Origin of the sequence: Amycolatopsis sp. VC5-11, from assembly GCF_037034185.1 — a bacterium.
In the GTDB taxonomy this organism is placed as follows: Bacteria; Actinomycetota; Actinomycetes; order Mycobacteriales; family Pseudonocardiaceae; genus Amycolatopsis; species Amycolatopsis nivea.
Genome location: NZ_JBAGKF010000015.1, coordinates 1 through 230686, shown reverse-complemented (window position 1 = coordinate 230686; position 230686 = coordinate 1). Strand labels below are relative to the sequence as shown.

Here is a 230686-nt window from a genome sequence, read left to right as displayed (position 1 = left end):
GAATTCGTGCACCCGGCAGGCGGCCCGAACGTCGGCCCAAACTCGGTCGGCGGCGACTACCAGACCGTCCACCCGTCGTTCTTCCACCCGTTCACCTACCAGCAGCTCAACGGCGCGACCTTCAAAATGGCGCTCGACGTCGGCGACTGGGACGCGTCGCGGGCGATCAACGCGCCCGGCCAGTCCGGCGACCCGCGCAGCCCGCACTACCGCGACCTGAACGACCTGTGGGCGTCCGGCGGCTCGTTCCCCCTGCTCTCGAGCCGCTCGGCCGTCGAACGCAACCTCGACACCCGGATCAGGCTGGTTCCGAGGTCCGCTTCGGGAAGTTAGCCCGCATCCGGACGAGCGGGACCGCCGCTCCGGCCAGCAGGACCGCACAGGCGGTCTGCAGCAGCAGGAACCAGACCGGGCACGCACCCGGGATCAGGTCGACGCCGACGAGCGCGATCGGAGCGACGATCGAGACGAACCGGGCCCGCTCATAAGCCCGGCGTGACCCCTTCGCCGCGAGCGTGACCAGCCAGTACATGATCGCGGCGCTGACCGGCACCAGTGCGGAGCGCGTCCACATGAAGCCGGTCGCGCTCCCGTCGACGACGGCCAGCGCGACGATCGTGCCGAAGACGGCCGCGCCCATCGCTCCGTAGGCCACGACGAACTTCTTCGTCAAGCCGAACCGGTCTTGTACGGCGGGGCGTTCGATGGTCTGCATCGCTGTTCTCCCTTGTGGTTTTCCGTTGTGCCAGCAACGCTAGGAAGCCGCGGCCCGGCCCGGTATGGGTCTGGCCGCACAAGGGGGTGGGGCTGGACCCACTCCTATCCCGCGGCGGCGGGAATCCGGCGTTTCGTGGTGCACAGTGGACCGCGAAGCCGGATGGACAGGGGGAAGAAACGATGCGACAGCTACGGTCCTGGGTGCACGACTGCGGGGTGGGTTTCGTCCGCGCCGCCCAGGCGGCGGGCGTGGCGCTGCTGATCCCGGTCGTGTGGGCGGCCGCGGTCGGCCTGTGGCAGCTGTGGGGCGGCAGCCCGTGGTCGTGGATCGCGCCGTTCATCTGGGCGGCGATCGGGACGCTGGCGCTGGCGCGTCCGGTGTGCCGGATGACGCGGGTCATGGTCGCGAACTGGACCGGCATCGTGCTCCCGCCCGGATACCGGAAGCTTCCGCCGATCACCCAGCTGTCGACCGGATACTGGTGGAACGGCCACTCCTACTCGCGCACCCAGGAAGAGGCCCGGCGCGAGCAGCGCTTGAAGAACTGGCGCTACGACCCGGCGACCTGGCGGGACCTGCGGTTCGCGCTGATCGCGCCGGTCTCCTTCGGCCTGGTCGCGCTCGTGCCGCTGCTCGGGGTCGTCGCGGCGGTCCTGACGCTGGTGAACCTGCCGGAGGGGTATCTCACCGGTCTGCTGGTCACGATCGCGACCGCGCCGTACGCCTGGCGCAGCGTCATCCCGGTGGCCACGCGGTTCCTGGGAGCGTCCGCCACGATGGAACTGGTCGACCGGGTCGACACCCTGACCGCGTTGCGCGCCGACACGACCATCGCGCAAGCCGCGGAAATCCGCCGCATCGAACGGGATCTGCACGACGGCGCGCAAGCCCGGCTGGTCGCGCTCGGCCTCGCGCTGGCGACGGCGGAGAAGCTGATGGAGACCGATCCCGAACAGGCCAAGGAATTGCTGCGCGACGCCCGGGCCGGTGCCGCCACGTCGCTCACCGAATTGCGCGAACTGGTCCGCGGCATCAGCCCGCCGGTGCTGAACGAACGCGGGCTCGCCGACGCGGTCCGCGCGATGGCGATGGACCTGCCGCTCGACGTGACGGTCGAAGCCGATCTGCCGCAGCCGCTCGATCCGCCGATCGAATCCGCGCTGTACTTCGGAATCGCCGAATTGCTCGCCAACACGGTGAAGCACGCGCACGCGTCGCACGTGCAGGTTTCCCTGTTGCAGGAAGGGAATCGGCTGTGCGCCGCGGTCGAGGACGACGGTCTCGGCGGGGCCGGGATCCACCCGGACGGCGGGCTTGCCGGACTGCGCCGACGCCTCGCGGTCTTCGACGGCACGCTGGAGATCACCAGCCCGGAAGGCGGGCCGACCCGAGCGTGGATGATGGTGCCATGCGCATCGTCGTAGCCGAAGACCTCTACCTGCTGCGGGACGGCTTGGTCCGGCTCCTCCAGGCATACGGTCACGAGGTGGTGGCGACCGCGACGACCGGCCCGGAAACCGTCGCCGTGCTGCGCGAACACCGGCCGGACGTCGCCGTGGTCGACGTCCGGATGCCGCCAACGCAAACCGACGAAGGCCTCCGTGCGGTCCTCGCCGCGCGCCGCGAGACGCCCGGGCTGCCGGTGCTGATCCTGTCGCAGCACGTCGAACAGCTCTATGCCCGCGAACTGCTGGTCGACGGGGCCAGCGGCGTCGGATATCTGTTGAAGGACAGCGTTTTCGAGGCCGAGCAGTTCATCGACGCGCTCGAACGCGTCGCGGCCGGCGGCACGGCGATGGACCCGGCGGTGATCTCGAAACTGCTCACCAGCGGATCGCCGGACCAGCGCCTCGGCTCGCTGACCGAGCGCGAGCGTTCGGTGCTGGAGCTGATGGCGGAAGGCCTGTCGAACGCGGAGATCGCCCGGCGGCTGTTCCTGAGCGAAAGCGCGATCAGCAAGTACACGACGTCGCTGTTCGGCAAACTCGGCATCACCGACGACGACACCGGCAACCGGCGCGTCCTGGCGGTGCTGACCTACCTCAACTCGTGAGCGCTGAGGCCGGCCAGAACCGGCCTCAGCGCTCACGATCTGGTCAGCTCACCAGATTGTCGAAGCGGCGCAACGTTTCCTCCGCGCCCAGCGCCTGCGTGATCGAGTGCAGGTCCGGGCTGCGGGTCGACCCGGTGATCGCGATCCGGATGATCTGCGAGGCCTCGCGGATCGAACCCGGGTACGCGTCCGGGTCCTTCTTGTATTCCTTGGCGTTCTTGGCGAACCCGTGCTTCGCCGCGACCTCGCGGATCTGCTGGAACCACTCCTGCCCGTCGTCGAGCTGCTGGTACGCGGACACGAAGTCCGACGCCACCGCGCGCACGACGTCCGCCGGAACGCCCAGCGCCGCGATCCGCTCGTCGTCCGGACCGGTCGCCGCCTGGTGCAGCTGCGGGAAGAAGAACCCGTAGACGGCGCGGAACTCGCTCCACTTCTTCAGGTCCTTGCGCGGGTTCTCGACGCCCTCGCGCTCCACCGCCAGCGCACGCAGCGCCAGCTCACGGGAGGACTCCAGGACCGCCTTGAGCTCCGGGTCGAACCGCTCAGCCCACTCCAGCACCGACGCGAGGATCTCCTCGCCGGACAGCGTCGCGACGTAGTCGGCGGCGAGGTCGTCCAGCTTCACCAGGTCCACGAGCGGACCGGCGACGCCGCACTCGTCGAGGTTGATCGGCGCGTCGAGCGCTTCGGCGAGCGGCATCTCGGCGAGCCGTCCGTTCGCCAGGCCACGCAGGTAGTACAGCACCGCCGGGACCGGGTAGCCGGCTTCGAGGTAGAAGTCGACGGAGGCTTCCGGGTCCTTGCGCTTGGACAGCTTCCGCTTGCTGCCGCCCTCCTGCTTCATCAGCGGCGCGATGTGCGCGTACTGGATCGGCTCGAAGCCGAGCGCTTCGAAGAGCTGCTGGTGCGTCGGCACCGACGAGATCCACTCGTCGCCGCGGATCACGAGGTTCACCCGCATCAGGTGGTCGTCGACGGCGTGCGCGAAGTGGTAGGTCGGCAGCCGCGGGCTCTGGTCGGAGCTCTTGAGGATCACCACGTCGTTGCGGTTGGCCTCGGCCTCGATGGTGCCGCGGATCGCGTCGGTGAAGCGCACGCGCTGCCCGGTGTCGTCCGGCGCGCGGAAGCGGACCACCCACGGCTCGCCCGCGTCGAGCTTCGCCTGCACGTCGGCCGGGTCGGCGTCGCGCCAGATCGCCCACGAGCCGTAGTAGCCCGTCGGGAGCTTCGTGGCCTGCTGCCGCGCGGTGATCGACGCCAGCTCGTCCTTCGTCGCGAAGTCGATGTACGCACGGCCTTCGCGCAGAAGGTGCCGTACGTAGGTGAGGTAGATCTGCTCGCGCTCGGACTGCCGGTACGGCCCGTACTCGCCGCCGCGCACCGCGTCCTCGTCCGCCTGCAGCCCGAAGTACGCGAAGCCGCGTTCGAACTGCTCCAGCGCCCCCTCGACCTCGCGCGACTGGTCGGTGTCCTCGACGCGCACCAGGTAGCGGCCTTCGGATCGGCGCGCGACGTCCTGGTCGATCGTCGCGACGTAGATGCCGCCGATGTGCACGAAGCCGGTCGGCGACGGGCCGAACCGGGTCACCTTCGCGCCGTCGGGCAGCTGCCGGGCCGGATAGCGCTGTTCCCAGTGCTCAGGCTCGGGCAGATCCGCGGGGAACAGGGCGTCGATGACCGCACGGTCCAGCATCGGAGGTCGGGTCTCCCAGGTCGTTGGGGTGTTTTCGCTAGTGCTTCGAGTATCGCCGACCGCCGTCCTCCCCGGTCGGCCAGGTCCCCGGGTTGTCGATACGGTTGCGAACCGACCGTTTCCGATATATCGTGAATGTGTCGCAACAGTTCGAGAAAGGAACTCAAGACCATGAACCGACGACGACACCCCTTCCCCGGCGGACGCGCGTTCCCCGGCGGACATCACGAACACGGAGAACACGAACAGCACGGCCGGTCCTCGTTCGGCCCCTGGGGCCGGGAATTCGGCGAGTTCGGCTTCGGGCCCGGGGGTCGCGGACGACGCGGCCACGGTCCGGGCGGACGCCGCGGCTCCCGGCGCGGCCGGCGCGGCGACGTGCGGGCGGCGATCCTCACCCTGCTCGCGGAACAGCCGCGGCACGGGTACGAGATCATCCGCGAGATCGGCGAGCGCAGCGGCGGGCTCTGGAAGCCCAGCCCCGGCTCGATCTACCCGACCCTGCAGATGCTGGCCGACGAGGGCCTGGTCGTGAGCCGCGACGAGAGCGGCAAGAAGCTCTTCGAGCTCACCGACGAGGGCCGCACCGCCGCCGAACAGCAGACCGGCACGCCGCCGTGGGAGCACTTCACCGACGACGTCGAACCGGTCGAGCACGACCTGCGCAAGGCGGGCGCGACGCTCGCCGCGGCGGTCGTGCAGGTGATGCGCGCCGGCAGCGAGAACCAGCAGGCCCGCGCGGTGGACGTGCTCAACGAGGCACGCCGGTCGATCTACTCGATCCTCGGCGAGGTCGAGGAATCGGAGGACTCGGCCGAGTCCGGAGAGGCAGCCGAGTGACCGGGCAGGACGAGGCCGGTGGGTTTGACGCGGCAGTGCACGCGATAACCCACCGGCAGCGTCACCTCGCCCGATCCCGGGTTCAGGCGGCGCGTGTCAGCGATCGCCCGCTGCGCGACCTTCGCGCTGAACTCGATCTTCAACACTGATTCCGCCGCGGCGAAGTCTGCGAAGCGCCAACGCGTGCGTACGCGCCGGCAGTTGAAGCCGTGCGCGGCGAAGAACCGTTCCACCGCAGGCGGGTCGTAGTGCGGCAAGTCCGCCCGCATCCACCCGCCGTAGGGCTCGCTGGTCACGTCGAGGTCGACGATCATGATCGATCCTCCGGGCCGCAGCACCCGTTCCGCTTCGCGCAATCCCGGTTCGCATCCAGGGCCGAAGAAATACGCGGTGCGCGCGTGCACGATGTCCACGCTGGCGTCGTCCGCGGGCAGCCGCTGCGCTCGTCCCACGCGGACCCGCACGTTCTCCAGATCCCGCACCCGTCGCTCCGCGTCCCGCGCGAGCGGCGGGTGCGGTTCGATTCCGAGCACCGAACGAGCGTCCGCGGCGAAGAGCGGCAAGTGGTAACCGTCACCGCAGCCGAGATCGAGCACGTCGAGGCCGGTCCAGTCGTGCTCCTCGCGCAGTACGCGCCAGATCTCGCCGTCCGCGTCCTGCGCCCGGTTCTCGACGTCGTAAACGTCCTGGTAGTACCAGATGTTCGGACTGGGAACGACTTCCTTCGATGCCGCCGGGCCGCGGAACAACCAGCGCACGGCACTCCTCTCCGCCTCCAGGGGCTCCGACGGGCGCGGCAGCTTTCCCGCTCAGAGCGTAGAACGCCGCTCCGCCGAATAGACTTCACCCTCTCGGGGAGGAGAACGCGATGTCGACCGACTGGCAACTCGCCCGCACGCTCCCGGCAGGCCTGCCCTGCTGGGTCGAGGTGGCGTGCCGCGACGAAGCCCGGACCCAGGACTTCTACTCCCGGCTTTTCGGCTGGGAATACGAAACCCGGCGCGATCCCGCGTCGCCGACCGGCCGGTACTCCATCGCCCTGTGCGACGGGGTTCCCGCCGGCGGCCTGTACGAAGCCGGTGCCCGCAGCGCACCCGGCTGGACGATGCAGCTCGCGGTGCCGCACACGGCGAGCGCCGCCGAATGGGTCGAGCACCTCGGCGGGCAGGTGACGCTCGGGCCGATCGCGATCCCCGAGCGCGGCAGCATCGTGCACGCGATCGACGCGTGCGGCGCGCCGGTGGTGTTCTGGGAAGCCCCGCCGGACTGGCAGTTCGCGGGCGGCGTGCCCAACACGTTCAGCGGCGCGGACCTCAACACGCACGACGGCGTGGCCGCGGACCACTTCTACACCAAGCTGTTCAACTACTCGAGCCGTCAGGTCGGCGACGGCGAAAGCGTCGACTATGCGGAATATTCCATTGAGCACACGGCGGTGCTGTACCGCTACGTGATGGGTCCCGAGTACCGCCGGGACACTCCCCCGCACTGGCTCGTGTACTTCGAGGTCGACCCGGCGCGCGGCGCGGACGCGGCGGCGGGCGAGGCGCTGATGCTGGGCGGTTCGGTGGTGATCGAGCCGTACGACACCCCGTTCGGCCGCACCGCGATCCTCGCCGATCCGGACGGCGCGGTGTTCGCGGTGATCGACCACTCGCGGGTGCTGGAAGACGTGGGCCGCGCCGAGGTCGACGACCCGTACGACGACTGAGGATTCAGACGGGGATTCAGACGGGGGCTCAGGCCGGGACGAAGGCCGACAGCAGCAGCCACGACACGACGGCCGAGGGCAGCAGCGAGTCGAGGCGGTCCATGATGCCGCCGTGGCCGGGCAGCAGCGTGCCCATGTCCTTGATGCCGAGGTCGCGTTTGATGAGCGATTCGACGAGGTCGCCGAGCGTCGCGGTGAGCACGATGGCCGCGCCGAAGATGACGCCCTGCCACGCGTGGCCGTCCAGCATCAGGCTGATCGTGAGCACGCCCGCGACGATGCCCGCGATCATCGAACCGGCGAAGCCCTCCCAGGACTTCTTCGGGCTGATCGTGGGCGCCATCGGGTGCTTGCCGCCGAGCACGCCGGCGATGTAGCCGCCGGTGTCGGAGGCGACGACGCCGATCAGGAACGTGAGCACGCGCCCGACCCCGTCGTGCGGCGGCACGAGCATGGCCGCGAACGCGCCGAACAACGGCAGGTACGCGGCGGCGAAAACGGAAGCGCTGACGTCGCGCACGTAGCCCTTCGCACCGCCGGGCAACCGCCACAGCAGGCACGCGAGCACGGTGAGCACGAACGCGGTAAGCGCGCCTTCCCGGCCGAACGGCCAGGCCAGCCAGATCATCGCCTGCCCGCCGACGAGCACCGGGATCAGCGCGACCTTGGTGTCCGCGACCCGGCGCAGCACGCCGGAGAACTCGAACGTGCCGACCGCGATCGCGGCGGCGATGACCCCGATGAAAATGAACCGGACGGTGAGCAGGGAAACGATGATCGCGGCCCCGAGCAACAGCCCGACGCCGATCGCCGCGGGAAGATTGCGCCCGGCCCGGGAGGCTTTCTTCTCCGGTTCGGCTTTCGCTTCGTCGCTGACTTTCCCGCCGTTCACCGGCCCAGTCTTCGCGCCGCGCTCGGGTTTGCCCCCGGGCATGACGGATTCGCCTTCGGCCGCACCTTTCGCTGATCCGCTCTTGGACGCAGCTTTCGCGCCTTCGGCCAACCCGTCCTCAGTGGTGCCTTTCGAGCCCTTTGCCGACCCGCCCTGGGACGCAGCCTTCGCGCCCTTCGCCAGTCCGCCCGCGGGAACGCCCTTCGCACCCTTCGCCGACTCGCCCCCGGATTCCCCGGGATTCCCCGCCGCAGCACCGGATTCCGCGCGCGCGTTCGTCGCGGAATCCGATTTCCGCTGCCCAGCAGGGGTTTCCGAAGCCGGTTCCAGCCGCGAAACCGGGTCCGGCTCGGCGGCCGGGCCCAGTGGCGGGGTGTCGCTCACCCGCTCGTCGCGTTCCTCGCTCACCTGGCTCATCAGACCTCGAGCAGCTCGGCTTCCTTGTGTTTCACCAGCTCGTCGACCTGGTGCACGTAGGTGTCGGTGAGGTTCTGCAGTTCCTTCTCGGCGCGCGCGACCTCGTCCTCGCCCGCTTCGCCGTCCTTGGCGATGCGGTCGAGTTCTTCCTTGGCCTTGCGGCGGACGCTGCGGATCGAGACGCGGGCGTCCTCGCCCTTGCCCTTCGCGACCTTCACCATCTCCTTGCGCCGCTCCTCGGTGAGCTGCGGGATGACGATGCGGATGACGTTGCCGTCGTTGCTCGGGTTGACGCCGAGGTCGGACTCGCGGATCGCCTTCTCGATGGCGTTCAGCTGCGTCTGGTCGTAAGGCTTGATCAACGCCATCCGGGCCTCCGGCACGTTGACGCTGGCCAGCTGGTTCAGCGGGGTCGGCGCACCGTAGTACTCGACGACGATGCGGGAGAACATCGACGGGTGGGCCCGCCCGGTGCGCACCGACGTGAGGTCTTCCTTCGCGACGGACACCGCTTTTTCCATCTTCTCCTCGGCGTCGAGGAGGGTCTCGTCGATCACGGCTACTCCCGGTGTTGTGTTGTCGGACCTGAGCTTGATCCCAGCAGGTCTAGGCGGACGCCTCGTCGGCGGGGGTCGAGACCAGCGTGCCGATCCTCTCACCGCCCACCGCGCGGGCGATGTTGCCCTCGGTGAGCAGGTTGAACACGATGATCGGCATCTTGTTGTCCATGCAGAGGCTGAACGCGGTGGCGTCGGCGACCTTGAGACCGCGCTCGAGCACCTCGCGGTGCGTGATGTCGGTGAACATCTTCGCGTCCGGGTCGGTCTTCGGGTCGGCGGTGTAGACGCCGTCCACGGCCTTGGCCATCAGCACGGCTTCGCAGCCGAGTTCGAGCGCGCGCTGCGCGGCGGCGGTGTCGGTGGAGAAGTACGGCATGCCGACGCCGGCGCCGAAGATGACGACGCGGCCCTTCTCGAGATGCCGTTCCGCGCGGCGCGGAATGTAGGGCTCGGCGACCTGGCCCATCGTGATCGCGGTCTGCACGCGGGTCGGGAGGCCTTCCTTTTCGAGGAAGTCCTGCAGCGCGAGGCAGTTCATCACGGTGCCGAGCATCGCCATGTAGTCGGCGCGGTCGCGGTCCATGCCGCGCTGCGACAGCTCCGCGCCGCGGAAATAGTTGCCGCCGCCGATCACCACCGCGATCTGCACGCCGGTGCGCGCGACGTCGGCGATCTGCTGGGCGACGGAGTGCACGACGTCGGGGTCGACGCCCACCGCGCCGCCGCCGAACATCTCGCCGCCCAGTTTCAGCAGCACCCGGCGGTACCCGCCCTCGACCCGGTCCTCACCCATGTCTGTCGCCTCCTGCCCCTCGGTAGACCCGACTGTGCCCCGTCCCCGATGCGCGGAGACGGGGCACAGTGCCAGAACCTAGTCCCAGTGCCTCGCTCAGGCCTGGCCGACCTCGAACCGGGCGAACCGGGTCAGGGTCACGCCCGCCTCGTCGAGCAGGGCCTTGACGGTCTTCTTGTTGTCCTTGACCGACGGCTGCTCGAGCAGCACGTTGTCCTTGTAGTACGCGTTGACCTTGCCCTCGATGATCTTCGGCAGCGCCTGCTCGGGCTTGCCTTCCTCGCGGGCGGTCTGCTCGGCGATGCGGCGCTCGTTCTCGATGATCTCGGCCGGCACCTCCTCGCGGGTCAGGTACTTCGCGCGCAGCGCGGCGACCTGCATGGCAGCGCCGCGGGCGGCGTCCACGTCGTCACCGGTGAACTCGACCAGCACGCCGACGGCGGGCGGGAGGTCGGAGCCGCGGCGGTGCAGGTAGGTCGCGGTCTTGCCCTCGAACGACACCACGCGGCGCAGCTCGAGCTTCTCGCCGATGCGGGCCGACAGCTCCTGCACGACCTCGTTGACCGGCTTGCCGTCCAGGTCGGCGGCCTTCAGGGCCTCGACGTCGCTGGACTTCAGCGCCTTCGCGGTCTCGACGATCTTCGCCGCGAGCTGCTGGAAGTCGTCGTTCTTGGCGACGAAGTCGGTCTCGGAGTCGAGCTCGATCATGACGCCGCCGTCGCCGGCGACCAGGCCCTCGGCGGTGGCGCGCTCGGCGCGCTTGCCGACGTCCTTGGCGCCCTTGATGCGCAGGAACTCGACAGCCTTCTCGAAGTCGCCGTCGTTCTCCTCGAGGGCCTTCTTGCAGTCCATCATGCCCGCGCCGGTCATCTCGCGCAGGCGCTTCACGTCAGCGGCGGTGTAGTTCGCCATCGTGTTGAATCCGTCCGTTTCAGGTACGTGTGCGGTGAGCGCCGTCCGGGCGGCCCTGCGCGGACCGCCCGGACGGGGTGGATCAGGAGTTGGCCGGAGCCTGCTCGCCGGTCGCTTCCGCGGTTTCGGTCGCGGCGGTCTCGGTCGCGGCGGCCGTCTCGGTGGCGGCAGCGGCCTCGGTCGCGTCGGCGGCGGCGGTCTCCGAGCCCGCGAGGAGCTCCTTCTCCCACTCGGCCAGCGGCTCGTCCGAAGCACCGGTCTCCGGCTTCGCGTCGGCCGAGGCGCCGTTGCGGCCGGAACGGGCCATCAGCCCGGCCGCGGCGGCCTCGGCGACGACCTTCGTCAGCAGCGCGGCGGAACGGATCGCGTCGTCGTTGCCCGGGATCGGGTAGTCGACCTCGTCCGGGTCGCAGTTGGTGTCGAGGATCGCGACGACCGGGATGTTGAGCTTGCGAGCCTCGCCGACGGCGATGTGCTCCTTCTTGGTGTCGACGATCCACACCGCGGACGGCACCTTGGCCATGTCCCGGATGCCGCCCAGGGTCTTCTCGAGCTTGTCCTTCTCGCGGGTCAGCGTGAGGATCTCGCGCTTGGTCAGGCCGGTGAAACCGCCGGTCTGCTCCTGGGCCTCGAGCTCCTTCAGGCGGAGAAGGCGCTTGTGGACGGTCTGGAAGTTGGTCAGCATGCCGCCGAGCCAGCGCTGGTTCACGTAGGGCATGCCCACGCGCGCGGCCTCGTTGGCGATCGCTTCCTGAGCCTGCTTCTTCGTGCCGACGAACATGATGGTGCCGCCGTGCGCGACGGTTTCCTTGATGAACTCGAACGCACGGTCGATGTACGTCAGCGTCTGCTGCAGGTCGATGATGTAGATGCCGTTGCGCTCGGTGAAGATGTAGCGCTTCATCTTCGGGTTCCACCGACGGGTCTGGTGCCCGAAGTGCACGCCGCTGTCGAGCAGCTGCTTCATGGTGACGACGGCCATTGCCGGAATCACACCTTTTCTGTAGTCGCGCGCTCCCGCTGCCGGTGTTCGTTCCGCCCGCGGAGGCGCTGTTCCGGTTAGTCGCCCCCGACCGGGAGGTCGTGGGCCCTGGTGCCGCAGCCGATGCCCGGACCCGTGGGTTCGGCTGTGCGAAACCCCAGGGACCGCCGGACACCGTGCGCCCCTCCGTCCGGGTTCCCGCCAGAAGCGGCCCGTCCGGGGACGCGCGCACGTGCACGCGAAGTCAGCCCAGCGAGTGGACTGCGGTATTGATTCTACCCCCTGCCACCAGGCCCGCCCCTGCGGGCAGCCTTCGCCCGGCCCGGAGTTGTCCACAACTGCGCCCACCTGTGGACAACCCCCGCTGAACAGCGGGTTCCGGTCGGCTGGCGCCCGAGGATGGGGACATGACCACTACGCGATCTTTTCCCGTTGCCGCCGTTGCTTCCCGCGCTGCCGATTCGCCTGCGGATTCCCTGGTTCCTGTGCCCTCGATGCCGAGCACGGCCAGCTCAGTGCCCTCCCCTGTGCCTCGCCCGGACAGAGAAGCGAGCAGCCAGTCCGGTCCCTCGCCGAATCCGTCGCCGCCTGATTCGCCTCATCCGGTGGTCCTGGCAACCGCTGCCCTGCTCACTCAGCACCCATCGGCAGGTGCCGCCCTCCTGAGCCCGGACGACGCCATCCCGCCCCCTACCTCAACGGGTCCGCTCCCGCGCGGCGGCCGCCATCGCCGACCACCCGCCAGACCGCCCAGAATCCGCACCGCACTCCGCCGCACGTGGACCCGCGCGAGGTCCGCCGCGAGCACCGTCAGCCGCTACGCCCTCTTCGCCTCCCGCAGGCTCCTTCGCCCTGCCCGCCCAAGACCCGTGCCCCTCTTGCCGAGCATCCGAATCTCCCTGCCCTGCGATTTCAGCTGGGGCCACCCACCTCTCCGACTGGCCGGAGCAGGCGGCGAACTCCCGATGTTCGCCCCGCGCAGCCGCAAAGTCACCCGAACGTGGCTGATCTTCGCGACGGTCTTGACCTTGTCCGCGGGCTCAGCAGCCCTGCTCCACTCCCGAGCCGACGCCGCACCCCTCCAGCCCGTTCCGGAAGAACCCGGACGGCTGGCCTGGCCCCTGACGCCCCGCCCGCACGTCACCCGCAACTTCGAACCGCCCGCGACCCTGTTCGGCCCAGGTCACCGAGGCGTAGACCTGGAAGCCGCCGCCGGACAACAGGTGCTGGCCGCGGACATGGGAGTGGTGGTCTTCGCCGGTCAGGTCGCGGGACAAGGAGTAGTCGCCGTCGACCACGACGGCGGTCTCCACACGACCTACCTCCCGATCACCCCGACAGTCGCCGCCGGAGACCAGATCTACCGCGGCCAGCCGCTGGGAACCGCCATCCCCGGCCACCCCGGTTGCCCGACCGCCACCTGCCTGCACTGGGGAGCTCGGCGCGGCACGGAATACATCGACCCGCTCGCCTTGGTCGGCAGTCCCAGCCGAGTACGCCTCAAGCCGTGGGCGGAAGGCCCGTGACACCAAAGCAGCCGCCGCTACCGGCCGATCGATCCGAAGGAGGTCACTAGGCTCAAACCACCGACACATCGACCGTGGTCCGCCGCCACATCGACTGTGGTCCGCAACCACCGCCACGTCGGCCCGCGGTCCGCACCGACCGTGCATGAGCATCGGACAGCGTTGCGAACAAGGCAATCGTTGCGCCGGTTGCGGATCCGGGGGTCAGCCGCTGGGCTGCTCCATCAGCTTGGCGCGCAGCCGCATCACCGCGCGGGTGTGCAGCTGGCTTACGCGCGATTCCGTGACTCCTAGGACCTTCCCGATTTCCGCGAGGGTCAGGCTTTCGAAGTAGTAGAGGCTGACGACGATCTTGTCCCGGTCGGTCAGCTGCGCGATGGCTTCGGCGAGCTGGCGGCGGTTGTCCTGGTCCACGAGGACGGCCACCGGGTCGACCGCGCCGTCGTCGGGGAGGGTGTCGACCAGCGAACCGGCGTCTTTGCCCGCGGCGACAAGGTCTTCGAGCGCCACCACGCTGGTGAGGCGGAGCTGGCCGTAGAAGTCGCGCAGGTCGTCGAGGCTGATGCCCATTTCGCCGGCGAGTTCGGCGTCGGTCGGGGTTCGGTGCAGGCGGGCGCCGAGGCGTTCCAGGGCGCGGGCCGTTTCCTTCGCCTTGCTGCGCACCGCGCGCGGGACCCAGTCCTGGGAGCGCAGGTCGTCCAGGATGGCGCCGCGGATGCGTTGCATCGCGTACGTCTCGAAGCGCAGGCCGCGTTCCGGGTCGAACTTCTCGATCGCGTCGACCAGACCGAAAATGCCTGACTGCACAAGGTCACCGACGTCTACGTGCGTCGGCAGACCGGTGCCGACCCGGCCCGCGACGTACTTCACCAGCGGTGCGTAGTGCAGCACCAGCCGGTCGCGCGACGTCTGGTCCGGTTTGTCGGCGAACTGCTGCCACAGCGCCTGAATCCCCGCGTCGACGTCCTGACCAGGACGACCGTCCCCGCTGACGGCGTCCTGCACGCCGGGGCGTGCCGCCCCGGCTTCCGTGACCTGCGATGTGGAAGTCATTGCACGGTCGTTCTCGGCGTGCTGCTCAGTGTTGTCTCCGTGCTCGTGCGGATGCGCGTGCGCCGACGGTTCGGCCCTGCCGTCCCCGGCCGAGCCTCCGCCGGCCGCGTCAGGCCCGCGGGTGTGCTCGGTCATGGATCGCCTTCAGCCGATCGACGGTCACATGAGTGTAGAGCTGGGTCGTGGCCAGCGTAGCGTGACCAAGCAGTTCCTGAACGCTCCTGAGATCGGCACCTCCTTCGAGCAGATGCGTCGCGGCGGAATGCCTTAGCCCGTGCGGCCCCATGTCTGTTGCGCCCGGCACCGCGGCCACCGCCTCGTGCACCACCCGGCGCGCCGCGCGCGGGTCGAGACGCTTGCCGCGAACGCCCAGGAAAAGCGCCGCCGGCGGCGTTTCCCCAGCCAGCGCAGGCCGTCCGTCCTCCAGCCACGCGGTCAGCGCCTCGGCCGCCGGGACGCCGAACGGAACCGTCCGCTCCTTGTCTCCCTTGCCCACCACCGAAACCACGCGGCGGGAAAAGTCCACGCTGCCGACGTCCAGTCCGCACAACTCCGACACCCGAATGCCGGTTGCGTACAGCATTTCGACCAACGCGCGGTCACGCAGAGCGACCGGATCCCGTTCGGCTGCCCCTTTCGCGGAGGCGTCCATGAGCGCGTCGGCCTGCTCGGCGCGGAGCACCCCGGGCAAGGTCCGGTGCGTGCGCGGCGCGGCCAGCCGACCGCCCGGGTCCGACTTCAGCAAACCGGTGCGGTGCGCCCAAGCCGTGAAGGTGCGCGCGGCCGCGGCGCGGCGCGCGAGGGTGGTGCGCCCGGCGCCGTCCGAGCGCTGCCCCGCGAGCCACGCGCGCAGCTGGGTGACATCCAAGTCCTCAAAGCGCCGCGCGGGACGGTCGCCCTCCCCCACGGTCAGGAACGCCAGCAGCGAAACGACATCGCCGACGTACGCGCGCACGGTGTGCGGCGACAGCCCACGCTCCAGCGACAGATGCCGTTCGTAACCGGCCACCACCGATTCGGCGGACTCCGGCAATTCGGCGCGAAGTGCACGAAGATCGGGTCGTGGCGGGCGTTTCCGGTGTCCACCGGGACGCGGGACCGCGTCCTTGCGTGCACTCGCTGACGGCATGACGATTACGCTGCGCGAACCATCGCCATTGGTCAAGCATCGCCACGCCCATCATCGGTTGGCCGTTCGGACTATCTGCCGCCAGCCGGTCTCGCCGCGCACCGCGAAACCGTCGACTTCCAGTGCGGGCAACAAGGCGCGAACTCGGGAAACAGGCACTCCAGCGCTTTCCGCCACCTCTTCCGGAGCCCGGCCAGCCCGCGGAAGCAGCGCGTCGTAGACCCGCGATGCCTCCGGACCGAGATTGTCCGTGGGCCGCCGACTCGACTCGGCCGCGGGAGCAGCGGTGCCGAACCTGCCCACGGTTTCGAGCACCTCGTCAACCGAGGTGACCAACGTGGCTTTGCAGTCCCGGATCAGTGCGTGGCAACCGGCTGAACTGCCCGAATGCACTGATCCGGGCAACGCCATCACGACCTTGCCGAGCGCACCCGCAATGGTCGCAGTATTGCGCGCACCGCTACGGATTCCGGCCTCCACAACGGCTGTTCCGTCGGTAAGACCTGCGATAAGGCGATTCCGCACCAGAAATCGATGGCGCGCGGGCGGGGTCTTCGGCGCGTACTCGCTGACGATCGCACCGCCCTCGGCGACGATGCGGTCCAACAAGCCGCTGTTCCCTACCGGATAGGAATAGTCGACTGCGCAACCGAGGAGCGCGACCGTGACCCCGCCGCCGCTGAGCGCACCTCGGTGGGCGGCGGCGTCGATGCCCAGGGCAGCACCGGAGAAGACTGGTACTTGGCGGGTTGCCAAGGCGTGGCCGATCTCGACGGCGTTGTGCAGGCCGTAGTCCGTGGCCATCCGAGCGCCGACGACCGCCACCGCGCGGTCCGCGACTTCGGCCAGGCTCGCGTCGCCGCGCACCCAGAGCCCGAGCGGCGCCGCCACGTGCTTCACGCCGTTTCCGGTTGCTACCGCTAGCGACAGCAGTGGCCACGCGGGCCATTCGTGGTCTTCGGGAACCACGAGCCGGGCACCGGCTTTGGCGGCTGCCTCGAGATCTTGTTCCGCGATCGTGGATTCCCGCCGCGCGGCCGTTTCGCGGAGAACCTTCTCGGGACAGTCCCCGGCCCGGACGCGCTCGGCGGCCGCGACCGGGCCTCGTTCGCCGACGAACTCCAGCAGGTGCGGTGCCGGTGGTTCAGCGACGCCGAGCAGATACGCGCGGGCGAGGCGTTCGGAGTCGGTCGCCGCAGTCTGGTCCTCAACGGCGATGCTCACGCCGCACCTCTTCGGCTGCCGGGGTTTTCGGGGCGGACGACGGCGAGGTGGCGGTGCAGCGCCAACCGTTCTCGAACCCGGACCGGATCGTGCTCGGGGCGGACTTCCCGGTGCCGGACCGGATGCAGATGCCGGACGATCTTGTGCTGCGGCGTCTTCGGCCTGCGGTGCCGGGTGCGCTGGGACGAGGACGGGATGGCTCGGTGGGACATGGTGCTTTCCTTTCGTTGGGATTCCGGACGGGCAGGCTTGCCGGTCCGAGACTGGGGGGCCGCGGCTGGGCTGGGCTGGGCTGGGCTGGGCTGGGCTGGGCTGGGACGCAGGATTGCGGGTCTAGGAGTTGGGACATCTGGTCCGGACATCGGCGAGAAGGTGCTGGGCGGACCTCCGGGGATCGCCGCGGTCAGCGCACACGGCCGCTTACTCGGCCTGTTCGCCGGGCACGGCTGAGCAGACGGCAGAACCTCTTGCCGGAGGCGGGTCATGCACCGAAGCGAGCTGATGCCCGCCGAAATTTCCTGGCGCTCGCGTTGGGCGGGCTCGGTGTGCGGGGTGGATCAGCCGGTTTTGCGTTCTCGGAAGTCCAGGGCCGCGGTGACGTGGTCGGTGTCGGGTTGGGACAAGGCGGCCAGGTCGGCCAGCGTCCAGGCGATGCGGAGGCATCTGTCGGCTCCTCGGGCGGTCAGCAAACCTCGGTCCAGGGCTCTGTCTAAAACCGCGGTGGCGGGGGGTGGCAGGGCGAAATCTCGGCGCAGGATCGGGCCTGGGACTTCGGTGTTGGACTGCCAGCCGTGTTCGTGCCAGCGGTGTTTGGCTCTTTCGCGGGCGGCCAGGACGCGGGCTCGGACGGTCGAGGACGGTTCTGGGGTGGTGGATTGGTGGGCGGAGATCGCAGTCAGAGGGCGCAGGCGGACGCGGAGGTCTACTCGGTCCAGGAGAGGGCCCGAAAGGCGCGACAGGTAGCGGCGGCGGGTGGGTACTGAGCAGGTGCAGTCGGTTTCTCGCGGTGGGGCGCAGGGGCAGGGGTTGGTGGCCAGCACCAGTTGGAACTGGGCGGGATAGCGGACGACGCCCTTCGCGCGGGCGATGCGGACTTCGCCTTCTTCCATGACGGTGCGGAGCGAGTCGAGGCGTTGGTTGCCGAATTCGCAGGCCTCGTCTAGGAAAAGGACGCCTCGGTGGGCTCGACTGATGGCACCCGGAGCCGCTAAGCCGGTGCCGCCGCCGATTAGGGCTGGTGGGCTGATCGAGTGGTGTGGGGCGACGAAAGGCGGGACTGTTACCAGGGGCGATGACTTGGACAGGGAGCCGTCTACTGAGTGGATGGCGGTTACTTCCAGGGACTCGGCTGGGGAGAGGTCGGGCAGCAGGCCTGGGAGGCGTCTGGCCAGCATGCTTTTGCCTACGCCGGGCGGGCCGGTGAGCAGGAGGTGGTGGCCGCCTGCTGCGGCGACTTCCAAGGCCCATCTGGCTTCTGGTTGGCCTACTACGTCGGCTAGGTCGGGGACTTCCACTGGGGTGGCGGCTGCGGGAGCGGCGGGTGGTTCCAGGTCGGCTTCGTCTTTGAGCCAGGCGATGAGCTCGGCCAGGCGGGTTACTCCGGAGACTTCCAGGCCGTCTACCAGGGCGGCTTCTACCAATGACTCGGTGGGCACGACGGCGCGTTCGTGGCCGGCGGCTTTGGCGGCCAGCAGGCCGGGGAGGACGCCGCGTACGGGGCGGATTCGGCCGTCCAAGGCCAGTTCGCCCAGCAGGATTGTGTGCAGGAGCTTTCGGGCTGGGACGGCGCCGATGGCGGCTAGGACGGCGGCGGCGATGCCCAGGTCGTAGCCGGAGCCCATTTTGGGCAGGTTGGCGGGAGACAGGGCCAGCGTGATCTTGCCGTCGGGCCAGGATTGGCCGGAGTTGCGGACTGCGGAGCGGACGCGGTCTTTCGCCTCGCGGAGGCCGGCGTCGGGCAGGCCGACCAGGGTGACTCGGCTCAGGCCGCCGCCTAGATCGGCTTCGATTTCCACTACGCGGCCTTCGATGCCGAGCAACGCGACGGACCAGGTTTTGGCGTGGGGCATCAGAAAGCACCCACCAGGTGCCGCACGACCGGCTCTTCGCCGTCGGGGGCGTACACGGTCACGACGTCGTAGCGGATGCGGCACCAGCCGACTCGATGTTCCTTGAGCCAGCGCATCGCGGCTCGGTGCACGCGGTCGATCTTGTCCTGCGTAACGGATTCGGCGGGAGTGCCGTATTCAGTGCTCGATCGGGTTTTGACCTCGCAGAAGATCACCCGGTCGCCCTCGGACAGGACCAAATCCAGCTCGCCCTCGCGGCAGTGCCAGTTCCGGCTGAGCAGGACCATGCCGGCGGCCTGCAGATGCCGGGCGGCGAGGTCCTCGCCCCAGCGGCCGAACGTCCGTCGCCAGGCCGCGCCGGGGTGCGGGCCGTCGTTCATGGTGTCCCCCTCGGACAGCGTGAGCACCGTCGATCACGGTGCGTGTGCTGTCACGATCGCAGCGTGATCAAACACCGCGCCAGGGGGATTCCGGGCAGCTGTGGATAACCCGGGGGTTGTGGATCAAGCGCTGGTCCGCGGACGAGAAACCCGGCGGATTGTCGGTGCGGTGTGCATGAGGGCAGAGAACGACGAAGGCCACCCGGGCAGGTGCCGGGTGGCCTTCGTGGTGAGAGAAAAGCGGGGGTCAGCCCGAGAACGGACCGTCCTCGGGGAGCCGCAGGTCGGGCTTGTCCAGTTCTTCGACGTTGACGTCCTTGAAGGTGATGACCCGGACGTGCTTCACGAACCGGGCGGGGCGGTACATGTCCCACACCCAGGCGTCCGACATGCGCACCTCGAAGTACACCTCGCCCCCGCCGTCGCGGACCTGAACGTCCACCGCGTTGGCCAGGTAGAACCGCCGCTCGGTCTCCACCACGTACGAGAACTGGCCCACTATGTCGCGGTACTCGCGGTACAGCGAGAGCTCCATCTCGGTCTCGTACTTCTCGAGATCCTCTGCGCTCATGAAATCCGCGCCCCTCCTCGCATTCGTCCTGCTCCGGCGGCGGAGCGTTCATTCTTACCCACCGAGCGGCCCGGGGCACGGACCGGCCCGCCCGCTTTTTCCAGGGCATTCTCCAGTGCAGCGTAGGTGAGCACGACCGGATGCGGGGCAGTGAGTCCGTGTGCGAGGGCGACAGTGGCGACATTCGTGTAGGACCAGCGGTGCGCCGGGCTCGGGCCGTGCTCACTCAGCGCAGCCAGATGGTCCGAGGTGCTGTAGCCCTTGTGCACGTCGAAGCCGTACGCCGGCAACTCTTCGTGCAGGCCGGCCATGATCCGGTCCCTCGTCACCTTCGCCAGGACCGACGCCGCCGCGATGCTCGCGACGCTGCGGTCTCCCTTGATCACCGCGACATTCGGCGCGGGAATGCCGGGGACCGGGAAGCCGTCGGTGAGGACGTACCCGGGATGCGTGCGCAGTCCGGCGACGGCGCGGCGCATGCCTTCCAGGTTCATCACCCGGATGCCGAGCAGGTCCACCTGCTCGGAGGGGATGACGATCACCGAGTAGTCGAGGGCGCGTTGCAGGACCCGGTCGTAAACCCGGTCCCGGGCCTTCGCGGTGAGCATCTTCGAATCGGTCAGCTCGGGCAGGCGCGCGCCGTCGCCGGGACGGAGCACGCAGGAAGCCACCACGAGCGGGCCCGCGCAGGCTCCGGCGCCGGCTTCGTCCACGCCGGCGACCGGGCCGAGGCCGCGTCGTTCGAGTGCGCCTTGCAGACCCCAGAACAGCTCGCCGCGCACCACGGCACGGGGCGGGCGCAGCGGTTCCGCCGGAGTGCGGGGAGGAGGGAGAGTCACCGAAACACCACCCGGGAGTCGCGGACGACGGAGCGCACCGCTCAGCGTCTCCGGCCGGCCGCCTTGCGGAGGCCTGCCTTCAACCGGCGTCCGACGAAGAGCGTCGGCACCGCGGTGGCGAAACCGATGCCGAGCGGCAGCCCTTGCTGCCACGCGGGCGCGCCGAGCGCGACCGGCTGGGCGTTCTGCTGCGGATTGTGGTCCGAGATCCCGCCCCAGCGGCTCGGCGGCAGCACGATGATGCGGGCCTTGCCGATGACGTCGTCGACCGGAACCGCGCCGTTGGGCCCGCCGCCGCCCTGATAACGCGAGTCGGCGGAGTTGTTGCGGTTGTCGCCCATCACCCAGAGCGCGCCCTGCGGGACCTTCACTGGGGCGAACGACTCCTGCACGCGGTGGTTGTCGTCTTCCCAGTGGATGTAGGGCTCGTCGAGGGCCTTGCCGTCCACGATCACCCGGTTGCGGTCGTCGCAGCACTGGACGGTCTGGCCGCCGGTGGCGATGACGCGCTTGACGAAGTCCCGCTCGTCCGGCGGCGCGAAGCCGACCAGCGAGCCGAGACCGCGCAGCGCGCGCACGACGATGTTGCTCGACTCCTGCGGCGCGATCTCGTTCTCGGTCCACGCGGGCGGGCCCTTGAACACGATCACGTCCCCCGGGGAGGGGTCGGTGAAGTCGTAGGTGACGCGGTCGACCAGGATCCGGTCGCCGGTGCAGCTCGGGCAGCCGTGCAGCGTGGACTCCATGGACCCCGACGGGATCATGTAGACCTTGGCGAGGAACGCCTGGATCAGGATCGTGAGCACCAGGGCGATCACGATCAGGATCGGCAGTTCCTTCCAGAACGACCGCTTTTTCGAGGACTTGCCCCGCCGGTGCGACCCCCGACGCCCGCCGGACCGTTCCTGGTCCTCCTCCGGGCGTTCGGGGCCGTCCTCATCGGCGTTCCGCGACACAGGTTCGACCACGTCGCCAGGCTACCGGTAACCGGCTCGTCACTCAGGAGGCGGAGGTGGTCTCGCGGTTCTCGCGGCGCTCCTTGATCTTGGCCTTCTTGCCGCGCAGCTCGCGCAGGTAGTACAGCTTCGCCCGGCGGACGTCGCCGCGCTTGAAGACCTCGACCTCGGCCAGGTTCGGCGAGTGCACCGGGAAGGTGCGCTCGACGCCCACGCCGAACGAAACCTTGCGCACGGTGAAGGTCTCCCGGATGCCGCCGCCCTGACGGCGGATCACGACGCCCTGGAAGACCTGGTTGCGCTCGCGGTTGCCCTCGATGACGCGGACGTGCACCTTGAGCGTGTCGCCGGGGCGGAAGTCCGGGATGTCGGAACGCAGTGACTGCGCGTCCAGCGCGTCCAGGGTGTTCATCGGTGGTCCGTCCTCGTATTCGTGTGGCTTACGTACAGCTCGAGCGCGCAGCGGATCACTGCGACTAGCCCGGGGCTGATGGCATTCACGGTTGGCATCGCGACTGAACAGCCGCGGTGAGCGCATGTAAAGCACCACGCGTCACGCCAACTAATCCATTATGGCAGAGGCTCCCGGAGACCTCGCACGGGGCCTATCCGGGCTGGTCGTCCAGCCCTTCGAGGACCTCGCGGTCCCGCTTGTCCAGGCTGCCCTCGGGCAGCCGGTCCAGGAGATCCGGCCGCCGCTGGGCGGTGCGAGCCAGCGCCTGGTCGCGCCGCCAGCGGTCGATGAGCGCGTGGTTGCCCGAGCGCAGCACGTCCGGCACCGCCAGGTCGCGCCACACTTCCGGGCGGGTGTAGCTGGGGCCTTCGAGCAGGCCGTCGGAGAACGAGTCCTCGGCCGCCGAGCGCGCGTTGCCGAGCACGCCCGGCAGCAGCCGGACCACGGCCTCGACGATCACCAGCACCGCGGCCTCGCCGCCGACCAGCACGTAGTCGCCGATGGAGACCTCGTCCACCGGCATCCGGCGGGCCGCGTCGTCGACGACCCGCTGGTCGATGCCCTCGTACCGGCCGCAGGCGAACACCAGGTGCTTTTCCTCGGCGTAGGAATGCGCCAGCTCCTGGGTGAACGGCTTGCCCGCCGGGGTCGGGACGACGAGCCGGGTCCCCTCGCCGCACACGTCGTCCAGCGCGGGGCCCCAGATCTGCGGCTTCATGACCATGCCGGGACCGCCGCCGTACGGCGCGTCGTCGACCGCGCGGTGCACGTCGTGGGTCCAGTCGCGCAGGTCGTGCACGCCGACCTCGATGAGGCCGCGGTCGATCGCCCGGCCCAGCAGCGCCGCGCGCAGCGGGTCGAGGTACTCGGGGAAAATGGTGACGACGTCGATGCGCAAGCGGTTACCAGTTCCAGTACTCGGTGGCCTGGGCGTGCCACGGGCTCGGGACGTCCTGGTCGATCGCGAAGGCCATGCCCAGCCCCTTCGCGATCTTGATGCTGCGGTGCAGGGTCTTGCGGATCGGCGACCCGGCGGGCAGCCCGTTGTCGTCCGACCACGTCTCGGTCTGCGTGACGCAGGTGCGCGCCCCGAAGCGGGCGTTCGAGCACGGAGCGGGCGCGCCCCACGTCTGCAGGTGCTCGAAGTGGACGACCTTGCCCGAGCTCTTCTCGGTGATCGTGCCGCGCGCGACGAGCCGGTAGTCGGTGGACGGCACGGTCCAGCGCACGTAGTGCTGGCGGCCGCCGTCGGACGGGATCGGCGTGCAGGTGGAACCGGTGCACGCGAGTTCTTCGGTGACGCGCTCCGTGTAGTACGTGCCGTTGCCGTCCCAGCCGTCGATCAGCACCCAGTCGCCGGAGCGGACGAAGTGCTCGGCGGTCGCGGGCGGCCACGTGACCGGGTCGCCCCAGGTGATCTGCGATTCGGTGGCCGACTGCGGCGACCACGCCCACTGGAACGCCTTCTCCCCCGGCGGCGCGTACTGTCCGGCGCTGCGCTGGAACATCATCGAGAAGTCGCCGTACACCGGCGAAGCGGCCTGCGCGGGCGGCGCGGCGAAAGCGGTGGCCAATACGGCTGCGAAGACAGCCTTCGTCCAGAACTTCACGAACTCCCCCTCAGTCAGCGTCGAGGAGGCCTTCGGGCGGATCGAGCACGACCCGGCCCCCCGCGACGTCCACCACCGGAACGATGGCGCGGACGAAAGGTACCAAGACCGAGCGTCCGTCATGATCGAGTTCGAGCAATTCCCCGGCCGGCGAGTGGACCACCTCGACGACCTTGCCCACGGCCGTCCCGTCGGCGAGTTCCGCGCGAAGCCCGGCCAGCTCGTGGTCGTAGAACTCGTCCGGGTCGCCGGTGGGCGGCAGCGTGGCGGTGTCCGCCAGCAGCAGGGCGCCGCGCAGGGTTTCCGCGACGTCGCGCGTGAGCACTTCCTCGAAACGCACCAGCAGCCGCCCGCTGTGTTCGCGGGCGGCTGCGATGGTGAGTTCTCTCGTGCTGCCGTCGCGCAGCTTCGTCGTGACGACCGCACCGATCGCGAACCGCTCCTGCGGCGAATCCGTGCGCACGTCGACCGCGAGCTCGCCGCGGATGCCGTGCGCCTTCGCGATACGGCCGACTACGACGTCCATACCTGACCGTTTCCGAGAATCCGGGTCAGCGATCGGTGTCGACGACGTCCACGCGGACGCCTCGGCCGCCGATGCCGCCCATCACGGTGCGCAGAGCGGTCGCGGTGCGCCCGCCCCGGCCGATCACCTTGCCGAGATCGTCGGGGTGGACGTGCACCTCGAGCGTGCGGCCACGACGCGTGGTCAGCAGCTCGACCCGGACCTCGTCCGGGTTGTCGACGATCCCGCGCACCAGGTGCTCGAGGGAGTCGGCGAGGAAGCTCACTCGGACTTCTCGCCCTCGGCAGCCTCGGCCTTGTCGGCTTCGGCCTTCTTCGGGGCCGACTTCTTCTTCGGCGTGACGGCCTCGGTGGAGGGCTCCTCGCCCGCCGCGGCCAGCGCCGCGTTGAACAGGTCCTGCTTGGACGGCTTCGGCTCGGCCACCTTCAGGGTGCCCTCGGCGCCCGGCAGGCCCTTGAACTTCTGCCAGTCGCCGGTGATCTCGAGGATGCGCTGGACCGGCTCGGTCGGCTGCGCGCCGACGCCCAGCCAGTACTGCGCCCGCTCGGTGTCGACCTCGATGAAGCTCGGCTCTTCCTTGGGGTGGTACTTGCCGATCGTCTCGATGGCCTTGCCGTCCCGGCGGGTGCGCGCGTCGGCGATGATGATGCGGTAGTACGGCGCACGGATCTTGCCGAGGCGCTGCAGCTTGATCTTGACGGCCACGGGTGTGGGTACTCCTCAGTGCTGTGTGGTGCAGGGCGCGCGCGAAACCCGTGGGGACAGGCTCACGGCGCCCGGAGGTCAGGAGCTTCCACACGGCGAGAGGGTCCGGCGGAAGCGGGCAAGCAAACATTCTGCCAGATGCCGTCGTTGTGCCTGCGCAGGGGCCTCAGAAGGACGCGAGGCCGAGCGCGCCGAGCAGGATCGCGACGGCGGGCAGGAAGTTGTTGACCGCGTGCGCGACGATGCTGCCCGCCAGCCGCCCGGTGGACAGCCGGGCCAGCCCGATCGGGATGGAGATCACCAGCAGCAGGGTGGTGCGCAGCGGTTCCAGGTGGCTGGCCGCGAAGACCGCGGTGGACAGCAGGAACGCTGCGACCCGGCCCCAGCGCTCGCTGCGCCACTGCAGCCGCTCGACCGCGCCCCAGAGCAGGCCGCGGTAGATGATCTCCTCGCAGATCGGCCCGAGCAGCCACAGGTAGCCGAACATCACCGCGGCGGCGGGCACGGACATCTTGCGGTCGTCGACCAGCGCGCTGATCGCCGACGTCGCGTCCGCCGTGCCGACCAGCTGGGTCCACACGTAGGCGCTCAGCGAGGTGAGCACGAGGCCGAGCATGCCGAATTTGAGCCCGGTCCAGACGTCCGCCCAGCGCCATTCGAGCCGCAGGTCGAGCTTCGGGCCGTTGCCGCGCACGACGGTGATCAGCACCGCGACGCCCGCGGCGATCATGGTGGGCAGCATCGTGCCGAGCAGCACCGTGCCGATCGGGAGCGGCTTGCCCGGAGCCGTGGGACCGGCGAGCGCGCCGATGAACGCGGCCGACGCCAGCAGCACCGCCTCGACCAGCAGGAACGCCCCGAATCCCCAGCGATGCGCCGGGAACGCGGTCGGTTCGGCCACCAAGTCCTCCGGGGAGAGCGCGCGGGAGAAAGGTTCACGGGGCTGTGATGTGGTCACGCCCGCCTCCCCGTGCTCGCTCTGCTCACCGGTCGAGCCTAGCGGCCGAAATGGTTTCGCACAGTACTCGACCGGTCACCGGTTTCCCTCAATGCCCGGTGAAGAGAAGGACGGCGGGCGGCAGGTTGTTCGCCGCGTGCGCGAGCACGCTCGCCGAGGTCCGGCCGGAAAAATGCCGCGCCAGCCCGAGGACGAGACCCTGGCCGAACAGCGCGATCGTGCGCGTGGTCTCGCCGTGCAGCAGCGCGAACACCAACGACGTGAGCACGAGCACCACCCACGGCGGGATCCGGTAGTGCAGCAGGGCGTTCCACAGCGCCCCGCGCAGCAGCAGTTCCTCGGTGAGCGGGACGGCGACCACCAGGACCAGCGCGGTCGCGATCAGCCAGACCGGGCTGCCGCCGGACACGTCGGGCAGGTCGGTGAGCGGGCTGTCGGACACCTCGTCGCCGCCGAAGACCGCGATTTCGGCGGCGTTCAGCACGAAGCCGACGACGAGCGCGAGCAGGCCGCAGGCGAGGCCGATGCGGAGGTCGCGGCCCCGGGTGCGGAGCCCGAAGTCGCGTTCGAGGCCGGAGCCGTACCGCAGCGAGGCGGTCGCCGGGCCGAGGCCGAGGACCAGGTTCGGCAGGAACGCCAGCAGCAGCAACGGTCCCGCGTACGCCTCGACCGGGTCGTCGTCGCCGACGTGCCGGTTGAACGCGGCGGCGGTGAGGAGGGTGACGAGGTAGTAGCCGGCTACTCCGAAGAAGAACGCGGCGAAAGCCCAATGGGCGCCCAGAATTCGCTTTCCCCCACCGTCTTCGGCCACGGGTTCACGCTATGTGGCTGGGGCGTGGCGCATCGAGGCGGGGTCGTCTGCGGGAGCGGGACGGCGTCAGTGGAAGACCGTGCCGCCCAGGAGGATGTGGGTCGGGCGGTGCAGGGCGGCCAGGTCGGTGCGCGGGTCGTCGGCGTAAACGATCAGGTCCGCCGGGGCGCCGTGTTCGATACCGGGGTGGCCCAGCCATTCGCGCGCCTCCCAGGAAGCGCTCGCGAGAGCCTGCGTACGCGACATGCCCGCGCGGTGGAGCGCTTCGACCTCGTCGGCGATACGGCCGTGCGCGACCATGCCGCCCGCGTCCGTTCCCGCGAAGACGCGTACGCCCGCTTCGACCGCTGAGGACACCATCTCGCCCACGCCAGCGTGCAGTGCGCGCATGTGGGCCGCGTACGTCGGGTACTTGCCTGCCTTGTCCGCGATGCCCGGGAAGTTCTCGATGTTGATGAGCGTGGGCACCAAGGCGACGTCGCGGCGCGCGAGTTCGGCGAGCTGATCCGGCGACAACGCGGTGCCGTGCTCGAGACAGTCGATGCCCGCGCCGATCAAGCCTGGCAGCGCTGCTTCGCCGAAGACGTGCGCCGTGACGCGTGCGCCGAGGTCGTGGGCGATGCGGATGGCTTCAGCCAGCACGTCGTCCGGCCAGAGCGGCGCGAGGTCGCCTTGGCCGCGGTCGATCCAGTCGCCTACGAGCTTGACCCAGCCGTCGCCGTCGCGGGCCTGTTCGGCGACTGCTTCCGGCAGCAGGGCCGGGTCGTCCAGTTCGATCGCGAAGCCGGGGATGTACCGCTTCGGCAGCGCCAGGTGGCGTCCGCAGCGGATGATCGTGGGCAGGTCGGCGCGCGATTGCAGCGGGCGGACGTCCAGCGGCAGGCCGCAGTCGCGGATCAGCAGAGTGCCCGCGTCGCGGTCGGTCGCGGCCTGGTCCGCCGCCTCCTCCACCGACAGTCCGCCGCTCGGGCCGAGACCCGGGTGGCAGTGCGCGTCGACGAGCCCGGGGACCACGAATCCGCCGGTGGACAGCGTTTCCGCGCCGGGAACCGGCTCGAAGGACAGCTTTCCGTCCTGGATCCAGAGGTCACGCGGCTCGCCGTCGGGCAGGACGGTGCCGTGCAGGTGCAGCGGGCTCAATTGTTCTTCGGGTCCTTCGGCAGCTTGAACTTGGACGGGTCGAAGCCGGGCACGTCGTTCATGCCGCCGAGCTGCGACAGGTCCGGCATCCCGCCGGGCATCCCGCCGCCGGGGGGCAGCATCGGCATGCCGCCGGGCATCCCGCCGCGCATCCTCGGCTGCGTGGGGCCCTTCTTGCCCTTCTTCCCCTTCTTGCCCTTGCGGTTCTTGCTCCCGCCGCCTCCGCCGCCGAAGCCGAACCGGCCCGCCATCTGCGCCATCATCTTGCGCGCCTCGAAGAAGCGGTTGACCAGGTCGTTGACCTCGCGGACGGTCACGCCGGAGCCGTTCGCGATGCGCAGCCTGCGCGAGCCGTTGATGATCTTCGGGTCGGCGCGCTCGGCGGGCGTCATGCCGCGGATGATCGCCTGGAGCCGGTCGAGCTGCTTGTCGTCGACCGCGGCGAGCTGGTCTTTCATCTGGCCCGCGCCGGGCAGCATGCCGAGCAGGTTGCCGATCGGGCCCATCTTGCGCACCGCGAGCATCTGCTCGAGGAAGTCCTCCAGCGTGAGCTGCCCGCTGGTGAGCTTCTGCGCGGCCTGTTCGGCCTGCTCCTGGTCGAAGTGCTGTTCGGCCTGCTCGATCAGGGTCAGCACGTCGCCCATGCCCAGGATGCGCGAGGCCATCCGGTCCGGGTGGAACGTGTCGAAGTCTTCGAGCTTCTCGCCGTTGGACGCGAAGAGGATCGGCTGGCCGGTGACCTCGCGGACGGACAGCGCGGCGCCACCTCGGGCGTCGCCGTCGAGCTTCGTGAGCACCACGCCGGTGAAGCCGACGCCGTCGCGGAACGCCTCGGCCGTGGTGACCGCGTCCTGACCGATCATGGCGTCGACCACGAACAGGACTTCGTCCGGCTGCACGGCCTCGCGGATGTCCGCGGCCTGCTTCATCAGCTCTTCGTCGACACCGAGGCGACCCGCGGTGTCGACCACGACGATGTCGTGCTGCGCGTGCTTGGCCTCTTCGATCGCGCGGCGGGCGACGTCGACCGGGTCGCCGACGCCGTTGCCCGGCTCCGGCGCGAACGTGACGACACCGGCGCGCTCGCCGACGACCTGCAGCTGGGTGACCGCGTTCGGCCGCTGGAGGTCACAGGCGACCAGCATCGGCGCGTGGCCCTGCTTCTTCAGCCACATCGCCAGCTTGCCGGCCAGCGTCGTCTTACCAGCGCCCTGGAGACCCGCGAGCATGATCACCGACGGCGGGTTCTTCGCCAGGTTCAGCCGCCGCGTCTCGCCGCCGAGGATGCCGACGAGCTCCTCGTTGACGATCTTCACGACCTGCTGCGCCGGGTTCAGCGCCTGCGAGACCTCGGCGCCCTTCGCGCGGTCCTTGATCTTCGCGATGAACGCCTTGACCACCGGGAGCGCGACGTCCGCTTCCAGCAGCGCGATGCGGATCTCGCGCGCGGTGGCGTCGATGTCGGCGTCGGACAGCCGGCCCTTGCGCGAGAGCGACTGCAGGGCCGAGGTGAGCCGATCGGAGAGGGTGTCGAACACGGGGGTGCACGCTCCAGCTGGGTCGAAAGTTCGCGTGCCGGGCGGTGCTCGGCACCCCCGGCATCTTCCGAGGGTAGCCGCCCCGGCCACCCGGCCTTCACGGGTACGGGAAGGGTACTACGCATACGCGTATTAATTGTCCCCACGACAACAGCTCAACCACGCGAAAACCGCTCGACCAGCGTCGGGAATTAAGTAAACATAGGCGTATGATATCAGCTACGGCCCGGCGTCCGACGCTCGCCGAACCGGCAGGGGACGAGGACGACCAGGTCCCGTTCCGCCGCATCGCGGGCCTCTTCCGGCCGCACCGGCGGGCGCTGGCCGGGCTGTGCGCGCTGCTGGTCGTGCAGGCCGGGCTGGGCGTCACCTCGCCGTTCCTGCTGCGCGAGATGCTGGACGACGCGCTGCCGCACCGCGACGTCCTGCTGGTCAGCCTGCTGGCGGCCGGGATGATCGCCGCCGCGCTCGGGTCGGGCGCGCTGAGCGTGCGGACCACCGGGCTGTCCAACACCATCGGCCAGCGGGTGATGGACGAACTGCGGGTCGCGGTGTACAGCCATCTGCAGCGGATGTCGCTGGGCTTCTACACCCGAACGAAGACCGGCGAGGTGCTGTCGCGGGTGTTCAACGACATCGGCGGCGTGGACAACGTCGTCACCGGGACCGCCGCGTCGATCGTGCAGAACGGCACGACAGCGCTGGCGATCGCGGTGGCGATCCTGGTGATGGACTGGCAGCTGGCGCTGTTGTCGCTGGTCGTCGTGCCGTTGTTCCTGCTGTTCACGCTGCGCCTTGGCGGCAAGCAGCGGAAGCTCGCCCGCGGCCGGACCCGGCGGATGGCGCGGCTGACCACGATCGTCGAAGAATCGCTGTCGGTCACCGGCGTGCTGCTGGCCAAGACGATGGGCAACGCGAAGCTGATGCGCGACCGGTTCGCGGAGGAATCGCGCGAGGTCGCGGCGCTGGAACGCAGTGCCGCGCTGGCCGGGCGGTGGCAGCGGGCGGCGCGGTCGATGAGCCTGACGATCATCCCGGCGCTGGTCTACTGGGCGGCCGGACTGGAACTCGCCGGGGGCGCGGCGCCGATCTCGCTGGGCACGGTCGTCGCGTTCACCAGCATGTTGAACCGGCTGCTCGCGCCGGCGACGGCGATGCAGACGGTGGGACAGAACGTCTCGACGGCGAAGGCGTTGTTCGGGCGGATCTTCGAGGTGCTCGATCTGCCGGTGGAGATCGACGACCGGCCGGGCGCGCGGACGCTGCATCCGAGCGGCGGGGCGGTCTCGATGCGCGGAGTCTCGTTCCGCTACGACGACGAGGGGCCGTGGACGTTGCGCGATATCGACCTCGACGTGCCCGCGGGGACGACGACGGCGTTGGTCGGGTCGACGGGTTCGGGGAAGACGACGCTCGCCTATCTGGTCGCCCGGTTGTACGAGGTGACCGAGGGAAAGGTGTGCGTGGACGGGACGGATGTCCGGGATGTCACGCTCGCGTCGCTGGCCGCCGGGGTCGGGCTGGTGTCGCAGGAGACGTATCTGTTCCACGCGTCGGTGCGGGAGAACCTGCGGTTCGCGAAGCCGGACGCCACCGACGAGGAGTTGGAGAACGCCGCGAAGGCCGCGCACATCCACGACACGCTGGCCGCGCTGCCGGAGGGGTACGACACCGTCGTCGGGGAACGCGGCTACCGGTTTTCCGGCGGGGAGAAGCAGCGGATGGCGATCGCGCGGATCCTGCTGCGCAATCCGCCGGTGCTGATCCTGGACGAGGCGACGAGCTCGCTGGACAACCGCACCGAACGCGCGGTGCAGGCGGAACTGGACCGGCTCGCCGCGGGCCGCACGACGATCGCGATCGCGCACCGGCTGTCCACTGTGGAGCACGCGGACCAGATCGCGGTGCTGGACGCCGGACGGATCGTCGAACGGGGAACGCACGCGGAACTGCTCGCCTCCGGCGGCAGGTATGCCGCGCTGGTGCGGGGAGAAACCGCCTAATGTGGCCGCATGGAGACCGAACCCGACGCGCACCGGGCCGACGAGCTGGCGACGCTGGCCCGGACGGTGCGCGAGGGCGTCGGGCGGCTGAACTGGCGGATGCGCTCCGAGGCGGGCTCGCCCGCTCCGGGACCGGCCGTGCTGGCGGTGCTGTCGCGGCTGTACCGCGGCGGCACGCACACGCCGGGCGAGCTGGCCGAGGCCGAGCGGATCCATCCGCAGTCGCTGACGCGGATCCTGGCCTCGCTGGCCGAACGCGAGTGGATCACGCGCACCCCGGACCCGGCGGACGGGCGGCGGTCGCTGATCGAGATCACCCCGGCCGGGCTGCGGGAACTGCGCACCTACTCGATCGCGCGGGAGAACTGGCTGGCCGCGGCCGTCGAACGGACGCTGAGCCCCACCGAACAGGAGCTGCTCCGGCTCGCGGCCGGGCTGCTGACGCGGATCGCGGATTCCTGAGGCCCGGGAGTTCCGGGGCGGCCGCTCCCCACGGCCGTCCCCGGAACCGTGGCGGAAGAGCTCACCTCCCCAGGAGGCCTTCCGCCGCGGGCACGCGGAGCGGTTCCCCCTCGGCCGCCCGGCGTTGGGGAGAAGTCTGCCGTCCGGGGGCGGGCGCGCGGCAGCGTGAAGTCCCCCAATCCGGACTGAGTAGGACTACTCAAACGCGGGTGTCGGGTCCCGCGGAGTCGCTCGCGAACTCGAAGAGCGGTTCGGCGTCGGCGAGTTCCTCGGCGGAGCAGCTGACCGCGCAGGCGGCGGCTTGCAGGACCTCGGTGAGGACCTCGACCTCGGACGGCGAGACCGTGGCGAGCGCGGGATTGCGGACGTCCATGCGCCCGGCGAGACCGGCCAGGGCGTGGGACAGCGCGTGCTGGCCGGCGACCAGCTGGGTGACCACCTCGGAGAGTTCGCCGAGGGTGGCGGCGGATCCGTCGCCGCGGAGCAGGGCGGAGAGCTCCTCGGCGCAGGTGCGGAGGTGCCCGGCCACGACTGTCGGGGGCAGCGAAAGCTCCGGCAGGTTCTCGTGCCCTCGCATCGCGTTCACCTCGCCCCTTGCCCGGACCTGCCATCCTGCCATCGGAACCAGGGTCGGCGCCGCCGACACCCCGGACGGGTGAGCCCGGATGGCGCAATGCGGCCGGGTCTGCCCTGGTCATTCGTCCGTGAAGGGCTCCTTGAAGGAATCTGATTCCCTCAAGGAGTCCTTCACGGACGGTCAGGAGACCGCGGCCAGGACGGCGTCGGTGATCGCCGTGCGCCACGAAGGGGTGACGTGGCCGGAGCGCGGCGAGAGGGCGAACGAGTCCACGACGGCGCCGCCCAGGGTCGCGGCTTTCGCCCAGTGGACGTCGGCCTCCGCGCGGCGCAGGGCGCTCGCCACCCGGAACAGCAGGCCGATCCGGTCGGCGGCGCGCAGTTCCAGCACGACGGCGTCGGGACCGCTCGTTTCGTCGTCGAACCAGCGCACCACCGGCTTGACCACGACCGGCGACGCGGTCGCGTAGTCGCGTTCCTTCGCCGCCAGCCGCTGGGTGAGCGGCATCGTCCCGGCGACCGCACGGGCGAACTGTTCTCGCAGCAGCGCGGGATCCGGCAGCGACCCGAATTTCGGCGACGCGGTGAACACGCCCGCCCGGCCGTAATGCTCGCGCAGGACCGCCGAGTGGACCTCCAGGGAGTTCAGCGCCAGCACCCCGGCCGCGGGAGCGAGCAGTTCCCGGTCCGCGGGGACGGCCAGCAGCACCGTGACGACCTTGCCGTGCGCGGAGATCCGGACTTGGCCGACGCCGGTCCGGGTGGCTTCGGCGACCAGCTCGCGTTGGTCGTCGTCCAAGGGCTCCGGCGGCGTGAAACCCTTGCCGTGCACGGCTTCCTCGCAGCCGCTGACCAGCTCGGCGAGCAGGCGGTCCTTCCAGTCGGTCCAGACGCCGGGTCCGGTGGCCAGCGAATCGGCGCGGGTGAGGGCGTGCAGGAGTTCCAGCAGGACGACGTCGCGGTCCAGGGTTTTCACCACGCGCGAGATGGTCGCGGGGTCGCCGATGTCGCGTCTGGTCGCGGTGTGCGGCAGCAGCAGGTGGTGGCGGACCATCGCGGAGACCGTCGCGACGTCCGCGGGCGGCAGGCCCAGGCGTTGCGCTACCGAGGCGGAGATCTTCGCGCCCAGTTCGGAGTGGTCGGCGTCGCGGCCCTTGCCGATGTCGTGCAGCAACGCGCCGATCAGCAGCAGGTCCGGCCGCGACACGGTGGTGGTCAGTTTCGCTGCTTCGACGCACGCCTGGACGAGGTGCCGGTCGACGGTCCATTGGTGCACTGGCGACCGCGGCGGCAGGTCGCGCACGGCGCCCCACTCCGGGAACAGCCGGGCCCACAGACCGGTGCGGTCGAGGGCTTCGACCGCGTCGACCAGTCCCTCCCCCGCGCCCAGCAGTTCGACGAGGGCGTTGCGGGCGTCGTCCGGCCATGGTTCGCGCAGTTCCGGGGCGGACTCCGCGAGGGTGCGCAACGTGCCTGGTGAGATGGGTTTTCCGGTCCGAGCCGAGGCCGCTGCGGCACGGAGCAGAAGCGCGGGGTCCCGGGCGGGGAGTGCGTCTCGGGCCAGCGCGACCTCGTCGCCGTGCAGTACGACGCCCTCCGCCAGCGGGCGGCGAACCGGGCGTCGGCCGAAGAGTGGACGCGGTTGCTCCACAGTGGACCGAAGAGCGACATCGACGGCGTACGCGATGGTTCGGCCCGCGCCGGAAAGCTTGCGCGCCAAGGCGAATCGGTCGCCCAGCTCCAGTTCGTGCGCTACGACGTCGGCGTCGGCCGCGCTGAGGATGTCTCGTTCGCGACGTGCTTCGCGGCGGAGTTCGGTACGGACGTCGAGCAGGAGTTGCTTTGCTGCCAGCAGTTCTTCGCCCGGTCGTGCGGTGAGCTGTCCGGCCGCGAGGGCTTCCAGCACGCCGAAGTCGCGAAGGCCGCCGCGGCCGTGTTTCAAGTCCGGCTCGGCGGATTGGGCGATCTCACCGCTGCGCCGCCATCGTCCGTGGACAGATTCAGCCAGCTCCGGCAAGCGTTTGCGGGCGGTGCGCCGCCACTGGTCGCGGGCGGCGGACGCGAGGCGTTCGGTGAGGCCCGGGTCGCCAGCGAGATGCCGGGCGTCGAGCAGACCGAGCGCGGTACGCAGGTCCTCCGCGGCGACTTTCAGCGCCTCGCCGGGCGTGCGGACCGAATGGTCGAGGCCGACCCGCGCGTCCCACAACGGGTACCACAGCGCGTCGGCGATCTCCCCGACCTGGTTGTTTCCGTTGTGCAGCAACACCAAATCGAGATCGGAGTACGGCACCAGCTCGCGCCGTCCCAACCCCCCTACGGCGACCAGCGCGACACCTGGGTCCGCGGTGTCGACGCCGGCCGCCGTCGCTCCTTTCCCGAGCCAGAACTCGTAGAGATCGACCAGGGAGTTCCGCAGCGCGGGAGCTCCGTGCCGTCCTTCGAGCAGCAGCGCAGTGGCTCGGGCGAGTTCGCCCCCGTCGGTCATCGGCTACAGCGCGTCCGTGCCGCGTTCGCCGGTGCGGACCCGGATGACCGTCTCCACCGGCGTCACCCAGACCTTCCCGTCGCCGATCTTCCCGGTGTGCGCGGCGGTGGTGACCGCGTCGAGGACCTTCTCGACCACGACGTCGTCCACCACGACCTCGATCTTCAGCTTGGCCACGAAATCCACCGAGTACTCGGCCCCCCGGTAGACCTCGGTGTGGCCCTTCTGCCTGCCGTAGCCCTGGACCTCGCTCACCGTCATCCCGAGCACGCCCAGCTGCTCCAGCGAGGAGCGGACGTCGTCGAGCGTGAACGGCTTGACGATCGCGGTGATGAGCTTCATGCCTTGGTCTCCTCGAGTTTCGTGACGGGCTTGGCCGGGAACGTCGCCGAGTGGCCGAGGCCGCCCATGCCGGTGAAGTCGTAGGCGCTCTCCGCGTGCTGACCCTCGTCGATGCCGCTGACCTCGTGTTCGGTGCTGACGCGGAACCCGCCCGCCTTCTTGATCGCGAAGCCGATGATCAAGGTCATGATGAACGAGTAGCCCAGCACCGCAAGCGCGGCGACCACCTGGATGCCCAGCTGCTTGAAGCCGCCGCCGTAGAACAGCCCGTCCGCGCCCGCCGGGTTCACGCTCTTGGTGGCGAAGAACCCGATCAGCACGGTGCCGACGAGACCGCCGACGAGGTGCACGCCGACGACGTCGAGGGAGTCGTCGAAGCCGAAGCGGAACTTCAGCGAGATGGCCAGCGCGCACAGCACCCCGGCGATCACGCCGATCGCGATCGAGCCGAGCGGGCTCACGAAACCGCAGGCGGGGGTGATCGCGACCAGGCCGGCCACCGCGCCGGACGCCGCGCCGAGCGTGGTCGGCTTGCCGAACTTCAGCTGTTCCACGACGAGCCAGCCGAGCACCGCGGCCGCGGTCGCGACGGTGGTGTTGGTGAACGCGACGCCCGCGAGGTCGTTGGCGCCGAGCGCGGAACCGGCGTTGAAGCCGTACCAGCCGAACCACAGCAGCGACGCGCCGAGCAGGACGAACGGGACGTTGTGCGGACGGCCGGTGTCCTTCGGCCAGCCCTTGCGCTTGCCGAGCACCAGCGCGAGGGCGAGACCCGCGGCTCCCGCGTTGATGTGCACCGCCGTGCCGCCCGCGAAGTCGAGCGCCTTGAGCTGGTTGGCGATCCAGCCGCCCACCGAATCCTTGCCGGTGAATCCGTCGAACGAGAACACCCAGTGCGCGACCGGGAAATACACGACAATGACCCAGATCGTCACGAAAAGCGTCCAGCCCCAGAACTTCGCGCGATCCGCGATGGCCCCGGAAATGAGCGCCGGGGTGATGATCGCGAACATCAGCTGGAACATGCAGAACGCGAGCAGCGGCAACGCGTCCGGGCCGGGCCACGGGACGGCGGGCGGGCCCGCGCTGGCGAGGCCGACGAGCTTGCCGAACGCGTCCGTCAGGCCGGCGTAGTCGAAGTTCCCGACCAGGCCGCCGAAAGCGTCGTCGCCGAAGGACAGCGAGAACCCGAAGAGCACCCACAGCACCCCGACTATCGCGAGTGCGATGAAGTTCATCATCAACATGTTCAAAACGCTCTTCGCGCGGACCATGCCGCCGTAAAAGAACGCGAGGCCTGGGGTCATGAGCATGACCAGCGCGGCGCTGATCAGCACCCAGGCGGTGTCTCCGGCGTTCAGCACAATCGTCCTCCCGTGCCGTGGGCAACTGCAGAGGAAGTGTTGGCCGCGGGTGTTTCACCAGGCTTCGGTTCACGTTTCCCTCGCGTGAACTCCGGCACGTGGGTTGTTACGGGGACGTTTCCGGGGAGCCGGGGTGAAATGTCCGGTCAGGCAACCTCATGGTCGAATAGCGCCATGTCTTTGCCTGATCGGGTGATCGAAGCGCTGCGCTGTTCGGTGTGCGCGGAGCCGGTCTCGCTGACCGGCCGGACGCTGCGCTGCGAACGGCGGCATTCGTTCGATCTGGCCCGGCAGGGTTACGTCAATCTTCTCCACGCGCGCATCCCGGCGGGCACGGCCGACACCGCGCCGATGGTGGACGCGCGGGCGGCGTTTTTGTCTTCCGGGGCGTACGCGCCGCTCGCCGAGGCGGTCGCTGAGGTTGGTTCTGCTCCTGGATTGATCATCGACGCCGGGGCCGGGCCGGGCTATTACCTCTCGCGAGTACTGGACGCCGCGCCGGACGCGGTCGGGCTCGCATTGGACGTGTCGGCGATCGCGCTGCGACGGGCCGCGCGGGCGCATCCGCGGCTGGGCGCGGCGGTGTGGAACCTGTGGGAACCGTGGCCGGTGGGCGACGGGGTGGCGTCGGTGGTTCTGGACGTGTTCTCGCCGCGGAACGCCACGGAGTTCCACCGGGTGCTCGCGCCGGGCGGGAAGCTGGTGGTGGCGTCGCCGTTGCCGGGGCATCTCGCGGAGCTGGGCGATCTGGTGCTCGCCGTGGACGCGCGTAAGGAAGAACGGCTCGAGGCCTCGTTGGGCGGGTTGTTCGAGCGGGAGTCCGGGGTGGAGGTGGTCCGGACGCAGGAGTTCAGCGCGGCACAGGTGCGGGATGTAGTGGCGATGGGGCCCGCGGGCTTCCATCTGGACCGGGACGGACGGCGGGAGCGCCTCGATGCGGCGGCGGGTCGGGACGTGACGCTGGCGGTTTCGGTGAGCGTGTGGCGGAAGAGGGACGACGGGCCGTGAGCCGGGTGCGCGTGGCCGAGCTGAGCGACGTCGAGGCGATCTGCCGTTTCGGCGAGACGCACATCCCACCGCACTACACCCCGCTGATCGGCGAAGCGGCAGCCCAGCGCCAAGTCCGTCGGTGGTGGAACGAAGCGCATATCGGCGCCGCCGTGGCCGACGGGCGCGTTGTCGTCGCTGAAGCCGAGGCGCGCATCGTCGGCGTCGGACAGCGCGGACCCGACCACGTCGTCTACAAGCTCTACCTCGACCCGGAACACCGCGGCCACGGGTTGGGCCCACAACTGCTCGATGCCCTAACCAGCCACCTGCCAGAAGGCGTCGACCGGCTGCGCATCGAACACTTCGCCGCCAACGAGCGGGCCGCGGCTTTCTACGAACGGGAAGGATTCGCCGTCGAGCGGATCGAGCCGGACCCCGCTGGCGATCCGGCGCTCGCCGTGGTCTGGCGCGCCCGCCCGATCACTCTCCGGGAGGAATGGCCGCCACCGCCGCCGCTGGGTTAGCGTGGCCGTCGATGAGCGAACGTACCTGGGGCTTCCGCACCCGCGCCCTGCACGCCGGCGGCACTCCCGACCCTGCTACCGGGGCTCGTGCGGTGCCGATTTACCAGACGACCAGCTTCGTGTTCGAGGACGCGGCCGACGCGGCCAATCTGTTCGCGCTGCAGAAGTACGGGAACGTCTACAGCCGGATCGGCAACCCGACCGTCGCGGCGTTCGAAGAGCGCGTCGCGAGTCTCGAAGGGGCCATCGGCGGGGTCGCGACGGCCAGCGGGCAGGCGGCGGAGTTCCTCACCTTCTCGGCGCTCGCGGAGGCCGGCGACCACATCGTGTCCGCCGCCGGGTTGTACGGCGGGACGGTCACGCAGCTCACCGGGACGCTCGCGCGGTTCGGTGTCGAGACGACGTTCGTGCACGGTGACACCGAGGACTACGCCAAAGCGGTGACCGACCGCACGAAGCTGATCTACACCGAGGTGATCGGCAATCCGAGCGGCGCGATCGCGGACCTCGCCGGGCTGGCCGATCTCGCGCATTCGCACGGCATCCCGCTCGTGGTCGACGCGACGCTCGCCACGCCGTATCTCTGCCGCCCGATCGAGCACGGCGCGGACATCGTCCTGCACTCGGCCACGAAGTTCCTCGGCGGGCACGGCACGACGCTCGGCGGGGTCGTCGTCGAGGCCGGGACTTTCAACTGGGGCAACGGAAAGTTTCCTCGGATGACCGAGACCGTCGACAGTTACGGCGGGCTCAAGTACTGGGAGAACTTCGGCGAGTACGCGTTCTGCACGCGGCTGCGCGCGGAGCAACTGCGCGACATCGGCGCGGTGCTGTCGCCGCATTCCGCGTTTTTGCTGCTGCAAGGTGTCGAAACTCTGCCGCAGCGGATGGACGCGCATGTCGTCAACGCGCGGGCGATCGCGGAGTACCTGAACGCGGACCCGCGGGTCGCGTGGGTGTCTTACGCGGGGTTGCCTGATCACCCGGATCACGAGCGGGCGGCGCGGTATCTGCCGCAGGGGCCGGGCGCGGTGTTTTCGTTCGGGGTCAAGGGCGGACGCGCGGCGGGCGAGAAGTTCGTGGAGTCGGTGGAACTGTTGTCGCACTTGGCGAACGTCGGCGACGCGCGGACGTTGGTGATCCATCCGGCCTCGACGACGCACGCGCAACTGTCCGAGGACCAGCTCGCCGCGGCGGGCGTCGGCGCGGACCTGATCCGGCTGTCGGTCGGGCTGGAGGACGTCGAGGATCTGCTGTGGGACCTCGACCAGGCTCTCGACAAGGCGGTGAACGCGTGAGCTACGACGTCGGGGCGGTCGAACGGCGGCGTCTTCTCGGGCGCACGAAATCGGTGACGGTCGTGGGCGCGTCGGCGAATCCGGCGCGGCCGAGCTACTTCGTGGCGACGTATCTGCTGTCTTCGACGCGTTACGAGGTCAACTTCGTCAACCCGCGGCTCGACACGTTGCTGGGGCGGCCGGTGTATCCGTCGCTGGCGGACGTGCCGGGCGAACTGGATCTGGTGAGCGTGTTCCGCAAGCACGACGACCTCCCCGGGGTCGCCGAGGAGGTCATCGAGGCCGGCGCGCGGACGTTGTGGCTCCAGCTCGGCCTGTGGCACGAACCGGTGGCGGACCGCGCCCGCGAAGCCGGGCTGGACGTGGTGATGAACCGCTGCGTGAAGATCGAGCACGCGCGGTTCGCGGGCGGGCTGCATCTCGCGGGGTTCAACACCGGGGTGATCAGCTCACGGCGGCAAACCGCGCCCTGAACACGCTAGGTTCGGCGAGGTGAACCCGAACTGCCCGCACGGCTGGCCGCGGCCGGAAACCGAGATGACCTGCCTGGACGACCGGGAAGTCGTGTTCCGCGGCGACCAGGTCTCGGTGCGGTTCGGCGAACGGCACGCCGCCGGCCACCACCTGGACCGGCGGTTGTTCTTCGCCGTCCGCGTCCAGGCGCCGGGGCTCGACGCCCGGCTGGACCACGTCACCAACTACGTCACCGGCCGCGGCCTCGCCCGGTTCCTCGACGGGCTCGACTTCCGCGGCTGGGAAGGCGAGCGACGCTGGGTCAACGCCGACCGCGACCTGATCGTCTGCGCGACCCACCACTCCGGCGGCCGCGTCGAACTGGCCTGGACGCTGCGGCCGTGGCGGCATTCCGTCTACGGCGAATGGGAAGCCACCGTCACGACCACGATGGAGGCAGGCGCCGAGAAGGACGACCTCGCCGCCCAGCTGCACGATTTCCTTACTGCCGAAGGGTTTCCGGTCGAATACCGCGACGCCGAGTTCAGCTGACCGTCGCCACCAGGAACTCCTCCCCCGACGTCTCCAGCCCGTCCGACCGACCGGACAGATACCGCTTGTTCAGCTCGGCCGCGCTGACATGCCGGACGTCCTGGAAACCGCACTCCCGCGCGAAATTCAGCATCTCGTCCGGCGCGAAGAAGCTCACGAACGGCGTCCCCGCCGCCTTCGCGCCCTTCATCGCCGCTGCCCGGGCCGCCCGATCGGGTTCGTCCAGGTACTCCTCCGGCATCTGGAACGTCATCGCCACCACGGTGCCCGGCGCGAAACCGGCGAGCGCATGCAATGTCGCGGCGTTCGCCTCGCGAGTCAGGTACATGCTGACTCCCGTCGACGCCACCACGGCGGGCTTCTCCAGCTCGAAACCGTTGGCAGTCAAGCGTTCCGGCCACTGCTCGCCGGATTCGAAATCGACCGGCACGAACCGGTACGGGGCGGGCAGCCCGAGTTCGGCCAGCCGCGCGCGCTTCCACTCCTGCGTGCCCGGCTGGTCGATCTCGAACACCCGCACGCCCAGCTCCGCTTCCCGCTGCGCGAACGTGTCCAGCCCGGCGCCGAGCAGAACGTACTGCGAGACCCCGCGTTCGCGCACCAGATCTTCGACAAACCGGCTGCGCAACGCGATTCCCGCGCGGAACCGGCGGGTGAAGTCCAGGTCCATGTCCGGCCGGGAGCGCCAGTCCGGGCCGGGATCGGCCAACTGGAGCCCGATCTCGTCGGCCAGCGCGTGCGGCGGCGGATCGGCGAGCACGTGCAGCGCGCGCCACAACGCGACGCGCACCGCGGTGTGGTCCGGCTCGCTCACTTCGGGGCTCGCAGGGTCCAGATCCGGCCGTCCGGGTCCCGCACGGTCATCTCGCGCGTGCCGTAGTGAGTGTCTTCGAACGGGGTGACGACGTCGAGTTCCGCGTCGACCGACTCGTCCGGCACCGCCACCACGACGGCCGTGCGCGGCTCCTGGTTTTCCGGCACCTCGACGACGAACACCGGCGCGCCGTCGCCGTTCGAGAGCTGACCCGAGTTGTGGTCGGTCTCGAAATCGAGGCTGAACCCCACGCGCTGCAGGAACTTCGCGGTCTTGCCCCAGTTGTGCGTCTCCATGACGAACATCGTGATGCCGTCGCTCATGTCAGCCGTCCTCTCGTTGGTCGAGCGAGGTGTCGAGATAAGCCCGCAAGGCCGCGGTGACCAGCGCGGACAGTGACTGCTCGGTCTCGATCGCCCGGTACTTCACCTGCTTGATCAGCTCGACCGGCAGGTAGACGTTGAATTGTTTGACCTCTTCACCGGCCATTCTAGGATGCTAGCAATCTAGCCAGCGGCGGACAAGGCCCGCCCCGGCGCTCGTGAGAAGGTGGAGGCATGGCGAAACCCTCCGGGCTGCAGATCAGGAACATCATCGCCGCCGTCCTGATGGCTGCCGCGTTCGTGTTCAACCTGGTGACCGGCGGCCCATGGTGGGTCACCGCGATCGTCGGCGTCGCGGCCCTGCTGTCGTCCTTCTCCGCCTACCTGAACCGCCCCAGCGCCCGCGGCTGACCCGTCCGTCCCTTCCGGCCCGCACGCTCGGGCAGGAAGATCGTCTCGTTCAGCCTTCGTCCGCACGCACGTCGCCTCCGGTTCAGCCGCCGCTGCTCTACTCGGCGCGGCCCGATCGCGGCAGGCGAAGGAGTGTTGGTGGCAGGGAACGGCTTCACCGTCCACCCGGACGAATTGCACACATTCAGCGAGTACCTGGACAAGACCACCGTGCCGACGGTGAACGACTCCGCGAAGGCGGTGGACGACGCCAACGGCGGGGACATCGACGCGTTCGGCGTCGTGCTCGCGCAGGTGCTCGCGATTCCGGCGCGCATCGCACTGAAGGCCGTCTCCGACAATCTGCACGGCGTCGCGAAGGACGTGACCGACAGCGCGGACAAGACCCGCCAGGCCAGCGAGCAATACAGCAAGGGCGACCAGGACCTCGCGAAGGCGTTCGACAAGTTCAAGCCGGAGCAGGTGAAATGAGCGTCGTCGAGCCGATCACCGATTCGAACAACACCACCGGCGCGGGCGCCATCGACAGCTGGCACAGCGTCGTCTCGTCGATCCAGGAGATCCAGCACCTGCACGGCGCCGACGCGGCTGCGGTGGGCGTCGAGATCGGCGTTTCGATCGTCGGCGCGATCGCGGACACCGCGGCGCTCGTCCTCGACCCGTTCGGCAAACTGATCGCGGCCGGGCTCGGCTGGCTGATCGAGCACATCTCGTTCCTCAAAGAGGGCCTCGACAAGCTCGCCGGCGACCCCGCGGCGATCAAGAAAATGGCCGAAGAACTGCACAAGACGGCGCAGAACCTGCGCAACGCGGCGAAGGACCTCGACACCACGCTGCAGAAGACGGTCACCGACTGGCAGGGCGACGGCGCCGAGGCGTTCAAGAAGAACATCGGCGACCGGCGCGGCCAGATCGACAGCGCCGGACAGGCGGTCGACGTCGCCGGTTACGTCGTCGAGACGACGATGGCCCTGGTCACCGTGGTGCGCTCGCTGATCCGCGACCTGATCACGACGTTCCTCGGCGACGTCATCGCGACGATGCTGATCGCGCTCGCGATGGCGGCGTTCACGTTCGGCGCGTCGATCGTGGTCGGGGTCGGCAACGTGATCCGGTCGGGGATTTCGCTGGCGCTGACGATGGCGTCCAAGATCGCCCGGGTGGTCGGCCTGGGAGGGCGGACCGCGAGCCGGTTGGCGCAACTGGCGGAGAAGGTGAAACCCGGACGCGGCGGCGGCTCGCACGGCGGCGGGAACAACCACGAGATGACCGACCTGGGCGGCGGCCATGGCGGCGGGAGCGGTGGCGGCGGTGGCGGTCAGGGCGGGCAGGGTGGTCACGGCGGGAACAACACGCCGCATGACGACACGCCAGGCGGCAACAACCACCACGACGACACCCCCGGCGGAAACAACACCCCGCACGACGACACCCCCGGCAACAACACCCCGCACGACGACACGCCAGGCGGCAACAACCACCACGACGACACCCCCGGCGGAAACAACACCCCGCACGAAGAGCGGCCGAACAACCAGCCGCACGAGGACGATCCGTTCGACACCTGGCTGGCCGCGGATCAGCACTTCAACCCGCCGCCCAACCGCCCCCACGACAGTCCGGGCGGCAATCCGCACCACGAAGACACCCCGGGCGGGGGCGGCAACCACGAGAACACCCCGGGCGGCCACGACAACACCCCCGGCGGGAACAACCAGCACCACGACAACCCCGGTGGCAACAACACTCCGCACGATGAGACTCCCGGCGGGAACAATCACCACGAGGACAACCCGGGCGGGAACCAGAACCACGAGACCAACGGCGACCATCACGGCGACAACGCGGGCGGCGGCAACCAGCACAACGAGAACACCGGCGGCGACCACCACGGCGACAACGCAGGCGGCAACCACCAAGAAGGCAACGCAGGCGGGAACCACCAAGAAGGCAACGCAGGCGGCAATCACCAAGAGGGCAACCAAGGCGGCAATCACCAGGAAAACAACCAAGGCGGCGAGCACGGCAACACCCAGGGCAACGGAGGCGGATCCGGTCGTCCCCCAGGCCCGCAGTCGCCGCTCAAGCCTTACGAGTTCAGCTGGATGAAGAAGCACGAAAGCTGGCTCGAGAACATGTGCGACCTCCCCCAGGTTCAGAAGTACACCGGGGGCAAGAACGTCTGGAAGGACATCGTCAAGGCCCCGGACGAGTACTTCAAGACGCACCCGAAGCTCTACCCCTTCCTCAAGGGCCTGGCCGATGCCAAGAGCAGCAAGAACTTCGTGGGCTGGATCGGCAAGGACGCGATCAACTTCGACAAGGCGATCACCGACATCCACATGCAGGCCGAGGAAGCCTGGAAGACCTCCGACGAGGAGTGGCGCAAGGAGCACCCGGACCCGGCCGCCGAAGGAAGCACCGCGGAGTAACGAAAAAACCGTGCGGGTCGCCCGGAAGGAATTCCAGGGTGACCCGCACGGCTGTGACCGAGCCGAAAGGTCAGTCGGACGTCTCCGCGAACCGTGCCGTCATGGCTTCCCTGCCGCGTTTGCTCAGTTCGCCGAACAGGCGCAGCCGGGCGAGGCCGCCGTCGGGGTAGATGTCCAGGCGGACTTCCGTTACCTCGGGGCCGTCGTCCGCCAGGGCGAAGCGGTGCCGGGTGTCGGGCTGCAACCTGGTGCGCGGCAACAGTTCCACCCACTCGCCCTCGTCCAGGCGGCCGCTCACCGAGGCCCAGCCGGGGGCGTTTCCCTTGAGGTTGCTGGTGTCCAGTTCCACGAACCGGACCAAGCCCGCGCCCGCCAGGGAGACCGTCGCCCAGTCGTTGCCGTCGTCGCGGCGGCGGGCGGTTTCCCAGCCCTCCGCCTGGTGCGCGGCGAGGCCCGGCGACAGCATGTTGTTCGGCGACGAATAGAACATGTCGCTGCACCCGGTGACGACCGCGCCGTTCTCCAGCGCCGCCAAGTCCAGGGAGCGCGGGTCGAGCAGCGAAGGGTCGGGAACCGGCGAACCGTGTACGCGCAGTCGGGCGACGCCGCCGTCGGGGTGCTGGGTGAGGCGCACGTGGGTGTAGCGCCGCGGGGACGTCACCTTGTAGTAGTTCTCCGAGTCGCCGACCGCCGGTTCGTGGTCGACCAGGACGTCCCAGTCGGCGTCCTGCAGTTCGGCCGCGCTCGGGTAGCCGGGGACGGACGTCGCCGCCACGGACACGAACGGCGGGTAGTTGCCCTTGAAGAACGCCGTGTCCACCACCACGCCGGACACCACGCCGCCGAGGCCGAGGCGGATCAGGGCGTGGTCGTCGCCGGGTTCGCGGTGCCGCCGGGTCTCCCAGCCGTCGTACACCTGGCCTTTCGGGCCGAACGTTTCGGCGCGGTGCGCCGGCCGCCACGGGTTGACCAGGTTTTCCTTCTCGGCGAACAGTTCGTCGCTCGCCCACATCACGGTGCCCCCGAACAGGCGCGAGGCCAGATCGGGCTGGGTAGTCCACTCCGGACGGTCGGACACGTGCTCCTCCATCTCTTCAGCAATTGCCCCGGGTCAGCAGAGTCCCCCTCGGTTCGCCGCCGGTCACCGGCTCGCCGCGCAGCCACGTGCCGCGCACGACGCCGGCCAGCGGACGCTGGTCGTACGCGCTCACCGGGTTGCGGTGCTTGAGCTTCGCGACGTCCACGACGAAAGCTTCGTCTGGTGCGAAGACGCAGAAATCGGCGTCGCAGCCCACTTCCAGCTTGCCCTTGCGCGTCATCCCGACCTGCGCGGCCGGTCGCTCGGCCATCCACCGCACGACATCGACCAGACCGAAGCCGCGCTGGCGGGCCTGCGTCCAGATCGCGGGCAGACCGAGCTGCAGGCTGGAAATACCGCCCCAGGCAAGACCGAAATCGCCGGTGTCGAAGCGTTTCAGCTCCGGCGTGCACGGCGAATGGTCGCTGACGATCGTGTCGATCACGCCGTCCGCCAAACCCTGCCACAGCAATTCCCGGTTCGCCGCCTCGCGGATCGGCGGGCAGCACTTGAATTGCGTTGCCCCGTCCCGGATTTCCTCCGCGACGAACGACACATAGTGCGGACAGGTTTCCACCGACAGCGCGACACCCTCGCGGCGGGCACTGGCAATCAGCGGCAGAGCGTCCGAAGAGGACAGATGCAGGATGTGCGCGCGGGCGCCGGTGCGCCGCGCCGCTTCGATCACGTGCGTGATGGCCAGGTTTTCCGCGCCGCGCGGGCGGGAACCGAGGAAGTCGTGGTACTTCTCGCCGTGCGGGTCGGGAGCGGCGTCGATCGCGTCGGAATCCTCCGCGTGCACGATCATCTGCGCGTCGAACGATTTCAGCTCGCGCAGCGCGGATTCCAGGCCGTCCGCGTCCAGGGGCGGGAACTCGTCGACGCCGGAGTGCAGCAGGAAGCACTTGAAACCGAAGACGCCTTCGTCGTGCAGCCCGCGCAAATCGCCTTCGTTGCCCGGAATCGCGCCGCCCCAGAACCCGACGTCCACGTGCACGCGACCGCTCGCCGCCTTGCGCTTGACCTCGAGCGCGGCCACGTCGACCGTCGGCGGCAGGCTGTTGAGCGGCATGTCCACGATCGTGGTGACACCGCCGGCGGCGGCCGCGCGCGTCGCGGTCTCGAAACCCTCCCACTCGGCCCGGCCGGGATCGTTGACGTGCACGTGGGTGTCCACGAGACCGGGCAGCAGCACCTCGTCTTCGGCCAGCTCGACGAGCCGCGTGCCCGGCATCTCGACAACGCCGGGTTCCGCGGCGACAATCCGGCCGTCCCGCACGCCGATCGTCGCCGGCCCGAGACCGGCGGGGGTCACCGCACGCGCGGCCCGCACCACGAGGTCCATCGACGGTCTCCTCCAGTTCCACGTTACGGAAAGACTCTTTCGCTCACCGAGATTAGACACGTCCTTCCCGGCTCGTCAACGCCGTCCCTCCCACGTTACGGTCACCAGGTGGAGTTGGAAGCCGAGTTCACCAGCGAGCCGTTTCGCGGCGAGGGCGCACCGCCGGAGCACGCCGTCCGCGCCCGCGACGCCGCCGACGCGGCCGGGCTCGACACCGACTTCGGCCCCCTCGGCACCCTGGCCCGCGGCACCGCCGACGAGCTGTTCGCCGCGTTGCCCTCGATCGCCCGCGCCGCCCTCGAAGGCGGGGCCACCCGGGTGACGCTGCAACTGCGCCGAACCGACGACTCCGACACCGTTCCCGCGGTCGAACTCAACAGCGCGCTGTCGCGATTGATCTCCGACGTGGAACGCGAACTCGGCTCGAAACTCCGCGATCTCGACCGCCCGGAAAAGCAGCGCGCGGTCCGCCTCCTGCGCGAGCGAGGGGCCTTCAACCTGCGGAAATCGGTTTCGGCGGTCGCCGAGGAACTGGGCGTCACGCGGTTCACGGTCTACAACTACCTCAACCGGGAAGCCGACTGAGCCGCGATTCAACAAAGTGTTGACGCACGCTCGACCCGGCCGTACGGTCAGCGGAACACCACCTCCCCGGAGGAGATTCCGTTGCCGCTCGCACTCGCCGAGTTCAACTCCGCATCAGCCGCCGAACTCCGGCCGACGCTCACCGCCTGCCTGGCCGTGCCGCGCTGGGTCGACACCGTGCTCGACGGCCGTCCGTACGCCGATTTCGCCGCGCTGAGCAAGAGCGCGGACAGCGCGACCCCGTTGCGCCGCAACGAGATCCGCGACGCGATCGCCGCGCACCCGAGGATCGGCGAACGCCCGACCAGCAAGGGCAGCGACGCCGACTGGTCGCGTTCGGAGCAGTCCGGCGTGGACAACGCGGACGAATTCGCCGCCGCCAACGCCGAGTACGAAGCCCGTTTCGGCCACGTCTTCCTGGTGTGCGCGAGCGGGCGCAGCGGCGAGGAGCTGCTCGCGAACCTGCGCTCCCGGCTCGGCAACGACCCGGACACCGAACTCGACGTCGCCGGCGCGGAGCTGGCCAAGATCGCGCAACTGCGCCTCGCGAAAGCGGTAACGGCATGAGCCTTGTGACCACGCACGTCCTCGACACCGCCACGGGCAAGCCTGCCGCCGGGATCGCCGTGCGCTTCGAGCGCCAGGACGGCTCGCTCGTCGCCGAAGGCAAGACCGACGACGACGGCCGCATCCGCGACCTCGGCCCGGACACGCTCAACCCCGGGGTGTACCGGCTGATCTTCGACACCGGGAGCTACCTCGGCCCGGAAGCGTTCTTCCCCGACGTCACGATCGCTTTCCGGATCGTCGACGGCACGTCGCACCACCACGTGCCGGTGCTGCTGAGCCCGTTCGCCTATTCCACCTATCGCGGGAGCTGACATGGGAATCTCGTTGGGCCCCAACCAGTACGGCAAGGCCGAGGTCCGCCTCGTCACCGTCCGGCGCGCCGGCGGCGTGCACCACCTGCGCGACCTCACGGTGTCCTCTGCCCTGCGCGGCGACCTGTCGGCCACGCACCTCACCGGCGACAACTCCGCCGTGCTGGCCACCGATACGCAGAAGAACACGGTGTACGCGTTCGCCAAGCAGCAGGACGTCGGCGAGATCGAGGACTTCGCGCTGCGGCTCGGCCAGCACTTCGTCGGCACGCAGGAAAAGATCACCGGTGCGCGGATTTCTGTCGAAGAGCAGGAATGGGACCGCATCACCGTGGACGGCGCGCCGCACGACCATTCGTTCAGCAGCTCCGGCGGCGAACGCCGCACCACGACCGTCACCGTGCACGCCGACCGCGCCTGGGTGGTGTCCGGAGTGGACGGTCTGGTGGTGCTCAAGTCCACCGGGTCCGAATTCCACGGATACCCGAAGGACGAATACACCACGCTCGTCGAAACCGACGACCGCATTCTCGCCACCGCCGTCACCGCGCGCTGGCGCTACGAGGGATTCACCGGGATCGACTGGGCCAAGAGCCATCGGGAGATCCGGCGGACGCTCCTGGAGACGTTCGCCACCAAGCACAGTCTTTCGCTGCAGCAGACCCTGTACGCGATGGGCGAAGCCGTGCTGCGGGCACGGCCGGAAGTAGCCGAGATCCGGTTCTCCCTGCCCAACAAGCATCACTTCCTCGTCGATCTAAGCCCCTTCGGCCTCGAGAACCACAACGAGGTGTTCTACGCCGCCGACCGCCCGTACGGCCTCATCGAAGGCACGGTGGTCCGCGACGAAGCCGAAGAGCCCGGCCCGGCCTGGACCGACGCCGTGCTCTAGCCCCGAGTCCCCTCCGGGAGAGCGCATGTCAGTTGCACAGGAACGACCTTCTCGGCACCCCGTGGACGCGGCGCCTCCGCTGCCGCAGTTGATCCTCGGCGGAATCCAGCACGTAGCGGCCATGTACGCCGGAGTGGTGGCACCACCGCTCGTCATCGGCGCGGCCGTAGGCCTCTCCCCCGGCCAGCTCGCCTTGCTGATCAGCGCGGCGTTGTTCACCGCGGGGCTGGCCACTCTCTTGCAGACCCTCGGCTTCTGGCGTTTCGGCGCGAGACTGCCGCTGGTCAACGGCGTCACTTTCGCCGCTGTCGCACCCATCCTGTCCATCGCGGCGCAGCATCGCGACGGCAACGCACTGGGCGTCGTCTACGGCGCCACGCTCGTCGGCGGCGTGTTCGTAGTGTTCGCCGCACCGTTTTTCTCCAAGCTGACGCGGTTTTTCCCGCCGGTGGTGACGGGGACGGTCATCACGCTCATCGGGATCTCGCTGCTGCCGGTCGCCGTGCAGTGGATCGCTGCACAGCACAAATCGGCCAAGCCCAGCGGGCTCCTGCTGGCCGGGATCACGCTGGTCGCGGTGCTGGTGTTCACCCGGTTCCTGACCGGGTTCTGGAGCCGGATCGCGCTGCTGCTCGGCCTGGTCGCCGGTACTGCGGTGGCGTGGCCGATGGGCCAGGTCGACACCTCGACGCTGAAGCAGGCCCCGGTGTTCGGCATCGTGACGCCGTTCCATTTCGGCACGCCGGCGTTCGACATCGCGGCGATCGTCTCGATGCTCATCGTGATGCTGGTGATCATGGCGGAAAGCACCGCTGACCTGCTGGCACTCGGCGAGATCGTGGACCGGCCGACCACCAGCCGCGTCCTGGCCGACGGCCTGCGCGCGGACGGGCTCTCCACCGCCCTCGGCACGATCTTCGGCGGATTCGCCTGCACGGCGTTCGCGCAGAACATCGGCCTCGTGTCGCTCACCCGCATGGTCAGCCGGTACGTGGTCGCGGCCAGCGGCGTCGTGCTCGTGCTGCTGGGCGTGTTCCCGGTGACCGGCGGGATCGTCGCGCTGGTGCCGCAGCCGGTGCTCGGCGGGGCCGGGCTGGTGCTGTTCGGCAGCGTCGCGGTGAGCGGCGTCCGGACGCTCGCGAAGGCGTCGTTCGAGCATCCGATCAACGCCGCGATCGTCGCCGCGTCGCTCGGGGTCGGGCTCATCCCGATCGCCATGCCGGACTTCTACTCCGGGTTCCCGGCGGCGCTGCAGGTCGTGCTCAACTCCGGGATCAGCGCGGGCTGCGTGACCGCGGTGGTGCTCAACCTGGTGCTCCGGCCGCGCTTGATAGAACGCTCTACCGTCCAGGAGCTATCCTCGGTGTCGTGACTGGCACCAAGGACCGGATCCTCGCCGCCGGGGCGGAACTGTTCCGGCAAGGCGGGTACGCGGGCACCGGCATGAAGCAGATTGTCGAAAAGGCCGGCGCGCCCTTCGGGTCGGTGTACCACTTCTTCCCCGGCGGCAAGGAGCAGCTGGGCGAAGAAGTGGTACGCACCTCGGGGATGCAGTACGCGCAGCTGTTCGAGGTTTTCATCGGGCCCGCGCCGGACCTGATCACCGGTCTCGAAAGCTTCTTCGCGGGCGCGGTCACCACGCTGCTCGACACGGACTACGTCGAGGGCTGCCCGATCGCGACCGTCGCGCTCGAAGTGGCGACCACGAACGAACCCTTGCGCAAGGCCACCGCGGACGTGTTCGAGGCATGGACCCAAGCGGGCACCAAGGGGTTCTCCGCGTTCGGGCTTCCCGAGGAGCACGCCCGCACGCTCACGCTCGCGTTGGTGACCAGCCTGGAAGGCGCGTTCGTGTTGTGCCGCTCCATGCGGACGACTGAACCGATGGCGGTCGCGGGCGCGGCGGTGGTCGACGTAGCGCGACGGCTCCTGACCGAACTGGGTGACGACGGGAAACGCCGTCCCTCCGGCGGCTAAGCTGGAACCAGCGTCCGGGTCCGCAGGAGGTGGCCGGTGTTCGGTCTCAGCATCGACCACATCGTGATTTTGCTGCTCGCCGGGTTGTTCATCCTCGGCCCGGAGCGGCTGCCCGAGGCGGCGCACTGGGTCGCGCAGGCCCTGAAACGCGCGCGCGGGTTCGCCGCGGGCACCAAGGCCCAGCTCGAGGCGGAACTCGGCCCGGAGTATCAGGAGCTGCGGAAACCGTTGCAGGAACTGCAGTCCCTGCGGATGGGCAACCCCCGGGCGGCCGTGACGAGGTATCTGTTCGACGACACTCCCCCGGCCGCGACGCCGCCGCCGGTCCCGCCGGTTCCGGCTCCGGTTCCGTTGCGGGCGAACGAGCGGCCGCCGGTCGATCCCGACGCCACCTGATCATTCGGCCGCGCGCCACGCCCATCCGGCGAGCACGAGCAGTTCGACGAGTTCCAGCACGGCCATCAGCCGTTCCACGAGCCCGGTCGCGACGGTCGGCAGATGCTGCCCGAATGCGACATTGGCCGCGAACGGAATGAGAAACGGCAGAAAGAACGGCACGGCCGCCAACCCCAGAATACGCGACCAGCGCGCATAACCCCGCCAATCCGGCGAATTCCGGTGTGCCCGGCCGAGCAGCCATCCGGCCAACGGCAAACTCACACAACTGATCCCGGTCGCGCCGAGGTGCACTTTGCCGACCCACGACACCGCATTTCCCTGCGGGTCCTTCGTGAACAACGCGACCGCCGCGAGCCCGGCGCACCAGGCGGCCATCGCGACGACCGTCAGCGCTCCGCACAGCAGCCCGCGGCGGCGCAGGACCACGGCCACCACGACCGAACCGGCCGACGTCAGCAGCATCGCCGCCGCCCACATCCACCAGCCAGGAGTCCAGGCGTAGTCGCTGAGCATCGCGCTGACCGGGTCGATCGGGCCCCAGTAGCGGTCGACGTGCAGCACCACCAGGAACGCCGCGGCGAGCAGCACCGCGACCACCGCCGCGCCGAGCGCGCGTTTCGTCGCTTTCGCCGACGGGGCCGACACCAGCACCGGAGTCAGTTCTGTCGTCACCGCTGGTTCTCCGCTCGCCCGCCCGCTTTCCCGAAAGCATATCCCGACCGCGGTCCCGTCGCTTTCGGACAGTCCGCCCGAATTGCCGCGCATTCTCAGCGTCCTGCCAGAAATCGCGACTACCCTCGCGGCGGTTCACTGATTTCTACCGACGGGAAATCCATGCCTGCCGCGCGCGGTACGGAATTGCGGCTGCTTCTGTTCGCGTTGGCGATCGTCTGGTGCGCGTTCCTGCTCGTGGACGCGAACGCCTTGGCGCGGCTCAGCTTCTCCGTCGTCGGCTACGGCGCGTCGTTCACCGCGGTGGTCGCGGCGGCGCACCTCGCGGTCCGGCGCTGGGCCCCGCACGCGGACCCGCTGATCCTGCCGTGCACCGTGCTGCTCAACGGGCTGGGACTGGTGGTGATCCACCGGATCGACCTCGGGCTCGCCGAACAGGCGGTGCAGCGGGGCAAGACGTACTCGGCCGTCGCCGGGCAGCAGGTGCTGTGGACCGTCGTGGCGCTGGCGTTGTTCCTGGCAGTGCTCGGTTTCGTTCGCGACCACCGCGTGCTGGCCCGGTACGGCTACCTCGCCGGGCTGGCCGGGATCGTCGCGGTGCTCCTGCCCGCGCTGCTGCCGTCGTCGCTGTCGGAGGCCAACGGCGCGAAGGTGTGGATCAGAATCGGCCCGCTGTCGCTCCAGCCGGGCGAGTTCGCGAAGCTGCTGCTGATCGTGTTCGCCGCGACGACGCTGGTCGCGAAACGGGAGCTGTTCCGGGTCGCCGGGCGCAAGGTGCTCGGCGTCGAACTGCCGCGGGCGCGCGACCTCGGGCCGATCGTGCTCGCCGCGCTCGGCTGTGTGGCGGTGCTGGCGTTCGAGAAGGAACTCGGCGCCTCGCTGCTGTTCTTCGGGATCGTGCTGGTGATGATCTATCTCGCGACCGAGCGGGCGGTCTGGGTGTATGCCGGGCTGACTGTGTTCGCGGGCGGCTGCGTGCTGGCGTACTTCCTGTTCAACCACGTGCGGCAGCGGGTCGCGAACTGGATCGACCCGCTCGCGACGTACGACCAGGCCGGCGGCGGGTACCAGATCGCGCAGGGCCTGTTCGGCCTCAGCACCGGCGGCATGGGCGGAACCGGCCTCGGCGCGGGCAGGCCGGACATCGTGCCCGAGGCGAACACCGACTTCATCACCGCCAGCATCGGCGAGGAACTGGGTTTCCTCGGGCTGGCCGCGGTGCTGATGCTGTACCTGCTGATCGCCCTGCGCGGAATGCGCCACGCGCTCGCCGTCCGCGACAGCTTCGGCAAACTCCTCGGCGGCGGCTTGGCGTTCACCGTGGTGATGCAGATCTTCGTAGTCGTGGGCGGGGTGACGAAGCTGATCCCGGAAACCGGCATCACCGCACCGTTCCTGTCGAAAGGCGGTTCGTCACTGCTCGCAAACTACATCCTGGTCGCGCTGCTGCTGCGGATCTCAGACGCAGCCCGCCAGCCGAGCACGACGGAACCAGTGCAGGCGGTGCGGGCCCCACTGGCGGAGGCGGGGACGGTGCTGGTCAAACGACCTCGGTGAGCTGTCAGCCTTCGCGGAGCCGGGCACTCGCCTTCGCCAACTCGCCCGCAATCGACGTCTCGTCGGCCGTCCTGAGCTGCCCCGTCTCCACCACCGTTTTCCCGCCCACGAAAAGCCTCCGCAGCGGCGGCGGCGCGGCCAGCACCAGGGCTGCGACCGGGTCTTCGATGCCCGCGTAGTTCAGCCCGTTCAGGTCCCACACCGCCAGATCCGCGAGCTTCCCCACTTCCACCGAGCCCATCTCGCGCTCCCGGCCGAGGCACCGCGCGCCGCCCATTGTGCCCAGCCACAACGCTTCTCGCGTGGTCAATCCCTTGGGCCCGCCGCGTTGCCGGGCCTGCAGCAACGCCTGGTGCAACTCCTCCGCCAAGCCGCCGGATTCGCTCGAAGCCGCGCCGTCGACGCCCAACCCGACCGGAGCACCGGCGTCGAGCAGGTCGCGCACCGGGGCGATTCCGCTGCCCAGGCGGCCGTTCGACGTCGGGCAATGTGCGGAACCCGTCGCGGTCGCGCCGAAGCGGCGGATCGCGTCCGGCGCGAGGTGGACAGTGTGCGCCAACCAGACATCCGACGCCAGCCAGCCCAGTTTGTCCGCGTACTCCGCGGGCGTGAGGCCGGTTTCGGCGAGGCATTGCTTTTCCTCGTCCTGGGTTTCGGCCAGGTGCGTGTGCAGCCGGACGCCCTTGCGCCGGGCCAGGTCGGCCGAAGCGGTCATCAGCCGCTCGGTGACGGTGAACGGCGAGCACGGGCCCGCCGCGATCTGCAGGTGCGCGCCCGGCGAGGCGTCGTGGTAGCGGTCGATCGCGGCTTCGGTGCCGATGAGGGCGTTATCGGCGGTCTCGACCAGGCTGTCCGGCGGCAGCCCGCCGTCCGATTCGCCGCGGTCCATCGAGCCGCGGACCAGGTGCAGCCGCAAGCCGATCCGCTCCCGCGCGGCGACGAGCGCGGCCACTTGGTCGCCGCCGTCGGACGGGAAGACGTAGTGGTGGTCGGCGACCGTGGTGCAGCCGCTCAGGGCGAGCCGCGCCATTCCGGCGGTACCCGCGGCGTGCGTGATCTCCTCGTCCAGCTTGGCCCACACCGGGTACAGCGCGACGAGCCACTCGAACAGCGTGTGGTCGGCGGCGAGGCCGCGGGTGGCCCATTGGTAGAGGTGATGGTGCGTGTTCACGAGGCCCGGCGTGACGAGGCAGCCGCTTGCGTCGACGCGTTCGTCCGCCTCGCCGGTGAAGGCGCCGTCGCCGACAGCCGCGATGCGGTCGTCCTCGAGCACGACGTGTCCGTTGCGGTATTCGGGACCGCTGACCGTCGCGATCGCGGCGTTCTCGACGACTGTCCTCATGCGACACTCACCTCCGGAAGGTCTCGTGAGTGGCTACCCCGAACCCGCGGCAGCCACTCACGAAACCCGTCACAACGCCTTGGCCGCGCGATCCGCGACCAGGTTCAGGAACCGGCTCGGGTCACTCAGCTCGCCGCCCTCGGCGAGCAACGCCATACCGTGCAGCAGCTCCGCCGTCTCGGACAGCGAAGTGTCCTCCGGGTGCTCGGCGAACGCCTTGCGCAGACCCGTCACCAGCGCGTGCTCCGGGTTCAGCTCCAGCACGCGCTTCACCGGCGGCAGCTCCTGCCCCATCGCGCGGTACATCTTCTCCAGCGTCGGCGTCAGATCGCCCGCGTCGCCGACGATGCAGGACGGCGACGTCGTCAGCCGCGACGACAGGCGGACCTCCTTGACGGTGTCGGACAGCGTCGCCGACATCCACTTCAGCAGGTCCTCGTACTCGGCCTTCTTCTCGTCGGACGTCTCGTCGCCGAGGTCGACCTCGCCCTTCGCGACCGACTGGAACGTCTTGCCGTCGAAGCCGCTCGCCGACTCCGTCCACATCTCGTCCACCGGGTCGGTGAGGATCAGCACCTCGTACCCCTTGGCGCGGAACGCTTCCAGGTGCGGCGAGTTCTCGATGACGGTGCGCGAATCGCCGGTCAGGTAGTAGATGTGCTCCTGGCCCTCCTTCATCCGCGACACGTAGTCGCGCAGCGAGGTGGGCTTGTCCGCGTGGTGCGTCGAATCGAACGACGAGATCTCGAGGATCTGCTCCCGGTTCTCCGGGTCGTCGATCAGGCCTTCCTTGACCGCGCGGCCGAACTCGGACCAGAACGTCGCGTACTTCTCGGCGTCCTCGGTCATCATCGTCTTGACCGTGGAGAGGATCTTCTTCTCCAGCCGCCGCCGGATCGCGCGGATCTGCCGGTCCTGCTGCAGGATCTCGCGCGACACGTTCAGCGACAGATCCGCCGCGTCGACGACGCCCTTCACGAAGCGCAGGTAGTTCGGCATCAGCGCTTCGCAGTCGTCCATGATGAACACGCGCTTGACGTACAGCTGCACGCCGCGCTTCGCGTCCCGCATGAACAGGTCGACCGGCGCGCGCGAGGGCAGGAACAGCAGCGCCTGGTACTCGAAGGTGCCCTCGGCCTGCATCCGGACCGTCTCGAGCGGATCGGTCCAGTCGTGGCTGATGTGCTTGTAGAACTCGTGGTACTCCTCGTCGGAGACCTCGTCCTTCGAACGCGCCCAGAGCGCCTTCATGGAGTTGACGGTCTCGAGACCGCTCTCTTCGTCATCCTTGGCTTCCTTGGCCATCTGCACCGGCCAGGTGATGAAGTCGGAGTAGCGCTTGACGATCTCGCGGACCTTCCACGGCGACGTGTAGTCGTAGAGGTGGTCCTCGTCGTCGGCGGGCTTGAGGTGCAGCGTGACCGACGTACCCTGCGGCGCGTCGGAGAGGGACTCGATCGTGTAGGTGCCCTCGCCGGTGGATTCCCAGCGGACGCCCTCGTCCGTGCCCGCGCGCCGCGTCACCAGCGTGACCTTGTCGGCGACCATGAAGCTCGAGTAGAAGCCGACGCCGAACTGCCCGATCAGGTCCTGTCCGGCGGATTCCTTCGACTCCTTCAGCTTGCGCAGGAAGTCTGCGGTGCCGGATTTCGCGATGGTGCCGATCAGGTTGACGACGTCGTCGCGGCTCATCCCGATGCCGTTGTCGCGCACGGTGAGGGTGCGCGCCTCGGCGTCGAGGAGGATTTCGATGTGCAGGTTGTCGGTCTCGGCCTGCAGATCCTTGTCGCGGTACGTCTCCAGCCGCAGCTTGTCCAGCGCGTCGGAGGCGTTGGAGACCAGCTCGCGCAGGAAGATGTCCTTGTTCGAGTAGATCGAGTGGATCATCAGCTGCAGCAGCTGGCGCGCCTCGGACTGGAACTCCAGCGTTTCGACCGTCCCGGTTTCCTCAGCCATGTGTTTCCTTTCCCGCCCCTGAAAAGACCGGCGTGAAGTCTACCCAGCGCGACCGGCAGAACGTGCGGAGACCGCGAAGTCCGATTGCCGCCAGCGGCGCCCGCCCGGGACGGCCAGGCTGATGCCCGTGACTGATCCCGCAGCCGTGCTCAACGGCATGTATCAAGCCGAGGCCGAGTATTTCGCCGCCGGCGGCCCCGGTTCGGCTTCGTTTGCCCCGTTGGCCCCGTATTTCGCCGAGGATGTCGTACTGCACCAGGCCGCCGGGCTGCCGTTCGGCGGCGACTGGCACGGCCACGCCGGGCTGGAGAAGTTCTTCCTCGAGATGAGCCGGATCTGGGAGTCGTTCGACATCGGCGACCAGGAGTTCCTTGCCGTCGGCGCGACGTCGGTGGTGCTCACCCAGGTGCGCGCCCGGACCCGCGCGACCGGGCGGGACCTGGAGTTCCCGATCCTCCAGGCGATCCGGATCGAGAACGGGCGGATCGCCGAGGTGCGGCCGTTTTACTGGGACACCGCGGCGATCGCGAGTGCCTGCGCGGAGTAGCACAGGCACTCGCGACCGTTCAGGCTTGTCGCCGCGCGTACGCGTCCAGCCGCGCCGGTTCGAACGGCAGCTCCGACTCCGCCAGCGCACCGCAGTGGAATCCGCCGAGCAGATACCGGGCCAGCGCTTCCGCCGTGGCGGGCTCGTCCAGCACTCCCCCGGAGGTCTTCGACGCGTAGTCCTGCAACCGCTTGGCCGCCGCCGGGGCGCCTTCGCGGTAGAAGGCGTACGTCGCCGCATACCGGGTCGGCAGCTGGTGCGGATGCAGGTCCCAGCCCTGGTAGAAGCCGTTCTCCAGCGACCGCCGCACCAGGCGCAGGTGCTCGGCCCACGCGCCCGGCAGGTCGTCGCCCACCGGGAGCCGGTTGGTCGAACCGTCGGACAGCCGCACGCCCGTTCCGGCAGCCGCGACCTGCATGAACTGCTTCGCGAAGTCGGCGGCGGGGTGCGCCATGCTCTGGTACGCCGCGCTGATCCCGAGACCCGCGCTGTAGTCGTAGGTCCCGTAATGCAGCCCGGAGCACCGGCCGTCCGCCGCTTGGATGATCTGCGCGACCGAGACCGTGCCGTCGGTCGAAAGGATCGACTGCGCGGTCTCGATCTGCACCTCGAACCGCAGCGCGCGGTCCGCCAGTCCGTACGCGGTTTCCAGCCGCCCCAGCACTTCCGCGGCGACCTCGACCTGTTCGACCGCGGTGACCTTCGGCAGCGTCACCACGAATCCGTCCGGCAGCGATCCTTCGGACAGCAAGCCGGACAGGAACAGGTCGAGTGTCCGGATGCCCCGCCGCCGCGTCGCGGCTTCGAAGCTCTTGAACCGGATTCCGACGAACGGGGTGCCGCCGGTAGTCGCGAGGGTGCGCCCGGCGGCCTCGGCGGCCGCGTCCTCCGCTTCGTCGCCGGGACGGCCGTAACCGTCCTCGAAGTCGATGCGGAGGTCCTCGATCGGCTCGGTGAGGAGCTTCTCGCGGACCCGCTCGGCCACCGCCGGGTCGAGGTTCAGCAGGTCGCCGTGCTCGACGAAGACCCGCATCGCCTGCTTGCCCCAATCGGCGACCAGACGGGTGCGGTACTGCGACGCCGGCACGTAAACCGTGTGCACCGGACGACGGCCCGGAGACTCGCCGGGGTACCGCGCCGCCACGCGCGCGTCGGCCTTGGCCAACCGCGCGTCGGCGGTGCGGTAGACGTCCTCGGCGAGTCGTCCGCCAGCCATTACTGGATGTGCTCGTACGCCGGCAGGGTCAGGAAGTCCGGGAACTCGTCAGCCAGCGCGACCTGCTCGAACAGCTCGACCGCGGGCTTCAGCAGGTCGTCGGAGACCTCCGAGGACGACACTGTCAGCTCGCCTTGGACATCGGCGATGACGCCGCGCACCAGCTCCGCGGTGACCTTCTCGCCGTTGTCCAGCTGCGTGCCGTTCTTGACCCACTGCCACACCTGCGACCGCGAAATCTCGGCCGTGGCGGCGTCCTCCATGAGGTTGTGGATCGCCGCCGCGCCGTTGCCGCCCAGCCACGAGGCCAGGTAGCGGATGCCGACGTCGACCGCCGCGCGCAGACCGGCCGCGGTGGCGCTGCCCGGCGTCGAGGCGACGTCCAGCAGCTGGTCGGCGGTCACGCTCACCTCGTCGCGAGTGCGGCCCAGCTGGTTGGGCTGGTCGCCGAGGACCTTGTCGAATTCTTCCTTGCAGAGTGCGACCATGCCCGGGTGCGCGACCCACGAACCGTCGAAGCCGTCCCCGGCCTCCCGCGACTTGTCGGCGTGCACCTTGTCGAAGGCGCCCTTGTTGACTTCCGGGTCCTTGCTCGGGATGAACGCGGCCATGCCGCCGATCGCGAACGCGCCGCGCTTGTGGCAGGTGCGCACGAGCAGTTCGGTGTAGGCGCGCATGAACGGCGCGGTCATGGTGACCGAGTTGCGGTCCGGCAGCACGAACTTCTCGCCCGCGTCACGGAAGTACTTGATGACGCTGAACAGGTAGTCCCAGCGGCCCGCGTTGAGGCCCGAGGCGTGCTCGCGCAGTTCGTAGAGGATCTCCTCCATCTCGAACGCGGCCGGGATGGTCTCGATCAGCACGGTCGCGCGGACGGTGCCGTGCGGGATGCCGAGCGCCTTCTCCGCGTGCGTGAACACGTCGTTCCACAGCCGCGCTTCGAGGTGGCTTTCCATCTTCGGCAGGTAGAAGTACGGGCCCTTGCCGCGGTTGAGCAGCTCTTGCGCGTTGTGGAAGAAGTACAGGCCGAAGTCGACCAGCGCGCCGACGCCCTTGCGGCCGCCGAAGGTCAGGTTGCGCTCGTCGAGGTGCCAGCCGCGCGGGCGGACCACGATGGTGGCGTGCTCGACGTCCGGCTTCAGCTCGTAGTGCTTGCCGTTCTGGTCGAGCGTGATGGTGCCGCGGATCGCGTCGGACAGGTTGACCTGGCCGCCCACGACGTTCGCCCAGTGCGGCGTGTTGGCGTCCTCGAAGTCGGCGAGCCACACCTTGGCGCCGGAGTTGAGGGCGTTGATGGTCATCTTGCGATCGGTCGGGCCGGTGATCTCCACGCGGCGGTCGCGCAGCGCTTCCGGCGCGCCCGCGACCTGCCAGTCGCCCTCGCGGATCTCCTTGGTCTCGGCGAGGAAATCGAGGCGGCCGGTGGTCCGGGCCTCCTCGCGCCGCTTGCCCCGCGCGACGAGGAGTTCGTCGCGCCGCGCGGCGTACTCGTCGTGCAAGCCCGCTACGAAAGCGAGGGCTTCCGGCGTCAGAATCTCGTCCCCACGCTCGACGGACCCGCCGAGAACCTGGACCTCAGACATGCGCAACACCCCGAGTAGTGCTTTGGATAACGTCCCTACGGTTTTTACCTGACGGACTATAGTTTCTGCATAGCGGAACATCAATCGGGTCTGTGAGGAGGACCACTGGTGGCGGCTGAGAAGAGCGGACGAGACGGCGGCGTCCAGTCCCTGCAGCGCGCGTTCGAGCTGCTGGAGCACCTGGCGGACACCGGCGGCGAGGCCAGCCTGTCGGAGCTGGCGACCCTGTCCGGGCTGCCGATGCCGACGATCCACCGGCTGATCCGCACGCTGGTGTCGCTGGGCTACGTCCGGCAGAACACCAACCGGCACTACGCGCTGGGCGCCCGGCTGATCCGGCTCGGCGAGAACGCCAGCATGCAGTTCGGCGCGTGGGCGCGGCCGCTGCTGGTCGAACTGGTCGAGGAGGTCGGCGAGACGGCGAATCTGGCGGTGCTGGAACGCGACGAGGTGGTGTATGTCGCACAAGTGCCCTCGAAGCACTCGATGCGCATGTTCACCGAGGTGGGCCGGCGCCTGCTGCCGCACGGCACCGGCGTGGGAAAGGCGATGCTGGCGGAACTGCCCGCCGACGAGGTCGCGGCGCTGCTGGAACGCACCGGGATGCCCGCGTACACCGAGCACACCTTCACCGATCCGGACGCGCTGGCGGTGGAGCTGAAGAAGATCGCCGGACAGGGTTACGCGCTGGACGAGGCGGAGCAGGAATTGGGCGTGCGCTGCATCGCCGTCGCGATCCCCGGCGCGCCGGTGCCCGCCGCGGTGTCGGTGTCGGGCCCGTCCGGCCGCCTGACGGCCGACGCGGTGAGCCACATCGCGCCGGTGGTGCAGAAGGTGGCGGACCGGCTTTCGCAGCAGCTGCCGGTTACTTGAGTTCGCCCTTGAGTTCGCCTTTGAGGAGGTCCATCAGCAGACCGTCGTGCCAGGTTCCGTCCGGCCCTTGCTCGTAGTCGCGGAGAATCCCGACCCGGCGGAAACCGAGCTTCTCGTAGACGTGAATCGCACGGTGATTGGCCGCCGCCGGATCGATGGTGATCCGGTGGTGCCCCTGGTCGAACAGACGCTGGGCGAGGATCCGGATCGCCTCCGAGCCGAGCCCGAGCCCGTAGTGGCCAGGGTGCACAGCGAGGTCGATCCCGGCGTGCCGGTAGCGGGGGGTGGTTTCTTCCCAGCTCTGGATGATGCCGACGGTCTGGCCGTTGTGCTCGATGGCGTACGCGTGTTCTTCGTCCTTGGCGAGAAGCCCGTCGGTTTCCTCGTCGGGATCGCCCCACCACTGCGAAACTTCCGGGGCAGAGAGGATCTCGCGCACTCGCGACCGGTCGGCTTCGGTGAGCTGGCGGAGGGTTACCCGGGTCACTGCATGGGTTTCTGATCGACCTGGACGTCGTACTTCACCTCGGTGCCGTTCACCGCGCCGATTTTCGCGGTGAGCCCGACTTTCTGTCCACCCGCGGTGAGGACGCAGCGCATCGACTCCCCCTCGACGGCCTTGATCGGCCCCGGGCAGGCGACGGTGTCCGGCCGCTTGCCGATGGACTGCTGGAGAGCGTCGGAGATGCCCTTTTCGAAGTTCTCCTTGGAGACCTCCTTGCCGACGCTCACGTGCGCGGAACAACCGGCGAGAACCAGCACGCAGGCGGCGAGCAGGACAGGGCGAATCCGAGGGTGCATGGAGGTTCTCCTAGGGCTGGTTGAACCGAGCGGGCCGTCCCGCGCAGCGTGCCGCCGCCCACCGTGGCAGGCAGCCCCGCGAGAGATGTCCGCTTTAGCCCGTATTCACCCAGCCAGGCGAATCAGCCCAGCAAAGCGTCCACAAACGCACCGGGCTCGAACGGCGCCAGATCATCCGGCCCCTCGCCCAGCCCCACCAGCTTCACCGGCACTCCCAGTTCCTTCTGGACCTGGAACACGATCCCGCCCTTGGCGGTGCCGTCCAGTTTGGTCAGGACGATGCCCGTCACGTCGATGACCTCGGCGAACACCCGGGCCTGCGCGAGCCCGTTCTGTCCGGTCGTCGCGTCCAGCACGAGCAGGACCTCGTCCACCCGCGCCTGCTTTTCCACGACTCGCTTCACCTTGCCGAGTTCGTCCATCAGGCCGGTCTTCGTGTGGAGGCGGCCCGCGGTGTCGACCAGGACTGTGTCCACGCCTTCGCTGATGCCCTGCTTGACCGCGTCGAACGCGACTGCCGCCGGGTCTGCGCCTTCCTTGCCGCGCACCACCGAGGCGCCCACGCGTTCGCCCCACGTCTGGAGCTGGTCGGCGGCCGCGGCGCGGAACGTGTCGGCCGCGCCCAGCACCACGGTGCCGCCCTGCGCCACCAGCACTCGCGCGAGTTTGCCGGTCGTCGTGGTCTTGCCGGTGCCGTTCACGCCCGCCACCAGCACGACCGCGGGCTGCTTCTTGCCGTCTACCTCGTGCGGGAGGGCCCGGACGGAGCGCTCGGCGTCCGTGGACAGCGCCGCGGTCAGCACCTCGTGCAGCAGTTCGCGGGCTTCGTCCGACGTGCGCACCGCGCGGCGGTTCAGTTCGTCGCGCAGGCGGTCCACGATCTGGGTCGTCGTGGCGGCGCCGAGGTCTGCCATGAGCAGCGTGTCTTCGACGTCCTGCCACGAGTCCTCGTCCAGGTCGCCGCCGCCGAGGAGGCCCAGCAGGCTCTGCCCGAACACCGAGCGGGACTTCGACAGGCGGCCGCGCAGCCGCTCGAGGCGGCCGGTCGGGGACTCGATCTCCTCGATCGGCTCGACCGTTCCCGGCACGACCGCTTCGGGAGCTTCTTCCTCGACCGGCTCGGGGAGCTTGACGTCGCGCACCGTGCGCTGGTCGGAGTCGCGCGGGACCGCGGCGTCGTCGCCGACCGCGGGCTGGCCGTCGACTTCCGGCCGGTCCTCGACGGGGTGCTCGACCACCGGCTCGGGCGAAGGCCCCGGCTCAGGCTCCGGAGAAGGAGCAGGCTCGGGTTTCGCCTCGACGGCCGTTCCGCCGGACGCGAAGGAGATCCCGCCGGACGCGGCATACCCGCCGCCCTTCGGCTTCTCCTCGACCTTGCGCTGTTCGGCGATGCTGATCCGCCGCTTGCGCGCGATGAGCAGCCCGGACACCAGCACGGCGACCAGGACGACGACGGCGACGACAACGATCCAGAACCAGGTGCTCGACACGCCACCATCCTGTCATCCGCGTGCACAAGCCACCGGACACCCCACCGCGAGGCCAACGAGTAACGCGAACGGTTCCGATTCGGCCAAGACTCCACGAAGCGTCTTGCGCCACCCCTTCCGCGTTGACTAGACCACATCGGATGACCACCCCCGCCGGCCACTGTTTCCGCGTCCTCGGGCTGCTGTCGGGCACGTCCGTGGACGGGATCGACGTCGCGGTCGCCGAAATCCGCGAAGACGACGGGACCGTCGTCCTCACCCCGCTCGGCGAACTCGACGTGCCGTATCCCGCCGACCTCCGCGCGGACCTCCTCGACGCGTTCCCGCCGCGGCCGAGCAGCGCGCGGCAGCTGACCGTCCTCGACACCCGGGTCGGCCAGGCGTTCGCGGACGCGGCCGCGCGCGGGATCGCCGCGTACGGGCCGGTGGACGTGATCGCCTCGCTCGGCCAGACCGTCTACCACTGGGTCGAAAACGGCGTCGCGCTCGGCACGCTCCAGCTCGGCCAGCCGGCGTGGATCGCCGAGCGCACCGGCGTGCCGGTGATCGCCGACCTCCGCATCCGCGACATCACCGCGGGCGGTCAGGGCGCGCCGCTGGCCAGCACGCTCGACGCGATGTGGCTGCGCGGCCTCGCCGAGGAGACCGGACGTCCGGTGGCCGCGCTCAACCTCGGCGGCATCGCGAACATCACCGTGGTCACGCAGTCCGACAAGGTGCTCGCCTACGACACCGGCCCGGCCAACGCGCTGCTCGATCTCGCCGCCGCCCACGTCAGCGACGGCAAGCTGTCCGCCGACGTCGACGGACGCCTCGCGCTCGCCGGCTCGGTCCGGAAAGACCTGCTCGATCGGCTGCTCGCCGACCCCTATTTCGCCGCCCCTCCCCCGAAATCCACTGGCAAAGAGCACTTCCACGGCGGATACCTGAACGCAGCCCTGTCCGGCCTGCCGTCGTTGTCCGCGGAGGATCTGCTGGCGACGCTCACCGAACTGACCGCCGCGACGGTCGCCGCGGAATTCCGGCGGCACGACGTCGCGACCGTTGTCGCGTCCGGCGGCGGCGTCGCGAACCCGGCGACCATGGCGGCGCTTGCGCGGCATCTTCCCGAAGGCGCGCTCCGCACCAGCGACGACCTCGGCCTCCCCGGCTCCGGCAAAGAGGCCTACTTGACCGCGCTGCTCGGCTGGCTGAGCTGGTGCGGCGTCCCGGCGACGCTGCCCTCGGCCACCGGCGCGAGCGGTCCCCGCCTGCTCGGCGCGCTGACGCCGGGTGCGGCGCCCCTGAATCTCCCCGCCCCGCTGGGGGGCGCCGCGACCCGGCTCCGGGTCGCGGAATCCGGGCAACCACGGTAGGAGAACCCCATGAATCCAGTCGATCTGGTGATCGTCATCGTGTACCTCGCGGCGATGCCGGTCATCGGCGTGCTGGTCGGACGCAGACAGAAGTCCGCGAACGACTACTTCGTCGGCGAGCGCAGCATGCCCTGGTGGGCGGTCACGCTCTCGGTGGTCGCCACCGAGACGTCCACGCTCACCGTCATCTCGACGCCCGGGCTCGTGTTCGGCAGCGCCTTCCTGTTCCTCGAAGTCGCGTTCGGCTACATCATCGGCCGCGTGATCGCCGCGTTCGTGCTGCTGCCGCGCTACTTCCGGGGCAACTACGTGAGCGCGTACGAATTCCTCGGCCGCCGCTTCGGCCGCGGGCTGCAGGGCACCGCGTCGGTCACCTTCGTGGTGACGCGGCTGCTCGCCGAGGGGCTGCGGCTGTTCGCCGGGGCGATCCCGATCAAGGCGATCCTCGGCCACTACGGCATCCACACCGAGTACTGGCACATCGTCGTGCTGCTGACCGCGCTGACCGTGGTCTACGCGTTCGTCGGCGGCATCAAGTCGGTGATCTGGGTGGACGTCATCCAGTGGTCGCTCTACATCCTCGGCGCGATCGGCGCGGTGATCTTCCTGTCCACGAAGCTGCCGTCCGGCTGGACGCAGATCGCTTCGAGCCAGGGCCGGTTCCAGCTCACCGACTTCGCGTCGAACCTGCTCACCAACCCGTACGCGTTCCTCTGCGCGGTAGTCGGCGGCGCGTTCCTGTCGATGGCTTCGCACGGCGCGGACCAGCTGATCGTCGGCCGCCTGCTCTCCTGCCGGAACCTGCGCGACGGCCAGCGCGCGCTGATCGGCTCGTCCATCGTGGTGTTCATCCAGTTCGCGCTGTTCCTGCTCGTCGGCGCGATGCTGTGGGTCTACACCGGCGGCAAGACCGGCGCGACGGCCACCGCGGTCGCGGCCGGGAAGATGTCCGGCGACGACGTGTTCTCCAACTTCATCGTCAACGACCTTCCGGTCGGCCTCGCCGGGCTCTTGATCGCCGGCATCCTCGCCTCGACCATGGGCGCGCTCGCGTCCGCGCTCAACGCGCTGTCCACCTCCACGATCGCCGACCTCTACCAACGGTTCACGCACAAATCGATCGAGGACGCCAAACTGCTCCGGCACGGTCGCATGTGGACACTCATCTGGGCGGCCGTGTTCGCGGTGTTCGCCTCGATGTTCACCAACTCGAAGGACCCGGTGATCCAGCAGGGCCTCGGGATCGTCGGCTACACCTACGGCGCGCTGCTCGGGTCGTTCTTCCTCGGCCTGCTCGTGCGCAAGGCCCGCCAGTCCGACGCGGTGATCGCGTTCGCCTGCTCGGTGGTCGGGATGGCGTTCCTGATCCTGTTCGTGAAATTCGACAAGGCGACCACCGAGGTGCACATCCAGTTCGGCGCGGCGACGAAGACGCTCGTGCCGCTGGCGACGTATTGGTACACCTTCGCCGGCGTGCTGATCACGCTGATCGTGGGCGGGCTGCTGTCGCTGCGGCGGCGCGGTGCCGACCCGAACGTCGAGCAGGTCGAGGAGCCCGCGGAAACCCCTGCTTAGCAAGGGCTTTTCTCTCGCCGGGTTCCCTCGGGAGCCCGGCGAGAGCGCGTTTTACGGCTGCGTGTAGAAGACCATGCCGTCCTTGTCGCAGCCGATCCGGCCGCTGCCCTGCGCGCCGGTGTCGGCCATGCACCGCCAGCCGTTCACGTTCAGCACGTGCGCGGTGCCCTCGGCCTTTTTCGGCGCGTCCTCGAAGTACTGGGTGATCACGTTGATCGCCTCGGTGCAGCCAGGGCGACCGGCCTTGGTCTCGGCGGCGGCCAGGCCGACCTTGCCGTGGGGCGCGTCGATCGGGCCGCAGTCGACCGGAGGGCCGACCGTTTCCCCGGCGTCCGAGCTGCTGTCCTGGGATTCGCCCGGGCTGTGCGTCTTGCTCGACGGCGCTGCTTTGCTGCTCGGCAGGGGGCTCGCCGGCACGGACGTGACAGTGAGCGCGACCGACGGCGGGGACGAGACGGCGGCCGCCGGGTCGCTGCTCTCGCCGCAAGCCGAGAGCAGGGCGCCGAACGCGAGAATCGACGCCGTGACAACGGCTTTGGGCACCATCGCGCGCATGAAGAAGTACCTCCCCGGCTCTCGGCCGCCGTTCGGCCGGATTCACTCTATGGGGCCAACGCCGGGTCGGCAGTGTGACAGCGAACGGCCCGGCCTCCCCTCGATGCGGGAAAGCCGGGCCGCCGGCGGAATCGCTTAGTGGATCACGACCTGCCGCACGTGCACGAAGTTCAGGTCGCCGCCCTGCCAGCGCCCGAGGTCGGTCCGGCCGCCGTCCCAGTACAGGGTGACCGAGTTGTTGCCGGAGTCGACCCGGGTGACGCCGCCCAGGTCCACGTACGTCGCGCCGCTGTTGGCGAAGCAGGCGACATCGCTGCCGTCCCACGGGCTTCCGCCCGCGAGGCGCAGCTGGACGAAGTCGGTGCGGCCGTTGCACGCGACCCGGTCGATGGCGAACGCCTGACCGGCCGGAACGGTGACGGCCAGCGCGAGCGCCGCGGCGCCGCCGAGCGCGAGTCTCTTGACGAGTGAAGGCATGATCGCTGTGGAACCTTTCTCCCAGTGCTGCCTTGAAGGTGCGCCCGGCTCAACCGCGCCGCCGGACAAGACCGACCGTGCCAGCCCCGGACGGCGAGCGGACAGCCGCGGCGCCCGCTTCTACCCGTTCGTACCCGGGGCGCGAGAGAAAAGTGCCGCGCTCACACGGCCTTGCCGTGGAACGAAAGACCCTTGCTGCCGCAGAAAATCTGCTTGCTGCCGCCGTTTCCGCCGTCGTATCCGCAGTTCCAGCCGTCGACGTCGAGGAAACGCCCGGTGCCCTCCGCCTTGGTCGGCGCCTGGGCCAGATAGTCGGACATCACGTTGATCGCTTCGGTGCAGCCGACGGTTCCGGCGGGCATCGCCTCGGTCACCACGTCGACCTTGCCGCCGGGGCCGTCGATGGGGCCGCAGTCCGCGCCGTTGCCGAGTTCTCCCTTGCCCGGCAAGCGGTCGCCGGGCTGCTCCTTGGCCGGGCTCGAGTGCGGCTTGGGCTTGCTCTGGTGCGCCGGGGCCTGAGCGGACGGCGTGGGCGTCGCGGAAGAAGTCGGTGCGGCCACGGAGGAAGCGGTCGGCGCGGCCGAGAGCGCAGTCGGCGCGGCTGCGGCCTGCCCGGTCGGCGAGCCGCTGCCGCACGCGGCGACCGCGAGGGCGGCGCCGAGCAGCGAACCGGAAATCAGGGTGCGGGCCACGATGGTGCGCATTGTCGAATCCCCTCCAGGATGTGGTGCTTGCGAACACCCCTGAAGACGCACGGATCCGGCAGCAGTTGGCCGATCGGACGGCTGTCCGGCAAGGCCTGCCCGTTCGGGCAGGATCGGCTGAACGGCGCAACCCCGCTCAGGAAGCCGGGACGGGTTCCTCTTCCGCGGTGCGCAGCCGCTGCGAGATCACCTTGGTGATGCCGTCGCCCTGCATGCTCACGCCGTACAGCGCGTCGGCGATCTCCATCGTCGGCTTCTGGTGCGTGATGATGATCAGCTGCGACGAATCGCGCAACTGCTCCAGCAGGCCGATCAGCCGGCGCATGTTGGTGTCGTCCAGCGCCGCCTCGACCTCGTCCATCACGTAGAAGGGCGAAGGGCGGGCGCGGAAGATCGCCACCAGCATGCCGACCGCCACCAGCGACTTTTCGCCACCGGACAGCAGCGACAGCCGCTTGACCTTCTTGCCCGGCGGGCGCGCCTCGACGTCGACGCCGGTGGCGAGCAGGTCGTTCGGCTCGGTGAGCACCATCCGGCCCTCGCCGCCGGGGAACAGCACGCCGAAGACGGTCTCGAACTCGCGCGCCACGTCGGCGTAGGCCGAGGTGAAGACCTCCAGGATCTTCTCGTCGACCTGCTTGATGACGGCCTCGAGGTCCTTGCGGGTGTCCTTGAGGTCTTCCAGCTGGGTGGAGAGGAACTTGTACCGCTCCTCCAGCGCCGCGAATTCCTCCAGCGCCAGCGGGTTCACCTTGCCCAGCAGGGTCAGGTCCTTCTCCGCGCGCTTGGCGCGGCGGGCCTGGGTGTCGCGGTCGTACGGCATCGGCGGCGGCGGGGTGACGTCCTCGCCGCGCTCCTTGGCCGCCTCGTACTCGGCCATCTCGCCCGCGCTCGGCGGCACCGGCACGTTCGGCCCGTACTCCTCGACCAGGTCCGCCAGCCCGATGCCGAAGTCCTCGGCGATCTTCGCTTCCAGCGTTTCCAGCCGCAGCTTCTGCTCGGCGCGCAGCACCTCGTCGCGGTGGACGGCGTCGGTCAGCTTCTCGAGTTCGCCGGACAGCTCGCGCACCTTCGCGCGAACCGCGGTGAGCGCGGTTTCGCGGGTTTGGCGCTGTGCTTGGGCTTCGTCTCGCTCGGCGGCCGCGCGCTGCACGGACAGCTCGATCCGCTCCAGCGCGAATTCACCGGCGTTGACGACCGCGTTCGCGATTTCCGCGCCACGCTCGCGCGCTTCCCGGGCCTTGGCCGCGCGCTCGCGGGCCTGCTGCTCGGCATAGGCCGCGCGGCGCAACGATTCCGCGCGCCCGGCGATGCTGCGCGCGCGTTCCTCGGCGGTGCGCTGCGCGAGCCGCGCTTCGACTTCTTCCTGCCGCACCACGGCAAGCTGCTCGGCGGCTTCGTCGCGCTCGGCCGTGTCCGGGTCGTCTTCGACCGGCTGCTCGGCGACCGCGGCGAGGCGTTCTTCCAGCTCTGCCAACTGTTCCAGGGCCTGCTCGCGGCTCTGCTCGACCTTCGCGCGCTGCTGGGTCAGCCGTTCGACCTCGGCCTGCGCGGACCGCGCCGCCTGCTGCAACCGGTTGAGCCGCTCTGAGGAACGGGCCTTGCGCACCTTGGCTTCGCCCAGCGCGTCCTTCGCCTGCCCGACCTCTTCGCGCCGGGACCGCTGCTCGGCGCGTGCGCCTTCCAGTTCGGCGGAGTACTGCTCCAGCGCGCGTTCGGCCGTACGCAAGCGTTCCTGCGCCTCGTCGACCGCTGCCTGGACCTCGATCACGCTCTCACGAGCGGCGGAACCACCGGCGATCCAGTCGGCCCCGAAGACATCGCCCTCGGCGGTGACCGCCCGCACCTGCGGGTGCTGCGCCACGAGCTGGCGCGCGCTTTCCAGATCCGGCACCAGCGCGAGCCGGTCCAGCGCCTTCTCGACCGCGGGACGCAGCTGCTCCGGCGCGCTGACGACCTCGCGAGCCCAGCGGGCGCCCTCGGGCAGCGGCGGCCACGAGCTGATGTCCACAGTGGACCCAGCACCGGCAGGCACGATCCCGGCGCGGCCGGAATCGGTTTCCTTCAAGTACTTCAGCGCGGACAGCGCGTTCTCGCCGCCGGACACCGCGACCGCGTCGGCCACCGGTCCGAGCGCGGCGGCCAGCGCGACCTCGTGCCCCGGCTGCACGGTCAGCAACGCGGCGACCGAACCGAGCAGGCCCGGCAATTCCGCGGACGCGCCGAGCAGCGCACCCGCGCCGTCCTTGCGCTTGAGCCCCATCGACAGGGCCTCGACGCGGGCCTTCTCCGACGCGATCTCGCGCTCGGAACCGCGCTCGGCCTTCACCAGTTCTTCGACGCGAGCCTTGGCGGCGTTGTTCGCCTCCACCGCGCGGTCGTGGCGCTGCTGCAGCTCGGCGTCGTCGGATTCCTCCGTGCCGCCAACGGCTTTGGCTTCTTCCAGCTCCTCGACCGCGATTTCCGCGCGCTCGGCCGCTTCCTGCAGCCCGACGGTGAGCCGGTCGACCTCTTCCGCGGTCGCGCCGTTCTTGCTGCGCAACGCTTCGACCTGACCGGTCAGCTTCGCCATGCCCTCGCGACGGTCGGCGATCGCCCGGACCGCGGCCCAGTGCGCGCGCTCCGCGGCCTGCACCCGCTGTTCGAGATCTTCCCGGCGCAGCACGGTTTCCGCGAGAAGTTCGCGGGCCTCCATGACCGCTTCGGTCAGCTCCTGCTCGCGCTCGGCGGCCTGTTCCGCCTCGGCGAGCAGTTCCTCCGGGTCACGGCCGCCGGTGGGCGCGGAGACGTCGGAAGAAAGGTGCCGCTGCCGTTCGACGGCCAGCCGTACGGTGCCGCGCAACCGCTCGGTGAGCGCGGACAGCTTGTACCAAGTCTCCTGCGCGATCTGCAGCCGCGGCGCGTCCTCGGCGAGCGAAGCCTCCAGCTCGGTTTCTTCCGCGGACACGATTTCCAACGCCTGCTCGACCTCGGCGCGGCGCTGGCGGGCGGTGCGCTCGTCGGCTTCGTCCCGCTGGATGGACTCGCGCTGGGTGACCAGGTCGTCGGCGAGCAGCCGGAGCCGGGCGTCGCGCAGGTCGGACTGCACCGACTGGGCCTTGCGGGCGATCTCGGCCTGTTTGCCCAGCGGTTTGAGCTGGCGGCGCAGTTCGGTGGTGAGGTCGGTGAGCCGGTCGAGGTTGCCCTGCATGTTGTTGAGCTTGCGCAGGGTCTGCTCTTTGCGCTTGCGGTGCTTGAGGACGCCCGCGGCCTCCTCGATGAACGCGCGCCGCTCCTCGGGCTTGGATTCCAGGATCGCCGACAGCTGGCCCTGCCCGACGATGACGTGCATCTCGCGGCCGATGCCGGAGTCCGACAGCAGTTCCTGGACGTCCATCAGCCGGCATCGGTCGCCGTTGATCTCGTACTCGCTCGCGCCGTCGCGGAACATCCGGCGGGTGATGGAGACCTCGGCGTACTCGATCGGCAGCGCGCCGTCGGCGTTGTCGATGGTGAGCGTGACCTCGGCGCGGCCGAGCGGGGCGCGTCCCGCGGTGCCGGCGAAGATGACGTCTTCCATCTTGCCGCCGCGCAGGTCCTTCGCGCCCTGGGTGCCCATGACCCAGCGCAGCGCGTCGAGGACGTTCGACTTTCCGGAGCCGTTCGGGCCGACCACGCAGGTGATGCCGGGTTCGAAGCGCAGCGTGGTCGCCGAGGCGAAGGACTTGAAGCCCTTGAGCGTCAGGCTTTTCAGGTGCACGTGCTGCCGACCCCTCTTGGCCACGGGTACTGGATGGCTACCGGTTCCCCCGGTTCGGGACAGGCTACCCGGGGGTTCTCCGGCGCCGTGGGAGGCCGGGCCGCCCGGGCGCGCCTAGCACAGGACCGACCGCCCCGGCAACCCCAAGCACCCCGTCAGCCGCAGCCGCCCCACCCGCCTCAGCGTTCGGCGAAGCCCTCCAGCCCGCCCTTGGCAGCGGTCCAGCGTTCAACTACCTGATCCACTCTTCCGGGTGAGGTTCCGGAGCGCAGCGCGCTCAGCAATTGCGCACAGTTGTCCCGGCTACCCTCCGCGACCACCTCGACACGGCCGTCCGGGAGATTCCTGGCGAATCCGGTCAGCCCGAGTTCCAGCGCCCGGCTCCGGGTCCACCAGCGAAAACCGACACCCTGCACCTGCCCGTGCACCCAGGCGGCCAGCCGGACGGGCGATTCCTGCTCGTTCACCGGCCCCATCCTGCCGCACACCCCCGGCTGCGGACGGTGACGGCCCCGTCCCTCGGTCGCGCGAACGGGTGCTGAGCAGTGATAACCTCCCGCCTGGCATCCGGGGCCGGAGCCCCGCTCCCCCGTTGCCGCCCCTCGACTTGAGCGTTGACCCCTTCTAAGGAGCCTGCATGTCCCGTCCCGACGGGCCTGAACCAAGCTCAGCGTCGCCCGAGATCGCGGTGAGCGCTGCCCCCACCGCTCCGCCGAAGGGCGCGAGCGGGAGGCTGAGCCGCTCCGGCTACGCGATCCTGGGCGTCAGCGGCCTCGTGGTCGCGACGGCCTTCGCCGCGGTCGCCGAACTCGCCGGCCCCGGCTCGGTCACCGACACCGCGACGAACACCACCGGCGGCGGCCAGGGCGGACTGCAGGGCAGCTCCCAGGTAGTCGTGCCGGGCAACGCCGTCCCCGGCGGCCCGATGACCGTCCCCGGCTCGCCGACCCCCGGCCAGACCTCCCCGCCGACCCCGACCACGGTGGTGGCCGTGGGCCCGGACGGGAAGCCGACGACGAGCGTGATCACTCCTCCGCCGAACGCCGGTCAGCCTGGCGGACAGCCGGGTGGCGGGCAACCGGTGCCGGGCACGACGTCGGACCGCAGCGACCCGCCGACCAGCCACCCGACGACGCCGAAACCGCCGACCAGCTCCACGGCCTCGACGACGCCGTCCACCCCGCCGAGCACCCCCTCGTCGCCTCCGGACAGCCCGCCGCCCAGCTCTGGCAGCAGTTCGACCGGCGGCCAGCCGTCGTCGTCCTCGTCGCCGAGCGCGTCCACTTCGGACACCAACCCGACGAGTTCCACCAGCCGCTGAAGTACGTGAGGGGAACCCTGAGGGAATCTGATTCCCTCAGGGTTCCCCTCACGGCTTTTCTGGCAGCTCAGGCCTCGAAGCGGTACCCCATCCCAGGTTCGGTGAGCAGATGCCGCGGCCGTGAAGGCTCCGGCTCCAGCTTCCGCCGCAATTGCGCCAGATACACCCGCAGATAATGGGATTCCGTCTCATACGACGGGCCCCACACCTCGTGCAGCAGCTGTTTCTGCGCCACCAGCCGGCCGCGGTTGCGGACCAGCAGTTCCAGCACTCCCCATTCCGTCTTGGTCAGGTGCACCTCGCGTCCCTCGCGCAGCACCTTCTTCGCCGCCAGGTCGATCGTGAACGAGCCGGTGTCCACCACCGCTTCCGCGCCGTCCGTGCCGCCGACCGACGAGCGGCGGACCGCGGCTCGCAGGCGGGCCAGGAGTTCGTCCATGCCGAACGGTTTGGTGACGTAATCGTCCGCACCGGCGTCCAGTGCCTGGACCTTGTCCGCCGAATCACCGCGCGCGGACAGCACGATGATCGGCACCGTCGTCCAGCCGCGCAGGCCTGCGATCACCTCGGTGCCGTCGAGATCAGGCAGGCCGAGATCGAGCACCACTACGTCGGGTTTCGTTTCGGCGACCGCTTTCAGCGCAGCGGTGCCGTCGTGTGCGGTGATCACCTTGTACCCGCGTGCGTTGAGGTTGATCCGCAACGCACGCACGATCTGCGGTTCATCGTCGACGACCAGCACCGTCGCCGCTGGATCGGCAGTCATCGCGCCACCCCCTCCTCCGCCGGTTCGGCTTCCACGAGTTCCCGGCCGGTACAGGCCGGCAGCGAGATCACCACCGTCAACCCTCCACCAGGTGTGTCCTCCGCGCGAACGGTACCGCCCATCGCCTCGGTGAACCCCTTCGCGACCGACAATCCGAGCCCGACGCCCGGCGTCGAGTCCCGGTCGCCGCCCAGCCGCTGGAACGGCGCGAACGCGGACTCCGCGGTCCCCTTCCGCAGGCCCTTTCCGTGGTCGACGATCCGCAGTTCCACAAACTCCGAATGCGCGCTCGCCCGCGCGGAAACGTCGCCGCCGCCGTGTCGGAGAGCGTTGTCGAGCACGTTCGCGATCACTCGTTCCAGCAGGCCGGGATCCGCTTGCACCGAAGGCAATCGCGCGTCCACCGATACCTGCACCTGCTGCGAATTGTCCACATTGGACAGTGCATGCGCGACTACTTCGTCGTAACCGACCGGCCGCAGGTGCGGGGTGACCGCGCCGGTCGCCAGCCGCGAGGAGTCGAGGAGGTTGTCGATCAGCCCGGCGAGCCGGTCCGCGGAAAGCTCCACCGCTTCCATCAGTTCCTCAGTGTCCTCATCGGACAGCGAAAGATCCGGCGCGCGCAGGCTGCCGATCGCCGCCTTGATGGACGTGAGCGGCGTCCGCAGGTCATGTCCGACCGCGGACAGCAACGTCGTGCGCAACTCGGTCGCCTCGGCCTTGCGTTCGGCGGCCGCCGCAGCCGCTGCCATTCGCTGCTGCCGCAAAGCGAGCAACGCTTGTCCCGCAACGGCTTCGAGCACCCGACGGTCCGCCGCGGGCAATGCGCGACCGCGCAATGTCAGGTGGACGTCAGCGGTCACCGCAATGTCCACATCGGCCTCATCCGGATCCGCACACGGCTCGCCGCCGGACAGCGCGACCTTGTCCCACTTGCCATTGCGTTTCTCCAGCAGCGTCACGGAAGTGAGACCGAAGTTCTCTCGTACCTTCTCCAGCAACCGCTCGATCGGGTTCGGATTGGTCAACACCGTTCGCGCATAAGACGCCAACAACGACGCCTCCGTGCGAGCCCGCGCCGCCGCCACGCCCCGCCGGGCGGCGGAAGCGACGACCAGCGCCACCATCACCGCCACCACGATCATCACGATCAGCGTCACGACATTCTGCGGACTGTGCACATTCAGCGTGTACAGCGGCGGCGTGAAGAAGAAATTCAGCAGCCCGGCCCCGAAAATCGCAGCCACCAGCGCCGGACCGAGCCCACCCACCAGCGCGACGATGACGGTGGCCAGCACGTAAAGGATCACATCGGTGGAGAACTCGACCGCGTCGCGCAGCAGCACGCCGAGACCGGTCGCGATGACCGGTGCCACGATGCTCAGCACCCAGCCCAGCACGAGCCGCGACGGCGCGAGCGGGCTCGTGCCCAGCCGCGCCCGCAGCCGTCCGCCGGCGTAGGAGTGCGTGACCATGTGCACGTCGATCGGCCCGGACTGCTGCACCACGGTCGCGCCGATCCCCTGGTCGAAAAGCCGCGCGATCCGGGACCGCCGCGAGGTGCCGATAACGAGCTGAGTCGCGTTGACCCCCCGCGCGAAATCGAGCAGCGCCGTCGGCACGTCGTCGCCGACCACCGCGTGAAAGGTCGCGCCGACCTCCTCGGCCAGCGTGCGGCAGCGGGCCATCGCGGTCGGCCCGAGCCCGGCCAGGCCGTCGCCGCGCAGGATGTGCACGACCTGCAGTTCCGCGCCCGCCCGGGTGGCGATCCGGCTGGCGCGCCGGATCAGCGTCTCGCTTTCCGGACCGCCGGTGATCGACACGACCACCCGTTCGCGCGTTTCCCACGTATCGGTGATCTTCTGCTCGGCGCGATAACGCTGCAGCGCGACGTCGACCTGGTCGGCCACCCACAGCAGCGCCAGCTCGCGCAAAGCGGTGAGGTTGCCGGGCCGGAAGTAGTTGCCCAGCGCGGCGTCGATGCGCTCGGCCGGGTAGACGTTGCCGTGTGCGAGCCGCCGCCGCAGCGCCTCCGGCGTGATGTCCACCAGCTCCAACTGCTCCGCGCGGCGCACGACCTCGTCCGGCACGGTTTCCTGCTGGGTGACGCCGGTGATGCGCTCGACGACGTCGTTGAGGCTCTGCAGGTGCTGGACGTTGACCGTGGACAACACGTCGATGCCCGCGTCGAGCAGCTCGTCGATGTCCTGCCAGCGCTTCTCGTGCCGTCCGCCGGGCACGTTCGTGTGCGCCAGCTCGTCCACGACGACGACCTCGGGCGCGCGGGCGAGCACCGCGTCGAGGTCCATCTCGGCGAACTCGTGCCCGCGATGGCTGACCGTGCGCCGAGGCACGACTTCCAGCCCGTCGAGCAGGTCGGCGGTCTTCTCGCGGCCGTGCGTTTCGACCAGGCCGACGACCACGTCCGTGCCGCGGTCCAGCCGACGGCGGGCTTCGCCGAGCATGGCGAAGGTCTTGCCGACGCCCGGAGCCGCGCCGAGGTAGATGCGCAGTTCTCCTCGGCGCGGCTTCGGGGGTGTGTCAGGGGTGCTCACTGTGTCAGTGTGCGCCAGGAGCGGCCGAATGCACGGCAAGGTTGAGCCGGAGCACATTCACGCCCGGCACCCCGATCCCGTTGCCGCTCGTGTTGTCCGCGACCAGCTGCCGCACCTTCTCCTCGCTCAACCCGGTGTTGCGGGCCACGCGAAGCACCTGGAGATCGGCGTACGCGACGCTGATCGCCGGGTCGAGGCCCGAGCCCGAAGCGGTCACCGCGTCCGCGGGCACCTCCGCCGGGGTGACGCCCTCGCGTTGGGCGATCAGCGCCCGCCGCTGCGCGATGGCTTTGGTCAGATCCTCGTTGTACGGCCCCTTGTTGGACGGCCCCGACGTCGACGGGTCGCCCGGCCCGAGCACGTCCTTCGAACCGGCCGAGGGCCGGTTGTGGAACCACGGGTCGCGCGCCGGGTCCGCGGCGACCGGGTCGATCCCGATCAGCGACGAGCCGACGGCCTGGCCGTGCAGCGTCACCACCGAACCCTCCGCGTGCCCTTGGAGGCCGGGGATGCGGGACACCGCCCACACGCCGAGCGGGTAGACGACGCCGAGCAGCACGGTCATCGCGAGGAGCAGGCGCAGGCCCGCCCAGGTCTGCTTGAGCAAGACGTTCATGTCAGCCAATCCCTGGAATGTGGCGCACGATCAGGTCGATCACCCAGATCCCGAGGAACGGGCTGACGATCCCGCCGAGGCCGTAGACGAGCAGGTTGCGGCGCAGCAGCGCGGACGCCGACGACGGCCGGTACCGCACGCCGCGCAGGGCGAGCGGGATCAGCGCGACGATGATCAGCGCGTTGAAGATCACCGCGGAGAGGATCGCCGACTTCGGCGTCGCCAGGTGCATGATGTTGAGCGCGCCGAGCTGGGCGAAGATGCCGGTGAACATCGCGGGCAGGATGGCGAAGTACTTCGCCAGGTCGTTCGCCACGCTGAACGTGGTGAGCGCGCCGCGGGTGATCAGCAGCTGTTTGCCGATGCCGACGATCTCGATCAGCTTAGTCGGGTTCGAGTCGAGGTCGACCATGTTCCCGGCCTCTTTCGCCGCCATGGTCCCGGTGTTCATCGCCACACCGACGTCCGACTGTGCGAGCGCGGGCGCGTCGTTCGTGCCGTCGCCGGTCATCGCGACGAGCCGCCCGCCCTCCTGTTCCTTCTTGATGAGCGCCATCTTGTCCTCGGGCTTGGCCTCGGCGAGATAGTCGTCGACGCCCGCGTCCTCGGCGATCGCGCGTGCGGTGAGCGGGTTGTCGCCGGTGATCATCACCGTCTTGATGCCCATCGAGCGCAGTTCCTCGAACCGCTCCTTCATGCCCGGCTTCACCACGTCCGACAGCCGGATGACCCCGCGCACGAACGCCGTCCCGTTCGCCGCTTCCGCGACCACCAGCGGGGTTCCGCCCTGCTGGCTGATCTCGTCCACGACGCGTTCGGTCTCGTCCGGAACGTCGCCGCCGCGGTCGCGCACCCACTGGCGCACCGCCGAGGTCGCGCCCTTGCGGACCTCGCGGCCGTCCAGGTCCACGCCGCTCATCCGGGTCTGCGCGGTGAACGGAACGAACTCGGCGAGCTTCTCGCTGTCGTCCGCCGCGCCCGGAAGCCCGTGCTGCTCGGCGATCAGCTCGACGATGCTGCGCCCTTCCGGCGTGCCGTCGGCGAGGCTGGACAGCCGGGCCGCGCGCGCCAGATCGTCCATAGTGGACTTCCCGACCGGGATCAGCTCGGTCGCGCGCCGGTTGCCGAAGGTGATCGTTCCGGTCTTGTCGAGCAGCAGCGTCGAGACGTCGCCGGCGGCTTCGACCGCTCGACCGGACGTGGCGAGGACGTTGCGCTGCACCAACCGGTCCATTCCGGCGATGCCGATCGCGCTCAGCAGCGCGCCGATCGTGGTCGGAATCAGGCAGACCAGGAGCGCGCTCAGCACGATCACCGACTGCTGGCTCCCGGAGTACGCCGCCATCGGCTGCAGCGCCACGACGGCGAGCAGGAAGATGATGGTCAGCGTCGACAACAGGATGGTCAGCGCGATCTCGTTCGGCGTCTTCTGCCGGGAAGCGCCTTCCACCAACGCGATCATCCGGTCCACAAAGGACTCGCCGGGCTTGGTGCTGATCCGCACGACGATCCGGTCGCTCAGCACCGTGGTGCCGCCGGTGACCGCCGAACGGTCGCCGCCGGACTCGCGGATCACCGGGGCCGACTCGCCGGTGATGGCCGACTCGTCGACCGTGGCGATGCCTTCGACGACGTCGCCGTCGCCCGGGATCACCTCCCCGGCCTCGACCACCACGCGGTCGCCGACCCGCAGGTCCACCCCGGGCACCTGCTCCTCGGAACCGTCCTCGGTGAGCCGCCGCGCGACGGTCTCCTTTTTGGTCCGCCGCAACGATTCCGCCTGCGCTTTGCCGCGTCCTTCGGCGACGGCCTCGGCCAGGTTCGCGAACACGACGGTGAACCACAGCCACACCGCGATGAGGATCGAGAACACGCTCGGGTCGGTGACCGCGAAGACGGTGGTCAGGACCGAACCGGCCCACACCACGAACATCACCGGGTTCTTGAGCTGGTGGCGCGGATTCAGCTTGCGCAGCGCGTCCGGCATGGACGACCACAGCTGCTTCGGACTGAAAACCCCGGCGCCGACGCGTCCGGCGTTTTCGACGTGGTGCTGCGTCTCCTCTTCCGGAGTCCGCTCTTGGGTGATGGTCATGCCAATGCCTCTGCAATCGGCCCCAGCGCGAGCGCCGGGATGAAGGTGAGGGCCGCGACGAGGACGACAGTGCCGGTCAGCAACGTCCCGAACAGCGGCCCGGTGGTGGGCAGCGTGCCCGAGGTCTCGGGAACTTTCTTCTGCGAGGCAAGCGATCCCGCCAGGCAGAGCACCGCGACGATGGGCACGAACCGGCCGATCAGCATGGCCACCGAAAGCGACGCCTGGAACCAGTCGCTGGTCGCGGTGAGACCGCCGAACGCGCTGCCGTTGTTGTTGCCCGCGGACGTGTAGCCGTAAAGGACCTCCGACAGCCCGTGCGGGCCCGAGTTGCCGAGCGCGTCCCGGGTGCCCGGCAGCAGCAAGGCGATTCCGGAGCCGAGCAGGACCACGGTGGGCATCGCCAGCATCGAGATCGCCGCGCAGGTGACCTCGCGCTTGCCGAGCTTCTTGCCCAGGTATTCCGGCGTTCGCCCGACCATCAGCCCGGCCAGGAACATCGCGATCACGGCCATGACGAGAATCCCGTACAGCCCGGTGCCGACGCCGCCCGGCGAAACCTCGCCGAAGAGCATGTTCAGCAGCGTGCCCCCACCGCCGAGGCCGGACAGGCTGTCGTGCGCGCCGTTGACCGCGCCGGTCGACGTGCCGGTGGTGGTGTCGGCGAACAGCGACGTGCCGCCGATGCCGAACCGCTGTTCCTTGCCCTCGAGATTCGCTCCCGCGGCCAGCGCCGCCGGGCTGTTCGTGCGCGCCTCGGACGTCCAGATCACCGCGAGCATCGCCGTCCACAGACCGGCCATCACCGACAGCAGGACGTAGCCCTGCTTGCGGTTGCCGACCAGCTGCCCGAAGGCGCGGGTCAGGCAGACCGGGATCACGAGGATCAGGAACATCTCGATGACGTTGGTCCAGACGTTCGGGTTCTCGAACGGGTGCGCGGAGTTGGCGTTGAAGATGCCGCCGCCGTTCGTGCCGAGTTCCTTGATCGCTTCCTGGCTCGCCGCCGGGGCCAGCGCGATCGTGCTGCCGGAACCGTCCGGGTTCGTCACCGCGACGCCGGACCGCAGGCTCTGCACGACGCCGAGCGCGACGAGGACGAGCGCGAACACGAACGCCATCGGCACCAGCACGCGGATCGTGCCGCGGGTCAGGTCGACCCAGAAGTTGCCGAGCCGGTCGGTGCGCGAGCGGACGAACCCGCGCGTCACCGCGATCGCCACGGCGAGCCCGACGCCCGCGGAGAGGAAGTTCTGCACGGTGAGCCCGGCCATCTGGACGAAGTGGCCCATGGTCGACTCGGGCGTGTAGGACTGCCAGTTCGTGTTGGTCACGAAGGAAACCGCGGTGTTGAACGCGACGGCGGGCGAAACCGGCCCGCGGTCGAAGTTCCACGGCAGGATCGACTGCAGGCGCTGCAGCAGGTACAGCAGGATCACCGAGACGAACGAGAAGCCGAGCACGCCCGAGGCGTAGGTCTTCCAGTGCTGTTCGGTGTTCGGGTCGACCCGCACGATCTTGTACAGGGTCCTCTCGATCCGCAGGTGCTTCTCGGTGGAGAAGACGCGGGCGAGGTAGTCGCCGAGGGGTTTGTAGACCACCGCGAGGGCGACCAGGAGCACGCCGGCTTGCAGGAAACCGGCCGCGACGTCACTCATCTCAGAATTTCTCCGGCCTCACGAGGGCGACGAACAGGTAGCCGAGGAGGCCAAGCGCCAGCAGCCCGCCGACGATGTTGGCCACGGTGCCCGCGCCGCTCACAGCTTCTCCAGCCCGCGCAGGACACCGGCGAGCACCGCGAAAACGCCGATGAGCAATAGGGCGTACAGCAAATCCGCCACGAGGCACCTCTCAGGAAGGGTCACCCGGCACGGGCGACCGTCGGTCGAGAGCCACTGTGCGGTCGTCGCGGAGGGTGAGCACCCGCGTCTGACGCCTCCTTGACGCCGCGACCTGGGGGCGTTTACGCGATCTTGACGGCCGGTGACCCGGGCCACTGCGTCAAGCGCCATCCGGGTCAGCGGGGTCACGTGACGGTCCGTAGTTGGTGGGTGACTTGCGGCACAGCTGGTAGCGGATCAAGGACAGAGAGTGCAATTCGGGCAGACAAGGTTCGGGGGTCCGTGTTACACCTGAGTAACCAATAGTTGTATCAACTAACTAACTAGGTTCAGGGAGGGCTCGTATGTGCGGAATCGCGGGCTGGGTTTCCTACGACACGGATCTCACGCGGCAGCAGGAGATCGCGGACGCGATGACCGAGACCATGGCCTGCCGAGGACCGGACGACCGCGGGACCTGGGTCCGCCGCTCGGTCGCTCTCGGTCACCGCCGGCTCGCCATCATCGACCTGCCGGGCGGACGCCAGCCGATGAGCGTCAAGACCCCGAACGGCGAGGTCGCGATGGTCTACAGCGGCGAGGCGTACAACTTCTCCGAACTTCGTGAAGAACTCACCAAACTGGGCCACCGCTGGGAGACCGACAGCGACACCGAGGTCGTGCTGCACGGGTACCTGCAGTGGGGCACCGAGGTCGTCGACCACCTCAACGGCATGTACGCGTTCGCGATCTGGGACGAGCGCGACCAGAAGCTCGTGATGATCCGCGACCGGATGGGCATCAAGCCGTTCTACTACTACCCCACCCGCGACGGCGTCCTGTTCGGCTCCGAGCCGAAGGCGATCCTGGCGAACCCGTTGGCGCGCAAGGCGGTCGACAGCGACGGCCTGCGCGAGCTGATGGGCTTCACGAAGCGTCCGGGCTGGTCGCTGTGGAAGGGCATGTACGAGGTCGACCCGGCCACCGTCGTGACAGTGACCCGGGAGGGCATCAACACCCGCACCTACTGGAAGCTCGATGCGAAGCAGCACACCGACGACCAGGAGACGACGGTCGAGCGCGTGCGCGAGCTGATGACCGACATCGTCCACCGCCAGCTGGTCGCCGACGTCCCGCGCTGCGTGCTGCTGTCCGGCGGCCTCGACTCGAGCGCGGTCACCGGTCTCGCCGCCGCGCGGCTGGCCGAGGAAGGCGAGCAGCTGCGCACCTTCTCGGTCGACTTCTTCGGGCAGGAGGAGAACTTCAAGCCCGACGAAATGCGTGACACCCCCGACTCGCCCTACATCCGCGACGTCGCCAAGCTGGTCGGTTCCGCGCACCAGGACGTGATGCTGAACCCGGCCGACCTGAGCGACCCCGAGGTGCGCCGCAAGGTGCTGCGCGCCCGCGACATCCCGACGGGTCTCGGCGACATGGACACGTCGCTGTACCTGCTGTTCAAGGCGATCCGGGCGGAGTCGACGGTCGCGCTGTCCGGCGAATCGGCCGACGAGGTGTTCGGCGGGTACCGCTGGTTCCACGACGAGGCCGCGGTGAAGGCGGACACCTTCCCGTGGCTGGCGTTCCGCAACAGCCTGATGGACGATCGTGCTTCGCTGCTCGAACCAGGTCTCGCCGCGAAGCTCGACCTGGATTCCTACATCGACGACCAGTACCGCACCGCGGTGTCCCAAGTGGACTTGCTGGACGGCGAATCCGAGCGGGAATCGCGGATGCGGGTCATCTGCAACCTCCACCTGACCCGCTTCGTGCGGCAGCTGCTCGACCGCAAGGACCGCATGTCGATGGCGGTCGGCCTGGAAGTCCGCGTGCCGTTCTGCGACCACCGGCTCGTCGAGTACGTCTACAACACGCCGTGGTCGCTCAAGACCTACGACGGCCGGGAAAAGAGCCTGCTGCGGCACGCGACGAAGCACGTGCTGCCGGCGTCGGTGCGGGACCGGGTGAAGAGCCCGTATCCGTCCACTCAGGACCCGGGGTACGCGATCGCGCTGCAGGAGCAGGTCAAGGAAGCCTTGGCGCAGAAGGACAACCCGCTGTTCCAGATGGTCAGCCGGGAATGGCTGCAACAGTCGGCGGCGACGGACCCGGCGGCGATCAGCCAGGCCCAGCGGGTCGGCATGGACCGGGCGCTGGACCTGCACCACTGGTTCGACATGTACTCGCCGGAGCTGGAACTCAACTGACCTCCTGCCCGACCGGCGAGCGCCCCAATGCCGCATTGGGTGCATGCGACGCACCCAATGCGGCATTGGTTGCGTTCAGCGCACCCAATGCCACATTGGGGTTATCTCAGTAGCGCGATGTGCGGTGGGTTCGTGGCAGCGGCGCTTGCCAGGGCGCTGCGGGCACCGGCCGACGACACGCGCCGGGGTGCTCCTCCCGCTGAGGTCCGTGAAGGGCTCATTGGGGGAACCTGATTCCCTCAATGAGCCCTTCACGGACCCCGCCAGCCCGCCGCGGGAGCGACGAAAACTCCGCGAGGGCAGCGCATGAAGCTGCCCGTGGCCGGTGCGAACGTCCGTGAGGGCCACCCTGAGGGAATCTGATTCCCTCAGGGTGGCCCTCACGGACATCGAATCGCGCGGCGGTGGGGGCGGGAATTCCGGTGCCCGACGGAAAAACCCCTCGGGGCGCTCGCAGGACCGAGCCGAGCAGTCAGAAGTCCAGGTGTGCGTCGATCTCCGTGCCGCGCACGTCCAGTTCCGCGCCTGCTCCGCTCAGCAGGCGCTGGGCCGCCGCGTTGTCCACAGTGGTCGTCGCGACGAACTTCGCCGCTCCGCCGTCGCGGGCCGCGTCCAGCAGGACCGCGGTCACCTTGCGGCCGATTCCGCGTCCGCGCGCCGAGCGGCCGAGCCACACTCCGGCCTCGACCTCCAGTGCGGCCCGTCCGGATACGGGGCGCAGCCGGGCCGCTCCGCAGACCCGGCCGTCGACTTCCACGACCCACGTCGTCTCGATGGCGGTGTCCGGACTGAGCGATCGCCGGCGGTGGAACGCGAGAAACGCTTCGCGGCGGGCTTCGGTCCATCCGGCGGGACCTTCCACCGGCGGCATGACCTCGGCCGGTTCGGCGTCGGCCACCGCGGCTTCCAGAAGCCGCTCCAGCCCCTGCTCGTCGAGCGGGATCAGCACGATCTCGGATTCTCCGGATCCAGGCACGCCCCGCAGCTTGGCACGCGAAGCCGTCCCGCGCTACCCGATCGGCCCAGTCGTTACCAGGGAACCGGCTTGCCGAAGCGGTCGAGGAACCGCAAGCCCGGCTCGCCTGCCTGCGCTTCCAGCACGTCGACGACCGCGGGCACGCTTTCCTCCGGCAGCAACGGCGCGTCCGGACCGCCGAGCCGCGTCCGGTTGTGGCCCGGGTCGATGAGCAGTTTGGTGCGCCCGTCGCCCTCGTGCCGAGTGGCGTAGCTGCGCATGAGCTGGTTGAGCGCGGCCTTGCTCGCCTTGTACAGCTCGTATCCGGGTTCGACGTTCATCGAGACACTGCCCTGCTCCGACGACATCACCGCGACCGTTCCGCCCGGCGCGACCAACCCGTGCAGTCCTTCGAGGACTCTCAACGGGCTCAACGCATTGGTGATCATCACTTCCGCGAACATCTCGGCGGGCACTTCGCTGATCGGCAGATTCCCGCGGTCGATCGCCGCGTTCACGAAGAGCAGATCGAGCGGGCCGTCCACTCTGTCGCGCAACGCGGTTATCTGTGCGTCGTCGGTCATCTCCAACTGCTCGGTCCGCATTCCTTCCCGCGGCACCGATCCGTCACGGGTCGTCGCGACGACCTCCCACCCGCGCCGGTCCAACTCGGTGACCAGCACCAATCCCAAGCCCCGCGAAGCCCCGACCACCACTGCCCGGCGTGCCGCCATGACCCCTCCTTTGTCTAGACGCAACGTCACGTCTAGACAGTAGCACGGTAAGGTGCCCGGTATGCCCGCAGTCAATTCCCAGCCCCGCAGGGCACGCTCCGGCAACCGGCGCGACGAGGCCGCTCGCCTGGCGGTGCTCCACGCCGCCGACGACCTGCTCGTCGAGCACGGCTTCGGCGGGCTGACCGTCGAAGCGATCGCGCGCCGGGCCGGCGTCGCGAAGCAGACGATCTACCGCTGGTGGCCGTCGAAGGTCGAAATTCTGCTGGACACGCTGATCGAGGACAGCGAGAAACGCCTGCCGGTGCCGACGGAACTGCCGACGGCCGACAGCATCCGGGCGTACCTGCGCGACTTCGCGCACTTCCTCTCCGAAGACCCGGCGGGCAAGTGCCTGCTCACCCTGCTGGCCGAAGCGCAGCACGATGTGGGGACTGCGGCTCGCTTCCACGAGCGTTACCTGGAGCCGCGACAGATCGCGGAGCGCGAGATGCTGACGCGGGCTGCCGAAGCGGGCGAGGTTTCTCCGGTGCTGGATCCGGAGGCCACAATGGACGCGCTGCTGGGGCCGATTGTCTACTGTGCACTCACCGGGGCGGCGGTACCGGCAGATCTGGTGGATACGTTGGTGGAGAAGCTGCTTCGCCCGCGAGCTTGACCTACCGGCGCACCTCCGCGACCCGCACCAGACGGTTCTCCTTCCGCGAGACCTCGCACGCCTCCGCGATGTAGAACGCCTCCAAGGCGTCCGCCGCCCCCGCGGGCGACGGGATAAGCCCGGCGGCAACATCCAGGAACGCCCGCAGTTCAGCGGCATAAGCCGTCCGGAAGCGTTCCATAAAGCCCGGATACGCCGGTCCTGGCAACGGTTCGACGCCTGGTTCCACCGACCGCAGCGGTGCCTGGTCGTCCAGGCCCACCACGGCATTCCCGAGCGACCCGAGGGCCTCGAAACGCACGTCGTAGCCCGCGCCGTTGTAGCGCGTCAGCGAGACCGTCGCGAGAGTTCCGTCGTCGAGAGTCAGCGCGACCGCTGCGGTGTCGACGTCTCCGGCGTCCGTGAAGAACTGCTCGCCTTTGTTGCGCCCCACAGCAAACACCTCCTCGACCTCCCGGCCGGTCACCCACCGGAGGATGTCGAAGTCGTGCACCCCGCAGTCCCGGAACAGACCGCCGGAATGCGCGATATACGCGGCGGGCGGCGGCGCGGGGTCCAAAGTGGTCGCCCGGACACTGTGCAGCCAGCCCAGTTCGCCGCTCTCCACCGCGGCCCGGGCGGCCTGGTAGCCCGCGTCGAACCGGCGCTGGAAGCCGATCTGCACCGGGACGTCCGAGTCCGCGATCCGGTCGATCACGGCGAGCGTGCCCGGGATGTCCGCGGCCACCGGCTTTTCGCAGAACACCGGTACCCGCGCGTCGACCGCCTGGATGATCAATTCCGGATGCGCGTCCGTGGCCGCCGCGATGACCAGGCCGTCGAGACCAGCCCGGAACAGCGCGTCGATTCCGTCGGCCGCATCGACATCGAGCCGAGCGGCGACCGACTGGGCGCGCGCGGGGTCCACGTCCGCGACGACCACCGACGTGACCTCGTCGAATCCCGCGAGCGTTTCCGCGTGCGCGGCGCCGATCCGGCCGGCTCCTGCCAGTCCCACCCTCATCGCTGCGCCTCTCCTGAGTTGGGTCCCGTGGTCTCCCGCACGACCAGGGACGGATGAAGCAGATGCCGCACCGGTTCAGTGCGTTCACCGCGGATGCGCTCGAGGAGCGCGTCGAAAGCCAGCCGCGCCATTTCCGCGCGTGGCTGGTCCACTGTGGTCAGTGAAATGTGCCGCAGGGAAGCCAAGGACGTGTTGTCGTAGCCGACCACCGAAACGTCACCCGGCACCCGCAACCCGTGTTCCTCGAGCGCCGAGATCGCGCCGACCGCGTTGAAGTCATTGCCCGCCACCAGTGCGGTCGGGGTCGGAGCGCACGAGGACAGCAATTCCTGCACGGCTTTCTCGCCCGCGGTGTCGGTGTGTTCACTGCGCACCACGATCGGCTCCAGCCCGTGCGCCCGCATCGCCTGCCGGAACCCTCGCCGCCGGGCCGCGGCACCGGCCGCTCCCCCGCCGTCGAGATGCGCGATCCGCCGATGTCCCAACTGGACCAGGTGTTCAACCGCCAACGCCGCGCCGGCCTCGCCGTCGTCGTTCACGGTATCCACAGTGGACAGCCGAGAAGTCCGGGACACCAATACTACCGGACACTGCCGTGCCGCGGCCTCGATCGCAGCGGCCGGAACCACCGGCGACAACAGCACGACGCCAGCCGGACGGAACGACAGAAGACTGCGCAACGCCGCGCCTTCCCGAGAGGGCATCCGCCCGCCGGTGTTGAGGATCAGGTCGAAACCGGCCGCTTGCGCCGCCGCGTCCAGCCCTTCCACCACGTCGGCGAAGAAGGCGTTGCGCAGGTCGTTCACCATCACGCCGAGCACCGTCGACGTCCGGCTCGCCAGCGACCGCGCCATCACGTGCGGCGAATACCCCAGCTCCTCGGCCGCTTTCACCACCGCCGCGCGTCGCTGCGCCGACACGTTCGGCGCGTTGCGCATCACGAGCGACACCAAGGCCCGCGAGACCCCGGCTCGCGCGGCGACGTCCTCCATGGTGGGCTTCCCCATTTCGAAAACCTCCCCGGAGAAGCGCTTGACGCGACGGGTCGGACGCTACAAGATTAGAGCGCTCTAATCAAGAGCGTGTCCCCCGACCGGAGAGGGATCCATGACCGCGAAGATCCGCGTCGCCGCCGCCCCGATCTCGTGGGGAGTCTGCGAGGTTCCCGGCTGGGGCCGCGTGCTCGACGCCCCGGCGGTGCTCGGCGAGATGGCCGAATTGGGCGTCACGGCAACAGAACTGGGCCCGCCCGGCTATCTGCCGCGCGAACCTGCCGAGTTGAAGAAGCTTCTGGAAAGCCATCGGCTCGACCTCGTCGGCGGCTTCCTGGCGGTGCCGCTGCACGAAAACCCGGACGCGGCCGTCGCCGAAGCCGAGGATTCGGCCGCGCTCTTCGCGGCTTGCGGCGGCGGAATGCTCGTCCTCGCCGCGGCAACCGGCCTCGACGGCTACGACGAACGGCCCACTCTCACCGACGCCGAATGGTCCACTTTGGTCCGCACGGCAGGCAAGATCCGCGACATAGCGGCAAAACACGGCCTGGAAACCGTTCTACACCCGCATGTCGGCACGCACGTAGAAACCGAGGCCGAGGTCGAACGCTTCCTCGCCGATTCGGATCTCCCGCTCTGCCTGGACACCGGCCACCTGCTGATCGGCGGCACCGACCCGGTCGCGCTCGCCCAGCGGCATCCCCAGCGGATCGGGCACCTGCATCTCAAGGACGTCCGCGGCGAGCTGGCGAACGCTGTCCGGGCAGGCGAACTCCCGTACGCCGAAGCAGTCGGCAAAGGTCTCTACGTGCCGCTCGGCGAGGGTGACGTGGACATCGAAGCCATGGTCCGTTCCGTCGCGGAAGCGGGCTACGACGGCTGGTACGTCCTGGAGCAGGACACCGCGCTGAGCGACGACAGCCCGGGGGACCGCCCCGGCCGCGACGTCGCGGCCAGCCTTTCGTACCTGCGCACCATCACCGGCTGACGTTGGAAAACAAGCGAGGAGAGACAACGATGTCCCATCGCTGGGAGCGCGCACGGCGCTCCGGCCGCGCGGTGGCGGGCCTGCTGGCCGCGGGCTTGCTGCTGGCGGCGTGCACCGGTCCGGCCGCCGAACCGAAGACGACCGCACCTGCCGCCGCGCCGACGCCGTCCGGGCCGTTGAAAGTCTCGGTGATCACGCACGGCACCGCGGGCGACGCGTTCTGGAACGTGGTGAAGAACGGTGCCGAACAAGCGGGCAAAGACCTTGGCGTACAAGTGGAGTACACCTCGGACGGCGATCCGGGCGCGCAGGCGAAGCTGATCGACAACGCGGTCGCGCAGCAAACCGGCGGGCTCGTGGTGTCGATGGCGAACCCCGAGGCGCTGCGTCCGTCCATTGAGGCCGCGGTGCGCGCGGGGATCCCGGTCATCACCATCAACTCCGGCGAGGACAAAAGCGCGGCGTACGGCGCGCTCACCCACGTCGGGCAGAACGAGTCGATCGCCGGCGAAGAAGCCGGGAAGAAGTTCAAGGAGCTCGGCAAGCACAAGCTGTTGTGCGTGATCCACGAGGCCGGGAACGTCGGGCAGGCGCAACGCTGCGACGGCGCGAAGACCGGGTTCGCCGGCACCGTGCAGACGCTGCAGGTGGACATCTCCAACCCGACCGACGCCGAGTCCCGCATCCGCGGCGCGGTCCAGACCGATTCCTCGATCGACGCGGTCCTCACGCTGAACTCGCAGGTCGCCGCCCGTGCGGTGAGCGCGATCAAGTCGGTGAACTCGAAGGCGCAGGTCGCCACGTTCGACCTCAACTCCGACGTGGTGGCCGCGATCAAGGCGGGCGACGTGCTCTTCGCGGTCGACCAGCAGCAGTACGAACAGGGCTATCTCCCGGTGCAGTTCCTGAAGCTGTACCGGGACAACGCGAACGTCGTCGGCGGCGGCAAACCGGTGCTCACCGGACCCGACCTGGTCGACAAATCCACAGTGGACAAGGTCGGCCAGTACGTGCAAAGGGGCACCCGATGACGACCCTCGACGAACGGCTGGAGAAGCCGCGGCTGACCGACCGGCTGGTGATCCGCCCGGAAATCGGCGCGCTGCTCGGCGCGGTCGTGGTCTTCCTGTTCTTCACCTTCGCCTCCGACAAGTTCTTCAGCGCGAGCGGAGCCGCGACCTGGCTGGACGACGCAGCGACGCTGGGCATCATGGCGGTGGCGGTGTCGCTGCTGATGGTCGGCGGCGAGTTCGACCTGTCGGCGGGCGTGATGACCGCGTCCACCTCGCTGGTCACCGCGATCCTCGCCACCCAAGCGGGCTGGAACGTGTGGCTCGCGCTGCTCGTCTCGCTGGTCTTCGCGCTGGCGGTCGGCGCGTTCAACGGCTGGCTGGTGATGAAAACCGGACTGCCGAGCTTCATCGTCACGCTCGGCACTTTTCTTGCCCTGCAAGGGTTGAACCTCGGCGTCACCCGGCTGGTGACCGGCACCGTGCAGGTCTCCGGCATGCGCTCGACCGACGGCTACGCGTCCGCCGGTTTCGTCTTCGCCTCCACTGTGGACGTCGGCGGCACGCCGTTCCAGATCTCCATCGTCTGGTGGCTCGGCGCGATCGCGGTGGCCGCGTGGCTGCTGGTCCGGACGCGCTTCGGCAACTGGATCTTCGCGGTCGGCGGTTCCGCCACGAGCGCCCGCTCGGTCGGCGTTCCGGTGGTGCGCACGAAAATCCTGCTGTTCATGGGCACCGCGCTGGCCGGCTGGCTGGTCGGGTCGATCAACATCCTGCGGTTCGCGAGCGTCCAGGCGAATCAGGGCATCGGGCTGGAATTCCAGTACATCATCGCCGCGGTGATCGGCGGCTGCCTGCTGACCGGCGGGTTCGGCTCGGCCGTCGGCGCGGCGATCGGCGCGCTGATCTTCGGCATGGCGCGCCAGGGCATCGTGTTCGCCGGCTGGGACAACGACTGGTTCATGCTGTTCCTCGGGATCATGCTGCTGGCGGCGGTCCTAGTCAACAACGCTCTGCGGCGGCGCGCGGAAAGGGTCCGGCGATGAACGCTCTCCTCGAAGTCAAGGACGTCGGCAAGCGGTACGGCACCGTGGTCGCGCTGCGCGAAGTGTCCACTGTGGTCAACGCGGGCGAGGTCACCTGCGTGCTGGGCGACAACGGCGCGGGAAAGTCCACTTTGATCAAGATCCTCGCCGGGGTGCACCAGCACGACGAAGGCGAGTTCCTCGTCGAAGGCGCGCCGGTGCGGTTCGCCTCGCCGCGCGAAGCGCTGGACCGCGGAATCGCCACGGTGTACCAGGACCTCGCCGTGGTGCCGTTGATGAGCGTGTGGCGCAATTTCTTCCTCGGCTCCGAGCCGACCGTGGGGTTCGGCCCGTTCCGCGCCCTGGACCGGCGCAAAGGCCGGGAGCTGACCAAGAAGGCCCTCGCCGACCTCGGCATCGACCTGCGCGACGTCGAGCAGCCAGTCGGCACGCTGTCCGGCGGCGAACGGCAGTGCGTCGCGATCGCCCGGGCCATCCACTTCGGCGCGAAGGTGCTGATCCTGGACGAGCCGACGGCCGCGTTGGGCGTGAAGCAGGCCGGGGTGGTGCTGAAGTACGTGGCCCAGGCCCGCGACCGGGGCCTGGGCGTCGTCCTGATCACGCACAATCCGCACCACGCGTACCCGGTGGCCGACCGCTTCCTGCTGCTCAAACGCGGCACGGCGCTCGGGTCTTACGAGAAGTCGGAGATCGAGCTGCCCGAGCTGACGCGGCAGATGGCCGGTGGCGCGGAATTGGAGGCGCTGGAACACGAGCTGCGGCAATAGCTCACGAGACCGCTTTCTCCAGCCACGGCCGCACCACCGGCAGCACTGCGGCCGCCTGCATCGCGCTCATGTGGTCCAGGCCGTCGAGCACCTCGACGGTCCACCCGCGCGCCTCCAGTTCGGCGCGCTCGCGCAGCAGCGGCCCGGCGATGTCGACGGTTACGCCGCCCCACCGTTCGCTGTACACGATCCGGTCCTCCGAACCCGCGAAACACAACCGCGGGCAGGACAGCTCGACCGCCCGGTCGTCGAAATCCCGCAATGCCTCATAAAGCGTCACGAACTGCTTCGTCTGCCCGGTGGACAACGTGACGTCCACCGAATCCCAGTCCCCCGGCTCGCCTTTGGTTTCAGCAGTAGGCCCGGCTAGAGCCATCTCGTGCGTCGCCCGAGTCACCGCGAGCATGGCCGCATACGGCCCGTCCAGCGGCGGATACCCGCCCATCACCAGCGCGTCCAGCCGATCCGTCCGCAAGGCCAGCTGCAACCCGGAAAGCGCCAGCCACGAGTACCCGTAATAGGAGAACCGCGCCGCCCCGACCGCATCTGCCACGGCGAGGAAATCCGCCGCGACCGCGTCCGGCGTCAGGTCCGCCGGATGCGCCATCCGGTGCCCCTGGTAGTCGAAGGCCACCACCCGGAACCCGGCGAATCCCTCGATCAGCGAACGGCCCAGCTCCGGATCGGCGCCCCACTGCCGGGCCGCCTCGGCCTCCGGTCCTTCGGCCGGCCGGGGGTCGACCGGGAGCAGCAGCACCGGCCCGTCCCCGTGCACCTGCGCTTCGATCCGCGTTCCGTCGTGCAGAGTCGCTTCAGCCATCTCATCTCTTTACGTCGTAAAGTATCGCCGGACGCGAGGGTACTATACGACGTAAAGAGATGTCGAATCAGTGGGTGACGGCCGGCGACGCGGCGTCGGAGACCAGCTTGCGCGGAGCTCCGGTACCGTCCGCGGGCACCGACCACACGGCGTTGTCCAGGCCGTAGAGGATCGTGTGGTCGTCCTGCCAGAGCGCCTGGTCGTCGACGCTGCGGGTTTCGGCGAGCGCGGTCTCCCGCATCGTCTTGAGGTCGAGCACGGACAGCCGCCAAACGCCCTCGCCGACCTTCTTCTTGAACGCGATCCGCGTCTCGTCCGGCGACAGCGACGGGCATTCCACGTTTTCCCGCAGCGCTTTGCCGCGGTAGGTGTCGTAGTCGCCTTCGATCAGATACGTCTTGCCCTTGGTACCCAGTGTCGAGTAGAACCGCTTGCCGTCCTTGCTGAACGTGATGCCCCAGTAGTTGACGTCCGAGGAGAAGTACCGCTTCCCGTCGACCAGGACCGGCAGCTCCTCGATCGTCTTCTCCAGTTCGCCGTTGTCCAGCTGGTAAATCCCGGCACGCGTCGAAAACCCGGTGGCGGCGTAGGAATCGCCAGTGACGAACACCGTCCAATACACCCGCTTGCCGTCCGGCGAAACGCGCGCGCGACTCGGGGTGCCCGGCAGGTAATCCTTGTGCGTAGTGGCGAAATTCCGGTCGAGGATGCTGAAATCGCTGACCGCGGGCAAGGTGCCGGGTCGCACCGCGAGGCACATCCCCGTCGACGCGGACACGGCGAACCGGTCGCACTTCAGATCGCTGAACTTCGGCGCGGCACCAGGATTCGCGAGCGGAACGACGCCGACGTTGCCTGTTTTAGTACTGCGAAAGAACAACTGCCCGGGCGCGAGCGAAAGGTGCTCCACCTTCGCGGGCTCAGCCGGACTGGGCCGTGCGGCCACGGTGTAAACCACCGCGGCGGCCGCGAGCACCACAGTTCCGACAACGGCGAGAAGAACCTTTTTCATTTGCGCACCGGCCTTGCGAAAGCGGCGCCGAGCGCCACGACAGCGAGAGCTCCGGCCGCCACGAGAACTGCGGGCTGCAGATCCCACAACGTCCAGGCGAGTCCGAAGAGGACTGAGGAAAGCATCCGGGCGGCGGCTTGTCCAGTTTGGACCACCGCGAGGCCGGTCGCCCGGAGGTCAGCGGGCACCAGCGGTCCGGCCGCGGCCATGAGCACCCCGTCGGTGGCCGCGTAGAACACGCCGTGCAGGCCCAACGCGAGAGCCGCGAGCCAGAACCCGGACACCGGCCCGCACAACGCGATCAACGCGGCGACGAGCGCGACGTGCCCGCCGAGGAACACTGGCCAGCGCCCGATCCGGTCGGCCAGCTTGCCCAGCGGGACCGCCAGCACCAGGTACACCCCGGCGGTGCCGAGCGGCAGCAACGGGAAGAACGTCGCCGCGACGTCCCAGCGCCGCTGAAGCACCAGGTACACAAAGGAATCGCCGAGCGTCACGAACCCCAGCAGCGCCGCCCAGATCGCGACGCGGCGGAAGCCCCGCTCGCGCAACAGCCCGAACGCCGCCCGCACGGACACTGCGGCCCGGTCGGCGATTTCCTGCTTGTGGTCGCGGACGAACAACACCAGCAGCATGACCGCGATCCCCGCGATGCAGAAGCTGGTGAAGAACACCGACGTGTAGCTGCCGAGGCTCAGCGCGAGCACGGCCATCGCGACGAGCGGGCCGAGGAACGCGCCGACGGTGTCCATCGCGCGGTGCACGCCGAACGACCGGCCGAGCGTGTCGGGCTCGCTGCTGAGCGAGATCAACGCGTCGCGCGGGGCCGTGCGCAGCCCCTTGCCGGTGCGGTCGGCGGCGAGCACCACGCCGATCGCCGCGACCGACGAACCGGCCGCGACGAGGCCGAGCTTGCACACCGCGGACAAGCCGTAGCCGAACCCGGCGACCGCCTTGAGCCGCCGCCACCGGTCGGCGAGATGCCCGCCGAGCACGCGGACCACGGCGGTGGCTCCCGCGTAAAGCCCGTCGAGCAGGCCGAACTGCAGCGGGTTGAGCCCGAGGCCGAGCACCAGATACAGCGGGAGCACCGCGGTCACCATCTCCGAGGAGATGTCGGTGACCAGGCTGACCGCGCCGAGTGCGACGACGTTCGCCGACACCCGGCGCAGGCCGGCCTTCCGGTCGGTGCCCGCCGCGACGTCCGAACTACGGCTTGTCGCGATGTACATGACCGGCCCCTAGTTGTGGCAGGTGTAGGTCGGGCTGCTGTCCTGGACCTTGCCGTCGAGACCGATCAGCTGCTCGGAGAAGGTGTTGTCGGTCATCGTCAGCTTCAGCACGCCGAAGGTGTCCTTCAGCAGCTTCGCCGTGGTCGGATGCGCGGAGTGGACCGGGTACGGGTTCGCCCCGCCCATGCCGCCGATGATCTCGACCGGACCGGCCGGGTTCGCCTTGCCGCTCGCGTCCTGCGGCACGAACCGCTCATAGTGGTGGTCGTGGCCGTTGAGGATCAGGTCGACCTTGTTCTGCGCGAACAGGTCCCACAGCTGCTTGGAACCGCGCTGGTCGCCGTGGTCGCCCGAGCTCCACCGCGGGTGGTGGTAGTACGCCGCGACGCAGCCCTTGGTGTTCTTCGCCAGATCCTGCTTGATCCAGTTCATCTGGTCGGTGTCCTTGAGCTCGCCGCCGTCCTTGTCGTCGACGAAGCCGTTGGAGTCGAGGGCGATGAAGTGCCAGTTGCCCATTTCCCAGCTGTAGTACCGCTTCCCGTTCGGCGTGGCGATCTTGCCGAAGTACTGCTCGTAGGCCTCGAACGGCTTGTTGTCGTCGTAGGTCTCGTGGTTGCCCGGGATCGGGTGCGTGATGCTCTTGAACTTGCCCCAGGTCTTGTCGTAGTAGTCCTTGAAGTTCTGCAGCGTCAGACCGGTGTCCTCGGCGTCGTACTGGTTGTCGCCCATGGTGATCACCGCGGCGGGGTTCATCGACTGGACGAGCTTCGCGGTCTTCGGGTGGATGCAGCTGGAGCTGCTGGCGGTGCACTGTTCGGCGATGTCGCCGGCCGCGGCGAGGACGAACGTGTTGCCCGCGGTCCCCGGCTTGGTGTGCACCTTGACCGCGCTGCTGGCCGGTGACGCGTTGCCAGCGGCGTCCTTCGCGCGGACGGTGTAGGTGTAGTCGGTGTCCGGCGAGAGGCCGTTGTCGGTGTAGGACGTGCTCGCGCTGGTGGCGACGGACTTGCCGTCCCGCAGCACTTCGTACCCGCTGACGCCGACGTTGTCCGTCGCAGCGGCCCAGGTCAGCCCGACGCTGTTCGAGCCGATCTCGCCCGCGGCGAGGTTCGACGGAGCGGTGGGTGCCTGCGTGTCGCCGGACGAGTCCGGGGTGCCGTACGCCTGAAGTTCCCAGAGGGAGTAGCCGTACTTCGTGGCGCGCTCGGTGCCGACGAAGCGCAGGAAGCGGCCGTGCCCGGACAACCCGGTGAGGTCGTCGGTGCCGCCGTCGCCGCTGGTGATCGTCGCGATCGACTTGAAGTTCTCGCCGTCGTCGGAGATCTCGATGCGGTACTTCTTGGCGTAGGCCGCTTCCCAGTTCAGCTTCACCCGGTGGATCGTGGCGGCCTGGCCGAGATCGACGCGCAGCCACTGCGCGTCGGCGCTGACCGCACTGGCCCAGCGGGTCTTGAGATTCCCGTCGACGGCGTTCTCGCCGCTCAACGTGGACGTCTCGAGCGTAGACGTGCTGACGGGTTTTCCTTGGGACAGCAGCACATCGGCGGCAGCGGCACTGGCGTCGCGCGCGGGCGACACCGCGGCTGGCAACAGCACCACCGCGGCCGCCGGCAAGGCGAACCGGGCGAGACTTCGGACACGGGACGAGGACACGTCGCACTCCTTCGGGCCGGACGGGAACAGGGCGGCGGCGTTACGGTTCTGCGGCGTCTCGTTGCGTTAAGAAAGTTTCCTAACTAAAACGGCAGAGTAGCGGGCCCGGTTTCCCCCGACAAGCCCGGAACGGACGTGAAACGATCAAGACCGCCCGATCAGCGGAACGTCCCGCTCCCGTCCGGGGAAGTGCCGTGAAGGACTCCTTGCGGGACGCAAATCTGGAGGAAACCCGCCCGCTGCGCCGCCTGCGCATCGCATGCCGCCGAGCCTGCCGTGAGGGCCACCCTCATTGGCTCTGATTCCCCATGCCAGGAACTTAAGGCGAGGTTGCGGGTGCGGTTGAGGCGTGGCTGCCCGGGCCCGTGTGACCCCGGTGAACGTACGTGAGGGGAACCCTCAGGGAATCAGATTCCCTCAGGGTGGCCCTCACGGCCCTCCCGCACGCCGTGAAGGAGCCCCTCACGTACCTAGATTCCCTCAAGGAGCCCTTCACGGACCGTCAGTGCTGCAGGAGCAGCCGCCGCACTTCCTGCACCGCGGCGCGTCCAGCCCGGTTCGCCCCCACCGTGCTCGCCGAAGGCCCGTACCCGACAAGATGCAGCCGCGGTTCCGCGACCACGCGAGTCCCGTCCATCCGGATCCCGCCGCCCGGTGTCCGCAGATGCAGCGGAGCCAGATGGTCGATCGAGGCCCGGAACCCGGTCGCCCACAGGATCATGTCCGCGGGCTCGAAACTGCCGTCTTCCCAGACGACGCCGTCGGCGACCAAGCGCGAGAACATCGGCCGCCGGTCCAGATATCCCGCCGCCCGGCCCGCGAGCACCTGCGGCGTCACCGGCAGGTCCGTCACGCTCACAACGCTCTCCGGCGGCAGCCCGGCCCGCACCCGCTGGTCGACCTTCGCCACCGCCATCCGTCCCCAGTCCTCGCTGAACTCCTCCTCGCGCCACACCGGCGGACGCCGCGTCACCCACACCGTCGAACGGGCGACCGGACCGATCTCCATCAGCAACTGCACCGCCGACGTCCCGCCGCCCACGACCACCACGCGCCGGCCGCGAAATTCCTCCGCGCCGCGGTAATCCGCCGTGTGCAGCTGCCGTCCGGCGAAGCTGCCGGGATAACGCGGCCAGAACGGCCGATCCCAGGTCCCGGTCGCGCTGATCACCGCGCGCGCCGCCCACGTCTCCGCAGGCGATTCGACCACCAGCCGCTCCCCCGCACGCCGCACCGCGGTCACGTCGACCGGACGGTGTACCGGCAGGTCATACGTCTTCTCGAAGCGCCCGAAGTACTCCGACACAGCCTCGCTCGCCGGGCGCGCCGGATCCGGAGTCCCGAACGCCATGCCCGGCAGGTCGTGGATCCCGTGCACCTTCCCGACCACCAGCGACGGCCACCGGTACTGCCACGCCCCGCCCGCGCGTTTGCCGTGGTCGAGCACGACGAACCCGCGTTCGTTCGCGAACCCGGCCCGGCGCAGGTGATACGCCGCCGACAGTCCGGCCTGTCCGGCCCCGATCACCACGACGTCGGTCTCGTGATCCGCAGTGCTCATACAACGTTCAACAATTGCCCGCGCCCGGTATTTCCGGCTCAGACCGCGACCCGGTTCCGGCCGCCGTCTTTCGCCCGGTACAGCGCGGCGTCGGCCGACCGCAGCACCTCGTCGAGCGTGTTGCCCGCCTGCGGATAACACGCGACCCCGACGGACACGGAGAGTCCGCTGATCCGCAGCGGACCTCCCACCGCGACGGTCAGCTCCCCCACCGCGACCCGCACCCGTTCGGCGATCCCGAGCACGTCGGTGCCGCCGGTCGCGGGCAGCAGGACCACGAATTCCTCTCCGCCGAACCGGCCGACGGTGTCGCTTTGCCGCACCGAAGCCTCGATCGCCACGGCCACCGCGGCCAGCACCTCGTCGCCGGTGAGGTGCCCGTACGTGTCGTTGATGCGCTTGAAGTGGTCGAGATCGATCATCAGCACGGCGAACCCGCTGCCGGTCCCGCGCCGCCGGGCCCGGGTGAATTCCCGGGTCGCCAGCTCGTGCCAGCCCGCAGTGTTGAGCAGCCCGGTCTTCTCGTCGGTCACGACCGCCACCTGCAACTGCTGCTTCAGCAGGAGATAGCGGTGCAGCAACAGCAACGGCGGCAGCACGAACACCACCAGCACCGGCTGATGGACGAACGCCAGCGCAGCGAGCCCGCCGAGACACAGTGTCGCGAGCTCGAAGGCGTTGTCCTCCCAGGTGCCGATGAGGTCCGCGGGCGAGCGGCTGTTCGTGTACAGGTAGATGCCCGTCGCTACGAGCACGACGTTCACCAGTTCAAAGGCGGCTGCTGCCAGTACGAGCGCGAGGACGCCGTACGCGGTGTCGAGCCGCGCTTGATCCAGACCGCCGATGGTCAACACCGCAGATGCCGCGAAGCACGACAGCATCGCCCACGCGGTACTGGCCGCGAAGCGATGTGCGGGCCGCGTACGCACGTGTCGCCACACTCGCAGCCACAGATGCAGGTACAGCACCAACGCCAGCAACGCGACCCACGCCGGCGGAAGCAGGAACGCACCGGCGAGGTACCAGACGGACGTGACGTTGATGTGCGTCTGGCCGCTCATCCACCGTCGCAGCCGCTCGATCCGGCGCGACATCTCGGCCTGCGCGATGCCCAGCCCGACGAGGACGCCGAACGAACTGAACTGCACCGGCCCGCCGAACCCGGTCGCGAGGCCCGTCGCCGTGAGTGCCACGGCGAGGGCCTCGCACGCCATCGCGTAGCCGATCCATCGCCGCCGCGCGACCGCCCACATCGCCCAGCGCGGCGGCCAGCCTCTCCAGGACGTCACCGCGCCGCGCACCCCGATGGGGACAGGTGCCTGGGTCACGGGCGCCCCCACGCGAAATTCGGCCTACGGAAGTTGCCCAGGGTAGCGGGTCCGCTCCGCAGCTAGCCGAACCGAGCGAAAACTCCTTCGCGAACTGCCCACCGGGCACGCTCTGGGTAGAGCGGGCGGGCAACTTCCGGGCTGGGTCAGCGGCGGCGCAGCTTCCGCACGACGGCCAGCACGATCAGCAGCACGACCGCGCCCGCGGCCACCGGAGCCAGCCGCTTCGCGACGGACTGGCCCGCGTAGTCGAGCAGGTCGATCGCCTCGGTCTCGCCGGTCGAACCGCCCGCCGGAACGCTCCGCAGATGCGGCTTTTCGTCGGCGACCGGCTCGGCCGCGGGCTTTTCCGCAGGCTTCTCTTCGGCCTTCTCCTCCGGCTTCGCCGCGGGAGCCGCTTCGGCGGGGGTCTCCAGCGACGCCGCGAGGTTCCCCGCGAAGGTGTCGAGGATCTTGCCGCCCACCTCGGAGATCAGGCCGCGCCCGAACTGCGCCGGACGTCCGGTGATCGCCAGGTCGGTGGCCACCGCGCCGTGCGTGCCGCCGTCGCGCTCGGTGAGCGTGAGGGTGACCGTCGCGGCCGCAGTGCCGCCGCCGCGGGAGTCCTTGCCGGACGCCTTGATGACGACCTTGCGCGCCGCCTCGTCCTTCTCCAGGAACTCGCCGGTTCCCTTGTACAGCAGCGAAATCGGCCCCAGCTTGACCTTCACCGTGCCCGCGAAGGTGTCCCCCTCCACCTTGGTGAGCGAGGCGCCCGGCATGCACGGGGCGACGCGCTCCGGGTCGATGACGGCCTGCCAGACCTCCCCGATCGGGGCGGGGACGGTGAATTCGTGGTCGAGCCGCACGGGCCGACCTCCTCTCCTGCACACTGCTTCGAGCCGTTGCCGTCCACCTTACGGCCGTCTCCCGCGAAGCGGTCCGTGAAGGACTCCTTGGGGGAATCAAAGTCCCCCAAGGAGTCCTTCACGTCCCGGTCAGCTCAGGCGCCCACCGCCGCCGCGACGGCACGCCCGGTCAGCACCCGCGCGAGGTGCTGGCGGTATTCGACGTCGGAATTGCCGTCCGCGACCGGGTTGGTGCCCTCGGCCGCGTGCGCGGCGGCCGCCCGGATCGTGTCCGCGTTGGCCTGCGCGCCGAGCAACGCCTGCTCCACGCCGGTCGCCCGGACGGGGGTCGCGCCCATGTTGGTGAGCGCCACCCGGGCTTCCTCGATCACGCCGCCCTCGGTGCGCACGGTGGCCGCCACCGCGCACATCGACCAGGCCTGGGCGACCCGGTTGAATTTCTCGTAGTGCGCCCGCCAGCCGGTGTGCTTGGGCAGCCGCACCTCGACGAGCAGTTCGTCCGGGGCCAGCGCGGTGGTGAAGTAGTCCTGGAAGAACTCCGCCGCGGACACCGTGCGCCGCCCGTTCGGCCCGGCCAGCACCAGCTCGCCGTCCAGCGCGAGCACCGGGGCCAGCAGGTCGCCCGCCGGGTCCGCGTGCGCGATCGCGCCGCCGAACGTGCCGCGGTGCCGCACCTGCGGATCCGCGACCGTGTCGGTCGCCTCCTTCACCAGCGCGGCGTGCTCGGCGATCAACGGGTCGCGCTGGACCTCGTAATGCGTCGTCATCGCCCCGACCACGAGCGCGTCGCCGTCCTCGCGCACTCCGCGCATTTCGGCGACTTTCCCGAGGTCGACCAGCGTGGTCGGCGCGGCCAGGCGCATCCGCAGCACCGGCAGCAGGCTTTGCCCGCCCGCCAGCACCTTGGCGTCCTCGCCCGCCGCGGCGAGCGCCTGCACGGCTTCGTCCACCGTGGACGGAGCGACGTAGTCGAACGGAGCCGGGATCACTGGGCACCTCCGGAGGCGTCGATCGAACCGAGGCCGCCGCCGGCCTCGCCGCCGGGTCCGCCGGCATTGGCGGTGCCGTGGCGCACCGCGTTCCACACGCGCATCGGCGTGAGCGGCATTTCGATGTCGTTCACCCCGAACTGGCGCACCGCGTCGACCACCGCGTTGACCACGGCGGGCGTCGAAGCGATCGTGCCCGCCTCGCCGACTCCCTTGGCTCCCAACGGGTTCGTGGTCGACGGCGTTTCCGTCCGGTCCGTGGTGAACGACGGCAGGTCAGCCGCCGAGGGCAGCAGATAGTCGGCGAACGTGCCGGTGGTGAGCGTGCCGCTCTCATCGTGCACGGCCTCCTCGAACAGCGCTTGCGCGATGCCCTGCGCGAGCCCGCCGTGGACCTGTCCTTCCACGATCAGCGGGTTGACCACCTTGCCGACGTCGTCCACGCAGACGTACGAACGCAGTTTCACCTGGCCCGTTTCCGTGTCCACTTCGGCCGCGCACAAGTGGGTGCCGTGCGGGAAGGAGAAGTTCTCCGGGTCGAAGGTGGCGTCGGAATCGAGCGACGGTTCGACGCCGTCCGGCAGGTTGTGCGCGGCGAACACGGCGAGCGCGATGTCCTGGATCGTCGTCGACGAATCCGTGCCCTTCACGGTGAACTTGCCGCCGGAGAACTCGAGGTCGTCCTCGGAGCACTCCAGCAGATGCGCGGCGATCGGCTTCGCCTTCGCGACCACCTTCTCCGCCGCCTTCACGATCGCGATGCCGCCGACGACCAGCGAGCGCGAACCGTAGGTGTCGAGGCCCTTGTGCGAGGACTGCGTGTCGCCGTGCAGCACCTCGACGTCCTCGAAGGACACGCCGAGCTGGTCGGCCACGATCTGGCTCCACGCCGTCTCGTGCCCCTGACCGTGCGCCGACGCACCCGTGGTGACCTCGACCTTGCCGGTCGGCAACATCCGCAGCGACGCGTACTCCCAGCCGCCGGCACCGTAGTCGAGCGAACCCAGCACCCGCGACGGCGCGAGCCCGCACATCTCGGTGAACGTCGAGATCCCGATGCCGAGCTGCACCGGGTCGTTCGCCTCGCGGCGCTCCTTCTGCTCGCGGCGCAGCGCGTCGTAGCCGAAGAGCTCCTTCGCCTTCTCGGTCGCGGCCTCGTAGTTGCCGGAGTCGTAGGTGAGCCCGCAGACCGTGGTGAACGGGAATTCCTCGTGCTTGATCCAGTTCTTTTCGCGCAGCTCCACCGGGTCCATGCCCAGCTCGTCGGCCAGCTCGTCCATGATCCGCTCGATCGCGAACGTCGCCTCCGGACGGCCCGCGCCGCGGTAGGCGTCGGTGAGCGTGGTCGTGGTGAACACGTTGGTGCAGGCGAAGTGGTAGGCCGGGATCTTGTAGATCGCGTTGAACATGAACGCGCCGAGGATCGGCACGCCCGGCCCGACCAGGCCGTTGTACGCGCCGAGGTTGGCGAGCAGTTCGACCTTGAGCCCGGTGACCGTCCCGTCGGCCTTCGCCGAGATCGTGATGTCCTGGATCTGGTCGCGGCCGTGGTGCGCGGCGAGCATCGTCTCGGACCGGGATTCGTTCCACTTCACCGGCTTGCCGAGCTTGTTCGCGACCAGCACGGTCATCATTTCCTCGGGCAGCACGCCGATCTTGCCGCCGAACCCGCCGCCGACGTCCGGCGCGATCACGCGCAGCTTGTGCTCGGGGATGCCGAGCGTCAGCGCGGACATCACGCGCAGGATGTGCGGCACCTGGGTGGCCGACCACATGGTCAGCTGCGCGCCGGTCGGGTCGACCACGCACGCGCGCGGCTCCATGAACGCGGGCACCAGCCGCTGCTGGCGGAACCGCCGTTTCAGCACGACCTCCGAAGAGGACAGTGCTTCCTCGACGTTCCCGCCGGTCCCGGCCTCGGCCGAGTCGAACACCCAGAAGGCGTTCTTGTTGCTGCCCAGTTCCTCGTGCACGAGCGGCGCGTCTTCGGCGAGCGCCGCTTCCAGGTCGAGGACCGGCGGCAGGTCTTCGTACTCGACCTCGATCGCCTCGAGCGCGTCATGCGCCTCCGCGGCCGATCGAGCGACCACCACCGCCACGCCTTCGCCGGCGAAATTCACCCGGTCCGAGGCCAGCACCGGACGCCGCGGCGCAGCCATGTCCGGCGTGATCGGCCACGCGCACGGCATGCCGATAGCACCCTCGGGATCGAGGTCGGCGGCGGTGTAAACGGCGACGACACCAGCGGATTCCTTGGCCGCGGACGTGTCGATCGAAACGATCTTGGCGTGCGCCAGCGGACTCCGCAGCACCGCGAGATGCAGCATCCCCGGCAACGCGATGTTGTCCGTCCACCGGGTGCGCCCGGTGATCAGCCGCTCGTCTTCCTTGCGACGCCGGGACTTCCCTACCTCAGGCTCGATCGTGGCAGTCATCATTCACCACCCACGCCGACGTGGTTGGGTTGATCGATCTTCTCGGCGTCGGGCCCCGCACCGGGACTCATGTGCTTCGCGGCGTCGCGCACCGCCTTCACGATGTTCTGGTAGCCGGTGCAGCGGCAAAGATTGCCCTCGAGCCCCTCGCGAACGGCCTGCTCGTCCGGGTCCGGATTGTCCGCCAGCAGGTCGATGGACTGCATGATCATGCCCGGCGTGCAGAACCCGCACTGCAGGGCGTGGTTGTCGTGGAAAGCCTGCTGGACCGGGTGCAGTTGCCCGTCGCGGGCCAGCCCCTCGACGGTGGTGACCTCGCATCCGTCGGCCTGCACGGCGAGAACGGAACAGGATTTCACGCTGTGCCCGTCGAGATGGACGGTGCACGCGCCGCAGTTGCTGGTGTCGCACCCGACGACGGTGCCCACCTTCCCGACGCGTTCCCGTAAGTAGTGGACGAGCAGGGTGCGCGGCTCGACGTCATCGGTGTATTTCGTGCCGTCGACAGTGACGGTGATGCGCATCAAAGGCCTCCAAGTGCAAATGCCCGCCAGCCCCGGCGGAGGCGGCGGGCCGGTTCGGGAACGGCCAAGGCGCGATCGTGATCGGCCTCACAGGGGAGCGTGCTACGCCTTTCGCGCGCGGACAAGTCCTGATGTCGCACGTCGCCCTGACGGTTCCGCAGATGCGGGTTTTTTGCATTTCCGGAGACGCAGATGCGTGAAGCCGGACGGGTGATTTTTCGAGCGGCGGATCTTCCCGAGGGCCCGCGGTTTCGAGTCGGGGGTTCACCGGGTTTCGTTGCTGGACGGGGTTTTCCTCGCGGATCGCACTGCCTGGCGGGTGCGTGGTGGCAAGGCTGTGGGGGTCTCGGTCTGGACGGTTCGGCTTGGTGCTGTGGTTTCGGCTAGCTGCGTCCTCGATGCACCTGCGGCCGGGTTCTCACAGCATCTGCCGCGTTGTCTTGGTGCCCATGCTTCTCACCTTTGCTGCTGCATGACTGGCGGCTGCTGCCCGCCGCAGCCGCCGGGGATGCGCCATTCCGGGTCGCCGCGCACAGTGCCAAGCCTCGGTCCGGATGGTTCGCCCTGCGGGTCGCCCAACTGCGGTACACCTGCTGCCGGGTCCTCGCAGCAACTGCCGCGTCGGCTGCGCATCCGGCCTGTTGCGGCCCCGCTGCTACATCCCGACCCCGGAATCACCTGCCGCGTCAACTGCGTGCACAGCGCCGTCAGGCACCAAAGTCCGGCCAGGCAGCACCGCCGGAAGCCCCGCATGCCCGCCCGCACCAGCCACCGAGCGACCGCAAACGCTTGCCCGGCCTCCCAGCTCACCAGCCAAGTCAGCTAGGAATCCGCCCGCCCAACACCGCCAGCCGCCAAGCCCGCCGCGACAGTTCCCCAACCTCCCAGGCCACCAGCCAGGTCGGCTAGGAATCCGCCTGCTCAACGCCACCAGCCGCCAAGCCCGCCGCAACACTTCCCCAGCTTCCCAGGCCACCAGCCAGGTCAGCTGTGAATCCGCCCGCTCAACGCCGCCAGCCGCCGTCCGGTGCCGCTCCAGCGCAGCGCAATGATCTCCGCCGCGATCGACACCGCCGTCTCCTCCGGCGTGCGCGCGCCGAGGTCGAGGCCGATCGGCGACGACAGGCGTTCCAGCTCGCCCTCGGTGATCCCCGCCTCGCGAAGCCGCGCGAACCGGTCGTCGTGCGTCTTGCGCGAACCCATCGCGCCGACGTACCCGACGTCGAGCCGCAGCGCGACCTCCAGCAGCGGCACGTCGAACTTCGGATCGTGTGTGAGGACCGCGATCGCCGTCCGCGCGTCGATCCGGCCCGCGTCGGCCTCGGCCTTCAGGTAGCGGTGCGGCCAGTCGACGACGACGTCGTGCGCCTCCGGGAACCGGCTGCTGGTCGCGAACACCGGACGCGCGTCGCAGACCGTCACCTGATACCCGAGATAAGCACCCATCCGTGCCATTGCGGCGGCGAAATCGATGGCCCCGAACACCAGCAGTCGCGGCGGCGGTTCGAAGGAGTTCACGAAAACAGCCATGCCCTCGCCGCGCCGCTGCCCGTCCGGTCCGTAATGGAGCGTCCCGGTGCGTCCAGCGGCAAGAAGCCCGCGCGCGTCGTCCGCGACCGCATCGTCCATCCGGGACGAGCCAAGGGACCCCTCGACCCGGTCCGGCCACACAATCATGTGCTCGCCGACCAGCCCCGGCGTCTCGTGCTCCACGATCGTGACGACCGCGACCGGCTCGCCGCTGCGCACCGATTCGACGACGCGCTCCAGCTCCGGCATCGACTCGCGGTCCACCGGCTCGACGTAGATGTCGATGATCCCGCCGCAGGTCAGCCCGACCGCGAAGGCGTCGTCGTCGCTGACGCCGTAGCGCTGCAACACCGGCTTCCGCTCGGCGACGACCTCGTTGGCCAGCTCGTACACCGCGCCCTCGACGCAGCCGCCGGACACGCTCCCGACGACCGTGCCGTCCGGCGCGACCATCATCGACGCACCCGGCGCCCGCGGGGCCGACGAAAACGTCGCCACCACCGTGCCGAGCCCGACCGTTTCGCCCGCCTGCCAGCGGCGGTACACGTCGTCCAGTACGTCACGCATCGGCAATCTCCCCGAGGAGTCGTTCCAACGTCGCCAGGCTGTGCCCGGCCAGCAAGCGGTCGATGTGCGGCAGGGCGGCCACGATGCCGGATTGGACCGGAGCATAACCCTCGTGCCCTGCGTGCGGATTCACCCAGAATACGGCGTGCGCGAGCCGGCGCAGCCTGCCGAGCTGCTCGGCCAGCAGGCTGACGTCGCCACGCTCCCACCCGTCGGAGAACACGGTGACTACCGCGCGTCGCGCAAACCCGCGCTGGCCCCACCGGTCGAGAAACACCCGCAATGTCTCGCCAAGCCGTGTCCCACCAGCGAAATCGGGCACCGCGGTACCGGCCGCGAGCATCGCCTGCTCCGGATCGCGCTGCCGGAGTTGCCTGGACACTCGCGTCATCCGAGTACCCAGCGTAAACACCTCGACCGACATCGGAGCAGCCCGCGCGACGACGTGCGCGAACCGCAGCAACGCGTCGGCATACGGGCTCATCGAGCCGGAAACGTCGATCAGCAAGACGACCTTCCGCGCCCGCGTCCCCCTTCGATGATGCGCCAGCCGCACTGGCTCACCACCGGACGCAAGCATCGCCCGCAGAGTCCGCGCGGGGTCAAGCGCACCACGATGCGCGGGCGCCCGCCGCGCCGCCCGCCGCCGGGGCAGCACCGGACGCAGCGTCGCGAGCAACTCCCGCAAATGCGCCCGCTCAGCTTTGGTCAACTCGGCGAGATCCCGATGCCGGAGAACCTCGTGATCGCTAGCCGCGACCCGAAGCGTGTCGTGCGATTCCTCGGCACTGTCCCCGTCCCCGGCCGCCGCGACCAGCGGAGCGATCCGGGCTTGCTTCCGCACCGGAGTCCCCGACGTCGCCTTCGGACTGTCATCTCCTTCGAACCACCGCGCGAACGCTTCCTCGTACCGAGGCAGATCGTCGGGGTCGGAGCAGAGCGTCAACCGCCCAACCCAGTACAACTGCGTCGGCCGGGCGACGTCGACCTTCGCCACCGCAGACAGGTAAGCCTGCACCCGCCGCGCGTCACAGGCGACGCCCGCCTCCCGCAATGCCGCCGCGAACCCCGCATAGCCAGCAAGCGGGTCAGCGACTTCGGTGCTCATGCCCCCCATTGTGACCCCAACCCCGAAAACCGCGCCGCGACAGCCGATCCTGCCTGGTTCGGACGCCTTTCACTCACTCCGGCGGCGAGCGGTTCAGCTGCCTGGAGCCGCGGTCGTCTGGCTGCGGGCTGCGAGTTGTCAGCCGCGGTCTTGGCGCGCAACGGTTCTTGATCGAGTTCTTGGCCGGGCTCCCGACCGCGCGGCGGTTCTTGGCCGAGTTCCGGTTCGTACAGAGGCTCTTGGGCAAGTTCTCGCCTGCGCGAACGTTCTGGGGCAAGCGCTCGGCCGCTCGAAGGTTCTGGGGCGGGTTCTTGGGCACGCCAAGATCCCGGCTTGAGCTGCTCCAGCTCGCCAGTGTTCCTCCGCACCGCCATTCCAGTGTGAACCGCGTCGGCCCCGCAGATGTTCCGGCTTGCGCCAACTCGCCGCTCCGCGCGACCCGCACACCGCTCCATCCAGCTGAACCGTCGCCAGCCCAATTTCGCCCGCGTTCAAGCCCGCAGACATCCCGCGCCCGTCGGCCAACCCCACACCGCGCCAAGGCTTGCCGACGTTTCCGCCCGCTAGCCGCCTCCGCGCCGCGTCCAGGATTCCCGACACCGCCGCCAGCCAGCCAACCTCCGCGCCGCGTTCCCGGGCGGTTCGTTCAGCCAGCCCTCCGCCGCGCGAAACTCCCCAAGGCCCCACCACACCGCTCACGGCGGCGACGAAGGGCGGCCGCGCACGCCGTCCCGCCTCCGGGACAGCGTGCGCGAGCCGTGGTTGCGCGCAGCGGCCAGCCTCGGTAGCGCAAGGCGGGCGCGCGGAACCTTCAGGAAAGAACGGGAACTCAGCGGACAGCCGGGAGGGCAGTCCGGACGAAGTCGGTCACGAGCCCTCCTTCCGGCACAGTCGCAGTCACAAGATCAGGCACTAATCAATGAAGTCGGCGAAGTCATCCAGTGATGCTTCAAGCATGCCCGATCCCGCACCCCGCCGCAACGGAATTACTCGACCGTCCACAGTAGACAAAACTCAAGAGAACAGCGTGTCCAGCTTCGCCCGCACCCGGTCAAGATCCTCGCTGTACTTCAGCACCGCACCGAGGGTCCGCGCGGCCGTCGCGGCGTCCAGTTCGTCGCGCTGGAGCGCGAGCAAAGCCCTTGCCCAGTCGAGAGATTCGGCGACCCCGGGCGGTTTGAGGAGGTCCATCGCCCGCAGCCGGTGCACCGCGTCGGCGATCTGCCGGGCGAGCGTCTCGCCGATCCCCGGCAGCCGGCGGCGCAGGATGCTGATCTCCCGAGCCAGGTCCGGGTGTTCGAGCCAGTGGTAGAGGCACCGTCGCTTGAGCGCGTCGTGCACCTCGCGAGTCCGGTTCGACGTCAGCACAACCAGCGGCGGCTGCTCCGCCCGCACCTCGCCGTACTCCGGGATCGTGACGGTGTACTCGTCAAGCAACTGCAGGAGGAACGCCTCGAACTCATCGTCCGCGCGATCGATCTCGTCCACCAGCAGCACACACGGTGTCGTGGTGAGCGCCTGCAGCAACGGCCGCGCAAGCAGGAAACGCTCCGTGTACAGCGAACGCTCGGCAGTTTCCGCGTCGAGCCGTCCGCCGTCTGCCGCTTCGAGCGCACGCAGGTGCAGCAGCTGACGAGGGAAGTCCCATTCGTAAAGGGCCTGCGCGGCGTCGATGCCCTCGTGACATTGAAGCCGCACCAACGGCCACTTCAACGCCTCGGACAAGGCAAGCGCCAGCGAGGTCTTCCCGGTGCCGGGCTCGCCTTCGCAGAAGAGCGGCCGCTGCATCTGCGTCGCGAGAAATCCCGCGGTGGCCAGCCCCTCGTCGGCGAGGTAACCGGTGGTGTCGAGGGCGGCCGCGAGCGCGTCGGGCGAGGCGAGGGACTCTGTCACGCCCCCGATCGTAGATCCGAGACCGCCAAGTTCGCCGTTCACCGCGTCGCTCAGCGGCTCGTAACGCACGCATTCCGGACCAGGCAAGCTCCGTCAGCGACCCAACGCAGCCAGGCACCCGACCGCCCCGGCACCGTTCATCGCCGCTCCGCCCCAGGCCCGGCCAGGTCCCCAGGCCGATCGACATCGCTGCCGCTCCCGAGGTCACCGCACTCGACAAGCCGCACGTCGCCGCGCCCACGCAACCAGTCCCGCGCCCCGTGGTCACCGTGCGCCGAATCCGCGATCTCTCCCCACCAACGCCGCCCGAACAGCACCGGATGTCCCGGAACCCCCTGGTACGCGGCCCGGACGACAGCGTCCTCGGAAACCTCCCCGACGATCCGCGCGAGCGCCGCCGCCGGTACCCACGGCAGATCCACCAGGTGCACGAGCACGGCCGCCGACGGCTCCCCCGCCAACGACTCGAGCCCGGCTTTCAGCGACTCGCCCATCCCGTCCTGCCACCGCGCCGCGGACACCGCAGTGACCTCCGGTGGCAGCAGCTCCCGGACCTGCTCAGCCGACGCACCGACGACCACCCGCACCGAGGTGCATCCGGCCTCGGCCAGGTTCCGGACCGCCCGCTGGACCAGCGGCTCCCCGTCGTACTCGACCAGCGCTTTGGGCCCGCCGAATCGCCGCCCCGCCCCGGCGGCGAGCAGCAATCCGGCAACCGGTTCCGGCATCGGCGCTCCTCAGCCTTTGATCGCTCGCCCGGGCGCGACCGCGGCGAGCTCCGCCGAAATGGCAGCCGCGGTCTCGAGCAACGGCGGAACGAACTCGGTCCGGACGGTCTCCACCGGCGTCCGGCTCGCGTGCGTCGAGATGTTCACCGCGGCGACCGCGCGCCCCGCCCGGTTGCGGATCGGCGCGGCGACCGAGCGCAGGCCTTCTTCGAGCTCCTGGTCGACCATCGCCCAGCCCTGCTCCCGGACCTTGGCCAGCTCGGCTTCGAGCGCGGTGCGGTGGGTGAGCGTGTGCGGGGTCAACCGGTCGAGGTCGGCGACGACGAAGTAGGTGTTGAGTTCGGTCCGGTCCATGTCGGCGAGCAGCACGTGCCCCATCGACGTGGCGTGCGCGGGGAACCGCGTGCCGACGTTGATGCTCACCGTCATGATCCGCGACACCGCGACGCGCGCGACGTACACGATGTCGGCGATCTCCAGCACCGACACCGAACTCGACTCGTGGACCTCCGCCGAGAGCCGCTCCAGGTGCGGTTGCGAGATCTCGGCCAGGCTGAGGCTGGACAGATACGCGTAGCCGAGCTCCAGCACGCGCGCGGTGAGCGAGAAGTACTTGCCGTCGGTGCGGACGTAGCCGAGGTCCACGAGCGTCAGCAGGAACCGGCGCGCGGCCGCGCGGGTCAATCCGGTGACGCGCGCGACGTCGCTGAGCGTCGGATGCGGCGCCTCGGCGCTGAACGCCTTGATCACCGCCAGTCCGCGTTCCAGCGACTGCACGTGGTGCGCACCGCGTTCGGCCTGGTCGTCGGATTCCATGCGGCGAACCCTATCCGGCCGGCGGCTGAGCGGTGGGTTCTCCCAGCTCCGCGAGGACGCGCTGGGCGATCCCGATCGCCGTGTTCGCCGCTGGAACCCCCGCGTACACGCCGGTGTGCAGCAGAACTTCGCGGATCTCGTCCGCGGTGAGCCCGTTGCGCACCGCCGCGCGGACGTGCATCGCCAGTTCGTCGTGGCAGTGCAGCGCGGTGAGCGCGGCCAGCGTGATGCAACTGCGGGTCCGCCGGTCGAGGCCGTCCCGCGTCCACACCGAACCCCACGCCGCCTCGGTGATGTACTCCTGGAACGGCTTGCTGAACTCGGTCGTCCGCGCGACCGCCCGGTCGACATGGTCGTCGCCGAGCACCTCGCGGCGCACCCGCATGCCCGCCTCGTAGCGGTCTCCGGTCACTGCTCCTCCGTGATCCGTTCGAGGATCAGCCGGGTGAATTCCTCCGGCTGCTCGTAGCTGCCCAGGTGCGCGGCGGAGGCGACGACCTCGAGCCGGGCGGCGGGGATCCCGTCCGCGATGACCCGACCGTGCGGCTCGGCGGGCGTCGACGGATCGTCCGCACCGGCGATCACCAGCGTCGGGACGGAGACCTTCGGCAGGTCGCCGGTGAGGTCCATCTGCTCGATCACCTCGCAGCATCCGGCGTATCCCTCGTCGGGCTGAGCCGCGACCATCTCCCGCAGGTACGCGACCTGGTCCGGATGCGCCTGCGCGTAGCCCGGCGTGACCCAGCGCCCGACACTGGCTTCCGCGACTGCCCCGGTGCCCTCGGCCCGCACGAGCCGAGCGCGATCGGCCCACATTTCGGGCGGCCCGAGCAGCGCTGACGTGCAGCACAACGTGAGGCTCGACAACCGCTCGGCGGCGTTGATACCGAGCCACATCCCGGTCATCCCGCCGAGCGATAGGCCGACGAAATGCGCGCGCTCGACACCGAGGTCGTCAAGCAACCCCAGCACGTCGCCGCCCAGATCGGCCAGGTCGTACGGCCCCGGCGGCACTGGCGACGACCCGTGGCCCCGCGTGTCGTACCGGACCACGCGGAATCCGCGTTCGGTCAACGGCGCGATCTGCGGCTCCCACATCCGGTGGTCGCTGCCGATCGAGTTGGAGAACACCACCACCGGACCCGCCGCCGGGCCTTCGACGACCCGGTGCACCCGGACACTGCTCACGCTTGAACCTCCACAATGGACACGGCCGGTCAGACCGCGAAGAACACCGTCTCGCCTTCGCCTTGCAAATGCACGTCGAACCGGTAGCCGGAACCGTCCTTCTTAGCCAGCAACGTGTCCCGCCGTTCCTCGGGAACGCTCGCCAGCACGGCGTCGCCGGCGTTGTCCTGGTCGTCGAAGTACACCCGCGTGACGACCCGGTTCAGCAGCCCGCGAGCAAACACCGACACGTCGATGTGCCGCGCCTGCGGAGCCCCGGACTCGTCCGGCACGACCCCGGGCAGCAGCGTCAGGATCCGGTACTGGCCCTGCTCGTCGGTGGGGCACCGACCGAATCCGCGAAACGCACCGGCGGGCTTGCCGCGCGGGTCGTCGGGGTGGTCGAACCCACCGTCCGGATCGGCCTGCCACGTCTCGATCATCGCGTCGGGAACCGGGTTGCCCGCGCCGTCGTACACCCCGCCGCGGATCCACACCGCGCCTTCGGTGCCTTCCGGGACCACGAACGGCCCGTCGTCCCACGGCAGCCCGATGGACAGGTACGGCCCGACGGTCTGCGAAGGCGTGCCTTCCAGCCTCACTCGTCCTCCTCCTCGTCCTCGAACACCGACTGTTCCCGCCCGCGCACCACGATGTCGAACTGGAACGCCAGCGCCCATTCCTCCTCGGTGCGGTCGAGGTCGAACCGGGAGATCATCCGCTGCCGCGCCTTCTCGTCCGGAATGGAGTTGAAGATCGGGTCCTGCGAGAACAGCGGATCGTCCGGGAAGTACATCTGCGTGACGAGCCGCTGGGTGAACGCCGAGCCGAACACCGAGAAGTGGATGTGCGCGGGACGCCAGGCGTTGTCGTGGTTCTTCCACGGGTACGCGCCGGGCTTGATGGTGGTGAACTCGTAGCGCCCGTCGTCGTCGGTCAGCGTGCGGCCGAGCCCGTCGAAGTTCGGGTCGAGCGGGGACGGCCAGCGGTCGCCGGTGTGCCGGTAGCGGCCGCCCGCGTTGGCCTGCCAGATCTCCACGAGCGAGTTGCGGATCGGCCGCCCGTCGCCGTCGAGAAGCCTGCCGGTGACGATGATCCGCTGGCCCTGCGGCTCGCCCTCGTGCTGGCGGGTGAGGTCGTTGTCGAGTTCGCCGAGCCGTCCCGGGCCGAGCAGCGGACCGGTCACCTCGGTGAGCATCTGCGGCAGCAGGACCAGCGGCTGCTTCGGATGCCGCAGCGCGGTGGAGCGGTACGGCGCGTAGTCGAGCGGCGGGTGGGTGCCCTCCGGATCGGGCCGGTACTGCGGCAGGCGACGCTCGGTCGGTGTGGCCACGATGCCTCCCCTTTCTCAGCGATTCTCGAGCACGACAGCGAGACCCTGGCCGACGCCGATGCAGATCGCCGCGAGGCCCCAGCGGCCGCCGGTGCGGCGGAGCTGATGCGCCAGCGTGCCGATGATCCGGCCGCCGGACGCGCCGAGCGGGTGCCCGATCGCGATGGCCCCGCCGTTGACGTTGACGATCTCCGGGTCCAGCTTCGACCATTCTTTCAGGCAGGCCAGCGATTGCGCCGCGAACGCCTCGTTGAGTTCTACCGCGGCGAGGTCGTCCCAGCCGATGCCCGCCCGTTCGAGCGCGATCTCCGCCGCGCGCACCGGGCCGATGCCGAACACGTCCGGGTCGACCCCCGCGGCGCCGCGCCCGGCGATGCGGGCCAGCGGCGTCTTGCCGAGCCGCTCGGCCGCGGCCGCGTCGCCGAGCAGCAACGCCGACGCACCATCGTTCAGCGGTGACGCGTTGCCCGCCGTGACGGTGCCGTTTTCTTTGCGGAACACGGTTTTCAGCTTCGCGAGCTTCTCGGGCGAGGAATCCGGCCGGATACCCTCGTCCCGGGTCAGCTCTACACCTTCGACCGGGACCACGTGGTCGTCGTAGAAGCCCTCGTCCCACGCCCGTGCGGCGTTCACGTGGCTGCGCGCGGCGAACGCGTCCTGCTCGTCGCGGCCGATGCCATAGCGCTCGGCGAGCAGTTCCGTGGACTCGCCGAGGGAAACGGTCCACTGCGACGGCATCGCCGGGTTGACCATCCGCCAGCCGAGTGCCGTGTTGTACAACGTCTGGTTGCCGGCCGGGAAAGCCTTGTCCGGCTTCGGCATCACCAGCGGCGAGCGGCTCATCGATTCGACGCCGCCCGCGACCACCAGCGAAGCGTCGCCGACCTGGATCGCCCGGCTCGCCTGCATGGTCGCCTCGACTCCGGACCCGCACAGCCGGTTCACCGTCGCACCGGGCACCGACGTCGGCCAGCCGGCGAGAAGCGCGGCCATCCGCGCCACGTTGCGGTTGTCCTCGCCCGCCCCGTTGGCGTCGCCGAGCACGACCTCGTCCACAGTGGACGGATCGAGCCCGTTGCGCTCGGCCAGCGCGCGCAGGACACCCGCGGCCAGGTCGTCAGGACGCACTCCGGAGAGAGCGCCGCCGTAGCGCCCGAAGGGAGTGCGGATCGCGTCGAGTACGTAAGCGTCGCTCATTCGCCGGCCTTCTTCAGTTCGCGGAGCAGGGTCAGTTCGCGTTCGGTGGGCGCGGGGGTGGTCTTGAGGTCCGCGGCCGTCTTCAGTGTCCACCCCGTCGCTTCCACGACCTGGTCCAGCTCGACCCCGGGGTGCAGTTCGGTGAGCGTGAGCTCCGCGGTGTCCGGGTCGGGCCGCATGAGGCCGAGGTCGGTGACCACGAGCGTCGGCCCCGCTCCGCGCAGGCCGAGCCGTTCGCGGTCGCCGCGCCCGGAGCCATGGCCGAACGACGTCACGAAGTCGACCTTGTCCACGAACGTCCGCTTGCTTTGACGCAGCACGACGAACACTTCCTTGCAGGACGCGGCGATCTCCGGCGCCCCGCCCGCACCGGGAAGGCGCACCTTCGGATCGTGGTAGTCGGAACCGATGACCGTGGTGTTGATGTTGCCGAACTTGTCGAGCTGCGCGGCGCCGAGGAACCCGACGTCGATCCGGCCGGGCTGCAGCCAGTAGTTGAACACCTCGGGCACGCTGACCACCGCGTCGGCGGTGTCGGCCAGCTCGCCGTCGCCGATCGACAGCGGCAGCCTGCTGGGTTTCGCGCCGAGACAACCCGATTCGTAGATCAGCGTGAGGTTCGGGGCGTGCGTGCGCCGGGCCAGGTTCGCCGCCGTGCTGGGCAATCCGATCCCGACGAAGCACGACATGCCCTCGCCGAGCGCGCGGGCCGCGGCGATGCTCATCATCTCGTCGGCGGTGTACTCGCTCATGCCTTCACCCCGGTCAGATCGTTCAGCCACTGGGCGAATTCCTCTCGGTCCCGCCCGATCTCGTCCCACGCCTGGTACGCCGCGTTGTCCCGCTCGTAGTACCCAGCGGCGTACGACGGCGCCGCGCCGCGCGGCACCTCGGCCACCGCGGTGACCGCCCAGGACGGAAGGACCAGCGCGCCCGGCCGGGGCTCCAGCTCGTCGACGACCTCTTCCACGGTGACCAGCGACCGCTTCGCCGCGAGCACCGCTTCCTTCTGCACACCTGCGATGCCCCACAGCTGGACGTTGCCCGCCCGGTCGGCGCGCTGCGCGTGCACGATCGTGACGTCCGGGTTCAGCGCGGGCACCGTGGTGAGCTGCTCGCCGGTGAACGGGCAGGTGATCGGCTTGATCGTGTCCGTTTGCGCGGACAGATCGGTGCCGGTGTACCCGCGCAGCACCGCGAACGGAAGCCCGGAAGCGCCTGCGACATAACGGTTCGCCATGCCCGCGTGGCTGTGCTCCTCGATCTCCAGCGGCACCGGCCACGAGTGCTGCACGGCGTCGCGGAACCGGTGCAGCGAGCCGACCCCGGGGTTTCCGCCCCACGAGAAGATCAGCTTGCTCGCACAGCCCGCGCCGATGAGCTGGTCGTAGACGATGTCCGGCGTCATCCGCACGAGCGTGAGGTTCCGCCTGCCCTGACGGATGATCTCGTGCCCGGCCGCCACGGGAATGAGGTGCGTGAAGCCCTCGAGAGCGACGGTGTCTCCGTCGTGCACCAGCTCGGCGATCGCCTCGCCGAGCGACAGCACCCTTGCCATCACGAGCCCTTCCGTCTGGATCTTCCTGCTTCTGTCGTTCCGTGCTAGCGTGTTCGCATAGCGCACAGAAGTTCTACATGAGAACATAGCACGATCCGGCCGCCCGCGGGAGTGCCAAAGGGTGAAGCGGACGTCCGGAGAGACGGCACAAGACGACGCGAGGTTTTGCGAACTGCGAGGGAAGAGAGGTGATGCGATAAGACAACACGGTGCGCTAGGAGTCGGCGAACGGGTTTCGCGGCGGCACAGGGCGGCGCGGCCGTCGGCAGACCGGGATTTCGTTGCGTGGTACCGCAATGCGGAATTCGGGCCCTGCCGGCGTCAGTGGCGTTCTGTCGCGGTTGGACGCTCCGTCGCAGCTCAGGCGGGTGTCCGGCGGTGAGCGCGCCGCGAACCTCGCTCGGGCGGCACGGTCGGCATTAGGCTGCTCGGCATGCCGAAGATCGCTGTCACCCGCTGGATCCCGGACGAGGCCGTGCAGGTGCTCGGCGAAGCAGGCGAAGTCGAAATCTCGCCGGAGGACCGGCCGCTCACGCCCGAGGAACTGCGAAAGTTCGTCGCCGGATCGGCCGCGGTGGTGTCGATGCTGCACGACCGGATCGACGGCTCAGTCGCTGACGCGGCGGGTCCCGGACTGAAGGTCGTCGCGAACGTCGCGGTGGGCTACGACAACGTGGAGGTCAGTGCACTGGCCGAACGCGGGGTCGTGGTCACCAACACGCCGGGCGTGCTCACCGACGCCACCGCGGATCTCGCGTTCGGACTGCTGCTGGCCGTCTCGCGGCGGCTCGGCGAAGGCGAACGTTTGCTGCGCGCGCGGCAGCCGTGGTCGTTCCACCTCGGCTTCCTGCTCGGGTCCGGACTGCAGGGCAAGACACTCGGCATCGTCGGGCTCGGGCAGATCGGCCGCGCGGTGGCGAAGCGGGCGGCGGCGTTCGGGATGCGGGTCGTCTACTTCGGACGGTCGGCGAAACCGGACTTCGACGGCGAGTTCGTGTCGTTCGACGAACTGCTGCGGCGTTCCGACTTCGTGTCGCTGCATTGTCCGCTGACTCCCGAGACCCGACACCTTGTCGACGCGGATGCCTTGCGGGCCATGAAACCGAGTGCGTACCTGGTGAACACCACTCGCGGTCCGGTCGTTGACGAGTCGGCGCTGGCCGACGCGCTCGCGGCCGGAGAGATCGCGGGCGCGGCGTTGGACGTGTTCGAAAAGGAACCAGACGTCGAGCCTCGGTTGCTGGAGCGCGACGACGTGGTGCTCACGCCGCACCTCGGCTCGGCGACGGTGGAAACGCGTACAGCGATGGCGGTGCTGGCCGCACGCAACGTCGTCTCGGTGCTCGCCGGTGCCGATCCGCTGACGGAGGTGGGCCGATGACCCGGGTCGTGATCGCACCGGACAAGTTCAAAGGAAGCCTGACCGCGGTCGAGGTGACGAAAGCGATCGCGCACGGCGTGCGCGATGCGTTGCCGGATGCCGAGATCTCCGCGTGCCCAGTCGCCGACGGCGGCGAAGGGACGCTGGAGGTCCTCGAGAACGCGGGCGGCTCCATGGTGCGGTTGTCGGTGCGCGGTCCGCTGGCCGAACCGGTCGACGCCCGGTACGTGCTGCTCGACGGCACGGCCTACGTCGAATCGGCGCGGGCGTGCGGGATCGAGTTCGTGACGCCGAGCCGGGAAGTCGCGCTGGCCGCGCACACGTGGGGCGTCGGCGAGCTGCTGAACGACGCCCTCGCCCGCGGAGCGCGGCGGCTCGTGCTGACCGTCGGCGGCACCGCGAGCACCGACGGCGGCGCCGGGATGCTGGCTGCGCTGGGTGCCGAGATCCTCGACTCGTCCGGTGCGCCGGTTGGTCTCGGCGGCGGGTCGCTGGCGCACGTCGTGCGCGTCGACTTGGGCCCGGTGCGGGAGCGGCTGGGCGCAGTGCCGGTCGCAGTGGCGACGGACGTGACGAATCCGCTGCTCGGCGCGAATGGAGCGGCGGCTGTGTTCGGCCCGCAAAAAGGTGCGGCACCGGACGACGTCCGCACGCTGGACGAAAGCCTGTCGCACTGGTCTAAGGCGCTTGTGCAGGCAGGCGCACCGGATGTCTCCGACCTGCCCGGAGCCGGGGCTGGCGGAGGTGTCGCGGCGGGAGCGATCGCGGGGTTCGGTGCGACGGTCGAGTCCGGCTTCGATCTGATCGCCGCGTTGACCGGCGTCGACACCGCGCTGACCGGTGCTGACCTGGTGATCACCGGGGAGGGCTCGCTGGACGAACAGTCGCTGTCCGGCAAGGCCCCGGCAGGCATCGCGGCTCGCGCCGGGCAGACGGGCGTCCCGCTTCTGGTGCTCGCCGGACGGATCCAGCTGGACGCGGACGCGCTGGACGGATTGGGAGTCGTGGGCAGCAGCGCGCTGATCGACCACGCACCGTCGCTGGACTACGCCCGCTCGCACGCCGCGGAACTGCTGCGCGAACGGGCCGGAGTGCTAGTGCGGGACTGGCTGCGCACCAGGTAGCAGAACAACAACGCAGCCACCCCGTCGTCTGGACAACCCGCGTCTTGGGCGGCAGCACCGCCCAGGGATCGGCCATGAATCAACTCACCGGCCCCGGACGTCCTGAGACCTCCGGAGGCACCGGCCAGCGGCACACGGGATCAGCGGACGGACACCGCCGCGCCGATCCCCGTGGCCAGGAGCTTGCTTGCGCAGCCCGTCAGGCGGACTGCTGCTGCGGCAGGACGGCGAAGGCGACGTCGCCGGTGTCGTCCTGCTGAACGTCGAGGACCTTGTCGTCGAGCAATGCCGCTGCCTGCGGCTCGAGGAAGACCTTGGCTCCGCCGTCGGCGCCGACGATGCGGTCGCCGTCCTCCGGGGCCGGGGCTACCGACAGCGCCAACTGGGCACCGTCGCCTTCCATGCTCTGCAGCGCGAAGCGCAGGCCGCTCTTCTCGGAGTCACTGCCTTGTTCAGCGGTCAACGCGGTGATCGCCTCGGCGGCGGCTTCGGTAACGGTCAGCATCTTTCGGCCTTCCCTTCGTCGCAGTCGGATGCGCGCGGTTGGTTGCAGGGTGGTTTTTCACGCTAAAGGCGGCATGACGGTCGCGCAGTGTGAGCGCTAGGCCGTTTGCCGCGACGGTGGAACCTGTCACAAATACGTTTGAGATCAGGATCTTCGGGCCATGGCCGACCGGATCGCGTCGGCAACCGTGCCTCCTCCGTGGTCGACCCGTTCGCCCTGTCCGGGCACCGGGGGCCAGCCATCCCCGGCCGAGCCGAGCGACCCCAGTTCGGGGTCGCCTCCGCCGGCCTCCCCAGCAGCGTGGACCGGCGGCCGAACCTCCGGCTCGTCCCCGGCACGCTGGCTTTCCCGGACCTCGCCGGAAGCTGACGCGCCCATGGAGCCGGACGCACGAAACGAGTCGACACGAGAGCCGTCCGCACCGGGCGCTTCACTCTCGCGGAGAGTGTCGTCACCGGGATCGCTCACGGGCACCTCCCGAAAGTCCGGATTTGTTCGTGGTGAGCTACCCGAGGCGACTTCGAGTGAAACGGGCCGAACGGCTGTCGTCGGAATCACAGCGTTTCCTTGGGTCTGCCAGGGCGTCAGCAGGCGAAGCAGAGCTAGCGTCAGGACATGACCACCACCCGGTGGAAGCCGCGCGGCCGGATCGGTCTCCGCCCCCGACGCAAAGCCAGCGACGACCCGGTCCGCGATGACGCGCAGCCGGAGTTCCGCACGCTCGACGAGACTCCGAGCCACCGCTCCCCGGACTTCGACGAGGCCGCCGACCAGCACCGCGCAGCCGCCAACGACCTGGCCGCGCTCGCCGACGAGATCGACACTCGCCGCGACCTGCTGGACTCCGCCGCCGACCGCCATGGTGAGAACACCCGTCGCCCCTCAGCGGCTAATCCGCGCGCCGACCGCCAGGCAACGACTGATCGCGACGCTGACCAGCTACCGGCGAAGCCCGGAGACAACAGCCCTCGCCGGCTGCCGACGAACTCAAGCTCCGATCGCCGTAAAACGGCAACCGACTGCGCCGAACAGCCACGGCGGGAGTCCAGCGACAAACCCAGTCGCCATTCAACGGCGAAACCGACCCACGCGCCGAGCGACACAGACCTGCTGCCGCAACAACCCGCCAATTACAGCGCCGCCGAAGCCCGCCAACCGCGAGCAGCGACGGATCCAGCAGCCGAGCCCAGTCACCACCAGCCCCACCTGACTCCCGCCGCAGCCCCCATCAAGCACCCAGCACCTCCGAGCGTCGCCGATAATCGGCCAAACCCCGAAGACCGCACCACTCGCCGCCGCGAGATGGGCAGTCATGCTGCCTGGTACCTGGCCGCCGGTGTCGTCACCACCGGACTCCAGGCCGTTCTCTTCCTGGCCTTCCGGCCGGAAATCGGCGCGCAATGGGCGAATCTCGCCGCGCTCGCGATCACGACGGTCGGCAACACCGAGTTCCATCGCCGCGTCACGTTCGCCAACCGGAGCAGCCGCGCGGGCAAGCGCCACCTTCAGGATCTCGTCACTTTTGCCTTCTACGCCGGCTACGGATCGGTCGTTCTCGCCGCTCTCGACGCAGTCGTCCCGCATCCCTCCGCCGGGCAGCAAACCGCCGTGCTTCTCGCGGCCAGCTTCGTCGGCGGGGTCGTCCGGTTCGCCGTTCTGCGGTGGTGGGTGTTCGCGCGGGCTCGGCGAGCGGACGCGGCACAAGATCACCAACGGTAGTGGAACCCGTTCTACCCGCAGTGCGACCACTCTCTGTTGCGCTACCCCGCTATCACTCTTCGTGACGTACAAAACCGGACATCCGCACATGCTGCGAGGCCGGATTCGTACTGTGCGTCGGCTGGTCTCGTTTGTGTCAAGACCACTGCTGCTAACGGGGTATTCGTAGTTGAAATGTGGACGGTCGGCCTCCGGCCGCTTAAGGTTACGGAGCGTCGCAACGATCGCAGTGCTCCCCCCGTTCGATTGGAGTACTTGCGACCGCAACATCACAGAGTGTTGACCCCGAGACAGCGACGGTCGCAGGGTTGCCGGGGAGACGACCATGACAGCACCGTCGAAGACGTCCCGAACTGCGGTGTCCGGCGTCGAGGGCTACGTGAGCCCCGCGACGCTGCCCCGGTCCGGCGGACGCCTGACCAAAGAAGACCTCGACCCGCTCGTACGCGCGGCAGGACAGGGCGATCAAGCCGCGGTCGCCGACCTGCTGCACGTGCTCCGCCCCGTCGTCGCCCGCTACTGCCGGGCCCGGATGGGCGGCCGCGACCTCTCCTACCTCGCCGCCGACGACGTCGCACAGGACGTCTGCATGGCTGTCCTCAAGGCCCTTCCGGACTACCAGGACCGCGGCGGTTCCTTCCTTTACCTCGTGCACGCGATCGCGGCCAACAAGGTCGCTGACGCCTACCGGGCGGTCGCGCGCGACCGGTCCGAGCCGGTGCCCGAGCTTCCGGAGCACCCGCTCTCCGGCGGCAACGAGCCGGAATCGCATGCGCTGCGCCTCGACCTCGGCAGCCGCCTCCAGGAACTGCTCACCCGCCTCGCCCCGCTGCAGCAGGAGATCCTGGCGCTGCGCATCGTTGTCGGCCTCAGCGCGAACGAGACGGCCGAGACGCTGGGCATTTCGGCCGGCAACGTCCGCGTCACGCAGCACCGTGCGTTGTCCAAGCTCCGCGAGATGGTGCAGGGCCAGGACTTCTGAGCCGTTTGGTCACTCGAACGGCTGGAAGGCCGCCGCGGACCGCCGAATAGGTCGACAGGCTCGGTTTCGCGCGGCACTCTGGTTTTACCCGCCGCATCTCTCAGCTCAACTCATAAACTCGTGCCGCCGTGTGCTCGAAGACGTCGAGCCGTTCCGGGTCGCTCAGCGCACCGGTCAGCGACACCGCCGCGTCCAGTACGACTTCGTACGCTGCCGCCAGTTCGCACACTGGCCAGTCGGAGCCGAACATGACCCGGTTCGCGCCGAACGACTCGAAAACGTGGTCTGCGTAGCGGCGCAGATGGCCCACCTGCCATTCGCGCCAGTCGGCTTCCGTCACCAAGCCGGACAGCTTGCAGTGCAAGTTGCCGTGCTCGGCGAGCGAGGCCACGCCGTTCGCCCACGGCTGCCACTCGCCAGCTGCGATGCCAGGTTTCGCGGCGTGGTCGAGGACCAGCCGCAGGTCCGGCAGGCGTTCGGCTACCTGCCGGGCGGCGGCGAGCTGCGCTGGTGCCACCAGCAGGTCATAGACCAGGCCCGCAGCGGCGACCGCGGTCAGGCCGCGCAGGATTTCCGGGCGCAGCAGCCAATCCGGGTCCGGTTCGTCCTCGACCTGGTGTCGGATGCCGACCAGCGGGCCGAGTTCGCGCAGCCGCGCGAGCCGGTCGGCCACGTCCGGAGCGGCGAGGTCGACCCAGCCGACGACGCCGGCCACCACGGGTTCGGACGCGGCTGTGGCAAGGAATTCCTCGGTTTCCGCCTCGTCCGAGACGGTCTGCACCAGCACGGTAGCGTGGACGCCCGCCGCAGTGGTCACCGCGCGCAGATCGTCGACGGTGTACGGCTTGCGGATCGGGGCCAGTGCGTCACCGGACATCCACGGGTACTCGCGACGCGCGGGATCCCACAGGTGGTGATGCGAATCGATCACTGGGTTCCTCCGGACACGACGGGGCGGGCAGCCGGCCGCAGGAGGCCAGCGTCGGCGAGGTCGTCCCACAGTACGGCCGGGATTTTCGCCGCGGCGCGGCGAACGTTCAGCGACACCTGCTCGGCGTCATGCGCCCCGACGACCACCGACACCACCGCCGGGTGCGTACGCGGCAACGCGAGCGCGGCCTCGGGCAGCGAAACACCGTGTCGCGCGCAGATTTCCACGATCTTCTGCGCTTTCTCCACGAGATCCGCGGGTGCGGCCGCGTAATCGTAGATCGCGCCGGGTTGTTCAGTGGCGAGGATTCCACCGTTGAACACTCCGCCCGCCACGACGCCGACGCCGCGTTCGACGCACAGCGGCAACAACTCGTCCAATGCCGGCTGGTTCAGCAAGGTGTAGCGACCGGCCATCAGAACATGGTCAAGATCGAACCGGCGCACGAATTCCGCCAGCATCGGCGCCTGGTTCATCCCAGCCCCGACCGCCCCCACGACACCCTGCTCGCGCAACTCCAGCAATGCTGGGAACGCACCCGAAACCGCTTCCTCGAAATGATCGTCCGGATCGTGCACGTACACGAGATCGACGCGGTCGAGACCCAGCCGGTTCAGACTCGATTCCAGCGAACGCAACACCCCGTCGCGGCTGAAATCCCAGCGGCGCCGGTAAGTCCCCGGGACGTCGAAGCCCTGGTCGTCGCGTTCCCCCGGGGCCGCCGCGCGTGGTTCCAGGACGCGACCGACTTTTGTGGACAGGACGTATTCGCCGCGCGGATACGCCGCCAGCGCAGCGCCGAGCCTGCGTTCGGACAGCCCGAGCCCGTAGTGCGGCGCGGTGTCGAAATAGCGGATCCCCTCGTCCCACGCCCGTCGCACGCTCGCCGCGGCGGTTTCGTCCGGCACCGCGTGGTAGAGATTGCCCAGCTGTGCGCCGCCGAGTCCCAGCGGAGGAAGGTCCACGGTCACGCCTCCGCCGGGAGTTGCCACACCAGCCCGAGGCCGTGCGCGACGTCGGAGTGGTCGAGGTCGAGCAGTTCGTTGATCCGCTTCTGCCACGCGATGTCGGCCGGGTCGCCGGCGAGTTCCTCGCGCATTCGCTCGAAATCGTCCACCTCGACGAAGTGGAACAGGTCGAGCCCGTCGCGCCAGATCCGCCACGACCGCACGCCGGCACGTCGCAGTGCGGCGTCCAGATCCTGCGGGATCACCGCGTGCACCTCCTCGTACGTTTTCTCCATTCCGGGCTTGAGCCGAGTGCGCAATGCGACCGTTTGCGGCGCCGGGCCGTGGGTCATCGTTCCTCCTGACGGGAGTCGTGGCACGCTGTAGGGGGTAAACATCCGAGGTCTCTGCAGGGAGGGCGGTCCCGATGCCCGTCACCGATGTCGCGATCGACAAGATCAAGGACATGATCATTTCGGGCGAGCTGGCCCCGGGCGACCGGCTCCCCAAGGAGGCCGAGCTCGCGCAGCGGCTGGGGCTTTCCCGCAGTTCGCTGCGGGAAGCGGTGAAGGCGCTGTGCCTGATCCGGGTGCTGGACGTGCGTCAGGGCGACGGCACGTACGTCACCAGCCTGGAACCGAACCTGCTGCTCGACGCGATGACCTTCGTCGTCGACTTCCACCGCGATGACACCGTGCTCGATTTCCTTGCTGTGCGGCGGATTCTGGAGCCCGCCGCCACCGCGATGGCAGCGCTGCACATGCGCGACGAGGACGTCGCCGAACTCGGCGCGCTGCTCGGCGAACTGGAGGACTCGCCGACCGTCGAGGCGCTGGTGGCCAACGACTTGCAGTTCCACCGCAAAATCGCGGACGGCTCGGGCAACCCGGTGCTGTGCTCGCTGCTCGAAAGCCTCTCCGGCCCGACGGCGCGAGCCCGCATCTGGCGCGGCCTCACCCAGGAAGGCGCGGTGGCCCGAACCCGGGAACAACACGCCGCGATCTACGACGCGATCGCCGCACGGGAACCAGAACTGGCCCGCTCGTGGGCGACGGTGCACGTCGCGGGAGTCGAACAGTGGCTGCGAAGCACGCTGGTCGAAGACGACGCGCCCGGCGATGAGGCCGAACCCGCTGCTTCCTGACCGAGCGGCGACGGCTCCTGAGCGGTTTGTTGCAGTGACGGGTCCCTTCACTCCTTGCTGATAGGAGTGAAGGGACCCGTCACTTTTGTTCGAGGGACGCGAGGGGGACTTTCGCGCCTGAGCGGCGGGAGCGACGGGACCCGTCACACAATGACCATCGGAGCGAGGGGACCCATCGCGCACGCGTGACTGGAGCGAGGGGAACTTTCGCACCCGCACGGTAGGGGTGACGGAACCCGTCACACCACGACCGCCGAAACGAAGAGCCCCACCCCGCACGCCTGACTGGAGCGAAGGGGACCTTCGCACCCGAACAGCAGGAGCAGCAGGGGCCGTCGCTCCGGGACCATCGAAGCGAAGGGACCCATCGCGCACGCCCAGCCGGAGAGAGGGGGACTTTCGCACAGCGGGCACGGCGTAGACCGGCATGCGTCGAAATGGGAACGGCGAGGGGACCCATCGCGCGCGCTCGGCTGAAGCGGTGGGGACTCGCTCGTCGACGGGCGGAATGAAGGGGCCCTTCATTAACTCCGGCGCTGGTGATGCGGAGGTTGCTTCCGCCGCACCACCAGCGGAGGCGAAGGGCCGTGCGGCGGAAACGGGAGCGCAACTGGCAGCAACGGCACCGGCACCAGTCGCGGCACCGGCACTGGCACTGGCACTGGCACTGGCACTGGCACCAGCCAATCGCTCGCCCACCGAACCCGACGGCAGCGGCCACCCCGGCCCCGGCGGCAGCGAGGTCGGAGACGAAGCCGCCGACCAGGCCGAGCGCAAGCCCCCATAAGGTCGGATGATCACCGAACCTCCGCCGATCAGGTCTGGGGCTTTCCGCCCGCGTACCGGCTGATGATCAAGGCGATCAAAATGATCCCTCCGTAAATCGCCTTCAGCCATTCCGCCGGGACCTGGGCGATGCGCAGCAGGCTGTCCACCGACTGCAGCAACAGCACCCCGGTCAGCGCCCCGACCAGCGTGCCTCGCCCGCCGTCCAGGGAGACACCGCCGATGACCGCTGCGGCGAAGACCTGGAGGATCAGGCCGTCGCCCTGGTCAGCGCCGAGGGCGCCGACGTAGCCGGTGTATGCCAGGCCGCCGATCGCAGCCAGCACTCCGGCCACCACGAACACCGCCCACGAAATCCGGTCCACTCGGATGCCCGCGGCCCGCGCGGCTTCTCGGTTGCCGCCGATCGCGTACAGGGAGCGGCCGACTCGGTGGTATCGCAAGCCCAGCCCGAAGAGCACGAACAGGGCCGCGGCGAGCCAGACTGACATCGGCAAGCCGGCAAACGTCGTGGTCGCCAGCGCGGTGAACGCGTCCAACTGGTCGAACAGCGTCTTGCCGTTCGTCGTGCCGATCTGGGTTCCGCGCAGGACTGTCAGCATCGCCAGCGTCACGATGAACGCGTTCAGCTTCAGCTTCACGATCAGGAAGCCGTTCACGAAGCCGATCAAGGCACCCACCACGGGGATCGCCACCAGGCCGAGCACCGAAGGCCATTCGGTGCCGAAGCCGGACGACGCCGCGGGAATGACCAGCATCGCGCCGATCGCAGGGGCGATGCCCATCGTGGATTCCAGCGACAGGTCGAACTTGCCGGTCAGCAGCACCAGCGACTCGCCCAGCACGACCAGCGACAACGCGGCCGCCGCGGAAAGGATGCTGATGATGTTGTCGAAGGTGAAGAACGTGTCGCTGATCAGCCCGCCGATCACGAACACCACCACGAGCGCGGGCAGCAGCGCCAGTTCGCGCAGCCACGCCGACTTCCGGCGTTTCGGCCGGACCGCGGGCAGCGCCGTCTGCGGGTCGCTCATCAGGTCAGTCATGGAGCCCGACTCCTTCGATATCCGCCACCAGGTCCCCGTCGGACCAGCCGGCCTGGTGAACGGCGGCCACCTCGCCGGCGCGCAGCACCAGCACCCGGTCGGCCAGGCGCAGGTCGTCCAGCTCGTCGCTCACGAGCAGCACCGCCTTCCCCTCGGCCCGCACCCGGTCCACGACCGCGAGCAGGGCCTCCTTCGACTTCACATCCACTCCCGCGGTGGGGTTGATCAGCACCACCACGCGCGGATCGCTCTCCAGAGCCCTGGCGAGCACGACTTTCTGCTGGTTCCCGCCGGACAGATCCGAAACCGGCTGGTCCGGGCCGGCCGCGACGATGTCGTAGTCGGCCAGGGCGCGCGATCCGCGTTCGCGGCGGGCCTTCGGGGACGCCAGACCGGCGCGGCCCATCCGGTCGAGCACCGACAGGGTCGCATTGTCCATAATGGAGTGTTCCAGCACCAGACCTTCGTGGTGCCGGTCCCGCGGGACACAGCCGATGCCTGCGCGCAGGGCAGCAGTAATGTCACCGGAGGGCAGGCATTTTCCGTTTACCGCAACGGTTCCTGATGCGGGCTTCCGCAGGCCGTAGACCGTCTCGGCTACCTGGTGCTTGCCGCTTGCGTTGCTGCCCGCGAGTCCGACGACCTCACCGCGGTGGATCCGTAGCGAGACGTCGTGGAATCCGTCGCCGGAGAGGTCATCTACGGCGAGGACCTCTTCGGCGTCGACCGCGAGCGGGTCGCGGGTGGCGGCGTCGCGGACGGCGAGGCCGCCCTGCTCCCCCGTCATCGCGTCGACCAGTGCCGCGCGGCTGACCTCCTCGACGGGTGCGGTGAGCACGTGACGGGCGTCGCGCAGGACGGTAACCGCTTGGCACACCTCGTAAACCTCGTGCAGGTGGTGCGAGATGAACAGGAACGTGACCCCGTTCTCCTGCATCTGCCGCATGCGCTCGAAGAGCCGCTCGATGGCTTGGCTGTCCAGCTGCGCGGTCGGTTCGTCCAGCACGATGAACCGGGCACCGTAACTCAACGCGCGGGCGATCTCGACGAACTGACGGTCCTCAACGGACAGATCGCCCGCCGGAGTGTCCACATCGACCCGTACGTCCCACGAGTCCAGCAGCTCCCGTGCCTGCCGGCGAAGCTTCTTCCAGCCGATCGCGAATCCGCCCCGGGCCTGCCGGTTCAGGAACAGATTCTCCGCGACGGTCAGCTGCGGCACCACCATCGCGTGCTGGTACACGCACGCCACGTGCGCCTTCCAGTCGTCCTGTTTGGACAAGGAAGGTGCCGGTACGCCGCCGAAGGAAACGCTGCCGGTGTCCGTTTCGGACAGTCCGGTGAGGATGGACACCAGCGTGGACTTGCCCGCCCCGTTGCGGCCGACGAGTGCGTGTGACTCGCCGGGCCGCACGGTGAGGCTGACGTCGTGCAGCGCCACGGTGGGCCCGTACCGCTTCCCGACGCCGTCCGCCTGCACTACCGGCGCGCTCACAGGTTGTTACCCCACAACGCTTTGTCGTCCACGTTGTCCTTGGTCACGACCGGCGCGGGCAGCTGGTCTTCCAGGATGCCGGGGCTGATCTCGACGATCGTGGAGTCGTGGTCGGTCGGGCCGGGCTTGAACGTCTCGCCCGCCATCGCCTTCTTGAGCCAGTACATCCCGTACTTGGCGTAGGCGTCGGCAGGCTGCGAGACGGTCGCGTCCAGTTCGCCGTTGCGGATCGCGGTGAGCTCCTGCGGGATGCCGTCGTTGCTCACCAGCACCACGTGCTTCGGGTCGCCGACCGGGAAGAACAGGTTCTTGCGCTTGAGCGCCTGCTCGGTCGGCGCGAGGTAGACGCCGCCCGCCTGCATGTACACGCCCTTGATGTCCGGGTTCGCGGTCAGCAGACTGTCCAAACCGGACGAAGCCTTGTCCGCCTTCCATTCCGCGGCGACCTCGAGGACCTTGACGTCCGGGTACTTCTGCTTCATGCACTCGCGGAACGCCGCCGACCGGTCTCGGCCGTTGACCGACGCGAGGTCGCCCATCACCTGCACGACCTTGCCGCTCTTCACGCGCTTGCCGATTTCCTCGCACGCCTTGGTTCCGTACGCCTTGTTGTCCGCGCGCACCACCATCGCGACCTTGCCGCTTTCCGGCGCAACGTCCACCGCGACCACCGGGACGCCCTTGTTCTCGGCCTGCTTCAGCCCGGCGACGACCGCGGCCGAGTCGAGCGGGGTGACGACGAGGCCCTTCACGCCCTGGCTGAGCAGCGTGCCGATGTCGGTGATGAGCTTCGCCGGGTCGCTGTCGGCGTTCACCGTGGGCAGCGCGTCGAGGCCCTGCTCCTTCGCCATCTGCGGCACGTATTTGTTGTAGGCCTGCCAGAACGGCGAGGTCAGCAGGGGCAGCGTCGCCCCGACCTTGCCGGTGCCGCCGCCGCTCGCCGCTGCCGCCGGTTTGTCCTTAGTGGACCCGCACGCACCGAGCACCAAACCGCAGGCGGCCACCGCGGCGGCCAGCCGGATCACCTTCGTACGCACCGCATCCTCCTTGATGACAGGCCTTGTTGGCTAAGCAGATCAGTTCTGCACGGGTCCGCGCGGGCGCAGGCCGTACATGCCGCCGTCCACCGCGAGCGCGGTGCCGGTAGTCGATGCCGAAAGCGGGCTGGCCAGGTACGCGATCGCGTTCGCAACCTCGTCCGCGGTCACCAGCCGTCCCATCGGCTGGCGGGCGGCGAGCGCCTCCCGCTCGGCCGAGGGGTCCGCGGCGGTGTCGAGCAGCCTGCCGACCCACGGGGTGTCCGCGGTGCCGGGGCACACGCAGTTGACGCGGATCCGGTCCGGCAGGTGATCGGTGGCCATCGCGAGGGTCAGTGACAGCACCGCGCCCTTCGTTGCCGAGTACAGCGCCCGCGCAGGCAGCCCGGCCCACGCGGCGATCGAGCACGTGTTCACGACCGCTGCCGCAGGCGAGTTTTTCAAGTGCGGCAAGGCAGCCCGGGCCGTGCGCACCATGCCGACCACGTTCACGTCGTACGCGCGGTGCCACTCGTCGTCGTCATTCGCGGTGACGTCGCCCTGCGCGCCGATTCCCGCGTTGTTGATCAGGATGTCGAGCCGGCCGAAGCGTTCGGCCACCGCGTCGACGGCGGCGCGAACCTCGGCATCGGACGTCACGTCGCAGCGGAATCCGGCCAGCGGCCCGGGCACCTCGTCGGTCTTGAGGTCGAGCACGGCCACCTGCGCGCCGCGCTGGGCCAGCAGGTTCGCCGTGGCCAGGCCGATGCCCGAAGCTCCGCCGGTGACCGCGGCGACCAGGCCGTCGAATTCGCTCACTGCGCGTTCTCCGTCCATTCAGGACCGTCCGGGAAGCTGAACCGGCGCAGCGTAGCGTCGTGCATGCGCGCGGAAAAGCCCGGTGCGGTCGGGGCCAGGTAGCGGCCGTCGCGCACGACGGCCGGGTCGGTGAAGTGGTCGTGCAGGTGGTCGACCCATTCGATGGACCGGTCACTCTCCGAACCGGACACTGCCACGAAGTCGAACATGGACAGATGCCGCACCAGTTCGCACAATCCGACCCCACCGGCGTGCGGACACACCGGGACGCCGAATTTGGCTGCCAGCAACAGGATCGCTAGATTCTCGTTCACCCCGCCGACGCGTGCGGCGTCCAGCTGCAGCACGTCGATCGCGTTAGCCTGCAGCAATTGCTTGAACACCACGCGGTTCTGGACATGCTCGCCGGTGGCGACCTTGATCGGTGCGAGCGCCTTCGCGATGGCCGCATGGCCAAGAACATCGTCCGGCGAGGTCGGCTCTTCAATCCAATATGGATCGAACGGTGCCAGCGCAGTCATCCACGACACTGCCGTCGCGACATCCCAGCGCTGGTTCGCGTCGACCGCGATCCGGATGTCCGGGCCGACAGTCTCGCGGGCCAGCTTCATTCGCCGGACGTCGTCTTCGAGATTCCCACCGACCTTCAGTTTGATCATCTCGAAACCGTCGGCGACGGCTTGTTCGGCCAGCCGAACCAGTTTCGCGTCGGAGTAGCCGAGCCAGCCCGCCGACGTGCTGTACGCGCGATACCCGTCAGCTTCGAGCTTGGCGATCCGCTCTGCTTTCCCGGGCTCGGCGGCGCGCAAGATGTCGAGCGCTTCCTCTTCGGTGAGCGCGTCGGAGAGGTAGCGGAAGTCCACAAGGGACACCAGCTCCTCCGGCGTCATCCGCGACGCGAACTTCCACAAAGGAAGTCCGGCCCGCCGTGCGGCGAGGTCCCACGCGGCGTTGACGATCGCGCCGATCGCCATGTGTGCCACGCCTTTTTCCGGTCCCAGCCAACGGAATTGGGAGTCGCCGACCAAAGCCCGTGAGAGCGCACCGAGCGCTTCTGCGTCTTCAGGAACATCGCGGCCGACCACATGCGGCGCGAGCGCACGGATCGCGGCGGCCTGCACGTCGTTGCCCCGGCCGATGGTGAACGCGAGGCCGTAACCATCCGGTCCGGCATCGGTGTGCAATTCGACGTAGGCCGCCGAATAGTCCGGATCCGGGTTCATCGCGTCCGAACCGTCGAGGTCGCGCGACGTCGGGAAGCGGACGTCCCGGACCTCCATGGCCACGATTTTCGCCATGTCAGGCCTGCCCGAAGGTCTGGCGCTGCTTGCCGAGGCCGTCGATTTCCAGTTCGACGACGTCGCCCGCGCGCAGGTACGGCTTCGGCTCCGGCTGCCCGAGCGCGACGCCCTCCGGGGTGCCGGTGTTGATCAGGTCGCCGGGGTGCAGCACCATGAACTGGCTCAGGTAACGGATGATCTCGGCGACGCCGAACACCATGTCCTTTGTGGACGAATCCTGCACCTTCTCGCCGTTGACCCAGGTGCGCAGGCCGAGCGCCTGCGGGTCGGGGATTTCGTCGGCGGTCACGAGTTCCGGGCCGAGCGGGTTGAAGGTCTCGCAGTTCTTGCCCTTGTCCCACTGGCCGCCGCGGTTCAGCTGGAAATCGCGCTCGGAGACGTCGTTGGACACGACATACCCGGCGACGTGCGCCAGTGCTTCGTCCGCGCTTTCCAGATACCGCGCGGTTTTCCCGATGACGACGCCGAGTTCGACCTCCCAGTCGGTGGCCGTGGAGCCGCGCGGGACGAGCACCTCGTCGAACGGTCCGACCATCACGTCGGGCGCCTTCATGAACAGCACCGGTTCGGTCGGCACGGCCGCGCCGGTTTCCTCGGCGTGGCGGCGGTAGTTCATGCCGATGCAGACGATCTTGCCCGGCGCGGCGATCGGCGCGCCGACCCGCAGCCCGGCCCCGTCGGCGACCGGCAGTTCCCCGGCTCCGAGCGCCCGCGCGGCCTTGGCCAGCCCGTCGCCGGCGAGGAACGCGCCGTCGATGTCCGGCGTGACCCCGGAGAGGTCGTGGAGGGTGCCGTCACCGGCACGGACGAACGGACGCTCAGCCCCCGCTGCCCCGAGACGCACAAACCGCACGGACGAACCCCTCTCTCGACACCGTTCTCGCGATACATCCGATGTATAGCGCACCGGAGGGCACAGATCTAGAGGGAAGCGGGATTTGGTGCGGAAATTGATCCGATCACCGGGCTGGCGGGCGGATAACGGACACTCGTCGTGGCGGGGTGGTCCCGTCAGAGCGAGGGAGACGGTGCGGCGCGGATGGCGATTGGGGATGCGGCTGGGCCGCGGGGACGGGCGAGCGGCGACAGAAGCTGGGAGGAAGCGGAGGGGGCCTGGGACAGCTCCGACACGGAAGTCGGGCGGGGCGTCGACGAGGACGATGTGCACGAGCCCAGCGACAAGAACCGGCCCGATCGCCGGGAAGACCCGAACACGGCCGACGCTCCGGCGGACGGCGCGGACGTCGAATCGTGTGCCGATGAGCGGGCAGTGCCGTTGCCGGACGGCTCGTGGATGCTCGCTCCGGAACGCTCCGCTGCTAATTATTCGGCGGACGATCAGGTGGCTCTTGATCATTCCGCGACGGATCACTCCACGGCGGACCGCGTGACGTCGGATCATTCCGGAGCTGAATACTCCGCCGCTGGTGCCTCCGGCGCGGAGCATTCCAGGGCTCAGCGATCCGTGACGGATCATTCGACGCCCGATCACTCCACGGCAGACCACTCCGCCACGGAATACTCCGACGCGGAGCATTCCGTGGCCGAACCCTCCACCGCGGATCACTCCGCGCCCGGCCACTCCGCAGCGGATCAAACCGCGGCAAACCACCCCACCCCGGACTACTCCGCAGCCGACCACCCCACCGCAGCCAGCGCGGAATATCCCTCCCTCGAACACTCCGTCACCCTCCCCGAGCACCCCCGCCAGGGCAAGATCCGACGTCTCCTCATTCTCGGCGGTCTCTCCGCCTTCGGCCCGCTCTCCATCGACATGTACCTCCCCGCTCTCCCCCGGATGGCGGGTGATTTCCAGGCCTCCGACACCACCGTCCAACTGACGCTCACCGCCTTCGTCGTCGGGCTCGCGGTCGGGCAGATCATCGCTGGGCCGTTGTCGGATTCCTTCGGGCGGCGGCGGCCGTTGCTGGTCGGGCTGGGGCTGTACATCGTCGGGTCGGTCGCGGCGGCGGTGAGTCCGGGCGTTGAGCTGCTGATCGCGGCGCGGAGCATCCAGGCGCTCGGCGCGGCGGCGGGGATCGTGATCGCCCGCGCGACCGTCCGCGATCTCTACACCGGCACGGCGATGACGAAGTTCTTCTCGCTTCTCCTGCTGGTCAACGGTCTCGCGCCGATCCTTGCCCCGGTGCTCGGCGGGCAGTTGCTCACCTTCACCTCCTGGCGCGGGGTGTTCGTTGTCCTTACCGGGTTCGGTGTGCTGTTGCTCGCGGCGGTCGCGTTCGCGCTGCCGGAACCGTTGCCGGTCGAGCGGCGGCATCCGGCGCGGCTGGGCGGGGTGCTTCGGACTTATTGGCACCTGCTCACCGACCGCACGTTCCTTGGTTACGCGCTCACCGCCGGGTTGAATTTCGCCGCGTTGTTCGCGTACATCTCGGGATCGTCGTTCGCGTTGCAGGACGTTTACCGGCTGAGTCCGCAGGAATACAGCGTCGTCTTCGGGCTCAACGGGGTGGGCATCGTGCTCGCTGGGCAGCTGAACGGGTGGCTCGTCGGCCGGTTCCCCGAACGGACGCTGCTGCGCACGGGGCTGACGGTGTCGACCCTCTCCGGTCTGGCCACGCTGACGGCCGCGGTCATGCGGCTGCCGTTGCCTGCGTTGCTGATTCCGTTGCTGCTCATGGTTTCCTGCATCGGAATCATCAACCCGAACGCCAGTTCGCTCGCGCTGGCGGGGCACGCGCGCACGGCGGGGTCGGCGTCGGCGCTGCTGGGCGTGCTGCAGTTCGCGATCGGCGGGATCGCGACGCCGCTGGTTGGGCTCGGCGGGCCGGGCACGGCGGTGCCGATGACCGCGGTGATGGCCGGGTTCGGGGTGGTCGCTTGGCTGTCGTTCGCGACGCTGGCGGTCAGCCCAGATCGGCGAGATTTCCGCTCCGCAGCTGGTCGTCGGTGACCGCGATGCGTTCGTCGACCAGCTTTTGCAGCGCGTCCCCGTCGTCCCACTGGTTGACGTTCATCGCGGCCGAGACCTCGCTCTCCGGGGTCACCCAGAACGCCGTGAAGTCGTAGCTCGCGAGGTCGCCGCGCACGACGACGCGGTCTCGGTCCAAGACGGGCAGGCCGCGGTATTCGCACCCGATCGCCGGGCCGCCGCGGTCTGGGTCGTATTGGTCGGAGAAGAAGTACGGGCTGTTCAAGTACGGCTCGTTCGCACCAAAGAGGTTGGCCGCCACGTGCTCGCCTTGCGTACGCGCTGTCGCCCAGTGCTCGACGCGTACGCGGCGGCCGTAGCGCGGATGGAACTGCGAAGCGATGTCGCCGATCGCGTAAACGTCAGGTGCCGCTGTACGCAGACCTGCGTCGACATCGACACCGCCGTCGTCTGCCAGCTCGAGACCGGCGGCGTGCGCCAGTTCGACGCTCGGGGCCGCGCCGACGGCGATAAGGACAACGTCGGCGTACAGCTCTTCGCCGCTCGACAGTCGGACGCCGGTCGCTGCGGTGTCACCGGTGATCGCTGCGACACCTTCGCCGAGGCGCCACTGCACACCGTGTTCTTCGTGCAGGCGGTAGAACGCTCCGGCCACTTCGTCGCCCAACACGTTCGCGAGCGGCAGCTTCTCCGGGGCGACCACAGTCACCTCGGCACCATGCGTACGCGCGGCAGCGGCGGCTTCAGTACCAATCCAACCCGCGCCGACAATCAGGACGCGCTTCGCAGCTTCGAAGGCCGCGCGCAGCCGCAGGGAGTCGTCGAGAGTGCGAAGCGTGTAGAGGCCGGGGAGGTCGCCGCCGGGCACCTTCAGTGTCCGCGGGTGCGAGCCGGTCGCTAAGACCAGGCGGTCGTAGCGGTGTTCGTCGCCAGCGTCGTCGAGGACCAGTCGGGCACCCAGTTCAACCCGGGTTGCGGTGGTGCCGGAGAGCAGCCGGATGTCGTGCTCGCTCCAGTAGCCCTCTTCGCGCACCCAGTCGGGTTCGTCGGCGTTGCCTAGCAGTACTGCCTTCGACAGCGGCGGCAGCTCGTACGGCCGGTGCGTGTCCGTTCCCAGCAGCAGGATCTCGCCGTCGAAACCGCGTTCTCGCACTGTCGCCGCCGCGGTGGCGCCGGCCAGTCCGGCTCCGACGATGACGATTTTCCGAGGTTCCGACATGCGTCCTCCTGAGTGCCCGCGGCGTGCGGTGGCCGACGCTACTCCGGTATGCGGCTGGTCACACCCCGTGGAAAACCGGCCGGTAGGCAATTCGGGTGAACCGGCGTAAGCCGCCGCGGAGGGCGCGGTCACACCCCCGCACGAAGGACACGGGTGCTACGTGATCGGAAGGCGAGGGCCGTGACAGCGCGGGACGACAGTGCGGTGCGGAACGAGTGGACGGTCGGCTGCCGGGACCTGGCGGGCAGGCGGCGCGACGTGACGGTGTTCGTGAGCAGCGACGACAAAGTCGTCCTGGTCGCGCCGCCGGGAGAGGCGGCCGTGCTGGGGCCGCTGGAGGTCGGGCGGCTGCGCGCGGCCCTGCGCGACGCCGTGGTGGCCACCGCGACGTCGGCGCGACGCACCGGAACCGACTGACAACTACCGTTCCTACTCATGAGTAGGTAGAGTCGGCACCCGCAGACCCCGAAAGGTGCCGGCCATGACCACCTACTTCGTCACGGGCGCGACGGGCTTCCTCGGGAAGCGCCTGGTCGCCCGCTTGCTCTCGCGGCGGGACACGACCGCCGTCCACGTGCTCGTCCGCAACACCTCGCGCGACCGCCTGGCCGCGTTGGCGCGGGACTGGCCGAACGCCGACCGCCTGGTCCCCGCCGTCGGCGACCTCACCGAACCGCTGCTGGGCCTCGACCCGGCCGGCTACGACGGGGTCGACCACGTCGTCCACCTCGGCGCGGTCTACGACTTCACCGCCGACGACGCGGCGAACCAGGCCGCGAACGTCGAGGGCACCCGGAACCTGCTCGCCTTCGCCGCGGCTGCGGGCGCGGGGCTGCTGCACCACGTGTCGTCGATCGCCGTCGCGGGCGATCACGCCGGCCGCTTCACCGAAGCCGATTTCGACCTCGGACAGTCGTTCAGTTCTCCGTATCACGCCACGAAGTTCGAGGCCGAGAAGCTGGTCCGCGCGCAGTCCGACGTGCCGTTCCGCGTCTACCGGCCCTCCGCGGTCGTCGGCGATTCGCGCACCGGTGAGATGGACAAGATCGACGGTCCGTACTACTTCCTGCCCGCCATCTCGCGTCTTGCCGCGCTGCCGAAGCAGCTGCCGCTCGCCGCGCCCGATTTCGGGGCCACCAACCTCGTCCCGGTCGACTACGTCGTCGCCGCGATGGAAAACCTCATGCACCGCGAAGCGCCTTCGGGCAGTACGTATCACCTCGCTTCGCCGCGACCGCAGAAGCTGCACGAGGTCTACAACGCCTTCGCCCGCGTTGCCGGAGCGCCGCGCGTACGCACGACGGTGCCGTCCGGTCTGCTTCGCAGCACAGCGTCTCGCCTCGCGACCGCTGTCGACCGCCTGCCGACTGGACGTGCGACGCGCGCAGCAGTGTTGACCGAACTGGGAATTCCGCTCGAAGTACTCCCCCACCTGAACATGGAGGTGGAGTTCGACACCGCGCGCACCACTTCGGAGCTGTACGGCAGCGGCGTCCACCTTCCCGAGCTTCGCGACTACGCAGAACCGCTCTACCGCTACTGGCGCGCGCATCTCGATCCGGACCACGCTCGCCGCCCAGGGCTTGAAGGACGCGTTGTCCTCATTACCGGTGCGTCGTCGGGCATTGGCCGCGCGAGCGCGCTCGCTGTCGCGCGACGCGGTGCGAAGGTGCTTCTCATCGCGCGCCGTGCCGAAGAACTCGAAGACGTGCGTAGCGAGATTACCGCAGCAGGCGGCGAAGCAGCGACGTACCCGTGCGACCTCACTGACGGCGACGCGGTTGACGGTCTCGTGAAGGCGGTCCTCGCCGACCACGGCGCAGTGGACGTCTTGGTGAACAACGCCGGACGCTCCATCCGACGCTCGGTGCAGCTGTCGACGGAACGGTTCCACGACTACGAACGCACCATGGCCATCAACTACTTCGGTCCGGTACGGCTGATCCTCGGCCTGCTGCCGTCGATGACCGAACGCCGGTTCGGCCACATCGTGAACGTCACCACGCAGGGCCTGCAGACCGACACCCCGCGGTTTTCCGCTTACCTGGCTTCAAAAGCCGCGCTCGAGGAGTTCAGCCTGACCGCCGGGCGCGAGACGCTGTCCGACGGCGTCACGTTCTCCTCGGTCCGGATGCCGTTGGTGCGCACGGACATGATCGCGCCGACCGGGTCGTACCGCGGGCTGCCCGCGAGTTCGCCGGAACGCGCCGCGGCGCTGGTGGTGAAGGCGATCGAACGGCGGCCGCAGATCCTGAGCCTCCCCGAGGGCCGGGCCGCGGAACTGGCCTCGCTGGCAGCGCCGGACCTCGCGCGGTTCGCGGCGCACCTCGTCTACCGGGTGATGCCGGAATCCGCGCCGGAAGCCAAAAAGCTGCCCCGCCAGCCCGCTTCGGCAAAGGTCGCGGCGACGCTGACGCGGCTGGTCTGGCGACGAAAGGCCTAAGGACGTCGTGAGTGTTCAGCACGGTGAGAACCGAACGACACTCACGAGTCCACCAGCAGGTCGTCCGGCGATCCGCTGGCCAGCCCGGCCAGCACGTCCAACGCACTCGCCAACGTCTCCTCCGAGGGCGCGGACACCGCGATCCGCACCGCGTTCGGCGCGTGCCCAGGCACTACCGAAAACGCCGCCGCCGGGGACAACGCGATTCCCCGGCGAGCAGCGGCGGCCACGAAGGTCTCGGCCCGCCACTGGTCCGGCAGCACCCACCACCGGTGGTAGGCCGAGGCGTCGCCGTACACCTGGAAACCCGCCAGCCGCTCCGCGACAATCCGGGCCCGCACCCCGGCGTCCGCGCGTTTCGCCGCTTCGACCTCCGCGAGCACGCCGCCGGTGATCCACCGCCGCGCCGCCTCCACCGAGAACCGCGACGCCGACCAGCCGCCGGACCGGATCGCGCTCGCCAGCCGCGCGACCCACGGCGGCGGTGCCACGAGGAACCCGGCGGTGAGCCCGGGCGCGACGCGTTTCGACAGGCTGTCCACGAACACCGTCCGCTCCGGCATCAGCGCGGCGAGCGGTTCGGTGTCCGGACGGAGGAACGTGTAGATGCCGTCCTCGATCACCGGCAGGTCCAGCCTGCGGACGGTCTCGGCCAGTTCGGCGCGGCGCCGCGGCGGCATCGTGGTGCCGAGCGGGTTGTGCAGGGTCGGCTGGACGTACAGCGCCCGCACCGGAGCGCTCGCCGCGAGCGCGGCCGGGACCAGGCCGTGCGCGTCGGTTTCGATCGGCACCAGCTCGATGCCGAGCCGGGTCGCCGCGGCCTTGACCACCGGATAGGTCAGGGATTCGACCGCCAGCCGCTCGCCGGTCGGCACGAACGCCGCGAGCGCTGCGGCGATGCCCTGCCGTCCGTTTCCCGCGACCAGCACCTGGTCCGGATCCGGCTGCCAAGTACCCCGGGCGAGCATCGAGACTGCCGCCTCGCGGACCGCCTTCGTGCCAGCCGCGCCGAGCGGATGCAGGGCGTCGGTGAAGACGTCCGCGCGCAAGACGGGTTCGAGCGCCTGCGCCAGTTTGGCCGATTGGGTCGGCAGCACGGCGAAGTTGAGTTCGAGATCCACGCGCGCGTCGCCGGGTTCGGACAGCGCCGGTTCCGGGCCGGGCTTCGCCGCGCGCACGAAGGTGCCCCGGCCGACCTCGCCGACCGCCAGGCCGCGGCGGACGAGTTCGCCGTACACGCGGGCCGCGGTGGAGCCGGCGATGCCGCGGTCGCGCGCGAACCGGCGCTGCGGCGGCAGCCGGTCGCCGGGCCGCAGCCGGCCGGCTTCGATGTCGGCGGCGAGTTCGTCCGCGACGACGCGGTAGTCGTCCATCCCACCCTCGCTCTGCCGGGATTCTCCCGGACGCATCATGGCACCGGCCGGTCACTGTTCGCTAATGCGACCCACGGAACTCCCCGGACGAGGGTCACTAGGTTAGCCTTACCTGTGTGGCACGGACGAGCGAAGACACCCGACTGCACGCCGAGGACCTGACGCTGGCCTACGACGGCCGCACGGTCGCCGAACGGCTCGGCGTGGTCATCCCGGACAAGTCGTTCACGGTCATCGTCGGCCCCAACGCCTGCGGCAAGACCACGCTGCTGCGCGCGCTCGCCAGGATGCTGAAGCCGCGCGCGGGCTCGGTCTACCTCGACGGCGAGGTGATCTCCAGCTACGGCGCGAAGGAGGTCGCGCGGCGGCTCGGCCTGCTGCCGCAAAGCTCGATCGCGCCGGACGGGATCACCGTGTCCGACCTCGTCGCCCGCGGCCGGTACCCGCACCAGAAACTGCTGCGCCAATGGTCCCGCGAGGACGCGACGGTGGTCGCCGATTCGATGCGCGCGACCGGCGTCGACGACCTCGCCGAGCGCATGGTCGACGAACTGTCCGGCGGGCAGCGCCAGCGCGTCTGGATGGCGATGGCGCTGGCCCAGCAGACCGACCTGCTGCTGCTCGACGAGCCGACGACGTACCTGGACATCGCGCACCAGCTCGACATCCTCGACCTCTGCGCGACCCTGCACAGCGAACAGGGCCGCACGCTGGTCGCGGTGCTGCACGACCTCAACCACGCGGCCCGGTACGCGACGCACCTGATCGCGATGCGCGACGGGAAGGTGCTGGCCACCGGGACGCCGGAGGAGGTCGTGACGGCGGAGAACGTGGAGCGGATTTTCGAGCTGCCGTGCCGGGTGATGGAGTGCCCGGAGAGCGGGAGCCCGATGGTGATCCCGAAGGTCAGCCGCCGCGCGGCGTGATTCAGCGGCGGGACATGAACGACCGCCACACGTCCGCCGGTACCGACGAACCCGTCACCTTCTTGCCCGTCGCGTCGAGCAGCTTGCGGTTGTCATCGGTGCCGAGCCACACCGCCGTCGCCAGCTGCGGTGTGTAGCCGACCGCCCAGGCGTCCTGGTTGTCGCGCGAATTGCCGCGCTCGAACTCGCCCGTGCGCAGAGCCGCCGCGCGACCGTCCGGCAACGTCGTCTGCAGAACGGACGTCAAGTCCTGCGCGACCCGCTCCGGAACGGCGGAGACCGGTTGGTTTTCGTGCTGCCACACGACTTTCCCGGACTGGTCGAGCACCTTGTCCACAAGGTGCACCGGCGCGTGCATCCCGTTGGCGGCATAGGTCGCGTACGCCCCGACGACGTCGAGCGGCCGCATCGGGTACCGGCCGACGACGATGCCCGAGCCGATCGTGGCGCCGTCGTGTTCGCGCATGGTCGGCGCGCCGTCCACCTCGTCCGGGATTCCGGCTGACCGGGCCGCCTCGCTCACCTCGTCGACGCCGATCTTCTTCGAGACCGTGATGAACGGCGTGTCCGCCCCGGACGTCAACGCGGTGCGCAAGGTGCACGGCTGCGGGCACTTCGGCGGATAGTCGAACTTCTCGCCGAGGTACTGGATCTCCCGGGGAGCAGCCACTTTCTCGTCCAGCGACATCCCGTTCTTCAAGCCGGCCGCCGCAGTGAACGGGTAGAACGCGGACCCGAGCGGATGGCCGGTTGCCGCATAATCTCGGACGCCCTGGTTGCCGCCGTCGTACGCCCGCACCGCACCGCTGGCCGGATCGACGGCCACCAGGGCACCGCGGAACTCCGCTGGTTCGCCCTTCAACCGGTCGCTCAGCGCGGCGTGCGCGGCGGTCTGCAACCCTGGGTCCAGGGTGGTCTGGACGGTCAGATTCCCTTGCTGCAACCGGGAAAGCGAGAACCCGGCGGTCTCCAGTTCAGTGAGCACCCGCTGTTTGAGGTGGTACTGGTCGTAATTCAGGCTCACCCGGGTTTCGGCAGGCGGCTTGATCTCCGCGCCGGGATAAGCCATGCCGTCGGAGTTCTTGAGATAGCCCCGCTCGACCAGCTTGTCGCGCACGTACCGCCAGCGTTTCGCCGCGTGTTCGTCGCCGGACACCGCCGGATCGTGCACCGACGGCGACTGGATCATCCCGGCCAGGAACGCGGCTTCGCTCCAGGTGATGCTGTTGTCCAGCGGGCGGCCGAAGAACGCGTTCATCGCCGCCGCCGGGCCGAAAGTGTTGCGGCCGAAGGAGATGATGTTGACGTAGCTCTCGAAGATCTGTTCCTTGCTCTGCTCCTGGGTGATCTTCGTGGCGAGCACGAGTTCCTGCATTTTCCGGGAGAGCGTCGAATCCTCGTCGCCGGTCGACTTCTTGATGTACTGCTGGGTGATCCCGGACCCGCCGCCGACGCCGGTCAGGAACGCGCGGCCGATCCCGGTCGGGTCGAAGCCGGAGTTGGCCCAGAAGGTCGGGTCTTCCGTGGCGACGATGGCGTCGCGCAGCTTCTGCGGGATCTGGTCGAACGGCACGAACCGCCGGTCGCCTTCCGGGGGCACGATACGCAGCAGCTCGCTGCCGTCGGCGTACTTCAGCGTGACGGTTTTGCCGAGCGAGGCGAGGACGTCCTGCGGACTGCGGACGTCCAGCAGCAGGTAGGCGATCCAGAACGCGATCAGCGGCACGCCGACCGCGAAGCCGGTCAGGTAGTAGGCACCCTTGCGGATGCGGCGCCACGTGCTACGGGCAACAGCGGATTGCTCACTCTCCGGGGCTGGCTCCACGAATGGAGGACGGCTGAACTAGTGACAAGGTTCTGTCGACCCGGTGAATTGATCACGAGAGGAACGCGCGAAGCAAGGACGCGGTGCCCTCGATGTGCTCGGCCATCGCCTGCCGCGCGGCGACCGGATCGCCGGCCAGGATCGCGTCGACGATCGCCTCGTGCTGCGCGTTCGAATGCTCCAGATTGGGTTCGAGCAGCGGAATCCGGTCGAGCAGCTGGTTGACCCTGGTCCGCGCGTCGGCGACCGTGCTGGTGAGCGACGCGGACGCGGTGACCTCGGCGATCGCCAGGTGCAGCCGCGAATCCTTGCGCCGGTAATCGGCGAGACTGGCCGCCGACGCTTCCGCGAGGGTGCCGGTGAGATGCTGCCGATCGGCCGGGCTCAACGTGCGCGCCGCAGCCGCCTCCGCAGCACCGGTCTCCAGGACATGCCGCAGGCACAACGCGTCTTCCAGCCCGGCCGCGTCCACCTCGCCGACCGCCCGTTCGGCAGGCTCCGGCAGTTTCTCGTTCACGAACGTGCCGCCGTACCGCCCGCGCCGCGACTCGACGTACCCGGCGTCGGCCAGCGCGCGAATCGCCTCCCGCAGCGTCACCCGGCTCACGCCGAGCCGTTCCGCCAGCTCGCGCTCGGAGGGCAACCGGTCCCCCGCGCCGACGACCCCGAGCCGAATCGCCTGCAACAGCCGCTCGACGGTCTCCTCGAAGGCGTTCCCGGCACGCACCGGCCGGAACAGGGCCGCGTTCGCGCTCACCACCGAGGTCGACTCCACCTGTCCGATTCTATGCTGCCTGATTGCAGAGAAGTCTTTGCAAAGAGTTCTCTGCGGTCTACAGTACGGAGCATGCCCGACGAACGTCGCGCTCGCCAGATCGACGCCCGCACCCTGCGCGCGCTGGCGCATCCGCTGCGCATGGAACTGCTCGACTTGCTGACCGTCGACGGGCCGGCCACCGCGACCGGGCTCGGCAAGCGCGTCGGCGAAAGCTCCGGCACCACGTCGTGGCACCTGCGCCAGCTCGCGGACGCCGGGCTGGTCGAGGAAGACACCAGCCGCGGCTCGAAGCGCGAACGCTGGTGGAAGGCGGCGCAGGAATCGACCCGGATGCGCGCGGCCGACTTCGTCGACGACCCGGAGATGGCCGGGCCGCTCATGGCTTTCCTGCACCAGCACGTGGACATCCGCTACCGCGAACAAGCGCAGTTCGTCTCGGAACTGCCGCGCTGGGCGGACGAATGGCGGGACAGCGCGACGCTGAGCAGCACCCGGATGCCGCTCACCCCGGGCGAATCCCAGCGGCTGATCGAAGAAATCGAAGCGGTGATCGAACGCTACCGCCGTCCGGCCCGGCCCGGCGACGAAACGGTGATCACGCAGTGGGCGGCGTTCCCGCACGCGACCGTCGCATCCGAAGACCAGGGGGAATCCTGATGCACCCGTTCCTGTCCGAATTCGCCGCCGACCGCCAGGGCGAACTCCTCGCCGCCGCCGTCCGCCTCCCGCCCCGAACGCCTGCCCGGCAACGGTTCGGCTGGTGGCTGATGGAACTAGGCCTTCGCCTCGCCACCCCGAAACGCCGTGAAGGACTCCTCGAAGGAATCTGATTCCCGCAAGGAGCCCTTCACGGAACGAAAATCAGCACTCGATGACGTTCACGGCCAACCCGCCGCGTGCGGTCTCCTTGTACTTCACCGACATGTCCGCGCCGGTCTCGCGCATGGTCTTGATCGCCTTGTCCAGCGTCACCACGTGGCTTCCGTCGCCGCGCATCGCCATGCGCGCGGCGTGGATCGCCTTGGACGCGCCGACTGCGTTGCGTTCGATGCACGGGATCTGCACCAGCCCGCCCACCGGGTCGCACGTCAATCCGAGGTGATGCTCCACCCCGATTTCCGCCGCGTTCTCGACCTGGGCGGGCGAACCGCCCAGCACCTCGGTCAACCCGGCAGCTGCCATCGCCGAAGCCGAGCCGACCTCGCCCTGGCAGCCGACCTCGGCGCCCGAGATCGAGCCGGTCTGCTTGAGGATCGAGCCGATCGCGCCCGCGGTGAGCAGGAAGGTGACGATGCCGTCGTCCGAAGACCCGCGCACAAACCGTTGGTAGTAATGCAAAACCGCCGGAATGATCCCGGCCGCGCCATTGGTCGGAGCGGTGACGACGCGTCCGCCCGCGGCGTTTTCCTCGTTGACCGCGAGGGCGTACAGGCTGACCCAGTCCATCGCGTACAACGGATCGTCCGCGCCGTCTTCGGCGAGCAGCTTGTCGTGCAACGACTTGGCCCGCCGAGGAACCTTCAGACCGCCCGGCAGCACGCCCTCGTGCGTGTACCCGTTGCGCACGCACTCGGCCATCACCTGCCAGATCTGCAGCAGCCCAGCCCGGATTTTCTCGCGGCTGCGCCAGGAAAGCTCGTTCTGCAGCATGATCTCGCTGACCGGAAGCCCGGTGTCCGAGCAATGCTTCAGCAGGTCCGCCCCGGTGCGGAACGGGTACGGGACCGGCGTGGAGTCCTCCACGAACACCGTGTCGGTCTCGTATGACTCGTCCCGCACGAAGCCGCCGCCGACCGAGTAGTACGTGCGTTCCCGCACCAGCGAACCGTCTGCGGCGAACGCGCGGAACACCATCCCGTTGGGATGCGCGGGCAGCGACTTCCGCCGGTGCATCGTCAGGTCGGTGTCCTCGACGAACGCGACCTCGTGCGTTCCGCCGACCGCCAGCCGCCCGGATTCCCGGATCGCCGCCACCTTGGCGGGCACGGTGTCGGTGTCGATTTCCTCCGGACGCTCCCCGGAAAGCCCGAGCAGCACCGCCTTGTCGCTGCCGTGCCCGAACCCGGTCGCGCCGAGGGAGCCGAACAATTCGGCCTGCACTCGCGCGACCGTCTCGAGCACGCCGTCCTCGACCAGACCGTCCACAAAGGTCTTGGCCGCGCGCATCGGGCCGACCGTGTGCGAACTCGACGGCCCGATGCCGATCGAAAACAGGTCGAAGACGCTGATCGCCATTGATCCGCCCCTTCTCTTAGTTCCTCGCCAGCACGCTGCTGGCTTCTTGCGCCGCCGGTCCTTCGGCGGTCAGGTGGGCGAGGTTCTCCGGCAGTTCCTCGCCGCGGTGCGCCTTGGTCTGGGCGTAGAGCCGTCCGGCGCGGTACGACGACCGCACCAGCGGTCCCGCCATCACGCCCGGGAACCCGATGGCCTCAGCGGTCTTCGCGTGCTCGACGAATTCCTCCGGCTTGACCCAGCGGTCGACCGGGTGGTGCCGCGGGGAAGGCCGCAGGTACTGGGTGATCGTGATGATCTCGCAGCCCGCGTCGAAGAGGTCCTGCAACGCGACGCTGACCTCGTCCGGGGTCTCCCCCATGCCGAGGATCAGGTTCGACTTCGTCACCAAACCAGCCGCACGAGCCTGCGTGATCACATCCAACGACCGCGCATAACGGAAACCGGGACGGATCCGCTTGAAGATCCGCGGCACCGTCTCCACGTTGTGCGCCAAAACCTCCGGCCGCGACCCAAACACCTCAGCCAACTGATCCGGCTCCGCATTGAAGTCCGGGATCAACAACTCCACACCGGTACCGGGGTTCAACGCGTGGATCTGACGCACCGTCTCCGCGTACAGCCAGGCCCCGCCGTCCTCGAGATCGTCACGAGCCACGCCGGTGATCGTCGAGTACCGCAGCCCCATGGCCTGCACCGACTCCGCGACCTTCCGCGGCTCCGTCCGGTCCAGCGCAGCGGGCTTGCCCGTGTCGATCTGACAGAAGTCACAACGCCGGGTGCACTGGTCCCCGCCGATCAGGAACGTGGCCTCGCGGTCCTCCCAGCATTCGTAAATGTTGGGACAACCCGCCTCTTCGCACACCGTGTGGAGGCCTTCGCGGCGCACGAGCCCCTTGAGTTCGGTGAACTCCGGACCCATCCGCACCCGCGTCTTGATCCACGACGGCTTCTTCTCGATCGGCGTCTCGCTGTTGCGCACCTCAAGCCGCAACAACTTCCGCCCCTCGGGCTGCGCGCTCATCGGCTCAGGTCCGCGTACAGCGGGTGCTTCTTCGCCAGCAGCTCGACCCGGGTGCGCAGCGCCTGCTGCGCGGCCTCGTCGAAGTCCGGTTTGAGCGTCTCGGCGATGATGTCGGCGACCTCGGTGAAGTCGTCGGCGCCGAAACCGCGGGTGGCCAGCGCCGGGGTGCCGATCCGCAGGCCCGAGGTGACCATCGGGGGACGCGGGTCGAACGGCACCGCGTTGCGGTTGACGGTGATCCCGACCGAGTGCAGCCGGTCCTCCGCCTCCTGGCCGTTGAGCTGGGAGTTCACCAGGTCGACGAGGACCAGGTGCACGTCGGTGCCGCCGGTGAGGACGCGGACGCCCGCCTCGGCGCAGTCGGTGCGCGACAGCCGGTCGGCGAGGATCTTCGCGCCTTCCAGGGTGCGCTCCTGGCGCTCGCGGAACCCGTCGGTCGCGGCGATCTTCAGCGCCACCGCCTTGGCCGCGATCACGTGCTCCAGCGGACCGCCCTGCTGACCGGGGAACACCGCCGAGTTGATCTTCTTCGCCAGCTCCTGACGGGAGAGGATCAGGCCGCCGCGCGGACCGCCGAGGGTCTTGTGCGTGGTGGTCGTGACGATGTCCGCGTGCGGCACCGGCGACGGGTGCAGCCCGGCGGCCACGAGGCCGGCGAAGTGCGCCATGTCGACCATCAGCTTGGCGTCGACCAGGTCGGCGATCCGGCGGAACTCGGCGAAGTCGAGCTGGCGCGGGTAGGCCGACCAGCCGGCGACGATCAGCTTCGGCTTGTGCTCGACCGCCAGCCGCTCGATCTCGGCGACGTCGACGATCCCGGTCTCCTTGTCGACGTGGTAGGCGACCACGTTGTACAGCTTGCCGGAGAAGTTGATCTTCATCCCGTGCGTCAGGTGGCCGCCGTGCGCGAGGTCGAGGCCGAGGATCGTGTCGCCCGGCTTCAGCACCGCGAACATCGCCGCCGCGTTGGCCTGCGCGCCCGAGTGCGGCTGCACGTTCGCGTGCTCCGCGCCGAACAGCGCCTTGGCCCGGTCGATCGCGAGCTGCTCGACGACGTCGACGTGCTCGCAGCCGCCGTAGTAGCGGCGGCCCGGGTAGCCCTCGGCGTACTTGTTCGTCAGCACCGAGCCCTGCGCCTCGAGCACGCCGACCGGCGCGAAGTTCTCCGAGGCGATCATCTCGAGCGTCGACTGCTGGCGGTCCAGCTCCGCGGCCACCGCGGCGGCGACCTCGGGGTCCACCTCGGACAGGGGGGCGTCGAACGGGGCGGTCATCAGTTCTCCTGGGTCAGCTCGGCGTACGCGGACGCGTCGAGCAGCTCCGGGACGTCGCCCGAGAGCCGCACCTGCAGCAGCCATCCTTCGGTGTAGGGGTCGGAGTTGATGACCTCGGGGGTGTCCGATGTGGCCTCGTTCACCGCCACCACCTCGCCGCTGACCGGCGAGTACAGCTCGCTGACCGACTTGGTCGACTCGACCTCGCCGAACACCTCGCCCGCGGTGACGGTGTCGCCGACGCCGGGCAGCTGCACGAACACGATGTCGCCGAGCGAGCCGGCCGCGAACGCGGTGATGCCCACCGTCGCGACGCCGTCGTTGACCGACAGCCACTCGTGTTCCTTGGTGTAGGACAGGTTCTGGGGAATGCTCACGGTGCTAGGGCCTCTCAGGCTCGGGAGTAGAAGGGCAGGGCGACGACCTCGACCGGCTCGACGCGGCCCCGGATGTCGACGGACAGCGCGGTGCCGGGCTCGGCGTGCTCCCGGTCTACATACGCCATAGCGATCGGGTAGCCCAGCGTCGGCGACAGCGCGCCGCTGGTGATCTCCCCGATAGTGGCATCGCCGGACAGCACGGCGTACCCGTGCCGCGGGGCGCGGCGGCCGGTGCCGCGCAGGCCGACCCGCACGCGCGGGACGTCGGCCTTCTTCAGCTCCTCCAGGGCCGCGCGGCCCACGAAGTCGCCCGGCTTCTCGAACTTCACGACCCGGCCGAGACCGGCGGCGAACGGGTTCAGCTCGCGGCTGAGTTCGTTGCCGTACAACGGCATCCCGGCTTCCAGCCGCAGCGTGTCGCGGCAGGCGAGCCCGCACGGGACCAGGCCGTGCTCCTGCCCCGCCTCGGTCAGCAGCTGCCACAGCGCCGGAGCCTGCGCCGCGGGCACGAACAGCTCGAAGCCGTCCTCGCCGGTGTAGCCGGTGCGGGCCAGCAGCACGTCGATGCCCTTCACGACGGCGGGCACGCTCGCGTAGTACTTCAGCGACGCGAGGTCGGCGTCGGTCACCGCGGCGAGCACGTCGACCGCCTTCGGGCCCTGTACCGCGATCAGCGCGGTGTCCGCGGACCGGTTCTCCACCACCGCGTCGAACCCGGCGACCCGCTCGGCCAGCGCGTCCGCGACCACGGCGGCGTTGCCCGCGTTGGCCACGACCAGGTACTCCTCGTCGGCGAGCCGGTAGACGACCAGGTCGTCCAGCACGCCGCCGTCGGCGTCGCAGATCATCGTGTAGCGGGCGCGGCCCGGCTTCACGCCGGTCAGGTTGCCGACCAGCGCGTAGTCGAGCACGTCAGCCGCCTGCGCGCCGCGGACGTGGATCTCGGCCATGTGCGACAGGTCGAACAGCCCGGCCGCCTCGCGCACGGCCTTGTGCTCGGCCAGTTCGCTGGCGTAGCGCACCGGCATCGACCAGCCGGCGAAATCGGTGAACAGCGCCCCGAGGTCCTGGTGGACCTGGTGCAGGGGGGTTTCCGTCACAGGAAGCCTTTCGTTGTCGCGAGCGGAGGTCGCGCTCACGCGTCGTACGCGTCGAGGGGCGGGCAGGAGCAGACGAGGTTGCGGTCGCCGCGCGCACCGTCGATCCGCCGCACCGGCGGCCAGTACTTGGTCTTGCGCGCCACGCCGACCGGGTACACCGCCAGCTCGCGGTCGTAGTCCGCGGTCCACTCGCCGGCGATCGACGACGCGGTGTGCGGCGCGCCGCGCAGCGGGCTCGTCTCGGCGGTCCAGCGGCCGGCCGCGACCTCGTCGATCTCGTGCCGGATGGCGATCATCGCCTCGCAGAACCGGTCGATCTCGGCCAGGTCCTCGCTCTCGGTCGGCTCGACCATGAGCGTGCCCGCGACCGGGAAGGACATGGTCGGCGCGTGGAAGCCGTAGTCGATGAGCCGCTTCGCGACGTCGTCCACGGTCACGCCGGTTTCCTTGGTGATGCCGCGCAGGTCGAGGATGCACTCGTGCGCGACCAGGCCGTCCTGCCCGGTGTAGAGCACCGGGTAGTGCGGCGCGAGCCGGGCGGCGATGTAGTTGGCCGCGAGCACCGCGACCTTGGTGGCCTCGGTGAGCCCGGGCGCGCCCATCATCCGCACGTACGCCCAGGAGATCGGCAGGATCGACGCCGAACCGTAGGGCGCGCCGCTGATCGGGCCGACGCCGGTGTCCGGTCCGGCCTGCGCGAGCAGCGGGTGGTTCGGCAGGTACGGGGCGAGGTGTTCGCGCGCCGCGACCGGGCCGACGCCGGGACCGCCGCCGCCGTGCGGGATGCAGAACGTCTTGTGCAGGTTCAGGTGCGAGACGTCGCCGCCGAACTCGCCCGGCTTCGCCAGGCCCAGCAGGGCGTTGAGGTTCGCGCCGTCGACGTACACCTGGCCGCCGCCGTCGTGCACGATCTTGGCGAGCCGCTCGATGCCGTGCTCGTAGACGCCGTGCGTGGACGGGTAGGTGACCATGATCGCGGCGAGGTCGGAGCTGTGCTGGTCCACTTTGGACTGCAGGTCTTCGAGGTCGACGTTGCCCTCGTCGGTGCACTTGACCACGACCACGCGCATCCCGGCGAGCACCGCGGACGCGGCGTTGGTGCCGTGCGCGGACGACGGGATCAGGCAGACATCGCGCTCGGGCTGGCCGTTCGCCTGGTGGTAGGCGCGGATGGCCAGCAGCCCGGCGAGCTCGCCCTGGCTGCCCGCGTTCGGCTGCAGCGACACCTGGTCGTAGCCGGTGACCTCGGCCAGCCAGCCGGACAGCTGGCGGACCAGCTCGTGGTAGCCCTCCGCGTCCTCGGCGGGCGCGAACGGGTGGATGCCCGCGAACTCGCGCCAGCTGATCGGCTCCATTTCGGTGGTGGCGTTGAGCTTCATCGTGCAGGAGCCGAGCGGGATCATCCCGCGGTCGAGCGCGAAGTCCTGGTCGGCGAGGCGGCGCAGGTAACGCAGCATCGACGTCTCGGACCGGTGCGTGCTGAACACCTCGTGCGTCAGGTAGCCGCTCTCGCGAGCGAGACCGTTCGGGAGCGCCTGCGCGGCTTCCCACGCACTGTCGACACCGAAGGCGCGAAGCACCTTCGCGAGCGTGTCGGGACGCGTGACCTCGTCGCAGGCGATGCGCACGTGGTCAGCATCGATGTGGCCGAGGTTGATCCCCGCCTCGCGCGCAGCCGCGTGCACCTCAGCGGCACGGCCAGGCACCTTCGCGACGACAGTGTCGAAGAAGGCTTCGTGCGCGACTTCGACGCCACCGGCGCGCAGCGCGTTCGCGAGACCGGCCGCGAGTTCGTGAACCCGCGTCGCGATCGCCTTCAGCCCCTCGGGACCGTGGTAGACCGCGTACATCGCCGCGAGCACCGCGGGCAGCACCTGCGCGGTACAGATGTTGGAGGTCGCCTTCTCGCGACGGATGTGCTGCTCGCGCGTCTGCAGCGCGAGGCGGTACGCGGTGTTCCCGTCCGCGTCCACGGACACGCCCACAAGCCGACCCGGCAGCGACCGCTCCAGGCCAGCGCGCACCGCCATGTACCCGGCGTGCGGACCGCCGTAGCCCAGCGGCACGCCGAAGCGCTGCGTGGAACCGACAGCGACGTCCGCGCCGAACTCGCCGGGCGCGGCGATCAAGGTGAGCGCGAGCAGGTCGGCAGCGACCGTGTACAGCGCGCCCGCGGCCTTCGCCGCTTCGGAAACCGCGTGGTAGAAACCGCGCCCGCGCAGCACACCGGACGCGCCGGGGTACTGCACTATGACGCCGAAGAACTCCTCGGGCAGCCCGGTGAGCAGGTCGCGCACCTGCACGTCGATGCCGAGGCCGGCGGCACGCGTCCGCACGACCTCGATGGTCTGCGGAAGGCATTCGGCGTCGAGAACGACCACATTGGACTTCGACTTCGACGCGCGGCGCATCAGCGTCATCGCCTCGGCGGCCGCGGTGGACTCGTCGAGCATCGAGGCGTTGGCGATCGCCAGCCCGGTCAGGTCGGACACCGCGGTCTGGAAGTTCAGCAGCGCTTCGAGCCGGCCCTGCGAGATCTCCGGCTGGTACGGCGTGTACGCGGTGTACCAGGCCGGGTTCTCCAGCACGTTGCGGCGGATCACGCCCGGGGTGACGGTGTCGGAGTAGCCGAGGCCGATCATCTGCGTCATCGGCCGGTTGCGCGCGGCGAGCGCACGCAGCTCGGCGGTGGCCTCTTCCTCGGACGCGGGCGCGGGAAGCGCCAGGTCACCGGCCGTGCGGATGGCGGACGGCACCGCCGCTTCCACGAGGGCGTCCAGGCTTCCGTAACCGCATTCGGCGAGCATCTTCGCCCGCTCGGCCTCGCCGGGACCGATATGGCGGGTGTCGAAGGGGGTGGAGGTGATGGGAGCTCCTCGGGACGGGCACCGGGCGCGGCGGTGCACTGGGAACTCCCCCTCTGTCATGGGCACCTGAGAGTTTCACCGCGCTCGGCGCGGCTTTCACCTTGGGTGAGGCGCGGGTGCGCCTGCTTTCCAGAGTGGCCTCGCCAAAAGCGGTAGCGGTTACCTGAGAGATTCCGGGGAGTTTGCTCCTTCGGTGTCCCACTGATCGCATGGGACTCTCCCGCTCCGGCTCGAACGGCCCTGTGTTCAGTTGTGGGTACTGCGTGGTGGCGGCCACCTTACCTGCCGCTTCACGCGCCAGTCTACCTCGCCAGGCCTACGCCACACCCCCTTGCCAACCGTCCGTGAAGGGCTCCATGAGGGAATCAGATTCCGGCAAGGAGTCCTTCACGGACCGTCACAGCGGGGTTACATAGGCGCCGGAGATGCCGCCGTCGACGAGGAACTGCGCGGCAGTGATGAAGCTGGCGTCGTCGCTCGCCAGGAAGGCCACCGCGGCGGCGATCTCCTCCGGTTCGGCGAAGCGGCCGACCGGGACGTGCACCAGACGGCGAGCCGCGCGCTCCGGGTCCTTCGCGAACAGTTCCTTCAGCAGCGGAGTGTTGACCGGCCCCGGGCACAGCGCGTTGACCCGGATGTTCTCGCGGGCGAACTGCACGCCCAGCTCGCGCGTCATGGCGAGCACGCCGCCTTTCGAAGCGGTGTAGGAAATCTGCGACGTCGCGGCTCCCATCACGGCCACGAACGACGCGGTGTTCACGATCGAACCGCGGCCCTGGCGCTGCATGTGCGGCAGAACCGCCTTGCAGCACAGGTACACCGAGGTCAGGTTGACCCGCTGCACCTTCTCCCAGGCTTCGATGCCGGTGGCGAGGATCGAGTCGTCCTCGGGCGGCGAGATGCCCGCGTTGTTGAACGCGACGTCGACCGCGCCGAACTCGTCGACGGTCGTCTGGAAAAGGGCTTCGACCTGGTCCGCGTCGGTGACGTCGACCTGGACGAAGGCCCCGCCCACCGCGTCGGCGGCCGCCTTGCCCTGCTCCGGCGCGACGTCGCCGATCACGACCTTCGCGCCCTCGCTCGCCAACCGCTTGGCGGTGGCGAGGCCGATGCCGCTCGCGCCGCCGGTGATCACCGCGACGCGGCCGTCAAAACGCTGCACCATCGTGGGTCATTCCTCCGTGCTCAGGAAAACGTTCTTGGTTTCGGTGAAGGCGGCCGCGGCGTCGGGGCCCAGTTCGCGGCCGAGACCGGACTGTTTGAAGCCGCCGAAGGGTGTCCAGTACCGGACCGAGGAGTGCGAATTCACCGACAGGTTCCCGGATTCGACGCCGCGTGCGACCCGGAAGGCGCGGCCGACGTCGCGGGTCCAGATCGAACCGGACAGGCCGTATTCGGTGTCGTTCGCCATCCGCACCGCCTCGGCTTCGTCGCGGAAGCGGACCACCGCGACGACCGGGCCGAAGATCTCGTCGCGAGCCAGCGGATCGTCCAGTCCCGGCGGGAGCACGACGGTCGGCGCGAACCAGTACCCCGGCCCGGACGGGGCGCTGCCGCGGAAGGCGACCGGAGTTTGCTCGGTGACGTAGGAGGAGACTTTCGCGTGGTGGTCCGCGGAAATCAGCGGGCCCATCTCGGTCGCCTCGTCGCCCGGATCGCCGACGACCACGCCCTGCACCGCGGGTTCCAGCAGTTCGAGGAACCGGTCGTAAACGGTGTCCTGCAACAGGATCAGCGACCGCGCGCAGCAGTCCTGCCCGGCGTTGTCGAACACTCCGTACGGTGCGGTCGCGGCGGCCTTCTCCAGGTTCGCGTCGGCGAACACGATGTTGGCGTTCTTGCCGCCGAGCTCCAGCGTCACCCGTTTCACCTGCGCCGCGCAGCCGGCCATCACCTGCTTGCCGACCTCGGTGGAGCCCGTGAACACGACCTTGCGCACCGCCGGATGCGTGACAAACCGTTGCCCGACAACGGATCCCTTGCCCGGAAGCACCTGGAAGACGTCCTCGGGGATACCCGCCTCGCGAGCGAGTTCGGCCAGCCGCAACGCGGTGAGCGGGGTCAGCTCGGCCGGTTTGAGCACGACCGTGTTGCCCGCCGCGAGCGCCGGCGCGAAGCCCCAGCCCGCGATCGGCATCGGGAAGTTCCACGGCACGATCACGCCGACCACGCCCAGCGGCTCGTGGAAGGTCACGTTGACGCCGCCATCGACGGGGATCTGCTTGCCCAGCAACCGTTCCGGCGCACCCGCGGAGTATTCGAGCAGGTCGCGCACGTTGCCCGCTTCCCAGCGGGCGTTGCCGATGGTGTGCCCGGAGTTCTCGACCTCCAGCCGGGCGAGGTTCTCGACGTCGGCGTCGACCGCGTCGGCGAACCGGCGCAGCAGCCGCGCCCGATCGCCCGGGGCGACCGCCCGCCAGGCCGGGAACGCGGCGTGCGCGCGGGCGATCGCGGCGTCGGTCTCCGCCTCGGTGGTCAGCTCGACCTGGCGCACCACTTCCGCAGTCGCCGGGTTGCGCACCTCGAACGTCGTCATTTCCCCTCCTGCGCGGCGTTCGCCAGCGCGGCGAACAGCCGGACGTCGTCGCCGTCCTGCTCCGGATGCCACTGCACGCCGAGCACGAACTCCCCCGGCACCTCGGCGGCCTCGACCGTCCCGTCCGCCGCGTGGCCGGACGCGACCAAGCCGGAGCCGAGCCGGTCGATCGCCTGATGGTGGTAACACTGGACTTTCGTTTCCCGGCCAAGGATCGCGGCCGCCCGCGTGCCGTCGACCAGGTTGACGGTGCTGGTGCCGAACGTCGCCGGGGCGGGCTGATGCGTTGCGTCGCCGAGGGTTTCCGGCAGGTGCTGCGAGAGCGTGCCGCCGAGCGCGACGCTCATGACTTGCAGCCCGCGGCACACGCCGAGCACCGGCTTCCCGGCCGCACGCGCCGCCGCGAACAGGCCGAACTCGAACGCGTCGCGCTCCGGGCGGATGTACGTCGCGGGGTGCGGCTCCTGGTCGTAACGGCTGGGTTCGACGTCTGCGCCGCCGGTGAGGACAAGACCGTCGATGCGTCCGACGAGCGCGTCGTAGGCCGTGCTTACCGGCGGCAGCAGCACCGGAATTCCGCCCGCCTTGACCACGCAGTCCGCGTACACCCGGTGCAACAGCGTCGCTTCGGTGTCCCAGGCCAGGAACTTCGCCTGTTCCGAATACGTACTGAGCCCGATGACGGGCGGGTCAGAGTCGTTCGAAACCACGGATGCGCTCCCAATCGGTCACAGCTCGCTCGTACGCTTCGCGCTCGATCCGCGCGGCGTTGAGGTAATGGTCGACTACATCGGCACCGAAGGCATCTCGCGCGATACGGCTGCCTTCGAGGGCTTCAGCCGCTTCAGCGAGCGTGACGGGCACGGTCGGTTTGTCGGAGGCGTACGCGTTGCCGACGAACTCAGGTTCCAACGGCAGTTCGTTTTCGATGCCGTGCAGCCCAGCAGCGACCATCGCGGCGACAGCGAGGTACGGGTTCACGTCTCCGCCGGGTACGCGGTTCTCGACACGCAACCCGTCACCGTGTCCGACAACGCGCAACGCGCACGTACGGTTGTCCGTGCCCCACGCGATCGCTGTCGGCGCGAAGCTGCCAGGGACGTAACGCTTGTAGGAGTTGATGTTCGGGGCGAAGAAGTACGTCAGCTCGCGCAACGCTTCCAGCTGTCCGGCGAGGAAGTGCTGCATCAGCTTCGAGAAGCCGTGGTCGCCGTCGCCGGGAAGCACCGCTTCGCCGGACTTGCTGCGAAGGCTCAGGTGGATGTGACAGGAGTTGCCCTCGCGTTCGTTGTACTTCGCCATGAACGTGAGGCTCTTGCCCTCCTGCGCGGCGATCTCCTTCGCACCGTTCTTGTAGATGCCGTGGTTGTCGCAGGTCGCGAGCGCTTCGGCGTAGCGGAAGGCGATCTCGTGCTGCCCCGGGTTGCACTCGCCCTTCGCCGACTCCGGATACAGGCCCGCGCCCGCCATCTCGTTGCGGATCCGGCGCAGCAGCGGCTCGATGCGCGCGGTGCCGAGCATGGAGTAGTCGACGTTGTACTGATTGGACGGTTTGAGGTCGTGGTAGCGCTTGTCCCACGCGGACTCGTAGGAGTCGTCGAACACGATGAACTCGAGTTCGGTGCCCGCGTACGCCTTCAGGTCGTGCTCGGCGAGCCGGTCGAGCTGACGGCGCAGCACCTGGCGCGGGGAAACGGAAACCGGGCCGCCCTGCACGCGCTCGACGTCCGCGAGCACCAGCGCGGTGCCCTCCTGCCACGGGATCTCCCGCAGCGTCGCGAAATCCGGCCGGAGCACGAAGTCGCCGTAGCCGCTCTGCCAGGACGAGATGTCGTAGCCGTCGACGGTGTTCATGTCGACGTCCACCGCGAGCAGGTAGTTGCACGCCTCGGTCGCGTGGCCGACCACCTCTTCGAGGAAGTACTCCGCCGAACAGCGCTTGCCCTGGAGCCGCCCCTGCATGTCGGTGAGCGCGACGAGCACCGTGTCGATCGTGCCCGCCGTCACCCGTTCGCGGAGTTCTTCGAGCGTGAGCATTCCTCGCCTGGCCGCCATCGCATCGCCCCAAAGGTTCGGATCAGGTCCTTTGCGGCTTCTTCCTACCGGGCCGTCGGGCCTCGGTCAATCCACTGAAAGGTATTTTCTCATACCTTTAAACGCGTGCTCGACCGGCCTCCCCCGCGCGGCGCCTGCTATGTCCGGGTTGCCCGGCTGAGAAGATACTGTGAATCGGGTGCGTCCGGGACCAAATCCGCCGCCTCGTGCGTTGGACCGGGCAAGAGAGGTGAGAGGGATGACTGAAGCATTCACGCAGACCACGTTCAGCCAGCAGCAGGCGCGGCCGCAGCTCCCGACGCTGCCCACCGGGTGGCCGATCGGGTCGTACGAGTCCTACGAACAGGCCCAGCAGGCCGTCGACCACCTCGCGCACGCTGATTTCCCGGTCACCGACGTCACGATCGTCGGGGTCCAGCCGATGCTGGTGGAGCGCATCGCGGGCAAGATGAGCTGGAGCCGGATGCTCAGCAGCGCGGCCATGTCCGGCGCGGTGTTCGGCCTGTTCCTGGGCCTGGTGCTGAGCATGCTCAACCCGGCCGCCGGACTGCTGTCGATCGTGCTCGGCCTCGCCGCGGGTGTCGTGTTCAACGTGGCCTTCGGCGCACTGGGCTACGCGGCGAACCGCAACAAGCGCGGGTTCATCTCGCAAAGCCAGCTGGTCGCCCAGCGCTACGACGTGCTGTCGCAGCCGCGCAACGCCGAGAAGGGCCGCCAGCTGCTGGCGGACCTGGCCGCGCGCTCCGCGTTCAACCACTGAGTTCCGGCGACTCGCCTCCCGGGCGCCCGGGCCGTTCGCGGCCTGGGCGCCCGGTTTCGCGTTCCGGTCTTTCCGGGAGGCGGGGTCTCGTGAGCACCCGTGCCGGTTCTCCCCGGAATCAACGCTCACGAGGGCGCGCTTACCGCGTCGGCGGAGCGGCCTTCGTCGGAGCAGTCGGCGGAACCGGCGTCGGGGCCTTCGGGATCACCGCCGCGAACGGCACGCCCGCGTCCTCCCGGCAGTATCCGCGATAACCGTTGTAGCCGTTGACGTTCCCGTGGTCGTCCTGCACTCCCTCGACGACCTTCGGGCGCGGGAACTGGTTGTCCTGCCCGGTCATCTGGCTCGTGCCGGTGTCCTTCTCGCAGCCGTAGCGCGTGATGGTGAGCGGGCGGCCCCGGTCGTCGTACAGGTAGACGTTCTCGAGCGGTTTGCCGTTCGCGTCGAAGACGTACAGGTTGGTCAGTTCGTGCTGGCCGTAGCGCAGCGAGTCGTTGCCGTGAGAGTCCTGGTACATCGACGAGGTGTAAATCGGGGTGGAGTTCGACGAGTACGAACGGTCGCGGACGAGGTTGACCGCCGCGCCGAGCCCGCCGAACGCGCTGCCCACCACGAACGCCGACACCGGAACCGCGATCCACAGCATCCGCCCGTCGGCCTTGGTGCGCGGGCCCGCCCACATCACCAGGCCCGCGCCGACCAGCAGCACCGGCAGCAGCAGGATCGCGTGCAGGTTCCGGACCATCAGCAGCAGCCCGAACGCCAGCAGCGCGAACCCGCAGACCACCCACCACGCCGGCTTCAGCGAGTTCAGATACGTGAGCGCGCGGTCGGCCGACCGGTCCTCCCGCATCGACTTCACCATCGCCTTGGCGCGGACCACTTCCGGCAGCTCCCGCATCGCGTCGACGCCGCGGAGCAGCAGGAACGCCACGCTCACCGCGAAGACCGGGGCGAGCACGAGCATCCCGATCAGCACCTCGGCGTCGAAACGCACCGCGGCGGAGAACGCCACCAGCGCCGTCCCCGCCGCACTGAACAGCAAGCCCCACAGGGCAAGCCGCGGTCCGACCCGGCCCGGCTTCGCCGCCGGGAGCACCTCGGTCGCCGCTTCCGGAGCCGCCGGGGCGGGCGGGTAGCCGCCGGACGCCCGCAGCTCCGCCGCGTAGCTCTCCGGAGTGCCGAGCCGCGCGACGAGGTCCTCGACCTTCGCCGCCGCCCCGAGTTCCGTCTCCATCTCGGCCAGCTGCGGCCGGACGTCCTCGAGCAGTTCCTCGATCTCGTTCGCGGGCAGATCCGCGAGCGCGGTGCGCACCCTCGACAGGTACGCCCGCGCGGCCGTCGGCTTGTCCGTGCTCATTGCTGCCTCTCCCCGATTCGTGCCGCGTTCCGCCTGTCCGCGCGGTCAGGCCCGCTCTTTCACCAAACTGTCCATAGTGGACGCGAAGCTGCGCCACGTGCGCGCCGATTCGGCGAGCCGCGCCCGGCCCCGGTCGTTCAAGCTGTAGTACTTGCGGTGCGGGCCTTCTTCGCTCGGAACCACATAGGACGTCAGCAACCCCGCCTTGTACAGCCGCCGCAGCGTGCCGTACACCGATGCGTCCCCGACCTCGTCCAGGCCGGCGACGCGAAGTCTTCGCAGCACGTCGTAGCCGTACCCGTCGTCGTCGCGCAGCACCGCGAGGACCGCCAGGTCCAGCACTCCCTTGAGCAGCTGACTGATCTCCACGGCGTTCCTTCCCCGGTGCTACGCGAGAGAAGGTACCACGCATAGCGCAGTAGTGTGCGCGGCGAGCGGCCATCCGGCGGTATCGCTGCCCATCCGGCCAGGTCAGCGGGAGACAAACGGTCGGGTATACAGCGTAGACCTCGTGGTCTACAGTGTAGACATGGTCGAGATCCCGACAGCCGAACGGCTCGCGTCGGCGGCGCGCGAGATCATCGCCGCCGAGGGCGCGGCGGCGGTCAGCATGCGCCGGGTCGCCGAAGCCGCCGGAGTCACCGCGATGGCGATCTACCGGCATTACGAGAACCGAGAGGTCCTGCTGCGCGCGGTCGCCGACGCCACCGGCCGCGAACTGGGCGCGGCATGGAAAGACCCGGCCCCGGACGGCGACTGGTTCGACCGCTTCGACGCGCTGCTGGCCCGGTTTCTGGATTTCGCACTCGGCCAACCGCACCTGTACCGCTTCCTGATGACCGACGACGGCGCCCAAGCCCGGCTGTACCCGGACGGTTTCCGCGAGCCCGGATCGCCGCCGTTCACCGCGCTGGTGCGCTTGATCGAAGAAGGCATGCGCGACGGCGTCCTGCGCGAGGACGATCCGCTCGAAGCCGCGCTGACCGTGAGCACGCAGACGCAAGGCATGGTGCTGCACTACCTCGCCGGCCGGATGGGGGTGGCGGAACCCGAGTTCCGCGCACTGTGCTGGCGTACTTCCCGGAGGATTTTCGATGGCCTCAGAACGTAATGCCCGCCGAGAGATCCGGACCGCGCGACCTATGCCAACAGAGTTCCCGGAGGGTCTCCGATGACTTCAAAATCTCACGCCCGCCAGGAGATCCAGGCCGCGCAACCTCGGCCATCGGAGCCCCCGAAGGGCCTCCGATGACCTCAAAACCTCACGCCCGCTGGCAAATCCCAGCCGCACTCCTGTCTTCGGCGGTGCTCTTCTACTTCGGCACCGGCCTCGCGCCGATCGCCGTGTTGACCTGGCTCGCGCCGTTTCCGGTGCTGCTGCTGGCAACCCGCGTCGGCGGATGGACCGCCGCGGGCACCGCGTTCGGCGCTTTCCTGCTCGGCACCGCGAATATGTGGGCCTACCAAGCACATTCCGGCGACGAACCGCTGTGGCCGTTCGGCGCCGCCATCGATGTCGGGACGTCGCTGGTGTTCACGTTCGCGGTCTGGCTTTTCTGGGCCTTGGCGCGCCGCCGCCGGGCGCTGCTGGCCAGCCTGGCCGCCCCCGCGGCGTGGACTGCCCTCCTGTACCTGATCGCGACCTTGAACCCGATGGGAATGATGGGTTCCCTCGCCAACGACCAAGGCGACGCGCCCCTCGTACTGCAAACCGCGTCGTGGGCCGGAATGTGGGGCGTCGAGTTTTTGGTGCTGCTGCCCGCCTGTGCGGTCGCCGCGATGTGCGCACCCGGCGCTTCCCGGCTGCGCACCGGTGTTGTCGCGGCAGCCATCGTGGCGCTGTCCCTCGGCGGCGGCGCCCTACGACTTTCCGGCACAGGCGGCCCGACGGTGCGGATGGCCGCGATCACGCAAAACGCCGGCTACCACTGGGGTCCTGAACTCGGCACCGCTCGCGGCCGCGCTCTGGTGCAGGAGTACATCGACCAGATCTCCGCCATGCCCGACGGCGTGCAACTCGTTGTCTTGCCGGAAGCCGCTTTCAGCGCCGAAGAAGAATGGCCCGCCGCACTGGTCGAGCCGATGCGACGCGCGGCCAAGGCCCGTGGTGCGGCGATCGTGGTCGGCTTCGAGTACTACGACCGTCCCGGCAAGCACAACTACGACTACGCACTGGCCTTCCCCGCCGACGGCTCGGCACCCGCTCGCTACCTGAAGCACCACGACCTGGTGAGCCCGCCCGGCCGGGACCTGGTGTTCGTCCCCGGAGCGAAGGTCCCGACCGGCTTGGTGATCTGCGGCGACACGACGTTCCCCTCCCCCAGTCGCGACTACGCCGCCGCCGGTTCGCGGATCCTCGCCATCCCCGCGGAACTGGCGGTCCCGCCGGGCACCAACGACGAGGGCGGCTGGGAGCACACCCGCAACGCGCTGCTCCGAGGTGTCGAAAGCGGACAGTCGATAGCCCTCTCCGACGCGAACGGCAGCCTGATGCTGTCCGACGGCTACGGCCGCGTCCTGGGCGAAGCCCGCACCGGCGGCCCAGCCCCGTTCACGTCAGTCACCACCGACGTCCCGGCGGGTCCTGGCCAGACCTTCTACACCCGCTTCGGCGACTGGTTCGCTTGGCTCGCACTGGCGATGACCGTTGCGGGCTTGGTCTTCGCCCGACTCCGCGCTGCTAAGCGGCCCGCGCCCACCGCTGACACCGCGACGCGACCGGAAGCCTGACGCTGCCCGACAGCTACGCCCGCGTCCTCGACTAGGCCCGCACCGGCGGCCACCGACGTCCCCGCACCGGCGGGACACTCCACACCCGCTTCGGCGACCGGTTCGCAGAGCCCACACGCGCGACAACCCTTGCTGACTTGGCCTTCACCCGCCTCCGCGCGGCTAAGCGACCCGAGCCCGCCGCTGACACCGCGGGCACGAGAACGACGACCGGTTCATGAACGGCTCCCTCCGGATCGGCGACCCGCACCGACGGCACGGCATCCCTTCCTGGCCGTACGCATCGAGCGAGCGCTCGAAATACCCAGACTGTCCGTTCACATTCACATAAAGCGCGTCAAACGACGTCCCGCCCACAAGCAACGCCGCCGACATCACGTCGCTGGCCGCGGACAACAGCGTTCGCCCTTGCGCGGCAGTGAGTTTCTCGGTCGGCCGGGACCAATGCAGCTTGGCCCGCCACAACGCCTCGTCCGCATAGATGTTGCCCACCCCGGACACCAACGTCTGGTCCAGCAGCGCACGCTTCACCTCGGTCCGCCGCGAGCGCAGTGCGCGCACCGCCGCCTCCGGATCGAACTTCGGGTCCATCGGGTCCCGGGCGATGTGCGCGATTGTGCCGGGCAGGCTGTCGCCGTCGACCTCGACCAGTTCGTCCAGCGCCAGCCCGCCGAACGTGCGCTGGTCGACGAACCGCAGTTCCGGTCCGTCGTCGGCGAACCGGACCCGGACGCGCAGGTGTTTCTCGTCCGGCGCGTCCTCGGGCTGCACCAGCATCTGGCCGCTCATGCCGAGATGCGCCAGCACCGCCTCGCCGTCGGACAGTTCCAGCCACAGGTATTTGCCGCGCCGCCGGGCGGCTTCGATCGTGACTCCGGCGAGCCGTCCGGTGAAGTCGGCGGCTCCCTGGGCGTGCCGCCGGATGGCGCGGTCGTGCAGCACCTCGACGGCCCGGACGGTACGGCCGGCGACGTGCGCTTCGAGACCGGCGCGGACGGTCTCGACCTCGGGTAGTTCGGGCATGCGCTCATTCTGCCCGGCACCACCGACAAAAAACGGGGCCGGTCGACCTAGGTCGACCGGCCCCGGGAAGAGTGCGACGCGTCAGCTCGCGTCGTCGCCCGTGCCGAGTTCCTCCGACAGGGCCCGCCAGGCGGTCTCCGCGGCCTTCTGCTCGGCTTCCTTCTTCGTGGTGCCGTTGCCTTCGCCCAGCGCACGGCCAGCCACCAGCACGGTGGCGGTGAATTCCTTGCGGTGGTCGGGACCGCTGTCCTCGACGCGGTACTCGGGCACGCCGAGTCCCCCGGAGGCGGTCAGCTCCTGCAGGCTGGTCTTCCAGTCGAGGCCTGCCCCGCGCAGCGGAGCCTCGGCCAGCAACCCGTCGAAGAGGTGGTGCACGAGCTTGCGCGCGACCTCGATGCCGTGCGCGAGGTACGTGGCGCCGATGACGGCTTCGAGACCGTCGGCGAGGATGCTCGCCTTGTCCCGGCCGCCGGTGAGCTCTTCGCCCTTGCCCAGCAGCAGATGCGCCCCGAGCCCGCCCTCGCCGAGCCCGCGCGCGACGCCGGCCAGCGCGTGCATGTTGACGACGCTGGCGCGCAGCTTCGCGAGCTGACCCTCGGGCAGGTCGGGGTGGGTGGTGTAGAGGTGGTCGGTGACGACGAGGCCGAGCACCGCGTCTCCGAGGAACTCCAGTCGCTCGTTCGGCGGCAGGCCGCCGTGCTCGTACGCATACGAGCGGTGCGTGAGCGAAAGACGGAGCAGCTCGGGGTCGAGAACGACCCCGAGCGCCTCGAGCAACGATGCGGGATCGGCCGCGGGTCCTCCGACGGGCTTACCCCCCATGGTCGGCTGCCCGCTCAGGCGGGCTCGACGACCTGGCGGCCGTTGTGCTGGCCGCAAGCCGGGCAAGCGACGTGCTGGATTTTCGGCTGGCGGCAGGCGCGGTTGGAGCAGGGCACCAGCTGAACCGGAGCCGCCTTCCACTGGCTGCGGCGGGAGCGCGTGTTGGATCGCGACATCTTCCGCTTCGGGACGGCCACGAGTAGATCTCCTTCAAACGGTCTGCTCGCGGATGCGAGCGAACTTACTTCTCCCGGATCGAGCTGGACGCTCGTCAGGCTTGCTCTCCGGAGCCGTGCGCAGGCTTTTCGCCCGCGTTCTCGTCGAATCGCTCGACCAGCGCGGCCCACCGAGGATCTATCTTCTCATGCCCGTGTCCGGGCTCGAGATCGGCCCACTTGACGCCGCATTCGATGCACAGACCCGGGCAGTCCTCGCGGCACAGCGGGGCGAGCGGGAGCGCCAGCACCACGGCGTCGCGGACGGTCGGCTCGAGGTCGATCCGGTCGTCGACCAGGCGGGGGATCTCGTCCTCGTCGGTGGTCTCCTCGGTGGCCGAGCCCGGGTAGGCGAACAGCTCGGTGAGGTCGACCTCGACGTCCTCGGTGACCGGGTCGAGGCAGCGCGAGCACTCGCCGGTGGCGACCGCCGAGGCGGTGCCGGTGACGAGGACGCCCTCGACGACGGATTCGAGCATCAGGTCGAGCTCGACCGGCTCGCCTTCGCGGATTTCGAGCACGCCGGGGACGCCGAGCGAGGTCGGCACGGGCGCGCTGCGGCGCAACTCCCGGCTGAGTCCCGCGCGGCGGCCGAGCTCACGGGTGTCGACCACCCACGGGCTGCGGTCGTCGAGCTGCGCGGGGCGGGGGTTCTGGGCAGGGTTTTCGGACATCGCCTACCAGCGTACGCAGCGCCCGCAACCTCGTTAGAGCTGGCCGGGGCTAGTGCGCGGTGAAGCCGGTTCCGACCGGCATCCGCACCTGCAAGGCTCACCCCGCCGGGCGCGCATTCAGCCGGTTCCGCCAAGCGCCACCGCGGGTCAGACCTGGTAGTCGTACAACGTCGAGCGCCCCCCGCCATGGCCGGTCGAGGGCGAGCGCAAGTGGTTGCGGCCCGAGTCGACGGTGCGCAGCGTGGTGGCCAGCAACTCGGAGAACTCGGCCAGTTTGCCGTCCACGTACGCGTCGCAGTGCGCGGCCGGTCGCGCCAAGCGCCGCCGCGAGTCAGACCTGGTAGTCGTACAGCGTCGAGCGACCGCCGCCATGGCCGGTCGAGGGCGAGCGCAGGTGGTTACGGCCCGAGTCGACGGTGCGCAGCGTGGTCGCCAGCAGCTCGGAGAACTCCGCCAGCTTGCCGTCCACGTACGCGTCGCAATCGGCGCGCTGGCGGTCGGCTTCGGCGTGCGCCTCGTCGACGATCCGCGCGGACTCGGCGTGCGCGGCCTGCACGACCTCGGTCTGCGAGACGAGCCGGGCCTGTTCGGCACGGGCGTCCTCGATCGCGCGGTCGTAGGCGTCGCGGCCGGCCTGGATCATCCGCTCGGATTCGGCGCGGGACCGTTCGGTGAGGTTCTGGTACTCGGCCTGCCCGCCCGCGACCATGCGCTCGGCCTCGTTGTGCGCGTCGCCCAGCATCTGCTCGGCGCGGGCGCGCGCGTCGGCGAGGATGCGCTCCGCCTCGGACGTGGCGTCCGACACCGTCCGCTCGGCTTCCTCGTTCGCGCTCGAGACGGTCTCCCCCGCCTCTTTGCGCGCGGCCAGCAGCAGGTCGTCGCGCTTGTCGAGCACGTCCTGCGCGTCGTCCACTTCGCCGGGAAGCGCGTCGCGGACGTCGTCGAGCAGCTCGAGGACGTCGCCGCGGGGCACCACGCAGCTGGACGTCATGGGAACCCCACGGGCCTCTTCGACGATCGTGACGAGCTCGTCGAGTGCCTCGAAAACCCGGTACACGGCCACTCCCTCAAGCAGTTTCCCCGATCACTGGCTTCCAGTCTGCCCGCTTCGCAGCCTGAACCGGTGAACGAGCACCCGACCGGGCGTGTCCTGGTGCGCACGGGAAGGGGCGGCCTCACTCGTCGGTGAGACCGCCCCTCCCGAACCAGCGTCAGCTGTTGAGATCGATCTTCTTGAAGGTGGCGTAGTGGTCCGGCGTGTAGACGAGCTCGCCGCCCTTGCCGGAGATCACGCGGTCTTCCGAGCCGACGTCGTACAGCGTGTAGTAGCCGGCGTCGCACGCGGGCAGGACGCCCTCGCGGTTTTCGTAGGTCGTGCCGTCGTTGAGGGTGCCCTCGCGGACGCCGTCGACGACCTTCTTGGCGTCGGCGGACAGCGTCGAGTAGCCGACCGGGCTCAGCTTCGACAGGTCGCCGCACTTCGTCGGCGTGCTGCCGCCGTCGATGTCGATGACCTGGAAGGACTCGTAGTGGTCGCCGGTGTAGAAGTACTCGCCGCCCTGGCCGGTCACGATCCGGCGGGTGCCGCGGTTGCTCGAACCGGGCGTGGGCACGGTGTACTCGTGGTAGTAGCTCGACGCGCAGGAGGGCAGGATCCCCTCCCGGTTGGTGAAGACGACGCCGTCGTTCTTCGGGTACGGGAACGGCCCGTTCGTCTGGATGAGCTTGTAGGTGTCAGTCGCCTGCGCGGGCAGCGCCGACAGCTTGACGTGCGTGAAGCCGGACAGATCCCCGCAGGAGTTCTGCTTCGGCTGCACGGACGCCGGAGCCGCCGGGGACAGCGGGACGGCCTCCGCGGCCGTGCCGAACCCCAGGAAACCGACCAGCAGTGCGAAAAGGACACCGACTATGCGGCTGCGGTTGTTGGTCATTTTCGGACGGTAACCCGGACGGGTGGTCTGCAGAATGACGCGAGGTGAACAGCTTCGGGCCGCGGCCGAAGTCCCGACGAAGGCAGTAATCCGTTCAGGCTAAATCGGCCGCTGGACTGGCCTTCCGGCCGGACGCGGTGCTCAGTCCCGCTTGGCGTAGACCGCGACGAGGCGTTCGTAGACCACCGGCGGCACCAGGTTCTCGATGTCGCCGCCGAGCGCCGCGATCTCCTTGACCAGCGAGCTGGACACGAAGCCGTACGCCGGGTTGTTGGCCATCAGCAGCGTTTCGAGGCCGGTGAGCTCGCGGTTCATCTGGGCCATCTGCAGCTCGTAGTCGAAGTCACTGACCGAGCGCAGGCCCTTCGCGACCGCGGCGATGTCGTTCTCGCGGCAGTAGTCCACGAGCAGGCCCTGCCACGAATCGACGCGCACGTTCGGCAGTTTCGCGGTGATCTCGCGCAGGATCTCCATGCGTTCCTCGACGCTGAAGAGGCCCTTCTTGCTCTTGTTCACCCCCACGGCGACGACAACCTCGTCGAAGAGCGCCGAAGCCCGCTCGATGATGTCGAGATGTCCGTTGGTGGCCGGATCGTAAGAGCCGGGACAGACCGCACGCCGCATGGCGCGGACGCTATCAAGCCCCGCCGTCGCGCGCGCTCTCGTGACGACTGCGTCACACCTCAGATGAGCTGTCGTACTCAGCCCAGTACAGCGCCGTGTCGCCGTAGCGCTTGTCGCGAAGCGGCTTGAAGGTCGACGGCCAGTCCGGAGCACCGTCGCGCGCTGCGCGTTCGATCACTGCCAACGCGCCTTCGGTGAGCCAGCCGCCACTGTGTAGCGAAGCGAGCACTGTGCCCAGCGAAGCAGCGTCGACCGCGTACGGCGGATCTGCCAGCACCACGTCGAACTGCACCGTCGCAGGCGCGGCGACCACTGTCTCCACTTGCCCGGCTCGCACCGTGCCGCCCAGCCGCAACTCGGCGACGTTGCCGCGAAGCACGTCTGCGGCCCGGCGGTCGGCTTCCACGAACCACGCGTCCGCAGCGCCGCGCGAAAGCGCTTCGAGACCGAGCGCGCCCGAGCCGGCGTAGAGGTCGAGCACGCGGGCTCCGTCCAGCTCACCGGCCACTTCGAGGGCGTTGAACAGTGCTTCCCGCACCCGCTCCGACGTCGGGCGGGTGCCTTTGGGCGGCACCTTCAGCCGCCGCCCGCCCGCCTTCCCCGCCACGATCCTCGTCACCCGGCCATCTTCGCCCAAGGTCGCGATGTGGCGTTGGGCAGGACTTGCCGAACCCGCGCGCGCGGGCGCGTAGAGTCGTCCTTCGCCCTTCAGAGGCGCGTTGATGGAGTTCAAGGGAGCGTTGCGTGTCGGAACCCCGGGTGAGACGGGCTGAGATCGCCGTCGAGCAGGCACACGTCGACCGGGTTTACACGCGGCTCGCCGAGCTGCGGACCCAGGCCGAGGCGATGCGGGCCAAGGGCTACGAGCTGGGCCAGGGAGCACAGCGCGAAGCGATCTTCGAGCAGGCGTCGATGCTGTTCGAGCGCGACATGATGGTCTACCACGCGAACCAGACCCTGCAGACGCTCGACGCCGAGTACGAGGGACTGGTCTTCGGCAGGCTCGACCACCTCGACCGCGAGCACATCTACGTGGGCCGGCTCGGGATCCGCGACACCGAGTTCGACAACCTGGTCACCGACTGGCGCGCGCCCGCCGCCGCCGCGTTCTACCAGGCCACCGCCGAAGAGCCGATGGACGTCGTGCGCCGCCGGGTGATCCGCTGCTCCGGGCAGACGGTGCTGGACGTGGACGACGACGTGCTGATCGCCGACGCCGTCCCCGAGGACATGCAGATCGTCGGCGAGGGCGCGCTGATGGCCGCGCTCGGCCGCTCGCGCGGCGAGAAGATGCGCGACATCGTGGCCACGATCCAGAAGGAACAGGACGACGTCATCCGGGCGCCGTGGCGCGGTGTCACCGAGATCACCGGCGGTCCGGGCACCGGCAAGACGGCCGTCGCGCTGCACCGTGCCGCGTACCTGCTGTACCGGCACCGCCGTCAGCTCGGCGGCGCGGGCGTTCTCGTGATCGGCCCTTCGGGCGTCTTCACCACGTACATCTCGCGGGTGTTGCCGTCGATGGGCGAAACGAACGTAGAGCTGCGCGCGCTCGGCGAAGTCCTCGACGGTCTCGAAGCGACGCGACAGGACACAGCCGCGCTGGCCGCGATCAAGGGTTCGCTTCGCATGCGAAAGGTGCTTCTGCGCGCGTTGCGCGACACCCCGCCCGAAGCGCCGACGGAGTTGAAGATCGTCTATCGCGGCGAAGTACTGAAGCTCACCGCGCGCGAGTTGGAGAAGGTACGGCGCAAGGCGCACACGCAGGGCGCGCCGCCGAACCGGTCGCGCGTACGCGTGGCAGAGCTGTTGCTGGCCGCGTTGGCGGACAAGGCCGAGGAGTACGCGAAGGCGGACGGCAAGGAGATCGACCGCGCGGAGCTGATCAACGATCTCGGCGAGCGCATCGACTTCCACCGGTTCCTGGTGGTGTGGTGGCCGGTGCTGTACCCAGCGCAGGTGCTCAAGTGGCTGGGCAACGAGAAGCGGATGGCCGCCGCGTCGAAGGGCATCTTGAACCGCACCGAGATCAGCCTGCTGTCGGCCGATTTCGCGGACCGTTCGCGCGGCTGGTCGGTCGCCGACGTCGCGTTGCTGGACGAGCTGCGCGTGCTGGTCGGTCCGGAGCCGAAGCGCCGCCGTCGCCAGACCGTCGTCGAGGTGGCCCCGGAGCGCGGCAGTTCCGGCGGCGCGCCGCACCGTCCGGAGCACTACGACGAGTACTCGCACGTGGTCGTCGACGAATCTCAGGACCTTTCGCCGATGCAGTGGCGGATGATCGGCCGTCGCGGCAAGTACGCGAGCTGGACCGTCGTGGGCGACCCGGTGCAGAGTTCGTGGCCGGATCCGGACGAGGCGGCGCAGGCGCGCGACCAGGCGTTCGGCGTGAAGACCACGCGACGGCGCTTCACGCTCCGCACGAACTACCGGAACTCGGCGGAGATCTTCGACCTGGCGGCGAAGGTCGTGGCAGGCCACGCGCAGGCCGACGAACTGCCCAAGGCCGTGCGCACCACCGGAATCGAGCCGGAAGTCCGGCCGGTCGACCAGGCGGCGCTGGCGACGGCGACGCAGACCGCGGCGAAGGAACTGCTCGGCGCGGTCGAGGGCACGGTCGGGGTGATCACCGCCATGGACCGCGTCGAAGAGGTCGAAGGCTGGCTCGCCGGGCAGACCGACGAGCGGCTCAAGGTCGTCGGGTCCCTCGATTCGAAGGGCCTCGAATACGACGCGGTCGTGCTGGTCGAGCCGATGGACCTGGTCACCGAGTCCTCGACCGGGCGGCGCGTGCTGTACGTCGCGCTCACCCGCGCGACCCAGCAGCTGATCGTGCTCGCCTCGAACCCGGATTGGCTGCCGCACGCGTAGGCGGGAAGGGAATCGCGGCCGCGTGCGTTACGGCTGTACGTGACCTCCCTGCCTGACGTGCCGCTGTCCGTGCTCGACCTCTCCCCCGTTTCCGAAGGGAAGGGGGTCGGCGAGGCGCTGCGCAACACCCTCGATCTCGCCCGCAACGCCGAGCGGCTGGGCTATCACCGGTACTGGCTCGCCGAGCACCACAACATGCCGGGCATCGCGAGCTCGGCCACGGCGGTGCTGATCGGGCACGTCGCGGACGCCACCGCGAGCATCCGCGTCGGGTCCGGCGGGATCATGCTCCCGAACCACGCGCCGCTCGTGGTGGCCGAGCAGTTCGGCACGCTGGAGGCGTTCCACCCGGGCCGGATCGACCTGGGCATCGGCCGCGCGCCGGGCACCGACCAGCGCACCGCGCTCGCGCTGCGCGGGCCGGGCGGGCTGTCCGCGGAGAACTTCCCCGAGCACCTGATGGAGCTGATCAGCTACTTCGAGCCGGACGCGGCGCGCGGCGTCAACGCGGTCACCGCCGAGGGCAACAAGCCGCCGGTGTGGCTGCTCGGCTCGTCCGGCTTCAGCGCGCAGCTGGCCGGACGGCTCGGGCTGCCGTTCTCCTTCGCGCACCATTTCGCGGCCGAGAACACGCTGCCGGCGGTGCGGCTGTACCGCGAGAACTTCCAGCCGTCCGAGGTGCTTTCCGAGCCGTACGTGATGCTGGGCGTGCAGGTGATCGCCGCCGAGACCGACGAGCGCGCGGAGTACCTGGCCGGGCCCAGCGGGCTGACCTTCCTGAGCCTGCGCCGCGGCCGCCCGATCGCGCTGCCGACGCCGGAGGACGCCGCCGAGTACCCGTACACCGAAATGGACCGCGCGTTCCTCGCCGAGCGGTTCGGGTCGAGCATCGTCGGCGGTCCGGAGAGCGTCCGCAAGGGACTGGACCAGCTGCTGGCCGACACTGACGCGAACGAGCTGATGATCACCACGATGGTGCACGGGCACGAGGACCGGGTGCGTTCGTACGAGATCGTCGCGGACCTCAAGCGCTGATGGAGGTCTTCGACTGGCGCGAACAGGAGGTCCGGTGGTCCCGGCAGGGTTCGGGGCCGCCGCTCGTGTTCTGTCACGGCACGCCGTGGTCGTCGAAGCTGTGGGAGCCGATCGCGGCGACGTTCGCGGCGGACTTCACCGTGTACCTGTGGGACATGCCGGGCTACGGCAATTCCACCATGGCCGAGGGACAGGACGTCTCGCTGGCCGCGCAAGGCGAGACGTTCGCGGCGCTGCTGGACCACTGGGGCCTTGATGAGCCGGACGTGGTGGCGCACGACTACGGCGGCGCGGTCAGCCTGCGCGCGTTTCTGTTGCACGGAGCGGCTTACCGCTCGCTGGCGCTGGTGGACGTCGTCGCGCTGGCCCCGTGGGGTTCGGAATTCTTCCGTCTGGTGGCGGAGAACGCGGCCGTGTTCGCGCAACTGCCGCCTAATCTGCACGAGGCGCTGGTGCGGGAGTACATCGCCGGCGCCGCGCATCGTCCGTTGTCCGCCGAAGCGCACGAGATGCTTGTCGCACCGTGGCTCGGCGAAGCTGGGCAGGCCGCCTTTTACCGGCAGATCGCGCAGGCCGATCAGCGGTACACCGACGAAATCGAGCCGCGCTACCGCGACGTCAGCGTGCCCACGCTCGTCGTGTGGGGCACCGAGGACACCTGGATCCCGGTCGATCGCGCACACCGGCTCGCCGGGGCGATCCCGGGCGCCGGACTGGAATTGGTCCGTTCGGCCGGACACCTCATCCAACTCGACGCACCCGAAGCGCTGACCGCTTCGCTGCACCGCTGGCTCGCCCGCTGAAATACCCGGAAACCGCCGCACCGGTTTTTATTTTCCGGCACTGACAACCGCATTCCCGGCAGTTGTCACAACCGCACAAGAATTCGGCGGTTACTGCGCCGTGACCCCGGATGACGGGGCAAGTTCTTGTCTGCGGGCAAGGCCCTCGTTAGCGTACTGACCAGTAACGAAACCGCACGGTAACCCCGCCGGAGTTTCCGCACCGGACCGGTCCGCCATTCGGACCAGCATCGGAACGGGCGTTCGGCGGGCATTCCGCCGTGCCCGGAAATTGCTGGGAGGTCGGGCGATGGCGTTTCCCGGCGCCGCGGCACTGCACCAGACCGGCCGGCTTTACGCGCTGGGTCTCGACGTCGTCCGGCTGACGTTCCGCCGTCCGTTCCAGTTCCGCGAACTCGTGCAGCAGTTCTGGTTCATCGCGAGCGTGTCGATCCTGCCGACCGCGCTGGTGTCGATCCCGTTCGGCGCGGTGATCGCGCTGCACATCGGGTCGCTGACCACGCAGATCGGCGCGCAGTCGTTCACCGGCGCGGCGAGCGTGCTCGCGATCATCCAGCAGGCCAGCCCGATCGTGACCGCGCTGCTGATCGCGGGCGCGGGCGGCAGCGCGATGTGCGCCGACCTCGGTTCCCGCACCATCCGCGAGGAAATCGACGCGATGGAGGTGCTGGGGGTTTCGCCGATCCAGCGGCTGATCGTGCCGAGGGTGCTGGCCGCGATGGGCGTGGCGGTGTTCCTCAACGGCATGGTCAGCGTGGTCGGCGTGCTCGGCGGCTACTTCTTCAACGTGATCATGCAGGGCGGCACCCCGGGCGCGTACCTGGCGAGTTTCTCCGCGCTGGCGCAGCTGCCGGACCTGTGGATCAGCGAGATCAAGGCGCTGCTGTTCGGGTTCGTCGCCGCGGTCGTCGCGTCGTATCGCGGACTGAACCCGCGCGGCGGGCCGAAGGGCGTCGGCGACGCGGTGAACCAGTCCGTCGTGATCACGTTCCTGCTGCTGTTCGTGCTGAACCTGGTCCTCACCACGGTCTACCTCCAGCTCGTGCCGCCGAAGGGAAGCTGATGGCCACCCCGACTCCGACGCGCGTGCTCGAGGCCATCGACCGCAGGCTGGGCTTCCTCGACACCCTCGGCGACCAGATCCTGTTCTTCCTGCGCGCGCTCGGCTGGGTGCCGCGCGCGGTGCGCCGGTACCTGCGCGAGATCGTCCGGCTGCTGGCCGAGGTGAGCTTCGGCAGCGGCGCGCTCGCGGTGATCGGCGGGACCATCGGCGTGATGGTCGGGATGACCGTCGCGACCGGGACTGTCGTTGGGCTGCAAGGCTATTCGGCGCTGAACCAGGTGGGCACGTCGGCGTTCGCCGGGTTCATTTCGGCGTACTTCAACACCCGCGAGATCGCGCCTTTGGTGGCCGGGCTGGCGTTGTCGGCGACGGTCGGCTGCGGGTTCACCGCGCAACTGGGCGCGATGCGGATCTCGGAGGAGATCGACGCGCTTGAAGTGATGGGCATCCCGAGCGTGCCGTATCTGGTGACCACGCGGGTGATCGCCGGGTTCATTGCGGTGATTCCGCTGTACGCCGTGGGCCTGTTGTCGTCGTATCTCGCGTCGCGGCAGGTCACGGTGTGGGGCTTCGGGCAGTCGGCGGGCACGTACGACCATTACTTCCTGCTGTTCCTGCCGCCCGGCGACGTGCTGTGGTCGTTCGGGAAAGTGCTGATCTTCAGCGTCGTCGTGGTGCTCGCGCATTGTTATTACGGCTTCCGCGCGAGCGGCGGTCCGGCCGGCGTCGGCGTCGCGGTGGGCCGGGCGGTGCGGACGGCGATCGTCGCGATCAGCGTGCTGGACTTCTTCCTCAGTCTCGCGATCTGGGGCGCGACGACGACCGTGCAGGTGGCCGGATGAACCGGCGCTGGCACAAGACCGGAGTCCGCACCGCCGGGGTGCTGTTCCTGGCGGCGCTTTCGGCGTTCGTGCTGCTCACGGTGAAGATCTACAACAAGGACTTCACCACGACGGTCCCGGTGACACTGCAAGCCGACCGCGTCGGCAACCAGCTGCGCGCGGGCGGACAGGTGAAAGCGCGCGGCGTCGTGGTCGGCGAGATCCGGGGCGTGCGCGCGATCCGCGGCGGTGCGGAGATCTCGCTGGCGCTGGACCCGGAGCAGGTGAAATGGCTGCCGGTCAACGTGTCCGCGTTGCTGGTGCCCAAGACCCTGTTCGGCGAACGGTACGTCCAACTGTCCATTCCGGACACCGGCCGAAAGCGCCCGTTGCGGGCCGGAGACGTGATCTCGCAGGACCGGTCGGCGAACGCGATCGAACTGGAGCGCGTCTTCGACAACCTTCTCCCGGTACTGAAGGCCGTGCAGCCGCAGAAACTGGCCACCACGCTGACCGCGGTTTCCACCGCGCTGCAAGGCCGCGGCGAACAGCTGGGCAAGACGTTGGCGACCGCGTCGGACTACCTGCGGCGGTTCAACCCGAACCTGCCGCAGCTCGACCGAAACGTGCGCGACCTCGCCACCGTCACCCAGATGTACGGCGACATCGCACCCGATCTGCTCGACGCGCTCACCGATTCGTCAGTCACCCTCGGCACGATCAACGCCAAGCGCACAGACCTCGGCTCGCTGTACCAGCAGGTGACCACGTCGTCGCAGGACCTCACGACGTTCCTGCAGCAGAACCGGAACAACATCATCGCGTTGTCCGCGGACAGCCGCCGTCCGCTCGAAATCGGTGCTAAGTACTCCCCCAGCTTCCCTTGCACTCTACAGGCGCTCACCGACTTAAAACCGTCGATGGACAAGGTCCTCGGCGCCGGAACGAAGGAACCCGGGCTGCACGTCGAGGTCACCGTGTCCAAGTCGCGCGGGAAATACGTGCCGGGCAAGGACGATCCGGCGTACACCGAGAAGACCGGCCCGCGCTGCTACCCGAGCGGGGTGACGCCGACCGCGGGCACTCCGGCGACCGTGCCGTCGACCGGCGACCTCGGTATCGCGAATTCCCCGCAGGAGCAGCAGTTCCTGGGCCCGTTGCTCGCGCCCCAGCTGGGTGTTCCGACCGCTGACGTGCCGATGTGGAGCAGCGTCCTGGTCGGCCCGCTCTATCGCGGAACGGAGGTGACGGCGAAGTGAGAAACCTTGCCGCTCCCCTGGTCAAAAGCCTGATCTTCATCCTGGTCACCGTGCTCGCGACGGTCATTCTCGCGTTGTCGATCACCGGCGGCTCGGTCGGCGGGAGCCAGCGGTACGGGGCCACTTTCGTCGACGCCACCGCGCTGAATGTCGGCGACGACGTGCGGATTTCCGGGGTGAAGGTCGGGCAGATCGAAGGCCTCGACGTCGTCGACCAGAACCGCGCGCACGTCAGCTTCTCACTGGAAAACGGCCGCACGGTGCCCGCGAACGTGACCGCGGTGATCAAGTACCGCAACATGGTCGGCCAGCGCTATCTCGCTTTGGAGCGCCCCCGCGACCCGGCCGGAGTGTTGCCGTCCGGCGGCGAAATCCCGCTGGACCGCACGACTCCGGCGCTCGACCTGACCGACCTGTTCAACGGTTTCAAACCGCTCTTCCAGGCTCTCTCGCCGAAGGACGTCAACGACCTGTCCGGCGAGATTGTCCAGGTGCTGCAAGGAGAAGGCGGCACGGTGACCGAACTGCTGCAGCACACCGGATCGCTCACCAGCACGCTCGCCAGCCGCGACCAGGTCATCGGCGAGGTGATCGGCAACCTGAACTCGGTGCTGAAAACCGTGAACGGCAAGGGAGATTCGCTCGCGACGCTGGTGTCGACGCTGCGCCAGCTCGTGTCCGGGCTCGCCGAGGACCGCACGGCGATCGGCGACGCGGTGTCCGGACTGGCCGAGCTGACGCAGTCCACCAGCGGGCTGCTCACCGAGATCCGGCCCGGGCTCAAGGACAGCATCTCCGGTCTCGACGCGCTGACCCGGAACCTGAACAGGGGGGAGGCCGACGTGGACAAGGCACTGACCACGCTGCCCAAGAAGATGGACCGCATCGGCACGCTCGGGTCGTACGGCTCGTGGATGAACTTCTATCTGTGCAAAGCCGTCCTGGAGACGTCGCCGCCGCGCGGCGTGGCGGAGACCGCGGCGAGGTGTGGCGCGTGAAGTCGTTCCGGGAGCGCAATCCGCTCGTGCTGGGGGTCGTCGGCAGCCTCGCGCTGGCCGCTGTGCTCACCGGCACGCTGAACTACGACCGCCTGCCGTTCCTCGGCGGCACCACCTACCAGGCCGAATTCAGCGAGGCCGCCGGACTGCAGGCGGACGACGAGGTGCGGATCGCCGGGATCAAGGTCGGCGAAGTGTCCCAGGTGGACCTGGACGACGACCACGTGCTGGTCAGCTTCCGGGTCAAGAACGCCTGGATCGGCAACCGGACGTCGGCGCAGATCAAGATCAAGACGTTGCTGGGCCGCAAGTTCCTGGCCCTCGACCCGGCCGGGCGGGCAGAGCAGGACCCGGACCAGCCGATCCCGCGCGACCGCACGGTGACCCCGTACGACGTGACCGACGCGTTCAACGGCCTCGCCGACACCGCGGGCGCGATCGACACGAAGCAGCTCGCGACCAGCTTCTCCACGATCAGCGACACCTTCCGCAACTCGCCGCAGCACGTCCGCACCGCGCTGGACGGGCTGAGCGCGCTGTCGAAAATGATCTCCTCGCGCGACAACGAGATCGCCGAACTGCTGGCCAACGCGCGCAAACTCACCACCACGATCGCCAACTCCAACGACGACTTCGAGAAACTCGTCAAGGACGGCGACCTGCTGCTCACCGAACTGGACCACCGCCGCGACGCGATCCACCAGCTGCTCGTCAGCACCCAGCAGCTCGCTAAGCAGCTGTCCGGACTCGTCGCGGACAACACGGCGCAGCTCGCTCCGGCGTTGCAGCAGCTCGACCGCGTGACCGATCTGCTGCAACGGCAGGACGAGAACCTCGCGCAGAGCCTCAAGCTCGCCGGGCCGTACTTCCGCGTGCTGACCAACACCGCCGGCAACGGCCGCTGGATCGACAGTTACCTGTGCGGCCTCCTGCCGGAGAACCGCGATCCGTGCACCCCGCCGAAGGAAGGCGCGAAATGACCACGCGCGCGTACCGTTTCGTCGTCTTCCTGCTGGTCATGGCCTTGGTGGTCTGCGGCGTCCTGTGGTGGGTGTTCTCCGGGTCCGGCCGATACCGCGTCACGGCGTACTTTTCGCGGGCCGTCGGTGTCTACAGTGGATCCGACGTCCGGGTGCTCGGGGTGAAGGTCGGCGAGGTCACCGCGGTCCTTCCGCAGGGCAGTCAGGTTCGTGTCGACTTATCGGTAGATCCGCATATCCCCGTCGCCGCCGACACCACCGCGCTGGTCATCGCGCCGAGCGTGGTCGCCGACCGCTATGTCCAGCTGGGCAAACTCGCCCGAGGCGGCCCACGTTTAGCCGACGGCGCGGTGATCGGCACTGCCCGCACAGGCACGCCCGTGGAGCTGGACCAGCTGTATTCGAGCCTGGACACACTGAGCAAGGCGCTCGGCCCGAACGGCGCGAACTCCCACGGCGCGCTGTCTGATCTCCTCCGCACCGGCGCGGCGAACCTGGACGGCAACGGCAAGGCGTTCAACACGTCCGTGCGCGACTTCGCCCGCCTCGCCCGCACCCTAGCGGGCAACTCGCAGGACCTGTTCGGAACCGTCGACGAGCTGCAGAAGTTCACCACCATGCTCGCCACGAACGACCGCCAGGTCGCCGACGTGAACCAGCAGCTGGCCAAGGTGTCGGCCACCTTGGCGGAGAACCGCGGCGAACTGTCCGACGCGTTGCGCTCGCTCGGCGGCGCGCTGGCTTCGGTCCAGGGCTTCATCCGGGACAACCGGGCCGCGATCAAGTCCAATGTAGACAAACTGGCCAAGACGACGCAGACGCTGGTCGACCAACGCGCGTCGCTGGCCGAAGCGCTGGACGTCGCCCCGCTGGCCGCGCAGAACGTGCTGAACGCGGTCGATCCGGAAACCGGACGTCTGCAAGGCCGCGCTGACCTACTGGATTACCTGCCGTTCCCGACGACGGACGCGGCCGTGACGGGAGGTGGCCGATGAAGGCGCGAAGGCTCTTCCTGGCGCTGGCGGTGAGCACGCTGGCCGGTTGCGCCGCACCCGGCGGCTTCCGGGGCGTCTACGACCTCCCGCTGCCCGGCGGTGCGGACCTAGGCGCGCATCCGTACGAGGTCACCGTCCAGTTCGCCGACGTCCTGGACCTGGTGCCGCAAGCCGCGGTGAAGGTGGACGACGTCCCGGTCGGGCGCGTTCAATCGATCCGCCTGGGCGCGGACGGCTGGACCGCCGAAACCGTCCTGGCGGTGAACGGCGACGTCCACCTGCCCGCGAATGCCGTCGCCCGACTGCGGCAATCGTCGCTGCTGGGCGAGAAGTTCGTGGAACTGGCCGCGCCGGTCGCGTCCCCTTCTGGGCAGCTGGGCGACAAGGCGGTCATCCCGGTGTCGCGAACCAACCGGAACCCGGAGTTCGAGGAGATCTTCGGCGCACTGTCGCTGCTGCTCAACGGGGGCGGGATCGGGCAGCTGCAAACGATCAACCGCGAACTGACGAAGGCCATGGACGGCAACGAGGAGGAGATCCGCAGCTTCCTGTCCGGGGTCAACCAGCTGATGACGAACCTCGACGCGCACCGCCGCGACATCACCGCCGCACTGGACGGCCTCAACCACCTGTCGGCGTCGCTGGCCGACCGGAACCAGCAGATCGCCGACGCCCTCACCGACCTGACCCCCGGCCTGAAGACCCTCACCGACCAGCGACCGCAGCTGGTGACCATGCTGCAATCGCTGGACCAACTGTCCACAGTGGCCACTGATGTCACGAACAAGAGCCGCGACGACCTGGCCGCCGACCTGCGCGCACTCGCGCCCATCCTGCGCCGCCTGGCCGATGCGGGGCAGAACCTGCCGAAGGCGCTGGAAATCCTGCCCTCGTTCCCCTTCACCGACCCCGTCCTGGACGCGATCAAGGGCGACTACCTGAACGTCTACGCCACGGTCACGCCCGGTGCCGGTGTCCCGCTGCCGCCGCCGGGTCAAGGCGTCCCGCCCGGCCTTCCGACGCTGCCTCCCCCTTCCGGGGGCCAGTGATGCTCACCAGACGGATCCGGATCCAGGTCATCGCCTTCGTGATAGTCGCGCTGGCCGCGACTTCGTTCGTCGGCGCGAAATACGCCGGGATCGCGCGTCTTTTCGGAGCCGGGACCTACACCGTGCACCTGGAACTTTCCGAAGGCGGCGGCATCTTCACCAACGGCGAGGTCACCTACCGAGGCGTGGCAGTCGGTCGGATCGGCCAACTACACCTGACCGAACACGGCATGGAAGCGGACCTGTTGCTGGACACCTCCGCCCCGCAGATCCCCTCGAACGCCCGCGCAATCGTCGCGAACCGCTCCGCCGTCGGCGAGCAATACGTCGACCTGCAACCGACCACCGACCGGGGTCCCTATCTGGAGGACGGCAGCGTCATCCCCCGGAGCTCCACCACCCTGCCCCTTCCCGTGCAGACCTTCTTGTCCGACGTGGACTCGCTAACGTCGTCGGTCCCGACCGAGGACCTGCGCACCGTGGTCAACGAACTGGACAACGCCCTGCAAGGCAGCGGCCCAGACCTGCAGTTGCTGATGGACACCGCGAGGTCCTTCACCGATTCCGCCTCCGCCCACCTGCCCCAAACCACAAAACTCCTCGACGACGGCTCGACAGTCCTGAAAACGCAAGCCGCGTCCTCGACCGCGTGGCGCGACTTCAGCCGGAACGCCCACCTGTTCGCCTCGCAACTGGCGTCGTCGGACGGTGACCTGCGCCAGCTGATCGCGACCGCCCCGCCGGCTGCTACCCAGGTGACGGGCTTGCTGCGCGACAACAGCCCCGGTCTCCCCATCCTGATGGCCAACCTCTTGACGACAGCCGACGTCTTCAGCGCCCGAACGGACGGCTTGGAGCAACTGCTGGTGACGCTGCCGAAAACCGTAGCCGCAACGTCGTCAGCCATCACCCCCGACAGCGGACGGCTGTCGCTGGCCCTGACGTTCTTCGACCCGCCACCGTGCCGGAAAGGGTACGAGAGCACGAAGATCCGCAGCAGCGCCGAGCTGCCGGTGCTCCCGTTCAACACCTCGGCGGCCTGCACCCTGCCCGCCGGAGACCCGTCGTCGGTGCGCGGCTCCCAGCACGCACCACACCCCGGAGTCCCAGAGCCCGCCCACCCAGGCGGCCTCCCCGCGGCGGCTGCCGGACTTCCGACGTCGACTGATCTGGAGGAGATGCTGTGGCTACGCCGGGGAAACTGACGCTCCCACCGGACGAGACTTCCTCCGTCGACGATTTGCCGCCTGACACGGAGTCTTCGCTTGTCGCCGACTCCGCGACCGACACAACCTCCTCCGATTTGCTGCCTGACGCGGAGTCCTCACGCGTCGCCGACTCCGCGACCGACACAACCGCCTCCCCCACGACCGCAAAATCCCCTCGCAGGTGGACGTGGGCCGCCGGAATCGCCCTGACCGCAGCCGCCGCTTTCGCCGCCTGGTCAGCCTGGTCGTGGCACGCCGCCGCAACTGCCCCCGCCTCAGCCGGAGGCGCGACCCGCGACGAAGCCGTCACCGCCGGCCGCACCCTGATCACCACGGTCACCACCTTCGACCCCCAACACCGCGACCAAACCCTGACCCACTGGCAATCCGCGACGACCGGCTCTCTCCAGTCGACCCTGCCAAGCAACGTCCCGCCCGACGGCTCCGCCACCACAGGCCACGTCCTCGACGCCGGACTCTCCGACCTAGACGCCGACGCCGGTACCGCGAAACTCCTGGCCTCCGTGGAAATCACCGTCACCAAAGACGGCACCGCACAGCCCATCCGCCGCACCCGCCTGGCCGCGACGATGACCCGCACAGCTTCCGGCTGGAAACTCAGCTCACTGGAGCAACTGGGGGTGGCGGGGTCATGAAGCTCTCCCTGCACCGGCGGAAGCCACGCACCGAACCCGCTGACTTCGCTGCGGCCGCAACCGACTCCGCGCGCCCCAGCACTGTCGCTGCCGACGCCGCCCAGCCACATGCAGCAAGCACCAACCAGCCACCAGCCGCAGCCGTCCAGCCACGCACTTCCGGTGCCGGAACTGCCAAGGCATCTTCCGAACCCGAGACCACCGCAGCAGCGCACACCGCTCCCGAGCACGCCACTGCCCCAGCCGAATCCGCCCAGCCACCCGCGAACCCCGCCCAAGCCTCAGCCACCGACCAGCGAACCACCGCGGCAGCCATTCAGCCAGCACACACCACCGCTCAGCCACCCTCTCCCGCGACCGCCACCTCCTCCCGCACCGACTCAACTCCCCACACCACAACAACCTCCGATCCCCACCAACCACCCGCCGACACCGAACCCGCCAAACCTCCCGCTCCCGGCCCCAACGCCGAGCATCCCCGCAACACCCGCCTCCTCGCTCTCCTCCTGTCCTTGACCGTCCTGTTCACCGCCGTCGGCGTCTGGTGCACCGTCGAAGCCCGTTCCACCAGCGCGTCCGCCGCCGCCTCGAACCGCGCGCTGACCGATCAGCCCGCGACCGCCGCGGCTACTTCCGCCATCAGCCTCACCCTCAACAAGATCTTCTCCTACACCTACGACAAAACCGACGTCACCGAGAACGCCGCCGCCACCCTGCTCCGCGGCCACGCCCGCGATTCCTACGAAAAACTCTTCGCCCAAGTCCGCACAATGGCCCCGAGCCAACGCCTGACTCTCACCTCCCGCGTCTCCGCTGCCTCCGTCCAGCACCTCACGAACGATCACGCACAGTTGCTCGTTTTCCTCGACCAGTCCGCCACGAGGGGGAATTCCGCCACTCCCGAGGCAGCCGCCGCGCAACTGGCCGTCACCGCTGAACGCATTGACGGAAACTGGTTCGTCACCGATCTAGCTCCCCGATGAAATTCTGTTTCCTCACCGCCGAAGGAGTACCGTCATGCCCATTTCCCGGATCGCCAGAATCGGCGTGCTCGCAGCGGCCGCCGCGACCGCGGTCAGCCTCGCCTCCGCCGTTCCAGCATCAGCGACCGAAATACCCATTCCGATCTCCTACTCGGTTACGGGCAGCACGGTCGTGAAGAAGACCGGAAGCACCCTCGACCTCGGCCCCGGAAGTCTCGCCGGAAATCTCCTGGTCGACGATCAAACCGGAGCCGTCGGTCTCAACGCCAATCTGCAATTGCCGCCAGCGACCGCGCACATTTCGCTGCTCGCGGGCGGCTTCAAGATCAAGGCGAAGGTCACCGTCACCCCGACCGCACCCGCGACCGGCACCCTCGCGAACGGCACCCTCACCACGCACGAAACCGCGAACATGGAGATCAGCGACATCTGGGCGGGTCCGATCGTGCCGGTCTTCCCGGTCCCGACCGTGCCCGGCAGCTGCACGACCGTCAAGCCGATCGACCTGACCCTGACCGCGGCGAACGTCGACATCACCAAGCCGATCACACTCACCGGGAATTACACCATCCCGGACTTCAAGAACTGCTTCATCGCCGACCTCGCGCTCGGCGCACTGGTGTCCGGACCGGACAACACCATCTCGCTGACCTTGACCTCCAAGAACTGATCAACCACCCGAAAACGGAGTGCCGGAAACTGTTTCCGGCACTCCGTTTTCGTATATCCGACCCGAACGCAATTGTCATGCTCACACGAAACGCCGATACTGTTTACGCGGCCGATGACAAAAGAATCGGTCCAGTCGCCGACTCGCGGACAAGGCGCTGACCAGGGTTGTTGCCGACTGAACTCACGGGTAACCTTGGGCTCGCGGCCGGTATCGCTCACCGAGCCGATCCCCGTTCCCGAAAACCTGGTCCGGAACGGAATCCGCGGAAACCTCCGTCCCCACTGCGCAGGATCGCCGCGAAAACTGCAGTCCGATCTAAGGAGAATGGTATGCCCCGGCTCAGCAAACTGTCCACGGGCGTGGTGACCGGCGTCGCGGTAGGCGCGATCGCGGTCCTCACCGCAGGCACGGCCTCGGCCGCCACCGCGACCTACCAGGCCGGCCCCGCGAACTACAGCTGCACGTTCCCGGCCATCCCGGCACAGAACGTGGCGATCACCGCGCAGTTCGGCGGCCCGGACACGATCCCCGTCAACGGCACCACGACGCCGTCCAATGTTTCCGGCACCGCGACCATCACCGCGCTGGTCCACGCGCTGCTCACCGCCGCGGGATACGACGGAATCCGCGGCACCGCCGACGTCCCGATCACCGTCGACAACGGTTCGCTCTCCCCGTCGGACGCCTCCGGCCTGCAGATCCCGGAGCAGATCTACCCGGCGGGCGGCGCGATCACGGTGAACATCGCCCAGACCTCGACGTCGTCGATCCCGACCTACACGGCGCCGAGCACCCCCGGCACGGTGACGTTCGGCCTCGACACGGGACTCTCCGCGCAACTCGAGTTCCACAAGGCGTCAGACGGCAGCTGGACCCCGTGGACCATGCAGTGCAGCGCCCCGTCGGGCACCAGCTTCAGCCCCTCGGGCACCATTTCCTGACCCATTCCGGCGGAGGGGCGGCCGAGTGCCGCCCCTCCGCCGTCGTATCCAGGACCGGCGCAGCCAACCAGAAGACCAGCTCCCGCCCGGCCGTGTGCCCCGGTCTGGCACCTGAGAACCGCTTCCCGTCGTGACACGGAGAAGCGCCTTCCTCAGCATGCGGGCAACGATCCGCTGGTGCGGCGAACGAGAAACCGGTTCAACGCCCGAGCTTCCCAGCGCACCGGAAACCGGCTCCGTTCAACGTCCGGCAACCGGCTCGACCCGAGACGAACAGTCGTGACCCCGTTCCAGCGCACCGGAAACGCGGCCCTGCACCCTCGCCGCCTGGCGCTTCACCGACGGCAGCGGATCGACAGATCCGTGATCACCAGGTTGTACTCGTAGCCCGCCGACGCACCGGTGACCGGCCCGCACACCGGCGGTTTCGGCACCGTCGCCTGGCTGTAAGTGTTGTTGCCCCAGAGGACCATCGACCCGTCCGCCTTGACCACCAGGTTGTGGTTCCACCCCGCATCAATGGCGACAACCCCGCTCTTGGCCGCCGCGGGGACCTCGGTCTGGCCGTCGTTGTCGTGCCCCCAGGCGATCACTCCGCCGTCTTTCAGCGCGAGGCCGTGCTCATACCCGGCCGAAATCGCAGTCACCCCGGACCGCGCCGCCTCGGGAACTGTCGCCTGGCCGAAAGTGTTGCTGCCCCAGGCGAATACGGAGCCGTTCTTCAGTACGAGGCTGTAATCCCCGCCCGCCGAGATCGCGCTGACGCCGGACTGCGCGAAGTCCGGAACGTCCGACCGGTTCCCCCAGCTGACCACCCGGCCGTCCGCCAGCAACGCGAGACTGTGCACCGCACTGGTGGAAATCGCCGTGACCCCGCTGGAGACCGACGCGGGAAGCTCCGTCTGGCCGTACCAGTCGTTCCCCCACGCATACACCTTGCCGTTCTTGAGTCCAAGGCCGTGCGTCCAGCCCGCAGCGATCTGGCTGGTGCCCGACGACAGTTCCGCCGGCACTTCGCTTTCGCCGAAATTGTTGTCGCCCCAGGCGAGCACGGCACCGTTCTTGAGCGCCATCGCGAACTCTCCTCCGGCCGAAACCGCGGAGAGACCCGAGGTCAGGGCCGGTGGCATGGGCGAGGGCGCTTTTTGCGTCCCCCACTGGTAAAGCCCGCCCGCGGCGGTCAATTGCGGCACGTTCGCCGCGCCGGCCGCACTGCCTGCCTCCCGCTGCGCTCCCGCCGCATTCGGTCGCGTCGGCTGCGGCGCCCACGTCGCGGCTGCCGGACCGCTCGACGAGGTCCCTGCGCCCACTACGACGACCGCGAAGACCGCCGTCGCTGCCTTGCGCCATCTCCGGCGTCCGGCCGCCATCGCAGCTCCTTCCTCCGTGCTTCCCGCAGAGATGTTCCCAGTCCCGCGGCCTGCGCGGGGAACGCGCGAATTCTTTGTCAGTTTCCGATGAAAAACCGGCTCCAGACTAGCTCCCGGCCATAAGAAAACCCTTTTCCCGCAACGGAAAACGACCGTCCGCCACCCATGCTTGCGCACCGGCGAAACTCACCGGTAACTTCGCTCGGAACCCATTTTCCGGACCGCAGGGCGAGGAGGTACACGATGCCGAACCCACGCGGGCGCTCCGCCCGCCGCCGCCCAGCTTCCCTCGCCCTTGCAGTACTCGGCGCACTGTCGATCGGCACCGGCGCCCTCACCGGCGTCAGCTCCGCCTCGACCGAGACACCCACCCCCGCCGCACCGCCCCCGTTGTCAGCCAGCGAACAGAGTGTCAGCAAGGACATCGTCCTCGACTGCCCGTTCGCCGCCCCCGCCGGCTCGCAGCAGATCACCCTCACCGTCTCCGCGACCGTGCCCGCGACGGTGCCGGTCGGGTCCGCGCTGAAATTCCGTTCCCTGACCGCGTCTTTCACGCTTCCGCGCGCCGTCGCCGTCCAGCTGGCACCAGATGCCCCAGACGGCATCCGCGGCGGCCTGACCCTCGACCTCACCGCGCGCCAAGGCGACAAGAGCACCGCGATTCCCGCTCCGTTCACGATCGCCGCGACCCCGTTGCCGCCAGCAGGCGACGTGAAACTCACCGCGACCGCGGACCTGCCGGAACAGGCGGTTACCGTCCCCGGCAAGGTCAGCTTCGACGTCGGAGCCCCGACCATCGCGGTGAAACCGGCTGCCGACGGCGCCGCCGAGACCGCACCGGTCGCCTGCACCCTTCTTCCCGACCAGACCACCACCCTCGCGTCGATCCTCGCCACCGGAGCGCCCACGACTGTCCCGAAGAAGCCAACCGAGCCGAGCACCGCGCCGTCGCCGCCGCCTTCAGCCCGCCGCGACGCGGCTACTCCGCAGGACGACCCTCCTTTCCCGCTCATCACCCCGCTCGACTACGTCCAGGTCGCGGCGACTTCGTCCGTCTACCGGCTGGGCGCGACCGTCGCCAGCGCTCGGACCGGGGTGCTCAACGGAACCTGGACGGTCCTGCTCATCCCGCCCGACTATCTCCAGCACGACCCGAGCACGATCAGCGGAAACGTCGGCTTCCGCCCGGTCGACGCGACTTTCCTCGGCTTCGGCTTCGTTCCGGTGACCGCCACCGTCGAGTTCCTGCCCGTCGACTACCGCAACTCCAAGCTGATCGAGTTCACCGGCAAGCTCGTCCTCTCCGGCGATTTCCTGACCACGCACATCCAGGTCATGGCCCGGATGAGCAACGCCAGAATCAACGGCGTGCCGCTTGACCTCGGCCCGGACTGCGTCACCGCCAAGCCGATCTCGCTCAGCCTGTCCGGTGCGTACAGCGCCTTGAAGGGCGGCATCCTCAGCACGGACCCGAATTCGCCCGACCCCGACTACCGGGGTTTCGCCCTGCCGCCGTTCGTCCACTGCGGCACCGCCGAACCGCTCAGCCCGCTGCTCACCGGCATGGCCTCCACCACGACGAACGTCAACCAGGCCAAGGTCGTCAACGTCAACTTCGGCTCCTGCCCCGCCAAAGACTATCCGGATCACACCAAGTGCAAGCCCATCCCCAGCACACCGCCTCCTGGCTGAGACCGAACACCGCACCGGCTGCCGGAACCGTCGGGGTTCCGCCAGTCGCCGAAGACCGGGCGTCACCGGTTTCGCTCCGCTGCTTCACCCGGTGGCCGCCGACCACGACCATGAAGCCGGCGGCCCGGCCCCGGCACCCGCGCACCGGTCGCCGCTCGTCTAGCAGCATCGCGGCACGCGGCCGATCGGTCATCCGCTCGCCCGACAGGAAGCCGCCAGCACCGGAATGCGCGGCGCGCTCAGACCATGACAATCCAGCCAAGCACGACCGCCACGAAGGCAACGTCAATGAAGGGCGGAAACCTGTGCCGTCATCAATGAGGAAATTATGCGTGGCAACAACCGCGTTAGCCGCCACCGTATTGGCTGGATCCCCACCGGCCTCAGCCGCCAGCGGAACGGAGTACACACTCGGAGCGGATCAGCCGGTGCAACTGTCGTGCCTGCTAGGCCCGCTCGGGCCCGAGCCCGCCGAGATCACGGCACACTTCACGGGACCAGCTTCTGCCGGACGGGGAGACACCGTCACGTTGACGGAGTTCGGCGGAGCACTCACCCTTACCGGGTTCGTCAGCGCAATCCTCCAAGCCGCAGGAATCGACGGACTACGAGGTGCCGCGGACGGACACGCCTTCGACTTGTCGCTGTCGGCCTCCGCGGGCTCGCTGTCGCCGCCTTCTGTCACCGGGTTCACGATCCCTGAAACCGCTACCTCGGCAGGCAAGGGAAACGACCCCATCGCGCTGCCGATCGTGCCAGCTGCCTCGTCGGCCGTCTCCTACAGCGCTCCCGGGAGTCCAGGAAGCGTCTCCTTCTCGACTACCGGAAACGTCCCCGGCATCGACGACTTCACCTTTCACCTGCAAACCCACTACAAAAGTTCTGGCTGGCAAGACCTTCTGGTGCAGTGCCACCCGACAGTCGAAATACCCGACTTCTCTCCCAGCATGACGATCTTGTGAAGCCGTGAAGGGTCGTCGCAAGCCAAGCCGAACGCCCCTAGGCCGCCAACGTCAGCCCGCGCTCATCGCACACTGCTCCAGTCTCACCCGCAAACCACACAAAATTCGCCATTGAGCGGCTACGTTGGCTGCTACCAGCGATTCCGACGCTGTCCGTCCTGGTGTTCGCCGGGTTGCGTTCCCTCCCCGCCGGGCCTCTGCTCGAGACAAAGCGACCCCGGAAATACTGGCGAACCTGAATCACCTGCCCGACCTTGGATCGGATGAATTTTCGAACGAAGTCGGCCGACGGCTGGCGGGCACCATATTCGCCCCGGCAAGAGGCTGCGGCCAAGACAGCCCCGAACGTGGCCGGTCGTCCGCGGCCGCGCGCAAGACCAGTTCCATTTCGAACCGCGCGGCTGGATCGCGCAGCAGCTCGCCGAAGGTCGCCTGCAATTGGCGCATGCGGTACCGCACCGTCTGCGGGTGGACTTGCAGGCGTTCGGCGATCTCGACCACGTTCCCCTGACTGTCGAGCCAAGCGCGCAGCGTTTCGAGCAGACGCTCCTGTTGCTTGTCGGTCATGTCCGCGAGGGGGGCGAAAAGCCGGGTGCGGAGGAGGTCGGTGAGCGCGCCGTCCGAGTGCACCAGCAAGGAAGCGAGATGTTCCTCCGCGCGGAGCACCCGCTCACCAGGGATTCGCCCCCGATCGGCGAGAACCAGCGTCCGGCGTGCCCAGCGCAAGGAATCAGCGAGGCTCGCCAACGGCACACACGGCCCGACGGACAGTCGGCAATTCGGCAGCGCAGCCTGAAGTGTCGCCAGCCGCGCGCCATTGACCGCGCCGGGCACGACGATGCACGGCTCGGCGGAGTCCAGTTCCGCCAGGACGTCCGAGTCCAACGTCGCGTGCCGACGAGCCCTGCCGTTCAGCGGCGATTGGACGGCAATCGGCGACGCCTGCTCCGGCACGGCCCATCCGGTCAGCTGGGCCAGCTCCGCGATCGCCTTCGGCGGAGCGGCCGGGACCTCCAGCAGGACGCCGAGCAACCGTCGCCGCCAAGTGTCCAATGCGCCGGCGGTGCGAGCTTTCGCCTCTAAATAGCCATCCAGTGCGACCGACGCCAGTTCGTCCATGAACGCCAACATCGCGTCAGCCAGCTGCGACATCACCGCCGACGAAAGGCCAGCCCGCCGTCCGACGCGCATGATCCGGCGCCACGACACGCGCGCGCCGACCCGGTAGGCCGACTGCAGAGTGTCGAGGCTCCGCCCTTCCCGCATCTCGTTCTGCCCGAGCCGATGGTGCACCTCGTGCGGCTGTTCCTTCGACGCCCGCGGGTCGGCGATCTGCGCGACGAACAACGTGATCGCATACTCGACGCCCGCGCGGATCGATCTCCCGTACGGACCGTCGAGCGGCCGCGCGTAGGCGGGAATCGTCGCGCGGATTTCGTCGACGATCTCGGCGGACAGGCTCGCCAGCTCGGGCCGCAGGATCTCGGCGAGTTTGCGCGGCAGCGCAGCCGACGGCACAGCGTGATCGAGTCCCCGCTCCACCGACATCGCAGCTCCTTCGCTCCGCCCCGGTTCCCCGACCGCGCCGCGGCGCCGCCGGAAGCCCCCGCATCCATTGAGGGGTGACACCCGACACATCGAAAAACCAACGCCAAACGTGTCACCGCTCCCCGAAGAAACCGATTTCTTGTCACGTTCGTGACAAGTTCACGAGGTCGGAGGGGCACATCGCGACAACACACCACCAGGTGCGCTACGCCATGCCTGCAAACGGGCGAACCTGGACACCTGCCTTCAGCGGCGGCCCGCCGGGTCGCCACAACGACCACAGAGCGTCACGCGGCAAAGCCCGCGGCCCTCTTGTAACATGTACTTGATACAAGAGGGAGGGGTCCACGATGCAACTCGACTCGGCGCTCGCCGTCGCGGGCATTACCGGCCTGTTCGGGCTGATCATCCTCGTCGTGTTGTGGCCAGGCGAGAAACAAGGCGCTCGGCTGCTCGCGAAATGGGGCGTGCGGAACCCGACTGCCGACCAGGTGCCGGTAGCCGTGCGGTATCTGCGCCGTCGTCGATTCTGGTATCCGTGGCTGTTCCTCGGTCTCCCCCTCATCCCGGGCGCGACGAATCTCGTCGGAGAACGGACAGCGAACTCGCTCGTGTTCGTGGTGCTGCTCGGCGGGCTCGCCGCCGAAATCCTCGCTCAGCGTCCCTCGCGGGAACCCCGCAGGGAAGCCGTGCTGGCACCACGCGCCGTGCTCGATTTCGCTCCGTTGTGGACGGTCATCGTCTCCGGGCTGGCCACTGTCGCCGCCGTCGTGCATCTCGCCGTTTTGCGGCAATGGGGCCCGTTGGCGGTGACTGTCGGCGCGGCGGCGGTGTCGTGGATCATCGTGCTCCTCGCGGTGCGGCGTCCGGCCGCCGGCGACCCGGAAGTCGACCAGGCACTGCGCGTGCGCAGCGCCCGCGTCGCTCTCGGGCTCGGCACCGGAACGGCTGCCACGCTCGGCTGGACAGTCGGCGACCTCGCCTCGTTCCTCGCGTTCGTGGCCACCGTCGCCGCGTTCCTCGCGATCGTCGGCCCGCCGCCCAAGCAGCGCGCGACAACCACGGCAGCGCGGTAGATGCCGCTGCGAGTAGTGGTCGACGCCGAAAGCGGGGTTCCGCCCTGGCGTCAGGTGCACGACCAGATCATCCGCGCGATCACGACCGGCTCCCTCGTCCGGGACGCCCGTCTGCCGCCGATCCGTCAGCTTTCAAGGGACCTCGGACTCGCCTCCGGGACCGTCGCCCGCGTGTATCGCGAGCTCGAGGCCGCCGGCTGGGTCACCACCGCACGGGCACGCGGAACCGTCGTGACCGGCCCGGCCGAACGACCGGATCCGGGCACGCTGCTTCTCAACGCGGCCGTCGAATACGCCCGGCACAGCCGGGAACTCGGGGTCGCGCCGGACGAAGCCGTCGGCGCCGTGCGCGTGGCATTGGCGAGCCTGGACGCACCGTCGCGGTGAATCCGGGCGATCGTCCGGCCGGCGCGGTTTTCGCCGTTCTGTGAACCGTCTTCCGCACGGTCTCGGGCACACCTCCTTCTTGCCCGTGCGTTCCCGTGGTCCACTCACCGGACGAGGCGCGGATCCCGCCGCCTCGGCGCGGAGGTTCAGCCCTCCATCAGCACCCTCCCCACCGCGGCCAGCACGGGTTCCAGCGCGGCGACTTCCGTGCCGACGCATTCCGTGATGCCCGCACCGACGACCTCCATTCCGGAAAGCCCGTCGATTGCGTCAACCAATTCTGCGATCGTGAGCCCGCCGGGCTCCGGATAATTCACTCCGGGGAACTCGCCGGGATCAAGAATGTCCAAATCCACATGCAGATAAACGCGGTCGGCTCCGGCGGCGTTCAGCGCTCCGGCGACATCGTCGGAGCGCACGGCGAGGCCGCCGGCAATGGCTTCCTCTTCCGCGGGATCGAGCGAGCGAGCGCCGAACAGCACCGCTCGGCCGCGTTCGATCGCCGGACTCGCGGCGAACTCCTTGTCGCCCTCGCCGAGCAACGACCGCAGCACCATGCCGTGATACGCACCCGAAGGCGAGGAATCCGCCGTGTTCAAGTCCGCGTGCGCGTCGAACCACGCGACGCCAAGCGTTGCGCCGTAACGGAAACGCGCGACGCCGACCGGGACCAGCTCAACGCCGCAGTCGCCGCCGATCGTGAGCACCGGGCCTTCCGGCGCTTCGAGCGCAGCCAGCTGCAACTGCCGGTTCGTGCCCGTGAGCACGGACCGGTTGGCTATCCCGGCGACGACGTCGGACGCCGCTGCGTCCTGGCGTACGTGGTGCACCGGCTTGCCGAGCACGTGCCCGGCCAGTTCGGAAAGTGCGCGGCAGCCCTCGATCAGCCCCTTCGCCCCGGGGCTGATCGCGCCCTGCCATTGCGGCACCGCGTTGATCAGCATGCTTCGACGCTAGCGCGAACACCCCGGAAAAAGCGAGCCGTAAATGGTGCGAGGGGTCCCCTCGCTCCGTTTTGGAGCGAAGGGACCCCTCGCACAGGAAAAAGTGGCGCGGGAGCCGGTTATTCGAGCACGATGAGAAGGTCCCCGCCCTCGACCTGCTGAACGGAGGTGATTGCCAGCCGACCGACTTTGCCCGCCGCCGAAGCGGTGATCGACGCTTCCATCTTCATGGCTTCGATCGTCGCCACTGTCGCCCCTGCCGCCACCTGGTCGCCTTCGGCCACCTGCAGCGTTACCACGCCCGCGAACGGCGCGGCGATCTGCTTCGGGTTGCCCTTCTCGGCCTTTTCGGTGGCCGGGATGTCCGAGGCGATCGACCGGTCCCGGATCTGGATCGGCCGGAGCTGGCCGTTGAGCGTGGACATGACGGTCCGCATGCCGCGCTCGTCGGCCTCGCCGATGGCTTCCAGCTCGATGAGCAGCCGGACGCCGGGCTCGAGGTCCACCGAGTACTCCTCCCCCGGGCGCAGACCGTAGAAGAAGTCCTTGCTCGGGAGCACGCTGGTGTCGCCGTAGGCGTCGCGGTGCGCGAGGAATTCCTTGGTGGGACCGGGGAACAGCAGCCGGTTCAGCGCGCCGCGGCGGTTGTCGGCGAGTTCCTTGTGGTCCTCTTCGGACAGTTCGGCGACCGGTTTGGCCGCCGAACGGCCCTCGAGCGCCTTGGTGCGGAACGGTTCCGGCCAGCCGCCGGGCGGGTCGCCCAGTTCGCCGCGCAGGAAGCCGATCACCGAGTCCGGGATGTCGAACTTGTTCGGCTCCGCCTCGAAGTCCGCCGGGGAAACGCCGGCGCCGACGAGGTGCAGCGCGAGGTCGCCGACCACCTTGGACGAAGGCGTGACCTTCACGAGGTGGCCGAGGATCTTGTCCGCCGCGGCGTACATGGCTTCGATGTCCTCGAACCGGTCGCCGAGGCCCAGCGCGATCGCCTGCGTGCGCAGGTTGGAGAGCTGGCCGCCGGGGATCTCGTGGTCGTAGACGCGCCCGGTGGGCGACGCGAGACCAGCCTCGAACGGGGCGTAGATCTTGCGGACGCTCTCCCAGTACGGCTCCAGGTCGCCGATCGCGTGCAGGTCGAGGCCGGTGCTGCGATCGGAGTGGTCGGTGGCCGCGACGATCGAGCCGAGCGACGGCTGCGACGTGGTGCCCGCCATCGACGACACGGCGCCGTCCACCGCGTCGGCGCCTGCCTGGATCGCGGCCAGGTAGGTGGCGAGCTGACCGCCGGCGGTGTCGTGCGTGTGGATGTGCACCGGAAGGTCGAATTCCTTGCGCAGCGCGGTCACCAGCCGAGCCGCGGCGGGCGCGCGGAGCAGGCCGGCCATGTCCTTGATGGCCAGCACGTGCGCCCCGGCTCCGACGATCTGCTCGGCGAGCTTGAGGTAGTAGTCGAGCGTGTAGAGCTTTTCGTTCGGATCCGACAGATCGGAGGTGTAGCAGAGCGCGACTTCGGCGACCGCGGTGCCGGTGGCGCGCACGGCTTCGATGGCAGGCCGCATCTGCTCGACGTCGTTGAGGGCGTCGAAGATGCGGAAGATGTCGATGCCGGTCGCGGTGGCCTCCTCGACGAAGGCCGTGGTGACCTCGGTCGGGTAAGGCGTGTAGCCGACGGTGTTGCGGCCGCGCAGAAGCATCTGCAGACAGATGTTCGGTACGGCCTTGCGCAGCTGCTCCAGGCGTTCCCACGGGTCCTCGGCAAGGAATCGCAGCGCGACGTCGTAGGTCGCGCCGCCCCAGCACTCCAGGGACAGCAACTGCGGCACCGTCGCGGCGACGACCGGGGCGACGGCGAGCAGATCCTTCGTCCGGACGCGCGTCGCGAGCAGCGACTGGTGCGCGTCGCGGAAGGTGGTGTCGGTGACGCCGAGCTGCGGAGTTTCCCGCAGCCAGCGCGCGAATCCCTCCGGGCCGAGTTGGGTCAGCTTCTGCTTGGAGCCGTCCGGCGGGACGAGATCCGCGGGCAGTTTAGGCAGCTTCGTCGCGGCCTCGGGAGTGCGCGGACGCTCGCCGTGCGGCCGGTTCACCGTCTGGTCGGCGAGGTAGGTCAGCAGGCGCGTGCCGCGGTCGGCGGAGTGCCGTGCGGTCAGCAGGTGCGGCCGTTCCTCGATGAACGACGTGGTGACGTTGCCCTCGCGGAAGTCCGGGTCGTCCAGCACCGCCTGGAGGAACGGGATGTTCGTCGCCACGCCGCGGATCCGGAACTCGGCGACCGCGCGGCGGGCGCGGCCGACCGCGGTGCGGAAATCGCGGCCGCGGCAGGTGAGTTTCACCAGCAGCGAGTCGAAGTGGGCGCTGATCTCGGTGCCGGAGAACGCGGTTCCGCCGTCGAGCCGGATGCCCGAGCCGCCCGGCGAGCGGTAGGCGCTGATCATGCCGATGTCCGGCCGGAAACCGTTGGCCGGGTCCTCGGTCGTGATGCGGCACTGGAGCGCGGCGCCGCGCAGGTAGATCTTGTCCTGCGACAGGCCGAGGTCGGCGAGGGTCTCGCCGGAGGCGATCCGCAGCTGGGACTGCACGAGGTCGACGTCGGTGACCTCTTCGGTGACCGTGTGCTCGACCTGGATGCGCGGGTTCATCTCGATGAACACGTGCTTGCCTTCGCGGTCCAGCAGGAATTCGACGGTGCCCGCGTTGCGGTAGCCGATCTGCCGGGCGAATTTCACGGCGTCGGCGCAGATGCGGTCGCGCAGTTCCGGGTCGAGGTTCGGCGCGGGGGCCAGCTCGACGACCTTCTGGTGGCGGCGCTGCACCGAACAGTCGCGCTCGAAGAGGTGGATCACGTTGCCCTCGCCGTCGGCGAGGATCTGGACCTCGATGTGCCGCGGCTCGACCACGGCCTTCTCCAGGAACACGGTCGGGTCGCCGAACGCGGATTCGGCCTCGCGCGCGGCGGCCTCGATCGACTCGCGCAGCTGAGCCGGGTCCTCGACGCGGCGCATGCCCCGGCCGCCGCCGCCTGCGACCGCCTTGACGAACACCGGGAAGCCGAGTTCGTCGGCCGCCGCGACCAGTTCGTCGACGTTGCTGGACGGCTCCGACGAGCCGAGCACCGGGACCCCGGCCTCGCGCGCCGCCTTGACCGCGCGCGCCTTGTTGCCGGTCAGTTCGAGGATTTCGGCGCTCGGGCCGACGAAGGTGATTCCCGCTTCTTCGCAGGCCATGGCCAGGTCGGGGTTCTCCGACAGGAAGCCATAGCCCGGATAGACCGCGTCCGCGCCCGCCTTCTTCGCGGCCTTGACGATCTCCTCGACCGACAGATACGCGCGGACCGGATGGCCCGGTTCGCCGATCTCGTAGGCCTCGTCGGCCTTCAGCCGGTGCAGCGAGTTGCGGTCTTCGTGCGGAAACACGGCGACTGTGCCCGCGCCCAGTTCGTAACCTGCGCGGAACGCCCGGATCGCGATTTCGCCGCGATTGGCCACCAGCACTTTGCGGAACATGCCCGGTCCTTCCCTTTTCGGATCGGTATCGAAGGCACGTTACCCGGTTCGTCCCGCGGTGCGGGAGCCGTAGTCCAAGTGATGGACATCATGCACGCCGACCTGCATGCATGATGCTGGTCGGACCGCGGTGCCGCAACCGTCAGGGCGTTCCCGCAGGCAGTGTGCACAGCAGCCGATTCGCGGTTCCGGAGGGCGCATTCTTGACCACGTTCTGCGTTGCGTCCTGCACAATTGCTTCGCCGACCGCATTGGGCGCGGCGTCGGGATGTGCGGACCGGTAGAGGGTCACCGCGCCAGCGGCCACCGCGGCGGCCATCGCTGTGCCGGACAAAGTCCCGACGTCGGCCGTTCCGGCGATCGGCGCGGGAATGTCGACGCCAGGTGCGTACAGGTCGAGCGACGTGCCGAAGTTCGAGAACGGCGCGACCTGGTCCTGGACGTCGGTCGCGCCGACGGTGAGCGCTTCCGGCACTCGGGCGGGCGAGGTTTGGCTGGCGTCGGTGCTGCCCTCCCCGGCCGGAAGCACAATCGGCATCACGGCGGCGACTCCCTTGACCGCGTTGTCGAGCTGCTCGTTCGGCACGCCGCCGATGCCCAGCACCGCGACCGCTGGTTGGTGGGCGTTCTGGGCGACCCAGTTCAGCCCGGCGATGATCGTGTCGGTCGCGCCGCCGCCTGCCTTGTCGAGCACTCGGACCGGGAAGATCTGCGCGCCTTTGGCGACGCCGTAGCTGTGTCCCGCAACGATTCCGGCGACGCGGGTGCCATGGCCGTTGGTGTCCGACGTGTCCGTGCCGGTGGTGAGGAAATCCTTGCCGGGCAGGACCCGGCCCTGCAGATCCGGGTGTTTGGCGTCGACGCCGCTGTCGATCACGTAGACGGTGACGCCGGAGCCGTCCGAGTCGTAGTGGTACTTCTGATCGAGTCCGGTTCGCTGGTCGATCCGGTCGAGCGCCCAGCTCGGCGGGTTGTCCTGCGTCCCGCTCGCCGCCAGCGCGGCCGGTTGCACCCCGGCGACCAGCAGGAATGTCAGAGTTGCCGAAAAAAGGCCACGCGCCGCTCGGTTCCGCATGCCTGCGGTCGTATCCCGGTGGCCATTCGGCGGCAACTCGACGTCACACGATGGGCTGGTCCCCGTCCAGCAGCCGCCCGCCCCGGCGCACTGATAGGTAAAGGCAAAGGGGGACGATGCACGGCACCTATCTCGCCGTTAAGAGGCAAACCGCTGTCCGACCGACGCGTTTCGCCGCTCCGTGGCCAACGGTTGACCGGCTGAGAGCTTTAGCCGCTAGCCGGCCAACCGTTGGCAGACCGACAATTACTTCGCCGCCGGGACGTGTGCGCTCACCGACATCGTCGGCAAGTAGACCAGCGCGTCGAAGGCTTGCACGACGTCGACCTTCGTGAACATGTGCGCGTGCCGCACGCTCGACGGTCCGGTCAGGCCCTGCGCCCGGTCTTGCCGCAAATCGACCACACACGGATCCGCGCCGGCCAATGCCGCTTCGACACTGCCCTCGGCGGGTGGCTCCAACTCCTGTGCGTAGACCCGGAAGCCGAGCCGCTCGTTCTCGTCCGGTTTGAGGCCGGTGGTCGTACCGGTGCCCGCAGTGAGGCCGAGCGCGAAGTAGTCGTCGCCGAACTCCTCGGCGAGGTGTGTGCCTGCGGAAGGGAACGTCATGGTCGGCATAGCGGCGAACGGCACTCGCTGCAGGTGTCCGTTGTGGACCATCACCACGATCTTCTCGCCTTCGCCGTACAGCTTGCGAAGCAGCTTCACGGTTGCGGCCATGTACGTGTCGCGAGACGACCCCTGGAGCGACGGTGCCGTTCCCGACATCATGGCGCTCAACTCGCGCAGGTACGCGTCTACGCGAAGCGCGCCGACCGCGTGGTGTTCGACGATCGCATACCGGGCTGGCTCGCTCCGTTGCCGATAAACTGGCGAAAGAGAACGAAGGTGCGCGACAAGAGTCGTCAACGCGGCCGTGGCTGCGTCCCGGTCCGCAGCGGTCATTGCCGCATAACGGCCAGGCGCGACCGCGCTGCTGACCGCCGAGTACGGCTCGGACGCGGCGATCGCGGCGTCGACCAGCGGAAGAACCTCCGGATCGACCTCCTCCACGAAGCCGCGGACAATCTTCAACGCCGGCTGCGGCGAACCGCTCGAACTGGGCAGGTCGAGTCCGGAGAAACGGACGCCGCCGTGGCTGCGCATCCACGTCAGCATCTCGTGCACCTCGGCCGACTCGCCGAGGGAAAAGGTGAATCCTTCTCGCCCGACCTCAGCGACCGTGCCGGGGCCGCCGTCGAGCCACTGCTGCACCAGGTCGCCCTCGGCGAAGCCCGATTCGAAGCCGAGCACCGTGAACCCGTGGTCCTCGACGAGGCGGCGGAGCAACCGGGCGCGGAGTTCGCCGAACTCGCGGATGTGGTGGTTGTTCTCGCCGATCGCGACGATGCGCGCGTCGCCGATCAGGCTGGTGATCGAAGCGACGTCGCCGTCCAGCGGCGAACGGGTGCTCAGCGGTGTCATACTGAGGACACTAATGCAACAGGGGTAGCGATTGGCCACTGAGGTGCCGGGGACCAGCAGGCCGGGCGGGCGCACGGAACGCACGCGCGTCGCCGTATTGCGGGCGACGCTCGATCTGCTGGCGGAGGTCGGGTTCACGGACCTGACGGTCGAGGCCGTCGCCGAACGGTCGGGCGTGCACAAGACGACGGTTTACCGGCGATGGGAGTCGCGCGAAGGACTGGTCGCGGCCGCACTGCGGTTCGGCACCGGCGAACCGTGGAGCCCGGCGGACACCGGTTCGCTTGTCGCCGATTTGCGGCGAATGGCGTTGGACGTGGTGCACATATTGACCACCCCCGGGCAACGCGAGCTGCCGACCGCCGCGGTGCTGGCGGCCTTCCACTCGGAACGGGCGGCCGAGGCGTTGCGGGACTTCTATCAGGATCGGCATGCCCGGGCCGCGGTGATCGTGGAGCGGGCGGTGGCGCGTGGGGAGGTGCCAGCCGACACGGACCCGGACGAGGTGACGCGGACGGTGTGCGGGCCGGTGTTCTATCGCTTGTTCGTGTCGAGGGAACCGGTGTCGGAGGAGACGGCTGAGATCGTGGCGGAGGCTGGGGCGGCGGCTGCCCGGGCGGGGGTGTTGTGCAGGCGGTTGCCGGGCGATGGCGACCGGGGTTGATTCCGAGGTGTGGGCTTTGTTGCCGGAAAACGGCGACGGGTGGAGGGCGCCGCTGGATTGGGTGGTTTGGCCGCGGAACGGCGAAAGCATAGTGCGGCTGAGCTATGGGCTGGCTCGATGCTCTCGGCGAAGCTGGGACGACGCAGGCGAAGCCGGGCGGCGGGAAGAGAGGCACGGTTGGTGATTCGGTTCTGCTTTCGCCGCTGAACGGCGAAAGCAGGGTACGGCCGTTCGACGGTCCCGGCGAAGCGGGGCAAGCCAGGCGTCGGGCACCAGACGACGGGCGGAGAAGAGCGGTTGGCGGGTCGGCTCTGGTTTCGCCGCAAAAGGGCGAAAGCAGAGTGCGGCTCAGGGACGGGCTGGCTCAACGTTCGCAGCAAAGCGGGGACGAACCAGGCGAAGCCGGGCACCGGGCACCGGGCACCGGGCACCGGGCACCGGGCGATGGTCGCCAACGAGCGGCATGCGGAGCGACCCTGGCGGGCGAGATGTGCAGGAAGTCGCCGTCAAAGCGGCAACGCACGATGAGAGGTCGCAGCCAGGCTGAGCAGGCAATCGCCACTCAACGGCAACAGCCCGAACAGCAACAGGCCGAGCTAGCTGCCGAGCAACCCGACGCGCGTTGCCGTCAAACGGCGACAAGCGCGAACGGCAGGGAGCAGAGGCAAGCAGTCGCCGCTAAACGGCAACAACCAAAGCCCGCTCAAAGAAGCACGCCTAGCCCAACGGCAGCCGGTACCGGACCTCCTCCAAGGTCACCGCTCCGTCGGACACCGATTCCACCTTGGTCTTGCCGTCCGCAACCCACCCGGCCCGTTCGTAGAACTTCCGGGCCCGGGTGTTCGTCGAGAGCACCCACAGCGTCGCCGACTCGAACTGGGACGACAGGCCGCGTACGCACTCCTCGTGCAGGGCTCGGCCCATCCCCTGGCCCCACTCGGACGGGAGAAGGTAGATCGACGACAGTTCGCCCGTCTCGGGGGCGGCGTCGTCGTCTCGGCTGGGGCCGAAGACCGCGAAGCCGGTGATCTTCTCGCCGGTGCTTGCCGCCAGGACGGTGTGCGGGCGGGAAGCGTCCGCAAGGCTCGAAGCCCAGAACTGTTCCCGCGTCTCGACCGACAGGCCGGACAGGAACTCGTCCGGCAGCAAACCCGCGTAAGCCGCTTGCCAGGAGCCGACGTGGACGGCTGCGATGTCTGCCGCGTCTTCCGGGGTCGCGGGGCGGATGACCAGGTCGGGCACCATTCCTCCAGAGGATCGGCACGAAGGGCGATCGGGCTGGGAGCAGTTCAGCACACAAGCAGGTCGGCCCGCATGCGGTTTACCGGAGTGACCACAAAGGACAGTCAGGGAACCGGACAAGGGCGGCTGGGCCAGCGGGGCGTGAGTGTGTTCGGGCAAGGGTTCCGGGACTTCAGGCATCGCCGCCCCGCCTGGGAGGCTCGTCGGGACTCCGGCCGATAGCCTCGTCGGATTGGCGGGTCAGGCTCCGCTCGTTCGTCATGCCCGTGCGCACCAGGAAATGGGACTATCGATGACCAACCCGTTGATCGCGCCGGTGAAGGACTCCACGACCGCGATGTCCGGGATTCCTTTGCTGGAGGACGCGACCGGCCTCAAGACCGCGATCGAGAGCAAGAACTGGGCGGCCGTCGCGATCGGGGCGGTGGGCACCGCGATCGACGTGCTCACCGCGGTGATGGATCCGTTCGGCGCGATCTTCGCCGCGGGGGTCGGGTGGCTCATGGAGCACGTCGGGCCGCTCAAGGAGGCGCTCGACGCGCTCACCGGCAAAGCGGACGAGATCAAGTCCCAGGCGGAGACCTGGACGAATGTCGCCAAGGAGCTCGAAAGCGTCTCGGCGGAGCTGACCGAACTGGTCAAGAAGGACCTGCAGGACTGGAACGGCGAAGCGGCCGACACCTACCGCAAGAAGGCGGAAGACACCTCGGCGCTGATCGCCAGCGCGCAGAAGGGCAGCGAGGGCGCGGCGAGCGGGGTCAAGACTGCGGGCGAGATCGTCGCCGCCGTCCGGTCGCTGGTGCGGGACACGATCGCCGACCTCGTCGGGCACCTGATTTCGTGGGCTTTGCAGGTGCTGTTCACCGCGGGAATCGGGATGGCCTGGGTGGTTCCGCAGGTCGTCACCGCCGTCGCCAAGACCGCGTCGAGCATCGCGAAGGTCACTTCGAAGCTGGTCAAGGCGCTCAAGGCGTTGGTGCCGCTGCTGAAAAAAGCCGGCGTGCTGTTCGAGGACGCCGGCAAAGCGTTGAAGGGCCTCAAGAGCGGCAAGGCAGCGCCGACGCACACTCCCAAGGACATCAAAACCGGGAACAGGTCTCACCCCGGCGGAGACGAGGGCACGCATACTTCCAGCGCCGGAGGGGACAGCGGGCACCACGGCGGCAGCCACTCGAGCGGCAGCCACGAAAGCGGCGGCGAGCACGGCGGCGGCGGAGGGGCGGGCGGGCACACGTCGGCGTCCAGCAGTTCCTCCTCAGGCGGGGCCAGGGGGAACAGCGACGCCTCGCGGTCGCTCGACAAACAGGGCGAGAACTCGCGCAGCCTCGACAACATCTGCACCACCGGCGACCCGATCGACGTCGCGAGCGGCCAGATGGTGATGGCCGAGACCGACGCGACCTTCCTCAGCGCGCTGCCGATGGTCTTCGAGCGCACGCACTTCTCGTCGTTCCGCGCGGGCGGCTGGCTCGGTCCCGCCTGGGTGTCCACTTTGGACGAGCGGATCGAGGTGCACGAGGACCAGGTGTGGTTCGCCGGCGCGGACGGGATCGTCCAGGTGTTCCCCCGGCCGCGCGGAGACCAGTGGGTCGCCGCCGAGCACGGGCCCGCGCGGTATCTCGCCGAGGAGCCCGGCGGCGGATTCGTCCTCGAGGACCGCGAAAGCGAACGGGTCCTGACCTTCGAGCGCGGCAACGGCCCGGTCCGGCCGATCCGCTCGATCAGCGGCCGCGGCAAGGAGCACATCTACTTCCAGCGCGACCAGCACGGCACGCCGGTCGCGATGCGGCACAGCGGCGGCCACCTGATCCAGATCGCCACCGAAGGCGGGCTCGTGACCGGGCTGTCCACCGTCACCAAGGACGGGGACGAGGTGCCGTTGGTCCGCTACGGCTACACCGCGGGCAACCTCACCGAGATCACGAACGAATCCGGCCTCCCGTTCCGCTACGCCTACGACAATCTGGGACGGATCGTCGAGTGGACCGACCGCAACGGCGAGTGGTACCGCTTCCACTACGACCGCGAAGGCCGGGTCGTGCGCACCGAAGGCTCCGGCGACTGCCTCACCGTCACCATGCACTACGACCTGGCCGCCCGGATCACCCACGTCGTCGACTCGCTCGGCCGCCGCAGTGCCTACCACCTGAACGAAACCGGCCGGGTCGTGCGCGAGGTGGACCCGACGGGCGCGGCGCGCGCCTACGAATGGGACGCGCTGGACCGCCTGGTCGGCGAAACCGACGAAATGGGCAGGCAGCGGACCTACCGCTACGACGAAATGAACAACCTGGTCGCCCTCCAGCGGCCGGACGGCACGGAATTGACCATCGAGCGCAACGACTTCGGCCAAGCCGTCCGCATGGCCGAGGCGCCCGGCGTCGAAACCCGCTGGGAGTACGACGAACGCGGCAACGTGACCCGCGTTGTCGAACCGGGCGGCGCGACCACCAGCTACACCTACGACGAGTGGGGCCACGTCGCGTCGGTCACCGATCCAAACGGCTCGACGCTGACCGTGGTGTCCGACGACGCGGGCAACCCGATCACCGTCACCGACGCCCGCGGCGCGACGACCGCCTACGCCTACGACTGCTTCGGCAGGCTCTCCGCGATCGTCGATCCGAACGGCGCGGCCGAGGAATTCGGTTACACCGTCAGCGGCGCGCTCGCCTGGCACCGCCTGCCGGACGGCTCGACGGAGGAATGGTTCTACGACGGAGAAGGCAACAACCGCCTGCACTCCGACGCCTCCTCGGCGATCGCCCAGCAGGAGGTGACCCATTTCGACCTGGTCTCGGCCGAGATCCGGCCGGACGGCACCCGGCTCGAATACTCCTACGACACCGAACTGCGGCTCACCGCGGTGACCAACGAACAGGGCCAGGTCTGGCGCTACGAATACGACCTGGCGGGCAACCTCTCCCGCGAGACCGACTTCGGCGGGGCCAGTTCGTCCTACGGCTACAACGCCGCCGGCGAGCTGACCGAGATCCGCAACCAGGAAGGCGAGGTCGTCACCCTGCGCCGCGACGTGCGCGGCAACATCGTCGAGGAAACCGTCGAAGGACCGTCCGGGACGCTGCACACCCGCTTCGAGTACGACGTCCTCGGCGAGCTCGTCGCCCTCGACGACGGGACGACCCGCATCGAGTACACCCGGGACGCGGCGAGCCGGATCGTCGGGGAAACGGTCAACGGGCGCGCCGTCCGCTCCGAACTCGACCCCGCGGGCAATCAGGTCCGGCGGCAGACGCCGTCCGGGGCGGAAAGCGTCTGGGAATACCGCGAAGCCGGGCTCCCGGCCGCGGTGCGCGCCGCCGGCCGGACCACCCGGTTCGAGTACGACCGGGCGGGCCGCGAAACCCTCCGCGCGTTCGGGCAGGACGCGGCGATCGTCCGCTCCTGGACCCCGGCCGGACGGCTCGCCCGGCAGGCGGTCCGGTCCGCGACCGGCGAATTCGGCCAGGACCGGCAGTACCACTACCGGCCCGACGGCCTTCCCGACCGGATCGACGACGGGACGGCCGGGTCGCGCTGGCTCGCGATGGACGTCCGCGGCCGGGTGATCTCGGTGCGCGCCCAGGGCTGGAACGAGCAGTACGCCTACGACCCGACCGGACGGCTCGTCGACGCCGACTGGCCCGCGCCCGAGGACGAGGACCGCCGCGGCAGGCGGGCGGGACCGGCTTCGGTGATCACCGAGGCGGGCGGCGTCCGCTACACCTACGACCAGTCCGGCCGGATGCGCACCCGCCGCCACGAGGACGGCCGGACCTGGACCTACACCTGGGGCCCGCTGAACCGGCTCGTCGCGGTCGAGGTCCCGGACGCCACGACCTGGCGCTACACCTACGATCCGCTGGGCCGCCGCATCCGCAAGGAACACTTCGCCGCCGACGGGACGACGCTGCTCGAACGCGTCGATTTCGCGTGGGACGGCGAAACGCTGGCCGAGGCGACCAGTTCCGGCCCCGGCGCCGCCGAAACCACGGTGTGGGACTACGAACCGGGCAGCTTCGTGCCGCTGCTGCAGCGCCGGCGCACCGGTTCCGCGGACCAGAAACGCGTCGACGAGCAGTTCTTCGCCATCGTGGCCGAACCGTCGGGCACGCCGACCGAACTGCTCGACGACCGCGGCGAGATCGCGTGGCAGTCCCGCAGCAGCCTGTTCGGCGTCGTCGTCGCCGAGTCCGGCGGCACCGGCATCCCGCTCCGGTTCCAGGGCCAGTATTTCGACGAGGAAACCGGGCTGCACTACAACTTCCACCGGTACTACGACCCGGTGCTCGCGCGGTACCTCAGCCCCGACCCGCTCGGGCTCGGCGGCGGACTCGACCCGCACGCCTACGTCAGCAACCCGCACGTCTCGGTCGACCCGCTCGGTCTCGTCGGGGGATCCTGCAACACCCCGCGCGGGTCCGGCGGCTCCGGCGGCGGTTCCCAGCGCGGCCGGGGCCGCACCCGCTCGCCCAGCCCCGGCCCGAACGGGGAGCGCCGCGTGCGCTCCCCCGGCGGCCGGGTTTACCAGGAGGGACCGCCCACCCTCGCGGCCGGCGCGCGCAGGCGCGAGCACTACGGCTACAAGAACCTGTCGCACAAGCATTCCAAGATGCGGCCGCTGTTCGAGCGGAACGCCGTTTCGCCGCCGCCGAAGTTCCGCAGGCGCGGCGACGACACCAAGTGGTACATGGACCCGAACCGGCGCTACCAGACGCACGACTACCTCGGCAATCCCACCGGCATCGTCCGCGGCCACAGCAATGTCGTGATGGGCCACAACCCTTCGGCCGGAACCCATTTCAACCAGACCGGCCATCGGAACACGCCCGAACAGAACTTCGCGCACAACTCCGACGTGCGGATCTTCAAGCACCTCGAACCGAAGAGCAACTCCGCCGCGAGCGGATCCCAGGAACCCCGGTTCGGCGCCCCGGACCCGCGGGACTCCAACCGGGTCTACTGGGACAAGAACCACCGGGGCTATGTCGGCAATCCGGACCACGACTGGGATCTGGTGAGTCCGCAGCCGAGCCGGTCCTCCGGCCACCGCGGGTCAGGCGGCGGGAGTTACAGCGGCGGGTACAGCGGGAGTTACGGCGGCGGTTCCAGCAGTTACGGCGGCGGATCCAGCAGCCACGGCGGATACAGCGGTGGCTACGGCGGCAGCGGCGGGTACGGCGGCGGCAGCAGCTACGGAGGCAGCAGCAGCCGCCGGAACCACGGCTACGACTCCGACGACGACCTCTACGACGCCTGACCCGACGAGAAACCTCGAGCAAGAAGGCGTGGCCCGGGAAACCCCCGGGTCACGCCCCGCTCAGCTCTTCTCCAGGTACTCCGCCCGCTCCAGGTCGACGACGTCCGCCACCATCTGCGCCAGGCCCGGCAGCGAAGCCAGCTCCGGATCGGCCGTCACGATCTCCTGAGCCTGCGCCCGCGCCTCGGTGATCACGTCCTCGTCCCGCAGCAACGACAGCAGTTTCAGCCCGGACCGCTTGCCCGACTGCGCCGCACCGAGAATGTCGCCCTCCCGGCGCAGTTCCAGGTCCAGTCGGGACAGTTCGAAGCCGTCCGTGGTGGACTCGACCGCCGCCAGCCGTTCGCGGGTGGAAGTGCCGTCCAGGGTTTCCGTGACCAGCAAACACAATCCGGGCACGCTCCCCCGCCCGACCCGGCCGCGCAGCTGGTGCAGCTGGCTCACGCCGAAGCGGTCGGCGTCGAGGATGACCATCGCCGTCGCGTTGGGGACGTTCACGCCGACCTCGACCACGGTCGTCGCGACCAGCACCTCGACCTTCCCCGCGCCGAATGCCTGCATGACGGCGTCCTTCTCGTCCGTCGGCATCCGGCCGTGCAGCGCGGCGATCTTCAAGCCCTTCAACGCGCCGTTGGCGAGATCCGGCGCCACGTCCAGCACCGCGAGCGGCGGCCGCTTGTCGCTCTTGTCCGACGGCGGTTCGTCGCCGATCCGCGGGCACACGACGTACGCCTGGTGTCCCTTGCCGACTTCCTCGCTGACCCGCTGCCACACCCGGTCGAACCACGCGGGCTTCTCCGCGACCGGCACGACCGTCGTCTTGATCGGCGAGCGGCCGACCGGCATTTCGCGCAGGGCCGAGATTTCCAGGTCGCCGTAGACCGTCATGGCGACCGTGCGCGGGATCGGCGTCGCCGTCATGACCAGCACGTGCGGACTCGTCGAATCGGCACCGCGCGAGCGCAGTGCGTCCCGTTGCTCGACGCCGAACCGGTGCTGTTCGTCCACGACCACGAGCCCGAGATCGGCGAACTGCACGGTGTCCTGGATCAGCGCGTGCGTGCCGACGACGATGCCCGCCTCGCCGCTTACCGTCTCCAGCAACGCTTTCTTGCGTTCCTTCGCGCCCATCGACCCGGTGAGCAAGGTGATCCGGGTGGAATTCTCGGCCGCGCCGAGCTCGCCCGCCATCCCGATGTCGCCGAGCATTTCGCGCAGCGAGCGTGCGTGCTGCGCGGCCAGTACCTCGGTGGGCGCGAGCATCGCCGCCTGCCGTCCGGAATCGACGACCTGCAGCATCGCCCGCAGCGCGACCACCGTCTTGCCGGAACCGACCTCGCCTTGCAGCAGCCGGTTCATCGGATGCTCGGTCGACAGGTCGGCCGCGATCTCGTCGCCGATCGCGCGCTGGCCCGCGGTGAGGTCGAACGGCAGCCGCTTGTCGAACGCGTCGAGCAGGCCGCCGTCGACGTGCGGGCTCGCCTTCGCCGGACGCGACACCGCGGAATGCCTGCGCTGCGCGAAAATCAGCTGCACGGCCATCGCTTCGTCCCACTTGAGCCGGTGCCGCGACGACTCCAGGTGCGCCCAGTCCTCCGGGCGGTGGATGCCGCGCAGCGCGCGCTCGAGGCCGGGCAGCCCGTGCCGTTTGCGCAGTTCCTCGGGCATCGGGTCCTCGCCGACCTCCAGCACGTCCAGCACCTGCCGCACGCATTTGGCGATCGACCAGGTCGGCATGCCTTGCGCCGCCGGGTACACCGGGATGATCTCGGCGAGGAAGTTGTCGACCGCCTCGGCCTCGCGTTCGGCGTCGAGCAGTTCGTACTCCGGGTTGGCCAGCTGCAGCGTGTCCCGGAACGCGGTGACCTTGCCCGCGAACAGCCCGGTCTTGCCGGGGGCCAGCTCCTTCTCGCGCCACGCCTGGTTGAAGAACGCGCACGCGAGCCGTCGCTTGCCGTCGGTGATCACCATGTCGAGGATGGTGCCGTTGCGGGACTTCATCCGGCGCTTGCTGATCTTCTCGATCCGCGCCAGCACGGTCGCGTGCTCGCCGAGCTCCAGCCCGGCGATGTCGGTCAGCTCGCCGCGTTCGGCGTAGCGGCGCGGATAGTGGCGCAGCAGATCGGAAACCGTCTCGATGTCGAGCGCACTCGACAGCGCCTTCGCCGTTTTCGCGCCCAGCAGCAGCGGGAGCTTGTCGCGAAGCCCGGCCATGATTATTCGACCCCCATCAGCAGCACAGCGTCGTTTTGCCCGCCGGCGTAACTCGTCAACTCCACCTCGGGGTGCTCCAGCCGCAGTTGCTCGGCGAGCTCGGCGGCCACCCTCGGCGGAGCGTCCGCCCCGCTCAGGACGGTGACCAGCTCGCCGCCGAGCGCCAGCATCCGGTTCAGCACGCTGACCGCCGCCGCGACGAGATTCGTCGCCGACGCCGGGGCGGGCTCGATCAGCACCACCTCGTCGTCGACCAGGCCGATCACGTCGCCGGACTGGGCCCGGCCCACCCAGGTTAGCGACTCCTCGTGCGCGATCCGCAGCTCGCCACGCCTGGTCGCGGCGGCCGCCTCGGCCATCGCGACGACGTCGTCGTTGACCCGGCGTCCGCTGTCGTGCACCGCGAGCGCGGCCAGCACCTGCACCGGCGACGCGCACGGGATCACCACGACGTCGCGCTCGCCCGCCATCGGATGCCCGGCGGCGGTGTCGGCGGCCGCGGTGAGATCCGGGCCGCCCGGCAGGACGCTCAGGTGCTGTCCGGCCGCCTCGTTGAACAGCCCGATCATGTCCTCGACGCTCGGCGTCTCGCCCTCGGGCACCGCCAGCACGGCGACGCCCTCGGCCCGCAGCAGCTCGGCGAGCCCGCCGCCGCGCACCACCGCGACCACAGACCGGTCGATACCGCCACCGGGTTCGATCGGCGTCGGCGTGATCAGCGGTTCGACCCGGATCTTCCGCGGCTTGCCCAGCTGCAGCCCGGCTTCGATGGCTGCGCCGATGTCCGCGCAATGGACGTGCACCGCGTGGCTGCCCGAACCGTCGCCCGCCACGGTCACGCTGTCGCCGAACCCGCTCAGTTCCTTGCGCAACGCTGGCAGCCGGTCCTCGTCGACCTCGTCCAGCAAGTACATGACCTCCCACGCGTACGGCACCTGCTCCGGCAGCGAAGCGACTGCCTTCAGGTCGTGCCCGGGATCCTCGGGTTCGCCGGTGATCACCCCGGCCAACGCGTCGAGCACCGCGACCAGCCCGCGGCCCCCGGCGTCGACGACTCCCGCCTTGGCCAGCGCGGGCAACTGCTTGGGCGTCTCCTCCAGCGCCGCCGCCGCCACGGTGACGACCTCGCGCGCCACCTCGGGCAACGTCCGCGTCGTGTCACGGACGGCGGCGGCCACGGCGTGCAGGACGGTCAGCATCGTCCCGGCGACCGGCCTGCTGACCGCGCCCGTGGCGGCCTGGTCCGCGTGCCCCAGCGCAGCCGCAAGACCCGATCCGTCGAGGTCGCCGCCGGTGGCAGCCCAGTCAGCCATCCCCCGCACGACTTGGGAAAGGATCACTCCCGAATTGCCCCGCGCGTGCGCCACCGCCCCGCGCGCCAGCACCGCCAGCGCCTCGGCCGCGTCGGCCGGTTCCGCCGCGGCGAGCGCCTCGTGCGCACCGGTCATCGTGTACAGCAGGTTGGAGCCGGTGTCGGAGTCCGCGACCGGGTAGACGTTGATGCCGTCGATGGCCGTGCGCAGCCTGTCCAAGCTGCGCACAGAGGCCGCCGCCCAGCCCGACACCGCCGCCGCGTCCAGCACCCGCACCCCGTAACCTCCTAGCCGGTCCCCGCGAGGGTAACGACCCCGCGGCAAGGCCCCCGAGACCACTCGTTACTATGGTCGAGTTGCCCGGCACGTTCGGGCGCGCATTCTTTGTCCCATATCCAGAGGAGTTCGACGTGGCTGCCGTGTGCGACGTCTGTGGCAAGGGACCCGGCTTCGGCAAGTCGGTCTCGCACTCCCACCGGCGTACCAACCGCCGGTGGAACCCGAACATCCAGGTTGTGCACGCGAAGGTCGGCGTGTCCCAGCGCAAGCGCCTGAACGCCTGCACCTCGTGCATCAAGGCTGGCAAGGTCGTGCGCGGGTAGCGACAAACTCGAAGGGTGGCGAGTGCTCGTGGAGAGCACTCGCCATTTTTTGTCGCTACGTGTCTTCCGGGGGTCGAACCCCCGGGCCCCCGCCAGGGGGCAAGCCCCCTGGACCCCCGCGTTGGGTCGCCTGGGAATCGAAGGGGCGAGTGCCGTAGCACCCGCCCCTTTTTCGTCACCGCAGGAAGTTCCCCAGCACCTCTCGCAAGGACTCCGGCGCGTTCAGCACCCCGTGGTCCTGCCCCGGGATCTCCTCGTACCGCCCATGCGCGACCGCTCCCGCCACGGCTTTGGCGGACGACGTCATCCACGCCTCCCCCGCGCCGCCGGACAGCGACAGCACCGGGACGGTGATCGCCGCCAGCCGGTCCGTCGGCAGGTAGTTGCCGCGGCCGCACACGGTCAGGTCGTACGGCAGCGTGTGCGCCAGTCCGACGAACCAGCCCCACACCGGCGCGGACTTCATCGAGTCCACCACCGAGGCCGGGGTCCCGGTGCCCTCGACCAGGAACAACTCGACCGCGCCGTCCCGGTCGCCGTCGGCGAGGCAGGCGCTCACCCGGTCCACCAGGTCTTCAGCCGGCCGTGGGCGGTCGTCGCCGATGAACGGCGGTTCGTACACCGCCACCTTCGTGATCGGCAGTCCGCGCGCCGCCGCTTCCAGGGCCAGGATCGCGCCGGACGAGTGGCCGAACACCGCGGCCGAGCCGCCGACGGCCTCGATCAGCACCTCGAGGTCGTCGATCTCGCGCTCGACGGCGTAGACCGGCGCGTCGCCGCTGTCGCCGCGGCCTCTCCGGTCGTAGGCGACGGCGGTGAAACCTGCGTCGGCGAGCACCGCGGCGAGCGCGGCGACGGTCGTGCGGTCGTTCACCGCGCCGCCGACCAGCAGCACCGGCGAACCCGTGCCGTAGGTGTCGAAGGCGATCGGGGTGCCGTCGGCGGACGTGACGGTGGCGGTCATGGCGTTCCTCCAGGGTTTCAGTCGCTGCTTACCCTGGTGGTCGGCGCCGATCGCCGGAACTGGACACGCCGCGTCAGGGAAGTTTCCAGTCGAGCGGTTCCGCGCCCTGCTGGACCAGCAGCTGGTTCGCCCGGCTGAACGGCCGCGACCCGAAGAAGCCGTTGCGCGCCGAAAGCGGGCTCGGGTGCGCCGATTCGATGCACGGCACCTCTCCGAGCATCGGCCGCAGGTTCCGCGCGTTGCGGCCCCACAGGATCGCCACCAGCGGTCCGCCGCGCGCGGCGAGCGCCTTGATCGCCTGCTCGGTGACCTGCTCCCAGCCCTTGCCCTGGTGCGAGTTCGACTTGTGCGGCTGCACGGTGAGCGACCGGTTCAGCAGCAGCACGCCCTGCTCCGCCCACGGGGTCAGGTCGCCGTTGGACGGCGTCGGATGGCCGAGGTCCTCGCAGTACTCCTGGTAGATGTTGATCAGGCTCTTCGGGATCGGCCGCACGTCCGGGGCCACCGAGAAGCTCAGGCCGACCGCGTGCCCCGGCGTCGGGTACGGGTCCTGGCCGACGATCAGCACGCGGACGTCGTCGAACGGCTGCTTGAACGCGCGCAGCACGTGCTCGCCCGCGGGAAGATAGGTGCGGCCCGCGGCGATCTCGGCGCGGAGGAACTCCCCCATCGCGGCGACCTGCGGGGCCACTGGTTCAAGGGCTTTCGCCCAGCCGGCTTCGACGATTTCGTCCAGCGGTCGTCCAGTCACGGCCCGCGAGCCTAGCGCCACGTGTCCGAGGTCACCGGGGCGGGTCCAGCCTGCGCAACTCCGCCCGGAACCGGGCCCCGCGCCGGACGTAGGAATCCACGACCGCGGCGATCTGGTCTTCGGAAAACGACTTGTTCGGCCGCGTTTTCGCCGGAACTCCCAGTGCGATCTCGCCGGTGCCGACGCTCGATTCGTACGACAGCACCGCGCCCGCGCCGACCATGCCGCCGTCCTCGATCACGCTTCCGTTCAGCACCACCGAACCCGACGCGATCAGGCAGCCGGTGCCGATCGTCGCGCCCTCGATGTGCACCGCGTGCCCGACCGCCGAGGACGGGCCCACGATCGTCGGATGCCGCGCGGTGCAGTGGACGACGCAGCCGTCCTGCACGTTCGAACGTTCGCCGATCTCGATGTACCCGTGGTCGCCGCGCAGCACCGTCTGCGGCCAGACCGAGGCGCGCGCGCCGATCCGGACGTCGCCGATCACGGTCGCGTCGGGATGGACGTAGGCGTCCGGGTGGATAGTCGGGACCAGGTCGCCGAGCGCGTAGATGGCCAATGCCGCCTCCGGGTCGTTCAGTGTTGTCGGTCGCGGGCCAGATCCTTGCCGTAGTACCGGCTTTCCGGCATATCGCCGTAATAACCGAAAGCCGGGACCTCGACGTAGCCCGACGAACGGTAGAGGGCGATCGCCTCCGGCTGTTCGGTGCCCGTCTCCAGCACGACGCGGCGGCGTCCGGCGGCGACCGCGGTGCGTTCCAGTTCGGCGAGCATCGCGCGGGCGAACCCGCGGCCCCGCGCGGATTCGACCACGTACATCCGTTTCAGCTCGACGTCGCCGGGCCGGAACGTCGGCTCGGGACCGTCGTGCGCGCGCCACGCGCCGGACGCCACCGGCACGTCGTCCAGGTACCCGACCAGGAACAGGCCCCGCGGCGGCGCGAACTCCGCGGGGTCCATCGGGGTCTCGTCCTCGGAGCCGTAGCGGCGCACGTACTCCAGTTGCACCTCGGCCATCAGCTTGGCGGCGTCGGGGTGGTCGAAGGCGACGGCACGGATGTCCACGGCGCCAGCCTAATGAAGGATCACTGCTGCCAGTGCTCCCAGCCGCCCTGCTGGTCGTACTCGCGCCCGTCCACGGTGACGCCGGATCCGGGCATGGTGACCACGCCGATCTTGCGCCAGCCCTCGGGCAGGTCGTCGAACGGCGGGAACGTCGCGACCAGCGCGTGGTCCTCGCCGCCGGTCAGCACCCACTGCATCGGGTCCGCGCCGAGCGCGCTGCCGACCTCCTTCAGCCGCGTCGGCACCTCGAGCAACGCGGTCTGCACGTCGAGCCCGACCTCGGAAGCCGCGGCCAGGTGCGCGAGGTCGGCGAGGAGCCCGTCGGACACGTCCATCATCGCCGTCGCACCGGCGTGCGCGGCCTGCGGACCGGCCGAATACGGCGGTTCCGGGCAGCGCTGCGCGTTCACCACCCCGACCGGCGACCGGAATCCGCGGCGCAGCACCGCGAGCCCGGCCGCGGCCCAGCCGAGCCGTCCGCACACCGCGAGCACGTCGCCGGGGCGCGCGCCGGAACGGGTCACCGGTTCGCGGTCTTCGAGGTCGCCCAATGCGGTGACGCTGATCACGAGCTGGTCCGCGCTCACGAGATCGCCGCCGGACACCCCGATCCCGGCCGCGTTCGCCTCGGCCCACATGCCGTCCATGATCTCGGTCACGACCTGCGCCGGGGTGTCGGCCGGGCACGCGATCCCGACGACCACCGACGTCGGTTTCGCGCCCATCGCCGCGACGTCGGACAGATTCACCGCGACCGCCTTGCGCCCGACCTGCTCCGGGCTCGACCAGTCGAGCCGGAAGTGCACGCCGTGGACCAGCACGTCGGTCGTGACGACCACGCGGCCGTCCGGCGCGGCGAGAACCGCCGCGTCGTCGCCCGGGCCCAGCAGTGTCGACGGCGGCTGCGCGCGTCCTTCGGTGACCCGCCGGATCAGGCCGAACTCGCCTGTCGCGGCCACCGAGTGCTCGTCCGGTGACACCGGTCACCTCCTGTTTCCCTCGCCTGTGTCGGATCGGCCACCGACAATCGGATCCCCTAGGTTTTTCCCAGGGCTGGCGCTACGTTTCCTACACCGTTCCTACCTCGACTAGACCGCCACCGACGAAAGGGCACGCCGTGGTCCACGCATACATCCTCATCCAGACCGAGGTCGGCAAGGCGGCCGCGGTGGCTGCGGAGATCGCCGGGGTCCCGGGCGTGACCAGCTCCGAGGACGTCACCGGCCCGTACGACGTGATCGTGCGCGCGGCCGCGGACACCGTGGACCAGCTCGGCCAGCTCGTCGTCGCCCGCGTGCAGAACGTGCAGGGGATCACGCGCACGCTGACCTGCCCGGTCGTGCATCTCTGAGCCGTGGTCCACTGAGGCGGTGGCAGACACCGACACCGGGGCTCCTCCGAAGGTCGTCCTCGTCACCGCGTCGTTGCTCGTGGCCGCGCTGGCGGTCGCGGTCGCGGTCGTCGCGCTGACGAAGAGCTCTTCGGGACAGCCCGATCCGAACCAGCCGCTCGCGCTCGTGTCCGTTCCCGCGCCGCAGGCCGGGTCGCCGGACTGCGCGAAGCTGATCGCCGGGGTCCCGGCCACGCTCACGTCGAACGGCAAGGAACTGTCGCCGCGCACGCTCGCCGAGCCCGCGCCGAAGGCCACCGTCGCGTGGGGCGAACCGGATCCGGTCGTGCTGCGCTGCGGCCTCGAACGCCCGCCGGAGCTCACCCAGACCGCGCAGCTGCGCGTGGTCAACAAGGTGCAGTGGCTGCAGATCGAGCAGGGCGGTTCGGCCACCTGGTACGCGGTCGACCGGCCGGTCTACGTCGCGCTGACCGTCCCGGAGAGCGCCGGGACGGGACCGCTGCAGGCCATTTCGGACGCTATCTCGGCCAAGTTGCCGGTCAAGCCTCTGAAGTTCTAGCCGCGATCGTCTCCAGCGACTCGCCAGTAGTACGCGGGCCGAGCACCGCCACGTCGACCATCAGCAGCACCATCGCACCCGCGACCACCGCGAACATCGTCGTCGCGCCCGCCGAATGCAGAACCGGCAGCAGCACGAACGGCATCGCCGCCGTCGCCAGCCGGGACAACGCGTAGGCCGAGCCGGCGGCGGTGCCGCGCAGCGACGTCGGGAACAGTTCGCCCTGGTAGGTGTGGAAGGCGTTGGAGAAGACGTTGCTGACGGCGGTGTAGCAGAAACCGAACACCGCAATGAGCACGCCGGACGTCGCGTAGCCGAAGGCCAGCCCGAACACCGCCATCGCCGCCGCGCTCGCGACGATCAGCCACTTGCGTTCCAGCCGTTCGATGATCGGGATGGACAGCGCCGACCCGATCGGATAGCCCAGGAAGGTGAGTGCGCTGAACGTCAGCGACGTGACGAGGCCGAAACCCTTGGCGGCCAGCACAATCGGCACCAGTGAACCGAATCCGTAGTAGCCGAACGATTGCAGCAGCTGGAAGACGTACAGCATCGCCGTGCGACGGAACCACGGCGGACGCAGCAATGCCGACGCGCGCACGGGTTCGGGCGCGGGCGGTTCCGGCTCCGGTTCGGGCAACGGCTGCGGCGCACTCGCTTCGAGCTTGCGCACGACCTCGTCCGCTTCGCCGATTCTTCCTTGCGCCGCAAGCCAACGCGGTGACTCCGGCAGCGTGAACCGCAGCGCCCACACGACCGCCGCGCCCAGCGCGCCGATCACGAACAGCCAGCGCCAGCCGTCGATGCCGAGCGGCGCGTGGCCGACCAGCGCACGGGCGAGGAATCCGGCAGCGGGGACACCGCAGAAGCCGATGGTGTAAGCCCAGGCTGTCGCCCGGCCGCGGGCGCGCGCGGGCAGCAGGTCGGCGAGATAGGCGTCAGCGACCGGCAGTTCCGCGCCGATGCCGATCCCGGCGATGAACCGGCAGATCACCAGCATCCACACGTCCGTGCTGAACGCGCCGAGCAGCGTGAACACCGAGTACAGGCCCAGGGTGAGCAGGAACGCGCGACGCCTGCCGAGCCGGTCGGCCAGCCTGCCGAGGAACACCGCGCCCACGAACGCGCCGACGAACGCCGACGCCAGGACGTACTTCAGCGTCGTCGGGGTGACGCCGAACTCCTTGGTGAGGACGGTGCTGATGGTCGCGGCGAGGAACAGGTCGTAGAGGTCGAAGAAGGTCGCGATGCCGACCACTGCGACGAAGTACCGGTGCCGCCGGGTGACCGGGAGCCGGTCGAGCCGGGATGCGATCTGCACGCGCTGTTTTCCTTACGGTGGGGACAGGCCGTTCGTTCGAGGGCCATCGTAAGGTCGCCGGACTGGTCCGGCCGCGTGCGCCGCTGTCGCGGCGGTCAGCGCAGGCCGGTGCCCCGGGCGAGCGCGGTGTCGATCAGCGTCGACAGCAGCGTCGGGTAGTCCACCCCGGTGACCTCCCACATCTTCGGGTAGGCGGACTTCGTGGTGAACCCGGGCATCGTGTTGACCTCGTTGATCACCAGGTCGCCTTCCTCGGTCACGAAGAAGTCGACGCGGGCGAGGCCCTGGCAGTCGAGCGCGCGGAACGCCTCGACGGCCATCGCGCGCAGCCGGTCGGTGAGCGCGTCGTCCAGTTTGGCCGGGATGTCCAGTTCGGCGTCCTCGCCGAGGTACTTGGTTTCGAAGTCGTACCAGGCGTCCTCGTCCTCGGCGAGCACCCGGATCTCCGCCGGGAGCGACGCCTCGACGCGGCCGTCCGGGAATTCCAGCACGCCGCATTCGACCTCGCGCCCGCGCACCGCGGCCTCGACGAGCACCTTCGGGTCGGTGCGCCGGGCCAGTTCGATCGCGGCGTCCAGGTCCGCCCAGTCGGCGACGCGGGAAATCCCGACCGACGAACCGGCGCGCGAGGGCTTCACGAACACCGGCAGGCCAAGGCGTTCCCGGTCCGCTTCGGCCAAAGTGGACTGTCCGCGGCGCAGTGCCGCGTAGGTGCCGACCGGCAGCCCTTCCGCGGCGAGCAGCTTCTTCGCGTACTCCTTGTCCATCGCCGCCGCGCTGGCGAGCACGCCGGGGCCGACGTACGGGATGTCGGCGAGTTCGAGCAGGCCCTGGATGGTGCCGTCCTCGCCGAAGGCGCCGTGCAGCACCGGGAAGACGACGTCGACGGTGCCGAGCACCTCGGTGGCCTGGCCCGGGTCGACCGTGCGCAGCTCGCGGCTGGTCGGGTCGCCGGCGAGCACGAGCGCGCGGCCGGACTCGACCGACGGCAGCTCGCGGCCCTGGATGCTGAGCTGCTTCGGGTCGCCGGTGCCGAGCACCCAGCCGCCGTTCGGCGTGACGCCGACCGGGAGCACCTCGAAGCGGTCCGGATCCAGGTTCGAGATCACACTGCCCGCGGACAGGCACGAGATGGTGTGCTCGCTGCTGCGGCCACCGAACACGACCGCGACCCGGATCTTTTCAGCGCTCATAGCCGGTCACCGTACCGGGTGAGCCTCGTCAACAGCGCGCGCCGGGGGTGTCTGCGCTGGTCGGGAGGGTCGAGCCGCTGGTCGGCGAGTCCGCGAGGCGGCCAGCGCGAACCATCCCAACCCGCGCACCGCGAGGAACGCTGTCCCGGCCAGGACGAGGACCGTGAAGTCCGGCAGCGTCTGGAACGCGACGTCCACCGGCAGCCAGCCGCCGTAGCTGAGCAGGCCGACTCCGACGAACACCGCCGCGTACAGCGCGGCTGCGGCGATGAGATGTCCGACCAGCGGCCGTACTGCCACCCGACGGAAACCCTTGTCCCGCAGGAGTTCCGGCAGCTTTCGCGCGCGACGGATCTGTCGGCGGGTCGCCAAGACCATCGCAGCGAGGGCCAGGAGCGCGACGCCGTCGATGACGCCGTAGGTGAACAGGAAACCGTTGCCGATCTCCGGGGCCGGTGCGCCCGCGAGCATCGCGAGGGTGTGGTGGAACGGCGCGCCGTTGTCCAGCAGGACCGGGTTGCGCGAGGTCAGCACCACGAGGCCGACCTGCTGGTTCGGCAGAAAGCCCAGGTTGGCGTGGTAGCGGGTCAGGTCGCCGTCGTGCTGGACGACCGGCTGGCCGTGAAGAGTGCCGGTGCCCCAGCCGGATCCGTAGTGGTCGATGCCGTCGATCGCGTGGTCGTCGCCGGTCGGGACGGCCGCGCTGTGCATCAGGCGCAGGCTTTCCGCGGACAGCGGACGGACGCCGCGGTAGGCGCCGGTCATCTGGAAGGTGAGGTAGTGGCTGAGGTCCTCGGCAGTCGAGACCAGGTAGCCGTCAGGCAGCGCGCCGGGGAAATCCGGCGTTTCCATCGGCACGTTCAAGCCGAACAGCACCGACGAACCCTCGATCAGACCCGCGCGACGGGCGTCGGCGAGGTTGGTGAAGGTGCGGTTCATGCCGAGCGGGGCGAGGACGTGCGCTTTGAGGTAGTCGGCATAGCTCTGGCCGGAAACCTGCTCGACCAGCAGACCCAGCGTCGCGTAGTTCTTGTTGCAGTAGTGGAAAGCGGTGCCGGGGCGAGACACCGGGACGACGTCGGCGAGTGCGCGGACGCGCTGCTCCAGCGTGGTTTCCGGTTCGTAGAGGTCGACGGTGCCCGCTTCGGTCGGCAGCCCGCTGGTCTGGTTCAGCAACTGCCGCACGGTGATCGGATCGTTGGATCCGGCGGTGCGGAACCACGGCAGGTACGCGGTGATCGGGGTGTCCAGACCGACTTTGCCCGCGTCGACGAGCTGCATGACTGCCATGGCGGTGAACGATTTGCTCAGCGAGCCAAGCAGAAACGGCGACTGCGGCGTCACGTCGGGGCCGACCGCGCCGGTCGTCACCTTGCCGTCCGCGGACACCAGCGCGTAGGACGACGGCGGCCCGCCTGCCAGTTCTTCACGCAGGTGCGCGACCGCAGTGTCTGCTGGCCGGTCTGGTGGCTGCGCTGAGGCCGGTGCGGCGAACACCGCCAGCATCGCGGTCGCCATCGCTGCTACCCGGATCCGCCAAGTCATCCCGCACTCCTCCGCGCGCCGAACTGATCGGCAAAAGCCTCGCGGAGCCGCGGATCCGGCACCATGAAGCTGACCGGCGGACCGAAGGTAGGGCTGGCCCCCGTGCTCAGCGGAGAAGATCGACCAGAGTCGGCACCGCGGCCATCAACGCTTCCCGCGAGCAGCCCGCGTAACCCAGCGCGATGCCGTGCACCGTCGGCGTTCCGGCGAAATGCCGCGCCAGCCCGTCGAGCCGGATCGAATGCCGTTCCGCCGCGGCGATCAACTCGGCCTCGGTCTCGGCGCTTTCCGTCCGCACCACCAGATGCGCGCCGGCGTCGTCGCCGACGAACGGGATTCCGGCGTTCGACAGCGCGGTCACCAGCACCGTCCGGCGTTCGGCCATTTCCCGGCGCAGCTTCCGCAGGTGCCGGCCCAGATCGCCGGTCCGGGCGAGTTCGACGAGCACCCGCTGCCCCGCCGGCGACGGACGGGTTCCGGTGAGATCCCGGTACGCCAGAATGGAATCGGCCACCGAAGCGGGCGCGACGAGCCAGCCCGCGCCGAGGGTCGGGGTGAGGATTTTGCTGGTGGTGCCGAGGTGCACGACGACGTCCGGGGCGAGCGCGGCCAGCATCGGCAGCGGGGCGACGTCGAAGCGCAGCTCGCCGTCGTAGTCGTCCTCGATGACCAGCATGCCTTCCGCGCGAGCGCGTTCCACGAGCTGCACGCGGCGGGCCGCGCTCATCCGGCTGCCCATCGGGTACTGGTGCGCGGGCGAGCAATAAACGGCGCGCGCCCCGGCGGGAATCGCGTCCGGACGAAGACCTTCCTCGTCCACCGGAACGCCGACAACGGTGAGCCCGGCCTGCCGGAACGCTTGCACCGCACGCTGATAACCCGGTTCCTCGAAGGCCACGACCGCACCTCGGCGCAGCACGGCAGCGGCGAGTTCCACGACAGCCGCAGTGGTACCGCCGGTCGCGAGCACCGAACCGGCGGCCAGACCGCGGTGGCGCAGCAGGTGTTCCGACACGGTCGCGCGGTATTCCGGCAACCCGGCGCGGTGCGCGCGCGTGAGCGGCTCGGGATCGGCGGCGGCCCGCCACGCTCGCCGCCAGGCCGCGCGGTCGAGGCCGCCAGCCCACGGCGTACCCGGCGCGAGGTCCAGCAACGGGGCTTGTTCCGCCTCGGCGAGCAGCGAACCGGGCACCGTGACGGACGCGGCGGCGCGGGTCGGCGGAGTGGTCACGTAGGTGCCGGAGCCGTGTCGGCCGGCGATCCAGCCTTCCGCGTGAAGTTGCTCGTACGCAGCCGAAGTGACAGTGCGCGAGACGCCGAGCCGTTCCGCCAGCGCGCGCGTGGACGGCAGCCGGTCGCCGCCGCGGAGATGCCCGCCGGCCGCGGCTTCGCGCAAGGCGTCGGCCAACTGCACGGCCAGCGGGGTGGCCGCTTCGCGGTCGAGACTGACCGGCAGGGCGGTGTCGGCGTAGGACACGGCGGACCTCCGTTACGGCGAAGTGGACTTCTCAAGTGTAGAAGAAGTGGACATTCAACGTAGCCACTTGGCCGCCGCACACTGAACGCATGAGCAGCCTTTCGCCCACCGAACGCACCACGCTCGGCCGCAAACGCCACCGCGCCGCCAGCGAGCGCGCGGTCCTGCACGCCGTGCTCGACGAGGCGCTGATCTGCCACCTCGGCGTGGTCCGCGACGGCGTCCCGCTGGTGCTGCCCACCGGATACGGCCGCGACGGCGACACCCTGTACCTGCATGGTTCCACGGGCGCGGCCAGTCTGCGAGCCGCGACCGGGGAAACCGACGTGTGCGTGACGGTCACCCTCCTCGACGGCATCGTCTACTGCCGCTCGGTGAACAACCACTCGGTCAACTACCGCAGCGCGGTGATCCTCGGCAAGGCCCGGCTGGTGACCGACCCGGACGAGAAGATGCGCGGCTTGCACGTGCTCACCGACCACCTCTCCCCCGGTTCGTGGGAGCACGCTCGCGCGGTGAACAAGAAGGAATTCGCCGCGGTGTCGGTCATCGCGCTCGACCTCGCCGAAGCGTCGGTGAAACTCCGCGCCGAAGGACCGGACGACGAGCCCGAAGACGTCACCGCAAATGCCGCCTGGGCCGGAGTACTGCCGGTGCGCACGGTCTTCGGCGAGCCGGAACCGTCCGCTGACCTGCCGCCCGGCTGGACCGTGCCCGAACACGTCACCGCACGCGTCACGAAGGCAGCGGCAACCGCACGGTGAATACCGTCCGCCCGGGGCGGCGGCTCTCCAGCGAGACCGTCCCGCCGTGCTCCACCACGAGCGAATGCACCACTGACAACCCCAGCCCGGTGCCGCCAGCGGCCCGGGTGCGGGAGTTGTCGACGCGATAGAACCGGTCGAAAATCCGCTGCTGATCCGCTGCGGAAATCCCCGGTCCGTCATCGGTGACGGTGGCGACGGCCATCCCGTCGGCCACCGTCACCGCCAGCTCCACGGGCGTTCCCTCCGCGGTGTGCACCGCGGCGTTCGCGAGCAGGTTGTCCAGGACTTGCCGCAGCCGCGCCGGATCCGCGTGCAGCAACACCGGTTCCTCCGGAATCGAGACCGTCAGCGGATGTCCCGGCCGACCGGCCCGGAACGCGTCCGCGGCGGCCGCGGCGATCTCGGTGAGATCCATCCGCTGCGGGCGCACCGGCGGTTCGACGTCGCGCGCGTCCAGCCGCGCGAGCAGCAGCAGATCGTCCACCAGCACGCTCATCCGCGCGGTCTCGGCCCGGATTTTCTCCAGGTGCGCCTCGCGTTCCTCGGGTTCGTTCGCGGCGGCGTAACGGAAAAGATCGGCATAGCCGCGGATCGACGTCAACGGCGTCCGCAGCTCATGCGAAGCATCGGCGACGAACCTGCGCAGCCGATCGTTCGCCTCGGTGCGCGCGGCCAGCGAGGATTCGATGTGGCTCAACATCAAGTTGAACGCCGTCCGCAGCTCCTCGACCTCCGCGCCGCCACCCGTGCCGGACGCGCGCACCGGCAAATCCGCCGTGGCGGTGAGGTCGTGCGAGGCGATGTCGTGCGCCGTGCCAGCCATGTCCGACAACGGACGCAATCCGCGCCGCAGCACCACGCGGCCCGCGACAACGAGAATCGCCAACGCGATGAGAAACGCGAGCACTTCGATCAACATCAGCTGCTGCACGGTGTTGTCGAGATCGGCTTGCGGCGCGGCGCTCAACAGCACGGTGCCGGTCCCGTTCTGCGAGGTCTCCACCGGACAGGCCCGGACGCGGTAAGAACCCTGACCGGGCAAGGCGATCGTGCGAAACAGGTCGCCGCTGGTCGCTTCTTCGGCGACCTGCGCCAACGGCCGCACGTCGTTCGGCAACGTGCTTCCCGGCTGCGGGACGGCGTGCCCCTCCCGCACATCGAAAACCGCGGAGTACCAGGAGTAGACGACTTCCGGATTGTCCTTCGATTCGCGCAGATGCGGCACCTGCGCGACCTGGCTCGTCTTGAGCTGCTCGTCGAGCCGCCGGTTGAGGTAATCGTGCATCAGCTCGACGGTCAGCGCGCCGACGATCGCGAACACCACCAGCGACAACGCGCCCAGCCCGAACGCCAGCCGCGTGCCGAGCCGGGAAGCGCGCCAAGCCCGGTACCACCGGCGAGCCCAGCGCCCGACCCGGTTCACCGGCCCGCCTGTCGCACGGAATACCCGACGCCGCGCACGGTGTGGATCAGCGGTTCGGCCTCGGTGTCGAGCTTGCGCCGCAGCCGCGAGATCGCGAGTTCGACCACATTGGACCGTCCGCCGAAGTCGTACTCCCAGACGTGGTCGAGGATCTGCGCCTTGGTGAGCACCGCGGGCGAACGCCGCATCAGGTAACGCAGCAGCTCGTATTCGGTCGGCGTCAGCTCGGCGAGCTGGCCGCCGCGCCGGACTTCGTGCGTCTCCTCGTCCAGGGTGAGATCGCCCACCTGCAGCACCACCGTGCGGGTATCCGGCTTCTCGGACGTCCGCCGCAGCACCGCACGCAGCCGCGCCATCAACTCCTCGACGGAGAACGGCTTGACGAGGTAATCGTCACCCCCGCGGGTGAGGCCGGCGATGCGGTCGGCGGTCGCGTCCTTGGCGGTCAGGAACACCACCGGCACCGCGTCGTGTTTCTCGCGCAGCTTGTCGAGCACGGTGAAGCCGTCGAAATCGGGCAGCATGAGGTCGAGGACGACGATGTCGGGAGCGAACTCCGCGGCGCGCGCGAGCGCGTCGGCGCCGCAGCCGGCCGTCACGGCCTGCCAGCCCTCGTAACGGGCGACGGTCGCCACCAGGTCGGCGATGTGCGGCTCGTCGTCCACGACGAGCAGCCGCACCGGGTTCGGGTTCTCCACCCCGCCATCCTCCGCGACGTCCGCGCGAGCGCGCGAGCCGAACCCGCAGCTGACAGCGACTCGACAGGAAACCTGTCGCGCGCATCGGGCATTCCGGGCAGACTCCGGACCGACAGCAACCCTGGCCCGAGGAGCCCGATGACTGCTTACGTGGACAACATCACCGTCGACTGCGCCGACCCGTGGGAACTGGCCCAGTTCTGGACCAAGGTGACCGGCCGCCCGGTCGGCGACGACGACCATCAAGGCGATCCGGAGATCGGCATCAGGCTCGAGTCCGGCGTCACTCTCCTGTTCATCGCCGTCCCCGAACCCAAGACCGTCAAGAACCGGCTGCACGTCTGCCTGAAGCCGGACGGCGGGACCCGTGACGAAGAGGTGGAGCGGCTGCTCAAGCTGGGCGCGACGCTGCATGCCGACCACCGCCGCGAGGACGGCGGCGGCTGGATCGTGCTGCGGGATCCCGAAGGGAACGAGTTCTGCGTCGAGCGCAGCCTGGCGGAGATGGCGTGACCGATTCGTTCGAGATCAACCGCGCCAACTGGGACGACCGCGCGCCGATCCACGCGCGCTCGGCGTACTACGAGTTCGACAAGTTCAAGGCCGATCCCGGGCACCTGAGCCAGATCGTGCGCTTCGACCAGCCTCGCCTCGGCGACGTTTCCGGGCTGCGCACCGTGCACCTGCAGTGCCACATCGGCACGGACACGCTGTCGCTGCACCGGCTCGGGGCCAAGATCTCTGGTCTGGACCTTTCCCCGGCATCGCTCGCCGAGGCGCGCGAGCTCGCCGACGCCACCGGCGCGGACATCGACTACCACGAGGCGAACGTCTACGACGCGGTGGAAGTCTTCGGCGAAAACGCGTTCGACCTGGTGTACACCGGGATCGGCGCGATCTGCTGGCTGCCGAAGATCGCGCCGTGGGCCGAGGTGGTCGCACGGCTGCTGCGGCCCGGCGGACGGCTCTTCATGCGCGAAGGCCATCCGATGCTGTGGACGCTCGACGACGAATCCGAACGCGCGTGGCCGAAGTACGACTACTTCGAGCACGACGAACCGCTCGTGTTCAGCGACGACACCACCTACGTCGACACGGACGAACCGCTGCGCACGACGACCACGCACAGCTGGAACCATTCGCTCGGCGAGATCGTCACCGCGCTGCTCGACCAGGGCCTGATCCTGACCGGGCTGACCGAACACGACACCGCGGCGTGGAACGCGTTGCCGCACGAGATGGAAGAGGCCGGGGGCGGCGAATGGCGGTTGCGGGACAACCCGCGCCGGATCGCCGCGAGCTACACCCTGCAGGCGCGGCGCCCCGCATAGAGTGCGGGGCATGACTCGCATCGCCGTCGCCGCGCTGGGCGGCACCATCTCGATGGCTCCCGGACGTTCGATCGAAGACGGCGTCGTGCCGCGGCTCAGCGCCGAGGACCTGCTGGGAGACCTGGGTTCCCGGCTGCCGATGGAGATCACCGCGGCGACGCTCGCCGGGCTGTCGAGTTCGTCGATGGACTACGCGACGCTCGCGCGGACCCGGCAGTGGGGCGTCGAGCAGATCGAGGCGGGCGCGGACGGTCTCGTGGTGGTGCAGGGCACGGACACGCTGGAGGAAACGGCGTACCTGTTCGACCTCACGTGGCCGTCCGACGCACCGGTGGTGATCACCGGCGCGATGCGGAACCCGAGCCTGCCCAGCCCGGACGGACAGGCGAACATCCTCGCCGCGCTCGCGGTCGCCGCCGATCCGCGCAGCCGCGGCCGGGGCGCGCTGGTGGCCTTCAACGACGACGTGCACGCGGCGCGCTGGGTGCGGAAGACGCATTCCAGCCACGTCGAGACGTTTTCGTCGCGGCCAGCGGGCCCGCTCGGCATGGTCGCCGAAGGAGCGGTGCATTACTTCCACCCGTCGCCGCCGCGCCTGCCGGTACTGCCGGGAGCCGAAACTGTCGATCTCGTTCCGCTGCTGGAATCAGGTCTCGAAGATTCGGGCGAACTGCTTTCGCTGGTCCTCAAGGGCGGCGCGCGCGGCGTAGTGGTGGCCGCGAACGGCGTCGGACACGTGTCGACCGGAACCGCGGACGTGATCGCAGCGGCCGAAGTACCGGTTGTCGTCGCGTCCCGGACCGGCGCAGGCCCGACTTTCCGCGGCACCTACGGGTTTCACGGCTCCGAATCGAGCCTGATCCGGATGGGCGCGACGATGGCCGGATGGCTGTGCCCGCGGAAATCGCGGATCCTGCTGCAGGTTCTGCTCGCGGCGGGCGTCTCCCGGGAGGAGATCGAACGGCAGTTCAGGCTGCGCGGCGACCTCGATCGCTGATCACGCCCGGAACGGCCCGTCGACCGGATTCGCCTGGTACGACCGCATCTGCCGGCCGCCCTGGCGGTAGACGTGCACGCTGATCGCCGGGTCCGGGCCGTCGTTGCGCACCTCGTGCACGTAACCGGGCCCGAACACGCGCGACTGCCCGGCGGACAGCCCGTGCACCTCGGTCACCGCCCGCCCGCCAGGGGCACGCCGCGCGACGGTTTCGGTCAGCCGCCCGGACACGACGGTGAACGCGCCGGTCGAGAAGGCGTGGTCGTGCAGGTCGGTGTGCTGGCCGGGAAGCCAGCTGAGCAGCCAGATCTCCTGGTCCTCGGTGCGTTCGACGAGGGCGGAGAACCGCTGGTCGGGGTCGTAGCGCAGCAGGCTGCCCCAGCGCTCCCGGTCAGCGGCCACGTCGACGGCGACGCGGACCGGATGACGGAGGGCGGGGTTCTCGGGACGCAGCAGGGTGTTGTCCGGAACGGCGAACATGAAAAGAAGTCCTCACGGGAAGAAGATGGGTGTCGAACTGGGCCGGGACGGTTTCACCGACAACAGCGACACGACATGCCCATGACGGGGCGGCGGTCGTCAGACCCCGGCCGCATCGTCATCTCGCACGTCAGCATGCCGCACAGAGAACCAGCCCCGGACCGCCCGGTCAACCCGTCTCACCCCCTGGACCGCCCAGGTGAGCGCAGGTTCACACCCTGGCGCACCCGCTCGTGCGCGGCAACGCCGGTTCTAACCGGCAGCGCCGCTCACGACACCCAGCCCGCTCGCCAGGCCGAGCTTCCCGCCTTCGAAACTCGTGCGCGGCAACGTCGGTCCTCACCGGCACCGCCACTCACGAGTCTCAGCGCCACTCCGGCTTCCGAGACCGCCCGAGCAGTTCCGCGCCGGCCTGCCGCGGGTCGACGCCCTCGTGGCACACCCGGTACATCGCGTCCGTGATCGGCATGTCGGCCCCGTGCCGCTGCGCCAGTTCGCGGATCGACGAGCACGACGCGACGCCCTCCGCGACCTGCCCGCCGGTCGCCGCCTGCGCCTCGGCCAGCGTCTCGCCGCGGCCGAGGCGTTCGCCGAAGGTGCGGTTGCGCGACAACGGCGACGAGCACGTCGCGACCAGGTCGCCGAGCCCGGCGAGTCCGGCGAAGGTCAGCGGGTCCGCGCCGAGTTTCGCGCCGAGCCGGGCCATTTCGGCGAGGCCGCGCGTGATGAGCGTCGCCATCGTGTTCGCGCCCAAGCCCATCCCTGCGGCCATCCCGCAGCTGAGCGCGATCACGTTCTTGCACGCGCCGCCCAGCTCGCAGCCGACCACATCGGTGTTCGTGTAGGGCCGGAAATACTGGTTCGACGTCGCCTGCTGCACCGCTTTCGCGCGCTCGTGGTCGGCGCACGCGAGCACCGCGGCGGCGGGCTGCCCGGCGGCGATCTCGCGGGCCAGGTTCGGCCCGGACACCACCACGATCTCGCCCGGATCGACTTCGGCGAGTTCGGCGATCACCTCGCTCATCCGCTTGAGCGTGCCCAGTTCCACGCCCTTGGCGAGGCTGACCAGGATCGCCTCGGGCGGGAGCAGCGGCCGCCAGCCGGTGAGATTCGCGCGCAGGCTTTGGCTAGGCACCCCGAGCACGACCGCTTGCGCGCCGTCCAGCGCCTCGGCCGCGTCGGACGTCGCGGTGATCCGGTCCGGCAACGTGGTTCCCGGCAGATACGACTCGTTGGTGTGCCGCTCCCGGATTTCCTCGGCGACGCTTTCCCGGCGCGCCCACATCGTCACGTCCCGGCCCGCGTCGCCGAGCACCTTCGCGAACGCGGTGCCCCACGAACCCGCGCCGAGCACGGTGACCCGCTGCACGTCGGCGGCGAAACCCGCCATCAGGCACCGTCCTCCGGCTTCTCGGCCTCCGCCTTGGGCTCGGCGGTGATCTCCGCCTTGGTGTCCGCCGCCGCGTCCGTTTCCGGCTTCTTCGCGGGCGGTTCCTCCTGCCGGATCTCGGCCAGCAGCCGGGTCACCTCGTCCATCAGCACCGCGGTGACCTCACGCAGCGTCGAGGCGCTGCGCGGGTTCGCGCCGCGGAACCGCGACAGGTCGATCGGGTCGCCGACCAGGTGCGTCACCGTCTTGCGCGGGAACGGCGTGAACTTCTTGGTGTAGCCGTTGAAGATCTGGTTCGTGCCCCAGCGCGCGATCGGGATTACCGGCACGTCGTTCTGCAGCGCCAGCCGCGCCGCGCCGCTGTAAGCCTCCTTCGGCCAGCCCAGCGGGTCCTTCGTGATCGTGCCCTCGGGGTAGATCACGATGACCTTGCCCTCTTCGAGGGCCTGGTGCGCGGCCTTGAGGCTGTCGCCCGCCGCGCTCGACCCGCGCGCCACCGGGATCTGCCCGGACCCGGTCACGATCCGGCCGAAGACCGGCACGTTCTTCAGGCTCGCCTTGAGGAAGAACCGCGGCACCCGCTTCTGCCGGTGCACGAACACCGCGTCGACCGGCGGGTCGAGGTGCGAGATGTGGTTCATCACCAGCACCGCGGGCCCTTGCCGGGGGATTTTCTCCGCGCCGAGGTACACCCGCTTGCCGATCGCGGTCATCGGGTAGAACGCGGCGGCGGCCAGCCCCACCCAGAATCCGCCCTTCTCACGCCGTGCCACAGTTCTCCTCCTCGGGTCGCCTCTGCTCCGGGTGATCCTGCCGCGCGCCGGTTCGCGCAGTCCAGGGAGGGTGCGCTCACGCACGCGCGCGAGCGGTTTCGGGTAAAGATGGACAGGTGGACGCAGACCTGGTCATGCCGCTGAAACCGCCGGGCGCGGGCAAGTCGCGGCTGCGCGGCGCGGTCGCCGCGCACCGGCACGCCGAACTGGTGCTGGCGCTGGCCTGCGACACGCTGGCCGCGGTCACGTCGGTCGCCCGGGTCCGGCGCGTGCTCGTCGTCACCTCCGATCCGGCCGCCCTGTCCGAATTGGCCGGTCTCGGCGTCGAACTGGTCGCCGAGCCGGCGGGCGGCGGGCTCAACGAAGCGTTGCGCCACGGCGCGGAGCTGCTGCGCGCGGACGCGCCGGACGGAGTCGTCGGCGCGCTCCAAGCGGATCTCCCCGCGTTGCGCGCGGTGGATCTGGAACAGGCGCTCACCGAAGCCGCCGGCCGGCGCGCGGTGGTGTTCGACCGGCAGGACACCGGGACCACGCTGTTGCTGTCCGCGCCGGGGAAACCGCTCGACCCGCACTTCGGCGCCGGTTCCGCGGAACTGCATCGGGCGTCCGGTGCGATTCCGCTCACCCAGGCATTGCCGTCGCTGCGCAGCGACGTCGACACCGAAGATGATCTGCGCCACGCCGCGCGACTCGGTCTCGGGAAGCGCACCGCGGCATTGCTCCCGGCCGAACGGACGCAATTGCGCTGACGTGTTCACTCGACCTTCATCGCGGCCTGCGCAAACCGCGGCTTCGTAGTGAACAATGGGCAGCGTGAGCACAGAAGACGGCAGCACTCCGGCCCGGCGGCGCGTGAAGAGCGGCAGCAGCGCGTCCCCCTCGTCCCCGGCCCCGCGCACCGCGGGCGGGAAGGCGACCTCGCGCGGGAACGGCGACGCCGCGGCGGCCCGCCGGGCAAAACCCAAGGCGGCTCCGGCTGAGGACAAAGACAAACCGGCCAAGCGCAAAACCGCCTCGTCGAGCGCGCTGCGCACCTCGGCGAAGAAACCCGCCGCGCCGCCCGCCGCCGCGCGATCGCGCCGGACCACGACCGAGAGCGGCGAGGAATTCCGCTCCGTCCCCTCGGCCCCGCCCGCCGTCACGTCCGCGCCCACAGCGGTCGAGTCGCTTCCCGACGACCGTTATTTCAACCGCGAGCTGTCCTGGCTCGACTTCAACGCCCGCGTGCTCGCGCTGGCCGAGGACGAATCGCAGCCGCTGCTCGAGCGGGCCAAGTTCCTCGCCATTTTCGCGTCCAATTTGGACGAGTTCTACATGGTCCGGGTCGCCGGGCTGAAACGGCGCGACGGCACCGGCCTCTCGGTGCGCAGCGCGGACGGGCTCACGCCGCGCGAACAGCTGGACTACATCGCCAAGCGCAACCAGGACCTGGTCGAGCGGCACACCGCCGCGTTCAAGGAGCACCTGCGCCCGCAGCTGGCCGAGCAGGACATCCGGATCGTCGGCTGGTCCGACCTGTCCGGGGCCGACCAGCTCCGGCTGTCGAGCTACTTCTCCGAGCAGATCTTCCCGGTGCTCACGCCGCTCGCGGTCGACCCGGCGCACCCGTTCCCGTACATCTCGGGGCTGTCGCTGAACCTCGCGGTGACGGTGCGGGATCCGCAGGGCGGGCTCGAACGGTTCGCGCGCGTGAAGGTGCCGAGCAACGTGCCGCGGCTGATGCGCGTGGAAACCGAACGCGGCAACCGGACCGCGACCTTCCTGCCGCTCGAGGAACTGATCTCCGCGCACCTGAGCGATCTGTTCACCGGCATGGAGGTCACCGAGCACCACGTCTTCCGCGTCACCCGCAACGCCGACTTCGAGGTCGAGGAAGACCGCGACGAGGACCTGTTGCAGGCATTGGAACGCGAGCTGGCGCAGCGCCGGTTCGGCCCGCCGGTGCGGCTCGAGGTCGCGCAGGACATGAGCGAGCACATGCTCGAACTGCTGCTGCGCGAGCTGGAAGTCGATCCCGAGGACGTCGTCGAGGTGCCCGGGCTGCTCGACCTCACCTGCCTGTTCCAGCTGTCCGCGGTCGACCGCAAGGAGTTGAAGGACCGGCCGTTCGTGCCCGCGACGCATCCGGCGTTCGGCGAACGCGAGACGCCCAAGAGCGTGTTCGCGACGCTGCGCGAGGGCGACGTCCTGGTGCACCACCCGTACGACTCGTTCTCCACGAGCGTGCAGCGGTTCATCGAACAGGCCGCGGCCGACTCGAAGGTGCTGGCGATCAAGCAGACGCTGTACCGGACGTCGGGCGATTCGCCGATCGTGGACGCGCTGATCGACGCCGCCGAGGCGGGCAAGCAGGTCGTGGCGCTGGTGGAGATCAAGGCGCGGTTCGACGAGCAGGCCAACATCACCTGGGCGCGCACGCTGGAACGCGCGGGCGTGCACGTCGTGTACGGCTTGGTGGGCCTCAAAACGCACTGCAAGGTGTCGATGGTGGTGCGGCAGGAGGGTTCGACCATCCGCCGCTACTGCCACATCGGCACCGGCAACTACAACCCGAAGACCGCACGGCTGTACGAGGACCTCGGCCTGCTCACCGCGGACCCGAGCATCGGCGCGGACATCACCGACCTGTTCAACGTCCTCACCGGCTACTCGCGCCAGGACACCTACCGCACGATCCTCACGTCGCCGCACGGCATCCGCCGCGGCATCGTGCGCGCGATCGGCGAGGAGATCGAACTCGCGCGCGCCGGGCTCGACGCGGGCATCCGGATCAAGTGCAACTCGCTCGTGGACGAGCAGGTGATCGACGCGCTGTACCACGCGTCGCAGGCGGGCGTGCCGGTCGACGTGGTGGTGCGCGGGATCTGCTCGCTGAAGCCGGGCGTCGAAGGCTTGAGCGAGAACATCCGCGTCCGCTCGATCCTCGGCCGGTTCCTGGAGCATTCGCGGGTGTTCAACTTCCGCGCGGGCGGCACGCACTGGATCGGCAGCGCGGACATGATGCACCGCAACCTCGACCGCCGGATCGAGGCGCTGGTGCGGGTCAAGGACCCGAGGCTGACGCGGCAGCTGGACGAGGTGTTCGATTCGGCGCTCGATCCGCACACGCGCTGCTGGGTGCTCAGTTCCTCGGGCGAATGGCAGCCGTTCCCGGCCGCCGGTTCGCAGGTGCGCGACCACCAGCTCGAACTCGCGAAGCTGCACGGGGCCGTCGGATGAGCGTGGACGTCCGGGCCGCGGGCGCGGTGCTCTGGCGCCGTGCCGGGGCGGGGATCGAGGTAGCCGTCGTGCACCGGCCCCGCTACGACGATTGGTCGCTGCCGAAGGGAAAGGTCGACCCCGGCGAAACGATCGCGGCCACCGCGGTGCGCGAGATCGCCGAGGAGACCGGGTTCCGCGCGGTGCTGGGCCGCTATGTCGCGCAGACGAGGTACGAAGTCCCCGCGAAGAACAACGGGCGGCTGCTGCGCAAGAGCGTCGACTACTTCAGCGGCGAAGCCGTCGAGGGAGCCTTCGCACCCAACGAAGAGGTCGACGAACTGCGCTGGCTGGACCCGATCGCGGCCGAGCAGCTGCTCACCCGGCCGGCGGATGTCCGCGTGCTGCGCGAGTTCTGCGCCCTCCCGCCCGCGCCGACGACGGTGTTGCTGGTGCGGCACGCGAAAGCGGGCAAACGCGAAGACTGGACCGGCGACGACGACCTCCGCCCGCTGTCGGAAGCCGGCCAACGCCAAGCGGCCGCACTGCGAGACCTGCTGCCGCTCTTCGGCCCCGACCGGGTGTTCTCCGCGCCGCGGCTGCGCTGCGTGCAGACCGTCGGCGGAATCGCGGACGCCCTTGGCGTCGAGGTGCGGCACGAGCCGTTGCTGTCGGAGGAGGGCTACTGGCCCGACCCGCTGCTCGGAATCCGCCGCCTGCTGGCGATCGCGGCCGACGGGGGCACCCCGCTGATCAGCAGCCAGGGCGGGGTGATCCCAGACCTGGTGAGCGCACTGGCGGACCGGGACGGCCTGGAACTGCCCGCCGCCCGCGACGGGGTGGTGCCGAGCAAGAAGGGCTCGCTGTGGGTCCTGTCGTTCTCCCCCGGCGACGACGGACCGGTTCTGGTGGGCGCGGACTATTACCCGAGCCCGCTGCCCGCTCCGGTGCCTTCGGCAGGCTGATTTTTTTCACCAGGGCCCGGCGTGCGCGCCGGGCCCCTTCTCGTGCGCGCTCTTCGGCGATTCGGATTCTATAGAGACCGGTATTGCTGAGCGCCGCTCAGCAGTTATCCCGGGTCCGGCATAAGCGACGTCCGAGACACGCTCGCGGGGTTTATTTACCCCCGGCGGGGATTTATCTCCGGGCGTCGGATTAGCCCTCCCGGACCGGTCGCTTCGGGGAATCCGATCGCCTTCCCGGACGGCCCCGAATCTGTTGTCTTATCAGCAATTCGGCGGGTTCTCCCCGGAGCCCGAACAAGCCGCCGACCTCGGGAAACGCTGTCTTCCCACTGCCCCAACACCATCCGGGCAGGTGCTCCGGCAACCCTGGCGGGGCAGCGAATTCGCGACCTCCGGAGAGACTCGCCACACCGGCTCGCCTGCCCCGCTGTCCCGCCTCGCCCGGAAACCTCGCGACCACAACGGGGTCTGGCCGCCCACCGCTCGCCCCGCCTCGAAACCCGCCCGCCACAACAGCTCGCCCGCCCTCTCGCAGCAGGTCGACACCGCAATCGCCCCCGCAGCGCCATCCCCGCAACGCACCCGGTCCGCTCATCCGGGTGCCGCTCAGCCACCCGCGACCCGCCGCCGTCCAGCCACAATCCCAGCCCCCGCAACCCCGTCCGACTCCCCGCCCGAAGCACCCCGCGCAGCCGCAACCTGACCCCGCACCAGCACAACAGCCCTGCCCGGCTCACCGCGCGAAGCACCCACCCAGCCGAAACCCCACGCCAGCACAGCAACCCCCGCGCCGACTCACCACCCCAAACACGCCGCCCAGCCGACCCCCAGCCGAGCGCCCGCATAACAACCCCGCCCCGACTTCCCGCTCAGCCCAGCCGAAACCCCAGCCCCACAACGCCTCACCACTCCCCCCGCCAGCTAACCCTTCCCACCACCCGACTCCCCCCATCCAGCCTCCCAAGTCCCCCGAAAACGCGGCAGCGCCCCGACCTCACCTCGCCCCGACT

220 protein-coding genes and 1 riboswitch (1 of these 221 cut by a window edge) are annotated in these 230686 nt (G+C 69.4%); of the genes, 79 read left to right on the top strand and 141 right to left on the bottom strand.

Translation table 11 applies throughout. The features are described 5' to 3' along the window. Positions 1–333, top strand: the end of a protein-coding gene (locus tag WA670_RS34200) for a penicillin acylase family protein (RefSeq protein WP_336160351.1). 2028 nt of this gene lie to the left of the window's left edge; 333 of the gene's 2361 nt are visible here — the last part of the coding sequence; its start codon lies beyond the left edge, outside the window; the stop codon is at positions 331–333. Here the strand turns inward: WA670_RS34200 and WA670_RS34195 are convergent. Beyond that, positions 299–715, bottom strand: a complete 417-nt coding sequence (locus WA670_RS34195) for a hypothetical protein (protein WP_336160349.1) — start codon at positions 713–715, stop codon at positions 299–301. The two genes, WA670_RS34200 and WA670_RS34195, sit on opposite strands and share 35 nt — an antisense overlap. A gap of 182 nt (positions 716–897) precedes the next feature. On the opposite strand from WA670_RS34195, the gene WA670_RS34190 reads away from it, so the two are divergent. Both WA670_RS34190 and WA670_RS34185 read left to right on the top strand, forming a co-directional pair. Further along, entirely contained in the window at positions 898–2142 is a 1245-nt protein-coding gene (locus WA670_RS34190) for a sensor histidine kinase (protein WP_336160347.1), read from the top strand. Then, entirely contained in the window at positions 2127–2771 is a 645-nt protein-coding gene (locus WA670_RS34185) for a response regulator transcription factor (RefSeq protein WP_134668066.1), read from the top strand. Before WA670_RS34190 ends, WA670_RS34185 begins: the two co-directional genes overlap by 16 nt. Positions 2772–2814: 43 nt before the next feature. On the opposite strand, the gene WA670_RS34180 is transcribed toward WA670_RS34185, so the two are convergent. Next, positions 2815–4467, bottom strand: a complete 1653-nt coding sequence (locus WA670_RS34180) for a glutamate--tRNA ligase (RefSeq protein WP_037810321.1) — start codon at positions 4465–4467, stop codon at positions 2815–2817. Between the two features lie 171 nt (positions 4468–4638). On the opposite strand from WA670_RS34180, the gene WA670_RS34175 reads away from it, so the two are divergent. Beyond that, positions 4639–5307 carry a PadR family transcriptional regulator gene (locus WA670_RS34175; protein ID WP_336160345.1) on the top strand — a complete coding sequence of 223 codons (669 nt, stop codon included), beginning with the start codon at positions 4639–4641 and terminating at the stop codon, positions 5305–5307. Here the strand turns inward: WA670_RS34175 and WA670_RS34170 are convergent. After that, positions 5241–6065, bottom strand: a complete 825-nt coding sequence (locus tag WA670_RS34170; RefSeq protein WP_167756656.1) for a class I SAM-dependent methyltransferase — start codon at positions 6063–6065, stop codon at positions 5241–5243. The genes WA670_RS34175 and WA670_RS34170 overlap by 67 nt on opposite strands. Positions 6066–6175: 110 nt before the next feature. Between WA670_RS34170 and WA670_RS34165 the strand changes: the two genes are divergently transcribed. Further along, on the top strand, positions 6176–7018 hold the full coding sequence (locus WA670_RS34165) for a VOC family protein (protein ID WP_037810319.1): 843 nt from the start codon (positions 6176–6178) through the stop codon (positions 7016–7018). A 28-nt stretch (positions 7019–7046) separates the two neighbouring features. Here the strand turns inward: WA670_RS34165 and WA670_RS34160 are convergent, their stop codons facing one another. The 5 genes from WA670_RS34160 to rpsB all read right to left on the bottom strand — a co-directional run bounded on the left by WA670_RS34160 (position 7047) and on the right by rpsB (position 11574). Further along, complete coding sequence (locus WA670_RS34160) at positions 7047–7952, bottom strand: phosphatidate cytidylyltransferase (RefSeq protein ID WP_336160370.1); 906 nt, start codon at positions 7950–7952, stop codon at positions 7047–7049. Positions 7953–8326: 374 nt separating this feature from the next. After that, positions 8327–8884 carry a ribosome recycling factor gene (gene frr / locus WA670_RS34155; RefSeq protein ID WP_037810317.1) on the bottom strand — a complete coding sequence of 186 codons (558 nt, stop codon included), beginning with the start codon at positions 8882–8884 and terminating at the stop codon, positions 8327–8329. Between the two features lie 49 nt (positions 8885–8933). After that, positions 8934–9680 carry a UMP kinase gene (gene pyrH / locus WA670_RS34150; RefSeq protein WP_037810316.1) on the bottom strand — a complete coding sequence of 249 codons (747 nt, stop codon included), beginning with the start codon at positions 9678–9680 and terminating at the stop codon, positions 8934–8936. A gap of 96 nt (positions 9681–9776) precedes the next feature. Continuing rightward, positions 9777–10592, bottom strand: a complete 816-nt coding sequence (gene tsf / locus WA670_RS34145; RefSeq protein WP_037810315.1) for a translation elongation factor Ts — start codon at positions 10590–10592, stop codon at positions 9777–9779. Positions 10593–10674: 82 nt separating this feature from the next. Next, positions 10675–11574 carry a 30S ribosomal protein S2 gene (gene rpsB / locus WA670_RS34140; RefSeq protein WP_037810313.1) on the bottom strand — a complete coding sequence of 300 codons (900 nt, stop codon included), beginning with the start codon at positions 11572–11574 and terminating at the stop codon, positions 10675–10677. Positions 11575–12539: 965 nt separating this feature from the next. Between rpsB and WA670_RS34135 the strand changes: the two genes are divergently transcribed. Further along, positions 12540–13100, top strand: coding sequence for a murein hydrolase activator EnvC family protein (locus WA670_RS34135; protein ID WP_336160338.1), 561 nt, complete (start codon positions 12540–12542; stop codon positions 13098–13100). A gap of 204 nt (positions 13101–13304) precedes the next feature. Here the strand turns inward: WA670_RS34135 and WA670_RS34130 are convergent, their stop codons facing one another. The 19 genes from WA670_RS34130 to ffh all read right to left on the bottom strand — a co-directional run bounded on the left by WA670_RS34130 (position 13305) and on the right by ffh (position 29063). Further along, positions 13305–14153: a FliA/WhiG family RNA polymerase sigma factor gene (locus tag WA670_RS34130; RefSeq protein WP_374204433.1), complete on the bottom strand. Its 849-nt coding sequence runs from the start codon at positions 14151–14153 to the stop codon at positions 13305–13307. A gap of 109 nt (positions 14154–14262) precedes the next feature. Further along, a complete protein-coding gene (locus WA670_RS34125; protein WP_037810310.1) occupies positions 14263–15282 on the bottom strand; it encodes a tyrosine recombinase XerC in 1020 nt (339 codons plus the stop codon). Positions 15283–15333: 51 nt separating this feature from the next. Beyond that, on the bottom strand, positions 15334–16506 hold the full coding sequence (gene dprA, locus WA670_RS34120) for a DNA-processing protein DprA (RefSeq protein WP_336160335.1): 1173 nt from the start codon (positions 16504–16506) through the stop codon (positions 15334–15336). Continuing rightward, complete coding sequence (locus tag WA670_RS34115) at positions 16503–16718, bottom strand: hypothetical protein (protein WP_238607797.1); 216 nt, start codon at positions 16716–16718, stop codon at positions 16503–16505. The genes dprA and WA670_RS34115 overlap by 4 nt, the downstream gene beginning before the upstream one ends. Before the next feature lie 345 nt (positions 16719–17063). After that, positions 17064–18575, bottom strand: coding sequence for a YifB family Mg chelatase-like AAA ATPase (locus WA670_RS34110; protein ID WP_336160332.1), 1512 nt, complete (start codon positions 18573–18575; stop codon positions 17064–17066). After that, the gene (locus WA670_RS34105; RefSeq protein WP_037810446.1) at positions 18575–18955 is read right to left on the bottom strand and encodes a YraN family protein; all 381 of its coding nucleotides are present in this window, start codon (positions 18953–18955) and stop codon (positions 18575–18577) included. The genes WA670_RS34110 and WA670_RS34105 overlap by 1 nt, the downstream gene beginning before the upstream one ends. 247 nt (positions 18956–19202) lie before the next feature. Then, positions 19203–19526: a DUF2469 domain-containing protein gene (locus WA670_RS34100; RefSeq protein WP_003096226.1), complete on the bottom strand. Its 324-nt coding sequence runs from the start codon at positions 19524–19526 to the stop codon at positions 19203–19205. After that, a complete protein-coding gene (locus WA670_RS34095) occupies positions 19523–20311 on the bottom strand; it encodes a ribonuclease HII (RefSeq protein WP_051171578.1) in 789 nt (262 codons plus the stop codon). The genes WA670_RS34100 and WA670_RS34095 overlap by 4 nt, the downstream gene beginning before the upstream one ends. Before the next feature lie 95 nt (positions 20312–20406). Next, positions 20407–21333: a signal peptidase I gene (gene lepB, locus WA670_RS34090; protein WP_037810276.1), complete on the bottom strand. Its 927-nt coding sequence runs from the start codon at positions 21331–21333 to the stop codon at positions 20407–20409. Between the two features lie 31 nt (positions 21334–21364). After that, positions 21365–21733 (bottom strand): 50S ribosomal protein L19, encoded by a 369-nt coding sequence (gene rplS / locus WA670_RS34085; RefSeq protein ID WP_009074470.1) that lies wholly within the window; start codon positions 21731–21733, stop codon positions 21365–21367. A 193-nt stretch (positions 21734–21926) separates the two neighbouring features. Continuing rightward, the gene (trmD, locus tag WA670_RS34080) at positions 21927–22673 is read right to left on the bottom strand and encodes a tRNA (guanosine(37)-N1)-methyltransferase TrmD (RefSeq protein ID WP_238607818.1); all 747 of its coding nucleotides are present in this window, start codon (positions 22671–22673) and stop codon (positions 21927–21929) included. Between the two features lie 4 nt (positions 22674–22677). Further along, complete coding sequence (locus WA670_RS34075; RefSeq protein WP_037810273.1) at positions 22678–23385, bottom strand: hypothetical protein; 708 nt, start codon at positions 23383–23385, stop codon at positions 22678–22680. Between the two features lie 10 nt (positions 23386–23395). Next, entirely contained in the window at positions 23396–23911 is a 516-nt protein-coding gene (gene rimM, locus WA670_RS34070; protein WP_336160322.1) for a ribosome maturation factor RimM, read from the bottom strand. Between the two features lie 25 nt (positions 23912–23936). Beyond that, positions 23937–24176 carry an RNA-binding protein gene (locus WA670_RS34065; protein ID WP_003103110.1) on the bottom strand — a complete coding sequence of 80 codons (240 nt, stop codon included), beginning with the start codon at positions 24174–24176 and terminating at the stop codon, positions 23937–23939. Further along, entirely contained in the window at positions 24173–24616 is a 444-nt protein-coding gene (gene rpsP / locus WA670_RS34060; protein WP_037810269.1) for a 30S ribosomal protein S16, read from the bottom strand. The genes WA670_RS34065 and rpsP overlap by 4 nt, the downstream gene beginning before the upstream one ends. Before the next feature lie 166 nt (positions 24617–24782). Next, the gene (locus WA670_RS34055; RefSeq protein ID WP_037810267.1) at positions 24783–25574 is read right to left on the bottom strand and encodes a CPBP family intramembrane glutamic endopeptidase; all 792 of its coding nucleotides are present in this window, start codon (positions 25572–25574) and stop codon (positions 24783–24785) included. An 88-nt stretch (positions 25575–25662) separates the two neighbouring features. Beyond that, entirely contained in the window at positions 25663–26385 is a 723-nt protein-coding gene (locus WA670_RS34050; RefSeq protein ID WP_043827770.1) for a CPBP family intramembrane glutamic endopeptidase, read from the bottom strand. A 66-nt stretch (positions 26386–26451) separates the two neighbouring features. Beyond that, entirely contained in the window at positions 26452–27525 is a 1074-nt protein-coding gene (locus WA670_RS34045; protein WP_336160306.1) for an amidohydrolase family protein, read from the bottom strand. Beyond that, a complete protein-coding gene (gene ffh / locus WA670_RS34040) occupies positions 27522–29063 on the bottom strand; it encodes a signal recognition particle protein (protein ID WP_037810264.1) in 1542 nt (513 codons plus the stop codon). Before ffh ends, WA670_RS34045 begins: the two co-directional genes overlap by 4 nt. Before the next feature lie 209 nt (positions 29064–29272). Between ffh and WA670_RS34035 the strand changes: the two genes are divergently transcribed. Further along, complete coding sequence (locus tag WA670_RS34035) at positions 29273–31066, top strand: ABC transporter ATP-binding protein (RefSeq protein WP_336160304.1); 1794 nt, start codon at positions 29273–29275, stop codon at positions 31064–31066. A 9-nt stretch (positions 31067–31075) separates the two neighbouring features. Then, positions 31076–31528 carry a MarR family winged helix-turn-helix transcriptional regulator gene (locus WA670_RS34030; RefSeq protein WP_037810262.1) on the top strand — a complete coding sequence of 151 codons (453 nt, stop codon included), beginning with the start codon at positions 31076–31078 and terminating at the stop codon, positions 31526–31528. A 199-nt stretch (positions 31529–31727) separates the two neighbouring features. On the opposite strand, the gene WA670_RS34025 is transcribed toward WA670_RS34030, so the two are convergent. The 4 genes from WA670_RS34025 to WA670_RS34010 form a co-directional block, all read right to left on the bottom strand. Next, complete coding sequence (locus WA670_RS34025; protein WP_336160302.1) at positions 31728–32147, bottom strand: hypothetical protein; 420 nt, start codon at positions 32145–32147, stop codon at positions 31728–31730. A gap of 138 nt (positions 32148–32285) precedes the next feature. Next, the gene (locus tag WA670_RS34020; RefSeq protein ID WP_336160300.1) at positions 32286–34589 is read right to left on the bottom strand and encodes a [protein-PII] uridylyltransferase; all 2304 of its coding nucleotides are present in this window, start codon (positions 34587–34589) and stop codon (positions 32286–32288) included. Positions 34590–34592: 3 nt separating this feature from the next. After that, on the bottom strand, positions 34593–34931 hold the full coding sequence (locus tag WA670_RS34015) for a P-II family nitrogen regulator (RefSeq protein WP_043827775.1): 339 nt from the start codon (positions 34929–34931) through the stop codon (positions 34593–34595). Then, positions 34928–36295, bottom strand: coding sequence for an ammonium transporter (locus WA670_RS34010; RefSeq protein ID WP_238607822.1), 1368 nt, complete (start codon positions 36293–36295; stop codon positions 34928–34930). The genes WA670_RS34015 and WA670_RS34010 overlap by 4 nt, the downstream gene beginning before the upstream one ends. Positions 36296–36469: 174 nt before the next feature. On the opposite strand from WA670_RS34010, the gene WA670_RS34005 reads away from it, so the two are divergent. The 5 genes from WA670_RS34005 to WA670_RS33985 are packed head-to-tail and all read left to right on the top strand — an operon-like array spanning position 36470 to position 40112. Continuing rightward, positions 36470–37303, top strand: coding sequence for a putative RNA methyltransferase (locus WA670_RS34005; protein ID WP_336160296.1), 834 nt, complete (start codon positions 36470–36472; stop codon positions 37301–37303). Continuing rightward, positions 37300–37809 (top strand): GNAT family N-acetyltransferase, encoded by a 510-nt coding sequence (locus tag WA670_RS34000; protein ID WP_238607824.1) that lies wholly within the window; start codon positions 37300–37302, stop codon positions 37807–37809. The genes WA670_RS34005 and WA670_RS34000 overlap by 4 nt, the downstream gene beginning before the upstream one ends. 11 nt (positions 37810–37820) lie before the next feature. Beyond that, complete coding sequence (locus WA670_RS33995) at positions 37821–39107, top strand: O-acetylhomoserine aminocarboxypropyltransferase/cysteine synthase family protein (protein ID WP_134733153.1); 1287 nt, start codon at positions 37821–37823, stop codon at positions 39105–39107. Beyond that, a complete protein-coding gene (locus tag WA670_RS33990; RefSeq protein ID WP_037810257.1) occupies positions 39104–39580 on the top strand; it encodes a CoA-binding protein in 477 nt (158 codons plus the stop codon). The genes WA670_RS33995 and WA670_RS33990 overlap by 4 nt, the downstream gene beginning before the upstream one ends. 19 nt (positions 39581–39599) lie before the next feature. After that, positions 39600–40112 (top strand): DUF6228 family protein, encoded by a 513-nt coding sequence (locus WA670_RS33985; RefSeq protein WP_336160293.1) that lies wholly within the window; start codon positions 39600–39602, stop codon positions 40110–40112. Here the strand turns inward: WA670_RS33985 and WA670_RS33980 are convergent. Genes WA670_RS33980 through WA670_RS33970 form a run of 3 tightly spaced genes read right to left on the bottom strand, consistent with a single transcriptional unit; the run spans position 40105 to position 41415 of the window. Further along, on the bottom strand, positions 40105–40926 hold the full coding sequence (locus tag WA670_RS33980; protein WP_336160291.1) for a class I SAM-dependent methyltransferase: 822 nt from the start codon (positions 40924–40926) through the stop codon (positions 40105–40107). The genes WA670_RS33985 and WA670_RS33980 overlap by 8 nt on opposite strands. Next, entirely contained in the window at positions 40923–41249 is a 327-nt protein-coding gene (locus WA670_RS33975) for a glyoxalase (protein ID WP_037810255.1), read from the bottom strand. Before WA670_RS33975 ends, WA670_RS33980 begins: the two co-directional genes overlap by 4 nt. 1 nt (position 41250) lies before the next feature. Then, on the bottom strand, positions 41251–41415 hold the full coding sequence (locus tag WA670_RS33970) for a ribbon-helix-helix protein, CopG family (RefSeq protein ID WP_336160288.1): 165 nt from the start codon (positions 41413–41415) through the stop codon (positions 41251–41253). Between the two features lie 68 nt (positions 41416–41483). Here WA670_RS33970 and WA670_RS33965 point away from each other — a divergent pair, with 68 nt between their 5' ends. The 3 genes from WA670_RS33965 to WA670_RS33955 all read left to right on the top strand — a co-directional run bounded on the left by WA670_RS33965 (position 41484) and on the right by WA670_RS33955 (position 44092). Next, a complete protein-coding gene (locus tag WA670_RS33965) occupies positions 41484–41660 on the top strand; it encodes a hypothetical protein (protein WP_167441866.1) in 177 nt (58 codons plus the stop codon). Positions 41661–41798: 138 nt separating this feature from the next. Beyond that, the gene (locus tag WA670_RS33960; RefSeq protein WP_051171583.1) at positions 41799–42131 is read left to right on the top strand and encodes a type VII secretion target; all 333 of its coding nucleotides are present in this window, start codon (positions 41799–41801) and stop codon (positions 42129–42131) included. Continuing rightward, entirely contained in the window at positions 42128–44092 is a 1965-nt protein-coding gene (locus WA670_RS33955; RefSeq protein ID WP_336160284.1) for a hypothetical protein, read from the top strand. Before WA670_RS33960 ends, WA670_RS33955 begins: the two co-directional genes overlap by 4 nt. Positions 44093–44162: 70 nt before the next feature. Here WA670_RS33955 and alc read toward each other — a convergent pair whose 3' ends face one another. Together alc and allB are read right to left on the bottom strand one after the other, a co-directional pair. Then, positions 44163–45182, bottom strand: coding sequence for an allantoicase (gene alc / locus WA670_RS33950; RefSeq protein ID WP_037810253.1), 1020 nt, complete (start codon positions 45180–45182; stop codon positions 44163–44165). Positions 45183–45186: 4 nt separating this feature from the next. Beyond that, on the bottom strand, positions 45187–46515 hold the full coding sequence (gene allB, locus WA670_RS33945) for an allantoinase AllB (protein ID WP_134733145.1): 1329 nt from the start codon (positions 46513–46515) through the stop codon (positions 45187–45189). A gap of 108 nt (positions 46516–46623) precedes the next feature. On the opposite strand from allB, the gene WA670_RS33940 reads away from it, so the two are divergent. The 7 genes from WA670_RS33940 to WA670_RS33910 all read left to right on the top strand — a co-directional run bounded on the left by WA670_RS33940 (position 46624) and on the right by WA670_RS33910 (position 51246). Continuing rightward, a complete protein-coding gene (locus tag WA670_RS33940) occupies positions 46624–47100 on the top strand; it encodes a helix-turn-helix domain-containing protein (RefSeq protein WP_043833120.1) in 477 nt (158 codons plus the stop codon). 81 nt (positions 47101–47181) lie between these two features. Further along, positions 47182–47667 carry a 2-oxo-4-hydroxy-4-carboxy-5-ureidoimidazoline decarboxylase gene (gene uraD, locus WA670_RS33935; RefSeq protein WP_037810249.1) on the top strand — a complete coding sequence of 162 codons (486 nt, stop codon included), beginning with the start codon at positions 47182–47184 and terminating at the stop codon, positions 47665–47667. Beyond that, complete coding sequence (uraH, locus tag WA670_RS33930; RefSeq protein ID WP_134733143.1) at positions 47664–47981, top strand: hydroxyisourate hydrolase; 318 nt, start codon at positions 47664–47666, stop codon at positions 47979–47981. The genes uraD and uraH overlap by 4 nt, the downstream gene beginning before the upstream one ends. Position 47982: 1 nt before the next feature. Beyond that, positions 47983–48873: a factor-independent urate hydroxylase gene (pucL, locus tag WA670_RS33925; protein WP_037810247.1), complete on the top strand. Its 891-nt coding sequence runs from the start codon at positions 47983–47985 to the stop codon at positions 48871–48873. A 25-nt stretch (positions 48874–48898) separates the two neighbouring features. After that, positions 48899–50245 carry a nucleobase:cation symporter-2 family protein gene (locus WA670_RS33920; RefSeq protein WP_336160281.1) on the top strand — a complete coding sequence of 449 codons (1347 nt, stop codon included), beginning with the start codon at positions 48899–48901 and terminating at the stop codon, positions 50243–50245. After that, a complete protein-coding gene (locus WA670_RS33915) occupies positions 50242–50850 on the top strand; it encodes a TetR/AcrR family transcriptional regulator (protein WP_134733139.1) in 609 nt (202 codons plus the stop codon). The genes WA670_RS33920 and WA670_RS33915 overlap by 4 nt, the downstream gene beginning before the upstream one ends. Before the next feature lie 36 nt (positions 50851–50886). After that, a complete protein-coding gene (locus tag WA670_RS33910) occupies positions 50887–51246 on the top strand; it encodes a Sec-independent protein translocase subunit TatB (RefSeq protein ID WP_037810243.1) in 360 nt (119 codons plus the stop codon). Here the strand turns inward: WA670_RS33910 and WA670_RS33905 are convergent, their stop codons facing one another. Beyond that, complete coding sequence (locus WA670_RS33905) at positions 51247–51921, bottom strand: DUF998 domain-containing protein (RefSeq protein WP_167754355.1); 675 nt, start codon at positions 51919–51921, stop codon at positions 51247–51249. A 162-nt stretch (positions 51922–52083) separates the two neighbouring features. Here WA670_RS33905 and WA670_RS33900 point away from each other — a divergent pair, with 162 nt between their 5' ends. After that, positions 52084–53478, top strand: coding sequence for an FtsW/RodA/SpoVE family cell cycle protein (locus tag WA670_RS33900; RefSeq protein ID WP_336160278.1), 1395 nt, complete (start codon positions 52084–52086; stop codon positions 53476–53478). Between the two features lie 4 nt (positions 53479–53482). Here the strand turns inward: WA670_RS33900 and WA670_RS33895 are convergent, their stop codons facing one another. Together WA670_RS33895 and htpG are read right to left on the bottom strand one after the other, a co-directional pair. Then, positions 53483–54820: an 8-oxoguanine deaminase gene (locus tag WA670_RS33895; protein ID WP_134727905.1), complete on the bottom strand. Its 1338-nt coding sequence runs from the start codon at positions 54818–54820 to the stop codon at positions 53483–53485. Positions 54821–54889: 69 nt separating this feature from the next. Continuing rightward, a complete protein-coding gene (htpG, locus tag WA670_RS33890) occupies positions 54890–56776 on the bottom strand; it encodes a molecular chaperone HtpG (protein ID WP_134727904.1) in 1887 nt (628 codons plus the stop codon). 121 nt (positions 56777–56897) lie between these two features. Between htpG and WA670_RS33885 the strand changes: the two genes are divergently transcribed. Further along, on the top strand, positions 56898–57323 hold the full coding sequence (locus tag WA670_RS33885) for a nuclear transport factor 2 family protein (RefSeq protein ID WP_037810238.1): 426 nt from the start codon (positions 56898–56900) through the stop codon (positions 57321–57323). 19 nt (positions 57324–57342) lie between these two features. Here the strand turns inward: WA670_RS33885 and WA670_RS33880 are convergent, their stop codons facing one another. Both WA670_RS33880 and aceB read right to left on the bottom strand, forming a co-directional pair. Beyond that, positions 57343–58539: a DUF6986 family protein gene (locus tag WA670_RS33880; protein WP_134727903.1), complete on the bottom strand. Its 1197-nt coding sequence runs from the start codon at positions 58537–58539 to the stop codon at positions 57343–57345. Continuing rightward, a complete protein-coding gene (aceB, locus tag WA670_RS33875; RefSeq protein WP_134727902.1) occupies positions 58539–60122 on the bottom strand; it encodes a malate synthase A in 1584 nt (527 codons plus the stop codon). Before aceB ends, WA670_RS33880 begins: the two co-directional genes overlap by 1 nt. A 108-nt stretch (positions 60123–60230) precedes the next feature. Between aceB and WA670_RS33870 the strand changes: the two genes are divergently transcribed. Continuing rightward, positions 60231–60995, top strand: coding sequence for an IclR family transcriptional regulator (locus WA670_RS33870; RefSeq protein WP_037712911.1), 765 nt, complete (start codon positions 60231–60233; stop codon positions 60993–60995). On the opposite strand, the gene WA670_RS33865 is transcribed toward WA670_RS33870, so the two are convergent. The 3 genes from WA670_RS33865 to ftsY all read right to left on the bottom strand — a co-directional run bounded on the left by WA670_RS33865 (position 60988) and on the right by ftsY (position 63286). After that, positions 60988–61482, bottom strand: coding sequence for a GNAT family N-acetyltransferase (locus WA670_RS33865; RefSeq protein ID WP_134668042.1), 495 nt, complete (start codon positions 61480–61482; stop codon positions 60988–60990). The two genes, WA670_RS33870 and WA670_RS33865, sit on opposite strands and share 8 nt — an antisense overlap. Further along, the gene (locus tag WA670_RS33860) at positions 61479–61796 is read right to left on the bottom strand and encodes a DUF4333 domain-containing protein (protein ID WP_336160273.1); all 318 of its coding nucleotides are present in this window, start codon (positions 61794–61796) and stop codon (positions 61479–61481) included. Before WA670_RS33860 ends, WA670_RS33865 begins: the two co-directional genes overlap by 4 nt. A gap of 122 nt (positions 61797–61918) precedes the next feature. Next, positions 61919–63286, bottom strand: a complete 1368-nt coding sequence (gene ftsY / locus WA670_RS33855; RefSeq protein WP_336160271.1) for a signal recognition particle-docking protein FtsY — start codon at positions 63284–63286, stop codon at positions 61919–61921. Between the two features lie 140 nt (positions 63287–63426). Here ftsY and WA670_RS33850 point away from each other — a divergent pair, with 140 nt between their 5' ends. Further along, positions 63427–64641, top strand: a complete 1215-nt coding sequence (locus WA670_RS33850) for an anhydro-N-acetylmuramic acid kinase (protein WP_336160270.1) — start codon at positions 63427–63429, stop codon at positions 64639–64641. A gap of 9 nt (positions 64642–64650) precedes the next feature. Next, the gene (locus tag WA670_RS33845) at positions 64651–66216 is read left to right on the top strand and encodes a sodium:solute symporter (protein WP_134668038.1); all 1566 of its coding nucleotides are present in this window, start codon (positions 64651–64653) and stop codon (positions 66214–66216) included. Between the two features lie 51 nt (positions 66217–66267). On the opposite strand, the gene WA670_RS33840 is transcribed toward WA670_RS33845, so the two are convergent. From WA670_RS33840 to kdpF, 13 genes are all read right to left on the bottom strand, one after another. Further along, a complete protein-coding gene (locus WA670_RS33840; protein ID WP_336160268.1) occupies positions 66268–66771 on the bottom strand; it encodes a hypothetical protein in 504 nt (167 codons plus the stop codon). 135 nt (positions 66772–66906) lie between these two features. After that, positions 66907–67248, bottom strand: a complete 342-nt coding sequence (locus WA670_RS33835) for a beta/gamma crystallin domain-containing protein (protein ID WP_037810226.1) — start codon at positions 67246–67248, stop codon at positions 66907–66909. A gap of 161 nt (positions 67249–67409) precedes the next feature. After that, the gene (locus WA670_RS33830; RefSeq protein WP_238607841.1) at positions 67410–67952 is read right to left on the bottom strand and encodes a hypothetical protein; all 543 of its coding nucleotides are present in this window, start codon (positions 67950–67952) and stop codon (positions 67410–67412) included. 136 nt (positions 67953–68088) lie between these two features. After that, complete coding sequence (gene smc, locus WA670_RS33825; RefSeq protein WP_336160369.1) at positions 68089–71691, bottom strand: chromosome segregation protein SMC; 3603 nt, start codon at positions 71689–71691, stop codon at positions 68089–68091. Positions 71692–71870: 179 nt separating this feature from the next. Next, positions 71871–72167, bottom strand: a complete 297-nt coding sequence (locus WA670_RS33820; RefSeq protein ID WP_336160267.1) for an acylphosphatase — start codon at positions 72165–72167, stop codon at positions 71871–71873. A gap of 271 nt (positions 72168–72438) precedes the next feature. Continuing rightward, positions 72439–72720 carry a hypothetical protein gene (locus WA670_RS33815; RefSeq protein WP_078870323.1) on the bottom strand — a complete coding sequence of 94 codons (282 nt, stop codon included), beginning with the start codon at positions 72718–72720 and terminating at the stop codon, positions 72439–72441. A gap of 18 nt (positions 72721–72738) precedes the next feature. Next, positions 72739–73002 (bottom strand): hypothetical protein, encoded by a 264-nt coding sequence (locus tag WA670_RS33810; protein ID WP_158691431.1) that lies wholly within the window; start codon positions 73000–73002, stop codon positions 72739–72741. 77 nt (positions 73003–73079) lie between these two features. Beyond that, positions 73080–73778 (bottom strand): response regulator, encoded by a 699-nt coding sequence (locus WA670_RS33805; RefSeq protein ID WP_037810222.1) that lies wholly within the window; start codon positions 73776–73778, stop codon positions 73080–73082. Further along, entirely contained in the window at positions 73775–76333 is a 2559-nt protein-coding gene (locus WA670_RS33800; RefSeq protein ID WP_238607842.1) for a DUF4118 domain-containing protein, read from the bottom strand. The genes WA670_RS33805 and WA670_RS33800 overlap by 4 nt, the downstream gene beginning before the upstream one ends. 4 nt (positions 76334–76337) lie before the next feature. Then, on the bottom strand, positions 76338–76949 hold the full coding sequence (locus WA670_RS33795) for a potassium-transporting ATPase subunit C (RefSeq protein WP_238607843.1): 612 nt from the start codon (positions 76947–76949) through the stop codon (positions 76338–76340). Between the two features lies 1 nt (position 76950). Then, complete coding sequence (gene kdpB / locus WA670_RS33790) at positions 76951–79044, bottom strand: potassium-transporting ATPase subunit KdpB (RefSeq protein ID WP_238607844.1); 2094 nt, start codon at positions 79042–79044, stop codon at positions 76951–76953. Then, on the bottom strand, positions 79041–80702 hold the full coding sequence (kdpA, locus tag WA670_RS33785) for a potassium-transporting ATPase subunit KdpA (RefSeq protein WP_238607845.1): 1662 nt from the start codon (positions 80700–80702) through the stop codon (positions 79041–79043). Before kdpA ends, kdpB begins: the two co-directional genes overlap by 4 nt. Position 80703: 1 nt before the next feature. Beyond that, positions 80704–80805, bottom strand: coding sequence for a K(+)-transporting ATPase subunit F (kdpF, locus tag WA670_RS33780; protein ID WP_037358287.1), 102 nt, complete (start codon positions 80803–80805; stop codon positions 80704–80706). A gap of 424 nt (positions 80806–81229) precedes the next feature. On the opposite strand from kdpF, the gene asnB reads away from it, so the two are divergent. Then, on the top strand, positions 81230–83071 hold the full coding sequence (asnB, locus tag WA670_RS33775) for an asparagine synthase (glutamine-hydrolyzing) (protein WP_336160263.1): 1842 nt from the start codon (positions 81230–81232) through the stop codon (positions 83069–83071). A 472-nt stretch (positions 83072–83543) separates the two neighbouring features. Here the strand turns inward: asnB and WA670_RS33770 are convergent, their stop codons facing one another. Continuing rightward, positions 83544–84047: a GNAT family N-acetyltransferase gene (locus tag WA670_RS33770; protein WP_336160262.1), complete on the bottom strand. Its 504-nt coding sequence runs from the start codon at positions 84045–84047 to the stop codon at positions 83544–83546. Between the two features lie 53 nt (positions 84048–84100). Further along, complete coding sequence (locus tag WA670_RS33765; protein WP_336160260.1) at positions 84101–84760, bottom strand: SDR family NAD(P)-dependent oxidoreductase; 660 nt, start codon at positions 84758–84760, stop codon at positions 84101–84103. Positions 84761–84821: 61 nt separating this feature from the next. On the opposite strand from WA670_RS33765, the gene WA670_RS33760 reads away from it, so the two are divergent. Next, positions 84822–85418, top strand: a complete 597-nt coding sequence (locus tag WA670_RS33760; protein ID WP_336160258.1) for a TetR/AcrR family transcriptional regulator — start codon at positions 84822–84824, stop codon at positions 85416–85418. 1 nt (position 85419) lies between these two features. Here the strand turns inward: WA670_RS33760 and WA670_RS33755 are convergent, their stop codons facing one another. Together WA670_RS33755 and WA670_RS33750 are read right to left on the bottom strand one after the other, a co-directional pair. Then, positions 85420–86421 carry a Gfo/Idh/MocA family protein gene (locus WA670_RS33755; protein ID WP_336160256.1) on the bottom strand — a complete coding sequence of 334 codons (1002 nt, stop codon included), beginning with the start codon at positions 86419–86421 and terminating at the stop codon, positions 85420–85422. After that, positions 86418–87428, bottom strand: coding sequence for a LacI family DNA-binding transcriptional regulator (locus WA670_RS33750; protein WP_336160254.1), 1011 nt, complete (start codon positions 87426–87428; stop codon positions 86418–86420). Before WA670_RS33750 ends, WA670_RS33755 begins: the two co-directional genes overlap by 4 nt. Positions 87429–87528: 100 nt before the next feature. On the opposite strand from WA670_RS33750, the gene WA670_RS33745 reads away from it, so the two are divergent. From WA670_RS33745 to WA670_RS33730, 4 genes are read left to right on the top strand one after another with little or no spacing between them, the layout of a single operon-like run. Beyond that, positions 87529–88401 carry a sugar phosphate isomerase/epimerase family protein gene (locus WA670_RS33745; RefSeq protein ID WP_336160252.1) on the top strand — a complete coding sequence of 291 codons (873 nt, stop codon included), beginning with the start codon at positions 87529–87531 and terminating at the stop codon, positions 88399–88401. Between the two features lie 29 nt (positions 88402–88430). Further along, the gene (locus WA670_RS33740) at positions 88431–89432 is read left to right on the top strand and encodes a sugar ABC transporter substrate-binding protein (RefSeq protein ID WP_037810206.1); all 1002 of its coding nucleotides are present in this window, start codon (positions 88431–88433) and stop codon (positions 89430–89432) included. Then, positions 89429–90457 carry an ABC transporter permease gene (locus WA670_RS33735; protein WP_037810205.1) on the top strand — a complete coding sequence of 343 codons (1029 nt, stop codon included), beginning with the start codon at positions 89429–89431 and terminating at the stop codon, positions 90455–90457. Before WA670_RS33740 ends, WA670_RS33735 begins: the two co-directional genes overlap by 4 nt. Then, positions 90454–91224: an ATP-binding cassette domain-containing protein gene (locus tag WA670_RS33730; protein ID WP_037810204.1), complete on the top strand. Its 771-nt coding sequence runs from the start codon at positions 90454–90456 to the stop codon at positions 91222–91224. The genes WA670_RS33735 and WA670_RS33730 overlap by 4 nt, the downstream gene beginning before the upstream one ends. A gap of 1 nt (position 91225) precedes the next feature. On the opposite strand, the gene WA670_RS33725 is transcribed toward WA670_RS33730, so the two are convergent. From WA670_RS33725 to WA670_RS33620, 22 genes are all read right to left on the bottom strand, one after another. Further along, a complete protein-coding gene (locus WA670_RS33725) occupies positions 91226–92044 on the bottom strand; it encodes an alpha/beta fold hydrolase (RefSeq protein WP_336160250.1) in 819 nt (272 codons plus the stop codon). Positions 92045–92111: 67 nt separating this feature from the next. Next, positions 92112–93056, bottom strand: coding sequence for a PD40 domain-containing protein (locus WA670_RS33720; RefSeq protein WP_043833058.1), 945 nt, complete (start codon positions 93054–93056; stop codon positions 92112–92114). Beyond that, positions 93053–94288, bottom strand: a complete 1236-nt coding sequence (locus WA670_RS33715) for an MFS transporter (RefSeq protein WP_037810198.1) — start codon at positions 94286–94288, stop codon at positions 93053–93055. The genes WA670_RS33720 and WA670_RS33715 overlap by 4 nt, the downstream gene beginning before the upstream one ends. A gap of 9 nt (positions 94289–94297) precedes the next feature. Continuing rightward, positions 94298–95941, bottom strand: coding sequence for a discoidin domain-containing protein (locus tag WA670_RS33710; protein WP_275293283.1), 1644 nt, complete (start codon positions 95939–95941; stop codon positions 94298–94300). A 502-nt stretch (positions 95942–96443) separates the two neighbouring features. Then, positions 96444–97502, bottom strand: coding sequence for an NAD(P)-binding domain-containing protein (locus tag WA670_RS33705; RefSeq protein ID WP_336160248.1), 1059 nt, complete (start codon positions 97500–97502; stop codon positions 96444–96446). 38 nt (positions 97503–97540) lie between these two features. Then, positions 97541–98755: a GGDEF domain-containing protein gene (locus WA670_RS33700; protein WP_037810195.1), complete on the bottom strand. Its 1215-nt coding sequence runs from the start codon at positions 98753–98755 to the stop codon at positions 97541–97543. Between the two features lie 221 nt (positions 98756–98976). Further along, positions 98977–99678: an SRPBCC family protein gene (locus WA670_RS33695; protein WP_336160246.1), complete on the bottom strand. Its 702-nt coding sequence runs from the start codon at positions 99676–99678 to the stop codon at positions 98977–98979. A gap of 134 nt (positions 99679–99812) precedes the next feature. Continuing rightward, the gene (locus tag WA670_RS33690; RefSeq protein WP_037810193.1) at positions 99813–100667 is read right to left on the bottom strand and encodes an FAD binding domain-containing protein; all 855 of its coding nucleotides are present in this window, start codon (positions 100665–100667) and stop codon (positions 99813–99815) included. Further along, a complete protein-coding gene (locus WA670_RS33685; protein WP_134665449.1) occupies positions 100664–103102 on the bottom strand; it encodes a xanthine dehydrogenase family protein molybdopterin-binding subunit in 2439 nt (812 codons plus the stop codon). Before WA670_RS33685 ends, WA670_RS33690 begins: the two co-directional genes overlap by 4 nt. Continuing rightward, positions 103102–103626, bottom strand: coding sequence for a (2Fe-2S)-binding protein (locus WA670_RS33680; RefSeq protein ID WP_134665451.1), 525 nt, complete (start codon positions 103624–103626; stop codon positions 103102–103104). Before WA670_RS33680 ends, WA670_RS33685 begins: the two co-directional genes overlap by 1 nt. Before the next feature lie 984 nt (positions 103627–104610). Next, the gene (locus tag WA670_RS33675; RefSeq protein ID WP_037810189.1) at positions 104611–105723 is read right to left on the bottom strand and encodes an XdhC family protein; all 1113 of its coding nucleotides are present in this window, start codon (positions 105721–105723) and stop codon (positions 104611–104613) included. Continuing rightward, on the bottom strand, positions 105716–106831 hold the full coding sequence (locus WA670_RS33670; protein ID WP_238607856.1) for a vWA domain-containing protein: 1116 nt from the start codon (positions 106829–106831) through the stop codon (positions 105716–105718). Before WA670_RS33670 ends, WA670_RS33675 begins: the two co-directional genes overlap by 8 nt. 1014 nt (positions 106832–107845) lie before the next feature. Beyond that, positions 107846–108724 carry an AAA family ATPase gene (locus WA670_RS33665; protein ID WP_051172312.1) on the bottom strand — a complete coding sequence of 293 codons (879 nt, stop codon included), beginning with the start codon at positions 108722–108724 and terminating at the stop codon, positions 107846–107848. Between the two features lie 137 nt (positions 108725–108861). Continuing rightward, complete coding sequence (locus tag WA670_RS33660) at positions 108862–109452, bottom strand: nucleotidyltransferase family protein (protein ID WP_134665455.1); 591 nt, start codon at positions 109450–109452, stop codon at positions 108862–108864. Positions 109453–109461: 9 nt separating this feature from the next. After that, positions 109462–110268, bottom strand: coding sequence for an IclR family transcriptional regulator domain-containing protein (locus WA670_RS33655; RefSeq protein ID WP_037810187.1), 807 nt, complete (start codon positions 110266–110268; stop codon positions 109462–109464). A gap of 10 nt (positions 110269–110278) precedes the next feature. After that, positions 110279–110680: a 4-carboxymuconolactone decarboxylase gene (gene pcaC, locus WA670_RS33650; protein ID WP_037810186.1), complete on the bottom strand. Its 402-nt coding sequence runs from the start codon at positions 110678–110680 to the stop codon at positions 110279–110281. Next, positions 110677–111456, bottom strand: coding sequence for a 3-oxoadipate enol-lactonase (gene pcaD / locus WA670_RS33645; protein WP_037810184.1), 780 nt, complete (start codon positions 111454–111456; stop codon positions 110677–110679). The genes pcaC and pcaD overlap by 4 nt, the downstream gene beginning before the upstream one ends. Before the next feature lie 29 nt (positions 111457–111485). Next, positions 111486–112037, bottom strand: a complete 552-nt coding sequence (gene pcaG, locus WA670_RS33640; RefSeq protein ID WP_037810182.1) for a protocatechuate 3,4-dioxygenase subunit alpha — start codon at positions 112035–112037, stop codon at positions 111486–111488. After that, positions 112034–112768, bottom strand: coding sequence for a protocatechuate 3,4-dioxygenase subunit beta (gene pcaH / locus WA670_RS33635; protein ID WP_037810181.1), 735 nt, complete (start codon positions 112766–112768; stop codon positions 112034–112036). The genes pcaG and pcaH overlap by 4 nt, the downstream gene beginning before the upstream one ends. Before the next feature lie 15 nt (positions 112769–112783). Continuing rightward, on the bottom strand, positions 112784–113965 hold the full coding sequence (locus tag WA670_RS33630) for a thiolase family protein (protein WP_037810180.1): 1182 nt from the start codon (positions 113963–113965) through the stop codon (positions 112784–112786). Next, positions 113962–114717: a CoA-transferase subunit beta gene (locus WA670_RS33625; protein ID WP_043833033.1), complete on the bottom strand. Its 756-nt coding sequence runs from the start codon at positions 114715–114717 to the stop codon at positions 113962–113964. Before WA670_RS33625 ends, WA670_RS33630 begins: the two co-directional genes overlap by 4 nt. Then, positions 114714–115523 (bottom strand): CoA transferase subunit A, encoded by an 810-nt coding sequence (locus WA670_RS33620; RefSeq protein ID WP_336160245.1) that lies wholly within the window; start codon positions 115521–115523, stop codon positions 114714–114716. The genes WA670_RS33625 and WA670_RS33620 overlap by 4 nt, the downstream gene beginning before the upstream one ends. Before the next feature lie 433 nt (positions 115524–115956). On the opposite strand from WA670_RS33620, the gene WA670_RS33615 reads away from it, so the two are divergent. Both WA670_RS33615 and WA670_RS33610 read left to right on the top strand, forming a co-directional pair. Further along, positions 115957–116904: a 2-hydroxyacid dehydrogenase gene (locus tag WA670_RS33615; protein ID WP_336160244.1), complete on the top strand. Its 948-nt coding sequence runs from the start codon at positions 115957–115959 to the stop codon at positions 116902–116904. Continuing rightward, on the top strand, positions 116901–118028 hold the full coding sequence (locus WA670_RS33610; RefSeq protein WP_336160242.1) for a glycerate kinase: 1128 nt from the start codon (positions 116901–116903) through the stop codon (positions 118026–118028). The genes WA670_RS33615 and WA670_RS33610 overlap by 4 nt, the downstream gene beginning before the upstream one ends. A 199-nt stretch (positions 118029–118227) precedes the next feature. Here the strand turns inward: WA670_RS33610 and WA670_RS33605 are convergent, their stop codons facing one another. Beyond that, a complete protein-coding gene (locus tag WA670_RS33605) occupies positions 118228–118533 on the bottom strand; it encodes a hypothetical protein (RefSeq protein ID WP_009074268.1) in 306 nt (101 codons plus the stop codon). 615 nt (positions 118534–119148) lie between these two features. Here WA670_RS33605 and WA670_RS45250 point away from each other — a divergent pair. Together WA670_RS45250 and shbA are read left to right on the top strand one after the other, a co-directional pair. Continuing rightward, positions 119149–120252, top strand: coding sequence for a GtrA family protein (locus WA670_RS45250; RefSeq protein WP_199817467.1), 1104 nt, complete (start codon positions 119149–119151; stop codon positions 120250–120252). Positions 120253–120577: 325 nt separating this feature from the next. Further along, positions 120578–121234, top strand: coding sequence for an RNA polymerase sigma factor ShbA (gene shbA, locus WA670_RS33595; protein WP_037810171.1), 657 nt, complete (start codon positions 120578–120580; stop codon positions 121232–121234). A 100-nt stretch (positions 121235–121334) separates the two neighbouring features. On the opposite strand, the gene WA670_RS33590 is transcribed toward shbA, so the two are convergent. The 3 genes from WA670_RS33590 to WA670_RS33580 are packed head-to-tail and all read right to left on the bottom strand — an operon-like array spanning position 121335 to position 123465. After that, the gene (locus WA670_RS33590; protein ID WP_037810169.1) at positions 121335–122165 is read right to left on the bottom strand and encodes an amidohydrolase family protein; all 831 of its coding nucleotides are present in this window, start codon (positions 122163–122165) and stop codon (positions 121335–121337) included. Then, positions 122162–123136 carry an aldo/keto reductase gene (locus WA670_RS33585; RefSeq protein ID WP_336160239.1) on the bottom strand — a complete coding sequence of 325 codons (975 nt, stop codon included), beginning with the start codon at positions 123134–123136 and terminating at the stop codon, positions 122162–122164. Before WA670_RS33585 ends, WA670_RS33590 begins: the two co-directional genes overlap by 4 nt. Further along, positions 123133–123465, bottom strand: a complete 333-nt coding sequence (locus WA670_RS33580) for an L-rhamnose mutarotase (protein ID WP_336160237.1) — start codon at positions 123463–123465, stop codon at positions 123133–123135. The genes WA670_RS33585 and WA670_RS33580 overlap by 4 nt, the downstream gene beginning before the upstream one ends. A gap of 74 nt (positions 123466–123539) precedes the next feature. Here WA670_RS33580 and WA670_RS33575 point away from each other — a divergent pair, with 74 nt between their 5' ends. Further along, positions 123540–124256 carry a FadR/GntR family transcriptional regulator gene (locus WA670_RS33575; protein ID WP_037810166.1) on the top strand — a complete coding sequence of 239 codons (717 nt, stop codon included), beginning with the start codon at positions 123540–123542 and terminating at the stop codon, positions 124254–124256. Positions 124257–125071: 815 nt separating this feature from the next. Here the strand turns inward: WA670_RS33575 and WA670_RS33570 are convergent. The 6 genes from WA670_RS33570 to WA670_RS33545 are packed head-to-tail and all read right to left on the bottom strand — an operon-like array spanning position 125072 to position 131572. Then, entirely contained in the window at positions 125072–126088 is a 1017-nt protein-coding gene (locus WA670_RS33570) for an ABC transporter permease (protein WP_037810165.1), read from the bottom strand. Then, a complete protein-coding gene (locus WA670_RS33565) occupies positions 126081–127583 on the bottom strand; it encodes a sugar ABC transporter ATP-binding protein (RefSeq protein WP_037810164.1) in 1503 nt (500 codons plus the stop codon). The genes WA670_RS33570 and WA670_RS33565 overlap by 8 nt, the downstream gene beginning before the upstream one ends. Beyond that, positions 127580–128620, bottom strand: coding sequence for a sugar ABC transporter substrate-binding protein (locus WA670_RS33560; protein WP_037810163.1), 1041 nt, complete (start codon positions 128618–128620; stop codon positions 127580–127582). Before WA670_RS33560 ends, WA670_RS33565 begins: the two co-directional genes overlap by 4 nt. Positions 128621–128659: 39 nt before the next feature. Beyond that, entirely contained in the window at positions 128660–129418 is a 759-nt protein-coding gene (locus tag WA670_RS33555; RefSeq protein ID WP_037810162.1) for an SDR family NAD(P)-dependent oxidoreductase, read from the bottom strand. Continuing rightward, entirely contained in the window at positions 129415–130716 is a 1302-nt protein-coding gene (locus WA670_RS33550) for an enolase C-terminal domain-like protein (protein ID WP_134665475.1), read from the bottom strand. Before WA670_RS33550 ends, WA670_RS33555 begins: the two co-directional genes overlap by 4 nt. 1 nt (position 130717) lies before the next feature. Beyond that, entirely contained in the window at positions 130718–131572 is an 855-nt protein-coding gene (locus tag WA670_RS33545) for a fumarylacetoacetate hydrolase family protein (protein WP_037810159.1), read from the bottom strand. Between the two features lie 864 nt (positions 131573–132436). On the opposite strand from WA670_RS33545, the gene WA670_RS33540 reads away from it, so the two are divergent. Further along, on the top strand, positions 132437–133633 hold the full coding sequence (locus WA670_RS33540) for a Bcr/CflA family multidrug efflux MFS transporter (RefSeq protein ID WP_336160365.1): 1197 nt from the start codon (positions 132437–132439) through the stop codon (positions 133631–133633). On the opposite strand, the gene WA670_RS33535 is transcribed toward WA670_RS33540, so the two are convergent. Further along, positions 133587–134831 (bottom strand): NAD(P)/FAD-dependent oxidoreductase, encoded by a 1245-nt coding sequence (locus tag WA670_RS33535; RefSeq protein ID WP_336160235.1) that lies wholly within the window; start codon positions 134829–134831, stop codon positions 133587–133589. The two genes, WA670_RS33540 and WA670_RS33535, sit on opposite strands and share 47 nt — an antisense overlap. 180 nt (positions 134832–135011) lie before the next feature. Here WA670_RS33535 and WA670_RS33530 point away from each other — a divergent pair, with 180 nt between their 5' ends. Next, entirely contained in the window at positions 135012–135248 is a 237-nt protein-coding gene (locus tag WA670_RS33530) for a hypothetical protein (protein WP_037810157.1), read from the top strand. Between the two features lie 64 nt (positions 135249–135312). Further along, entirely contained in the window at positions 135313–137274 is a 1962-nt protein-coding gene (locus WA670_RS33525) for an SDR family oxidoreductase (RefSeq protein ID WP_134665481.1), read from the top strand. Positions 137275–137315: 41 nt separating this feature from the next. On the opposite strand, the gene WA670_RS33520 is transcribed toward WA670_RS33525, so the two are convergent. Then, the gene (locus tag WA670_RS33520) at positions 137316–138647 is read right to left on the bottom strand and encodes an aminotransferase-like domain-containing protein (RefSeq protein WP_336160231.1); all 1332 of its coding nucleotides are present in this window, start codon (positions 138645–138647) and stop codon (positions 137316–137318) included. A 116-nt stretch (positions 138648–138763) separates the two neighbouring features. Here WA670_RS33520 and WA670_RS33515 point away from each other — a divergent pair, with 116 nt between their 5' ends. Beyond that, positions 138764–139573: an ABC transporter ATP-binding protein gene (locus WA670_RS33515; RefSeq protein WP_037810152.1), complete on the top strand. Its 810-nt coding sequence runs from the start codon at positions 138764–138766 to the stop codon at positions 139571–139573. Between the two features lies 1 nt (position 139574). Here the strand turns inward: WA670_RS33515 and WA670_RS33510 are convergent, their stop codons facing one another. Both WA670_RS33510 and WA670_RS33505 read right to left on the bottom strand, forming a co-directional pair. After that, entirely contained in the window at positions 139575–141398 is a 1824-nt protein-coding gene (locus WA670_RS33510) for a transglycosylase domain-containing protein (protein ID WP_336160228.1), read from the bottom strand. Positions 141399–141450: 52 nt separating this feature from the next. Further along, positions 141451–142173, bottom strand: a complete 723-nt coding sequence (locus WA670_RS33505) for a FadR/GntR family transcriptional regulator (RefSeq protein WP_037810150.1) — start codon at positions 142171–142173, stop codon at positions 141451–141453. A gap of 72 nt (positions 142174–142245) precedes the next feature. Here WA670_RS33505 and WA670_RS33500 point away from each other — a divergent pair, with 72 nt between their 5' ends. Both WA670_RS33500 and WA670_RS33495 read left to right on the top strand, forming a co-directional pair. Next, positions 142246–142833 carry an ArsR/SmtB family transcription factor gene (locus WA670_RS33500; protein ID WP_336160226.1) on the top strand — a complete coding sequence of 196 codons (588 nt, stop codon included), beginning with the start codon at positions 142246–142248 and terminating at the stop codon, positions 142831–142833. Next, entirely contained in the window at positions 142833–143006 is a 174-nt protein-coding gene (locus WA670_RS33495; RefSeq protein ID WP_336160224.1) for a hypothetical protein, read from the top strand. The genes WA670_RS33500 and WA670_RS33495 overlap by 1 nt, the downstream gene beginning before the upstream one ends. A gap of 31 nt (positions 143007–143037) precedes the next feature. Here the strand turns inward: WA670_RS33495 and WA670_RS33490 are convergent, their stop codons facing one another. The 10 genes from WA670_RS33490 to WA670_RS33445 form a co-directional block, all read right to left on the bottom strand. Next, positions 143038–144411 (bottom strand): L-serine ammonia-lyase, encoded by a 1374-nt coding sequence (locus tag WA670_RS33490; protein WP_336160222.1) that lies wholly within the window; start codon positions 144409–144411, stop codon positions 143038–143040. A 16-nt stretch (positions 144412–144427) separates the two neighbouring features. Then, the gene (gene lipA / locus WA670_RS33485) at positions 144428–145432 is read right to left on the bottom strand and encodes a lipoyl synthase (RefSeq protein ID WP_336160220.1); all 1005 of its coding nucleotides are present in this window, start codon (positions 145430–145432) and stop codon (positions 144428–144430) included. Next, entirely contained in the window at positions 145429–146706 is a 1278-nt protein-coding gene (glyA, locus tag WA670_RS33480; protein ID WP_134727863.1) for a serine hydroxymethyltransferase, read from the bottom strand. The genes lipA and glyA overlap by 4 nt, the downstream gene beginning before the upstream one ends. Continuing rightward, a complete protein-coding gene (gene gcvH / locus WA670_RS33475) occupies positions 146706–147083 on the bottom strand; it encodes a glycine cleavage system protein GcvH (protein WP_037811636.1) in 378 nt (125 codons plus the stop codon). The genes glyA and gcvH overlap by 1 nt, the downstream gene beginning before the upstream one ends. Before the next feature lie 14 nt (positions 147084–147097). After that, entirely contained in the window at positions 147098–148186 is a 1089-nt protein-coding gene (gene gcvT / locus WA670_RS33470; protein ID WP_037811638.1) for a glycine cleavage system aminomethyltransferase GcvT, read from the bottom strand. 35 nt (positions 148187–148221) lie between these two features. Beyond that, positions 148222–151053, bottom strand: coding sequence for an aminomethyl-transferring glycine dehydrogenase (gcvP, locus tag WA670_RS33465; RefSeq protein ID WP_442893146.1), 2832 nt, complete (start codon positions 151051–151053; stop codon positions 148222–148224). 43 nt (positions 151054–151096) lie between these two features. After that, positions 151097–151196: riboswitch (glycine riboswitch) on the bottom strand. Between the two features lie 254 nt (positions 151197–151450). Continuing rightward, entirely contained in the window at positions 151451–152218 is a 768-nt protein-coding gene (locus WA670_RS33460; protein ID WP_336160215.1) for a 3-oxoacyl-ACP reductase, read from the bottom strand. 6 nt (positions 152219–152224) lie between these two features. Beyond that, positions 152225–153589 carry an aldehyde dehydrogenase family protein gene (locus WA670_RS33455; RefSeq protein WP_336160214.1) on the bottom strand — a complete coding sequence of 455 codons (1365 nt, stop codon included), beginning with the start codon at positions 153587–153589 and terminating at the stop codon, positions 152225–152227. Beyond that, the gene (locus WA670_RS33450; RefSeq protein ID WP_336160212.1) at positions 153586–154299 is read right to left on the bottom strand and encodes a gamma-glutamyl-gamma-aminobutyrate hydrolase family protein; all 714 of its coding nucleotides are present in this window, start codon (positions 154297–154299) and stop codon (positions 153586–153588) included. Before WA670_RS33450 ends, WA670_RS33455 begins: the two co-directional genes overlap by 4 nt. Continuing rightward, entirely contained in the window at positions 154280–155644 is a 1365-nt protein-coding gene (locus WA670_RS33445; protein ID WP_200864405.1) for a glutamine synthetase family protein, read from the bottom strand. The genes WA670_RS33450 and WA670_RS33445 overlap by 20 nt, the downstream gene beginning before the upstream one ends. Before the next feature lie 238 nt (positions 155645–155882). On the opposite strand from WA670_RS33445, the gene WA670_RS33440 reads away from it, so the two are divergent. Further along, positions 155883–156404, top strand: coding sequence for a general stress protein (locus tag WA670_RS33440; RefSeq protein ID WP_009074217.1), 522 nt, complete (start codon positions 155883–155885; stop codon positions 156402–156404). Between the two features lie 139 nt (positions 156405–156543). On the opposite strand, the gene WA670_RS33435 is transcribed toward WA670_RS33440, so the two are convergent. Together WA670_RS33435 and WA670_RS33430 are read right to left on the bottom strand one after the other, a co-directional pair. Beyond that, on the bottom strand, positions 156544–157764 hold the full coding sequence (locus WA670_RS33435) for an HAAS signaling domain-containing protein (protein ID WP_037811645.1): 1221 nt from the start codon (positions 157762–157764) through the stop codon (positions 156544–156546). A 45-nt stretch (positions 157765–157809) separates the two neighbouring features. Next, positions 157810–158133: a PadR family transcriptional regulator gene (locus tag WA670_RS33430; protein WP_037811647.1), complete on the bottom strand. Its 324-nt coding sequence runs from the start codon at positions 158131–158133 to the stop codon at positions 157810–157812. A 160-nt stretch (positions 158134–158293) separates the two neighbouring features. Here WA670_RS33430 and WA670_RS33425 point away from each other — a divergent pair, with 160 nt between their 5' ends. Beyond that, positions 158294–158875 carry a TetR/AcrR family transcriptional regulator gene (locus WA670_RS33425; RefSeq protein WP_336160209.1) on the top strand — a complete coding sequence of 194 codons (582 nt, stop codon included), beginning with the start codon at positions 158294–158296 and terminating at the stop codon, positions 158873–158875. A 137-nt stretch (positions 158876–159012) separates the two neighbouring features. Continuing rightward, a complete protein-coding gene (locus tag WA670_RS33420) occupies positions 159013–160494 on the top strand; it encodes a nitrilase-related carbon-nitrogen hydrolase (RefSeq protein WP_336160207.1) in 1482 nt (493 codons plus the stop codon). Between the two features lie 162 nt (positions 160495–160656). On the opposite strand, the gene mutM is transcribed toward WA670_RS33420, so the two are convergent. The 9 genes from mutM to rsmD all read right to left on the bottom strand — a co-directional run bounded on the left by mutM (position 160657) and on the right by rsmD (position 166402). Continuing rightward, positions 160657–161517 carry a bifunctional DNA-formamidopyrimidine glycosylase/DNA-(apurinic or apyrimidinic site) lyase gene (gene mutM, locus WA670_RS33415; protein ID WP_336160205.1) on the bottom strand — a complete coding sequence of 287 codons (861 nt, stop codon included), beginning with the start codon at positions 161515–161517 and terminating at the stop codon, positions 160657–160659. A gap of 81 nt (positions 161518–161598) precedes the next feature. Continuing rightward, complete coding sequence (gene rnc, locus WA670_RS33410) at positions 161599–162339, bottom strand: ribonuclease III (protein WP_182892148.1); 741 nt, start codon at positions 162337–162339, stop codon at positions 161599–161601. Positions 162340–162353: 14 nt separating this feature from the next. Further along, positions 162354–162536: a 50S ribosomal protein L32 gene (rpmF, locus tag WA670_RS33405; RefSeq protein WP_009074209.1), complete on the bottom strand. Its 183-nt coding sequence runs from the start codon at positions 162534–162536 to the stop codon at positions 162354–162356. 74 nt (positions 162537–162610) lie between these two features. Further along, the gene (locus WA670_RS33400; RefSeq protein ID WP_037811654.1) at positions 162611–163228 is read right to left on the bottom strand and encodes a YceD family protein; all 618 of its coding nucleotides are present in this window, start codon (positions 163226–163228) and stop codon (positions 162611–162613) included. Positions 163229–163375: 147 nt separating this feature from the next. Then, on the bottom strand, positions 163376–163546 hold the full coding sequence (locus WA670_RS33395) for a hypothetical protein (protein ID WP_439098582.1): 171 nt from the start codon (positions 163544–163546) through the stop codon (positions 163376–163378). Positions 163547–163559: 13 nt separating this feature from the next. After that, positions 163560–164285: a DivIVA domain-containing protein gene (locus WA670_RS33390; protein WP_037812104.1), complete on the bottom strand. Its 726-nt coding sequence runs from the start codon at positions 164283–164285 to the stop codon at positions 163560–163562. A gap of 154 nt (positions 164286–164439) precedes the next feature. Next, entirely contained in the window at positions 164440–165159 is a 720-nt protein-coding gene (locus tag WA670_RS33385; RefSeq protein WP_037811656.1) for a ribonuclease domain-containing protein, read from the bottom strand. Between the two features lie 141 nt (positions 165160–165300). Further along, positions 165301–165783: a pantetheine-phosphate adenylyltransferase gene (gene coaD / locus WA670_RS33380; RefSeq protein WP_037811658.1), complete on the bottom strand. Its 483-nt coding sequence runs from the start codon at positions 165781–165783 to the stop codon at positions 165301–165303. A 52-nt stretch (positions 165784–165835) separates the two neighbouring features. Beyond that, positions 165836–166402 carry a 16S rRNA (guanine(966)-N(2))-methyltransferase RsmD gene (rsmD, locus tag WA670_RS33375; protein ID WP_199817561.1) on the bottom strand — a complete coding sequence of 189 codons (567 nt, stop codon included), beginning with the start codon at positions 166400–166402 and terminating at the stop codon, positions 165836–165838. A 125-nt stretch (positions 166403–166527) separates the two neighbouring features. Here rsmD and WA670_RS33370 point away from each other — a divergent pair, with 125 nt between their 5' ends. From WA670_RS33370 to WA670_RS33300, 15 genes are all read left to right on the top strand, one after another. Then, positions 166528–168651, top strand: coding sequence for a HelD family protein (locus WA670_RS33370; RefSeq protein WP_037811662.1), 2124 nt, complete (start codon positions 166528–166530; stop codon positions 168649–168651). Between the two features lie 39 nt (positions 168652–168690). After that, positions 168691–169686, top strand: a complete 996-nt coding sequence (locus tag WA670_RS33365) for an LLM class flavin-dependent oxidoreductase (protein WP_336160200.1) — start codon at positions 168691–168693, stop codon at positions 169684–169686. Then, positions 169686–170489 (top strand): alpha/beta fold hydrolase, encoded by an 804-nt coding sequence (locus WA670_RS33360; protein ID WP_336160199.1) that lies wholly within the window; start codon positions 169686–169688, stop codon positions 170487–170489. The genes WA670_RS33365 and WA670_RS33360 overlap by 1 nt, the downstream gene beginning before the upstream one ends. Before the next feature lie 289 nt (positions 170490–170778). Then, a complete protein-coding gene (locus WA670_RS33355; protein WP_037811666.1) occupies positions 170779–171552 on the top strand; it encodes an MlaE family ABC transporter permease in 774 nt (257 codons plus the stop codon). Further along, positions 171552–172394, top strand: a complete 843-nt coding sequence (locus tag WA670_RS33350) for an MlaE family ABC transporter permease (protein WP_037712855.1) — start codon at positions 171552–171554, stop codon at positions 172392–172394. The genes WA670_RS33355 and WA670_RS33350 overlap by 1 nt, the downstream gene beginning before the upstream one ends. Beyond that, positions 172391–173632, top strand: a complete 1242-nt coding sequence (locus WA670_RS33345; RefSeq protein ID WP_336160197.1) for an MCE family protein — start codon at positions 172391–172393, stop codon at positions 173630–173632. The genes WA670_RS33350 and WA670_RS33345 overlap by 4 nt, the downstream gene beginning before the upstream one ends. Then, complete coding sequence (locus WA670_RS33340; RefSeq protein WP_336160195.1) at positions 173629–174630, top strand: MCE family protein; 1002 nt, start codon at positions 173629–173631, stop codon at positions 174628–174630. The genes WA670_RS33345 and WA670_RS33340 overlap by 4 nt, the downstream gene beginning before the upstream one ends. Further along, positions 174627–175610: an MCE family protein gene (locus tag WA670_RS33335; RefSeq protein ID WP_336160193.1), complete on the top strand. Its 984-nt coding sequence runs from the start codon at positions 174627–174629 to the stop codon at positions 175608–175610. Before WA670_RS33340 ends, WA670_RS33335 begins: the two co-directional genes overlap by 4 nt. Next, the gene (locus tag WA670_RS33330; RefSeq protein WP_037811672.1) at positions 175607–176605 is read left to right on the top strand and encodes an MCE family protein; all 999 of its coding nucleotides are present in this window, start codon (positions 175607–175609) and stop codon (positions 176603–176605) included. Before WA670_RS33335 ends, WA670_RS33330 begins: the two co-directional genes overlap by 4 nt. Then, a complete protein-coding gene (locus WA670_RS33325) occupies positions 176602–177654 on the top strand; it encodes an MCE family protein (RefSeq protein WP_037811674.1) in 1053 nt (350 codons plus the stop codon). Before WA670_RS33330 ends, WA670_RS33325 begins: the two co-directional genes overlap by 4 nt. Beyond that, a complete protein-coding gene (locus WA670_RS33320; protein ID WP_037811676.1) occupies positions 177654–178859 on the top strand; it encodes an MCE family protein in 1206 nt (401 codons plus the stop codon). The genes WA670_RS33325 and WA670_RS33320 overlap by 1 nt, the downstream gene beginning before the upstream one ends. A 98-nt stretch (positions 178860–178957) precedes the next feature. After that, positions 178958–179518: a hypothetical protein gene (locus tag WA670_RS33315; protein WP_336160190.1), complete on the top strand. Its 561-nt coding sequence runs from the start codon at positions 178958–178960 to the stop codon at positions 179516–179518. Positions 179519–180030: 512 nt separating this feature from the next. Next, positions 180031–180501 (top strand): hypothetical protein, encoded by a 471-nt coding sequence (locus WA670_RS33310; RefSeq protein WP_240691223.1) that lies wholly within the window; start codon positions 180031–180033, stop codon positions 180499–180501. A 34-nt stretch (positions 180502–180535) separates the two neighbouring features. After that, complete coding sequence (locus WA670_RS33305) at positions 180536–181171, top strand: hypothetical protein (RefSeq protein ID WP_037811678.1); 636 nt, start codon at positions 180536–180538, stop codon at positions 181169–181171. A gap of 332 nt (positions 181172–181503) precedes the next feature. After that, positions 181504–182115, top strand: coding sequence for a DUF6801 domain-containing protein (locus WA670_RS33300; protein ID WP_238607883.1), 612 nt, complete (start codon positions 181504–181506; stop codon positions 182113–182115). A gap of 335 nt (positions 182116–182450) precedes the next feature. Here the strand turns inward: WA670_RS33300 and WA670_RS33295 are convergent, their stop codons facing one another. Beyond that, positions 182451–183188, bottom strand: a complete 738-nt coding sequence (locus WA670_RS33295; protein WP_442893145.1) for an RCC1 domain-containing protein — start codon at positions 183186–183188, stop codon at positions 182451–182453. 540 nt (positions 183189–183728) lie between these two features. Between WA670_RS33295 and WA670_RS33290 the strand changes: the two genes are divergently transcribed. Both WA670_RS33290 and WA670_RS33285 read left to right on the top strand, forming a co-directional pair. Next, a complete protein-coding gene (locus WA670_RS33290; RefSeq protein ID WP_205673050.1) occupies positions 183729–185177 on the top strand; it encodes a DUF6801 domain-containing protein in 1449 nt (482 codons plus the stop codon). A gap of 530 nt (positions 185178–185707) precedes the next feature. Beyond that, the gene (locus WA670_RS33285; protein WP_275294363.1) at positions 185708–186139 is read left to right on the top strand and encodes a hypothetical protein; all 432 of its coding nucleotides are present in this window, start codon (positions 185708–185710) and stop codon (positions 186137–186139) included. Between the two features lie 240 nt (positions 186140–186379). Here the strand turns inward: WA670_RS33285 and WA670_RS33280 are convergent, their stop codons facing one another. Further along, the gene (locus WA670_RS33280) at positions 186380–187687 is read right to left on the bottom strand and encodes a PucR family transcriptional regulator (RefSeq protein ID WP_336160185.1); all 1308 of its coding nucleotides are present in this window, start codon (positions 187685–187687) and stop codon (positions 186380–186382) included. Positions 187688–188037: 350 nt separating this feature from the next. Between WA670_RS33280 and WA670_RS33275 the strand changes: the two genes are divergently transcribed. After that, entirely contained in the window at positions 188038–188763 is a 726-nt protein-coding gene (locus tag WA670_RS33275) for a hypothetical protein (RefSeq protein WP_037811688.1), read from the top strand. Continuing rightward, a complete protein-coding gene (locus WA670_RS33270; protein WP_037811690.1) occupies positions 188764–189150 on the top strand; it encodes a GntR family transcriptional regulator in 387 nt (128 codons plus the stop codon). A gap of 146 nt (positions 189151–189296) precedes the next feature. On the opposite strand, the gene WA670_RS33265 is transcribed toward WA670_RS33270, so the two are convergent. From WA670_RS33265 to WA670_RS33250, 4 genes are all read right to left on the bottom strand, one after another. Further along, entirely contained in the window at positions 189297–190094 is a 798-nt protein-coding gene (locus WA670_RS33265; protein WP_037811692.1) for an arginase family protein, read from the bottom strand. A 119-nt stretch (positions 190095–190213) separates the two neighbouring features. Further along, complete coding sequence (locus WA670_RS33260; RefSeq protein WP_134727847.1) at positions 190214–193591, bottom strand: pyruvate carboxylase; 3378 nt, start codon at positions 193589–193591, stop codon at positions 190214–190216. 142 nt (positions 193592–193733) lie between these two features. Further along, complete coding sequence (locus tag WA670_RS33255) at positions 193734–194666, bottom strand: S8 family peptidase (protein ID WP_107051010.1); 933 nt, start codon at positions 194664–194666, stop codon at positions 193734–193736. 246 nt (positions 194667–194912) lie between these two features. Next, positions 194913–196130 (bottom strand): erythromycin esterase family protein, encoded by a 1218-nt coding sequence (locus tag WA670_RS33250; RefSeq protein ID WP_336160181.1) that lies wholly within the window; start codon positions 196128–196130, stop codon positions 194913–194915. Between the two features lie 31 nt (positions 196131–196161). Here WA670_RS33250 and WA670_RS33245 point away from each other — a divergent pair, with 31 nt between their 5' ends. After that, entirely contained in the window at positions 196162–196794 is a 633-nt protein-coding gene (locus WA670_RS33245; protein ID WP_336160179.1) for a TetR/AcrR family transcriptional regulator, read from the top strand. Between the two features lie 717 nt (positions 196795–197511). Here the strand turns inward: WA670_RS33245 and WA670_RS33240 are convergent. Further along, complete coding sequence (locus WA670_RS33240) at positions 197512–198036, bottom strand: GNAT family N-acetyltransferase (protein WP_336160177.1); 525 nt, start codon at positions 198034–198036, stop codon at positions 197512–197514. A gap of 292 nt (positions 198037–198328) precedes the next feature. Between WA670_RS33240 and WA670_RS33235 the strand changes: the two genes are divergently transcribed. Further along, complete coding sequence (locus tag WA670_RS33235; RefSeq protein ID WP_336160175.1) at positions 198329–203296, top strand: RHS repeat-associated core domain-containing protein; 4968 nt, start codon at positions 198329–198331, stop codon at positions 203294–203296. Between the two features lie 60 nt (positions 203297–203356). Here the strand turns inward: WA670_RS33235 and recG are convergent, their stop codons facing one another. Continuing rightward, complete coding sequence (gene recG / locus WA670_RS33230) at positions 203357–205510, bottom strand: ATP-dependent DNA helicase RecG (RefSeq protein WP_037811700.1); 2154 nt, start codon at positions 205508–205510, stop codon at positions 203357–203359. Between the two features lie 2 nt (positions 205511–205512). Next, complete coding sequence (locus WA670_RS33225; RefSeq protein WP_336160173.1) at positions 205513–207099, bottom strand: DAK2 domain-containing protein; 1587 nt, start codon at positions 207097–207099, stop codon at positions 205513–205515. Between the two features lie 134 nt (positions 207100–207233). Here WA670_RS33225 and rpmB point away from each other — a divergent pair, with 134 nt between their 5' ends. Beyond that, positions 207234–207425 carry a 50S ribosomal protein L28 gene (rpmB, locus tag WA670_RS33220; RefSeq protein ID WP_009074135.1) on the top strand — a complete coding sequence of 64 codons (192 nt, stop codon included), beginning with the start codon at positions 207234–207236 and terminating at the stop codon, positions 207423–207425. Positions 207426–207600: 175 nt separating this feature from the next. On the opposite strand, the gene WA670_RS33215 is transcribed toward rpmB, so the two are convergent. The 5 genes from WA670_RS33215 to WA670_RS33195 all read right to left on the bottom strand — a co-directional run bounded on the left by WA670_RS33215 (position 207601) and on the right by WA670_RS33195 (position 211188). Next, a complete protein-coding gene (locus WA670_RS33215) occupies positions 207601–208389 on the bottom strand; it encodes an alpha/beta fold hydrolase (protein ID WP_336160170.1) in 789 nt (262 codons plus the stop codon). A gap of 73 nt (positions 208390–208462) precedes the next feature. Continuing rightward, on the bottom strand, positions 208463–209140 hold the full coding sequence (locus WA670_RS33210) for a uracil-DNA glycosylase (protein ID WP_037811706.1): 678 nt from the start codon (positions 209138–209140) through the stop codon (positions 208463–208465). A 31-nt stretch (positions 209141–209171) separates the two neighbouring features. Continuing rightward, positions 209172–209702 (bottom strand): gamma carbonic anhydrase family protein, encoded by a 531-nt coding sequence (locus WA670_RS33205; RefSeq protein ID WP_037811708.1) that lies wholly within the window; start codon positions 209700–209702, stop codon positions 209172–209174. Between the two features lie 17 nt (positions 209703–209719). Then, the gene (locus WA670_RS33200; RefSeq protein ID WP_037811710.1) at positions 209720–210208 is read right to left on the bottom strand and encodes a GNAT family N-acetyltransferase; all 489 of its coding nucleotides are present in this window, start codon (positions 210206–210208) and stop codon (positions 209720–209722) included. Positions 210209–210228: 20 nt separating this feature from the next. Further along, entirely contained in the window at positions 210229–211188 is a 960-nt protein-coding gene (locus WA670_RS33195; RefSeq protein ID WP_238607894.1) for a thiamine-phosphate kinase, read from the bottom strand. A 137-nt stretch (positions 211189–211325) separates the two neighbouring features. Here WA670_RS33195 and WA670_RS33190 point away from each other — a divergent pair, with 137 nt between their 5' ends. Next, the gene (locus tag WA670_RS33190) at positions 211326–211559 is read left to right on the top strand and encodes an Lrp/AsnC ligand binding domain-containing protein (RefSeq protein WP_037811714.1); all 234 of its coding nucleotides are present in this window, start codon (positions 211326–211328) and stop codon (positions 211557–211559) included. Between the two features lie 19 nt (positions 211560–211578). After that, a complete protein-coding gene (locus WA670_RS33185; protein WP_037811716.1) occupies positions 211579–212118 on the top strand; it encodes a DUF3515 domain-containing protein in 540 nt (179 codons plus the stop codon). On the opposite strand, the gene WA670_RS33180 is transcribed toward WA670_RS33185, so the two are convergent. The 4 genes from WA670_RS33180 to pdxR form a co-directional block, all read right to left on the bottom strand. Further along, positions 212099–213439: an MFS transporter gene (locus WA670_RS33180; RefSeq protein ID WP_037811717.1), complete on the bottom strand. Its 1341-nt coding sequence runs from the start codon at positions 213437–213439 to the stop codon at positions 212099–212101. The two genes, WA670_RS33185 and WA670_RS33180, sit on opposite strands and share 20 nt — an antisense overlap. Positions 213440–213534: 95 nt before the next feature. Beyond that, a complete protein-coding gene (locus tag WA670_RS33175) occupies positions 213535–214632 on the bottom strand; it encodes a D-alanine--D-alanine ligase family protein (protein WP_336160166.1) in 1098 nt (365 codons plus the stop codon). Between the two features lie 6 nt (positions 214633–214638). Then, positions 214639–216177: a serine hydrolase domain-containing protein gene (locus tag WA670_RS33170; RefSeq protein WP_336160165.1), complete on the bottom strand. Its 1539-nt coding sequence runs from the start codon at positions 216175–216177 to the stop codon at positions 214639–214641. Between the two features lie 106 nt (positions 216178–216283). After that, entirely contained in the window at positions 216284–217654 is a 1371-nt protein-coding gene (gene pdxR / locus WA670_RS33165) for a MocR-like pyridoxine biosynthesis transcription factor PdxR (RefSeq protein WP_037811720.1), read from the bottom strand. A gap of 89 nt (positions 217655–217743) precedes the next feature. Between pdxR and WA670_RS33160 the strand changes: the two genes are divergently transcribed. Next, positions 217744–218418: a pyridoxamine 5'-phosphate oxidase family protein gene (locus WA670_RS33160; protein ID WP_037811721.1), complete on the top strand. Its 675-nt coding sequence runs from the start codon at positions 217744–217746 to the stop codon at positions 218416–218418. Here WA670_RS33160 and WA670_RS33155 read toward each other — a convergent pair. Then, the gene (locus tag WA670_RS33155) at positions 218390–219844 is read right to left on the bottom strand and encodes a sensor histidine kinase (RefSeq protein ID WP_037811722.1); all 1455 of its coding nucleotides are present in this window, start codon (positions 219842–219844) and stop codon (positions 218390–218392) included. The two genes, WA670_RS33160 and WA670_RS33155, sit on opposite strands and share 29 nt — an antisense overlap. Continuing rightward, on the bottom strand, positions 219841–220542 hold the full coding sequence (locus WA670_RS33150) for a response regulator transcription factor (protein ID WP_134727838.1): 702 nt from the start codon (positions 220540–220542) through the stop codon (positions 219841–219843). Before WA670_RS33150 ends, WA670_RS33155 begins: the two co-directional genes overlap by 4 nt. A 138-nt stretch (positions 220543–220680) precedes the next feature. Between WA670_RS33150 and WA670_RS33145 the strand changes: the two genes are divergently transcribed. From WA670_RS33145 to WA670_RS33135, 3 genes are read left to right on the top strand one after another with little or no spacing between them, the layout of a single operon-like run. Continuing rightward, entirely contained in the window at positions 220681–221055 is a 375-nt protein-coding gene (locus WA670_RS33145; protein ID WP_037811724.1) for a VOC family protein, read from the top strand. Then, complete coding sequence (locus tag WA670_RS33140; protein ID WP_336160163.1) at positions 221052–221873, top strand: class I SAM-dependent methyltransferase; 822 nt, start codon at positions 221052–221054, stop codon at positions 221871–221873. Before WA670_RS33145 ends, WA670_RS33140 begins: the two co-directional genes overlap by 4 nt. Positions 221874–221883: 10 nt before the next feature. Next, positions 221884–222870: an asparaginase gene (locus tag WA670_RS33135; protein WP_134727835.1), complete on the top strand. Its 987-nt coding sequence runs from the start codon at positions 221884–221886 to the stop codon at positions 222868–222870. Here the strand turns inward: WA670_RS33135 and WA670_RS33130 are convergent, their stop codons facing one another. The 3 genes from WA670_RS33130 to WA670_RS33120 all read right to left on the bottom strand — a co-directional run bounded on the left by WA670_RS33130 (position 222871) and on the right by WA670_RS33120 (position 225453). Next, positions 222871–223350, bottom strand: coding sequence for a cysteine dioxygenase (locus WA670_RS33130; RefSeq protein ID WP_336160161.1), 480 nt, complete (start codon positions 223348–223350; stop codon positions 222871–222873). It abuts the gene before it with no gap. A 364-nt stretch (positions 223351–223714) separates the two neighbouring features. After that, on the bottom strand, positions 223715–224740 hold the full coding sequence (locus WA670_RS33125) for an NAD(P)H-dependent glycerol-3-phosphate dehydrogenase (RefSeq protein ID WP_043835439.1): 1026 nt from the start codon (positions 224738–224740) through the stop codon (positions 223715–223717). Further along, positions 224740–225453 carry a lysophospholipid acyltransferase family protein gene (locus WA670_RS33120; RefSeq protein ID WP_240691229.1) on the bottom strand — a complete coding sequence of 238 codons (714 nt, stop codon included), beginning with the start codon at positions 225451–225453 and terminating at the stop codon, positions 224740–224742. Before WA670_RS33120 ends, WA670_RS33125 begins: the two co-directional genes overlap by 1 nt. Positions 225454–225629: 176 nt before the next feature. Between WA670_RS33120 and cofC the strand changes: the two genes are divergently transcribed. Genes cofC through WA670_RS33105 form a run of 3 tightly spaced genes read left to right on the top strand, consistent with a single transcriptional unit; the run spans position 225630 to position 229676 of the window. After that, complete coding sequence (gene cofC / locus WA670_RS33115; RefSeq protein ID WP_336160157.1) at positions 225630–226262, top strand: 2-phospho-L-lactate guanylyltransferase; 633 nt, start codon at positions 225630–225632, stop codon at positions 226260–226262. 55 nt (positions 226263–226317) lie between these two features. Further along, on the top strand, positions 226318–228732 hold the full coding sequence (locus WA670_RS33110; protein ID WP_199817566.1) for an RNA degradosome polyphosphate kinase: 2415 nt from the start codon (positions 226318–226320) through the stop codon (positions 228730–228732). Then, positions 228729–229676, top strand: coding sequence for an NUDIX hydrolase (locus tag WA670_RS33105; RefSeq protein ID WP_037811730.1), 948 nt, complete (start codon positions 228729–228731; stop codon positions 229674–229676). The genes WA670_RS33110 and WA670_RS33105 overlap by 4 nt, the downstream gene beginning before the upstream one ends. Positions 229677–230686: the final 1010 nt, after the last annotated feature.

What these genes read in the sequence shown, in the direction of transcription:
- WA670_RS34195 (WP_336160349.1), bottom strand. Translation starts at nt 715, where the DNA reads ATGCAGACCATCGAACGCCCCGCCGTACAAGACCGGTTCGGCTTGACG.
- WA670_RS34190 (WP_336160347.1), top strand. Translation starts at nt 898, where the DNA reads ATGCGACAGCTACGGTCCTGGGTGCACGACTGCGGGGTGGGTTTCGTC.
- WA670_RS34185 (WP_134668066.1), top strand. Translation starts at nt 2,127, where the DNA reads ATGCGCATCGTCGTAGCCGAAGACCTCTACCTGCTGCGGGACGGCTTG.
- WA670_RS34180 (WP_037810321.1), bottom strand. Translation starts at nt 4,467, where the DNA reads ATGCTGGACCGTGCGGTCATCGACGCCCTGTTCCCCGCGGATCTGCCC.
- WA670_RS34175 (WP_336160345.1), top strand. Translation starts at nt 4,639, where the DNA reads ATGAACCGACGACGACACCCCTTCCCCGGCGGACGCGCGTTCCCCGGC.
- WA670_RS34165 (WP_037810319.1), top strand. Translation starts at nt 6,176, where the DNA reads ATGTCGACCGACTGGCAACTCGCCCGCACGCTCCCGGCAGGCCTGCCC.
- WA670_RS34160 (WP_336160370.1), bottom strand. Translation starts at nt 7,952, where the DNA reads ATGCCCGGGGGCAAACCCGAGCGCGGCGCGAAGACTGGGCCGGTGAAC.
- pyrH (WP_037810316.1), bottom strand. Translation starts at nt 9,680, where the DNA reads ATGGGTGAGGACCGGGTCGAGGGCGGGTACCGCCGGGTGCTGCTGAAA.
- tsf (WP_037810315.1), bottom strand. Translation starts at nt 10,592, where the DNA reads ATGGCGAACTACACCGCCGCTGACGTGAAGCGCCTGCGCGAGATGACC.
- rpsB (WP_037810313.1), bottom strand. Translation starts at nt 11,574, where the DNA reads ATGGCCGTCGTCACCATGAAGCAGCTGCTCGACAGCGGCGTGCACTTC.
- WA670_RS34135 (WP_336160338.1), top strand. Translation starts at nt 12,540, where the DNA reads ATGTTCGCCCCGCGCAGCCGCAAAGTCACCCGAACGTGGCTGATCTTC.
- WA670_RS34130 (WP_374204433.1), bottom strand. Translation starts at nt 14,153, where the DNA reads ATGACTTCCACATCGCAGGTCACGGAAGCCGGGGCGGCACGCCCCGGC.
- WA670_RS34125 (WP_037810310.1), bottom strand. Translation starts at nt 15,282, where the DNA reads ATGCCGTCAGCGAGTGCACGCAAGGACGCGGTCCCGCGTCCCGGTGGA.
- WA670_RS34115 (WP_238607797.1), bottom strand. Translation starts at nt 16,718, where the DNA reads ATGTCCCACCGAGCCATCCCGTCCTCGTCCCAGCGCACCCGGCACCGC.
- WA670_RS34110 (WP_336160332.1), bottom strand. Translation starts at nt 18,575, where the DNA reads ATGCCCCACGCCAAAACCTGGTCCGTCGCGTTGCTCGGCATCGAAGGC.
- WA670_RS34105 (WP_037810446.1), bottom strand. Translation starts at nt 18,955, where the DNA reads ATGAACGACGGCCCGCACCCCGGCGCGGCCTGGCGACGGACGTTCGGC.
- WA670_RS34100 (WP_003096226.1), bottom strand. Translation starts at nt 19,526, where the DNA reads ATGAGCGCAGAGGATCTCGAGAAGTACGAGACCGAGATGGAGCTCTCG.
- rplS (WP_009074470.1), bottom strand. Translation starts at nt 21,733, where the DNA reads ATGAACACCCTGGACGCGCTGGACGCGCAGTCACTGCGTTCCGACATC.
- rimM (WP_336160322.1), bottom strand. Translation starts at nt 23,911, where the DNA reads ATGGACGTCGTAGTCGGCCGTATCGCGAAGGCGCACGGCATCCGCGGC.
- WA670_RS34035 (WP_336160304.1), top strand. Translation starts at nt 29,273, where the DNA reads ATGATATCAGCTACGGCCCGGCGTCCGACGCTCGCCGAACCGGCAGGG.
- WA670_RS34030 (WP_037810262.1), top strand. Translation starts at nt 31,076, where the DNA reads ATGGAGACCGAACCCGACGCGCACCGGGCCGACGAGCTGGCGACGCTG.
- WA670_RS34025 (WP_336160302.1), bottom strand. Translation starts at nt 32,147, where the DNA reads ATGGCAGGATGGCAGGTCCGGGCAAGGGGCGAGGTGAACGCGATGCGA.
- WA670_RS34020 (WP_336160300.1), bottom strand. Translation starts at nt 34,589, where the DNA reads ATGACCGACGGGGGCGAACTCGCCCGAGCCACTGCGCTGCTGCTCGAA.
- WA670_RS34015 (WP_043827775.1), bottom strand. Translation starts at nt 34,931, where the DNA reads ATGAAGCTCATCACCGCGATCGTCAAGCCGTTCACGCTCGACGACGTC.
- WA670_RS34005 (WP_336160296.1), top strand. Translation starts at nt 36,470, where the DNA reads ATGTCTTTGCCTGATCGGGTGATCGAAGCGCTGCGCTGTTCGGTGTGC.
- WA670_RS33995 (WP_134733153.1), top strand. Translation starts at nt 37,821, where the DNA reads ATGAGCGAACGTACCTGGGGCTTCCGCACCCGCGCCCTGCACGCCGGC.
- WA670_RS33975 (WP_037810255.1), bottom strand. Translation starts at nt 41,249, where the DNA reads ATGAGCGACGGCATCACGATGTTCGTCATGGAGACGCACAACTGGGGC.
- WA670_RS33970 (WP_336160288.1), bottom strand. Translation starts at nt 41,415, where the DNA reads ATGGCCGGTGAAGAGGTCAAACAATTCAACGTCTACCTGCCGGTCGAG.
- WA670_RS33965 (WP_167441866.1), top strand. Translation starts at nt 41,484, where the DNA reads ATGGCGAAACCCTCCGGGCTGCAGATCAGGAACATCATCGCCGCCGTC.
- WA670_RS33955 (WP_336160284.1), top strand. Translation starts at nt 42,128, where the DNA reads ATGAGCGTCGTCGAGCCGATCACCGATTCGAACAACACCACCGGCGCG.
- alc (WP_037810253.1), bottom strand. Translation starts at nt 45,182, where the DNA reads ATGGAGGAGCACGTGTCCGACCGTCCGGAGTGGACTACCCAGCCCGAT.
- allB (WP_134733145.1), bottom strand. Translation starts at nt 46,515, where the DNA reads ATGGACCTCGTGGTGCGGGCCGCGCGTGCGGTGACCCCCGCCGGTCTC.
- uraH (WP_134733143.1), top strand. Translation starts at nt 47,664, where the DNA reads ATGAGCCTTGTGACCACGCACGTCCTCGACACCGCCACGGGCAAGCCT.
- pucL (WP_037810247.1), top strand. Translation starts at nt 47,983, where the DNA reads ATGGGAATCTCGTTGGGCCCCAACCAGTACGGCAAGGCCGAGGTCCGC.
- WA670_RS33920 (WP_336160281.1), top strand. Translation starts at nt 48,899, where the DNA reads ATGTCAGTTGCACAGGAACGACCTTCTCGGCACCCCGTGGACGCGGCG.
- WA670_RS33900 (WP_336160278.1), top strand. Translation starts at nt 52,084, where the DNA reads ATGCCTGCCGCGCGCGGTACGGAATTGCGGCTGCTTCTGTTCGCGTTG.
- WA670_RS33895 (WP_134727905.1), bottom strand. Translation starts at nt 54,820, where the DNA reads ATGAGGACAGTCGTCGAGAACGCCGCGATCGCGACGGTCAGCGGTCCC.
- htpG (WP_134727904.1), bottom strand. Translation starts at nt 56,776, where the DNA reads ATGGCTGAGGAAACCGGGACGGTCGAAACGCTGGAGTTCCAGTCCGAG.
- WA670_RS33885 (WP_037810238.1), top strand. Translation starts at nt 56,898, where the DNA reads ATGCCCGTGACTGATCCCGCAGCCGTGCTCAACGGCATGTATCAAGCC.
- WA670_RS33880 (WP_134727903.1), bottom strand. Translation starts at nt 58,539, where the DNA reads ATGGCTGGCGGACGACTCGCCGAGGACGTCTACCGCACCGCCGACGCG.
- aceB (WP_134727902.1), bottom strand. Translation starts at nt 60,122, where the DNA reads ATGTCTGAGGTCCAGGTTCTCGGCGGGTCCGTCGAGCGTGGGGACGAG.
- WA670_RS33860 (WP_336160273.1), bottom strand. Translation starts at nt 61,796, where the DNA reads ATGCACCCTCGGATTCGCCCTGTCCTGCTCGCCGCCTGCGTGCTGGTT.
- WA670_RS33850 (WP_336160270.1), top strand. Translation starts at nt 63,427, where the DNA reads ATGACCACCCCCGCCGGCCACTGTTTCCGCGTCCTCGGGCTGCTGTCG.
- WA670_RS33845 (WP_134668038.1), top strand. Translation starts at nt 64,651, where the DNA reads ATGAATCCAGTCGATCTGGTGATCGTCATCGTGTACCTCGCGGCGATG.
- WA670_RS33840 (WP_336160268.1), bottom strand. Translation starts at nt 66,771, where the DNA reads ATGCGCGCGATGGTGCCCAAAGCCGTTGTCACGGCGTCGATTCTCGCG.
- WA670_RS33835 (WP_037810226.1), bottom strand. Translation starts at nt 67,248, where the DNA reads ATGCCTTCACTCGTCAAGAGACTCGCGCTCGGCGGCGCCGCGGCGCTC.
- WA670_RS33830 (WP_238607841.1), bottom strand. Translation starts at nt 67,952, where the DNA reads ATGCGCACCATCGTGGCCCGCACCCTGATTTCCGGTTCGCTGCTCGGC.
- WA670_RS33820 (WP_336160267.1), bottom strand. Translation starts at nt 72,167, where the DNA reads ATGGGGCCGGTGAACGAGCAGGAATCGCCCGTCCGGCTGGCCGCCTGG.
- WA670_RS33805 (WP_037810222.1), bottom strand. Translation starts at nt 73,778, where the DNA reads ATGACTGCCGATCCAGCGGCGACGGTGCTGGTCGTCGACGATGAACCG.
- WA670_RS33795 (WP_238607843.1), bottom strand. Translation starts at nt 76,949, where the DNA reads ATGAACGTCTTGCTCAAGCAGACCTGGGCGGGCCTGCGCCTGCTCCTC.
- kdpB (WP_238607844.1), bottom strand. Translation starts at nt 79,044, where the DNA reads ATGACCATCACCCAAGAGCGGACTCCGGAAGAGGAGACGCAGCACCAC.
- kdpA (WP_238607845.1), bottom strand. Translation starts at nt 80,702, where the DNA reads ATGAGTGACGTCGCGGCCGGTTTCCTGCAAGCCGGCGTGCTCCTGGTC.
- asnB (WP_336160263.1), top strand. Translation starts at nt 81,230, where the DNA reads ATGTGCGGAATCGCGGGCTGGGTTTCCTACGACACGGATCTCACGCGG.
- WA670_RS33765 (WP_336160260.1), bottom strand. Translation starts at nt 84,760, where the DNA reads ATGGCGGCACGCCGGGCAGTGGTGGTCGGGGCTTCGCGGGGCTTGGGA.
- WA670_RS33760 (WP_336160258.1), top strand. Translation starts at nt 84,822, where the DNA reads ATGCCCGCAGTCAATTCCCAGCCCCGCAGGGCACGCTCCGGCAACCGG.
- WA670_RS33755 (WP_336160256.1), bottom strand. Translation starts at nt 86,421, where the DNA reads ATGAGGGTGGGACTGGCAGGAGCCGGCCGGATCGGCGCCGCGCACGCG.
- WA670_RS33750 (WP_336160254.1), bottom strand. Translation starts at nt 87,428, where the DNA reads ATGGGGAAGCCCACCATGGAGGACGTCGCCGCGCGAGCCGGGGTCTCG.
- WA670_RS33745 (WP_336160252.1), top strand. Translation starts at nt 87,529, where the DNA reads ATGACCGCGAAGATCCGCGTCGCCGCCGCCCCGATCTCGTGGGGAGTC.
- WA670_RS33740 (WP_037810206.1), top strand. Translation starts at nt 88,431, where the DNA reads ATGTCCCATCGCTGGGAGCGCGCACGGCGCTCCGGCCGCGCGGTGGCG.
- WA670_RS33735 (WP_037810205.1), top strand. Translation starts at nt 89,429, where the DNA reads ATGACGACCCTCGACGAACGGCTGGAGAAGCCGCGGCTGACCGACCGG.
- WA670_RS33730 (WP_037810204.1), top strand. Translation starts at nt 90,454, where the DNA reads ATGAACGCTCTCCTCGAAGTCAAGGACGTCGGCAAGCGGTACGGCACC.
- WA670_RS33725 (WP_336160250.1), bottom strand. Translation starts at nt 92,044, where the DNA reads ATGGCTGAAGCGACTCTGCACGACGGAACGCGGATCGAAGCGCAGGTG.
- WA670_RS33720 (WP_043833058.1), bottom strand. Translation starts at nt 93,056, where the DNA reads ATGAAAAAGGTTCTTCTCGCCGTTGTCGGAACTGTGGTGCTCGCGGCC.
- WA670_RS33715 (WP_037810198.1), bottom strand. Translation starts at nt 94,288, where the DNA reads ATGTACATCGCGACAAGCCGTAGTTCGGACGTCGCGGCGGGCACCGAC.
- WA670_RS33705 (WP_336160248.1), bottom strand. Translation starts at nt 97,502, where the DNA reads ATGAGCACTGCGGATCACGAGACCGACGTCGTGGTGATCGGGGCCGGA.
- WA670_RS33700 (WP_037810195.1), bottom strand. Translation starts at nt 98,755, where the DNA reads ATGTGGGCGGTCGCGCGGCGGCGATGGATCGGCTACGCGATGGCGTGC.
- WA670_RS33685 (WP_134665449.1), bottom strand. Translation starts at nt 103,102, where the DNA reads ATGACTGCCACGATCGAGCCTGAGGTAGGGAAGTCCCGGCGTCGCAAG.
- WA670_RS33680 (WP_134665451.1), bottom strand. Translation starts at nt 103,626, where the DNA reads ATGCGCATCACCGTCACTGTCGACGGCACGAAATACACCGATGACGTC.
- WA670_RS33675 (WP_037810189.1), bottom strand. Translation starts at nt 105,723, where the DNA reads ATGCGTGACGTACTGGACGACGTGTACCGCCGCTGGCAGGCGGGCGAA.
- WA670_RS33670 (WP_238607856.1), bottom strand. Translation starts at nt 106,831, where the DNA reads ATGAGCACCGAAGTCGCTGACCCGCTTGCTGGCTATGCGGGGTTCGCG.
- WA670_RS33660 (WP_134665455.1), bottom strand. Translation starts at nt 109,452, where the DNA reads ATGCCGGAACCGGTTGCCGGATTGCTGCTCGCCGCCGGGGCGGGGCGG.
- WA670_RS33655 (WP_037810187.1), bottom strand. Translation starts at nt 110,268, where the DNA reads ATGGAATCCGACGACCAGGCCGAACGCGGTGCGCACCACGTGCAGTCG.
- WA670_RS33630 (WP_037810180.1), bottom strand. Translation starts at nt 113,965, where the DNA reads ATGAGCGACGCTTACGTACTCGACGCGATCCGCACTCCCTTCGGGCGC.
- WA670_RS33625 (WP_043833033.1), bottom strand. Translation starts at nt 114,717, where the DNA reads ATGAGCGAGTACACCGCCGACGAGATGATGAGCATCGCCGCGGCCCGC.
- WA670_RS33620 (WP_336160245.1), bottom strand. Translation starts at nt 115,523, where the DNA reads ATGGCAAGGGTGCTGTCGCTCGGCGAGGCGATCGCCGAGCTGGTGCAC.
- WA670_RS33615 (WP_336160244.1), top strand. Translation starts at nt 115,957, where the DNA reads ATGCCGAAGATCGCTGTCACCCGCTGGATCCCGGACGAGGCCGTGCAG.
- WA670_RS33610 (WP_336160242.1), top strand. Translation starts at nt 116,901, where the DNA reads ATGACCCGGGTCGTGATCGCACCGGACAAGTTCAAAGGAAGCCTGACC.
- WA670_RS33605 (WP_009074268.1), bottom strand. Translation starts at nt 118,533, where the DNA reads ATGCTGACCGTTACCGAAGCCGCCGCCGAGGCGATCACCGCGTTGACC.
- WA670_RS45250 (WP_199817467.1), top strand. Translation starts at nt 119,149, where the DNA reads ATGACCACCACCCGGTGGAAGCCGCGCGGCCGGATCGGTCTCCGCCCC.
- shbA (WP_037810171.1), top strand. Translation starts at nt 120,578, where the DNA reads ATGACAGCACCGTCGAAGACGTCCCGAACTGCGGTGTCCGGCGTCGAG.
- WA670_RS33580 (WP_336160237.1), bottom strand. Translation starts at nt 123,465, where the DNA reads ATGACCCACGGCCCGGCGCCGCAAACGGTCGCATTGCGCACTCGGCTC.
- WA670_RS33575 (WP_037810166.1), top strand. Translation starts at nt 123,540, where the DNA reads ATGCCCGTCACCGATGTCGCGATCGACAAGATCAAGGACATGATCATT.
- WA670_RS33570 (WP_037810165.1), bottom strand. Translation starts at nt 126,088, where the DNA reads ATGACTGACCTGATGAGCGACCCGCAGACGGCGCTGCCCGCGGTCCGG.
- WA670_RS33550 (WP_134665475.1), bottom strand. Translation starts at nt 130,716, where the DNA reads ATGGCGAAAATCGTGGCCATGGAGGTCCGGGACGTCCGCTTCCCGACG.
- WA670_RS33535 (WP_336160235.1), bottom strand. Translation starts at nt 134,831, where the DNA reads ATGTCGGAACCTCGGAAAATCGTCATCGTCGGAGCCGGACTGGCCGGC.
- WA670_RS33525 (WP_134665481.1), top strand. Translation starts at nt 135,313, where the DNA reads ATGACCACCTACTTCGTCACGGGCGCGACGGGCTTCCTCGGGAAGCGC.
- WA670_RS33520 (WP_336160231.1), bottom strand. Translation starts at nt 138,647, where the DNA reads ATGGACGACTACCGCGTCGTCGCGGACGAACTCGCCGCCGACATCGAA.
- WA670_RS33500 (WP_336160226.1), top strand. Translation starts at nt 142,246, where the DNA reads ATGCCCGACGAACGTCGCGCTCGCCAGATCGACGCCCGCACCCTGCGC.
- WA670_RS33495 (WP_336160224.1), top strand. Translation starts at nt 142,833, where the DNA reads ATGCACCCGTTCCTGTCCGAATTCGCCGCCGACCGCCAGGGCGAACTC.
- WA670_RS33490 (WP_336160222.1), bottom strand. Translation starts at nt 144,411, where the DNA reads ATGGCGATCAGCGTCTTCGACCTGTTTTCGATCGGCATCGGGCCGTCG.
- lipA (WP_336160220.1), bottom strand. Translation starts at nt 145,432, where the DNA reads ATGAGCGCGCAGCCCGAGGGGCGGAAGTTGTTGCGGCTTGAGGTGCGC.
- glyA (WP_134727863.1), bottom strand. Translation starts at nt 146,706, where the DNA reads ATGACCGCCCCGTTCGACGCCCCCCTGTCCGAGGTGGACCCCGAGGTC.
- WA670_RS33460 (WP_336160215.1), bottom strand. Translation starts at nt 152,218, where the DNA reads ATGGTGCAGCGTTTTGACGGCCGCGTCGCGGTGATCACCGGCGGCGCG.
- WA670_RS33455 (WP_336160214.1), bottom strand. Translation starts at nt 153,589, where the DNA reads ATGACGACGTTCGAGGTGCGCAACCCGGCGACTGCGGAAGTGGTGCGC.
- WA670_RS33445 (WP_200864405.1), bottom strand. Translation starts at nt 155,644, where the DNA reads ATGGCGGCCAGGCGAGGAATGCTCACGCTCGAAGAACTCCGCGAACGG.
- WA670_RS33440 (WP_009074217.1), top strand. Translation starts at nt 155,883, where the DNA reads ATGACTGAAGCATTCACGCAGACCACGTTCAGCCAGCAGCAGGCGCGG.
- WA670_RS33435 (WP_037811645.1), bottom strand. Translation starts at nt 157,764, where the DNA reads ATGAGCACGGACAAGCCGACGGCCGCGCGGGCGTACCTGTCGAGGGTG.
- WA670_RS33425 (WP_336160209.1), top strand. Translation starts at nt 158,294, where the DNA reads ATGGTCGAGATCCCGACAGCCGAACGGCTCGCGTCGGCGGCGCGCGAG.
- WA670_RS33420 (WP_336160207.1), top strand. Translation starts at nt 159,013, where the DNA reads ATGACCTCAAAACCTCACGCCCGCTGGCAAATCCCAGCCGCACTCCTG.
- mutM (WP_336160205.1), bottom strand. Translation starts at nt 161,517, where the DNA reads ATGCCCGAACTACCCGAGGTCGAGACCGTCCGCGCCGGTCTCGAAGCG.
- rnc (WP_182892148.1), bottom strand. Translation starts at nt 162,339, where the DNA reads ATGGGGGGTAAGCCCGTCGGAGGACCCGCGGCCGATCCCGCATCGTTG.
- WA670_RS33400 (WP_037811654.1), bottom strand. Translation starts at nt 163,228, where the DNA reads ATGTCCGAAAACCCTGCCCAGAACCCCCGCCCCGCGCAGCTCGACGAC.
- WA670_RS33385 (WP_037811656.1), bottom strand. Translation starts at nt 165,159, where the DNA reads ATGACCAACAACCGCAGCCGCATAGTCGGTGTCCTTTTCGCACTGCTG.
- coaD (WP_037811658.1), bottom strand. Translation starts at nt 165,783, where the DNA reads ATGCGGCGTGCGGTCTGTCCCGGCTCTTACGATCCGGCCACCAACGGA.
- WA670_RS33360 (WP_336160199.1), top strand. Translation starts at nt 169,686, where the DNA reads ATGGAGGTCTTCGACTGGCGCGAACAGGAGGTCCGGTGGTCCCGGCAG.
- WA670_RS33355 (WP_037811666.1), top strand. Translation starts at nt 170,779, where the DNA reads ATGGCGTTTCCCGGCGCCGCGGCACTGCACCAGACCGGCCGGCTTTAC.
- WA670_RS33350 (WP_037712855.1), top strand. Translation starts at nt 171,552, where the DNA reads ATGGCCACCCCGACTCCGACGCGCGTGCTCGAGGCCATCGACCGCAGG.
- WA670_RS33345 (WP_336160197.1), top strand. Translation starts at nt 172,391, where the DNA reads ATGAACCGGCGCTGGCACAAGACCGGAGTCCGCACCGCCGGGGTGCTG.
- WA670_RS33330 (WP_037811672.1), top strand. Translation starts at nt 175,607, where the DNA reads ATGACCACGCGCGCGTACCGTTTCGTCGTCTTCCTGCTGGTCATGGCC.
- WA670_RS33325 (WP_037811674.1), top strand. Translation starts at nt 176,602, where the DNA reads ATGAAGGCGCGAAGGCTCTTCCTGGCGCTGGCGGTGAGCACGCTGGCC.
- WA670_RS33320 (WP_037811676.1), top strand. Translation starts at nt 177,654, where the DNA reads ATGCTCACCAGACGGATCCGGATCCAGGTCATCGCCTTCGTGATAGTC.
- WA670_RS33305 (WP_037811678.1), top strand. Translation starts at nt 180,536, where the DNA reads ATGCCCATTTCCCGGATCGCCAGAATCGGCGTGCTCGCAGCGGCCGCC.
- WA670_RS33300 (WP_238607883.1), top strand. Translation starts at nt 181,504, where the DNA reads ATGCCCCGGCTCAGCAAACTGTCCACGGGCGTGGTGACCGGCGTCGCG.
- WA670_RS33295 (WP_442893145.1), bottom strand. Translation starts at nt 183,188, where the DNA reads ATGGCGCTCAAGAACGGTGCCGTGCTCGCCTGGGGCGACAACAATTTC.
- WA670_RS33290 (WP_205673050.1), top strand. Translation starts at nt 183,729, where the DNA reads ATGCCGAACCCACGCGGGCGCTCCGCCCGCCGCCGCCCAGCTTCCCTC.
- WA670_RS33280 (WP_336160185.1), bottom strand. Translation starts at nt 187,687, where the DNA reads ATGTCGGTGGAGCGGGGACTCGATCACGCTGTGCCGTCGGCTGCGCTG.
- WA670_RS33275 (WP_037811688.1), top strand. Translation starts at nt 188,038, where the DNA reads ATGCAACTCGACTCGGCGCTCGCCGTCGCGGGCATTACCGGCCTGTTC.
- WA670_RS33270 (WP_037811690.1), top strand. Translation starts at nt 188,764, where the DNA reads ATGCCGCTGCGAGTAGTGGTCGACGCCGAAAGCGGGGTTCCGCCCTGG.
- WA670_RS33265 (WP_037811692.1), bottom strand. Translation starts at nt 190,094, where the DNA reads ATGCTGATCAACGCGGTGCCGCAATGGCAGGGCGCGATCAGCCCCGGG.
- WA670_RS33260 (WP_134727847.1), bottom strand. Translation starts at nt 193,591, where the DNA reads ATGTTCCGCAAAGTGCTGGTGGCCAATCGCGGCGAAATCGCGATCCGG.
- WA670_RS33255 (WP_107051010.1), bottom strand. Translation starts at nt 194,666, where the DNA reads ATGCGGAACCGAGCGGCGCGTGGCCTTTTTTCGGCAACTCTGACATTC.
- WA670_RS33250 (WP_336160181.1), bottom strand. Translation starts at nt 196,130, where the DNA reads ATGACACCGCTGAGCACCCGTTCGCCGCTGGACGGCGACGTCGCTTCG.
- WA670_RS33235 (WP_336160175.1), top strand. Translation starts at nt 198,329, where the DNA reads ATGACCAACCCGTTGATCGCGCCGGTGAAGGACTCCACGACCGCGATG.
- recG (WP_037811700.1), bottom strand. Translation starts at nt 205,510, where the DNA reads ATGGCCGGGCTTCGCGACAAGCTCCCGCTGCTGCTGGGCGCGAAAACG.
- WA670_RS33215 (WP_336160170.1), bottom strand. Translation starts at nt 208,389, where the DNA reads ATGACCGCCACCGTCACGTCCGCCGACGGCACCCCGATCGCCTTCGAC.
- WA670_RS33175 (WP_336160166.1), bottom strand. Translation starts at nt 214,632, where the DNA reads ATGAGCGCTGAAAAGATCCGGGTCGCGGTCGTGTTCGGTGGCCGCAGC.
- WA670_RS33170 (WP_336160165.1), bottom strand. Translation starts at nt 216,177, where the DNA reads ATGACTTGGCGGATCCGGGTAGCAGCGATGGCGACCGCGATGCTGGCG.
- WA670_RS33160 (WP_037811721.1), top strand. Translation starts at nt 217,744, where the DNA reads ATGAGCAGCCTTTCGCCCACCGAACGCACCACGCTCGGCCGCAAACGC.
- WA670_RS33145 (WP_037811724.1), top strand. Translation starts at nt 220,681, where the DNA reads ATGACTGCTTACGTGGACAACATCACCGTCGACTGCGCCGACCCGTGG.
- WA670_RS33135 (WP_134727835.1), top strand. Translation starts at nt 221,884, where the DNA reads ATGACTCGCATCGCCGTCGCCGCGCTGGGCGGCACCATCTCGATGGCT.
- WA670_RS33130 (WP_336160161.1), bottom strand. Translation starts at nt 223,350, where the DNA reads ATGTTCGCCGTTCCGGACAACACCCTGCTGCGTCCCGAGAACCCCGCC.
- WA670_RS33125 (WP_043835439.1), bottom strand. Translation starts at nt 224,740, where the DNA reads ATGGCGGGTTTCGCCGCCGACGTGCAGCGGGTCACCGTGCTCGGCGCG.
- WA670_RS33120 (WP_240691229.1), bottom strand. Translation starts at nt 225,453, where the DNA reads ATGACCGCGATCGGCAAGCGGGTGTACCTCGGCGCGGAGAAAATCCCC.
- WA670_RS33110 (WP_199817566.1), top strand. Translation starts at nt 226,318, where the DNA reads ATGGGCAGCGTGAGCACAGAAGACGGCAGCACTCCGGCCCGGCGGCGC.
- WA670_RS33105 (WP_037811730.1), top strand. Translation starts at nt 228,729, where the DNA reads ATGAGCGTGGACGTCCGGGCCGCGGGCGCGGTGCTCTGGCGCCGTGCC.